Raw genomic sequence first — 222,609 nt, 5'->3', positions numbered from 1 at the left:
GGAATGCATCACGTCACGGCTGAGATAGGACAGGCTCGCCAGTTGGGCCGTGGAAGCCTTGGCCACCGAGGCCCGGCACGCCAGCGCGAACTGCAGGCACCAGCGCCATTGATGGGGATCCAGCCTGGGCCGGAAACGCAACGGGGAATCCTCGCGCAGCAGCCAGCCCGGCACGCTGGGCAGCACGCCCGGACCGGCCAAAGGCGCCACATAGCTATAGCTGAGCTGGCCGCCATTGGCGTAGCTGGAGACCTCGGCCGGACGCGCCTGGCTGTCCACCAGCACCACGTCATGGCCCTGGCGCGCCAGGAAATAGGCCGACGCGACACCCACGACGCCAGCGCCGATTACGCAAACCCGCATACTCATAGATCCAGAAAGACAGGGGAAACGCTCTATTCTGGGATGCGCCGCGCCCGTCCGGCAAATGCCAAACTCCGCAGGGTCCATAACAAAACATCATGCCCCCGCCTCAGGCGGCGCGGTGCAGCTTGATGATGGCCGCGGCCGTGGGGTCGCGCACCAGGTCGGCCAGGGTGTAGCCGTTGAGCGCCTCGTAGAAGGCCTGCAGGGTCTGCGCCAGCACGCCGGACAAGCGGCATGAGCCGTCCAGCGCACAGGGAGGCTCGCGGCAGTCGATCAGCGGCCCCTGCTGCTCCAGCTGCCGGATCAGATCGCCCAGCCGGTAATCGCCGGCGGACCTCGACAGCCGCAACCCGCCGCCCTTGCCGCGCGAGGTGCTGACCCACCCTTGCTGCGCCATGAAGTGCGCCACCTTCACCAGATGATTGCGCGACACGCTGAAGCGGTCGGCGATCTCCGGGATGGTGACGGCGGCGGGCCGGTCGCGGCATTGCGTCAGGTACATCAGGACGCGCAGGCCGAAATCGGTGAATCGGGTCAGTTGCATGGCTGGGAGGAAAGGGATGGGCGCTGGCGGCCCGAGAGCTCAGGCCGCCAGAATACACCGCTCAGGCGGGCGCACCGCCGGTGCCGAAGGCTTCGGCGTGGATGCGGTCTGCCGGCACGCCCAGGCCGGTCAGGGCCTCGCGCTGCGCGCGCATGAAGGCCGCCGGGCCACACAGGTAGTAGTCCGCGCCGGGCACGATGACCTCGTCGCGGATAGCGTTCAGGTCCACCCGGCCGGCGTAGTCGTAATCGCGCCCAGGCTGGTCGCCGTGGCCGACTTCCTCATAGAACACCGCCTTGCGCACATTGGCGCGTTCGGCGGCGATGTCGTTGACGTGGTCGCGCAAGGCGTGGACCGAGTGGTTGCGGCAGCCGTGCACAAAGCGGATCTGGCGTTCGTCGTTCAGGCCCACCAGATGGTTCAGGATGGAAACCATGGGCGTCAAGCCCACGCCGCCGCTCAGCAACACCACCGGCGCATTGCCTTCCTCGCGCAAATAGAAATCGCCCTGGGGCGGCGCCACGTCCAGCACCCCGCCCTCTTCCAGGCGGTCATGCAGGGCGTTGGACACGCGGCCGGCCGGCGTATCGGCACCGCCCGCTTCGCGCTTGACCGAGATGCGCAGGCGGTCCTGCCCCGGCGCGTCGGACAGGCTGTACTGGCGCGGCTGCATCAGGCCCAGCTCGGGCACGAACACGCGCACCGACACGTACTGGCCGGGACGGTAGGCCGGCACCTCGCCGCCATCGGCCGGCGCCAGGTAGAAAGACGTGATCTCGGCGCTTTCGCGCTGCTTGCCCACCACGCGGAAGGCGCGCCAGCCCGTCCACCCGCCCGGCTTGGCGGCCGATTCCGCGTACAGGCGCGCCTCTTCGGCGATCAGCAGGTCGGCCAGTTGGCCGTAGGCCGCGGCCCAGGCAGCGATCAGTTCGTCCGTGGCCGCCTCGCCCAGCACTTCGCTGATCGAGGCCAGCAGATGCTTGCCCACGATCTGGTAATGCTCGGGCCGTATGCCCAGGCTGACGTGCTTGTGCACGATGCGCGTCACCACGGGCATCAGCACCGAGGGATCGTCGATGTGCTCGGCATAGGCCGTGACCGCGCCGGCCAGCGCGTGCTGCTGCTCGCCGCCCGCCTGATGGGCCTGGTTGAAGACCTGCTTGAGCTCGGGGTTGTGCTTGAACATGCGGGCATAGAAATGCTTGGTCAGCGCGACGCCGTGCGTCTTGAGAACGGGGGCCGTGCCTTTGACCAGGGCGCGGATTTGGGGGCTCAACATCTACTGCTCCTTTGTGGCGCGATCGGAATCGCCATTAAATATGTATTTATAATACATCTTTAAATGCCCGCAGAAAAACGCCGCTGAGTTCATTCCTGTCCGGCGCCCCACTCGCCCAGGATGGCAAGCGTTGGTAACACGCAAGCCGCTTCGGCCCGCCATTGGGGACGTAATGCGCTGTCAGCCTGGGCGCGCCATACCGCGGACGCGATCCAGTCATCCCCCAGGCGATAGGAACAAGCGCGCCACCGTCCAGGCGGCGCGCGCAGGCGCCATCCCGTCTTGTCATCGGGCGCCAGGCCCACCGACGCCATGTCCGCAGGGAAATCCAGGCCGGCCGCCTTGATGAAGGCTTCCTTCAGAGTCCACAAGAGATAGAAGCGCTCTAGCTGCGCCGCGCCCTGCAGGCCGGCCAGCGCCTCGCGTTCGACGGGTGTGCAAACCCATTCGGCCAGGCGCAACACCGCGCGCGGCCGGATGCGCTCCAGGTCGGCGCCTAGCGCCCATCCCCGGGGCGCCGCCGCGCAGACCGCATGGCCGCCGCTATGGCTGAGCGAGGTGGCCGCGTCCGGAGCGGCCTGCCTGACGCTTTGCAGCAACGCCCTGCTGACCCGCCAATCGCTCTGCGCCTTCGAACTGCGCAGCGCCGGGGCGCGCACCGCATCCTCGGCCGACAGCTCCTGGCTGCGGTAGCTGGCGGCGGCGCCTTGGTCTGCCCACCAGATGAAAAGTTCCTGAACGTTCACGGGAGTAAGTAACAAATAGCAAGCTGGAGTGTAAGAAATACGGGAAATATTGTGTATTATGTAACGTTTTAAATCAAAATGGCCTGACATCGCCATAGTAGAATCGCGCGCTATGTTGACGTTTTCGATCGCGCAATGGCAGGGTTGGGCGCAAGGAATCGATAGCCCCAGCGACTGGTTGGAATGGGCCGAACATCCGTTCTGCCCGATCGGAAATCAGAACCCGCCTCGCCTGGACTTCCTGCCCCCCTTGCAACGCCGCCGCTTGAGCCCTCTGGCTCGCGGCGTGTTCGACTGCGCGTGGCCGATAGCCGAGGGGCGGCCCGCCATGCCGCTGGTGTTTGCCTCCCGCCATGGCGAAACCACGCGCAACTTCGGCCTGCTGCAGGCGCTGGCGGCGGACGAACCTTTGTCGCCCACGGCCTTCGGCCTGTCCGTGCACAACGCCATCGCCGCGCAGTGGTCGATCATACGCCGCGAAACCACCGAATCCGTGGCCTTGTCGGCGGAAGACGATGGCCTGGAACATGCCTTCATCGAAGCGTCCATGCTGTTCGATGCAGGCCACCAGGACGTGCTTGTGGTGTTGGCCGAGGAACGTCCGCCCGCGCCTTACACCTCCTGGGTGGATGACGCGCCTTACTCTTATGCGCTCGCCTTGCACCTGCGCCCCGGCGCGGACTGGACGCTGACCCTGGCCCCGCAAACCCCGGTTGCCGCCGACGCGGCGCAGGCCTGGCCCAATCCCCTGAACCTGCTGCGCCACCTCTTGCTGCGCACGCCCGACTGGCGACACGCCAACCGCTCCCGACTATGGACCTGGACACGCACTGCATGACGAGCGCCACGCCTGCCCGGCAGGACTTCTGGCTCTGGCGCCTGTTCGCCACAGGCATGGCCTTCACTCTCTTCGGGATCGGCGGCGTGCTGTTGCGCGTGCTGGTGTTCCCGCCGCAGCGTCTGCTGCCCGGCGACAAGGCGGACCGCCAACGCCGAGCGCGCGGCGCGCTGAACCGCACCTTCCGCATGTTCATCCGCTTCATGGTCCGCACTGGCATCCTGACCGTGGAATTCAAGGGCGCCGAACGCCTCGGCCAGCCCGGCCAGATGATCCTGGCCAACCACCCTTCGCTGCTGGACGTGGTGTTCCTGGTCGGCCACGTCAAGAACGCCAACTGCATCGTCAAGCACGGCCTGGCGACCAATCCGTTCACCCGCGGCCCGGTGGCCAATGCCGGGTACATCACCAATGACGAAAGCTTCGACATGTTCGACCGCGCGGCAGACGCGCTGCGCGCAGGCGAAACCCTGATTGTCTTTCCCGAAGGCACGCGCACGCCGCGCGACGCCATGCCGCGCTTCCATCGCGGCGCCTGCGCCATCGCGCTGCGCGGCGCGCGCGTGGTGACGCCCGTGGTCATCAGCATGAATCCCCGCAGCCTGACCAAGGGCGAACCCTGGTATCGGATCCCGCCCTGCCGCATGCGCTACGTGATCCGCGTGGGAGAGGACATCGACCCCGCCACCTGGAGCGGCGCGCATCCGCTGCCGATCGCAGGGCGCAAGATGAATGATTACCTGCACGCCTATTTCGAAGCCGAGCTGGCGCATGCCGCGCCCGCCGGCGCACTCATGAACGAACAACCGCCCCAGGCGGTGGAAGTGGAGTCCTAGCCGGATGAACCAACTGGAATTTGAACTGAAGACCCTCGTCATCGAATCGCTGGGCCTGGAAGACATCGCGCCCGACGATATCGACAGCGACGCCCACCTGTTCGGCGACGGGCTCGGGCTGGATTCGGTGGACGCCCTGGAGCTGGGCCTTGCGCTGCAGAAGCGCTACGGCATCACCATCGATCCCGAAACGCGCAACATGCGCGAGCATTTCGCCAGCATCGCCAAGCTGGCCGAGTTTGTCAGCGCGCAACGCCGCGCCTAATGGATACGGAGTCCAGGATGCATACCCGCGACGAAATCTTCAATACGCTGCGCGGCGCGCTGGTCGAACTGTTCGAGATCGAACCGGAACGCATCACGCCCGAGGCGAACCTGTACACGGATCTGGAGATCGACAGCATCGACGCCATCGACCTCATCGACCACGTACGCCGCCAGACTGGCCGCAAGCTCGACGCCAATGACTTCCGCACGGTGCGCACCGTCGAAGACGTGGTGCAAGCCATGTGCCAGAAGCAGGATCCCGCCGCATGAAACGCGGCGTGGCGGCAGCCCTGGCCGTGGCCGGCATCGCCTATCCCTTCGCCGTCCATGCGGCGCTGGGACGGGTGAGCGCCGCGTGGCTGGCCCTGCCGCTGGCGCTGCTGTGGCTGGCCCGCGGCCTGACCGCGGATGCCGCCCGGCCGGGCGCGCGCCTGCTGCCCGCCGTGGCGGTGGCGTTCTGCCTGATCCTGGCCATCTCGAATTCGCAAGCCTCGCTGCGCTGGTATCCCGTACTGGTCAACGGCATGATGCTGGCGATCTTCGGCGCCAGCCTGCAACGCGGGCGCCCCGTGATCGAACAATTGGCCCGGCTGCGCCACCCCGACCTGCCGCCCGAGGGCGTGCGCTACACCCGCAACGTCACCCGCGTGTGGTGCGCCTTCTTTGTCCTGAACGGCAGCGTGGCCGCGGCGCTGGCGGCCTGGGGGCCCTGGAGCTGGTGGACCGCCTACAACGGCGCCGTGAGCTATGTGCTCATGGGCTTGCTGATGGCGGGCGAATGGCTGCTGCGCCCGGCGGCCGCCAAGGCGGCGTAAAGCATGGCCTGGACCGATCTCGCGCAGTTGCTGCTGCCCGTCCCGCCCGACCTGGCCGGCGCCCTGGTCGCCGATGAGCCGCCCCTGACGCGCGAGGCATTCGCGCGCGCCAGCCTGCAGGCCGCCGGCGCCTTGCAGGCGCGGTCGCTGCGGCGCGTCGCGCTCTGGTTCGAAGACGCGGCCCAGATGGCCATCGCGCTATTCGCCTGCTGGCGCGCCGGCGTGGTCGCCATCCTGCCGGGCGACGCCCAGGCGCAGACCTGCGCCACGCTCGACGCCACGGTGGACGCCTGGCTGAGCGACGCAGAACTGCCGCTGCCGGCGCAACGGCTATGCCGCCTGGCCGACCTGCAAGACGGCGCGCCGCTGGCGCCCGCCGCGCTGGACCCGGCGCTGACGCTGGTGCTGTGCACCTCCGGCTCCAGCGGCACGCCCAAGCATATCGCCAAGCACTGGCGGCAATTGATGGAAGAAGTCCGTGCGCTGCAGCAGCAATGGCCCGATGCGCACGGTCCCGTGCTGGGCAGCGTATCGGCGCAGCACATGTACGGCCTGCCCTTCAGAGTGCTGTGGCCGTTGTGCGCAGGACGCCAGCTGGACCGGCTGCAACGTCTCTATCCCGAAGAGCTGCAGCAGGCCAGCCTGCGCCATCCAGCCTGCACCTGGATCGCCAGCCCCGCGCTGCTGCGCCGCCTGGGGCAACGGCTGGACTGGGCCCGGCTGCGCGGCCGGCTGACCCGCATCCACTCCTCCGGCGGCGAACTGCCCGCCGAGGCCTCCGACCATATCGCGCAGCATCTGGGCCTGCGCCCCAGCGAGATCTACGGCAGCTCCGAAACCGGGGCCGTCGCCTGGCGCGAAGGCAACAGCTCCTGGCGGCCGCTGCCTGGCGTGGCCGTGGATCTCAACGACGAAGGCGCGCTGCGCGTGCAATCGCCCTGGGTCAACCCGGCCGAGGCGCAGACCGCCGATGGCGCGGAACTCGCCGATGGCGGCTTCCGCCTGCTTGGGCGCCTCGACCGCATCGTGAAGATCGAGGAAAAACGCATTTCCCTGCCCATGCTGGAGCAAGCGCTGACGCGCCATCCCTATGTGGCGGAGGCGCGCCTGGGCGCACTGGCCGGGGCCGCGCGCCTGGCGGCCCTGGTGGCCCTGTCGGCCGGCGGCCTGCATGCCTTGCGCAACCAGGGCCGCAAGGCGGTGGTGGACGCCTTGCGCGCGCACCTGAGCGCAGGCTTCGAATCGCTGGCCATCCCGCGCACTTGGCGCTTCTTTGCACAGCTGCCCGCCAACGCCCAGGGCAAGCTGCCGCGCAGCGTATTCGAGGCGGCAGCCGGCCCCAGGCCGCTCGCGCCCGTAGCGGTGGCGCTGCCGCCCCCGGCGGACCACGAACGCCGCTACACGCTGGAAATCCCCTGCGACCTGGCCCATTTCAGCGGCCATTTCCCCACCGCCCCCGTGGTGCCCGGGGTTGTCCAGATCGGCTGGGCCATGTCACTGGCGCAACGCGACCTCCATCCCGAGTTGCGCTTCGCGGGCATGGAAGCCCTGAAATTCCAACGGCTGCTGCGCCCGGGCGACGTGGCGGTGCTGGCGCTGAAATGGGACGCCTCGAAGCAGAAGCTGTATTTCGCCTTCACGCTCAACGACGCGCCCTGCTCTTCCGGCCGCATTCTGCAGGCGGGCAGCCATGACCCCGCATAAGCTGTGCGCGCTCATTCCCGTGTACAACCACGGCGCCACGGTAACCGCGGTGCACGCGCAACTCGCCGCGCAGGGCCTGCCCTGCGTGCTGGTGGACGACGGCTCCGCGCCGGCTTGCGCGGCCACGCTGGATGCGCTGGCGGCCCAACCGCATACGCATCTGCTGCGGCGCGCGGTCAACGGCGGCAAGGGCGCGGCGGTGCAGGACGGACTGCGCGCGGCGGCCGCGCTGGGCTATACCCATGTCTTGCAGGTGGACGCCGACGGCCAGCACGCCCTGGCGGACGCGGCCGCCTTCGCGGCAGCCTCCCGCGCCCAGCCCCGCGCCCTCATCTGCGGCGCGCCGGTCTATGGCGACGACGTGCCGCGCAGCCGCCTCTACGGCCGATGGCTGACGCGCGTGTGGGTCTGGATCAATACGCTTTCGCTCGACATCCCCGACGCCATGTGCGGCTTTCGCGTCTACCCGCTGGCCCGGGTGCTGCCGGTGATCGACGGCGCACAAGTGGGCCGGCGCATGGACTTCGACATCGCCGTCCTGGTGCGACTGCATTGGCGCGGCGTGGCGATGGTGTGGCTGCCGACGCGCGTGGCCTATCCGGAAGGCGGCATCTCGCACTTCAAGGGCCTGCGCGACAACCTGCTGATCAGCCGCATGCATGCGCGCCTCTTCTTTGGCATGCTGGCGCGCTCGCCGGCCCTGCTGTGGCGGCGGCTTGCGGGAGGCCCGCAGCCATGAGCGCCGCCGACCAGCATTGGGCCGGCCAGCCCGAACGCGGCAGCGCCGCGCTGATGCGCCTGACCGCCTGGGCGGCACGCACTTTGGGACGCAGACTGGTCGCGCCCGTGGTCTGGATGGTCGTGCTGTATTTCTATGTCTCCGGCGGCCGCGCCCGGCGCTCGATCGCGGCCTACCAGCGCCGGCTGGCGCAATCCGGGGAGCTGGCCGAGCCGCTGCCGCGCCGCATGCCCGTCTATCGCCAGTACCTCGCGTTCGCCAACGCCATCCTGGACAAGCTGGACGTCTGGCAGGGCAAGATCACCATGGCCAACCTGGACATCTCCGACCCCGACGGCCTGCACGCGCAGATGGGCAGGAACCGCGGCCAGATCCTGGTCGGCTCGCACCTGGGCAACATCGAGGTCTGCCGCGCGCTGGCGGAACAAAGCGGCACCTTGCATCTCAACGTGCTGGTCCATGACAAGCACGCGGCCCATTTCAGCCGCCTGCTGCATGACGCAGGCGGCGGGCTGCGCATGATCCAGGTCAGCGAGCTGGATGCTCCCGCCATGCTGGATCTGGCACAGCGCCTGGACCGCGGCGAATGGCTGGCCATTGCCGGCGACCGCGTGCCGCTGCAAGGCGACCGCTGCACGCCCGTTGATTTCCTGGGCGCCACCGCCCTGCTCCCGCAAGGCCCCTGGCTGCTGGCCGGGCTGCTGCGCTGCCCGGTCAATCTGCTGTTCTGCACGCGCCACGGCGCGCGCTACCGCGTGGCGATGGAACGCCTGTCCGACGGCATCGAATGGACGCGCGCCACGCGCCAGGCCCGGATCGCCGAAGTGGCCCAGCGCTATGCCTGCCGGCTTGCCGCGCACTGCCGCCAGGCGCCGCTGCAATGGTTCAACTTTTATCCCTTCTGGAAAGACGATGCGTAAACGAGGCGCCATCGGCGCTGAAGTCGAAATCCGCGTGCCCTTCTTCGACGTCGATTCGCTCCACGTCGTCTGGCACGGCCACTATGTGAAGTACCTGGAACAGGCCCGCTGCGAACTGCTGGACCAGTTGGGACACAACTACGACGCCATGCGCGCCAGCGGCTACGCCTGGCCGGTGATCGACCTGCATCTGCGCTATGCGCAACCCGCGCAGTTCGGCCAGCGCCTGCGGGTGCGCGCCGAACTGGTGGAATGGGAACACCGCCTGAAGATCAACTATCTGATCCTGGACGCCGCCAGCGGCCAGCGCCTGACGCGCGCCACCTCCGAACAGGTGGCGGTCTGCATCCAGACCCGCGAAATGCAGCTGGCCTCGCCCGCCGCGCTGGTCGACGCCGTGAAGCGCAAGCTGCAATCGATGGAGACGCCCGCATGAAGCGCTGCCTGGTTTTCGCGCGCCGCCTGTGCGCCCTGCTGGCCCTGGCGCTGCTGCCCTTTGCCGCCCGGGCCTTCGACCTGGCCGATCTGCAGCGGCAGTTGAGCGCCACGCCCGTGGTGCGCGGCCACTTCGTGCAGCAGAAGTTCCTGCGCTCGCTGCCGCAACCGCTGACCAGCCGCGGCGACTTCACGCTGGCGGCGGGCAAGGGCCTGCTATGGCTGCTGCGCACGCCGATCGCACAGGACTTGCGCATCAACGCCAACGGCATCTTCCGGCGCGACGAAGCCGGCAAATGGCAGGCCCTGCCGCAGCATTCCGGCGCCGGCCGCGAGAACCGGCTGTTCCTGTCGGTGCTGGCGGGGGACACCGCCGGCCTGCGCGAGAACTTCGACCTGACGCTCACCGGCCAGGCGGACGCATGGCAACTGCTGTTGACGCCGCGCTCGGTCCTGCTGCGCCAGATCTTCGACAACATCCAGATCAACGGCGGCGCGCTGGTAGACCGCATCGAACTGCGCGAGACGCAGGGCGACCGCAGCGTGCTGCAGATGAAGGATGCGCAAGCCGCGCAGGTCCTGAGCGCCGAGGAGCAACGTGCGTTCGCCGATTGAGCGCTGGCTGCCGCGGCTGTTCAAGCTGGGGCTGCTGCTGATCCTCTGCGCCGGCGCGTGGCAAAGCCGCCACGGCTGGCCGGTGTCGGCCAACCTGATGGAACTGGTGCCGCAAGCCGGCGCCGACGCCACGCGCCAGCTGGCCGAGGCCCGCATCCAGGAGCCCTTGTCGCGCCAGCTCATCGCGCTGGTCGCCGCGACTTCCGGCGCGGACTCCGCCACGCCCGCGCGCCTGCTGGCGCAGCGTTGGACGGACAGCGGCCTGTACTCCTCCGTGCAGGTGGAACTGCAGGTCGACGTGGCCGCGCTGCGCGCGCAATTGCTATCGGGCCGCCTGGCCATGCTGCCCGCAGCGGACCGGCGCCAGCTTGAGACCGACCCCGCCGCCTACGCCCAGCGCCGCGCGCGCGAACTGTCGGACCCGTTTTCGTCCTCCGGACTGGTGCCGGTGGACCAGGACTGGCTGGGCCTCACGCGCCGCGCCGAGCAGGCGCTGCGCCCCGGCGGCGCCGTGCAGTACGACATGGGCACAGGCACCCTGCAGGCCGAGCACGGCGGCAGGCGTTGGGTGCTGGTGCGCGCCGAAACCCGCGGCGACGCCTTCGACGCCGCTGCCCCCCAGCAGATCGCCGCTCAACTCGAACTGGACCGCCAGGCCCTGAGCGCGGCCGGCGCCGAACTGCTGGTAGCGGGCGGCCCCTTGTACGCGGCCGCGGGCCGGGCGCAAGCGGTCGCAGAGAGCAGCTGGATCGGCACCGTGGCCACCATCGGCATCGTGCTGGTCCTGCTTTTGGCGCTGCGGCGCGTGCGCGCGCTGCTGGCCTTCGTGCCGGTCGCCGTCGGACTGTTGACGGGCGCGGTGGCCTGCGTGGCCGTGTTCGGCTCCATCCACGTCCTGACCCTGGTGATCGGCGCCAGCCTGATCGGCGTCGCGGTGGATTTCCCCATGCACTGGCTGGGCAAGAGCTACGGCATGGCCGACTGGCAGGCCTGGCCCGCGCTGCGGCGCGTCCTGCCCGGGCTCACCATCAGCTTGGCCGCCAGCCTGGTCGGCTACGTCGCGCTGGCGTTCACCCCGTTTCCGGCGCTGACGCAGACCGCGGTGTTCTCGGCCGCCGGCCTGTTGGGCGCGTACGCCTGCACCGTGTGCCAGTTGCCGGCCTGGATGGACGGCTGGCGGCCCCGCCCCTGGCAGCCGCTGCTGCGCTTTGCCGAGGCCGCGCTGCGCGCGCGCGCACGTGTGGCCGGACGCCGCGCCATGCTCTGGCTGGGCGCCCTGGCCTTGTTCGCCGCCACCGCCGGCGGCATCGGCCGGCTGAGCATCCAGGACGATCTGCGGCAGTGGCTGAGCCTGCCCGCGCCCTTGCTGCAACAGGCCCGCCAGATCGGCGAAATCACCGGTTTCATGCCGACCAGCCAATTCTTCCTGGTGCGCGCGCCCGATGCCGACGAACTGCTGCGCAGGCAGGCGCTGGTGTCGCAGGCGCTGGATGCCCTGGTTGCACGCGGCGATCTCGCTGCCTACAACGCCTTGAGCCAGCTGGTCTCGCCAGCCGCCGGGCAACAGGCGCTGGGTTCGAAGCTGGCCGCGCTGGCCGCGCAACCGGAAGTCTGGAAGCCGGTCACCGACCTCGGCATCCCCTACGAAGCCTTGCGCCAGGAGCTCCAGTCCATGGCCGCACTGCCGCCGCAGACAATCGACGAAGCGCTGCAAGGTCCGCTGGCGGAACGCTGGCGACCGCTGTGGCTGGGCATGCGCGATGGGCAAGCCGCTGGCATGGTGACATTGCTGGGCCTGCGCGACGCGTCCGCGCTGGAGGCCATCGCCCGCGCCGCGCCGGACGTCACGCTGGTGGACCGCAGCGGCGAATTGAACCGCATGTTCGCGGCGACGCGGGTCGAAGCCGCCGAACTCAAGCTGTTGTCCTACGTGGTCGCGGCCGCCCTGCTGCTGCTGACCCTGGGACGCGCCGCCGCCTGGCGCATCCTGGCCGTCCCGCTGGCGGCCACCGCATGCAGCCTGGCCGCGCTGGGCTACCTGGGCCAGCCGCTCACCCTGTTCAGCCTGTTCGGCCTGTTGCTGGTTTCCGCCATCGGCGTGGACTACGCCATCTTCATGTACGAGCGAGTCGCGGGCGCGGCCGCCAGCCTGGTCGGCATCCTGCTGGGCGCCGCCACCACCTTGCTGTCCTTCGGCCTGCTCGCCATCAGCCAGACCCCCGCCATCGCCAATTTCGGACTGGCGGTGGCCCTGGGCGTGGCCTTCTCGCTGCTCTGGGCGCCCTGGATCAACCCGCCGCGCGAGACCGCGCCGCATCCTGCTTTCAATAACTAAATGGACATACCTGGCATGGAACATCGGGAAGTTGTAGTCATCGGCGCAGGCCCCGCGGGCGCGGTCGCCGCCGCCCTGTTGAAACGACAAGGACATGATGTCCTGATGCTGGAACGCCAGCAGTTCCCGCGCTTTTCCATCGGCGAAAGCCTGCTGGCCCATTGCCTGGAATTCGTGGAAGAAGCAGGCATGCTGCCGGCGGTGCAAGCCGCCGGCTTCCAGGTCAAGAACGGCGCGGCCTTCGCCTGCGGCGACCGCTACACGCACTTCGATTTCCGCGACAAGTTCAGCGCCGGCCCCGGCACCACGTTCCAGGTGCAGCGCGCGCACTTCGACAAAGTGCTGGCGGACGATGCCGCCCGCCAAGGCGTGGAGGTGCGCTACTTGCAGGAAGTGACGGCAGCCGATTTCGGCGGCGACGGCCCCTTGCTGGACGTGCGCCGCGCCGACGGCACACCCTATCAGGTGAAGAGCCGGTTCGTCCTCGACGCCAGCGGCTACGGCCGCGTGCTGGCGCGCCTGCTGGACCTGGAGCGCCCCTCGTCGATGCCGCCACGCAAGGCCATCTTTACCCATATCGAAGACCGCATCGACGATCCCGGCTTCGACCGCGAGAAGATCCTGATCAGCGTGCACCCGGAAGAACGCGGCATCTGGTACTGGCTGATCCCCTTCTCCAATGGCCGCTGCTCGTTCGGCGTCGTCGGCGGCGAGAACCTCTTCGGCGGCCCCGGCCAGGACCTGATGGCCACGCTGCGCGAGATGGCCGATGCCGCGCCCAACCTCAAGCGCGTCTTGCAGAACGCGGTCTGGGATACGCCCGCCAATACCATTGGCGGCTATTCGGCCAGCGTGCGGCAACTGCACGGCCCCGGCTACGCGCTGCTGGGCAACGCGGCGGAATTTCTGGACCCGGTCTTTTCCTCCGGCGTCACCATCGCCCTGCGCTCGTCCAAGCTGGCGGCCGACGCCTTGCATCGGCAACTGAGCGGCGACCAGGTCGACTGGCAGGCCGACTTCGCCGATCCGCTGATGGTGGGCGTGGAAACCTTCCGCGCCTATGTCCAGGGCTGGTACAGCGGCGAATTCCAGGACGTGGTCTTCTACGAGAACGCGCAGCCCGAGATCCGCCGCATGATCAGTTCCATCCTGGCGGGCTATGCCTGGGACCAGAACAACCCCTTCGTCGCCAACCCGCAACGCCGCCTGCGCATGCTGAGCGAGCTTTGCCGCGGCGCCGAAACGCAGCCGCTGCCCGCCTGATCCCGACCATGGCCGCCGCCCGCAGCTTCCTCCTCTCCGCCGCGCGCGCCTTGGCCGCGGCCGCGGCGCTCGCCCTGCTGGCGGGCTGCGCGGGCGCGCCGCCCGTGCCGGCGCGCGACGCGGACTTTTCGCTACCGCGGCAGTTGCACGTGGTGCAGTCCGCCGCCGGCCAGCCCGCCCTGGACACGCTGCTGGTGGTGCAGCGCGAAGGCGCCGCCTTGCGCTGGTCGCTGTTCGACCCCATGGGCGTACCGCAGGCGCGGCAGATGCTGGAACACGGGCAATGGCGCAATGACGGCTTCCTGCGGCCCAACGCCCAGGCGCGCGATCTGTTCGCCGCCCTGATCTTCGCGTGGACGCCCGAAGCGGAGCTGGACGCGGCCTACGGCGCCGGCCACTGGCGCGCCAGCCGGCAGGACGGCGGCGCGGCCCAACGCGAGCTGCTGGAAGGCGGCCGCTCGCGCTGGAGCGTGCGCTGGCCGCAAGCCGCGCAAGCCGGCACATTCACCATCACCACCTCCGACAGGGTCACCTGGCGGATCTCGCCCTTGAAGGAGCAGCCATGAACAGCTGGTTGGGTACGCCCGGCGTGGTGTGCGCGCTGGGCGCCGGCATCGACGCCGTGGCCCGCGCCGCATTCGCCGGCGACACTTCGGGCATGCGCCCGCAATCGGACTGGGTTCATGGCCGCACGCTGATGCTGGGCGGCCATGCGGGCGCGCTGCCGCCCATCCCCGAGACGCTGCCCGCCCATCATCGCAGCCGCAACAATCAATTGCTGCTGGCCGCCGCGCTCCAGATCGAACCGCAATTGCGCGGCGCCGTGGCCCGCCATGGCGCCGCCCGCGTCGCCGTGGTGCTGGGCACCAGCACCTCCGGCGTCAATGACAACGCGCCCGCCTTCCGCCAACTGGCGGCGCAGGGCGCGTGGCCGGACAGCTACGACTACCGCCGCCAGGCCCTGTCGTCGCCCGCCGCGTTCTTCGCGGATTGGCTGGGCATCGCCGGACCGGCCTACACGCTATCCACGGCCTGCACCTCCAGCGCCCGCGCCCTGCTGTCAGCGCGCCGGCTATTGGCCTCGGGCCTGTGCGACGCGGTGGTCTGCGGCGGCGCCGATACCTTGTGCCGCCTGACCATCAACGGCTTCGCCACGCTGGAAGCCATCGACGACACGCTGTGCCTGCCGTTCTCGGCCAACCGCCGCGGCATCAATATCGGCGAAGCCGGCGTCCTGTTCCTGATGGAGCGCGAACCCGCCGACGACTGCTCGGTGGCGCTGCTGGGCGGCGGCGCCAGCTCCGACGCCTGGCACATGTCCGCACCCGAGCCCAGCGGCGCCGGCGCGCGGGCAGCCATGCAGGCCGCCCTGCAATCCGCCGGCGTGGACGCGGGCAACATAGGCTGGGTCAATCTACACGGGACCGGCACCACGCACAACGACGCCATGGAAAGCCAGGCCATGCATGCCGTCTTTCCGCAGGGCGTGCCCTGCGCCTCGACCAAGGCGCTCACCGGCCACGCGCTGGGCGCGGCCGGCGCGCTGGAAGCGGCATTGGCCTGGGCCACCCTGTCCGCCGGCAATGCCGGCGGCCTGCTGATGCCCCACGTCTGGGACGGCCAGGCCGATCCGGCGCTGCCGGCGCTGGATTTCAGCACCGCGCAACACCGCTACGCGCAAGGCCGGCCGCGCCTGGCCATGAGCAATTCCTTCGCCTTCGGCGGCAACAACGCCAGCCTGGTCCTGGGAGCGCAGCCATGACGTCCTGGCCCGTCTCCAGCCTGCTGCCGCACGCCGGCGACATGATCCTGATCGACGAGGTCTGCAGCCATGACGCCGACAGCCTCACCGCGCACGCCGTAATCAAACCCGGCCCCTACTCGCTGCCCGACGGCTCGCTGCCGCCATGGCTCGGCATAGAGCTGATGGCGCAAGCCGTGGGCGCCTGGGCCGGCTGCCAGGCGCGCCAGGCCGGAGAGCCCGTCAAACTGGGCTTTCTGCTCGGCACGCGGCGCTACGAATGCCATGCCGACGCGCTGCCCGCCGGCGCCCGCCTGACCATCCACGCGCGCCGCGGGCTGGTCGACGCCAGCGGCATGAGCGTCTTCGAATGCGAACTGCGCGACAACGCGCGCCTGCTGGCCGAGGCCAGGCTGAACGTCTATCAGCCCAAGGACCCCACCGCTTTTATCCAGGAAGAATCACCCGAATGAGCGCTGCCCCCATCCTCGTAACCGGCTCGAGCCGCGGCATCGGCCGCGCCATCGCGCTGGCCCTGGCCGACGCCGGCCACGACCTGGTGCTGCACTGCCGCCAGCAACTCGACCAGGCGCACGCCGTACAGGCCGAAGTCCAGGCGCGCGGACGCCAGGCGCGCGTGCTGCAATTCGACGTGGCCGACCGCCAGCAATGCGCTGCCGCGCTGCAGGCCGACATCGACGCGCACGGCGCCTATTACGGCGTGGTGCTGAACGCCGGCCTGACCCGCGACGGCGCGTTTCCCGCTCTGACCGGCGATGACTGGGACCAGGTGCTGCGCACCAACCTGGACGGCTTCTACAACGTGCTCAGCCCGCTCGCCATGCCCATGATCCGCCGCCGCGCAGCCGGCCGCGTGGTCTGCATGGCGTCCGTGTCCGGCCTGGTGGGCAACCGCGGCCAGGTCAACTACAGCGCGTCCAAGGCCGGCCTGATCGGCGCCGCCAAGGCCCTGGCGGTGGAACTGGCCAAGCGCCAGATCACCGTCAACTGCGTGGCGCCGGGGCTGATCGACACCGACATGATCGACGAGCACGTGCCGGTCGAGGAAATCCTGAAGGCCGTGCCGGCGCAACGCATGGGGCGCCCCGAGGAAGTGGCCGCCGCCGTCGTGTTCCTGATGTCTCCTGGCGCCGCCTACATCACGCGCCAGGTCATCGCCGTCAACGGAGGGCTGTGCTGATGAAGCGCGTCGTCATCACCGGCATGGCCGGCATCAGCGCGCTCGGCAACGACTGGGCCAGCGTGCAGCAGGCGTTCCAGGCGGGCCGCAGCGCGATCCGCGTCATGCCCGACTGGTCGCGCTACGCCGAACTCAATACCCGCCTGGCAGGCCCCATCGACGCCTTCCGGACGCCCGCGCACTGGACCCGCAAGCAGCTGCGCAGCATGGGCCGGGTTTCCCAGCTGGCGGTGCGGGCGGCCGAGCTGGCGCTGGATGACGCGGCGCTGCTGGGCGATCCGCGCATCGCCGACGGCCGCATGGGCGTGGCCTGCGGCTCCTCGGTGGGCAGCACGGCGGAAATCCGCGCCTTCGGCAACATGCTGCTCAATGGGGTGACGGACGACCTGAACGCCAACTCCTATGTCCGCATGATGCCCCACACCACCGCGGCCAACGTCGGCATCTTCTTCGAGCTGAAGGGCCGCATCATTCCGACGTCCAGCGCCTGCACCTCGGGCAGCCAGGGCATAGGCTATGCCTACGAGGCCATCCGCTACGGCCGCCAGGAGCTGATGCTGGCGGGCGGCGCGGAAGAACTCTGCGCCAGCGAAGCCCTGGTGTTCGACGCGCTTTATGCGACCAGCCAGAAGAACGACACGCCCGAGCTCACGCCCCGCCCCTACGACCGCGACCGCGACGGCCTGGTGATCGGCGAAGGCGGCGGCATGCTGGTGCTGGAATCGCTGGACCATGCGCTGGCGCGCGGCGCGCGCATCCACGCGGAGATCGTCGGCTTCGGCAGCAATTCGGACGGCACCCACATCACGCGGCCCGAGGCCAGCACCATGCGCATCGCCATGGAAATGGCGCTGGCCGACGCCAACCTGCCACCGCAAGCCATCGGCTACGTCAACGGCCACGGCACCGCGACCGAACAGGGCGACATCGCCGAAACCCAGGCCACCCACGGCCTGTTCGGCAGCCGCATGCCGATCAGCTCGCAAAAGAGCTATTTGGGCCACACCCTGGGCGCCTGCGGCGTGCTGGAGTCCTGGTTCAGCATCGAAATGCTCAATCGCGACTGGTATGCGCCCACGCTCAACCTGCGCAACGTCGACCCGCGCTGCGGCGAACTCGACTACCTGACCGAAGGCCGCGGCATGAGCAACGAATATGTCATGAACAACAACTTCGCCTTCGGCGGCATCAACACGTCGTTGATTTTCCGCCGCTGGCGCTGATGTCCGCATCAGCCGCGTTTTCCCCTCAAATGAATGGAATGCCTGCCATGAACGTCTCTTACAAGCTGTCCGCCGCCCTGTTCCTGTCGTTGGCCTGCGCCGCGCCGGCCCTCGCCGCGGACCGTACCGTCCATCTGCCGATGCAGGCCGCGGTCGAAGCCGCCCAGGCCGCTGGCAAGATCGACGGCAGCGTCAAGTTCTACCTGGCCGGCACCGGCCCCAAGGGCGCGGTGCTGGAAGCGGGCGTCATCACCAACCGCAAGACCAACGCCTTCGCCAAGAAGGACGAGGACGCCTGCCTGTGGGTGGCCCAATCCGCCATCATCGCGCTGCACGAAGCGGCCAAGAAGGCCGGCGCGAACGCGGTGACCAATATCGTCAGCTACTACCGCAAGAACGAATACAGCAGCAAGACCGACTACGAATGCCATGCCGGCGCCATGGTGGCCGGCGTCGCCCTGCGCGGCGACCTGGCCAAGGTGAAGTAAGGGGCGGCACGGCCACTGCCAGATCGCCGGCCGCCGGTTTACACTGCTTGTTTGACGCAACACCACAAAGGTTTACCCATGAGCACTGCTACGCTCAAGACCCGCCTCTCCGATGCCGTCAAGGACGCGATGCGCGCCAAGGCCGCCGAACGCCTGACCACGCTGCGCTTCCTGCTGGCGGCCGTCAAGCAGAAGGAAGTGGACGAACGCCGCGACCTGAACGACGCCGAGATCACCGCCATCATCGAAAAGCAGGTCAAGCAGCGCCGCGAGTCCATCGCCGCGTTCGAACAGGCCGGCCGCACCGAAACCGCCGAACAGGAAAAGGCCGAACTGCTGGTGCTGCAGGAGTTCCTGCCGCAAGCCGCCACGCCCGAGGAAGTCGCGGCCGCCATCGACGCCGCGCTGGCCGAAGTGGCCGCCCAAGGCGTGACCGGCGCACCCGCCATGGGCAAGGTCATGGCCCTGCTCAAGCAGGCCCTGGCCGGCCGCGCCGACATGACGGCGCTGTCCCAGCAAGTGAAGGCCCGCCTGGCCTGACCCGCCGGAATTCCGGCCGGACCTGGCTCCGGCCGGATCCGCGGCCCGCTCGGCCTGCCGGCCAGGCGCGGACGCCAGCCAGTCGCTCCGCTCAGAACGCGCCCCCGAACAGATCGGGCTGGCGCGTTTGCTCTTGCGGGTCGGCGAAGTTGCTCATTCCCACCCCCGCCAGCCGGTACAGCGTGTCCGGCGGCAGGTCCACGCGCTCGCACAGCAGCCGGGCGACGGCGGCCAGCTCCGCCGCCGATCCGGGCGGACCCGGGCTGGTCTGGCTGCGCGTCAGGATGCGGAAACGGTCCGTCTTCAGCTTGAGCACCACGGTGCGGCCCAAGGCGCCCTTCTTCAGCGCCTGGTCCCACACCCGTTCCGCCATGCGGTCGATGGCCTCGCCCACCGCGTCCAGCCGGATGTCCTGCGAGAACGTGGTCTCCGACGAGACCTGCTGCAAGGGCTGGTCGGTCTGCACCTCGCGCTCGTCGATGCCGCGCGCCAGTTCGTACAGGCGCCGGCCGTAGCGGCCGAAATAGTGCTCCAGTTCCTGGGCGCTGTGCGTGGCCAGGTCCCCCACCGTATGGATGCCCAACTGCTCCAGGCGCGCCTGCGTCACCTTGCCCACGCCCGGCACCTTGCGCACCGGCAAGGGTTCCAGGAAGGCCAGCACCTTGGCGGGCCGGACCACGAACAGGCCGTCCGGCTTGTTCCAGTCGGACGCGATCTTGGCCAGGAATTTATTGGGCGCGACGCCGGCCGAGGCCGTCAGTCCGGTTTCCTCGCGGATCTGGTGCCGGATGACCTGCGCGACCTCGGTGGCCGAAGGCAGCCCCAGCTTGTTGATCGTGACGTCGAGGTAGGCCTCGTCCAGCGACAAGGGTTCGATCAGGTCGGTATGGCGGGCGAAGATCTGCCTGACCTGGCGCGAGACATCCCGATAGCGGTTGAAATCCGGCGGCACGTAGATCGCATGCGGGCACAGGCGCTCGGCCCGGGCCGCGGACATGGCCGAATGGATGCCGAAACGCCGCGCCTCGTAGGACGCGGCGCACACCACCGAGCGCGGCCCGGTCCAGGCCACGACCACGGGCTTGCCGCGCAGGTCCGGGTTGTCGCGCTGCTCCACGGACGCGTAGAACGCGTCCATGTCCACGTGCACGATCTTGCGTAATTCATTCATGGTGGTGCTGCCCCCATGAGCCGTTCATCGCCTGAAGTCCCGTGGCAAAAACATATATTATGACCGGCGACAACCGACTTCCCATTCCCGCCCGCAACGGTCCATGACTGCACCCTCAACCACCCAAACCGACTACTTCGGCCTGACCATTCCCTTCATGCATTTCGTCGGCCTGGTGCCCGAGAGCATCGCGCCGGCCTACGCCCGCACCTCGCTGCCCTGGCGCGCCGACCTGACCAACAGCCGCGGCGACGTGCATGGCGGCACGCTGATGAGCGTGCTGGACTTCACCCTCAGCGCCGCCGCGCGCGGCTCGGCCGACGGCACCGAAGGCATGGCCACCATAGACATGAACACCTCGTTCCTGTCGCCCGGCACGGGCGACCTGGTAATCGAGGCACGCTGCCTGCGCCGCGGCGCCTCGATCGCTTTCTGCGAAGGCGAGGTACGCCGCGCCGACGGTGAATTGGTGGGGCGCGCCACCGCCACGTTCAAGATCATCCGCCGCCGTCCTGGCGGCGACTGAGCGCGCTGGCGGCGGCAAGCCGCCGGCGCCTGCGCGTCAGTTGGGCAGGTCGCGCGAGGGCTTGACCGGCGGACGCGGGTCCAGCGGCATGTAGCTGCTGCACGACACCAGGCTGTAATAGACCGCGTCCTGCATCGCGCGCATGGCGGCCGCGTCCCAGGTGCCCTTGCCCCACACCGCGATGCGCACATCGGTGGTCTTGGGGCCGGCCGCCTTCAATTCGACCCGCGTCATCTCGTTGTCGCTGTAGGGCGCCAGCACCTGCACCACGCCGGACTGCGCGCTTTCGTTCAGGGTGTCCACCACGCGGTAGGCGTTGTCGGTGCTGCGCAGGCAGGCATTGGCCTGCCGGATCGCCGCGTCGTAGGCGTCCTTGAAGCTCACCGGAGCCTTGAATTCGCTGTGCGGCGACGAACCGCCGGACGAAATGCCCATCGAGCAGCCTGCCAGGCCCAGGGCCAGCGCCGAAGCCGCGACCAGTTTCCAGTACATGTGTATCTCCAGATCAGTGCCCGCGATTATCCCGCATATCCGCCGCGCGCGATAAACGCCGCCCTCGTTCACATGATCCCGATGCGGTACTCCAGGTTCTTGACCAGGGTCCGCAGGCGCGGGCCCAGGGTTTCGTAGACATGCTTTTCGTCCAGGTTGTCGGACGGAATCGTCACGTTGAAGGCCAGCGGCAGGTCATTGGATCGATAGCGCATGGGCGTGGCGATGCCGCACAGCTCGGCCCGCCAAGCCTTGCTGACCACGCAGAAGCCGTGCTGATCGATGGCCTCGAACGCCGGCTGCAATGACGGTCCGAAACGCTCCCAGTCCTCCGGATACTCCTCGGCCAGGCGGCCGCAGATGAGCTCGCGCTCTTGCGGCGTCTGCGCGTAGAGCAGCGCGCGCCCAGTGGCGGTGCGCAGCAAGGGGCGCGCCGACCCGATATCCGGGCGCGAGGCGTTCGACGCGCCGTCGTGCACCGTTTCCACGTAGACCACCTGCAGCCGGTCGCGGATGGCCATGGACACCGGCCCCTTGGCATAGCGCGCCAGTTCGATCATGTCGTGCGCCGCCAGCTGCCGCAGCGTCAGGTGCACCAGCAGGGGATAGCCCAGCGTCAGCACGGCCGGACCCAGCGAGTATTTGCCGGTGCGTTCGTCGCGCCGCAGATAGCCCAGGCCCACCAGGGTGAACGTCAGCCTGGACACCGTCGGGCGCGTCAGCCCGAGCATTTCGGCGATTTCCTTGTTGCCCAGCTGCGGCTCGGCCGCGGAAAAGCACTTGAGCACGTCCAGGCCGTTGGAGAGCGTGGAGGCAAATCGCGGGTGCGCTTCCAGCGAGGCGCGGGATTCGAGTTCGTAGTTGAGCGGCGTTTTCGAGTGCATGGCGGCCTAGGGATTCGGAGCATTGACAGTATATCGCCTGCCGAAATACAAACATTCCGTTCATTATAAACACTTGAATTCCATTTATTGAAATTGAAAGGCCAGTTGATGACGAATCCCCGCTTTTCCCGCCAGCCCTTGGGCGCCCGCCTGTTCAGCTTTGCCGTGGTGGCCGACACGCATGTCAACGAATCCGAAGACAGCTGCGCATCGCCCTTTGCCACCAACGCCCGCGCCAATGCCCGCGCGCGGCACGTCTTCGCCGACATTGCCGCCCTCGAGCCCGCCCCCGCCTTCACGATCCACCTGGGCGACATCGTCCATCCGGTGCCGAGCATGCCCTCGTTCGAGGAAGCCGCCGGCCGCTTCAAGGCCATCGCCGGGCAGATCGACATGCCCCTGCACCTGGTACCCGGCAACCATGACGTCGGCGACAAGCGCATCGACTGGATGCCGGCCGACATCGTCTGCGACGACTACCTGGACAAGTACCGCCAGGTGTTCGGGCCGGACTACTACGCGGTGGACCATGGCGATGTGCGCTTCCTGTTCCTGAACTCCCTGCTGTTCAACTCCGGACTGGCGGCGGATGCCGCGCAACGCGCCTGGATCGATGAGCAACTGGCAGGCGCCAGCGGCCGCGTATTCGTGTCGCTGCACTATCCGCCCTATCTGCACGATGCGGACGAGCGCGGCTCCTACGACAACATCGACGAGCCCGGCCGCGGCTGGCTGCTGTCGCGCCTGGCCGATCCGCGCGTGGAGGCCGTTTTCGCCGGCCACGTCCACAACTTCTGGTACGACGTCATTGGCCGCGCGGAGATCTACATGCTGCCGTCCACCGCCTTCCTGCGGCATGACTTCTCGGAGTTCTATCGCGTGCCGCCGGCGGACGAATTCGGCCGCGGCGACGTCGAGAAATTCGGCTATTTCATCGTTGACGTGCACGAGCAGGGCCATGTGGCCAAGCTGATCCGCACGCATGGCGCCATGCGCGGCGTAGCCGATGACGGCAAGGCGGCGGCGCGCACCCTGCCCACGGTCCACACCAAGACCGCCGCCTGCGACGGCATCGCGGTCGAGATGCGGCACCCCTGGGCCGAAATCGTCGAGATCCCCTGCACCGGCGGCGTGCAGGAATTCGGCCGCAAGCTGGCGCGCAACGACTACCCCCTGATGTCCATGTGGGAAATGGGGCTGCGCACCCTCAAGATTCCGGTGCAGGACCTGCGCGACGACAAGACGCTACGGCGCGCCCGCCTCATGTCCGACGTCGGCCACCGCTTCGTGCTGACCTCGCTGGGCCTGCCGGACGCCAAACTGCTGCAACAGGCGCGCCAGCACGGCGTGGCCATCGCAGCCATCGAGATCAACCTCAACGCCCAGGCGCTGGCGGACGCGGGCGCGGCCTTGCAGCGCCTGCGCGAACATACCGACGCCCGCCTGCTCTATTGCAAGATCAGGACCGGCGCGGACGACGAGCACTTCGACGGCAAGCACTACAGCCATTTCGTCAACACGGGACTGCGCGCCTCCGAACTGGAGGCGGCCCAGACCGCGCTGTTGCCGCACTTCGCACAGAAGAACCTGGACGGTTTCACCGTGCGCCTGGACTGGGGCGCCGACCTCATTGCCACGCATCAGCAACTGGCCAGCCAGGCGCGGGACTGGGGCGCGACCGTGAACGTGGGCGTCAAGCTGGCTGACCGCCTGGCGGCGGCGAACGACGACGACACCGCCATCGCCGCGCTGGTGGCCGAAGCCTTTCTGGCGGCCCGGACCACTGACGCGGTCAGCTATTCCTTCGACACCTTCATGGACGTGGACCGGGGCTACTTTCCGCGCAACGGCCTGATCGACCGCCGCTACGACCCGCGGCCGGCCGGACTGGCGTTGGCGGCATTGAACGCAGTCTTCGCAGGCCAAGCCGCGAACGACGGATCGGTTGAACGGATCGACGGCGAGGCCGGCCTGCGCCTGTGCCGCTACCAGTCTGGCGGGCAGACCTATGAACTGGCCTACGGCTGCGGCCCGGCGCTGCAACGCCAGGTCGAGGCCGGCGCATTCAAGCGCGTCGTCGATCTGACGGCCCAGCGCGTGCTGCAAGCAGGGGACGATTGGACCGGGTACGCGCGCCTGCCTCTGCCCGGCCAGGCATTGCTGCTGATCCAGCGCAACTGAACTCACGCAACCGCACAGGAGCCACCCCATGTTTCGATACGCAATCAAACTCGCGGGCTTGCTGGCCGCCGCCTGCCTGCCGCTGTTCGCCCAGGCCCAGCCCTACCCCGACAAGCCGGTGCGCCTGATCGTCGCCTACACGCCGGGAGGCGCCACCGACGTGATCGCCCGCATCCTCGCGGCCAAGCTGAGCACTAGCTGGGGACAGCAGGTCATCGTGGAGAACAAGTCCGGCGCCAGCGGCATGATAGGCGCCGAACAGGTAGCGCGCGCCACGCCCGACGGCTACACCCTGCTGCTGGCCTACACGCCCGAGGTCTCGATCAACAAGCTGGTCTACAAGCAGATGCGCTACGACCCCTTGAAGGACCTGCAGCCGATCGCCCTGGTCGCGGATGCGCCGCTGGTGCTGGTCAGCGGTCCCAAGCTGCCCGCCACCACCTACGCCGACCTGAAGCGCCAGGGCGCAAAAGCGCCGCTGGTCTACGGCTCGCCCGGCATGGGCGGCCAGCAGCATCTGGCAGGCGAACTGCTGCGGGTGCGCTCAGGCATGAACCTGACGCATGTGCCCTACCGCGGCACGGCCCTGGCCGTGGCAGACCTGGTGGGCGGCCAGATCGACATCTTCTTCGCCACCGCGCCGGCCATCATCGGCCAGATCGGCGCCGGCAAGCTGCACCCGCTGTTCATCGCCGGCCCCCGGCGCCAGGACGTCCTGCCCTCGACGCCGACCGCCAAGGAGGTGGGCCTGGACGACTTCGACATTTCCAACTGGTTCGGCCTGTTCGGCCCCGCCGGCATGCCGCCGGCCCTGGTGGACCGTATCTCCAAGGACACGGCCCAGGCATTGCAGTCCGCCGACGTGAAGGAAAAGCTGCAAGGCCAGGGACTGGCCATTGCCTACAAGCCGCCCCAGGAATTCAAGGCCTACATCGGCGCCGAAATGGCCAAGTACGGCGCCATCGTCAAGGCGACCGGCCTGGAGCCGCAGTAGGCGTAGACCTCGCCCGGCGCGGGCCCGCGGGCGGTTCGACACCGCCCGCGCCGCTATGGCATTATCGGCGGACCACCTGGCGGCCGGCCCCAAGCGCCGGCCGCGGCAACCTCGGAGGTCCCCCTTGTTCTCATTCCTCAAGCGCACTGTCCTGGCCGCCGGCATCATCGGCGCATCGCTGGGCGCCAGCGCCGCGCAGCCGCCGCGCGCCTATCCCCTCAAGGATTTCTTCCGCAACCCCGAGCGGGGCTTCTTCCGCCTGGCCGACGATGGCCGGACGCTGGGCTTCATGCAGCCCACCAGCGTGGACGGCAAGCCCGCCCGCATGAACATCTACGTGCAGCCGCTGCAAGGCAGCACGCCTGTCGGCGACCCCCGCCAGCTCACCAGCGAAACCGCGCGCGACATCAGCAACTTCTTCTGGAAAGGCGCCGACGTGGTGCTCTACCAAAAGGACTTCGGCGGCGACGAGAATTTCCACGTGCTGGCGGTCAACGCCAAGACCGGCAAGATCACCGACCTGACGCCTTATGAAGGCGTGCGCGCCGGCATCGAAGACGATCTGGAAGACGACCCCGATCACGTTCTCATCAGCCACAACCAGCGCAACCCCGAAGTCTTCGACGTCTACCGCGTCAACGTGCACACCGGCGCGGCCGTATTGGTTGCGCAGAACCCCGGCAACATCGTCGGCTGGCAGACCGACCACGCAGGCAAGGTGCGCGCCGCCGTCGCCAGCGACGGCCTGAACACCACCCTGCTCTACCGCGACACCGAATCCTCCGAGTTCCGCCCGCTCATCACCACCGACTACCGCACCAGCGTCAGTCCGGCGTTCTTCACTTTTGACGACAAGAAGTTCTACGCCCTGTCCAACCGCGGCCGCGACAAGCTGTCGCTGGTGGTGATCGACCCCGCCAAGCCCGATGCCGAGGAAGAAATCTTCACCCCCGACATGGTCGACCTGGATTCCGCCGGCTACTCGCGCAAGCGCCGTGTGCTGACGGTGGCCGCCTACCAGACCGACAAGCCGCAATACAAGTTCTTCGACGGGCAGACCGAGACGCTCTTCAATAAGTTGTCGGCCAAGCTCAGCGGCTACGACTTCGCCATCCAGGGTTCCAACCGCGACGAAGACAAGTTCATCGTCGCCGCCTACAACGACCGCACGCCGGGCTCGCGCTACATCTACGACGCGGCCGCCGACACGCTGACCAAGCTGGCCGACATCAACCCCGCCATTCCCGAGGCGGACATGTCGCGCGTGCAGCCCATCAGCTACCAGACCCGCGACGGTCTGACCGTCCATGGCTACCTGACGCTGCCCGCCGGCCGCGATCCGAAGAACCTGGCTTGCATCGTGAACCCGCACGGGGGCCCCTGGGCGCGCGACGGCTGGGGCTACAACCCCGAAGTGCAGTTCCTGGCCAACCGCGGCTTCTGCGTGCTGCAGATGAACTTCCGCGGTTCTACCGGCTATGGCCGCGCCTTCTGGGAAGCCAGCTTCGGCCAATGGGGCCTGAAGATGCAGGACGACATTACCGATGGCGTGCAGTGGCTGATCGGGCAAGGCATCGCCGATCCCAAGCGCATCGGCATCTACGGCGCCAGCTACGGCGGCTACGCCACCCTGGCCGGGGTGACGTTCACGCCCGATCTGTACGCCGCTGCGGTGGACTACGTGGGGGTGTCCAACCTGTTCACGTTCATGAAGTCCATTCCGCCCTACTGGAAGCCCATGCTGGACAAGATGCAGGACATGGTGGGCGACCCGGAACGCGACCGCGAACGTTTGGCCGCCACCTCGCCCGCGCTGCATGCGGACAAGATCAAGACGCCGCTATTCGTGGCCCAGGGCGCCAAGGATCCGCGGGTGAACAAGGACGAGAGCGACCAGATGGTCAAGGCGCTGCGCGCGCGCGGCGTCGAGGTCGAATACATGGTCAAGGACAACGAGGGCCACGGCTTTCACAACGACGAGAACAAGTTCGAGTTCTACGAAGCCATGGAGAAGTTCCTGAAGGAACATCTCAAACCCTGACCTCCTCCTCCAGCGCCGCCGGGCCGCGCTCCTGCGCGCGGCCCGCGGGGCGGCCGATCCAGGCCATCTCCACGCGGTCGCGCCCATGTTCCTTGGCGCGGTACAACGCGTCGTCGGCGCGGGCCAGGATGCCGTCCGCGCTGTCTCCCGACTGATACGAAGCCAGGCCGCCGCTGGTGGTCATGCGCACTTCCCGCCCTTGCAGGTGGAATGGCGTGTCGCGCAGGGCATCGCAGACGCGCTGGGCCTGCACCAGCGCGCGGGCCGGATCACAGTCATACATCAACAGCACGAATTCCTCGCCGCCCAGCCTGCCGAAGCGGTCGCTGCCGCGCACCGCCCGCTGCACCACCTGCGAAAAATGGCGCAACGCCGCGTCGCCCGAGGCATGGCCGTAGCGGTCGTTGATGGATTTGAAGTGGTCGATGTCTAGCACCAGCACCGCCAGCTTGCCGCCGGCGCGCTTGCAGCGCTGCAGCTCGCGTTCCAGTTCGTCCATGATGCTGCGGCGTGAATAGGCGCGCGTCAGGCCGTCGAAGGTCAGCGCGGCCTCCATGCGCTCGGACAGGCTGGTCTGAATCAGCAGCAGCAGCGCCAGGAACAGGCCAGGCACGGTCACCGTTCCGCACACGATGAAGAACAACCCCCAAGGAGTCGGGTCAAGCAGCGACGACGGCGCCTGCCCGCCAACGCTGTAGACCACCACGCGCAAGGCGTGCTGCGCGGCCAGGCCGAAGCTTGCCAGCATCAGGTACAGCATTACGCCGCGCGTCTGGATCCTTTTGCGCTGACGGAAGAACACCAGGCCCGTCGCCACCATGGCGACGACGGTATAGGCGGAGAACAGCAGCATGCGCGCGCGCAAGTCATCCACCACGTACAGCAGCAACGCGAACGCAACAATGCAGAGTCCGCCCAGGGCGGCCGTGCGCCGCACCAGCGGCCGCAGGCCGAAGAACTGGCGCACGCCCACGTAGACCAGGCTGATCGCACAGACCCAGGCCGCGTTCGACGCCATCACATAAACGCCGGGCGGCAGGATCTGCGATGCCGCATAGGCGAGCAGCGACAGCACCGCCAAGGCGTTGCCGGTGGTGAACGCGCGGATGCCGCCCACGTCGCGGGCGCGGAACGGCGCCAGCAATGGCAATGCCAGAGCCGTGGCCAAGCCCCACATCAGAAAGAAGAGAGAAGTCGTCATGGTGTTTGCCGGCACACGCCCCGCAGGCGCGCGCCGTCGCTCGTCATTGCTGTTGCACTGGGTTCACACATCTGGCGGCGTTACATCCCACCACTCCAGACGCTTTTTGTTACCCGCGCGGCGACAGACCGGCACTATCTGGCGCCCGTCCGTCGCGGCACGCCGTTTCGCCCTGAACCTTTACTGCCCACGCCAAGACGATTGCGCGGCAAGCGACGAAGAATACGCCAAGGCGAAGTCTGCGCAACCTTCCTTTGCACTAATTGACAGTTACCTGACAGTTAACACACTTATAATTTCGTTCATTGACGGTGCCGCCAAGAGCGCCGCAATCACGCCCTACGGGCGTGGCGCGTACTAGCCATGCACTCCCATAGCGCGAGTGCGAAGGTCCCCGCAGCGGGCGCCGCGCAGTCCTAACCAAAAAGTGTTCCTTCCCCGTGCCGCCGGCGCCTTTGTGCTGCGCGTCGCCTTGGCTCGCGCCGACAAAAGGCACGCGCTCGGCCGGCCGGACCAGGAACGCCCCGAGTAGCAACTGCGGAAGTAAAACAGATGCAAAACAGAGGATCGACACCCCCGGGTGCCGCTGGACCAAGACTGAGCCTGCTGGCGGCTTGCGCCTTGCTGGCTCCCGCCCTGGCCCTGGCCGCCCCCGGTAACGACTATGACGCGCTGATCGCGCAGGCGCGAGCTGGCGACTACGAGCCCGCCCTGGCCATGCTGCGCCAGCAAGGCCAGGCCGGCGGCAGCCGCGCCATCCATGACCACATCATCATCGCGGGCTGGGCCGGCAAGCCCGAAGAAGCCGTCGGCGCCTACGAGCAGCTGCCACGGGGCGTGGCGCTGCCCGCCGACATCCAGCTGGCCGTGGCGCGCGCCTACCGCGACCTGCAGCGCTGGCCCGAGGCCCTGGCCGCCTATCAGGCGGGCGCGCGCCGCCATCCCGGGCAATCCGCCTTCCGCGCCGGCGAAATCATGACCCTGGCCGACGCCGGCCGCTACCCCGAGGCGCGCGCCGCGGCCGCGCAGTGGCTCAAGCGGCAGCCCCGCGATGTCGATGCCCGGCTGGCCTTGAGCTATGTCCATGCGCGCCAGGGCGAGCCCTACGAAGCGCTGCACCAGGCCGACCTGGCCCTGGCCGCAGCGCCCAACACCCCTTACGTGTTGCGCGAGTACATCCATGCCTTGCAGCGCGCCCGCATGGCAGATGTGGCGCTGGAACTGGCGCGGCGCCATCAGGACCTGTTCGACGCCGGCCAGATGCGCGGCTTCGAGGCCGACGCGCTAGCCCAGCAGGTGCGGCTGGCGGCCATGCCCACGCGCTCGGAAGCCGAGCGTTTCGTGCTGGCCGACCGCGCCCTGGCCCGCTACGACGAACTGATTCCGGCCTGGCAGCAGCAGGAAGACGCCCGCGCCGACGCGCAGCGCGCCCGTATCGACCGCCTGCACGCCTTGCACGTCCGAGTGCGCATGGCCGATCTGGTCCGCGAATACGAAGCCTTGCAGGCCGAAGGCGTCACGGTGCCGCGCTACGCCTTGAACGACGTGGCCTCGGCCTACCTGTACCTGCGCCAACCCGAACGCGCCCGCGACATCTACCGCCAGGTCGCGGCCGACGATGCGCTGCGCGGCGACGATGCCGAACAGCGGCTGGCGACCGAAACCGGCCTCTACTACTCGCTGGCCGAAGGCGAGCAGTTCGACGAGACCACAATCGTCACCGACGGCGTCGAATCGGGCTATGCCCCCTGGCTGTACTACAAGGGCCAGGCCACCCGCATGCCCAACGACCTGAACCTGGAAAGCCGGCAGACCCTGGCCTCTGCGCGCCTGCAGGCGAACGACACCGTCGCCGCCCAGCAGCGCCTCGAAGAGATGGTCGGGAACGCCCCGAACAACTCGGGCCTGCGCAGCGACCTGGCCACGGTCTACCGCGCCCGCTCGCTGCCCCGCGCCTCGGAAACCGAGCTGAAGATGGCCGAGACGCTGGCGCCACGCAGCCTGGGCGTGGAGAACGGCCAGGGCTTCACCGCGCTGGACCTGCAGGAATGGCGCCAGGCCGAAGCGCTGTCGCAAGACACCATCACCCGCTCGCCCGAGAACCTGACCAGCCGCCGCCTGGCCCGCGAATGGGAAGTGCACAACAAGGCCGAGCTACGCATCAACGGCTACCGCGGCCTGGCCTCGGACAGCCCGGTCACCGGCAGCGGCGACTTCGGCATCGACGCGGTGCTGTACTCCTCTCCGCTGGACTACAACTGGCGGGTCTTCGGCGGCGGCGGCTACGCCTCCGGCGACTTCGAGGAAGGCCGCGGCAACTACCGCTGGCTGCGCACCGGCGTGGAATGGCGCGGCCGCGACCTCACGGTCGAAGGCGAAGTCTCCACCCATGACTACGGCCACGGCGTGAAGCCGGGCGTGCGCCTGTCGGCCGCCTACGACCTGGACGACCACTGGCAGGTGGGCGGCTCGGGCGAAATCATGTCGCGCGAAACCCCGCTGCGCGCACTCACCAGCGGCATCACGTCCAACAGCCTGTCGGCCTTCGTGCGCTGGCGCGCCGACGAGCGCCGCGAGTGGACGCTGGCGCTGTCGCCCTCGCACTTCAGCGACGGCAACAACCGCTGGGCGCTGGGCCTGGCCGGGCGCGAACGCGTCTATACCGCGCCGCGCCTGTGGGCGGACCTGGAGTTCGAAGCCTCCACGCAGCGCAACAGCCACGACAGCAACGTGCCCTACTTCAATCCGCGTTCTGACCTGATGCTGCTGCCCGGCGTGCGCCTGACCCACACCCTGTACCGCCGCTACGAGACCGCCTGGGAGCAGATCGGCACCCTGGGCGCGGGCACCTACACCCAGCAAGGCTACGGCACCGGCGGCGTCATCGCGCTGGGCTACGGCCAGCGCTACCGCGCCAACGACGTCCTCGACATGGGCGCCATGATCACCGGCACCAGCCGTCCGTACGACGGCGAACGCGAGCGCGAACTGCGCATCGTGTTCGACCTGACGTACCGCTTCTGAACCCGGAACCGAGTAACGCCATGATGCTTAAAACCCATACCCGCCTGATCCTGGCCGGCCTGCTGCTGCTCGCGATCCTGGCGCTGACCGCCTGCGCCAAGGACATCCCGGTCTACACGCCGCCGGACCAGCGCCCGCTCGCCCCCGCCGAACAGCCCTGGGTCCAAGGCCAGTTCCTGGCCCTGGCCTACCACGACGTGGAAGACGAAGACCCCGACCAGGGCTTTCTCAGCGTGCGCACCGACCGCCTGGTGGAACAGCTGGCCTGGCTGCGCGCCAACGGCTACCAGGCCGTGACCGTGGACCAGATCCTGGCCGCGCGCGAGGGCGGCAAGCCGCTGCCCGAGCGCGCCGTGCTGCTGTCCTTCGACGACGGCTACCGCAGCTTCTATACCCGCGTGCTGCCCATCCTGAAAGCCTACCAATGGCCCGCGCTGCTGGCGCCGGTCGGTATCTGGATGGATACGCCGGCCGACCAGCGCGTCGACTTCGGCGGCAGCCCAGAAGACCGCAAGCGCTTCCTGAACTGGGGCGAGATCCGCGAGATCTCGCGCTCGGGACTGGTGGAGATCGCCGCGCACACCAACGCCTCGCACTACGGCGCGCTGGCCAACCCGCAGGGCAATACCGAGCCGGCCGCCGCCATCCGCGCCTATGACGCGCAAACCCGCCGCTACGAGACCGAGGCGCAGTTCGAGGCCCGCATGGGCGGCGACGTCGCCGCCATCACCGAGAAGATCCGCCGCGCCACCGGCAAGAAGCCGCGCGTGTGGGTCTGGCCCTATGGCGCCGAAGGCGGTTCCACCCTGCGCATCACCGCCGAGCACGGCTATCAGCTGGCGCTGACGCTGGAGGATGGTCCGGGCCGCGTCGGCCGCCTGATGTCCACGCCGCGCCTGCTGCTGTCCAGCGACCCCACGCTCAAGCCCTTCGCCAACAGCGTGGTCGGCATGGAGGCCCAGCCCTTCATGCGCGTGGCGCACGTGGACCTGGACTACGTCTACGACCCGGACCCGGCGCAGACCGACCGCAACCTAGGCGAGCTGGTGCAACGCATCCTGGACATGCAGATCAACACGGTGTTCCTGCAGGCCTATTCGGACCCCGTGGGCGACGGCCTGGTGAAGTCGGTCTACTTCCCCAACCGCTGGCTGCCGATGCGCGCCGACTTGTTCAACCGCGCCGCCTGGCAACTGCACAACCGCGCCAACGTGATGGTCTACGCCTGGATGCCGGTGCTGTCTTTCGACCTGGATCCCGCCCTGCCCCGCGTCACGCGCTGGCAGGAAGGCCAGGCGCAGCCAGAACCGGATCCCGAACAGTACCGCCGCCTGTCGCCGTTCGACGCCACCGTGCGTGCGCGCATCGGCGACCTGTACGAGGACCTGTCCCGCTACGCGATCTTCGACGGCATCCTGTTCCATGACGATGCGCTGCTGTCTGACTTCGAGGACGCCAGCCCCGGCGCGCTGGCCGCCTATCGCGCCGCGGGCCTGCCGGGCAGCATCGCCGAATTGCGCGCGGATCCCGACACCCTGCAACGCTGGACCCGCTACAAGAGCCGCGCGCTGGTGGACTTCACTGCGCAACTGACGCAGCGGGTGCGCGCGGTGCGCGGTCCGCAGATCAAGACCGCCCGCAACATCTTCGCCGAACCCATCCTGAACCCCGACAGCGAAACCTGGTTCGCGCAGAACCTGGACGATTTCCTCGGCGCCTACGACTGGACCGCGCCGATGGCGATGCCGCTGATGGAGAACGTGCCGGCAGGTAAGGAAAACGCCTGGCTCGACCGGTTGGTCGACACCGTCGCGCAGCGCCCCGGCGCGCTGGACAAGACCGTGTTCGAACTGCAGGCGCGCGATTGGCGCACCGGCCCCGGCCGCCCAGAGGCCACGCCGGTCGACACGGCCGTGCTGGCCGGCTGGATGAAGCGGCTGCAGCTGCGCGGCTCGCGCAGCTTCGGCTACTACCCCGATGATTTCTCGCAAGACCAGCCCCGGCTGCAAGGCATCCGGCCCGCCATTTCCGAAGCCTGGTATCCCCTCCGATGATAGACCGTCTGATTGCTCTGCTGATTCTCTGCGCGGTGCTTGGCGCGCCCTTCGGCTTCACCCTGATGCTGACCGGCGAGGCGCTGCTGGGCTTCGTGTTCTTCTATCCGCTGTTCATGTCCGGCATGTGGATGGCCGGCGGCATCTATTTCTGGTGGCATTGGGAGCGGCACTGGAAATGGGGCAAGGACAGCCAGCCGCCGGCCCTGGCCGGCAATCCGCTGGTGTCCATCCTGGTGCCCTGCTACAACGAGGCCGACAACGGCGAAGAGACGCTGCTGGCGGCGCTGGGCCAGAACTATCCGCACATCGAGGTCATCGCCATCAATGACGGCTCCAGCGACGGCACCGCCGCAATGCTGGACCGCATGGCCGCCGCCCATCCGCGGCTGCGCGTGGTGCACCTGGCGCAGAACCAGGGCAAGGCCATGGCGCTGCGCATGGGCGCCATGGCCGCGCGCAGCGAATACCTGGTCTGCATCGACGGCGACGCCATGCTGGACCCGGACGCGGCCGCCTATCTGGTGGCGCCGCTGATCGACAATCCGCGCGTGGGCGCCGTCACGGGCAACCCGCGCATCCGCACCCGCTCCACCATGATCGGGCGCATCCAGGTGGGCGAGTTCTCGTCCATCATCGGCCTGATCAAACGCACCCAGCGCGTCTACGGCCAGGTGTTCACGGTGTCCGGCGTAGTCGCCGCCTTCCGGCGCGCGGCGCTGGACCGCGTGGGCTACTGGAGCCTGGACATGATCACCGAGGACATCGACATCAGCTGGAAGCTGCAACGCGACCACTGGTCGATCTTCTACGAGCCGCGCGGCCTGTGCTGGATCCTGATGCCCGAAACCCTGCGCGGACTGTGGAAGCAGCGGCTGCGCTGGGCCCAGGGCGGCGCCGAGGTTTTCCTGAAAAACCTGCGCTCCATCTGGGTCTGGCGCCATCGCCGCCTGTGGCCACTGATGGCCGAGTTCTGCCTGTCCACCGCCTGGGCCTTCGCCTTCGGCGTGTCGGTGCTGCTGTGGGCCCTCAGCCAGGTGGTCACGCTGCCCAACAACATGCAGATCGCCAGCCTGATGCCGCCCGCCTTCACCGGCATGATGCTGGCGGTGGTCTGCCTGCTGCAGTTCGTCGTCAGCATCCTGATCGACCGCCGCTACGAGCCGGGCCTCGCCCGCTCGCTGTACTGGGTCATCTGGTATCCGCTGGCCTTCTGGATGGTGAGCCTGTTCACCACCCTGGTCAGCTTCCCCAAAGTCATGCTCCGCAAGCAGGCCCGCCGCGCGCGCTGGACCAGCCCGGACCGGGGCATCAAATCACCGGACGCAACGTCATGATCATCACCACGCAACGTTCCCGCGCAGGCTATCTGTTCGACCTGGTCCTGACCGCCATCGGCTGGTTCGCCTTCGTGTATCTGTTCGGCGCCGGCATTCTGGCGATCCTGCGCGCCGCCGCGGGCGGTCCCGATGTCTCGCTGTGGCCGGTGTTCCTGCCCACCGTGCACACGCTGTGGGGCTATGCCCTGCTGGCGCTGATCAACGCCGGCGTGCTGGTGGCCTGGGCCGTCTACAACCACCGCAAATTCGCCGGCCGCGACCGCCGCAAGCCGATCAAGCCGGTGGGAGACCGCCGCGTGGCAAGCAGCTTCGCGATCAGCCCGGCCCAGCTGATGCAGGTGCGGTCGGCGCACACCTGCATCATCCACCACGGCGCGGGCGGAGACATCACCGGCATCGAAATGGGCCGCCCTCACCTGAGCGCCTTGCGGGCGGGCTGACTCCCCCCGCTACGGGATAGCGGGCGCCGCGCGCGGCCTTCCCGCTACCTGGTCTGGCGCCCGCGCCGCACCCGCCCTTTATGCTCGGCGACGCGCCTGCTCCACACTTGGCGCCCGCCCTCAGCGGCGCGCCTTCTCCACATTCGGCAACAGGATCGCCACCACGCCCAGCAAGGGCAGATAGGCGCAGACCTGGTACACGTAGCCTATGCTGGTCGCGTCGGCCAGCTTGCCCAGCGCCGCGGCGCCCACGCCGCCCATGCCGAAAGCGAAGCCGAAGAACAGGCCGGCGATCATCCCCACCTTGCCCGGCACCAGTTCCTGCGCGTAGACCACGATGGCCGAGAATGCCGAGGCCAGCACCATGCCGATGATCACCACCAGCACGCCCGTCCAGAACAGGTTCATGTAGGGCAAAAGCAGCGTGAACGGCGCCACGCCCAGGATCGACACCCAGATCACGATCTTGCGGCCGATGCGGTCGCCAACCGGGCCGCCCACCACCGTGCCCACCGCCACCGCGGCCAGGAACAGGAACAGGTAGAGCTGCGCCTCGCGCACCGACAACGCGAACTTGTCGATCAGGTAGAACGTGAAGTAACTGTTCAGGCTGGCCAGGTAGAAATACTTGGAGAACACCAGCACCCCCAGCACCACCAGCGCGCCCAGCACCTGATTGCGCGACAGCCCGTGACCGGCCCCCTCGCGCCGCGCGCGCGGCTTGAGGCGGACGCGGTTGGCGCTGTACCAGCGGCCGATGCCGGTCAGCACCACGATGCCGAACAGCGCCGCCAGCGAGAACCAGGCCACGCTGCGCTGCCCGTGCGGAATGATGAAGAGCGCGGCCAACAGCGGCCCCAGCGCCGAACCCACGTTGCCGCCCACCTGGAACAGCGACTGCGCCAGGCCGTGGCGCCCGCCGGACGCCATGCGCGCCACCCGCGAGGATTCCGGATGGAACACCGACGAACCCGTGCCCACCAGCACCGCGGCCACCAGCAGCCAGCCGAACGACGGCGCCATCGACAGCAGCAGCAGCCCCACCAGGGTGAAGCCCATGCCCACCGGCAGCGAATACGGCTTGGGATTGCGGTCCGTGTAGAAACCGATGAAGGGCTGCAACAGCGAGGCCGCAAGCTGGTAGACCAGCGTGATCAGGCCGATCTGCGCGAACGACAGGCTGAACGAATCCTTCAGCATGGGATAGATGGCCAACAGGATCGACTGGATCATGTCGTTCATCAGGTGCGCCACGCTGATCGCGCCCAGCACCTTGAAAGCGGTGGACGGATCCGACGAGGCGGCTGACGGCGGGGCCGTGTTGGCGTCGGCGATGCCGGCGGCAGGGTTCTGGGGTGGATTCATGAGCGACGGACGCGAATAAGGGGATGGGCATGCCCGGCACCGTGCCGGGACCTGCTGCCAGTGTAGGAATCCGGGCCGGATCCCATATGCCAACTTTCGTCGTTTAAGTGACAAAATACGGAAACCGCACTTGAGCCGCCTCTCTCATCCTTACACCGGAAGTGACACGCATGCCCGCCCGACTGCTTTTGACCGACCCCACCCGCAGCGTCAATCCGCAGGACTACCAGCACCGGCCGCGCGCGGTGACGGCCATGGCCAAGGAATTCCCGCCCGGCACCCGGACGGGCACCCATTCCCACCCGCGCGCCCAGCTGGTCTACGCGGTCGAAGGCGTGATGCGCGTCACCACCCCCAGCGGCTTCTGGGCCCTGCCGCCGCTGCGCGCGCTATGGGTGCCGGCGGGCGTGCCGCATGGCGTGGACATGGTGGGCGCGGTGTCCATGCGCTCGCTCTACCTCGAAGCCGAGACCGCCTGCGGCTACTGGCCGCAATGCCAGGTGGTCGAGGTCAGCGGCCTGCTGCGCGAACTGATCCTGGCGCTGACCGCCGAACCCATCGAGTACCCGCTGGGCGGCCGGGCGGAGCAGATCGCCGCCCTGGTCCTGTCCGAGCTGGCCGCCGCGCGCGTCGCGCCGCTGCAGATCCCCTGGCCGCGCGACCGCCGCCTGCAGACCATCTGCGCGGCGATCCTGGACGATCCCGGGCTGCAACGCGGCATCGAGGACTGGGGCGACGAAGTCGGCGCCAGCGCGCGCACGCTGATCCGCCTGTTCCAGGCGGAGCTGGGGCTGAACTACCGGCAGTGGGTGCAGCAGGTCCGGCTGGCCGAGGCGGTATGCCGGCTGTCGCAGGGCGTGCCGGTCGCGCGCATCGCCTCCGACCTGGGCTACCGCAGCGCCAGCGCCTTCTCGGCCATGTTCCACCGGGCGCTGGGCGCCCCGCCGCAGGGTTACCTGAAGAACAGCTGACTGAAGAACGGCTAACTAAAAAGCGGCTGACGCGTGCAACCGGACTTGCCGTTTGTCACGGCCCGCAATACATTTCAGTGCGTTCCCGCAGCGCAGCACCGCGACAAAGCCGCGCCGGGCGTATGCTGGAACCCGTCCCTGAATTCCCCCGGCATTTGCGCTGCTTCCGCCCCTCGGGCAAGTTTGGTTACCGAAACCTTATTGCTCCCTGGGCGGTCTATAGCGTTCTGCCCTAGAATCGCCTGCAATGAGCACCCCCCAGCAATCCTCCGCCACCCCGGGCGGCAAACCGGGCCTCCCCTGGAAACGAATCCTGATCAAGGCTGGCGTAGCCGCCGGCGGCGCCGCCGTGTGCGGCGGCATCGCGCTCGGCCTGGCGCTGGCCCTGGCCTGGCCCAGCCTGCCCGACCTGCACGCCATGACGGACTACCGCCCGCGGGTGCCGCTGCGCATCTACACGGCGGACAAGGTGCTGATCGGCGAATACGGCGAAGAACACCGCAACGTACTGCGCTTTGACGAGATCCCGCCCGTGATGCGCCAGGCGGTGCTGGCGGCCGAGGACGACCGTTTCTACAGCCACGGCGGGGTCGACTGGATGGGCGTGGCGCGCGCGGTGCTGACCAACCTCGTCAAGGGTTCCAAGAGCCAGGGCGGCAGCACCATCACGATGCAGGTGGCGCGCAACTTCTACCTGTCATCGGAAAAGACCTATTCGCGCAAGTTCTACGAGCTGCTGCTCACTTTCAAGATCGAATCCGAGCTTTCCAAGGACCAGATCCTTGAGCTCTACATGAACCAGATCTACCTGGGCCATCGCGCCTATGGTTTCGCGGCCGCCTCGCGCACCTATCTCGGCAAGCCCTTGTCGGAAGTGACGCCGGCCGAGGCCGCGATGCTCGCCGGCATCCCCAAGGCGCCGTCGCGCTTCAACCCCATCACCAATTTCCCGCGCGCCGAGATCCGCCAGCACTACGTGCTGGGCCGCATGAAGACGCTGGGCTACCTCACCCCCGAACAGGCCGATGAAGCGCTCAAGCAGCGCCTCACGATCCGCGGCGCGGACGGCGCCAGCGCGCGCGGCTTCGCCATCCATGGCGACTACCCGGCCGAACTGGCGCGCCAGCTGATGTACGGCGTGTTCCAGGAGCAGACCTACTCCAAGGGCATCGATGTCTACACCACCATCGATTCCAAGGACCAGGAAGCCGCCTACCGCGCCGTGCGCGACGGCGTCATGGACTACACCCGCCGCGCCGTGTATCCCGGCCCGGAAGACCAGATAGACCTGCCCGACGGCGTCGAGCAGGACGCTGCCGCGCTGGATGAGATCCTCGACGGCGTGCAGGAAAAGACGCCTGACAGCGAAGACCTGCTGACCGCCGTGGTGCTGGCCGCCAGCCCCACCGAAGTGACACTGGCGCGCAGCGCGCGCGACATCATCACCATCAGCGACAAGAAGGCGCTGGCAGTGGTGGCCCGCGCGCTCAATCCCAAGGCCAGCGACAGCCAGCGCCTGCGCCGCGGTTCGGTGGTCTACATCCACAAGAACGGCGACAGCTGGGAAATCATCAACATGCCGACGTTGCAGGCGGCGCTGGTCTCGATGGTGCCCCAGGACGGCGCCATTCGCGCCATGATCGGCGGCTTCGACTACAACCGCGGCGGCTTCAACCGCGTAACGCAGGCCTGGCGCCAGCCCGGCTCCAACATCAAGCCCTTCGTCTACGCCGCGGCGCTGGAGCGCGGCCTGACCCCGGCCACGCAGATCTCCGACCAGCCCTTCATGCTGACCGCGGAGCAGACTGGCTCCAAGGCCTGGCAGCCCAAGAACGACGGCAACAAGTACGAACCCATGCTGACCTTGCGCCAGGGCCTCATGCGTTCCAAGAACATGGTGTCGATCCGCATCCTGCAGGCCATTTCGCCGCAGTATGCCCAGGACTACCTGACCCGCTTCGGCTTCGACAAGTCGCGCTGGCCTGCCGTGCTGCCGCTGGCCCTGGGCGCGGGCGGCGCCACGCCGCTGCAAGTGGTCAACGGCTACAGCGTGTTCGCCAACGGCGGCTACCGCGTCACGCCCTACCTGGTGGACCATGTGACCGACCGCTCGGGCAATGTGCTGATGAAGGCGCAACCGGTCGTCGCCGGCGACGAGCAGGCGCGCGCCATCGATCCGCGCACGGCCTGGGTGATGGACGACATCCTGCGCGGCGTCACGGTCAGCGGCACCGCCGCGCGCGCGCACCAGGTACTCAAGCGCAACGACATCGGCGGCAAGACCGGCACCACCAACGAGGCCGTGGACGTCTGGTTCTCGGGCTTCATGCCCAACCTTGCCACCACGGTCTGGATGGGCTTTGACCAGCCCAAGTCGCTGGGCACCAACGAATTCGGCAGCGGCCTGGCCCTGAGCACCTGGCTGGCCTACATGCAGCCCGCCTTGAAGGGCGTGCCCGAAACCAAACCCGCGCCGCGGCCGGACGGCCTGCTCGTGGACAACGGCGAATACTATTTCTCGGAATTCCCGCCGGGGCAGGCCGTGGCCTCGCTGGATCTGTCCTCGGGCGACGCGCTGACCGATTTCCTGAACAACAACCGCTCGACGGACGGCGTGGACACCTCGGTCAAGCCCTTGCCTCCCAGTGGCGCCGTGCCGCAGAGCAGCGCTGGCCAACCGCCAGTCGCCCTGCCCGTCCCCGTGGCGCCCGCAGGCGGCGCACCGGTCGGCAACGCGCCTGTCATCCCGCCCATCCCCGTGCCGCGCGTGGACGCCGACACCCCTGCCCGCGCCAGCGCCGTCAGCGGCGCCGGACCGGTGGCCGCCCGGCCGCTGTGAGCGTTCCCGGCGCCAGCCGCCGGGAATTCAAGCCTGCTATTCCTGCTCCGCGAGTTCGGTCACGACCTCGCGCGGCCAGGCCCGCAGGGATTCCAGGTCCAGGAAGGTGAAATAGCCGGACTTCCAGCCCTCGGTGTCGATGTGATAGACGTTGCCCAATAGCAGCGGCGCCGGCACCGGCGTATGCCCCGCCACCACCGCCCGCACGCCGCGGATGCCGGTGCGGTCCATCTGCCGCAGGCGGTCGCGCGACCACTGACAGGCGGCGCTGGTGCGCCGATAGCGGTCTTGCAAGGCGGATTCCAGCCGCGGCCAGAACAGCACCGGGCAATCGGCATGCAGCAGCCCCACCGCGCCGTCCAGGGTTTCGACCTCGATGGCGATGGGCAATTGCGCGAAGGCCTCGGCGAATACCTGCTGCCGATCCGATGGCAGGTCCAGGAACCAGCCGCCGCCGTAGCCGCGCCAGTTGTCCACGTCCACCTGCCCGGTGCGCACGTGGCGGATCGCGTAATCCTCGTGATTGCCCTGGACCGCGTGGAACCAGGGCCGGGCCAGCCACTCCAGCGCGGCCTCGCTTTCCGGGCCGCGGTCTACCAGGTCGCCGACGGAAAACAGGCGGTCCCGGGTGGGATCGAAGCCCAGCTGGTCCAGGCTTTGCTGCAGGCGGGAAAAATGCCCATGCAGGTCGCCCACCGCGAAATCGCGGCCTAGCTCGTTGCGCGGGACTTTGAGAAAACGCTGCTCCATGATGATCCGGGGCTACCACTGGGTTGATGCTTGATCCCTCTTTTTAACCCGCTTTCAAGCCCACCCGGCTGCTCCCCCTTGCCAGGCCATGGTCAAAATTTGGTTACGAGAATCGATATTATTCGCGATAATATCCAGCTTTCTCCAACCCGCGCCTGCAAGGGCCCGCCCCCCATGACCGCCGCGTCCACCATCAAAACCTGGTACCTGGTCCATAAGTGGACCAGCCTGGTCTGCACGATCTTCCTGCTCATCATCTGTCTTACCGGTTTGCCTCTGGTGTTCCACCACGAGATCGAACACTGGCTCGACGATGGCAAGCCGCTGTCCGACGTGCCGGCCTCGACCCCTCGCGCCAACCTGGACCAGTTGGTCGACAGCGCCCGCGCCATGTATCCGGGCGAAGTCGTCGACTACCTGTTCTTCGATCCCGACGAGCCGCAAGTCTATGTGGGCATGGCAAAAACGCCCGGAGACGGCCAGGTGTCCGGCCACGCCGTGCGCATGGACGCGCGCACCGGCGACGTGCTGCTGGACGGCCCGCTCTACACGCAGGACAAGTTTTCCTTCATGGGCATCATGCTGGCCCTGCACGTGGACCTGTTCGCGGGGCTGCCCGGCGAGCTGTTCCTGGGCTTCATGGGGCTGCTGTTCTGCGTGGCCATCGTGTCCGGCGTGGTGCTCTACGGCCCCTTCATGAAGAAGCTGGAATTCGGCACCGTGCGCGCCACCCGCTCGACCCGCCTGAAGTGGCTGGACCTGCACAATCTGCTGGGCATCGTGACGCTGGTCTGGGCCTTCGTGGTGGGCATCACGGGCGTGATCAATGAACTATCCACGCCGCTGTTCCGCCTGTGGCAATCGACCGAACTGGTACGCATCCTGGAACCCTACAAGGGCCAGACCGTACCCACCGAACTGGCCTCGGCCCACGCCGCCGCCGATACGGCCCGCAAGGCCCTGCCCGGCAACGAAGTGTCCTTCATCGCCTTTCCCGGCAACGCCTTCGGCAGTCCCCACCACTACATCACCTGGATGCGCGGCGACACGCCGCTCACTTCCAAGCTGAACACGCCCGTGCTGGTGGACGGCAAGACCGGCGAGCTGACCACCGTGGCAAAAATGCCCTGGTATCTGACGGCGCTGGAAGTCTCGCGCCCGCTGCACTTCGGCGACTATGGCGGCCTGCCCTTGAAGATCATCTGGGCGCTGCTGGACGTCATCACGATCGTGGTCCTGGTCAGCGGCCTCTATCTCTGGCTGGCCCGCCGCCGCGCCACCGAGGCGCGCATCGCCGAACTCGTACGCAAGCACCAGGCCGCCGCCATCCCGAAAAGGACTCCCGCATGAGCAAGACTGCCCGTGGTTTCATGTTTGTCTGGGGCGCCCCGATCCTGCTGGGCGTGCTCAGCGTGTTCGGCTTGCTGGCCGCGCTGCTGGGCACGGGGGGCTGGCACTGGGCGTCCTGGACCGCCCTGGCCATCCTGCTGGCGGTGATCGCGCGCTATTGGGTGTTTCCGCTGAAGCCCTAGCGCGCGCGGCGCGCCAGGCGCCGCCCGCGCGCAACACGGCTACTTGCCAAACACTTCCGGGTCCGGCCCCAGGCGCCCGCCTTCCTTGATGCCGTCGATGGCGGCCATATCCGCCGCCGACAGCTCGAAGTCGAAGACGTCGATGTTCTCGCGAATGCGGGCCGGCGTCACCGACTTCGGAATCACGATCAGATCGTTCTGCAGGTGCCAGCGCAGCGTCACCTGGGCGGGCGATTTTCCGTGCTTCTGCGCCAGTTCCAGGATGACCTTGTCCTTGGCCACGCCGCCCTGGGCCAGGGGGCTCCATGACTCCGTCGCGATGCCATGCCTGGCGTGGAAGTCCCGCAGCGCGCGCTGGGTGAAGCCGGGGTGCAGCTCGACCTGGTTCACCGCGGGCGTCACGCCGGAGACGTCGATCAGCCGTTCCAGGTTGGCCTGGGTGAAATTGGACACGCCGATCGAACGCGCACGGCCGTCTTCCTTCATTTCGACCATGGCCTTCCAGGCATCAACGAACTTCGTGCTGCCGGCCACGGGCCAATGGATCAGGTACAGGTCCACGTAGGCCAGGCCCAGCTTTTCCAGGCTCTCGTCCATGGCTTTGTGGGCCTCGTCGTAGCCGTGCCTGTCGTTCCAGAGCTTGGTCGTGACGTACAGATCCTTGCGCGCCACGCCGGCCGCGCGCAGGCCCTCGCCCACGCCGGCCTCGTTGCCATAGATGGCCGCGGTGTCCACCGAGCGGTAGCCGGCCGCCAGCGCCTCTTTCACGCTTGCGGCCGCCTGATCGTTCGGCACCTGCCAGACGCCCAGGCCCAGCTGGGGAATCTTGCTGCCGTCGTTCAATTTCACTGCGGGTACTTTCGCCATAAGACCCTCCGTAGCTTGCGACGCGACGTCCGCGCGGCGAATATGCGCCGGGTCGCGCAACCAAGGGGCAGCCAGGCTTCATCCTTGGTTGAGACAGTAAAGAACGGGCCCGCCAGGCTGCGCCCGAGTCACCATGCCGGATTGAAAACCCCCGGGAGAGGTCTACACATCCCAGGGGCCATGAGGCCGATAATACCCCCACAGCCGCCAATTCCTTGAATGCCCCCCGCCAAAGCAGCTATTTCCGCCCCTGGCGCGGCCCCGCGGCAGAAATACCGCCCGTAGCCGATAATGCGCTTCCGACGGCCCGCCGGCCCATGCATAACCCTCCCGGCCCTGACCATGAACGCTCCTGACACGCGGCCCGAGCGCCGCGGCGGTTTCTCCACCCTGCGCACCCTCTTTCCCTATCTCTGGCCGCCTGGCGAAACCGGCCTGAAAACGCGCGTGGTCGCGGCCCTGCTATGCCTGTTCGCGGCCAAGGCGGCCACGGTCTATGTCCCCCTGCTGTACAAGCAGGCCATCGACGAATTGGGCAAGGGCGCGCCGGGCGCCGTCACGGTGCCGCTGGGCCTGATCCTGGCCTACGGCACCGCCCGGGTGCTGTCGCTGCTGTTCTCGGAGCTGCGCGACGCCATCTTCGCCCGGGTCGGGCAGCACGCCATCCGCGCCGTCGGCCTGCAGGTCTTTCGCCACCTGCACGCGTTGTCGCTGCGCTTTCACCTGACGCGCCAGACCGGCGGCCTGAACCGCGCCATCGAACGCGGCACCAAGGGCATCCAGACCCTGCTGTCGTTCCTGCTCTTCAGCATCCTGCCGACCTTCTTCGAAATCGGGCTGGTCTGTATCGTGCTGTGGAAGATGTTCGACATCTGGCTGGCGCTGGCCACCGGCGCCACCGTCACGCTGTACATGGCGTACACGCTGCTGGTCACGGAATGGCGCGCCAAGTTCCGGCGCCAGATGAACGAAACCGACTCCGAAGCCAACACCAAGGCCATCGAAAGCCTGCTGAACTACGAGACGGTCAAGTACTTCGGCAACGAAGAGCACGAAGCCCGCCGCTACGACGCCTCGCTGACCCGCTACGAGCGCGCCGCCGTGCGCAGCCAGGTCAGCCTGTCCGTCCTCAACGTCGGGCAGGCCGCCATCATCTCGGTGGGCCTGACCCTGGTCATGTGGATGGCCGCCACCGGCATCGCCGACGGCCGCTACACGCTGGGCGATTTCGTCCTGGTCAACACCTACCTGCTGCAGCTGTACCAGCCGCTGAGCTTCTTCGGCTTCGTTTACCGCGAGATCAAGCAGGCCATCATCGACATGGAGCGCATGTTCGAACTGCTGGGACAGGACCGCGAAGTGGCCGACCGGCCCGATGCCCAGCCCTTGCGCGTGGCGGGCGGCGAGGTGGAATTCCGCGACGTGCATTTCGGCTACGACACGCGCCGGCCCATTTTGAAGGGTGTCAGCTTCACCATCCCGGCCGGCAGGACCGTGGCCGTGGTCGGCACCTCAGGCGCCGGAAAATCGACCATCGCGCGCCTGCTGTTCCGCTTCTACGACGCCGACGGCGGCGCCATCCTCATCGACGGCCAGGACGTGCGCGAGGTGACGCAGGCCAGCCTGCGGGCCGCGATCGGCGTCGTGCCGCAGGACACCGTGCTGTTCAACGACACCATCCTCTACAACATCGGCTACGGCCGCCCCGGCTCCACCGAGGGCGAGATCCAGGCGGCGGCGCGCCTGGCCCATATCCACGACTTGATCATGGCCATGCCGGACGGCTACCAGACCATGGTGGGCGAACGCGGGCTGAAGCTGTCCGGCGGCGAAAAGCAGCGCGTGGCGATCGCCCGCACCATCCTCAAGAATCCGGCCATCTTCCTGTTCGACGAGGCCACCAGCGCGCTGGACACCCACACCGAACGTGAAATCCAGGCCAATCTGCGCGAAGTCAGCCAGGGCCGCAGCACCCTCATCATCGCCCACCGCCTGTCCACGGTGGCGGACGCCGATGAGATCATCGTGCTGGGCGAGGGTCGCATCATCGAACGCGGCCGCCATCCGCAACTGCTGGCGCACGGCGGCGTCTACGCTGGCATGTGGGCGCGCCAGCAGGAAAGCGCCCAGGCCGGCGCGCCGGATTGACAAGCCCGGCCCCCTGTCCGAACATCGCACCCTTTTGCATTCCAGGCTACCCATGCAGGATCCGAACCCCGCCCCCGCCGTCCGCGTCTGTGCCTCCTCCGATCTCGCCAACGGCGGCCTGGGCGTGAAAATCCCCGTGTCCGATGCGGCGGGCCGGACCACCGCCTTCTTCGTACGCTACCAGGACCGCGTGCACGGTTATCTGAACCGCTGCGCCCACGTGGGCGTGGAACTGGATTGGGAAGGCAGTTTCTTCACCCGCGCCGGCGACCTGATCATGTGCGCGCGCCACGGCGCCACCTACCAGCCGGACACCGGCCTGTGCGTGGGCGGGCCCTGTAAAAATGGCCGCTTGACCGTGCTGGCGGTCGAGGAACGCGACGGCGCGGTCTATTGGCAGCCGGCCGGCAAGATCCGACCGCAGGAAGACGCGACCGACGACTAGCCCCGGATGCCCAGCCATCCATTCATCCCCACATAGACGCCCACGGCGATGATCAGCAGGCTGGAGAGATACGGAGCCCGCTGAGCGACCGCGCTAAACCACGGAGCCCGCTTGTTGACTTGGCGTACGCTTAGCGCCGCCACGGCGCCGACCGTCACCAGCGTAATGGCCAGTCCGATCGAGAAACACAGCACCAGCGCCGCTCCGAGCGTGAATTCTTTCAATTGCAGACACAGCAGCAGCACCGTAATTGCCGCAGGGCAAGGAATGAGCCCGCCGGTCAGGCCAAACAGGGCAATTTGCCAGTTGGTTACGTTCCGGTTGGTGAAGCGCCGCCGGATGTCATTGGCGTGCGCAAGCTGGTGGGGGTCCTGATGCCCTACGCCCGCGACGTCCAGTCCTCGCTGCTCTTCATGCCGATGATCATGCTGGTGTTGCTCTGGCTCCGTGAACGCGACGTCATGGCGGTGGGCATGCCCGTGGCCATTGCGATGGTCGTGGTGATGATGGTCGTGGTGATGATGCACGTGGTGGTGATGGTCGTGGCCTGCGCCATGCTGATCGCGCCAGATCCGCCAGAACATCCATGCAGCGATCAGCACGATGATCACTCCGGACGCCAGCTGGAAGTATGGTTCCAGTTCCTCCGCAGCGACTCCGCGCCAGAGATACATGCCGCCCAACCCGATACCCCACACAATCAAGGTGTGCGAAATGGTCGCGGTGATTCCAAGCAGCACAGCCTGCCACACACTCCCCCTGATCGCGACGATGAACGCCGCCATCATCGTCTTGGAGTGGCCGGGCTCCAGCCCGTGTAGAGCGCCCAGCAGGATCGCGCTGGGAATAAACAGCCAGGCATGCGAAGCACCCTGGGCAATCAGATCGGAAAACGACAGCATGGATGGCGTTCTTAAAGGTACTTGGTGATTTCTTTGAATTCGTCTATCACGCGTTGTCTGTCCTGGTCCAGCTCGCCCACCGCATCCTGCAGGCAATGGTCGATATGGTCTTGAATGAGGATCTTCTTGGCCTGGGAAATGGCGCGCTCGACCGCATGCAGCTGCTGGGCCAATTCAAGGCAGGGACGATGTTCTTCCATCATTGTCAGGATGCTGCGCAAATGGCCTTCAGCTCGCTTGAGGCGCTTGGCGACGGCATCGTGATGATGATGAGGATCGGGTTTGTTCATGGAGTCATCATATCCCCCCGGGGGGGATATGATTAAGAAAACCATGTCGTCGGTCGGGGAAAGGGATATCAGTCTGTAGCGATATCTACATGATTGCAGAGATAGCGATGCTTTCATATTCTGCTCCCCATGGACACGCCACTTGCCTCTTCTTGGCTGCTGCTTATCGTCAGCCTGCCCACCGACGGCGCCACGGCGCGCATGCGCATCTGGCGCAAGCTCAAGACGTTGGGGTGCGCAGCCTTGCGCGACGGAGCCTATCTGCTGCCGGCGCACGCCGAGCAAGCGCTCCAACTGGCCGATCTGGCCGCCGAAACGAGCGAAGAAGGCGGTCAGGCTTGGCTGCTGCGGGTGCAGGCCCAGGACAACGACGAGTCCGCCTCGTTCCGGGCCCTGTTCGACCGTTCGGCCGACTATGACGCCTGGCTGGCGGAACTGGCCCAGGCGCGCCAGACGCTCGCTGAGTTGAAGGCGACGGAGCTCAACCGCCTGTTGCGCCGCTACGAACGTAGCTACCAGGCGTTGCGCCGCATAGATTTCTTCCCGGCTGAAACGTCGCTCCGCGCGCAAGCGCAGCAACGCGATTTCGCCAATGCCATCGAATCCCTGCTGTCGCCCGGCGAACCCCACGCATCGGTGGGCGGCATAGCCCGCCGCGATCCCATGAACCATCGGGGACGCGTCTGGGCGACCCGACGCCATATCTGGGTTGATCGCGTTGCCTGTGCGTGGCTGATCCAGCGCTTCATTGACCCGTCCGCGCGCTTTCTATGGCTGGATACCCCGGCCGACTGCCCGGCCGACGCCCTGGGATTCGATTTCGACGGCGCCACTTTCACGCACGTCGGCGATCGGGTGTCGTTCGAGGTCCTGCTTGCCAGTTTCGGCCTGGAGGAGAATCGCGGCCTCGCGCTGTTGGGAACGCTGGTACATGCGCTCGACGTGGGCGGTGCCGCGGTGCCGGAAGCCGCAGGCTTTGAAGCCATCCTGGCCGGCGCTCGCAAACGCCTGCCCGACGACGATGCCTTGCTGCTCGAAGCCGGCACCGTACTGGATTCCCTGTACACCCATTTCTCCGGTGGGCGTAAGACCTGACTGGCCTCGGTTCAAGAGCGCAACCATGAATCCGTCCCAAGAATCTGCCCGCGCCAGTGCGGCAACGCTTGCCGCCCAACCCGCCTATACCCTCTGGCAACTGATCCGGTATTTCATCCGACTGGGGACCCTGGGCTTTGGCGGGCCGGTTGCCTTGGCCGGTTACATGCGCCGCGATCTGGTGGAGGGCAGAGGCTGGATCACCGACGGCGACTACAAGGAAGGTTTGGCGCTCGCCCAGCTCGCGCCAGGTCCTCTGGCCGCGCAGCTCGCCATTTACCTCGGCTACGTGCACTACCGCATTCTTGGCGCCACGCTGGTGGGGATCGCCTTCGTCCTGCCGTCGTTCTTCATGGTCGTTGCCCTGGGGTGGGCATATCTGCGTTTTGGCGGCCTGGCCTGGATGCAAGCCGTGTTCTACGGCGTGAGCGCTGCGGTCATCGGCATCATTGCCATCAGCGGCTACAAGCTCACTACCAGGAGCGTGGGCAAGGATAAGCTGTTGTGGTCCATCTACCTGGCGCTGGCCGCCGTCACTGTCATCACCGAATCCGAAACAGCCTGGCTGTTTCTGGCGGCCGGTCTGCTGGTCTGGTTTTGGCGCGCGCCGCCCAGGTGGGTAAAGTCCGGTCATCTGTCGGCGGTGGCCGCGGTATCCGTGCCAGCGGGGGCTACGCTGAGCACGCTGGACTGGCCGTTGCTCTGGCAGATCGGGTTGTTCTTCGCCAAGGCGGGAGCTTTCGTGTTCGGCTCCGGGCTGGCCATCGTGCCGTTTCTCTACGGCAGCGTGGTTACCGACTTCCACTGGCTCAATGACAAGCAGTTCGTCGATGCAGTGGCGGTAGCCATGATCACGCCGGGACCCGTTGTCATCACGGTCGGCTTCATCGGCTACCTGGTCGCGGGCTTGCCCGGAGCCTGTGTGGCGGCCTTGGCTACCTTTCTGCCTTGTTATCTGTTCACCATCATCCCGGCGCCCTACTTCAAGAAGTACGGAAAACTGCCCGGCATTCTCGCCTTCGTCGATGGCGTGACGGCCGCTGCGATCGGCGCCATCGTAGGCGCAGTCATCGTTATCGCCCGGCGCACGATCGTCGATGTGCCGACATTGCTGTTGGCAGTGGCTGCAGTGCTGTTGCTGCTGTGCTTCAAAAAACTGTCCGAGCCGATGATTGTTGCTGGCGCGGCGATGATCGGCTTGGCGGTTTATCCGCTGCTGCACTAAGTGCTTTTCCAGGAGTTCATCATGCAATGGATCACTCGTGAACGGCCCAAGATCGACCGCATCGCCTGCCCATGGCTAATCGCCCGATTCATCGACGAAACGCCAGAATTTCTCTACGTGCCCGCCGGGGATGTTCTACGCCTCGCCAAGGAAACCGCCGCCATTCCCTACGACATTCCTGGCGTGGAACTTTCGCACGTTGGAGAGCTGTGCAGCTTTGACGCTTTCCTCGATAAGTATGGGCTGGCGGACAACCCGGCGCTGCAGCAAATGGCCACCATCGTTCGCGGCGCCGACACCTCGCGCCTGGACCTGACCCCGCAGTCAGGCGGACTGTACGCACTGTCGCTGGGCCTGTCGCACTTGTACGCCAACGACCACGTCATGCTTGGCCATGGCATGGTCATGTACGACGCTCTTTATGCCTGGTGCCAGTCGTGCCAAGGTGAAACGCACCGCTGGCCACCGGTCATGCCGATGGCTTAAGGGGCGACCCCAGCTGAATCACTGCATCTTTGCGGAGACCCTCATGCAAGGCATATCCGTTCCAAGTATCTGCTGGGTGGAATAGCGGCCCGGCGCTCGGTCCGGCAGAGTGTGGAACCCATCACGGAGTAGCTTTTGAAGCAGCACGCCTCGGCCGGACTTTCTCGCGCTCAAGCTTGCGCCGCCACCGCTTCGGCCGGGGCCTGCCGTTCCGCGTAGCGGCGCGCCAGCACCGCGCACACCATCAGCTGCATCTGGTGGAAGATCATCAGCGGCAGCACCACCACGCCCATCTGCGAGGTGCCGAACAGCACCGTGGCCAGTGGAATCCCCGATGCCAGCGACTTCTTCGAGCCGCAGAAGACCAGCGTGATCTCGTTTTCCTTCGACAGCCCCAGCTTGCGGCTGCCCCAGGTCGTGAGCAGCAGCACCGTGCCCAGCAGCAAGGCGTTCACCAGCACCATGGAAGCCAGGTCTATCGCCGGGAACGCGTGCCAGATGCCCTGCGCCACCGCCTCGCTGAACGCGGTGTAGACGGCCAGCAGGATGGAGCTGCGGTCCACTTTGGACAGCGTGCGGTTGTTGCGCTGGGCCCAGGCGCCGATCCAGGGGCGCAGCAGGCTGCCCACCGCGAACGGCAGCAGCAGCTGCAACAGGATGCGGCCGGCGTCGGCCAGCCCGTGGCCGCCGCCCTGGCGGTGCAGCAGCACGGCCACCAGCAGCGGCGTCAGCACGGTGCCCAGCAGGTTCGACGCCGTGGCCGCGCAGATCGCGCCCGGGACATTGCCGCGCGCCATGGAGGTGAAGGCAATCGACGACTGCACGGTGGAAGACAGGGTGCAGACGAACAGCACGCCCAGCCACAGCGACGGCGTCAGCAGGTTGGGAAACAGCGCCCGCAGCCCCAGGCCCAGCGCCGGAAAGAGCAGGAAGGTGCAGGCCAGGATCAGCGCATGCAGGCGCACGTCCTTCACGCCCGCAACGATGGCATCGGTGGACAGGCGAGCGCCGTGCAGGAAGAACAGCAGCGAAATGGCGATGTTGCTGGCCACGGTCATGAACGCCGCGCCCTGGCCCACGGCCGGGAAAAAGCTGGCGAAGACCACCGTGGCGATCAGGATGAGCGTGAATTGGTCGGGCAGGAAGCGGCGCATGGCAAAGGTTTCCGTAGGGATTGCGGAAACTATAGGCACGGCGCTTGCCATCGTGAAGCCCACTGGGTACTTTAACTGTCATCGGACTTTTCTATTACCAGGCCGCCATGCTCAATCCCCTCTGGCTCAAGACCTTCACTGCCGCCGCCGCCGCGCCCAGCTTCACCGAAACCGCCCGGCGGCTGGGCCTGACCCAGCCCACGGTCAGCGAGCACATCCGCCAGCTGGAACAGGCCCTGAACCGCCGCCTGTTCCAGCGCGACACGCATTCGCTCGCGCTTACCAGCGACGGCCGCAGCCTGCTGGTGCATGCGCAGATCATCCTGGACGCGCACGAGCGGGCCGAGCGCCTGTTCGACGCGCCGCGCCTGCGCGGACGGGTCCGGCTGGGCACCTCGGACGACCTGGCGATGGGCCCCCTGCCCGACGTGCTGGCCGCGTTCCGGCTGGCCCACCCCGAGGTGGAACTGGACCTGACCATCGGCGTCACCAGCGAGCTCTACAAGCTGCTGGACGACAACGGCCTGGACGTGATGATAGGCAAGCGCCGCAAGGGCGACCGCCGCGGCCAGACCCTGCACAAGGAAGCCCTGCTGTGGCAGGCCAAGGAGGGCCTGCGGGTGGCGCCCGGCGAACCGCTGCCGCTGATCCTGCTGCGCGAACCCAGCGTGACGCGCGCGCTGGCGCTGGACGCCCTGGCGCGCGCCGGACGCAGCTGGCAGATCGTGTGCACCAGCACCAGCTACGCGGGCTGCCAGGCGGCCGCGCGCGCCGGCCTGGGCATCACGGTGCAGCCGTCGCACCTGTCCACCTTGGGCCTTGCCGCGCCGGCCGGCGCCGCGCAGCTGCCCGCGCTGCCGCAGGTGGAGTTCATCGTGATCTCGGCACCCGCGCCTAATAAACCTACGCGGGCGCTGACCGAAATTTTGATGCGCAGCACGCTGACCTGAGGCTTTCTTTCTTACTGCGCCGCAGAGCGGGTGTGCTCCACTCGGCCTTCCAGCGGCTGCGACTGCTTGAGCAGGTTCAGGATCGGGCACCATTGCTCCACGGCCTCATGCACGGCGCGCACCGCGCTCTCGTCAGCCGGCGACACGATGTGTGCGGTATAGCGAATGTTGTGCGGAAAGAGTGGCACCTGCTCATAGCCCGGCTTGCCGCCGCGCGGGTCCAGGTCGCCTTCGATCTCCACCTGCAACGATTCCAGCGGCAATTCGAGTTCGGCCGCCTTGATCAGGAAGATATGCGTCAGGCAGCTGCCCAGCGATCCCAGCAACAGCTCGGGCGAACTCGGCCCCAAGTCGTAGCCCGCGAAATCAGCAGGACTGTCGCTGACCACCTGGTGATCGCGGAAGCGCCTGCGCGCGGCCCTACTGCGCATGCACCAGGTGTCCTTTGAACTGAAGCGGCCTGCGGGCCTCATGGGTGGAATCTACGACGACCTGCTGGCCGGCCCGGCCGTGGAGCCCTGTGTGCTGGAGAAAGACCAGATGACCATGGAGCTACTGGAATCCCCGCGCAAGCTGCGCAAGGGGATGGCGCCGCGCTAGGCCAGGTAGTCCCGCCACACTATTGCAAGCGCCACAGCCCATGCGCAATACTGACCTTCCCGTGATCTTCTTTTGGAGGGTATAGCAATGCAACGCGACGACATCCGAAAGTTGGGCGCCCAAGCTGCCCGTGAAGGGCTGAGCTTATTCGATTGCCCCTACTATTGTGCCTCGGCCATGCCGGGCCACACGGGCGAGGCCATACGGGATTGGCGTGAAAAAGTCGACGCATGGGAAGCAGGTTGGGTAGCCGAAACGGAGTCGAGAAAACCAAGGGCTAGCGCGAGGCCCCCGCCCCGCTCAATTGAGCGACGCCCCACCTAAAATACTCTTTAGCGCCCCAGCAATGGGGCGTTTTCAATGCTTGCCCGGAGAACGAGTACGTCGAAAAGCACTCATCCCAGCTGAGCTGTTCAGCCGAACGCCGGATGTTCCTCAGAGGCTCAAGGTGTTAAATAAGACGCCAACGGACCAATGCCCCGCCAGGTCACGACCGTTCGACCTCGGGCGCAATCATCTGAAGAGGGAGAACATGGCGGTGGGCACTCGATTGTCCGATGTGATCGTAAAGCTGCCCGATCGTTCCATCTGCCGGGTGGAGCGTAGGCTAGTCACCAAACGCGGTCCAACCGGACTCCCCGTCCGCGAGTACATTTGCTCATTGCCGACAGGCGAACCCGTCGTTTGGCTGTCATGCGGGAAATACCGCATGCCAGACGGCGCCGTAGCCGTCGCTGTAGCGCATAAGCGCCCCGTCTCATGAGAACGCGGAGCCATCCCGCCGCAGCGAGACCATATAGCACCTTCAGAGGGGGCTGCGACGGTAGTCCTCAGCGCGTGCCAACGTGCGGTAGAAGGCCGCGCCAACGTTTAATAAGCGCTCGATCTCTTCCCGTTCCAACTTGTCCCGCACATTCCAGAGGCAGGACGCGTAATCGGCCAGAATGTCTGCCCAGTCCCCAAACTCATTCAACTTTGCAGACCTGGTAAGTATTTGAGCCAAATAATCTTCCTGTTCCATTGCTTTCGCCTCGGCAGTAGCGACCCCGCGCCGCTCAGTGTGTAGGTCATGCAGCACGCGGCGTGCCCAAAATTATCCCCCAACAAATGTTGGTCACTGGCTGAATCGTCGATTCAACGAAGCCGCGCCTGGCATCGTCTGCCCGCATGTCGGCGACCCTGTGTGCTTGGGCTCCCACAGCCGGGCGTGGCGACGATAACCCCGGCCTCTTTCCGATTCCGCTGAAAAGCGGGTTCCGGCCAGCGGCATCCGAGAAGATTGTGATGAAGCCGCAGCTTTAGTTGGTAAAGGCACAGGCGTCAGCTTAGATCTGGTAAAAACTGAGCCGGGTATTGGAATAAGAATGCCTCTGATGCTCCAGCGACAAGATTACAAGACCAGAGATGTGCATTAGCTCGGTTAAGCTGATTTGGCGTGTCACGAGGGAGATGTGTTGTGCTGTACGCAAGACATCATCGACATACAACTTGAGAAGATAGGATCATGACCCAGCTGCATTCAACACGCCCACCCGCTTACGCACTGAAGATGCGGTGTGCACCTGCGATGAAGATTCTCTTTACGTTGGGCCTTGCAACTCTATGGACTGGCGCCCAAGCTGCAAGTTTTGATTGCAACAAGGCCGTGAGCGCTACGGAAAGGTTGATCTGTAGCGATGCCGAGATATCCGCGCTGGATGGAAAATTGCATGGGGCCTATGAAACAGCACTAGCCGCAACCGATGCCCATGGCAAGAAAGAGTTGGCGAAAGAACAGCGCAACTGGATTAAATACGCTCGTGACATTTGTCAAGACAGCGCCTGCCTGCAGCAAGCATACACAACCCGCATCGCCATGCTGGCGCGTAATGAGGAACATATTGCCAATGGCGACGTGTACTCGGACTGCAAGCTGCCGGGCAACCAAACCGTTAGTGGCGAATGCGTTAATGTTGTGTCGATTCGTGATCCCAACTCCCGTGTTGAATCGTTCAACCAATCGTTGTCGTATCAGAAGCAAAACTGCCGAATCATCGGTTGTAGCCGGCTGATTGACCTACCGGTCGGCGTCGCTGGGAGTAATCACAGTTTTGGCGGCTCCTGCGTATTGCAGGAGGGTACGCAGCGCAAGAACGTGAGGATCTGCAACGACGATATGTTCGGGCATTTCCAAGTAGAGCCGTCCACGCCACAGGATGCCTCAGACAAGCGCTTGGTCGACTTTACTTACGCGCAATGCTATGGCGGTTGATGGTAAGCGCCCGGGCCTATCCGTGATTCTGTGTGCGAGGCATATCATGAGGACTAAAGATCATGGATATGCCGATGAAGACGAGGCGCACAGCAGCCGCCCAGGCGGCGGGTCCGTGGGCCGCTGCCTGAAGTGCCGGCCGAGGCTGCTTGAGAAAACACCGGCTTGGGGCCGGATTCAGGTGAATTGATTAGGCAGAACCCAAGGTCGGTAAGCGCTGCACAGCAGGTGTTGGCATGAGACACGCGAATGGCTGCTCAGGGTCGTGAGCGGCCGGCGGAGGCCTGGATACGGCCAGAAGCCGCCATTCGGCGCAGATGAGAGAGAGCGTCAACGCGCGAGGCGCGTACCCATGGCCGTGAGCACGCCCAAACCGATAAATGATGTTCCCGCGAGCCAGGTACCCCAGCGCCCGTCCCGAGCAGCCCGTCTCAGGCACGGAGCGACGAGACTTGCCATTAGCACGTAGATGACGTCGGGGAATGGAGAGAGGCTACATGGAAGCGAACTGCAAGACCCCATGCCGAAGCATCAGTGGGTCAAGTTGCCACCAGACAACTGAATCACTTTTTGCGTCCAGGAACCTCGCTCGCAACAGGCGCTCACGGCGTCACCTGATAACCACGCTGCTGCAGGCAACTGGCGTAGGCTGATGACGCAGTCGCATTCTGCTGCGCTTGGTTCGCCCGATCTTGTCGCCGGTCCTGCCGTTGACGCGATCCGCCCACAACCATACCAGCCGCGGCGGCGTCTTTCGCTTGGTTCTGCCGGTAGGCTTGCTTCGTATCATCGTCCACGCGGTCGTAAACCTCCTCATGTTGGCGTCCTCGCGCGCCTGCAACGACGGCCCCCGCCGCTGCGCCTGCCGCCGCGCCCCTGGCTCGGCCGCCTGCCTGCGGGGCTTCGGCGGGGGGGCTGGTGGTGCTGCCCGACTGAGCTTGGCATGCAGCGATGTCCTGCTGAGTTACTTGGGGAGTTTGGCCTTGAAGCGGCGTGACAGTCTGGGCGGCGGCGGAGACGCAGAAGCCGGTAAGCGCCAAAGCCATGCCAGGAAACAGGGACGTTTTCATAAAAGGCTCCATCGATGACTGCGCTGGGCCTTTCAGATTAGCGCCGTGTCCAAGGTCCGGGCAAGATATTGCTTGGGATCTCGGTGTTCGCGAGCATTCACCGTGCACACATCAAAACAAGCAGTTTTGACGGCGTTAAAAACCAAACCGGCCCAATCTATTGGGTCAGTAGATCGGGCCTCCATCATCCACTTAACCCCAACCCGCGGAGCAACGCCATGCTCGAAGCACTCGTACGCTTCATTGAAGAACTGATAGACGTTTTCAACTTCGGCAGCAGCATTAGCAAGTAGGCTCGACGGAGCCCAAAAGCAAAGGGCCGAATCCAATGTTTCAAAGGATCCGGCCCCACAACCTGCTACCCAGCTGCCCGCATTCCAGCGAGCAACTCGGCTACTAAATCGGCTTGATCATCGTCGCCGTCGGGCCTTTTTGCCCTTGGCCAGCAACGAATGACACTCGCTGGTTCTCTTCCAGAGATTTGTGGCCATCACCCTGAATTTCAGAGAAATGGGCGAAGAGGTCTTTGCCACCCAGCTCCGGCATGATAAAGCCGAAGCCCTTGTCGTTGTTAAACCACTTCACGATACCAGTTTCAATCTTCAATGTAAGTCCTAGATTTGCAGGGAAAAATGTTCCCGCGGCCACTATCGGTGATTAGCCCCAACAAAGATATGTCCGTTACGAATTAACACATACCCTGCCACCGCTTCCCGGTTGCTTCGGAGAGCGGGCCGGCGCCGCAACGTCACCGGCGCTGAAAGTGACTTTCAGGAATTCACCGGGCTACCGGCCCGCTCTCCAAGCAGCTTGGGCACAGCTTAGAGATGTTCCTGAGCACCTACTCAAAGTGGCTAGACGGGGATCAGAACGATCTGGAGATGAGCAGATTGGAATCCGCTATTCTTCCCCAGAAACTCCCCGACGCTACCGCATCGGCAACTAAGTAGTTGATACCTAAGGTATTCGTTTAGGTATCGCGATGGGCGCACGATCCATCGCCTGCAATAGTTGGCCCAGGCCGCGGACCGTCTTGTCCTCCATCCGCCCTCCCGGCCCGCAAACCTCGTCCGCGCTGGTCCATGCCGGGGCCGCGCCCGGCAGGCGACGGGCGCGCAGCCAGCCCTGGCGGTCGACCATGAACTGCGCGCCCGCCAGCTCGTCAGGCGGCACGCCCGCCGCCAGCGCATAGGCGTTCCAGGCGCCTGCGCCGGCCGCCACGCAATCCGCATCGACGTCCTGCGCCGCGCCTCGCGTCAGCGCCACGGTAAGCAGCCGCGGATCCTGCGGTTCCTCGGGCGCACCCGGCGCATGGGCCATCACACGCAGGGGCAAGCCACGCAGGCCGCTGAGCCGCGCCGCGCGGCCATCACGGCAGACGAGTTCGACGACAGGCGCGGCCACCGCAGGCATGCCGCTGCCGCCGCCAGTCCCATAGGCCCGCAAGCGCAGATAGTCCAGCACCTGCCATATCTCGTCGGCGCTCAACGTTGCGCCGAACGCGGGCATCGCGGGCTTGCCGGCCGGCTCTTGGCCGCCATGCGCGATGCGCCAGTGCAGCTCGCCTTCCAGCCGATTCTGGAACAGGGCCGGTCCCAGCACGCTGGGCCACACCGGCAGGCTGGCCGCAAGCTCGCCCCGCCCATCGGCTGCCGCGCCATGGCACGCGGCGCAATGCGCCTGGTACAGCCGTCCGCCCCGCAGCAGATTGGCATCGGAAAACGGCAGCGGTGAAAGCTGATAGGAGGAACTGTGCGCCTCGGTCAGCAGCATCTGCGGACGCGGCCAGTCGGTCAGCAGCGCCAGCGCGGCAGCGGCGCCCAGCCATGCCAGCCGCCGGCGTTTGGCGAACAGCGCGCAGCACAACAGTGCCAGCGCCGCCGCCGACTGCGCCAGCGCCAGCCACAGCTGGCGCCAGGTATGCGGACTGACAGGCAGGTCCGGGTCGTAGCGCCAAGCGAACGGCCAGTACGTCAATACCGGAACCTGGACTAGCGACCGCCAGATCGTCGCGGCCAGGGTCAGCGCCAACGCGGCCAACCCGACCGTCAGCAGCACCGTTACGCGCCACCGGGTCGGCCGCGCCGCGCAAGCGGCATCCGCCGGCCGGCATTGCGCGATGCTCACCACGTCGAGTCCAACCCCAGCAAGGCCAGCGCGCGATGGCGCAAGGCCGCCAGGCGCGGATCGCCGCGATGCCTGGGATACGGCAGGTCGTTGACGATCTCATCCTTGATCCGCGCCGGCCGCTCGCTCAGCACCACGATGCGCGTGGCCATGAACAGCGCCTCCTCCACGTCGTGCGTGACCAGCAAGGCCGTGTAGCCTTCGCGTTGCCACAGGTCCACCAGTTCGGACTGCATGGCGATGCGGGTCAGCGAGTCCAGCTTGCCCAGCGGCTCATCCAGGATCAGGATGCGCGGATCGTTGACCAGCGCGCGCGCCAGCGCGGCGCGCTGCGCCATGCCGCCGGACAGCTGGTGCGGGTAGGCCTGGCCGAAGGGCGTCAACCCCACGCGCTGCAAGGCCTCGTCCACCCGGCCGCGCTGCGTCTTCAACAGCCCGCGCGCCTGCAGCCCCAGGGCCACGTTGTCCCAGACCGTGCGCCAGGGATACAGCGTGGGATCCTGGAACACCACGATGCGCGAAGGCGAAGGCCCCGTGATGGGTTCGCCGTCCGCCAGCAGGCCGCCTGCGGCCGGAGGCTCCAGGCCCGCGACCAGGCGCAGCAGCGTGGACTTGCCGCAGCCGCTGGGTCCCAGCAAGGCCACGAACTCGCCCGCCTTCACATCCAGGTCTATGCCGTCCAGCACCGGCAATTCCGCGCCATCCAGGTCGAAGTGATGGTTCACGCCGCGCACGGCCAGCGCGGCGCCGGATGCTTTCTGTTGTTCAGACACGGCCGCCGCTACCATTTCACCACTCCCTTTTGCCAGGCCAGGAGGCGGTCGCGTCCCAGGAACAGCAAGGTGATGAGGCCCGAGAACACCAGCGCCATCACGATCAGGGCGCCGTACATATTGGCGTAGGAGGCCCAGCCCTGGGCCCACGACAGGTACCAGCCCAGTCCAGACTTCACGCCCATCATCTCGGCCGCCACCAGCACCGAGAACGACGCGCCCAGGCCCATGAACAGGCCCACGAATACCTGCGGCAAGGCCGCCGGGATCGCCACGCGCAGCACCAGGAACCATTCATTGGCGCCCATGGTGCGCGCCACGTCGTAGTAGGCCCGGCTCACGCCGGCCACGCCCGACCAGGTCAGCACCGTGACCGGAAACCAGGTGGCCAGCGCAATCAGGAAGACCGCTGCCGACCAGCTCGACGGAAAGAAGAAGAACGCCATCGGCAGCAAGGCCGTGGACGGCACCGGCCCCAGGAAACGCAGCACCGGATGTACCCAGTAGCCCAGGCCGCGCGACCAGCCGATGGCCACGCCGGTCAGAAAGCCTGCGGCGGCGCCCAGCAGAAAGCCGTTGGCCAGCAGCCACAGCGAATTCGCCAGGCTGTCGGCCAGCCGTTTGTAGTCGGTGGCATAGACCTCGATCAGCGACTGCGGCGGCGCGAAAAACGGGCTGGGCAGGAGCGCCAGCTTGGCCGTCGCGATCTCCCAGGCGCCCACCGCCACGGCCAGGGCCGCGAGCCAGGGGCCCGCGCGGTGCAAGACGCGCACTGCACGCAACTGCCCCGCCCCCGGCGCCGCCGCCAGCAACAGCAGCAACGCCAACGCCAAGGCCGCCGCTCCGAATTCGCGCGTATAGCCCCAGGACGAAAAGCCGACTTCCACATTCGGCCATGACAGCGTCACAGCGCCCACGCCCGCCCACAGGATGGCGGCCACGATGCCAGACTTCCACAAGCGCCGGTCGCGCGCAGGCGGATTCGCGCCCGCGGCCGGGGCATGCAATACGTCAGCCGAGGACATTGGGCACCACCACTTGCGCGTACTTGTTGACGTCCAGGCCCGCGCTCAGCACCTTGATCGTCTTCAGGTCCTTGGCATAGCCCACGATCTCTTCGCGCAACGCGGCGCCCGTCGAGGCATGGCCATGGCTATGGCTGCGCAGGATCGCGGCCACGCGTTCGGCCGGCACCTTGCCGGGCACATAGGGCGCGAAGATGCGTGCCGTCTCGTCCGGGTTGGAGGCCGTCCAGCGCTGCGCGTCGATCACCGCGCGCGCAATGGCTGCCGCGGCCTCGGGATCCTTGCGCACCAGGTCGCCGCGCAGGCCCAGCACGCAGCAGGTGCGGTTCTCGTAGTCGCCCTCGATGTTGGTGGCGATCTCGCGCAGCTTGCTGTCCTCGCGCAGCGTGTAGATCAACGGATCATCGCCCGCGATGGCGTCGACCTCACCCTTGCGCAGGACTTCGCCGAACAGGTCCTGCGGATACTGGCGCCAGTCCACCGATTCCGGATCGATGCCCAGCTGCGCCACGCGGATCGCGAAGAAGTTCTTCACCGGACTGGCCTGGTCAGACACCGCCACGCGGCGTCCCTTCAGGTCGTTGACGCTCTGGATCGGCGAGTCTTGCGCCGTCAGCAAGCGCATGCAGCCGCCATGCGTGCCCACGGCCAGCTTGACGTCGAAGCCCTGTTCCAGCGGCTTCAACCAACGCAGCGCCATGCCGATGCCACCATCGGCGTGGCCGGTGGCGATCGCTTCCAGCAACTGATCGGTGGAGCCGCTGAAGTTGATGCGTTCGACCTTGAGGTTGTATTTGTCGAAGAAGCCGCGCTCCAGCGCCACCGACACGGGCGATTGGCAGACCGCGGTCTGGCTCCATGCGATCTTGAAAGTGCGCGGCGCCGCATTGGCGGCCAGCACGCGCGAGCCCAGCATGCCCAGCGGCGCGGCAAGGCCCGCGGCGCCTGCCGCTCGCAACAGCGCGCGGCGCGAGATTCCCCGCGTGGAGATGGCGCGGGAATGGACGTTCGTATTCATCAACCTTCCTTTTGAGCAGACTGTGAATGGCGATGATTGCCATGCGGCATCATCGGCCTGCGCTCAGGGGTTCGACAAATACAAAGTCGGGATAACAATATGGGCGGCGCATCGCCGCCCAGGAGCCGGACTACTCGGGCAAGTGATCCGGAACACCGTCCTCGTCGACCTGCTTGACGCGGTCCAGCGCGTTGCGCGCGGCCGACATGGCCTCGACCGTGCTGCGGAAGCGCCGGCTGATGAAGATCTCGAAGGCCTGGGTGTCCGGCTCGGTGTCCTGCACGTCTGCCGGCGCGGCCTCAGCCGCTTGCGCTTGCGCGTCCGCCTGGGCCGCGGCCTGCGCGTCCCGTTCGGCCTGGCTCTGCTTCTTCGGCAGCCGCCGCGTTTCGATGAAAGCACGCGGCGGCACGCGCCCCTCGGGTTGGGTCGCGTACGCGAGCACCGAAAATCCGTTGATGATCTTCTCAGCCATTGCGGTTCCGTGTGGCCGCGTCCAAGAAAGGCGCGGTTCCTTGTTACCGACTACGGCCCGCCGCGGGGAAACTTAAGCCAGCGCGGCCTGGCGCGCGCGCACGTACGCCGCCACCTGCTCCAGCACGTCGGACAGGTCGGCCTGCAGCGGCGCGAAGCCCGCATTGCGCTCGCGCGTAGCCTCGTCCATGTACAACGGACGGCGGATTTCCACCTGCAGGCTATGGCGGTTCAAGGCCGGCTGGCCGATCTGCGCGATCAGCTGCACGCCCTTGTATGGGTCGTTGCGCGCCACGGTATAGCCCTTGCCGCGCAAGGCCGCCTCGATCAGGGCGATGAACTCGGGCTCGCAGGTCGTGCCATCGCGGTCGCCCAGCACGAAGTCCGCCAGCGGATGCTCGCTCTGGCGGCCCAGGCGCTCGTAGGCATCGTTGGGCATGGAGTGCAGGTTCAGGTGCCAGACCGCGCCAAAGCGCTGCCGCACCTGCTGGATCGCCTGCGACAGGGCCGCGTGATAGGGCTCGTAATACGCCTGTATGCGGTGGCGCACTTCGGCCAGCGTCAGCTTGCGATCGTAGATCGGCGTGGCCTTGTCCATCCTGCGCCAGATCAAGCCCTTGCCCAGGCGGGTCTTTTCGCCCGGGTCCAGCGGGTCGGGCCAGGGTTGCGCCAACAGCTCGGGGTCCAGATCCTGCAGCGTGCGATTGGGGTCGATGTAGACGCGCGGAAAGTTCGCGGCGATCAGCGTCGCGCCCAGGGCGGGCGCCGCCGACCACAACGCGTCCACATGCGTGTCCTCGCCCTGGCGCAACTGCGCCAGGGTGGCCGCGGCGCCGAAATCGTCCGGATAGCGCTCGCCGCTATGCGGCGAATCGCAGACCAGCGGCAGGGCCGGGCCCGTGGGCTCGTGTACGGAAACAGCGTCGAAGTCGGCGTGGGTCATCGTCAATCAGCCTGAATGTTGGCGGTCTTGGCGACCTTGGCGTAACGGGCCAGGGCCTGCTGGATCTGCGCCTCGAATTCCTGGGGCGTGGTGCGCACCAGCGTACCACCCACTTCCTCGGCCTTCTTGCGGAATTCCGGATCATCCTGCGCGGCGCGCACCGCCTTGTTCAGGCGTTCGATCACGGCCGGCGGCGTGCCGGCGGGCGCCACCAGGCCGAACCAGCCGCCCGTGCCCATGTCGGGGTAGCCCAGTTCGATGTAGGTCGGCACGTCGGGCAGCAGCGGGGAGCGTTCGGCGCCCAGCACGGCCAGCGCGCGCAGCTTGCCGCCCTGCACCTGCGGCAGGGTCGAGGACAGGTTGTCGGTGATCGCATCCACCTGCCCGCCCATCACGTCATTGAGCGCTGGACCCGCGCCGCGGTACGGCACGTGCAGCAGCTTGATGCCGGACAGCATCATGAAGTTCTCGATGTTCACGTGGCCCAGCGAGCCCACGCCCGGCGAGGCGAAGCTGTAGCGTTCCGGCTGCTTCTTGGCCAGAGCCACGAATTCGGCCATGTTCTTGGCCGGCAGGCCCGGGTTGATCGCGAAGATGCTGGGCACCGCGACCACATTGGCCACCGGCACGAAATCCTTCACCGGGTCGTAGTTCATCTTGCGGAACACGGCCGGGTTCGAGCCGTGCGTGCTCATCGTGGCCATGCCGATGGTGTAGCCGTCGGGCGTGGCGCGCGCCACCTGCTCCATGCCCATGGAACCGCCGGCGCCGGCCTTGTTCTCGACCACGATGGTCTGCTTCAGGTCGCGGCCGGCGTACTCGGCCACCAGGCGCGCCACGATGTCGGTCGAACCGCCGGCGGCGAACGGCACCACCAGCTTGATGGGGCGGGCGGGATAGTCGGCGGCTTGGGCGATGCCGGCGAAGGTCAGCGTGGCAAACATGCCGGCGAGCGCGAAGCGCGCGGACCGGCCCAGAAGACGGCGGGACATGGGGATGACTCCGAAAGTTGAAGGTCAAACGACAAGGCCGCCAGTGTCCGAACTTTACGGTCCCCTTTCAAACGACTATATTGCACGGCTTCATTACCAATGGTCATGCTAGATGCGACTGCACTCGCCCTCCATGTCCGAACTGCACGCCTTCGTGACGGCGGCACGCCTGGGCAGCTTCACCCGCGCCGCGGAGGTCCTGTGTGTCACCCAGGGCGCCGTCAGTCGGGCCATCTCGCGCCTGGAAGCGCATTTCGGCCAACCGCTGATGCATCGCAACGCCCATGGCCTGACCCTGACCGAAACCGGGCGCCGCCTGTACGACGGCGCGCAGGGCCCATTGCAGGAAATCGAAGCGCTCAGCGCCGGATTGCGCGCCAACGACCGCCGCCTGCGTCTGACGCTGTCCACGGTGCCGACGCTGGCCAGCGCCTGGCTGGTGCCACGCCTGTCCGACTTTCACGCGCGCCATCCCGATATCCAGCTAGGCTTCGCGGCCTATCGCCGCAACGAGGATTTTTCGGGCGCGACGCCCGACGCCAGCATCCTGTCGGGCATGCCGGAGCAATGGCCGGGTTGGCAGGCGGACTATGTGATCGGACGGGAAATGGTCGTGATATGCCACCCCGGCCGGCTGGCGGCGCGACGCGCGCAAGGGCTCTGGGACACGCCCGCGGGCCTGCTCGGGGAGCCGTTGCTGTATCACTCGAACGGCGTGGACAACTGGGTGCAATGGCTGAGCGCCGCCGGCGTGCCGCGCGCCTCGGTCCAGCTGGCCAATGGCTTTGACCAGGTTTCCATCCTGGTCCGCGCCGTCATGGCCGACATGGGCATCGCCGTCCTGCAGCGTTGCCTGGTCCGCGACGACCTGCAGGCCGGACGCGTGGCGGCTCCGTTTCCCGAGCTGCCCATCCGCATCGCCCGCGGCTACCACTTGTGCGCCCCGGCCCAGCGCCGCGACCATTACGCGCTGGCCTGCTTCCGCCAGTGGTTGCTGGAGACCGCCGGGCGAGACCCGGACGTGTTGGCCGCCGGCCCGGGCTGAAAGTCCGGCTGCGCGAAACATGCGGTTTCGCGCGGCGGCGATCAACTATTACCAAACGAAAACGGGCTCCTGCAGAGGAGCCCGTTCACATGACGCGGCGGAATGCTCAAGGCGCGAGCTTGAACCCCAGGTCCACGCCCCACTTGTCGGTCTCGCGCAGCCATTTCGCGCCGCAACTCAGGCAGCGGAAATGATCTTCACGGCTTTCCTCACGGCCCTTCTGCGTCGGATTGGTAAAGCCTTGATGCCCCAGATGGGCATGCGGCGCAACGCCAGCAAGCCCCGGGTTAATGCGTTGGCAAGCCAGGCACATAACGCTCATTGATGCTTCCCTACAAACATAGTAACCAAATTGTAAGGGATTTCACCAATACTTTTCTATCGATATGTGACGGTAAATCCAAAAATAATTGTTAACGCCACAATTAAACAACGGTCGGCATGGCTGACAGGCAGGTCGCCAGGTGGTACGGCGAGGTCGAAGGCATGTCCGCGCGCACCACCGTTCCTTCCGCATCCAGACATTCGTACCAACCGCCCGCGTGCAGGAAACGCGTTCGGAACAGGGCCAAACCGGCCTCCAGCGCGGGCAGGTCGCCCAGCACGCCGAGTACCCGCAGATACTCGGTCTGCGCCCAAATCCGGCGCGTGTCGTCGATCACGGCGCCAGACTCGTCCAGCGATGCCACCACTCCGCCCGCGTCCACGCCATGGCGGCGCGACCAGCGCACGGCGCGCGGCAGTGATTCCGCCAGGTCCAGGCCGTCGAACACCTCGGCCGAGCCATGCACCAGCGACAGCCATTCGAACTGATGCCCGGGCTCCAGCCGGTTCCCGGCCGTGCCTTGCCGCGCTTCCGAAATGCATTGCGAGGCCGCGTGCACGAAGAATTGACTGATGCCTTGCGCCAGGCCGCGCAGGCGCTGCGCGTACAGCGCCGGCTCCGCGACCTGGGCTGCCGCCAGATACGCCTCGGTCAGATGCATCATGGGATTCTGCGCGGGCGCGCGCAGCGGCTGGCTCATGTCGGCGCTGAGCGCGGCGTGATACAGCCCATCGGCGGTCTTGAAACGCGCCTCGATGGTCGAGGACGTGGCCAGCATGAGCTTGCGCGCATCCGCGTTGCGGCTGCGGCGGAAATAGGCCGCGCAAGCCAGCACGATAAAGGCGTGGGTGTACAGGTCCTGCGTTTCGTCCAGCGGACGCGCCTCGGCATCCACGCTGTAGCGCCAACCGCCATGGACCTCGTCGCGGAACACGCGCCGCAGCGACTCGAACAGCAGGTCCGCATGCGCGCCAGCGGCGGCGCCCGGCGCTTCTGAAAATACGTAGAGCTGACGCGCGCAAGCCATGGCGCGGTAGCGCTCAACCGGCAGCGCAGCGCCAGTGGCCGCGTCCAGCGATTCAAAAGGCAGACCGAGCGCGCCATTGAAACCCTGCCCCATCCAGAGGGGCAGGACAACGGAATCAAAATGGTGGCGTAATGCGCGGATGTGTTCCGCAAGTGAAGAGTTGGTCTGTGCGGCAGTCATCTTGGAACGGCGCATACCCAATAAGGGCCCCAGATTTTGGAGCAGCAACGATAACCGAAATTTTCGCCGCAAACCGTTGAGTATTCTCCGAAGCGTCATGCGCACACAGACCGGTCCTGCCAATCAGCTCCGTCCAGGGCGTAGCGCCCTATCGGAAGATGTTTTCCTCTACCCAGTTCTGCGCGAATACTTCCGCGCGATCGCGTGCTTCGTCCAACGAAGCGCAGTTGCCCAAGTGGGAAAACGCGGCATCCACTTCGGTGCCGCCCTCGGCCGTAACCGTCAGCAGTACGCCATATCCGCCGGTATCCATGGCCGCTGTGGAAACGTCGATCAGAACTTCCTGGTCACGATGCTGCATGTGCTACCTCCCAGTCGGTTACCTAAACGCGTGAACCACGCGTGACGTTGCGGGAGCAGGATTCCCGCGCAAATGAATAGACCTGCAAACGTCACGCAAGTTCATCTTACTGGCGACTCGACGCCCGCGATACGTCGAAAAGCAGCCAAATCGCGCATTCCGTCTCAGGAAATTCCCGTAGCGCCCCCGGAATACTCGCGAAGCTGCGACATACTGCGAAAACATTCGCAAATTGTGTGGGATTTTCGTAAGCCAAACGATCAAGACGCAGCGAAACGCGGCACGCGGGCCTGCGCCGCAGCGCCTGTCGACATTATCGGATTCTGCAGCCGGCGCGCACTGCGCGGCGCTATCGCAAATGGATCGCGCCAGGCTCTTCCATGCGCAGGGAGAGCTTGCCCTTGTCGGTGATGAGCCAGCGGCCGTCGGCGCCGGCTTCAATGCAACGCAACGTCTCCAGCGCCTGCGCCACATGCGCGGGCACTTCAGTCTGGGCAGCGCCGGGCTCGCCATTGTCGGCCACGACGCGCAGCCAATGTCCCAACTCGCCTTTCTCGAAACGATGCAATGCCATGCGGTGATTCTCTCTTGAATACCCAACGATAGCATGTCGCCAGGCCGGTCCTGGCGACCGGTAAAGAACGCTAGGCCAGCAGGCCGGGCAGCGATGACGCCAGCAGCGCCACGCCCGAGACGGTGAGCAGGCCTAACACGATGCGGCGGAACGCCAGGTCGCTGATGCCCACGTACACGCGCGTGCCCCACAAGGTCGGCACCAGCATCGCCGGCAGGATTACCGCGAACAACGGCAGCATGTCGCGCGTGACCACGCCGGTGTAGACGTAGCTCGCCATCGTCACGACCAGCATCGACAGATTGAAGTTCTGGATCACCGCGCGCTGCACGTCGCGGTCGAAGCGGCGCAAGGTACACCACAGAGTGGGAATGACGCCGGTGAATCCGCCTATGCCGCCCATGACGCCTCCTATCGCGCCCACCACGCCGTCGGCGACTCTTCCGCCTGCGGAGATGGGAGGCAAGCGCGTCGCGAACAGCATGACGGGGCACCAGACCGCCAGCAGTCCGCCGACCAGCGCCTTGAACATCAGCGGATCCAGGTACGGCAGCAGTTTGACGCCCAGCGGAATGCCCAGCAGTCCGCCCGCCACGAAGGGCAGCAGCTGCGCCATTGCGAAACCGCGGCGCACGCTGAACGCGGCCAGCAATTGTCCGGTCAGCGAGCCGAACACCACCATGGCGGCGGCGAGCTTCGGATCTATCGTCCAGGCCCAGAACGACATGGCCACCATGCCGAAGCCGAAGCCCGACAGGCCCTGCACGAAACCGGCGGCCATGGCGCCCGCCGCGACCAGCACATATAAGGAATCCATATCCGCCGCACGCCTGCAAGAGAGGCCGGGACCGGTCCCGGCGCACGACATTCTAGAACGCGCAACTATTCCGTCCCGTGGCCGAGTGCGCCTGCATGGACTACGGCTACGAGGGGCGCAGCGCCAGCGGCCGCTTCAGGCGCGTCGCCGCGGCCGAGGCCGCCACGCTGGCGCCGATCAGGGCCAGTCCCAGCGCGAGATCGGCCGAGATGCGCTCCTGGAACACCAGCGACGACACGATCAGCCCGATCACCGGCACGCAGAGCATGGCGATCGACGTCGCCACCGGCGGCATCTTCTGCGTCATGCCCAGCACCACGATGAAGGTCAGCGCGGTGGCCAGCGGGCCGGTGTACAGGATCACGGGCCATGCTTGCGGCTCGGCCAGAAAGACAGGCGCGCCATCGCGCAGCCACGCCAGCGCGGCCAGCGGCAGCGCCGCGATGGCGGTCTGCCAGGGAATCATGTCCGCGCCCAGGCGGATATGCCGGTTGCCGCGCAGCTGGATGATGTTGCAGGCCCAGGCGAAGGAGGCGCCCAGCAGCATCGCCAGCCCGATCACCGTGTGCGCCTGCCAGGGACTGAACGCGGGCGCCACGATGACGACGATGCCGGCATAGCTGAGCGCCGTCGCCAGCCATTGCGCCATCGACAGGCGTTCCTTCAGGATCAGCGAGGACAGCGGAATGACCCAGATGGAAGTGGCATAGGCGATGACCGACGCGCGTCCCGGCGCCACGTATTGCAGGGCCCACAGCGCCAGCGCGGTGAACGCGCCCATCTGCAGCAGCGCCACGCCTGCCACCAGCGGCCATTCCTGCCGCGTGGGCAGGCGCAGACGGCCCAGCATGCCCAGCACCAGCGCGCTGATCAGCGCAGCCGAGCCGAAGCGGCTGGCGGCCAACCAGAGCGGGCTCATGTGCGTCAGCCCCAGCTTCATGACAGGCCAATTGCCGCCCCAGATGGCTACCGCGCCGACCAGCGGCAAAAACCTGCCCAATGTGCTCTGCTGACTCATTACTGCCCAATCTACCGCTTGAATATTCCGTGTTTTGGCCTGATTGCCAAACGAGGGAATAGTCTATAGGGCAAACCCCAGCACATTTAACTGCATTCGATCGCATTACCCGTCATACTCAGCACGGATGGATTGCCGAATGACCATAACTGGGTGACTTATGCCGGAAATCAACCTGGATGCCACTGACATCCGTATCCTCAACGAACTCCAGCGCGATGCGCGGCTGACCAATGTCGAGCTCGCGGCGCGCGTGAACCTGTCCGCCTCGCCCTGTCTGGCGCGGGTGCGCCGGCTCGAAACCGAAGGCCTGATCGACCGCCGCGTCACGCTGCTGAACGCCCGCAAGCTGGGCCTGAAGGTCAACGTGTTCATCCAGATCTCGCTGGACAAGCAGCGCAAGGCGGCGCTGGACGTGTTTGAACGCGAGATCGCCGTCCTGCCGGAAATCATGGAGTGCTACCTGATGTCGGGCGACGCCGACTACCTGATCCGCGCCCTGGTGCCGGACGTGGACGCACTGGAGCGGCTGATCGTCGAACACATCACCCGTATCCCCGGCGTGGCCAGCATCCGCTCCAGCTTTGCGTTGAAGCAGGTGCTCTACACCACCGCAGTCCCGCTGGCGTGAAGCCCCGCAGCAACTTGCAGGATCCCCGGCGCCCCTCCACAATGAAGGCGCCGCGCGGGCTGCGCGCCCGCGCCGGCGCCCCTCCCATCGCCTAGCAAGGAGAACACCATGCCTGAAACCGACTGGTTCCCCGGCGGCACGCTACCCGATCGTCAGGGCTACTTCGAAGTGGAATTCGAAACCGGTGAAACCGAAATCACACGCTACGGCATGCTCGGCTGGGAGCCCGAGCAGGACCGCGGCCCCATCAGGCGCTGGCGCGGCCTGGACCCGGCCATCGAAGCTGCCGAGATGCAGCGCGAGAGCGCGGTGCGCAACAACGGCGACTCCCTGATGGGCTGAAACGCTGACGACGCGTAAAAACAAAAACGCCGCGGAAAACATCCGCGGCGTTTTGCCTTGCCGGCAGGCTCAAAGATCCAGCTTGGAGATCTTGGTGCCGGCCAGGGATACGCCCGCCATCAGGCCGCCGTTGTTCATCACAAAACCGACGATGGGCTGCTGCGCCGTATTCGTGTCGATGCGGCCGTTGGCGCCGATATTGACGACGGCCACCGTGGCGTCGGCGCCCACGGTCCAGCCGCTGCTGTTGCGGAACTTGCTCAGCGCCTCGTCCGTCATGAACAGCAGCACCATCGCCTTGGACTGCGCGCCAGCCTGGAAGCCGACCGAACCCGCGGTGGTGCTGTAGTAGCCGGCGGTGGAGCCGCCCACGTGCAGCACGCCCTTGCCGTGCTCGGCGCCGATGATGAAGCTGCCGCTCAACACGTCGGGAAAGATCAGCACGCCCCGGGCACGCGCGACCAGTTCCCTGGACTGGGGCGAGGCTTGATAAAGCTTGCCCAGCGTGGCCTCGGCCGCGCTGTTCAGGGACTGGCGCTGTTCAGTGGCGGTTGCGGAGGATTTGGGACTGGTAGTGGTGCAACCCGTGAACATCAGGCCGGCCACACCGATCGCCGCGGCAGCCAGGCCGGCGCGACGCAAGACAGGAAAAGTATCAAACATGGAACTCTCCTTTTTTGTTGTCACCCTCTACCACTGTACCGGGCAAATCGGCCAGCGCAAAGCACACGATTGTGTGAAAAGAAACAAAACCTGCCTGCATGCCCAACCCCTGCTACAAGATCCCGTAGCGCGGTTCGCCGGTGGACTCGTCCACCGACACGATGCCGGACAGCACCAGTTCGGCATGGCGTCTCGCAATCCCCGGATCCTCGAAGGTGACGAAGCGCGGCAACGACCAGCGCCGCTCCAGTTCGCCCTCCGCCTTCCGGCACACGGCAACCTCGATCGCCAGCACGCCTGTGTCCAGCCGGATGACCTGGCATTCCACTTCGAACCCATCGATATGACGCTGTGGCCACGCGCCCATTCCTCGCTCCTGAAAGAGGTTTTCCCGGCCGCAATATGCCAAAAATATTGGGCCTTGAAAAGCAATGTTTTCAAGGAGTTATGACGTACTAGTACGGCTAGTGCGAACGCATCTTGAAGTCCGCAGAAATGGCTGCCGGCCACTCCTTTCCGAGGCCTTTGCAGCGGGCCTGCACAATCGCGCGGACTGCTGTTTTCAGCCGCGCGGCGGACGTATCCATTGCGCGTCCCACAAGCCTTCGCCGCGCTCGAGCGCCGCGCCCAGTGCCTGTTTGCTGCGCTGCGCCACCGCCGCGAGCAAGGCATTGCAAACCGAGAAGGCCGCAGTGTAGGAATCGAAAGGCGAGGCGCTGGAACTGCGCGCGACCAGCACATGGTGAGCGGAGGCGGCAGCGGGCGCCGACGCGGAGTCGGTGACCAGGATCACCTTGCCGCCGCGTTGCCGGAAGTACTGCACCGCTTTGGCCGCGGCGACTGAATAGCGTCTGAACGTAAACGCCAGCAGCACATCGGCCTCGTCGATCCAGAGCAGTTGGTCCTCCAGGAACAGAGGGCCGGCGGCGACCATGGGCTTCACCGACGGCAGGCACAGGTTCAGGTAGAGCGCCACATGGCTGGCCAGCGGCGCGGCCTGGCGCAGTCCCAACACATGCACCCGGCCCTTACGCTGCGTCAGCAGCCGCACGGCCGCCTCGAAGGCCGCAACGTTGATCGACGCGTAGGTCTCCTTCAGGTTGTGCTGGTCGTGCAGCAGGGCGTTGTGCAGGCAGGCGCGCGGCGTAGGCTTGTCGGCGCCCACCGCGTCCGCCCGTTCGCCGAGCGAGGCCAGGCGCGCTGTCACTTCCGCGCGCGCCTCCATCTGCGCCTGCGCATAGCTTTCGTAGCCCAGCTTGGCCAGCAAGCGCACCACGGTGGAGGCGCTGGTGCCGACCTGCCTGGCCAGCGCCGTCGCCGATTCCAGCAGGCTTTGCGGATAGCGCGCCTGCATTTCCTCGACCAGCACTTGTTCGCTCTTGCTGAGCTTGCGGCCGTAGCCGGCGATACGTTGATGCAGATTCATGCTTGCCCGGGTCCTAGGTGATAACCCCAAATTTCACAACACACATTGCATCTTATATTGCAGCCTGCAATCTTCATTGCAAATTAGACCAAACCCGCAGTCATCACCGAGAATTCCATGAAGCATCACCCCCAGGGGCCGTCCTTGGCCCGCCGCAGCCTGGTCCTGGCCGGCCTGGGCGCCACCCTGCTGCCGTTGGCCGCACGCGCCAGCGCCTATCCGTCGCGCCCCATCACGCTGGTCGTCCCCTTTCCTGCGGGCGGCTCCGTCGACCTGATCGGCCGGCTGTACGCGGACGCGCTGGGCAAGGCGCTCGGTACCAGCGTCATCATCGAAAACCGCGACGGCGCCGGCGGCGCCATCGGCAGCAAGCGCGTGGCGCGCGCCACGCCTGACGGCTACACGCTGGTCGCGTCCTCGCAAAGCTCGCATCTGGCCAACCCGTTGATGCGCAATGATCTCGGCTATGACCCGATCAAGGACTTCGTTTCCATCTCGCAGCTGTCGCGCACACCCAATGTGCTGGTGACCAATGCCGCCGTGCCAGCGCGCAACCTGGCCGAGTTCGTCGCGCTGCTGAAGGCGCGCCCCGATCAGCTGCACTACGCCACCGCGGGCATCGGCAGCATGGGCCAGCTCAACGCCGAACTGCTGAAGAACACCTTGCAGCTACAGGCCGTGCACGTGCCCTACCGTGGCGGCGCGCCGCTGATCAACGCCCTGCTCTCCGACCAGGCGCAGTTCGCGCTGGATAACCTCGCGCCCTTCCTGCCGCACATCCAGGTCGGCAAGATGCGCGCGCTGGCGGTGGCCGCCCCCAAGCGCCTGGACTCCCTGCCCGACGTGCCGACCTTCGAGGAACTCGGCTATCCCGTGCTCAACTCCATGTCGTGGATCGGCCTGGCCGCGCCCGCCGGCACGCCGCCCGACATCGTGCAGAAGCTGCTGGCCGCCGTGCGCACCGCCGCCACCGAGGACGGCATGCCGCAATCCCTGGAAAAGGCCGGCGCGCTGCCGCCCGAGAACCAGACGCCGCAGCAGTTCACCGCCATGATGTCCGAGCGCCTGGCGTTGTACAAAGACTTGATCGACCGCGCCGGCATCCGTCCTGAATAGGCCAGACCCTCATGAAAAACCCCGCTTTCGAACCCGACACCGCTCCCCTGGAAGTCCTGCCGCGCGACCTCTCGGCCTACCGCGAGGGCAATGTCGGCATCCCCTACGTGCACCGCTTCGAGTCGGGCCGGCCCGGCCCGCACGTGCTGATCAACGCCATCACGCATGGCAACGAGATCTGCGGCATGGTGGCCGCGACCCATCTGCTGGACAGCGGCGTGCGCCCCAAGATCGGCACGCTCACCGTCAGCTTCGCCCACGTCGAAGCCTATGAAGCCTTCGATATCGAGAACCCCTACGAGAATCGCCAGCTCGTCCACAACCTGAACCGCATCTGGTCGGCCGCCATGCTGGACGGTCCGGAAGACAGCCCCGAACTGCGCCGCGCGCGCGAACTGCGCCCGGTGCTCGACGCCGCCGACTTCGTGCTGGACATCCACTCCACGCGCGCCCCCGTGCAGCCCTTCTGGGTCTACACGGAAATGGACCGCAACACAGCGCTGGCCAGCGCCGTCGGCGCGCCACAGGTGCACCTGGTGATGCCGCCCGACCTCTTCCCCGGCACCGGCGTCATGGGCTACGGCCGCCATGGCGATCCGCGCTCCGACAGCAACGGCTCGCTGGTGGTCGAATGCGGCCAGCATTTCGCGCAATCCGCCGCCGACCTTGCCACGGACGTCACGCTGCGCTTCCTGGCGCACACGGGCCTGATCGACATGCCCGCCGGCATGCCGCCCCCGCCCGCGCCGCAGCGCTACCGCCTGCTCGAAGTGCACATGGTGAAATCCGAAGACTTCAGCTTCACGCGTCCAGTGATCGGCTTCGAAACCTTTGCCAAGGGCGAGCTGATCGCCATGAATGGCACCGAGGAGATCCGTTCGCCCTGTGACGACTGCACCATCTTCATGCCCACGCGCATGCCCATCGTGGGCCGCGAAGCGGTGTACCTGACCGTGGCGATCTGATCGCTGCCCGCCGGCGCCCGGTCCGGATCCGTCAAAGATCCGGAATCAGGCGCTTGCCCAGGCTGATGACCTCGTCCTGCTGAAAGCCCAGGGTCGCGTAGAAATCCTTCACCGCAACATTGCCCGACCGGATCAGCAGATTGATCTTGGGGCAGCCCATTTCCAGCAGCTTGCGCTCGACCGCCTGCATCAGCGCGTTCGCATGGCCGCGGCGCTGATGCGCCGGCGATACCGCCAGATAGTTGATCCATGCGCGATGGCCATCGTAGCCGCCCATCAGCGTCGCGACGATCGCACCGTCTGCCTCCCCCACCAGGAACAAGTCCGCCTGCACCGCAAGCTTGCGCGCAATATCCTTGCGCGGATCGTTCCACGGGCGGGTCAGGCCGCAGTCATGCCACAGCTGGATGATCGCGGCTTCGTCGGTCGAATGGTAGGGCCGGATGGCGAGGTCTTGCGCACTCATGCTTCGTTCCTTCAAGGATGGCAACGAAAGCCTTGCGATACGCCTCGACAGCGGGACCAGCCAGAAACAGAAAAGCCACGAGGGGTATCGTGGCTTTCAGGGTTTGGCGCCGATGGTTCAGCGCCCGGACGTGACTAGCCACTCAACATGGACGTCGAGTGATTCGTCGGTAGGTTGCGCCGGACATCGGCGCGAAATGCGGTGCGTTCATGCAGGCAAGCATACATGAGGCGCCGAAGCTCAGCCAACTTCAAGACGCATCAGGCGCCGCCAGGGTGCCTTCCATGACCACCACGGCCTCGCCCGCCACGCCCGCCCACACGCCGTCGGCGCGCGGTTCGGCGTGGGCCAGCAGCACGCTGGCGCGCCCCATGTCCACGCCCTGCTCCACCCGCAGGCGCAATACGCCATCGCCGCGCAAGGCCGCGCGCAGCGCCGTCATGGCCGCTGTCGCGCTGCCGGTCGCGGGGTCTTCCGTCATGCGTCCGGTAAACATGCGGGCCTGGATGTCGGTGCGTGCGGCCGCCGCGTCCACACCCGTGTCGGTGGTATAGGCATAGATGGACTTTGCGCCGCCTAGCGGCAGCAGGGCCGCGTAGCCTGCCGGGTCGGGCATGGCCCGGCGCAAGGCCTCGCGGCTGGCCAACTGCACCACCAGGAAGGTCAGGCCGACCGACGCCACCTGCGGCGCATGCGCCGAGGTCTCGATGTCCGCGGGCTCCAGGCTCAAGGCCCGCGCGACCGCGGCGGCTGGCGCCTCGCTGGCGCGCGACAGCGGTTGCGGGGCAAGCAGCTCGGCGCCGGCCACGCCGCTTGCGCCCGCGCGCAGCGCAATGCGCACCAGTCCAGCCTCCTCTTCGAACACGAAGGCATCCGGCACGGTCAGGCCCGAGGCGGCCATTTCGCGCGCCAGCACCACGGCCGTGCCTACATTCGGATGCCCCGCGAACGGCACTTCGCGATCAGGCGTAAAGATGCGGACCCAGGCCGTATGCGCGCGGTCTCGCGGCGGCAGCACAAAGCTGGTTTCGGAATAGTTGAACTCGCGCGCGATGCGCTGCATCTGCGCCGTGCTCAACCCCTGTGCGTCGAACACGACCGCCAGCGGATTGCCGCCATACGCATGGCTGGTGAACACATCGGCGGTGACATAGCGGTAGCGCATGGAACGTCCTTTCAAGCCGCGCGGACTGCGCGGCGACCTGGGAAGTGTGCGGGGCCGATGGACTGCCCGCCAGACACAGAGGCAGAGAATCCCGACCATAACAGCGGGCGGATTTGGCATAGACTACGCTGGCCCAGCCCGGCGTTTTTTTCGGTTCATCCCCCCGCAGCCGGCGCACGACGATTTGCGCACAACAGGAACCCACCCTATGTCCACGGTACGCACCTACTTCCAGGACCGCCTGCCTGCTGGCGAACTTGACCGGTTGACGCAGGCCCAAGAGCCGTTCTTTCTTGAGAACATCCCCGACATCGAAGAAACCGTGGCGGCAATGCAGACGCTCTGCCACGATCACGGGCTGAGCGTCCAGGTACTCAAGCAACCCTACAACAGCGGCATCACGGGGTGGGATCTGGCGAGTTTGCTTCCCGCCTGGTTCGGCGGCCTGGCTCTTGGCCTCTTTGCCGCCACCACGCTGGGCAGGCGGCGCACGGACGTCACCCTCAAACTTCGCAGCAACAGCTTGCTCGAAGTATGTTTTTCGCGGACCGCGCCCCGCCCCGGCACCGCCTTGCCTTGATCTGCGCCGCGCCGCGCCAGCCTGTCCTGCCTCAAAGTACCGGCCCCTCAGGCCTAGTACAATGTCCCATATATGGGGACGACAAAAATGAAAGACAGTGCAAGCCCCGCAGGGGCGCTTACCGTCGAAGCAGCGGTAGGTCTGGCGGAAAACTGGGCCCGCGCGCATCACGCGGACGCCGAGCGAAGCAGGAAATTCGCCACCCAGTGGCATCGGGACACCAGCCCTGACAACAGGCAAGGCGACGTGCTCCTCAGGGATCTCGCCTTTTTTTTCCAGGCCGCTACCCAGGACGCCGCTTACTGGCGCTCGGTCGGCGACTTCACCGAGGAAGCCACCGGCCCCTGGGGAATCCAGGCGCTGAAAGCATTGGCTGGCTTGAATGTCATCGGCCTGGCGGCAGCCATCATCCTGTTTGCGGCACGCGACAGCTCAGCCTTCACGGCAGGCGCGATGAGCGCCTGCGCCTTGTTCCTGGCGGGGCTGCTGCTGGCCTATCCGGCGCTGCGGCTCACCGGCATTTCCCGTTCCACGGCAAATACCGCGTCGGCCATGCAGAGCCGCGAGGCGGGCGCCGCGTCCACCTGGGAACAGCTGCGCTCGGCCAATGACGGCAACCCCAACGTCGGCCGCAGGGAACGCAAGATCGCCTTGCGCCTGGCGGCCATCATGGCCGCCACGGCCACGGCAGGCTGTGCGCTGCTGATCGCGACGGTGTGGGTCTAGCGGGCCGCCATGCCGACTCCGGCGCGGCGTCAGCTACCGGCGCCGGGGCGGCGCCTCGCTCGCCGCGTCGGCCTCGGCATCGAAGGCCGCCCTGGCCACATCGATGTCGGCAATATGTTTGCTGGCCCAGCATCCCAACGCGGTCACGGGTTCGGTGAGCGAGCGCCCAAGCGGCGTCAGCTCATATTCCACATGCGGCGGCATCACTGAATAGACCGTGCGCTTGACCAGGCCGTCACGCTCCAGACCACGCAGGCAAAGCGTCAACATCCGTTGCGAGATGCCGTTGATGGTGCGTTTGATTTCGGTGAAACGACGCGGACCATCAGACAGAATCATGATGATGAGCACGCTCCATTTTTCACCGATGCGCGCCAGCACCTGACTGATCTTTTGACAGTCGTGCTCGTGCAAAGCGTGGAGCTTTTCAGTCACATTCATGATACCGAGTTCTCCTGATGTGCCGTATTGTGGGCGATCGGGACCATAGTTACATTGCTAGCCTCAGTCACAATTTTATACCGAGGCAACCCACAATGAAGCTACCCCGCAGCAGCGCCGACCAGCCGCAAGCCCAATCCAAAACCCTCAAGTACGTTTCCTGGGGGCTGCGCATCCTGGCGGCCGTCGCATTCCTTGCGGCCGCCGCAGCCAAACTGTCGGGTGCGCCGGAAATGGTCCAGGCCTTCGACCACATCGGCATTGGACAGTGGTTCCGCATCGTTACCGGCATCGTCGAAGTGATAGGCGGGATCGCCGTCCTCGTCCCCGCAGCCGCCTTTCTCGGCGGACTGCTGCTGAGCGCCACCATGGTCGGCGCCGTGCTGGCCCATTCATTTGTGATCGAGGGCAGCCCGGTTCCGGCGTTGATCCTGCTGCTCATCACGGCTGCGATCGCCTGGCTGCATCGTCCTGGCGGCCAAGCCACAAGCACCGGCCCGTCGCCGGTCATGCCACCGGCGTAACCGCCCTCCCCGTCTTGAAGAACGACACCAGGTTCCGTATCGCCAGCTCCGCCATCTGGCGGCGCGTCTCATGCGTGGCGCTGCCGATATGGGGCGCCAGGATCACATTGGGCATGTGCCGCAGCGGACTCTCGCCCAGCGGCTCGCTTTCGAACACGTCGAGCGCGGCGCCCTGAATGATGCCGTTGGCCAGCGCATGGCACAGGTCGGCCTCCTTGATGACCGAGCCGCGGGCGACGTTGACGACCAGGCCATCGGGTCCCAGCGCCCGCAGCACGGTCGCGTCAACGAGATGGCGCGTAGCCTCGCCTCCGGGACACGACAGGATCAGCACGTCCACGTCGCGGGCCATGGCCGGCAGTGAATCGAAGTGCCGCCATGGCACGTCCTGGCGCTTGCGGCCGAAATAGCTGAGGTCCACTTCAAACGGCGCAAGCCGTTGCACGATCTCTTTGCCTATGCGCCCCAGGCCGACGATGCCGACCCGCTTGCCCGCCAGGCTCGCCCCCAGCGGAAAAGGCGAAGCCTGCCACGCGCCGGTGCGCACAAAACCATCGGCCGCGGGCAGGCGGCGCAGCAAGGCGAGCAACTGCCCCACCGCCAACTCCGCCACGGCCTTGTTCAACACGTCCGGCGTGTTGGTCACGACGATGTTCTTCGCACGCGCGTGATCCAGCGCGATGCCGTCGTAGCCGACGCCGTTGGTGGCTACGATGCGCAAGCCCGGCAGACGATCCATGAGCTCGGCGGGAATCCGATAGTTCGAACGCGTGACGATGCCGCCTATCGCTGCAAGCAGCGCCGGATCGTGTTGCAGCGCCTCTTCCTCGATCAAGGTGAACACCGAACGGAACTGCGCTTCCACCGACTCGGGAAAAACCCCTACCTTGAGCAAGAGGGGAAACTGGGCGCCCCGATCCTCAGGGCTTATTGCTGCCGCCTGGCGCGTTGCGGCCAGTTCATGCTCCATCATGGATTTCAACCTCGACGCTATAACATACGGGGAATTGGCGCGATAAGCCTGCAACCATCGCGGCCGGGTTCGTAGCAGTTCGTGCGATCTTCAATCTGAAGTTTCTCCTTTCAGGGCAATAGCCCATCGCATCATGGACATCAAGTGCATGCAGAGCTTCGTCGCGGTCGTCGAAGCCGGTTCATTCGCCGAAGCCGCGCGCAAGCTCGATCTGACCTCGGCTGCCATTGCCGCGCGCATCAAGGCGCTGGAAATGGATCTGGGCGTGGCGCTGGTAAAGCGCTCGGGGCGTTCCGTCAGGCCGACCGAGAGCGGCATGCGCATCCTCGAAGGCACCAAGGCGGCCATCCGCAACCTCCGCGATCTGCGCGCCATGGCCATCGACGGCGACCAGCCGGGCGAGTTCCGCATCGGCTGTTTCGTGTCCGCGCTCACGAACGTGCTGCCGCCCATTCTCAAGTCCCTGTACCGCAGGCATCCCGACGCCTCCGTATTCGTCACCCCCGGCGGTTCCATAGACCTGTGCGGCAAGGTGGTCAACGGCGAACTCGACGCCGCCATCGTGGTGGAGCCCCAGTTCGCCGTGCCCAAGAGCTGTCTGTGGCAGCCGTTCATGGAAGAACCGCTGGTCGTGGTGGCGCCGTCCCATCTTGCGGACCAGGACGCCCACGCATTGCTGTCGACCCAACCCTTCATACGCTATGACCGGAACATATACGGCGGCCAACTGGCCGACCGCTATCTGCGCGACCACCAGATCTGGCCCAAGCAGCGCCTGGAGATCGACGGCCTGCTCGCCATCGTCGCCCTGGTGCACGAGGGCCTGGGCGTGGCGCTGATTCCGGACTGGTCCTCCATGTGGAAGTCGCTCGACGTGGCGCGCATTCCGTTGCCCAACCGCGCGCCCGTGCGCAGGAACGGCCTGATCTGGAACACCCGCGGCCATCATGCCAAGATGGCCGCGTCGATTTCCCAGGATGCCCGGACCATCTTCGGCAACATGGAAGAACGCCGGGCAAAGCCGTAGCCTTACTTGGACTTGCCCGGCACGCCGCGCAGGAAGTCGAAGTCGACGCCCTTGTCAGCCTGGGTCACCGTATCGAGGAACAGCTTCTTGTAGCCGCGCTCGGCCGTGGGCGGCGTGACCGGCTGCTCGCGGCGGCGGCGTTCCAGTTCTTCTTCCGATACCAGCAGCGAAATTTCCCGCTGGCTCACGCTCAGGCGTATGCGGTCGCCGTTCCTGACATAGGCCAGCGGTCCGCCTATGGCCGCTTCCGGCGTGACGTGCAGCACGATGGTGCCGAAAGCGGTGCCGCTCATGCGGCCGTCCGAGATCCGGATGATGTCCTTCACGCCCTGCGACGCCAGCTTCTTGGGGATCGGGATATAGCCCGCCTCCGGCATGCCGGGCGCGCCCTTGGGGCCAATGTTCTTCAGCACCAGGATGTCCTGCGGCGTGACGTCCAGATCGGCGGCATCGATGCGGCTCGCCAGGTCCTCGGCGTTCTCGAACACCACCGCGCGCCCTTCATGCTCCATCAGCCCGGCATTGGCGGACGACTGCTTGATGATGGCGCCTTCGGGAGCCAGGTTGCCGGACAGCACGGCAATGCCGCCCTGCGGATAGATCGGGTTCTGCCGCGTCCTGACCACGCTTTGCGCGAAGCCCGGTCCCGAGCGCTCGATCTCCTCGCCCAGCGTCCTGCCGGTCACGGTCAGCGCGTCCAGCTTCAACAGCGGCTTGAGTTCGCGCAGCAACGTGGCCATGCCGCCCGCCTTGTGGAAGTCTTCCATGTAGTGCTGGCCGGACGGCTTCAGGTCCACCAGCACGGGCGTCTCGCGCCCCATGCGGTCCAGCGCCTGCAAGTCCAGGTCCAGGCCCAGCCGGCCGGCGATGGCGGTGAGATGGATGATGCCGTTGGTGGACCCGCCGATGGCCAACAGCACGCGCATGGCGTTCTCGAAGGAATCCGCGGTCAGGATCTTGGAAACGGACAGGCGTTGTCTGGCGATTTCGACCGCTTGCGCGCCGGTGAGCTCGGCGATGCGCATCCGGTCCGCCGTGACCGCAGGCGGCGTGGCGCCGCCGGGCACGGTCATGCCCAGCGCTTCGGCGATACAGGCCATGGTGCTTGCCGTGCCCATGACCGAACAGGTGCCCACGCTGGCAACCAGCTGGTTGTTGACGTCGGCGATCTCCTGATCGTCGATTTCCTCGGCGCGGTACTTGCCCCAGTACCTGCGGCAATCCGTGCATGCCCCCACCCGCTCGGACCGGTGCGAGCCCGTCAGCATCGATCCGGTCACCAGCTGGATCGCCGGAATGTCCGCCGACGCGGCGCCCATGAGCTGGGCGGGCACGGTCTTGTCGCATCCGCCGATGAGCACCACGGCGTCCATGGGCTGCGCGCGTATCAGTTCCTCGGTGTCCATGGACATGAGGTTGCGCAGGTACATGCTGGTGGGAAAGGAAAAGCTCTCGTGGATGGAGATGGTCGGGAAATCCATCGGCAGCCCGCCCGCGAACATGATGCCGCGCTTGACGGCCTCCAGCAGCTGCGGCGCATTGCCGTGGCAGGGGTTGTAGGCGCTGCCGGTGTTGGCGATGCCGATCACCGGCCGGTCCAGCGCGCCGTCCGTATAGCCCGCGCCCTTGATGAAGGCCTTGCGCAGGAACAGCGAGAAGCCGCTGTCGCCATAGCTGGTGAGACCCTTGCGCAGGCCGCCGGCCTGGTCCTGCGATGATCCGGTATTCTTCTTGCTCATCTTGTTCAAACTGCTTCCAGTTAATTTACGGTGATGCCGCCGTCGCGGATGACCTTGGCCCACTGTTCGATTTCCGCGTTCAGGCGTGCCTTGGAGGCTTCGACATCGAGCGCGTCGGCATAAACGCCTTGCTGCAACAGCTGGGCCTTGGCATCGTCCTTGGCCAGCGCCGTGGTCAGCGCCTTGTTGAGCTTGGCGACGATGGGGGCCGGCGTGCCCGCCGGCGCCATCACGCCGAAGAGCGAACTAACGTTAAAGCCGCTGAAACCCTGTTCCTCGGCGGTGGGAATGTCCGGCAGCATCGAGACGCGTTGGGGCGTAAGCACGGCCAGCGGACGCAACTGGCCGGACTTGATGAAGGAGATCGCGGCGGGAACCGTCTCCGTCATGGTCTCGACCTGGCCGCCGACCAGGTCCGTCATCGCCGGGCCGCTGCCGCGGTAGGCCACGTGCTCGATCTTGACGCCCGCGATCTGCTTGAACAGTTCCATGGCCATGCGCTGGGGCGCGCCGGCGCCTGACGAGGCGAAGTTGAGTTTGCCGGGATTCGCCTTCGCGTAGCTCACCAGCTCGGACAGCGATTTGATCGGCAGCTTGGGATTGACCACGGCCACCAGCGGCACGAAGCCGACCACGCCGACAGGCGCGAAGTCCTTGCGCAGATCGTACGGGATGGTGTCCTTCTCCAAGGTCGCCATGACCGAATGCGAGGTCAGCGCGCCCATCAGCAAGGTATAGCCGTCGGGCTGGGCGCGCGCCACTTCGGCCGCTCCGATATTGCCGCCTGCTCCGCCCCGGTTCTCGATCACGACCTGGCCGCCGATCTCTTCGCTCAGGCGCTGGCCCACGATGCGCCCGATCACGTCGGTCGCGCCTCCCGGCGGATACGGAATGATCAGGCGGATGGGCTTGCTGGGATAGCTGTCGGCAGCCTGCGCGGATGCATGGCCAGGAATGGCGAACGCGGCGGCCGCGACGAAGGCGGCCGCAACGATGTTGATGCGCTTGCGCGCGGCGTGCTTACAGAACATTTTTGTCTCCCGATGCGTTCTTATGGCTTGAAAGCTCTAGACGCATGTTCGCAAACTCTCGCCTGCGAAAAGAGAAAAAAATTTATGTTCTGTCAAAAAAATCCGTGAGAGTTCCAGGACGTCCGGATGAGGAAAATCCGGGCCGCACTTCGATTTTGTGAGGTAGGGTTCTTGAGTCGCCGGCGTCCGGACTGCGGGATTCCGATGCTCGCCCCAGTGGGGCTGCGCTTCGGATCCCTCCGCCCGGCCACCGGCTCAAGGCATCTGCCCATGAACGGATTCCGAAACCAATGCACTGGGCGACTGCCAGCCGAGGCTGCCCGGAGCCATCCGAAGCGCAGCCCCACTGGGGCGAGCATCGGAATGGCGCAGGGCGGCCTCGGCGGCTAAAGAACCCTGACGTCCGCAAGCTCGAAGCCCTGCCCCGCCCGCCCCCAAGATCCTGGCCGCGCCCTACTCAGACTCGCCCAGATAAGCCGCGCGCACCTTGGGATCGTGCAGCATGTCACCTGCGGGACCGGACAGGATGATCTCACCAGATTCCATCACGTAGCCGCGATGGCTGTTTTCCAGCGCCAGGCGTGCATTCTGCTCGATCAGCAGAATGGTGACGCCTTCGCTGGCGATGGTGCGCACCACCTCGAAGACCTTCTCCACCATCAGCGGCGCCAGGCCCATCGAGGGCTCGTCCAGCAGCAGCAGCTTGGGACGCGCGATCATGGCGCGGCCCATCGCCACCATTTGCTGTTCGCCGCCCGACAAGGTGCCGGCCGCCTGCTTGCGACGCTCGGCCAGGCGCGGGAACAAGGTGAAGACGCGGTCGGTGTCTTGGCGGATCTGGGCCGCGTCGCGGCGGATGTAGGCCCCCATCGCCAGGTTTTCCTCGATCGTGAGCTGGCCGAAGATGCCGCGTCCTTCCGGCACCATGACCAAGCCGCGGCGCACCAGTTCATGCGATTTCTGGCCGCCGACGGACTGGCCGCCGTAGACCACTTCGCCGCCCGCCAGCGGCACCAGTCCGCAGATGGCGCGCAGCGTGGTGCTCTTGCCGGCGCCGTTGGCGCCGATCAGGCAAACCAGCTCGCCTTGGTCCACGCGCAGGTCGATGCCGCGCACGGCGCGAATGCCGCCATAGGAAACCTGCAGGCCCCGCAATTCCAGTAGGGGTTGGGATACTGCCGTCATGCCGGGCGCTCCTGATGAATCTGCGGATCCTGCGCAGCGCCGGCGCCCAGATACGCTTCAATGACCTTGGGGTCGCGCTGCACCTGGGCAGGTTTGCCCATGGCCAACACCTTGCCGTATTCCAGCACCAGCACGCGGTCGCACAGGCCCATGACCAGCTTCATGTCGTGCTCGATCAAGAGCACGGTGACGCCGTCGGCGCGGATCTTTTCGACCAGCTTGCGCAGCACCACGGTTTCCGACGCGTTCATGCCGGCCGCCGGTTCGTCCAGCGCCAGCAGCTTGGGATCGGTGGCCAGGGCCCGCGCGATCTCCAGGCGCCGCTGGTCGCCGTAAGGCAGCGAGCGGGCGACGTCGTTGGCGCGGTGGCCGATGCCGACGTAGTCCAGCAATTCCTGCGCCCGCGCTTCCGTCGCGGCCTCTTCGGCGCGCGTGCCGCGCGTACGCAGCACGGCGCCGAACACGCCGGACTTGGTGCGCATGTGGCGGCCGATCATCACGTTTTCGATGGCGCTCAGGTTGGCGAACAGGCGGATGTTCTGGAAGGTGCGCGCCAGTCCGGCAAAGGCGACTTCATGCGGCTTCTTGCCGGACATGGACTCGCCATTGAAGGTGCAGCTGCCCTCTTCCGGGATATACAGGCCGGTCAGCACATTGAACAGCGTGGTCTTGCCCGCGCCGTTCGGGCCGATCAGGCCGTAGATCTCGCCCTGCTCGATATCGAAGCTGACGTCCGACAGCGCCTGCAGGCCGCCGAAGCGCTTGCCCAGTCCCTGGGCTTGCAGCAGTTTGCTCATGCCGCGCCTCCCTGGGTCTTGGTCGCCAGTTCACGCTTGCGCACCGCCGACGGCCACAGGCCGGCCGGACGGAACAGCATCACGCAGACCATGGCCAGGCCGAACAACAGCATGCGTATGCCTTCGGGGTCCAGCACCACGGCGCCGAACAGCATGTGCTGCACGGGCTCGACTACGGCGCGCAAGAATTCCGGCAACGCGGCCAGGATCAACGCCCCCAGGATCACGCCCGGAATGTGGCCCATGCCGCCCAGCACCACCATGCACAGGATCGAGATGGATTCCATCAGCGAAAAGCTTTCCGGGCTGACGAAGCCCTGCATCGACGCGAACAAGGCGCCCGCCACGCCGCCGAAGGATGCGCCCATGGCGAACGCCAGCAGCTTGATGTTGCGGGTATTGATGCCCATGGCCTTGGCCGCGATCTCGTCTTCGCGGATCGCTTCCCAGGCGCGGCCGATGCGCGAATTCTGCAGGCGCACGCAGACCACCACGATGATCAGCGTGATCGCCAGCAGCAGGTAGTAGTACTTTTCCGGCCCGGTCACGCGCAGGCCCAGCAGGCTTTCCGTGCGGCCGAAGGCGAACTCGCCCACCTTGAAGGTATCGATGCGGTTGATGCCCTGCGGCCCGTTGGTGATGTTGACCGGCGCGTTCAGGTTGTTCAGGAAGATGCGGATGATTTCCCCGAAACCCAGGGTGACGATGGCCAGATAGTCCCCTCGCAGCTTGAGCGTGGGCGCCCCCAGCAGCACGCCGAACAGGCAGGCCACCGCCAGCGCGATCGGCAGGATCGCCCAGAACGGCAGGTGCAGGCCGAAGTGCGGCGAGGCCAGCAGCGCCCAGGTATAGGCGCCCACCGCGTAGAACGCGATGTAGCCCAGGTCCAGCAGCCCCGCGAAGCCCACCACGATGTTCAGGCCCAGCGACAGCATCACGTACAGCAGGGCGAAATTCAGGATGCGCACCCAGCTCTGGCCGGCCATGCCGATCACAAAGGGCAGCACCGCCAGCACCACGCCGATCAGCGCGATGCCGATCAGGTTGCGGGTGGAGAACCCGCTGCTTTTCAGGTTTGCGCTCATGCCCGGTCTCCCACGCGTTCGCCCAGCAGGCCGGACGGACGGAAGATCAGCACCAGCACCAGCACGAAGAACGCGAACACGTCCTGGTAGTGGCTGCCGAGGAAGCCGCCGGTCAAGTCGCCGATGTAGCCCGCGCCCAAGGATTCGATGATGCCCAGCAACAGGCCGCCCGCCATGGCGCCGACCAGGTTGCCGATGCCGCCCAGCACCGCGGCCGTGAAGGCCTTCAGGCCGAGCATGAAGCCCATGGTGTATTGCGACACGCCGTAGTAGGTGGCGACCATCATGCCGGCCACGGCGGCCAGCGCCGAACCGATCAGGAACGCCGCCGAAATCACGGTGTTGATGTTCACGCCCATCAGCCCGGCCACTTCGCGGTTCTGCGCGGTGGCGCGCATCGCCGTGCCCAGGCGGGTCTTGTGCACCACGGCCAGCAGCCCGCCCATGATCAGCGCCGCGATCACCACGATGGCGATCTGCAGCGAACTCATGCGCGCGCCTGCAATCTCGAACACCTGCGGCGACAGCACTTGCGGGAAGTTCAGATAGTTGCGGCCCCAGCCCATCATGGCCACGTTCTGCAGGATGATGGACACGCCGATGGCGGTGATCAGGGCAGCCAGGCGCGGCGCGCGGCGCAGCGGCCGGTAGGCGACGCGCTCGGCGGTCCAGCCCACGGCCATGCACAGCGGCACGGACACCAGCAGGCCGACGCCCAGCACCACGAAGGCCGAGGTCGAAGGATCGCCGCCCACCAGCGAGATGGCGATGGTCGTCGCCGCCATCGCGCCTATCATGACGACGTCGCCATGGGCGAAGTTGATCAGCCCGATGATGCCGTACACCATGGTGTAGCCCAGGGCGACCAGGGCGTACACGCTGCCTAGCGTGACGCCGTTAATCAGTTGTTGAATGAAGATATCCATAGGGGCCGCGGAATAAGCCTGGAAAAATCGCGCGGATCGCGCGGTGGCGGCCCTCGGGGCCTGCCACGGCGCCGCGCATGGCGCGCGCCCGGCGGCGCGCACGCTGCGATGCGGACGGGAAGCAGCTGCGCCGCCTCTCCGCCCCGGTCAAGCCGCCTTAGTTGGCTTGGCTGACCATCGTTTCAACCATCTCCCACTTGCCGTTCTTGACTTCGTAGATGGTGACCGAGATTTCCTTCAGGTCGCCCTTGGCGTCGTAGGAAATGTGCTCGCTGGTTGCGCCCTTGCGGTTCAGCTTGGCCAGGGCCGGCAGGTACTTCTCGGGCTTGGCCGAGCCGGCCTGCTCGATGGCGGCGATCATGTTCCAGGCGCCGTCATAGGCGTAGGGCGCATAGACGCCGGGGGCCTTCTTGAAGCGCGCCTGGTAGCGCTGCTCGAAGTCCTTGCCTGCCGCCATCTTGTCCAGCGGCACGCCGGCCAGCGAGGCGTAGGTGCCGTCGGCGGCGTCGCCAGCCAGCTTGATGAAGGTGTCGCTGCGGGTCATTTCGCCCGAGACCAGCGGCGCCTTCAGGCCCAGCGTCGCCAGTTGGCGCTTCATGGGACCGGATTGCGCGTCCAGGCCGCCGTAGAAAATGGCGTCGGGCGCGGAACCCTTGATGTTGGTCAGGATGGCGGTGAAGTCGTTGGCCTTGTCGGTGGTGTATTCGCGGCGCACGACCTGGCCGCCAGCGGCCTTGACGGCCTTTTCGACTTCGTCGGCCAGGCCCTGGCCGTAGGCGGTGCGGTCGTCGATGATCGCAACCTTCTTGGCCTTCAGGCTTTCCACCATGAACTTGCCGACCGCGGCGCCCTGCTGGGTATCGCTGGTCATCATGCGGAAGGTGGTTTCGTAGCCTTGCTTGGTGTATTCGGGCGACGTGGCCATGGCGATCTGGGGCAGACCGGCTTCATGGTAGACGCGCGAAGCGGGGATGGTCGTGCCCGAGTTGAAGTGGCCCAGGATGCCGACCACGTCCTGGTCGACCAGTTGCTGGGCGACCTGCACGCCGACGCGGGGATCGGCCTGGTCGTCGCGCGACACCAGCACGAACTTGGCGGTTTCGCCGTCGACCTTGATGCCCTTCTTGTTGGCTTCTTCCAGGGCCAGGTTCAGGCCGTTCTGCATGTCCTCGCCATAGTGCGACTGCGGACCGGTAAGCGGTGCGGCAAAACCGAACTTGACGTCGGCGGCCTGCGCGGAGGCGGCCATGCCGGCGGCGGCGATGCTGGCGGCGAGAAGCTTCAAAGTGGTGCGGAACTTCATGGGTATCCTCCGAGTGTCGGACTTAAGACCTTGTTATACCTGAGCTTTTAGCCAGGCCTTTGGTTTTTCACTACTGCAAGCCCGATGTAGCGGGAGCTTGCGCATGCATGTTCTGCAAAATCCGGAAGCCGGGTTGCGACTTCCGAATTTGAGGTGCGACCGGATTTTGCTTCCAGTGCAACCCCGCCCGATATTGGAGATAACCCTTGGATACCCAAAGGTTGCCCCCGGTCGCCCTCAACCTATGGTCATCAGGCTGGCGTTACCGCCCGCCGCCGCCGTGTTGACGCTGATGGATCGCTCCGTCAGCAGGCGCTCCGGCACATAGCCCGCGCCGGCCGCGATCGCGTCGGAAGTCAGACCATGTACCGACAGGATGGCGCCCGGGCGCTGGGCGATGCGCTGGTTCAGCGCCTGCAGCGCGTCGCCATCGCCTTCAAACAGCACGGCCTGGTAATCCGCCTGGTCGACCTCGTCGTCGGCCAGGATGCCCGCCTGCTCCTGCTGGCTGGCGTCCAGCGACGCCAGCAACGCCTGCGCCGCAGGCGTGTCCGCGAACCAGGCGTGGTTGCCGGTGAGCTTGGCGACCGACCACTGCGCCCGCGCGCCGGCCTCGGTGGCAGCCACGCAATAGACCGCGCCGCGCGGCTCGACCATATAGGTGTTGGTCTCGCCGGTCGGCCCCGGCAGCGCAATGCGCTGCGGCAGCGGCGCCGCCGCGTCCAGCGCCGGCGGCAGTCCCGCCGGGCGCGTGCCCAGCAGCCGGTACATGTAGAGCGGACCGCCGGCCTTGGGGCCGGTGCCGGACAGGCATTCACCACCGAAGGGCTGCACGCCCACCACCGCGCCCACGATATTGCGGTTGACGTAGACGTTGCCCGCATGGACCTGGCCGGTCACGTGCGCAATGGTTTCGTCGATGCGGGTATGCACGCCGAAGGTCAGGCCGTAGCCGGTGCCGTTGATGGCGTCCAGCAAGGCATCCAGTTCGTCGCGCTTGTAGCGCACCACGTGCAGCACCGGGCCGAACACTTCGCGCGTCAGTTCGCTGACGTTGTCGATTTCGATGATGGTCGGCGGCACGAAGGTGCCGTGGCGGCATTCGCCGTTGAGCTCGACCTGATCCACGCGATGACCCGCGGTGCGCATCGTTTCGATGTGCCGCTGGATGCCGTTGCGCGCTTCGGTGTCGATCACGGGACCCACGTCTACCGACAAGCGGTCGGGATTGCCCACGCTCAGTTCGCGCATCGCGCCGCGCAGCATGGTCAGCACATGCTCGGCATTGTCTTCCTGCACGCACAGCACGCGCAGCGCCGAACACCGCTGGCCGGCCGAATCGAAAGCCGAGGTCAGCACGTCGAACACGACCTGCTCGGACAGCGCCGAGGAATCCACCACCATGGCGTTCTGGCCGCCGGTTTCGGCGATCAGCGGAATGGTGTGGCCGTGGTCGTCCAGGCGGTCCGCCAGCGTGCGTGCGATGATGCGCGCGACGTCGGTGGAGCCGGTGAACATCACGCCGCGCACGCCCGGATTGGCAACCAGCTGGGCGCCCACGGTTTCGCCGCGGCCCGGCAGCAGCTGCACGGCGCCTGCGGGCACGCCTGCCGCCCGCAGGATGGCCACGGCTTGCGCGGCAATCAGCGGCGTCTGTTCGGCCGGCTTGGCCAGCACCGTGTTGCCCGCGGCCAGCGCCGCCGCGATCTGGCCGGTGAAGATGGCCAGCGGGAAATTCCACGGGCTGATGCACAGCACGGTGCCCAGCGGGCGGTGCGTGTCGTTGCTGAATTCGGTTTCGGCCTGGTCCGCGTAGTAGCGCAGGAAGTCGACCGCCTCGCGCACTTCGGCGATGGCGTTAGGCAGCGATTTGCCGGCCTCGCGCACGATCAGGCCCAGCAGGGTCTGCATCTGCTCTTCCAGCAATTGCGCGGCGCGGCGCAGGCACTGGGCGCGTTCGGCCACCGGCGTGGATTGCCAGATCGGAGCGGCGTTGGCGGCGGCGCGCAGCGCGGCCTCGGCCTCGTCCGTCTGCGCCTCGACCACATGGCCCACCACATCGCGCAGATTGGCCGGGTTGCGAACTTCCATGGCGCGGGAAACATCCCAGGCTTCGTCGCCCTCGCCCAGCATGGGCCCGGCGCGCCACGGCATGCCGGCGCTGGCCAGCAGGGCCGCTGACAGCGAACCCAGGCGATGCTCGTTGCTCAAGTCCAGGCCGGCCGAGTTGGCGCGGGCGCCCTCTTGCAGATCGCCATAGAGTTCGCGCGGCAGCGGGATCTTCTCGTGCGGCGCGCCCAGCGGCACGATGCGCGCGGCGGCCTCAACGGGGTCGGCCACCAGGTGCTCGACCGGAATGCTCTCGTCGCCAATCAGGTTCACGAACGAGGTGTTGGCGCCGTTTTCCAGCAGGCGCCGCACCAGGTAGGCCAGCAAGGTTTCATGGGTGCCGACCGGCGCGTAGATGCGGCAGGGACGGTTCAGCTTGCCCTGGGACAGCGGACCCACGACTTCGTCATACAGAGGTTCACCCATGCCGTGCAGACACTGGAACTCGTACTGGCCCGGGTAGTAGTTCTGGCCGGCCAGTTGATAGACCGCGGCCAGGGTGTAGGCATTGTGCGTGGCGAATTGCGGGTACACCGCCTCGGGCGCGCCCAACAGCTTGCGGGCGCAGGCCAGGTAAGCCACGTCCGTGTAGAGCTTGCGGGTATAGACCGGATAGCCCTCCAGGCCGTCGACCTGGGCGCGCTTGATCTCGCTGTCCCAATAGGCGCCCTTGACCAGTCGCACCATCACGCGGTGGCGGCTGCGGCGGGCCAGGTCGATCACGTAGTCGATCACGAAGGGCGCCCGCTTCTGGTAGGCCTGGATGACAAACCCGATGCCGTTCCAGCCGTCCAGCTCGGGCTCGAAACAGAGTGCCTCCAGCAGGTCCAGGGAAATTTCCAGGCGGTCCGCTTCCTCCGCGTCGATGTTCAAGCCGATGTCGTAGCTGCGCGCCAGCACGGTCAGCGCCTTCACGCGCGGCAGCAGCTCGGCCATCACGCGTTCACGCTGGCCGCGCGAATAGCGCGGGTGCAGCGCCGACAGCTTGATCGAGATGCCCGGACCTTCATAGATGCCGCGGCCGGCGGCAGCCTTGCCGATGGCATGGATGGCCTGTTCGTACGAGGCGTAATAACGGTCCGCGTCCTCGGCCGTGGTGGCGGCCTCGCCCAGCATGTCGTAGGAATAGCGGAAGCCGCGGGCTTCCATCTTGCGGTTGTTGGCCAGCGCTTCGGAGATGGTCTGGCCCGACACGAACTGCTCGCCCATCATGCGCATGGCCATGTTCACGCCCTTGCGCACCAGCGGTTCGCCGCCCTTGCCGATCAGGCGGGTCAGCGCCTTGGACAGCGACTGTTCGCTGCTCACGGCCACCAGCTTGCCCGTGATCATCAGCCCCCAGGTGGCGGCGTTGACGAACAGCGATTGCGAGCCGCCCATGTGCGACTTCCAGTCGCCGCGGGCAACCTTGTCGCGGATCAGCGCGTCGCGCGTGGCGCGGTCGGGAATGCGCAGCAGCGCTTCGGCCAGGCACATCAGCGCCACGCCTTCCTGGCTGGACAGCGAAAACTCCTGGATCAGCCCTTCCACCCCGCCGCCGCTGCGCTTGCCGCGCAGCTTCTTGACCAGGTCGGCGGCCATGGCATGGATCTTTTCCAGATTGGGCATGCGGGCCTGGCCCAGCAGTAGCGGCACGCACTCGGGCTCGGGACGCCGGTAGGCGGCGGTGATGGCCGCGCGCAGCACCGACTGCGGTTGCACGTCCTGACCGAACTCGTAGAACGGTGGGGTGGGCGCCGCATGGCCCTCACCCGCTTCGTCCTCGCCGCCCGCGTCCATGCCCAGGTGGGACATCTCGGCGGGCAGGTGGCCGCGCTCGATCTTGTCCAGGTAGGAAAGGATCGCCTGCTTGTGCAGCCAATGCGGCGTGCAGTTGAGTTTTTGCGCGGCGGCCTTCAGCCGGTCGCGGAGCGCGTCGTCGACTTTAACGCCTAGGGTCGTGCTGGCCATAAGAGATTGCTTCCTGTCGCATGGCAAAGGTGATACCAGGCCCTAGCGGGACCCGGTATGGGTAGGACCGTATGCTAGACAGGTTGCAACTTGGTTTGCACTATGGTTAACCCTAGGTTAACCAATTGAGATAAAGCGGAATTTTTGGCTGGCGCGTGCAGCGCTTGCGCCAGCCCGTTCTCCTGCGCGCGGCCCTCAGTCCTTGAGCGCCGCGCAACCCAGCATCTGGACCGAAGCCGATCCCGCCGGGGTCTGCCCGCGGATGGCCGAGGCCATGGCGCCGGCCAGGCTGACCACGGCGCGCTGCTGCGCGGCGATCAGCGCGGGCACGCCCTCTTCCGTCACCGGTTCCGTGACCACGCTGCGGCACAACAGGCCGGAACCCTTCATATTGACCGGCCGCACGCGCCAGGTCGCATCCAGCTGGGCCATGCGGCCCGATTCCAGCTCGAAACGCTGCACATCGGTCTGCACGCGCCAGACCGCGGCGCCCGGCCCCGGCTTGACCAGTTGCACGTCCAGCGCGCCAAGCTCGCGCTTCAGCGCGTCCGACAGCGCGCCCCGCAGTTCGTCGCCCAATGGCGAGCTCCAGCGCTCGGAGTAGAGCGCGGCCAGGCTGCCCTCGCCGGTGCGGACCATCAGTTGCGGCTGATCCGCCTGCGTCGAAATGTTGACCGGCTGCACTTCGATCAAGAAGTTGGCCGGCGCCACCCCAGCCCCCGGGGCCTGCGCTGCCGGCACCTGCAAGGTGTGGTACTGCACGGGCGCCGAGGAACCGCAGCCGGCCAGCGCGGCGGTCAATGCCAGCAAGGACAGGACAGGACGCAAACGCGGCGTCAACCTGCCTGCGGACCGGGGCTGCCCGGAACTGGGGTGCGCCTGACCGGCGCGGGAGAATGGGCGTCTATTCATGGGTTTCAGTTCCTGACAGGACCGGCGCCGGGGATCGGGTCTGGGCCGCGGCCGCGCAACAAGGCCTCGGGGTTGGCTTGCAGGAAGTCGGCCAGGGCGCGCAGCGAACGAGCCGCGCGGCCCAGTTCCTGCATCGCCTTTTCCGTATTGACCGGCAAGGAAGCGTCGGAGGCCAGCAGCGCGTTGACGTGCGCCATCGATTCCTTGGCCTGCTTGAGCATGTTCTGCGCTTCGGGCGCGACCTGCTTGTCCAGGCGGTTCATCAGCTTGGAGGTGCTGGCCAGCGTGGTGCGCAAGTCTTCGCCGATCTTATCGAACGGGATCTTCTCGATCTTGGCGACGATGTTGCTGATCTGCTGCTGGAGCTGATCCAGGTTGCCAGGCACCGTCGGGATCATGGCCGGGTCCGACAGCTTGAATTCGACCGGCTTGGCGTTCGGGAAGTCGTCCAGCGCCACGTACAGCTGGCCGGTCAGCAGATTGGCGGTGCGCAACTGCGCGCGCAGGCCATGCTTGATCATGCCTCCCAGCAAGCGGTTGCCCGCGGCGTCGCCGTCCTTCACGGCGCGCTCGCGCACTTCGTCGAACACGCGGCCCAGGCGCTCCGGATACAGGGTGGCATCCACCAGCGAGTAGAAGCGCTTGGCGATCGGATCGAAATCCATGTTGATCTGCGTCACGTTGCCCAGCGTGATGCCGCTGAAGTCGATCGGCGCGCCCACCGTCAGGCCGCGGATCGACTGATCGAAACGCATCCGGATCGGGAAAGCCTCGCCGTCCGGATTGGCCTTGGCGGCCGTCTCGGTCGGGTACAGGTCGAACTGGGCATCGGCTTGCGCCGGCTTGCCGGCGTCGCGCGCGCTGATGACCGGTTCAAACGCGACGCCGCCCACCGCCATCGATACCAGCGATTGCGTGCGTACCTTGAGGCCATCGGCATTGACGCTGAAATCCACGCCGCTGGCGTTCCAGAAGCGCGTGCCCTGGGTCACGAACTTGTCGTTGGGCGCGTCCACGAACACCTCGACGTTCACGGCCTTGCCGGTCTCGTCGAGCGCGTAGCCGATCACGCGGCCGACGTTGATGCGGCGGAAATACACGGGCGAGCCGATGTCCAGGGACCCCAGGTCGGACGCCTTGAGCTTGAAGCGCTTGCCGGCGCGGTCGTGCGTGACCGCTGGCGGGACTTCCAGGCCCTCGAACTGCAGCTTGGTGGCCTTCTTGGAACTGTCCTTGCCTTCGACCGCGTCCACGCCGATATAGGCGCCAGACAGCAGCGTCCCCAGGCCGGACACGCCGCTCACGTCCAGGCGCGGGCGCACCACCCAGAAGTTGGTGCCTTCGCGCGCCAGGTCCGAGACATCCTTGGACAGTTCGGCCTGCACCACGACCTTGGTACGGTCTTCGTTGAAGCCGATGGACCGCACCGTGCCGATGTTCACGTCCTTGTAGCGCAGCTGGGTCTTGCCGACTTCCAGCCCTTCGGCCGTGTTGAATGAAATGGAGATGTCAGGCCCCGCCTGCATCCAGGTCCGCACGACCAGCGACAGGCCCATCAGGGCCGCCACGATGGGCACCAGCCAGATCCATGAAATCCGGCTCTTCTCCTTGCGCGAGATCGCGGGTGAGGCAAACTTCTCTTCACCGGATCCGGGTGCTTGCTCGGACATCTACTATTCCTTGTTCGTGGGCGGAAGCCGCGGCGCTTCCTAGCCCAATTCCTTGCCGGCCACGGACGCCGCCTGGCGCCCGCCCTCCACCGGTGGCGATTCTATTTCACTTTGATCTTCAAGGTCCCAGCTGCGGCGCAGGTCGAAGCTCATGGCGGACAGCATGGTCAGGATCACGACCACGCCAAAGGCCGCCGCGCCCGCACCAGCGCTGATCTCCATCAAGCCCTGGAAATCGGCCAGGGCCGCCAGCAATATAACGACAAAAACGTCCAGCATCGACCATTGGCCGATGAACTCGACCATTTGATACAAGCGTGTGCGCGGACGCAGATTGGTGGTGCTGCGCCATTGCTCGGTCAGCAGCAGCAGGATGAGCGCCAGCAGCTTGGTCAGCGGCACCGCCACGCTGGCGATGAAGACGATCAGCGCGATATCCCATGAACCCATTTCCCAGAGTTCGACCACGCCGCCCAGGATGGTGTGGGCACTGTCGCCCAGCACGGAACGGACCTGCATCACCGGCAGCACGTTGGCGGGAATGTAAAACACCACGGCCGCCAGCAGCAGCGCCCAGGTGCGCGCCAGGTGGTCCGGCTTGCGGTAGTGCACCTGCGCCTCGCAACGCACGCAGTGGTGTTCTTCTTCCGGATTGGCTGCCCGCGGCACGGCCTGCACCTGGCCGCATACATGGCATCCGGTCAGGACGCTGTCCGGCCCGGCTTGCGGCACATGCACGGGCACCACGCCCACGCTCTCGGCATAACGCCACAGCACGTGGGGCGACAGGCGCCCCAGCATCGTCAATAGAATGGTCAGAAGGCCGAACGCGCCCAGGCCTATGCCCGGCGCCACCGCCGCCATGCCAGCCAGCTTGACCACCGCCACCAGCACACCCAGCAGAAACACCGGAATCATGCACCAGGGCCGCAGCGCGCCCAACAGCCGCATCGCAGTGCGAAAACCCGCGGGCTCGCGGCCGCGCGAGAGCGGCCCCAACACCCACAGCAGGACGCTCAGCTGCAGCAAGGGCAGCACGAAACCCGCCAAGCCCGTCATGATGGCAACCACCCAGTGGTCCTGCCGCCAGGTGATAGAAATGGCGTCCAGCAAGGAGGCTTGCTGCACCATGCCCTGCACGGCCATGGACGCGACGGGATAGGCATTGGCCACCCCGAACACGATGAGGGCGGAAATGGCGAGCGCTAGCCAATTGGACAAAGTAAGCCCGCTGTAGCGCCACAAGGTGGCACCGCAGCGGGCGCAATTGGCGGTCTCTCCAGGTTCAAGCTGATGCCGGCGATAGATGCTTGCGCAGTGTTCGCACTCGATCAGCGGCTGGCGGTCCGCGGTCATTGAGTCGCCTAATCGACCAGTTCGACTTCCTGTTTGTCAGGCGCATCCGACGAGGGCGGCTTGCCGCTATCGTCGAAGTCCAACTTGACCTTGCCTTCCTCGTCCAGGTCCACCGTAACCGTGCCGCCGTCGACCAGCTTGCCGAACAGCAGCTCGTCGGCCAGCGCGCGCCGGATGGTGTCCTGAATGAGGCGCTGCATGGGGCGTGCGCCCATCAGCGGATCGAACCCTTCCTTGGCGAGATGTTCACGCAGCGTGGTGGTGAAGATCGCTTCCACGCGGCGCTCGTGCAACTGGTCTTCCAGCTGCATGAGGAACTTGTCCACCACGCGCAGGATGATTTCGCGGTCCAGCGGCGCGAACGGAATGATCGCGTCCAGGCGGTTGCGGAACTCGGGCGTGAACATGCGGCGGATTTCCGCCATTTCGTCGCCCACCACGCGCGAATTCGCGAAACCGATGGACGGACGGTTCAAGGTTTCGGCGCCCGCATTGGTCGTCATGATGACGATGACGTTGCGGAAGTCCGCCTTGCGGCCGTTGTTGTCGGTCAGCGTGCCGTGGTCCATGACCTGCAGCAGGATGTTGAACACATCCGGGTGCGCCTTTTCGATTTCATCGAGCAGCAGCACGCAATGCGGCTGCTTGGTGATGGCCTCGGTCAGCAGACCGCCCTGGTCGAAACCGACATAGCCCGGAGGCGCGCCGATCAGGCGCGACACCGCGTGCCGTTCCATGTATTCCGACATGTCGAAACGCAGCAGCTCCACGCCCAGCGTGAACGCCAGTTGGCGGGCGACCTCGGTCTTGCCCACGCCGGTGGGGCCGGAGAACAGGAAGGCGCCGATCGGCTTTTCCGGCTTGCCCAGGCCCGAACGCGCCATCTTGATGGCGGCGGACAGGGCCTCGATGGCGTTGTCCTGGCCGAACACCACGGTCTTCAGGTCGCGGTCCAGCGTCGCCAGCTTGCTGCGGTCATCGTTGGAGACGGACTGCGGCGGAATACGCGCGATCTTGGACACGATGTTCTCGATGTCCACCTTGCCGATCACCTTCTTCTGGCGCGAGCGCGGCAGCAGGCGCTGCGCAGCGCCGGCCTCGTCGATCACGTCGATGGCCTTGTCCGGCAGATGGCGGTCATTGATGAAGCGCGCCGACAATTCGGCGGCGGCCGACAGGGCGGCAGCCGAGTAGCGCACGCTGTGGTGCTCCTCGAAGCGGCTCTTCAGGCCGCGCAGGATCTGCACGGTCTGCTCGACGCTGGGTTCGGCCACGTCGATCTTCTGGAAACGGCGCGACAGCGCATGGTCTTTTTCAAAGACGCCGCGGTACTCGGTGTAGGTGGTGGCGCCGATGCACTTGAGCTGCCCGGACGACAAGGCCGGCTTCAAGAGGTTGGACGCGTCCAGCGTGCCGCCGGAAGCCGAACCGGCGCCGATCAGCGTATGGATTTCGTCGATGAACAGAATGGCGTCGGGGTTGCCGCGGATCTGCTTGAGCACGCCCTTCAGGCGCTGTTCGAAATCGCCGCGGTACTTGGTGCCAGCCAGCAAGGCGCCCATGTCCAGCGAAAAGACCTGGGCGGCCTGCAGGATTTCGGGCACTTCGCCGCGCGTGATGCGCCAGGCCAGGCCTTCGGCGATCGCGGTCTTGCCCACGCCGGCCTCCCCAACCAGCAGCGGGTTGTTCTTGCGGCGGCGGCACAGCACCTGGATCACGCGCTCGACTTCGTGCTCGCGTCCGATGAGGGGATCGATGCGGCCCGCCAGCGCGGCGGCGTTCAGGTCGGTGGCGTACTGGTCCAGTGGGGACTGACGCGATTCGCCCTGTTCTTCACCATTGGTCTGCTGCTCTTTCTGCACGGCGGCGGACTCCACCTGGGGCTGTTTGGTAATGCCATGCGACAGAAAATTGACGACGTCCAGCCGCGTCACGCCCTGCTGTTGCAGGTAGTACACGGCATGCGAATCCTTTTCGCCAAAAATGGCCACGAGCACGTTGGCGCCGGTGACCGGCTTCTTGCCGGTGCCGCCCGCCGATACGTGCATGATGGCGCGCTGGATCACCCGCTGGAAACCCAGCGTGGGCTGCGTGTCGACCTCCGCGCCGCTCGGGATCACCGGGGTGTTCTCCGAGACGAATTGGCGCAGGTTGCGGCGCAGGTCGTCCAGATTGGCGGCGCAGGCGCGCAGCACTTCAACGGCCGACGCGTTGTCGAGCAACGCCAGCAGCAGATGCTCGACGGTAATAAATTCATGCCGGGCCGAACGGGCCTCGACGAAAGCCATATGCAGGCTGACTTCAAGCTCTTGAGAAATCACGCTTCCTCCGTAACGCATCGAAGCGGGCAAATACACGATTCATATTCTATGCCGATCATGGCGTAACACCAGCGATTTCAAAAACCACTCTATCGTGGCGGCCTTGCGTATCCATGACGGTAAGCGTATATCGGCCGTCCATGGCCAGCACTAATTTAAACGGATGACCCGACGCGCCGTGGCCAACCACGCGCCCGTCCAGCATCCACCATACTTCGCCTTCTGTTCCCTGCACGTCCACATCCAGCGCCACTTCGCGCCCGCCCGGCACGGGCCGCAGCACCGAACCGCTGGCCACCCCGCCCAGACGCAAGGGTCCGCGCGAAGCGTCGGCGTAGCCGGCAAAAGACGGCGGCGCCGTTTGATTCAGCACCCAGGCCGCGCGCTGCTCCGGACATAGGCCGGATGGCACGCTGCCGAGCTTGTAACCCAAGGGCCAGCAAGTCACCGCAGCCTGCACCGTTTCGGGCCTGACGCGGACCTGCTGGGCGCCTTCGGGCAAGGCCGCCACGATATCCTGCAGTAGCGGCGCCGCCACGTTGGCCCCGAAAAATCCAGGGTTGGGCGTACCGTCCGGACGGCCGACCCAGACGCCCATCGTCCACCTGTCGGTCACTCCCACGGCCCAAGCATCCCGGAATCCGAAACTTGTCCCGGTTTTCCAGGCCAGTTGCCGCGCCGGACTGCCCGACTGATAGAACGGCCGGTCGGGATGGCCGCCGCTCTCCAGGATGTCGCGGACGATCCAGGCCGCTCCAGGGCTCATCATACGGGACTCGACCTTCGCCTGCTCCGGCCGCAGGCGGGGCCGCCCGGAGACGCCGCCGCGGGCCAAGGCCCGGTAAGCGCCCACCAGTTCTTCCAATGTGGTGCCGCCCCCGCCCAAAATCAAGCTCAAATTCGGTTCGGCGCCCGCAGGCAAACGTAACCGCACCCCGCCGGCCAGCATGACCGAGGCGAAACTGCTGGGCCCGACCCGGTCCAGCAGGTCCACCGCCGGGACGTTGAGCGAGCGCTGCAGGGCCTGCGCCACGCTGATCGGGCCGGCAAACGCAGCCTGGAAATTGCCGGGCGCGTAGCCGCCAAACGACATCGGCGCATCCATCAGCAAACTTTCGGAGTGGATCAGGCCCTCGTCGAGCGCCTGGGCATACAGGAAGGGCTTGAGGGTGGAGCCCGGCGAACGCACGCCGCGCACCATGTCCACGTGGGCAGCGCGGCTATCGTCCGAAAAATCCGCGGATCCCGCGTAGGCCTTGACCTCCAGCGTATCGTTGTCCATCACCAACACGGCCATGGACACCTTGGGCGGCAAGCCGTCCACCCGGTCCTGCAGCATGCGCTCCACCGCGGCCTGCATATCCGCGTCCAGGGTGGACGTGACCACCGCGGGCCGCTCGCCGGGGCGCCGGCCGGCGCTGCGCTGACTGCCCGCCTCCTGCAGCAGGCGCTGCGCGGCCAGGGGCGCCAGCCAGCGCGCCCGCAGCGGCGGCGCGACCACGTTCTCGATCTTGGCGTCGGCCACCTCGGCGGGAGTCCAGCGGCCTAGCTCGACCATGCGGTCCAGCACCTTGTCGCGCGCGGCCTGCGCGGCCTCCGGATGGCGGTCGGGACGCAGGCGCGATGGCGCTTGCGGCAAGGCGGTCAACATCGCCGCCTCGGCCGGGCTCAGGTCGCGCGCCGGCTTGCCCAGCCACAGGCGCGAGCCCATTTCCACGCCCTCCACGATGCCGCCCATGGGCGCGTGGGTCAGGTACAGCGACAGGATCTCGTCCTTGCTGTAGTGCATTTCCAGCTGGATCGCGCGCCAGGCTTGCCGCAGCTTGGCCGACATGGAACGCGAAGGCTTGCCGGCCAATTCCGGATCGATCAGCCGGGCGACTTGCATGGTCAGGGTGGAGCCGCCCGAGACGATGCGGCGGTTGGTGGCCCACTGCCAGCCGGCGCGCGCCATTGCCACCGGATTGACGCCCGGGTGCCAGTAGAACCAGCGGTCCTCGTAGGTCAGCAGCGTTTCCAGGTAGCGCTCGGACACCTGGTCGGGCTTGACCGGATAGCGCCACATGCCGTCGCGGCTGGGATAGTTGCGCAGCGGCGTGCCGTCGGCGGCCACGACGACCGCCGCGCCGCCCGAATCCACGGCCGGCAAGGGATAAAGGCGGTCGAGCGTGAATAACGACGCGGCCAGCGCAAACAACGCGCTGGCCGCGAAGATTCCGCGCCGCCGCCAGCGGCGGGCGCGCGAGGCGCCCGCCACGGGGGTGGCGGCGGGGTTCAAGGACGCTTGGCGCCGCGGTCGCGGATCTCTACCGTGCTCCATTGCTCGCCTACGCCCCGGATTTCAGGCCGGTACATGTCCTCGGCCACCGTCGACGGCACCGCGTAGCGGCCCGGCGTCACGACGCGCACCAGATAGAACACGTCCACCTTGCCGCGTCCCAGCGACACCGCGGCCACATAACGGTCGTCGCGGAATTCGCGGTGCTTGATGTTGGGATCGGACATGGCTTCGGCCACGCGGCGCCCGCCTATGGTCCATTCCTGCATCTCGGGGCTTTGCGACAGGTTCAGGTTTTCGACTTCAAAACCCGCCGGCACGCGATCCACCAACAAGCCATCCGGAATGTTCTGGTTGGCGCTGGCCTGCACCCACACCACCAGCATGTCGCCGGTCTGCAGACTGCCGCCATCCCACGGACGGCCGTCCGGACGGTACCAGCCGCGCTTGAGCTGGATGATGTCGTTGCGCGGCGCGGGCGTGGCGGTCGGGCTGCCCTGGATGTCGTATTCGACGAACAGGGCCTGGCTGCCGGTGTTCAGCAGTTGCGTGCCCGCCAGATCGGCCGCCGACAGCGACACGCTCTGGTCGCTCTTGCCGCCAACCAGCGGCTTGCTGACGCCGTTGACGGTCAGCGTGGCCGACCAGGGCGTGGACTTGTCGCCGCCCAGTGCGCGGGCCGTCAACAACAGGGCCATCTGCTCTTGCGTCGACAGGTATGAGCGGTTGCCCAGGCGGCTGGCCAACTGCGTCAGCAGGTTTTCCAGGCGCTCATGGCGCAGCTCATACTTGTTGGCGATCGCATAGGCCAGCGCGTAATCGCGCACGCTGCTGCCGTAGTCGCCCAGCCAGTCGTCGTAATAGCCGGAGTTGCGGCGCGCGTTGAGTCCGTACTCGCGCGCCATGGCCTGGTCGAGCGCGCTCTTCATGCGCCCTTCGTCGCCCATCAGCTTGAACGCGGCTGCCAGCTGAATCAGCGGCAGCGGCGAGCGTGCGCGCTCCTGGTAGTTGTCGTACAGCTGGCGCACCGTAGACAGCGGCGCCTTCTTGTCGCGCGCCAGCGCCAAGGCGGCAGTGGCCAGGCCGGCGAAGCGGCGGTGGTCTTCCCGCAGGATGCTGGCGTCGTTGGCGTCGTAGCGTCCGGACTCGAGGTTGCGCTTCAGGTTGGCCGACCAGGTGCCGAACGCGCCGGAGCTCTGCTGCACCTGCTCCAGCAGCCACTGGCGCGAACGGTCCAACGATGCCTCGGGCACCTCGAAACCGTTGTCGCGGGCGTCCTGCAGGAAGCCGACGGCATAGGCCGTCAGCCACACGTCGCGCGAGGACGAGCTGCTCCACAGGTTGTAGGAACCGACGGCGTTGCGCATGCCGGCCAGGCGGCCGATCGCGCCGGCCACCTTGGCGTCGCGCTCGGCCTTGGTGCGCGGCTTGAGGCCGAACTGCTTGGCCGCTTCCTCATCCAGCATGACCCACGGCAGGGTCGCGCTGATGGTCTGCTCGGTGCAGCCATAAGGGTAGTTGAGCAGCCCTTCGACCAGGCGGTTGACGTTGATCGGCGGACGGTTCGAGACCGTCATGCTGACCGTGGTCGAATCCGGGTAGTAGGAAGCCACCCACGACGCCTGCGGCGCGTTGGCTTCGCCCGGACCCACACGCAAGCGGCGTACCTGGCGCTCGGCCGCGTAGGCCGGTTGCACCTGCAGCACGGATTCGCGCACGATGTGCACGGGCTTGCCACCGCCCTGCCCGTCGACGGTCAGGCGCATCAGGCCCAGGCCGTACGAACCGGTAGTCGTGGCGGTGAAGCGCAGCGTGGTGCGCTGCTTGTCCTTCAAGGTCACGGTCTTGACGCCGTCGACGATGCCCAACGGATCCAGCGCTTCCAGCTTGACCGTCACCTTCTGCTCAGCGCCGCTCATGTTGGTCAGGTCCAGCGCGATCGCGGCCTGGTCGCCCGGCGTGATGAAGCGCGGCGTGTTCAGCTCCGCCACGATGGGCGCCGCCACCACCATTTCGGTGTCGGTGCTGCCGTAGTTGTCCGGCGTGAAGGCCACGGCCATCAGGCGCAGCGTGCCGTTGAAGTCGGGCAGATCCAGCGGAATATCCGCCTCGCCTTGCTCATTCAGCGTGACCGGACCGGAGAACAGGTCCACCAGCTTGACCTTCTTCGGCAGGCTCTTGCTGTCGCCGCGCATGGCGGCGTCGCCGCCCCACTTCAGCTTGCCCTTGGTGCCGTCCATCTTCTCGATCAGCTTGCCGTACATGTCCAGCAGTTCGGGCGCGTAGCGGTGCTTGCCGAAGAAGTAGTCCAGCGGATCGGGCGTCTTGTACTGGTTGATGTTGAGGATGCCCACGTCCACCGCCGACAGGGTCACGGTGGCCTGCTTGCCCTGGGCGCCGTCGACCTTGACGCGCACGGTCGCCTTGGTTTCGGGCACCGCCTTGGGCGGCGCGGTCAGCTTGACGTCCAGCTTGCGGTCGCCGCTGGCGATCGGCAGGAAGGTCAGGCCCAGCGCACGCGCCGGGGTCACGCGGTCGCCCTCGCTGCCGGGACGGAACACGGCGGCGGCGATGTACAGGTCGTGGCGCTTCCAGCTCTTGTCGACCGGAATCTCGACCTGCGTGCCCGTCGCTTTCACGGCCACCCAGGTGGACCACAGCATGCGGTCGCCTTCGACAGTGATGAGCGCCTGGCCGTCATGCGGCGGCGTCAGGGTCAGCTTGACCGTGTCGCCCGGCTTGGCCGGAACACCCTCGAGCTTCATCTGCACGCGGTCGGGACGGTTGCCCATGGAGTCGGCGTCCTGCGCGTTCCAGCCGGCGTAGAAGCGGTAACGCAGGGTCTGGCCGGTTTCAGGATCGGCGATCTCCAGGCGGTAGCGGCCCCACTTCACAGGGACGGTCAACTGGGCGCGGTCATTCAGCGCGATCTCGCGCGAATCCAGCAATTCGTCGGTTTCGGTGTAGCCGCTGTTCCAGCCGCGCTGGTCGTCGAAACGCCAGTAGTACTGGCGCTCTTCGCGGTACAGGCGCATCTGCGCCTGCGCCAGCGGCGCGATCTTGCCCTGCGCGTCCACGCGCAGCACTTCAAAACTGGCAGGCGCGCCTTCGCGGGCGACGTCGCCGTCGAACTGCGGACGCACGGCGATCAGGCGGTCGGCGGGCCAGACGCTGCGCTCGATCGAGCGCACCACCGGACGGCCGCCCGATTCGAGCAGGCTGGCCGATACGCGAACCTTCATCGGCGAACGCGTGCCGCCGGTGCGCGGGTCGACCTCAAGCTGGCCATGGCCCTTGTCGTCCAGGGCCGCTTCGGGCAATTCCTCGAAATGGCGGCGGCTATCGTCGGCCACGTCGCCGAAGATAAAGCCGGGCCATTGCTGGGGCAGCGCAAAACGGTCGCGCTTGACCTGGAAGCTGGACAGCAGGCGGTTGCCGGCGGCGGGCGCGCCGTAGAGATAGTCGCCCTGCACGTCGATGGTCAGCGTTTCCTCCGGCGACAGCACCTCCTGGTCGGAGGTCAGCGCCATCTTCATACGTTCGGGCAGGAACTCCTCGACCTGGAACTTCCAGGACGCGTCCGGCGCGCGCGACGCGGGGTCCACGCGCAGTTCGAGCATCCAGGTACCGGTTTGCGCGTCCAGCGGCAGATCGATGCTGCGTTCGATGTAGCCGGGCAGATCTTTCTTGGGCTGCCACAGGGTGGTCAGCACCGTGCGGCCGTCGGGACGCTTGATGGTGGCGGTCAGGGGCGACGGCGCCAGCATGCGGCCGTCCAGATCGCGCGGCAGGACCGACACGTTGAAGGTTTCGCCGGGGCGGTACAGATTGCGGCCGGCGTAGACGAACAAGTTGTTGGGGCGCGAAACGTGGCCGCCGGTGTCGAATTCCGACAGGTCCAGGGCGGGCTCGCCCAGGGCCAGCACCGTCATTTCCTTGTCGCGCGAGGCGCGGATGACGCGCGCATTGGCGAAGCTGCCATCAAAGCGCACATGGCCCTGGCCATCGGCGGCGGCCTTGGCCAGCGACTTGCCGGCGCCGTCCACCAGTTCGAACACGGCGCCCGAGATGGCGGTGCCGCTCTTCAGGGACACGGAATAGGCTTCGATGCGGTCGCTGTAGCGGCGCGCGTGCAGGCCGATGTCGCTGACGTAGAAATACGTCACCTGGTATTCGTAACGGAAACGGCCGGGCTGGCTCATCACCGCGACATAGATACCGGGCTCTTGCAGTTCCTTGATGCCTTCGACCGGCAGGAAGGTGACATGGCGGCGGTTGGGCTTGTCGTCGGTAACGAAACGGCCTTGATAGACGCTGGTCGTCAGCGAGTTCAGGCGGTCCAGGTCCCAGTTGCTGACCGAGCCTTTCAGGCTGCGGTTGTCGGAATAGCGCCAGCTGTCCTCTTCGTTGCCGCCATCGTCTTCCTCATCGGCGGAGGCGCCGGTATTGCGGCCAATGCCCAGCACGGTGTCGAACAGTTCGGGCACGCGCTCCGGCGACACGCGCAGGAATTGCACGTCCACTTCGGACACGTTCACCGTGGCCACGGGCAGACCGCCGTTCTGGCCGGCCGGCAGCACCACGCCGCGGCTAGCGAAATAGAACGAAGGCGGCATGGCCTGCGTGCTCACCTCGCAATTCGAGGCTTCCGCCAGCTTGACCCCTGCGCCCGCGCCGGGCAGCCCGGCGCGCACCGAGATCGCGTAGGAACGCTGCGGCTGCACGTAGGGGAAATAGACCATGCGGGGGTTGTCGCCGACCACCCAACTGCCCTTCAGGATCTTGCCTTTGGGCGCCGAGTCGCCCGGCCGTACCGAGGCAGGCTGATCGCCGCTGGTGGCGGACGATTCATGGTCCTGGTCGCTAGCCGTGCCCGTGTCGGTCACCTGCAGAAAGCTGTCCAGGTTGGACTTGGCGTCCACCGGCTGAGTGAAAGTCACCGCGAGCGCCAAGGTATCGTTGTACTGGCGCGGCTGGCAGGAAAGCGCCGCGAAGGGATCGGCCGCGCCGACCACCGCGCTGGCGGGCAACGCCGGTTTGGCGTCGCCACCCGTCGGAGCCGCAGGCTGCGACACGACGGCTGGCGCCGGGTTGGCGGGCTGACGCTCCTTGCCCATCCACCAGCCCACGCCGATGGCGCCGGCCAATACCACGACCCCGGCTGTCGCCAGCCAGGCCTTGCTGATCTTTCCACTCACGGTAAATCTCCCGCTCACTCAAATATTCAGACGCACCGCCCCTTAGCGGCGGAGCTGCCGACCTGATCATTCCGCGCGCTTCTCGGGTACGCGGATACTGCATTTCAAAATAACCGGACAACACAACGCCGCCATGACAGGCGGCGCATCAAATGCTGGGTTCAGACGGGTTCCATCACGCATTGCAGAGGGTGCTGGCGCGCCCGCGCGTACTGGGCCACTTGCGCGATGCGCGTCGCGGCGAGGTCGCGGGGATATACCCCGCAAACACCACGCCCTTCGTGATGCACCTGCAACATGATCCTCGTCGCCTCTTCGTGATTCTTATTGAAGAACTTTTGCAGTACTTTCACGACGAATTCCATCGGGGTGTAGTCGTCGTTCAGCAGCAGGACCTGATACATCGGAGGCGGCGCGGCGCGCGCCGGAGCCTTCTCGACGGCCAAATCATGCTGGGTATCCAAGGTAGAACTCATAGGGCCGCTATTCTATTTAAACTGGGGACGGCTAGCGTGCAACTTACGGAAAATTACACGTAGAAATGCGTAGTTTCCATACTTGACGCCGCAAAGAAAAGCGGCGCATTATCCACGCATTCTGGGGTTTTCAACTCATCGAAAATCTGCCAGGAAGCCGGAGGGGGGACAGGGGTCTAGGCCGCGATGCCCTTCGTCAACATACGATTCAATGAGGCAGTCCGCATGTCTGATACGACCGCAACCGCCGTCCAAGGGGACAATCCCAAATCGACGGGCACCGTCAAATGGTTCAACGATGCAAAGGGGTTTGGCTTCATTACGCCCGACGACGGCGGTGAAGATCTGTTCGCCCATTTTTCGTCCATCCAGATGAATGGTTTTAAAACCCTGAAGGAAGGCCAGAAAGTCGCCTTCGAGATTATTCAGGGGCCCAAAGGCAAACAGGCGCTTAATATCACGGCTGCCTGAGTTACCCTTAAAGCGCAACGGTAAGGTTGCGCCATTATTCAGGCGGGGCTTTCGAGCCCCGCCTTGTTATTTTTCATTCATTGCGCCAGGTCATGCCCAAGAACGCCGTTTTAATTCCTGTCAGCCTCACGTTGTTCAAGACAGCGTTCTTCAGAAACCTCCTGCCGAAAGCCCTGGCCCCCGCCCTCGCCGCCATCGCGATGGCCCTGCCCGCAGCGGCCGGCGCGCAGCAGACCGGCCCGCAAGCCACTCTGCCCACCACCCAGCTATCGGCTGGCATCCATATTATCCGCGCAGAAGTCGCCAACACGGAAGCGACCCGCCGCGACGGCCTGATGTTCCGCAAGGAGCTGCCCGGCAACGACGGCATGCTGTTCGTGTTCGAACAGCCCGACGTGCAGTGCTTCTGGATGCGCAACACCCTCCTGCCGCTCTCGATTGCCTTTATCGCCGACGACGGCACGATCGTCAACATCGAGGACATGGCGCCGCAGACCGAAGATCCGCATTGCGCCAAGAAGCCGGTGCGCTACGCACTGGAAATGGCCCAGGGCTGGTTCGAGCAGCACGGCATCAAGGCCGGCAAGAAGCTGGACGGCCTGCCCTGAAGCAGCCCGCCGGCAGATATGAAAAGGGAGCCCTCGAGGCTCCCTTTTCGTTCCAGCACGCATGGGCCGCAGGCGGCCCAAACGTGCCCGGCGATTACACGCGCTCGATAATCAGCGCGATGCCCTGGCCCACGCCGATGCACATGGTGCACAGCGCATAGCGACCACCGGTGCGGTGCAGCTGGTTGATCGCGGTGGTGGCCAGGCGTGCGCCGCTGGCGCCCAGCGGATGGCCCAGGGCGATGGCGCCGCCGTTGGGGTTCACGCGCGGGTCGTTGTCGGCAATACCCAGCTGGCGCAGCACGGCCAGGCCCTGGGCGGCAAACGCCTCATTCAGCTCGATGACGTCCATCTGCTCGAGCGTCAGGCCGGTCTGGGCCAGCACCTTCAGCGTGGCGGGCGCCGGGCCGATGCCCATGATGCGCGGCGCGACGCCGGCCGTGGCCATGCCGACCACGCGGGCGCGCGGGGTCAGGCCGTGACGAGCGGCAGCCTTTTCATCGGCCAGCAACAGCGCGGCAGCGCCGTCGTTGACGCCCGAGGCATTGCCGGCGGTGACGGTGCCGCCTTCACGAACCACGCCCTTCAGCTTGGCCAGCGATTCCAGCGTGGTTTCACGCGGGTGCTCGTCCTTGCTGACGACGATGGGATCGCCCTTTTTCTGGGCGATCGACACGGGCACGATCTCGGCGTCGAAGAAGCCTTCTTTTTGCGCGCGCGCGGTCTTCTGCTGGCTGGCCAGCGCGAACAGGTCCTGGTCTTCGCGGCTGATCTTGAAATCGTCGGCAACGTTCTCGGCCGTTTCGGGCATCGAGTCCACGCCGTATTGCGCCTTCATCAGCTTGTTGATGAAGCGCCAGCCGATGGTGGTGTCGTAGATCGCGGCGCTGCGCGAAAAGGCGCTGTCGGCCTTGCCCATGACGAACGGCGCGCGGCTCATGCTTTCCACGCCGCCGGCCAGCATCAGGCCGGCTTCGCCGGCGCGGATGGCGCGGGCGGCGCCGCCGATGGCGTCCAGGCCCGAACCGCACAGGCGGTTGACGGTGGCGCCGGGCACTTCGATCGGCAGGCCGGCCAGCAGCGTAGCCATGCGGGCCACGTTGCGGTTGTCTTCACCCGCCTGGTTGGCGCAGCCCATGATGGCGTCGTCCAGCTCTTCCCAGCGCACGCCGGGATTGCGCGCCACCAGCGCCTTGATGGCTACGGCGGCAAGATCATCGGGGCGCACGGAAGCCAGCGCGCCGCCGTAGCGGCCGAAGGGGGTGCGGATCGCGTCACAAATAAAAGCATGCACGGTCATGGGAAGCTCGAAGTAAGTGAGAAAAAATCCGGATCGCCCGATCTTAACGCAGCGCTTTCGCGCCAAGTTGGTGCACCTGTGGGATGTCCGCTGCACGGACAGTGTCCAATGGCTGTTCACCCAAACGGTGCGCGCGGCGAGCCCTGCGCCGGGACGCGGGCCCGGGTTTTGAACTCAGGCCGCCGGCGGCCTGGCGGCGCGCGCCGTGTCCACGATGGCCTGCCGGCGGAAGCGTCCGGCGGCCAGATGATAGAAGGGTTGCGGGCAGAACTGGCGCGACACGCCCGAGGCCAGCAAGGATCCCACCAACAGCCAGAACAGCATGGGCTGGCTGCCCGTCATTTCCATCACCACCACACTGGCGGTCAGGGGCGCCTGGGTCGCGGCGGCCAGGAAGGCCGCCATCGAAATCAGCACCAGCACGCGGTGATCCACGCCATCTCCCGCCAGTTGCCAGATGTGGTGGCCGATGCCCGCGCCCGTGGTCAGGGCCGGCGTGAAAATGCCGCCAGGTATGCCGGCCCAATAAGACGCGACAGTGGCGGCGAGCTTGGCCAGGCCGAAACTGGCCGGCGCCGCGTCCTTCCCGGACAGCAGGTCCGCCGCCACGCCATACCCCGTGCCGTAAACGCTGCCGGCCGTGGACAGGCCGATCAGTGCCAGGATCAGGCCCATGATGAAGGCCGTCCAGATCGGATGCGCGCGGATCCAGGCACGCCAGGACTGCGGCGCGCTGCCGGCCGCCCCCTTGCCGAGCAGACGGGCGAATATGCCGCCCAGCGCGCCGTTGAGCGCCGCGCAAATGACGACCCACATCACCATGCCATGGGCCAGCGGCGCGCCGCCGAAGACGCCGAAGTAAGGGTTGTTGCCGACCACGGCCACGACCAGGAAGCCCGAGGCCAGCACCCCGATCAGCACCAGCCGCTGCCAGCGCAGCACGGTGCCCCGTCCCAGTTCCTCGATGGCGAAGATGACGCCGGCCAGCGGCGCGTTGAAGGCGGCGGCCAGGCCGCCCGCAGCGCCGGCGGCGATCAATTCATTGGCATGGAAGCCGCGCAGCTGCACGCCGCGCCGCTTCCAGAAGTCGCCCCAGGCCAGCATGAGGGCGGCGCCCACCTGCACCGACGGCCCTTCGCGGCCGATCGACGCGCCGGCCAGCATGCCGAAGAATGCGAGGGGAATTTTCCAGAGGGTCTGCCCCAACGCCACCAGGCTGTTCTGGCTGGGACCAGGCGGCAGCGACAAGGCGCCGATGACCTGGGGAATGCCGCTACCGGAGGCGTTGGGCGCAAAACGCAAGGTCAGCCAGCGCAAGGCAGCCAGGCTCAGGGGCAAGACCAGCAAGGCCAGCCAACCGTTGTAGGCCACCCACTCGCGATTCCATTCCAGCGCCTTGTCGGCCAAATAGGCAAAGCCCAGCGACATCAGCGCCACCAGACCGGCGCCTCCCAGCAGCAGCCCCATCTGCACGCTCTTGCGCGACAGGCGGTTGATCTGGCGCACCTTGCGATGCGCCCACCGGCGCGGGCCGGCCAGCAGCCGGCGTAGGGGGTCGGGCAGGTTCATGGGCAAAAGCCGGCGCGGTTGAAAGTGGCTAACCTTACCACTCCCACCTGACCGGCAGCCCACAACGCGGGATCAGAACGTCGACCAGTCGTCGTCCGAACCTTGCGCCAGCGCGGGACGCGCTGCGGACGCCGCCGCCTTGCGCGGCGCAGCGGGCACGGCCTGCACCAGGCGGACCTGGGCTTCGCGCGCCGAGCCGCCGCCGGCTTCCACCTTGAAGCGGCGCACTTCCTGGGCCAGCCGGGTGGCCTGCTCCTGCATGCTGGCGGCCGCGGCGGCCGCCTCTTCCACCAGCGCGGCGTTCTGCTGGGTCACGGTGTCCATCTGCGCCACGGCCTGATTGACCTGGCCAATGCCGGCGGACTGCTCTTCCGAGGCGCTAGCAATCTCGCGCACCAGCGTGGCGACCTGACGCACGCTGTCCACCACCTCGCGCATGGTGCGGCCGGCCTCGTCGACCTGACGCGTGCCGCCCTCGACGCGCGTGACCGACTCGTCGATCAAGGCCTTGATCTCCTTCGCGGCCACCGCCGAGCGCTGCGCCAACGTACGCACCTCGCCAGCCACCACCGCAAAGCCGCGGCCCTGCTCACCCGCGCGCGCCGCTTCCACCGCGGCGTTGAGCGCCAGGATGTTGGTCTGGAAGGCAATGCCGTCGATCACGCCAGTGATGTCGGCGATGCGGCGCGAACTGTCGGAGATCGCGCTCATGGTCTGGACCACGCCGTCCACCACTTCGCCGCCACGCACCGCCACGCTGGACGCCTGGTTGACCAGGCGGTCCGCTTCGCTGGCGTTGTTGGCGTTCTGCTGCACGGTGCTGGTCAACTGCTCCATCGACGCCGCGGTTTCCTCCAGCGACGAAGCCTGTTCCTCGGTGCGCTGCGACAGATCGGCGTTGCCCTGGGCGATCTGCGAGGATGCCGAAGCGATGCTCTCGCAGCCGTCGCGCACGTCCTTCACGATGCGCGCCAGGCTTTCGTTCATGGTCTTGAGCGCGCCCATCAGATCGCCGGTTTCGTCGCGCGTGGCGACCTGGATGTCGGTCGTCAGGTCGCCCGCCGCCACCTGGCGCGCGGCCGTCACGGCGTGTTCCAGCGGACGCACGATGCCGCGCGTCACCAGCCAGCCCAGCAGCATGCCGACCGCCACGCCGATCACGGCCAGGGCGAGCATGAGCGCGCGCAGATTTTCGTAGAGATCCGTGCCGTTCTGCACGCTTTGCGCGGCGACGGTTTCCTTGATCTTCGCCAGGCTGGTCATCAGATCGTCCAGCTTCTGCGACGAGGCGATCACGCGAGCTTCGACCTCGGCCACGCGCGGATCGGCCTGGGTCAATGGCCGGGCCTGAGCGGCGGCGAAAAACGCGGCGGACTCGCGCTTCCAGACCTGTTCGGTCTCGGCGAACTGCGCCAGCAGACGCTTGCCATCTTCCGAATAGAAATTGGCCGCGGCCTTTTCACGCAGCTTGTCCATCTGCGCGACGGCGTCGTCGAACTGCTTGCGCAGCGCCTGGCGCTCCTTTTCCGTGGACGCGGCCAGGTAGCCATTGCGGGCGCGGCCCGCATAGATCAGATTGATATTGGCTTCCTTGACGTCCGAGATGCCGCGCAGCTCGGTGTCGTAAAGCCGGTCGTTCATTTCATTGATGCGCGCCAGGCCCCAAACTCCGAAGCCCCCGATCGCACCGCCTATCACCGCCACCAGCAAAAACGCGCCCGACAGGCGCGCGCCGATGCGCAAACCCGAAAAAAACCGCAACATGCTTCCCTTCCCTGTAGTTACCACGGTTTATGGCGGGCATGCCGCAGCCGTGGACCCCGTGGTTCAGTCGCCGACCGGGGCCAACGATAGTGGTTGCCAAACCTAGGGATAACCCGGAAGAAAAGCCGGTTTGTTCTTTATTTCCCCGCAATGGATTCGACAATCGACAGGGATTTCGCAAGCTGAATTTTTACTGAACAAAAAGAAAACCCCAGGCTTGCGCGAGGGGTCTGTTCAGGGCCGCGGCGCAATGCCGCGGCAGGCCTGGCTTTGCCGGTCAGGCGAAGTTCTTGGCCGCGAATTCCCAGTTCACCAGCGCCCAGAAGTTTTCCAGGTACTTGGGACGGGCATTGCGGTAGTCGATGTAATAGGCGTGTTCCCAGACATCACAGGTGAGCAGCGGCTTGTCGGCCGTGGTCAGCGGGGTGGCGGCGTTGCTGGTATTGACGATGTCGACCGAGCCGTCGGCCTTCTTGACCAGCCAGGTCCAGCCCGAACCGAAGTTGCCGGCGGCCGACTTGTTGAAGGCTTCCTTGAAGGCGTCAAAGCTGCCCCACTTGGCATTGATGGCGTCAGCCAGCTTGCCGGTGGGAGCGCCGCCGGCCTTGGGGGCCAGGCTGTTCCAGTAGAACGTGTGGTTCCAGATCTGGGCGGCGTTGTTGAAAATGCCACCCGAGGACTTCTTCACGATGTCTTCCAGCGACAGCGTTTCGAATTCCGTGCCCGGGATCAGGTTGTTCAGGTTCGTGACGTAGGTCTGGTGATGCTTGCCGTAGTGGAACTCCAGCGTTTCCTTGGAGATGTGCGGAGCCAGTGCGTCCAGTTCGTAAGGCAGGGGGGGAAGAGTATGTGCCATTGAGGTTCCTTCTGTTGAGTGCACGATCAAGCCGTTCAATTGTATCGGCAACTACTGAGGATACCGCGTTAACCCCCCGCCCGCGCGGGGTTAAGGGACGCATCTGCTTATCACTGGAAGCATGTACTCATGAGGGCAGGCGCTTGACCCGCCAGGCAGGCGCGCGGCCTGCGCTCAGGACGCTTCGCGACTATCGCGGGTACGCGTGACCGCGACCTCGGCGCCGCCATGCGCGAAGCTCAGGTCCAGCGCCTGCCCCGCCGCCAGCGCGGCCGCGTCGCGGACGATGCGGCCCTGCTCGTCGCGCGCGATGGCGTAGCCGCGGGCCAGCGTGTTGCCCGGGTCCAGCGCGCGCAATTGCGCCGTGGCGGCGGCCAGCCGGTTGCGCCGCTGCACCAGCAGCCGCGCATGCGCCTGGCCAAGCTGGCGCGCCGCGCCCGCCAGGCGGTCGGCGGCACGGCCGGTGTCCGGCACCCGATGCGCCAGGCGCTGGGTCAGCAGATTGACGCGCGCGGCGCGGCGCTCTTGCGGACCGGACCAGGCGGTGGCCAGGCGGAAACGCAGGCTGTTGAGGCGCTCGCGCTGATGCTCCAGACGCTGGGCCGGCGACACCAGTTGGGCGGCGGCGCGGTCGAGCCGCTGGGCGGCGCGCTCCAGGCGGCGCTGCTGGCCCCGTGTCATGGCCTCCGCCGCCTGCATGACCCGGCCGAGCAATTCGGAACGCGGCACGCAAGCCAGTTCGGCGGCCGCGGTCGGCGTCGGCGCGCGCACGTCGGCCACGAAATCGGCAATGGTGAAATCCGTCTCGTGCCCCACGCCGCTGATGACGGGAATTTCGCTGGCCGCGACCTCGCGCGCCAGCGCTTCGTCGTTGAAGCTCCAGAGATCCTCGATGCTGCCGCCGCCGCGCACCAGCAGCAGCGTGTCGACTTCCGCGCGCTGGTTGGCCGTGCGCACCTGGGCGGCCAGCCGCCCTGCCGCGTCCGCCCCCTGGACCGGCGCCGGATAGATGATCACGGGCACCTGGGGTGCACGCCGCGCCAGCGCCGACAGCACGTCCCGCAACGCCGCGGCGTGCAGTGAAGTGATCACGCCGATCGCGCGCGGCAGCCCCACGGGTTCGCGCTTGCGCGCCGGATCGAACAGGCCTTCGGAAGCCAGCTGCTCCTTCAGGCGCAGGAAGGCCTCGTACAGATTGCCTAATCCTGCCCGCCGCATGGCGTCGGCCTGCAGCTGATAGTCGCCACGGGGCTCGTAGAGGGACACCCGGGCCCGGATTTCGACCTGATCGCCTGCCCGCGGCGTGAAACCCACCGCGCTGGCGCGGCTTCTGAACATGACGGCGCGCACGGAGGCCCGGCTGTCCTTGAGCGTGAAGTACCAATGCCCGGAAGCCGCCGCTGTGAAGTTGGAAATCTCTCCACGCACCCACAGCGCCGGGATGCTGCGCTCCAACAACTGCCCCACCGCTTGATTCAGCTGGGCAACCGTCAGGATATCCCGCGCAAATACGTTGTTTGTGACTGTAGATTCAATTGTCATGGGGCTTTCCGATGCGTACCTGTCCACAGGGGCCGCGTAGCGGGCCGCAATCATACCGCGTCCCAGCATATTTGCAGCAACCGGCCCGAAAGCCAGCAAATTCGAATTAAATCATTGATTTTTATAGATATTTATCAAAAACAGCGCTGCTCGCAATTGAAGCAAACAAGTGCAAGCCCTGTGCCCATAAGCATTCCTGGGAAGTTTTGCACAGAATTATCCACAGGATCTGTGGATAGATTGGGGGTCGTACCGACTTGCCACACCCCCCGCCGCGCCGTTACAGTTTCGGCTTGATCAGTTGCCGGTTTGCGCGCCCTTGCGCGCCGGCTCCCCCGGGAGTTGAACGCTTTGCTTTCCATACTGCGCGAGGCCGGCTGGCCGATCTGGCCCCTGCTGGCGACATCCGTCCTGGGCCTAGCGCTGATCTTCGAGCGCTTCCTCTCCTTGCGCCGCGGCTTGGTCATGCCGCGCGGCCTGAGCGATCAAGTGGCTGAAATGCTGCGCAACCGCCAGGACACTCCCGAATCGATCAACCGCCTCGAACGCAACTCGCCGCTGGGCCGGATCCTCGCCGACGTGATGCGCCACCGCCACCTGCCCCGCGAAGAACTGCGCAATGTGGTCGAAGACACGGGGCGCGCCGTCGCCCACGATCTCAGCCGTTACATTCCCGCCATCGGCACCATCGCCGTGGTCGCGCCCCTGATGGGCCTGTTCGGCACCGTGGTCGGCATGATCGAAATCTTCGGTTCCTATACCCCCGGCGGCGGCGATCCCGCCCAGCTGGCGCGCGGCATCTCGATGGCGCTGTACAACACCGGCTTCGGCATCCTCATCGCCATTCCCGCCATGATCGCGCACCGCTACCTGCGCAGCCGCGTCGACGGCTACCTCAGCGCCATGGAACAGGCCGCGTCGCGCCTGGTCCGCGCCGTCTCGCCCGGATCCGCCCCGCGCGAGGGCCGTTCATGAATTTCCGCGGCCCCCGCGGCGACCGCGATGAGCTGGATATCAATCTGATCCCGCTCATCGACGTGCTGCTGGTCATCCTGATCTTCCTGGCGGCGACCACCTCCTTCGCCCGCTTCACGCAACTGAAGGTAACCCTGCCCCAGGCCTCGATGGAACAGGACACGCCCCCAGCGCTGGAAGTCGCCGTCAGCCAGGACGGGCGCTACGCGCTCAACGGCACCCTCATCGATGTCTCCACGCCGCCCGAAATCGCCGACGCCCTGCGCCAGGCCGCGGCCGGCAAGACCGAGCCGCTGGTCGTCATCAATGCCGACGCCCAGGCCACCCACCAGTCCGTGATCAACGTCATGGAAGCCGCCCGGCTGGCTGGCATCGGCCGCGTCAACTTCGCCGCGCAGACCACCCGGTGACCGCCAAGCATGCTTCGACGCTGCTGGCGCGCCAATGGCAGCACGGCGGCTGGCTCTCCAATCTGCTGCTGCCGCTGTCCAGGCTGACCGCCTGGGAAGTGGCGCGCAAGCGCCAGCGCTATCTGGACGGCAGCCGCAGCGCCTATCGCGCCCCCGTTCCCGTCGTGGTGATCGGCAATGTCTACGTCGGCGGCACCGGCAAAACGCCCATGGTCATCGCCACCGTCGAAGCGTTGCGGTCGCGCGGCTACACCCCTGGCGTGGTCAGCCGCGGCTACGGCGTCAAGGTCGGCCCCCACGCCCGCGTCGGGCTGGGCGAGCTGGAAGCGGCCCGTTTTGGCGACGAGCCCGCGCTGATCGCCCGCGCCACTGGCGCCCCGGTCTCCGTGCACCCGAAACGCGCCCTGGCCGCCCAGGCCCTGCTGCGGGCCCACCCCAAGGTGGATGTGATCGTCTCGGACGACGGCCTGCAGCATCTGGCGCTGGCCCGCGACATCGAAATCGTGGTGCAGGATGAACGCGGCGTGGGCAATGGCCGCCTGCTGCCCGCCGGTCCCTTGCGCGAACCGGCCGAACGTCTGCGGGAAGTCGACGTGGTGGTGACCAACATCGGCACGCCCGACGGCCAGCCGCAAGCCCTGGGCGCCACAGGCCAGCCGCGGCAGGTCAGGATGTGGCTGGAACCGGGCGACACGCGCCAGATCTCGGGGCGCGGCAAGCGCCCGCTGGCGGCCTTCGCCGGACTGCCCCGCGTCGCGGCGGCGGCCGGCATCGGCAACCCGGAACGTTTCTTCACCACGCTGCGCGGCGCCGGCATCACGCTGGCAACCGCACTGCCCCTGCCGGATCATCACGCTTACACCGAATCGCCTTTCCGGGCGCTCACGGCCGACGCCATCCTGGTCACGTCCAAGGACGCGATCAAATGCGCCGCCCTGGACGACCCGCGCCTGTGGGAAGTCCCGGTACGCGCCGGCTTTTCCGATCCGCAGCTGTTCGACTGGCTGGCGCAGGCCTTGCGCCAGCCGGCGCGGCGGTAGAAAAACGCCAGCCTGGCGGTGCCGCGGCGGCAAAGCCGGTCCGGCCCCAGGCAAACTGTTTTAGAATTCCGATCATGGAATCCCGCCTACTCGACATCCTCGTCTGCCCGCTGTGCAAGGGCCGCCTCGAACACGACCGGCAGCAAGCCGAACTGGTCTGCCGCGCCGACCGCCTGGCCTTCCCCGTGCGCGACGGCATCCCCGTCATGCTGGAATCGGAAGCCCGCGCGCTGGACGACGCCCCCGCTGCCCCCTGAACCGCCGCCGCATGAGCTTCATCGCCCTGATCCCGGCGCGCACCGCCTCGACCCGGCTGCCCGACAAGCCGCTGGCCGACATCGCTGGCAAGCCCATGGTCGTGCGCACCGCCGAGCGCGCGGCGCTGTCCGGCGCTGCCCGCGTCTATGTTGCCACGGACGACCTCCGCGTCCAGCAGGCGGTCCAGGCGCATGGGCTGCAAGCGCTGATGACCCGCACCGACCACCCGACCGGCACCGATCGCCTGGCCGAAGCCGTGGAGCAACTGGGCCTGCCCGACGACGCCATCGTGGTCAACGTGCAGGGCGATGAGCCGCTGATCGAACCCGAACTCATCGACGCCGTCGCAGCCAAGCTGCAAGCCAGCCCCGCGGCCGACATCGCCACCTGCGCCTGCCCCCTGGCCGACGCTGACGCGCTGTTCAATCCCAATGTGGTGAAGCTGGTCTGCGCCGCGGACGACCGCGCACTGTACTTTTCCCGCGCCCCGATCCCCTGGGCGCGCGACGCGCTGGCCTCGGGCGAACGTATCCTGGCTGAAGGCCTGCCCGCCTGGCACCACATCGGCCTGTATGCCTATCGGGTGTCATTCCTGCGCCGCTACCCGCGCTTGCCGCAGGGCGCGCTGGAACGCTTCGAATCGCTGGAACAGCTGCGAGCCATGGAACACGGCCACGTCATCGTCGTCCATCGGGCGTCCCACCCTCCTGCCGCAGGCGTAGATACCCCGGCAGACCTGGAACGCGTCCGAGCGGTCTACAGCAAGCAGATATAAGGGTTATTTCCTATGGCGCGGCTCCGCATCGGCTGCTGCATTGCGGCATAATTCCCCGGATCACAAAAAATACACCCCTTCAGGAGCACTCATGCGTCTCATCTTGCTCGGACCTCCCGGCGCCGGCAAAGGCACCCAGGCCGCGTTTCTCACCCAACACTTCGGCATTCCCCAGATCTCCACCGGCGACATGCTGCGCGCCGCGGTCAAAGCGGGCACGCCGTTGGGCATTGAAGCCAAAAAGGTCATGGATGCCGGCGGTCTGGTTTCCGACGAGATCATCATCGGCCTGGTGCAGGACCGCCTGCAGCAGCCCGACTGCGCCAACGGCTACCTGTTCGACGGCTTCCCCCGCACCATCCCACAGGCCGACGCGCTCAAGAGCGCCGGCGTCAAGCTGGATTACGTGGTGGAAATCGAAGTCCCCGAAGAGGACATCATCGAACGCATGAGCGGGCGCCGCGTGCACCAGCCCAGCGGCCGCAGCTACCACGTGCGCTTCAACCCGCCCAAGGTCGAAGGCCGTGACGACATCACCGGCGAAGAACTGATCCAGCGCGACGACGACCGCGAGGACACCGTGCGCAACCGCCTGTCGGTGTACCGCGAACAGACCCGCCCCCTGGTCGATTACTACTCGTCCTGGGCGCAGCAGAATCCCGCCGATGCGCCGAAGTACCGCAAGATCTCCGGCGTCGGCGCGGTCGAAGAAATCAAGGCGCGCCTGTACGCAGCCGTCCAAGGCTGATCGGCGCCTCGATGGCTCACAGGCCTTCGGCGCCGGCTCCGGAACGCATCGCGTCCGGCCGGCCCCGAAGGCCTAGTCATATCCGGCGCCTGCCGCGCCGCTTTCATCCCTAGAACTCACTGGTGGTAGACACATGGAAATCGCGAACAAGGTATTCATCGTCACGGGCGGCGCGTCCGGACTGGGCGCCGGCACGGTGCGCATGCTGGTCGAAAACGGCGCCAAGGTCGTTATCGCCGACGTGCAGGACGAGCCGGGCTCGGCCCTGGCCAAGGAACTGGGCCAGCGCTACGTGCACTGCGACGTGACCCAGGAAGCCGACGGCAAGAACGCCGTGGCGGCCGCGCTCGAACTGGGCACGCTGTTCGGCCTGGTGAACTGCGCCGGCGTCGCGCCCGCCGCCAAGATCGTGGGCAAGAACGGCGCGCATCCGCTGGAACTGTTCCAGAAGGTCGTGTCGATCAACCTGATCGGCAGCTTCAACATGATGCGCCTGGCCGCCGAGGCCATGAGCGCCAACGCGCCCGAACCCACCGGCGAACGCGGCGTGATGATCAACACCGCCTCCGTCGCCGCCTTCGACGGCCAGATCGGCCAGGCCGCCTACGCCGCTTCCAAGGCGGGCGTGGCCGGCATGACCCTGCCCATCGCGCGCGACCTGTCCAAGACCGGCATCCGCTGCATGACCATCGCCCCCGGCATCTTCGGCACGCCCATGATCTTCGGCATGCCGCAGGAAGTGCAGGACTCCCTGGCCGCCAGCATCCCCTTCCCCGCCCGCCTGGGCCGCCCGGAAGACTACGCCAAGCTGGTCCACAGCATCATCACCAACGACATGCTGAACGGCGAAACCATCCGCCTCGACGGCGCCATCCGCATGCCGCCGAAGTGATGTAGTACAAAGACAGGCCCACCAGGTGGGCCTGTTTTCATTGGGCGTCTCGCGCTTGCGCGCAGCCTCGCCGGGCCGGACCGGCCCTTTTTTTTTCAGTAGTCCTATCCATGAGCCTGTTTCGTTCGGCGGCCACGGTCAGCAGCTTCACCCTGCTGTCCCGCATTTCCGGCCTGATCCGCGACATCCTGGTGGCCCGCGCCTTTGGCGCCGGCCCCATCACCGACGCTTTCTGGGTCGCCTTCCGCATCCCCAATCTGCTGCGGCGCCTGTTCGCCGAAGGCGCTTTCGCCCAGGCCTTCGTGCCCATCCTGGGCGCGGCGCGCAACAACCGTTCCGAAGCCGAGGTCCGCACCCTGCTGGACCGGGTCGCCCTGCTGCTGACGGCGGCGCTGATGTTCATCACGCTGATCGGCATCGTCGCCGCGCCCTGGGTCGTGTCCGCCATGGCCAGCGGCCTGCGCGGGGCGGACCGCGATACCGAATTCGGCGCGGCGGTCTGGATGACGCGGATGATGTTCCCCTACATCTTCTGCATGTCGCTGATCGCCTTCGCCTCGGGCGTGCTCAATACCTGGCGCCGCTTCGCCGTGCCGGCCTTCACGCCCGTGCTGCTCAACCTGGCCATGATCGCCGCCTGCATCTGGCTGGCGCCGCGCATGGACGTACCGGTCTACGCGCTGGCCATCGGCGTCATGATTGGCGGCGTAGCGCAACTGGCCGTGCAATGGATTGCGCTGGCGCGGCTCGGCCTGACGCCCCGCTTTACGCTGCGGTTCCGCGAAGCCTGGGGCGACCCCACGGTACAACGCATCCTCAAACAGATGGCGCCCGCCACCCTGGGCGTCTCGGTCGCGCAGATCTCGCTGCTGATCAACACCAACATCGCCACCTGGCTGACGCCGGGCAGCGTGACCTGGCTATCCTTCGCCGACCGCCTGATGGAATTTCCAACTGCGCTTCTGGGCGTGGCGCTGGGGACGGTGCTGCTGCCCAGCCTGTCCGCGGCCCATGCCCGCGACGACCACGGCGGCTACAGCGGGCTGCTGGACTGGGGCCTGCGCCTGGTACTGCTGCTGGGCCTGCCGGCCGCGGTGGGCATGGCGTTGCTGTCCGATGGGCTGGTTGCAACGCTGTTCCACTATGGCGCCTTCGCCGCCCAGGACGTGACCCAAACCCGCCTGGCGGTCATTTCCTATTCCGCCGGTCTGATCGGCCTGCTGGCCGTGAAGATCCTGGCGCCCGGCTTCTACGCCAAACAAGACATCCGCACGCCGGTAAAGATAGCCATCGGCGTGCTGATCACCACGCAGCTGATGAACCTGGTGCTGGTGCCCCTGATGGCACATGCCGGACTGGCCCTGGCCATCGGCCTGGGCGCCTGCCTGAACGCGCTGGCGTTGCTGATCGGACTGCGCCGCCGCGGCGTCTATCAGCCCGGTCCCGGCTGGACCGCGTTCGCGCTACGCCTGCTGCCCGCGCTGGCGGCGCTGGCGGCCCTGCTCTGGTATGCGGACGGGCGCATCGACTGGATAGCCCTGCAGGCCCACTCCGGACAGCGGGTGGCCTGGTTGGCCGGGGTGCTGGCGGCCAGTGGAGCGGTCTACTTCGGAATGTTGTTACTGTTTGGCTTCCGCCCTAGGGACTTCGGCCGACGTCCGTCGCGTTAAGTTCGGACAATCTGCCTATATACCCCTCAAAAGCCGGTCTTGTACCGGCTTTTTTGCATTAGATTCGTCAAGAATTGACAATCAGCCGGTAATCTTTGGTAAAAAACCTTTATTATTTACAAATTGCCATCGAAAGGATCCCCCTTGAAGCACTGTGGGGACATGAAGTGAAGTACGCCCAAGGACAACCCATGGCGGACCAGGTAATCAATTGGCTGCTGTTATTGCGCTCCGGCAAGGCGACCGCACAGGACTATAACGACTTCCTGGCGTGGCGCGCTGCCGACCCAGCCCATGAAAACGCCTGGCAGCAGCTGACCGGCTCGCTTGAAGGCTCGACGTTCGGCCGGCTTGGCGATGCCTATCCCGCAGGTTACGCCACCGCCGGCCCTGCCATCGCGCCACACGCGGCCCCTCCCGGCCCCGGCCCGGGCCCCGTCATCGCCCCTCCACGCCGCCGCTTCCTGGCCGGCGCGCTGGCGCTCGCCGGTACGGGCGCCTGTGCGGCTTACGTGGGCAACGCCTTCTATCCCCTGGGCAACGTCGCCGCAGATGCCGCCACGGCCACTGGCGAACGCCGCCGCTATGTGCTGTCCGACGGCAGCCAGTTGCTGCTGGACGCCCGCAGCCGGGTCAACCTGGACTTCACCCCCGCCTACCGCCAGGTCCGGCTGCTGGATGGCGCCGTGACGGTGTCGGTGGCTCCCGACTCGCGCCGCCCCTTCCTGGTCCAGACGGCCGAAGGCACGGTCCGCGCCCTGGGCACCCGCTACATGGTGCGCCAACAGGCCCAGCGCACCCTGGTGGTGGTGCATGAACACGAGGTCGAAGTCGAAACCATGTCCGGCGGTCACGGCACCGTCCGGGCCGGCACCGGCGCCCGGTTCGACGCGGCACGCATGGACACCCCGCGCGCCGAACTGATGGCCGAGGCCGCCTGGGAGGCCGGTTGGGTCGAAGCCCGGGGCCGTCCCCTGGCCGAAGTGATCGCGGCGCTGCGCCCCTACCGCAGCGGCACCCTGCGCGTTTCCATGGCCGCTGGCGGCCTGCCGGTGTCTGGCCACTTCCCGCTGGACGACACCGACGCCGCGCTGGACACGCTGCGTGACATCATGCCCATCCACGTCCGCCGCTTCACCCCTTGGTTCGTCTCCATCAACGTCGCTACCTGACAACGCCGCGCCCGGCGTTCCGCTCTCGAGGGCGGCTTCGTTGTATACTAGTTACGGTGTTTTTATCCAGTAGGCGCCACGGATTTTCCTCAAGGCTTTACATGAGGACCATCCGCAAGGGCTCTCCAGCCCGGGGAATTTTTCCCGCAGCGCCCCCGCCCGGTTGACGGGCGCTCCCTCGGTCGATCAGACATTAAAAGCTTGCAATCCCGCAGGGACTTGCTACAATGTTCGACTTTGCCGAATTCAACTTATATAGCAACATGGCCAATACCGCCCAAGCCCGCAAGCGCGCTCGCCAATCCGTTGAGCGCAACAAGCACAATTCCAGCCTGCGCTCGATGCTGCGCACCGCCATCAAGCGCGTTCGCCAATCCATCGCCGCTGGCGACAAGGCTGCGGCTGGCGAAGTGTTCCAGAAGGCCTCCAGCGTGATCGATCGCGTGGCCGACAAGAACATCATCCACAAGAACAAGGCCGCTCGCCACAAGAGCCGCCTGGCTGCCGCCATCAAGGCGCTGGCCTAAGCCATTCTGCCGCCCTGTTTTCAGGGCGTCACGAATACGGCAAATGAAAAAGGATGCCTCTGGGCATCCTTTTTTGCGTCCCCGGCCGCCGCAAACGCGCCTATCCCATTCCGGCAACCGTCGACTGAGGCAGCTACAGTTGCGACGCGATCCTCTCGGCAAAGAAATCGATGAACGCGCGCACCCGGGCGACCTCTGCCGAGCGGGGCGCCCATAGCAGCGAAACGCTGCCGCGGCTATCCGTGTAGTCCTCGAGCACCGGCGTGAGCCGCCCCGCCTCCACATCGTCCTTTACCAGGTAATTCGGCACCTGCACGATCCCCAGTCCGCTGATCGCCGCGGAAGCCAGGGCCTCGCCATCGTTCAAGATGCCGGAAGGCTTAAGCGGCTTGTCCGGCTGCTCGCCCTTGAACGCCCAGGTTTCTGGCCTGCCGGTGGTCGGAAACCGGTAATAGATACAGCAATGTTCGCTGAGATCCGCCGGCGTCCGCGGCGTGCCGCGCTGCGCCAGGTATGCCGGCGAGGCGCAAGTCGTGAAGCCATGCGGTCCGATCCGGCGGGCCTGCAGCCCGGAATCCGCCAATTCGCCCAGCCGCAGCGCCAGGTCGTAGCCGTCCTCGATCACGTCGACGATCAGGTCGTCGAGGTTGATATCGACCAGGACCTCGGGGAAGCTCAGGTGAAATTCGCTGAGCGCCGGCAACACGATCCGGCGGCCCATGACAGTGGGAACGCTGATCTTGAGACGGCCACGCGGCGCATTCTGCACCAGGTGCAGTTCCCGCTCCGCCTCCTGCAGGTCCTTCAGGATCTTGGCGACATGACGGTAGAGGACCTCGCCCTCGCCGGTTGGGCCCAGCGAGCGGGTGGTGCGATGCAATAGCCGCACGCCCAATCTGAGTTCGAGCCGTTCGACCGCCTTGCCCGCCGCGGATGCGGACAGGCCCAGCTTGCGCCCGGCTGCGGCAAAACTGCCGGATTCCACCGTGGCCGCGAAAGCGACCAACCCACTGAACGATTCTATCGAGAAGATTCCGGACATAGGTTCGCGAGTCTAGAGACGGCCACCCATCTTCTGCCTGAGACGGTACGGATGAATGATGCACCCAAATGAACGACTGATGAAGCGGCGGCACCTGCCTGATCCGATCGGTCTTCCGTGCGTTCATTCAAACCGCCAATCCTGACACAAGCTGGAATTTTTTGATCGAGGCCGCTATGAAAATAGGACTGCGTCACCCTCCGGGATCAGAAAAATCAGAAGATAAGAACGCCGCCTTCGACGTCATTGTGGTTGGAGGCGGGTCAGCGGGCGCCGTGCTGGCCAGCCGCCTGAGCGAAGACGCGTCGCGCCGCGTGCTGCTGCTCGAGGCCGGCCGGGCCTACCCGCCCCATGCCTATCCCGATGCCGTCCGCGCCCAGAACATCATCGGCGGCGATACCGGACACGACTGGGGATATTCATCCCTGCCGGGCTGGGGCGGAAAATCGTTCCCGGTTCCGCGGGGCAAGGTGCTGGGCGGCTCTTCGGCCGTGAATGCCGGCGTCTGGATGCGGGCGCCCGCCGCAGACTTCGCGCGATGGACCCGTGCCGGCCTGCCGCATTGGTCCATCGCCGACGTGCTGCCGTTTTTTCGTGGCAGCGAATGGACCGCCTCGGGCGCCGACCAATGCCATGGCCGCTCCGGCCCGGAACCGGTGCACCAGCTGCAGGACGACGAAATCTCCGACATGCAGCGCGCGTTCCTGACCTCGGCCCAGATGGCCGGCCATCCCAGGGTCGAGGATTTCAATGGCGACGCGCCATTCGGTGTCGGCCCCTATCCCATGAACAACCGCATGGGACAGCGGCTGAATACGGGCATGACCTATCTCTCGGATGCGGTGCGCGCGCGCCCCAATCTGACGATCCGCAGCGAAACGCTGGCGGACCGCATCGAGATCGAAGGCGGCCGGGCCCAGGCCGTGATCCTGGCCGATGGCGAGCGGATAGCGGCCGGCGAGATCGTGCTGTCTGCCGGCACATACGGATCGGCCGCCATCCTGCTGCGCTCCGGCATCGGGCCGGCGGCCGACCTCGAGGCATTGGGTATCCCCGTCGTGGCCGATCTTCCCGTCGGCCAACGCCTGCAGGAGCATCCCTTCTTCTTCACGATCTGGGCCGCGCATCCCGAACGCCTGGGGCTGCCCATCCCGCCGGTCGGCGCCATCCTGTGGACGCAATCATCCCAAGCCGGACCGGGCGACGGCGATCTGCAGGTCAGCGCCGTGCACTATGGCGATCCCGCGGAATCCCCCACCGGCGCCATCTTCATGCTGGCCCTGGCGCTGACCCGCCCCACGTCCACCGGCACGCTCAAGCTGCTGGACCGCGATGCCCGCACAGCGCCGCTCATCGACCTCAACATCCTCGGGACAGTGCGCGACCGGGAACTGATGGTCGAGGGCATCCAACTGATCCGCCAGATGGCGAGCCAAGGTCCGCTGTCCGAGATCATCGCGCAGGAACTCGTGCCCGGCCCGGACGCGGCCGACGCCGCGGCGCTGGAAGCGGCCCTGCCCAAAGCGCTCGACATCTACCATCACCCCACCTCGACCGCGCCCATGGGCGGCGACGGCGCTCCGGCCGCAGTGACGGACTACCAAGGCCGCGTCCGCGGCATCGCCGACCTGCGGGTCGCCGACGCATCCAGCTTTCCTGATGTGCCCTCGGTCGCCACCAACCCCACGGTGGTCATGCTGGCCGAGCGCGTCAGCCACTGGATCAGGAATACGGAGGCCAAATCGTGAACGACACCGCAAGCATCGCCTGGACCCGCAAGGCCTACAACTGGATCGGCGGCGTCCAGCGCTCCGAAGGTCCTTTGAAGGAATCGATCGACCCCGCCACCTACAACGTCATCGGCCACTATCCCGACAACGGCCTGATGGCAGCGAGATCGGCCGTCGCCGCGGCCGCGCGGGCCTTCCGCGCAAGCTCTTGGGCGCACGACCATGAACTGCGCGCCCGCGTGCTGGAGCAAGTGGCGCGCGCCTTCGAACGCAACCGCCAGCGGCTGCTGGACATCCTTTCGCTCGAAAACGGCAAGATCAAGGGCGAAGCCGGTTTCGAGCTCGACATGATTCCCAGCAAGCTGCGTTACGCGGCCGCCGCGGCCCTGCTCGAAAGCGGCCGGGCGCTCACGCCCAGGCCCGGCAGCATCTCCATGATCCTGCGCCAGCCCATGGGCGTAGCGGGCGTGATCGCGCCCTGGAATTCGCCGGCGGTGCTGACCATACGGTCGCTCGCGCCAGCGCTGGCGGCGGGATGCACCGCGGTCATCAAGCTGCCCGGCCAGGTGGCGCAAACCGCCAGCTTCATGGCCGAGGTCATGGCCGAAGCCGAGGACCTGCCGGACGGCGTGATCAACCTGTTCTTCGAAAGCGGGTCCGAGGGCTCCGCCTATCTCGTGGACTCGCCCGAGGTTCCCGTCATCAGCTTCACCGGATCCACCCGCACCGGCCGCGCGATCAGCGGCGCCGGCGCCAGGCACTTGAAGCGCTTCGGCATGGAACTGGGCGGCAAGACGCCCATGATTCTGTTCGATGACGCGGACGTGCACGGCGCACTGCCCGTGCTGGAAAAAGCGCTCACTGTCTTCAGCGGCCAGTTCTGCATGACCGGCTCCCGCCTGCTGGTGCAGGACGGCATCTATGCAGCAGTACGGGACGGACTCGCCAACCGGCTGCGCAAGGTCAAGGTCGGCCCGGCAGCCGATCCTGCCAGCGACATGGGGCCCTTGATCGACCGCGCCAATGTCGAACGCGTCGACCACGCGGTCGACCTTGCGATCGCGGCCGGCGCCAGCGTCGTCGAGCGCGGCGGCCCCGTGAACACGGGCCCTTTGGCCAGCGGCGCCTTCTACCGCCCCACCTTGCTGGAAGTGTCCGACAACAGCCTCGCCATCGTCCAGCAAGAAACCTTCGGCCCGGTGCTGACGATCCAGCGCTTTGCCGACGAGACCGAAGCCATACGCCTGGCCAACGACAGCGAATACGGCTTGGCCGCCAGCGTCTGGACCCGCGACGTCGATCGGTCGCTGCGCGTCGCCCAGGCCATCGACGCGGGTTCGGTGTGGATCAACGACTGGGCCAAGGTCTACGACAACACCGAGGAAGGCGGCTTCAAACAGTCCGGACTCGGACGCCTGAACGGTCTGGCCGCGCTGGAGGACTTCATCGAATACAAGCACATCGCGCTCAAACCTGGCCTCGGGTAGCGCCGGCGAGCCAGAACATCCATTAGAAAAAAGGAGACTCCCATGCCGGATTCCATCGCCGCAAAGCTGATCGACGCGCTCCATGCGGGCGCGGAGGTCCCGCCAGGCTGTCGTGTCAATCACGCGCGCGGACTGCTTGTGGAAGGCAGGTTCCTCAGCGTGCCCCTGGCAGCGCAATTTTGCGCTTCGCCCATGTTCGACGACGCGGAGCTGCCGCTCATCGCCCGGTTCTCGGACTCCGGCCCCGACCCGCGGATTCGCCAGGACAGTCCGCAAGCCGAACCGCGCGGCCTGGCCGTGCGCATCGGGCAGGATTCCCAGTTGGTGCTCGTCGGCCACTCGCTCGAAGGCTTCCCCGCGCAAGACCCGCAAACGTTTCTTGCCTTCATACAGGCATTGAACACGCAGCACACGGCCCCCGGATCGCTGCAAGCCCACCTGGCGGCCAATCCCCCAGCGCAGCGCTTCGACCAACTGCGGCACGACGCCCTGCCCACGGGCTATGCCTCGCGCAGCTATCACATGCTTCATGCCTATCGCCTGACGGCCGCGGATGGCCAGACGCGAACCGGCAGGTTGACGATCCGGGGCAGGAACGCCGACGGGGCGCACAAGGCCCTGGCCGGCCGGAACTGTATGAACGAGGCTCTGCGCCATGCCATGGAGGCGGGCCCGGTGGCGCTGGAACTGGCATTCACCCCGGCGCCGGCACAAGGCGCGACGGACGACCTGTCCACGGCCTGGCCAGGACACGGCAGCTCGATGCTCCTGGGATACCTGATGCTGGAGCGTATCGCGCCAGATCAGGACGCGCAACGCGCCCTGGTGTTCGACCCTTCCCTCCTGCCTGCCGGCATCGAGTTCGCGGGCGACCCGCTGCTGAAGGCGCGCTTGCAGGCCTACCGGCTGGCGGCAGAGCGCCGACTGCGCGGCGTTCCCTGATCCAGGCCTGACGCCAGGCGGCTCCGGGCTGCCTCTGCCGCCTCGCGCAGTGACGCCATCAGCGCGCCCACCAGCGGATTGCCCGGCCGATGCTCCGGAAACACCACGCTGACCCGGAACGGAAACGAACGCGTCAAGGGACGGATATGCAACCCCCGGCCGACGAAATCCAGCGCCGTCAGCGGATTCACGATGGCCAGGCCGAGGCCCTGGCGCACGAAGGCGCAGACGGACACGGCGGTGGTCGTCTCGACGATGGAGCGCCGCAGCACGCCGGCTTCGGCAAAGGCTTCATCGAGCTGAATCCGGTAGGGATCGCTGGAAGACAGGCTGACGAACGCATGGCCTTCGAAATCAGCCAATTCCATGCGCTGCTTGCCCAGCAGCGCATGGCCGTCGGGCAGCACGCAGACCTCGTCCACCTGCAACAGCAACTCCACCCGCGTGCCGGCCGGCGCTGCGTCGTGCTCGGTCAGGCCCAGGTCATAGCGCTGGGCGCTCAGCCATTCCTCCAGGAAGGGCGATTCCTGCGTCTCCAGCGCCAGACTGACCCCGGGGTGACGCTCGTTGAAGCGCCGGAACGCGTCCGGCAGGATGGAATGAGAGAAGACCGGCAAGGCGATCACCGCCAGCTGCCCGCCCTGGTAGGCCCGCAGGCGCGCGGCGGCCGAGGCCACCCGCTCCAGGCCGGCATAGGACTGGCGGACCTCGTCGAACAGCGCCAGGCCCGGCATGGTGGGCCGCAGCCGCCCCGCCACCCGGTCGAACAGCGTGAAGCCTATGCCCTGCTCCATGCGCGCCAGTTCCCGGCTTACGGTCGGCTGGGACGAGCCCAGCAGTTCGGCCGCCTTGGTCACGCTGCCGGCAATCATGACCGCGCGGAAGACTTCGATTTGCCGGTGCGTCAGCATGGCCCCACCCATATCAGGAATGAATCGATGAAGGAAGTATAAGCATTTTACTGGATGACCGAAGGCAGGCATCATGCCGCCTTGTATTCACCTCCACAAACAAGGTTTCGCCCGCCATGGCCTTCGATCCGCGCCAACTCACCCAACTCGCCGCCGAACACGGCACGCCGCTCTGGGTGTACGACGCCGCCGTCATCCGTGAACGCATTGCGCAATTGCGCCGCTTCGACACCATCCGCTATGCGCAAAAGGCCTGCTCCAACCTGCACATCCTGCGCCTGATGCGGGCCGAAGGCGCGGTGGTGGACGCGGTCTCGCTGGGCGAGATCGAGCGCAGCCTGGCCGCCGGCTTCCAGCCCCAGGGCGAACCGGAAGGTATCGTCTTCACCGCCGACCTGATCGACCACGCCACGCTGGCCGCCGTGCTCAAGCACGGCATCACCGTCAACGCTGGCTCCCTGGACATGCTGGCCCGCGTCGGCCAGGCCTCGCCCGGCCATCGCGTCTGGCTGCGCATCAACCCGGGCTTCGGCCATGGCCATAGCAACAAGACCAACACCGGCGGACCGCAAAGCAAGCACGGCATCTGGATCGGCGACGTGGCCGAAGCCATGGCCATCGTGCGCCGCCACGGCCTGAAGCTGGTCGGCATCCACATGCATATCGGCTCGGGCGTGGATTACGCCCACCTGTCCAGCGTCTGCGACGCCATGGTCGACGTGGTGGCCTCGCTGGACCACGACATCGAGGCCATTTCCGCGGGCGGCGGCCTGTCCATCCCCTACCGCGAAGGCGATGCCCGCATCGACTGCGACCACTACTTCGAGCAATGGGACGCGGCGCGCCAGCGCATCGCCGAGCGCCTGGGCCACGCGATCCGCCTGGAGATCGAACCGGGCCGCTTCCTGGTCGCCGAGGCCGGCGCGCTGGTGTCGGAAGTGCATTCGATCAACCGCCGCCCGGAACGCGACTTCGCGCTGGTCGACGCCGGCTTCAACGATCTGATGCGCCCGGCCATGTACGGCAGCTACCACCGCATTTCAGTGCACGCGCCCGACGGCAGCCAGCCGCAGGGAGCGGCCGAGACCCGCATCGCCGTGGCTGGTCCGCTGTGTGAATCGGGCGACGTGTTCACGCAGGACGCGGGCGGCGTCGTGTCCGACCAACTGCTGCCGCAGCCGCGCATCGGCGATTTCCTGGTGTTCCACGACGCGGGCGCCTATGGTTCGTCGATGTCCTCGAACTACAACAGTCGGCCGCTGGCGCCGGAAGTGCTGCTGGACAACGGCGCCGCCCGGCTGATCCGCCGCCGCCAGACGATAGGTGAATTGCTGGCGCTGGAAGACGCCTGAGCATCCTCAGGTCGGAAACGCCTCGCGCAAGGCGAAGGTCGCCTGCTTGAACACGCCCAGGTCGGTGCCCACCGCCACGAAGTGCATGCCCATGTCCAGGTAGCGCCGCGCATCCGCATGCACCGGCGCCAGGATGCCCACCGCCTTGCCCTGCGCCGACACCCGCTGGTACAGGTGGCGGATGGCCTCCTGGACTTCGGGATGGCCCGGATTGCCGATATGGCCCAGCGCCGCGGCCAAGTCGGACGGCCCGATGAACACGCCGTCCACGCCTTCCACCGAGGCGATCTCATCGACCGCGTCTATCCCCGGGCGGCTTTCGATCTGCAGCAGCACGCAGATGTTGTCGTTGATGGTGTGCAGATAGTCCGGCACCGTGCCGTAGCGGTTGCTGCGCTGCGCGCCCGCCACGCCGCGCATGCCCTGCGGCGGATAGCGCGTGGCGGCCACCGCGCGGCGCGCGTCCTCTTCCGATTCGATGAATGGAATCAGCAGGTTGTAGAAGCCGATATCCAGCAGCCGCTTGATCTCCACCGGATCGTTCCACGACGGCCGGCCCACGGCGGCGCTGGCGCTGCCCTGCAAGGCCTGTAGCTGCTGCAGGAACATCGGCACTTCGTTGGGCGAGTGCTCGCCGTCCAGCAGCAGCCAGTCGAAGTTGGCCAGCCCCACGAGCTCGGCCGTGATGTGGCTGGACATGCACATCCAGAATCCGATGAGCCGCTCGCGCGCCAGGATGCGTTGCCGGAAACGGTTGGGTAAGGGTGAGTTCATTGCCATCTACGCTTCATAAAAAAACAGGTGGATCCAGGCCCGCGGGCCTGGCCGTGCATTCGATCCGTGGACTCAAGCCACGCAAGTAGTCCAGGCATTCAATCCATCTTCGCGCCGGACGCCTTGGCCGCCTTGCCCCACTTGGCGATCTCGTTATCCACGAAGGCCGAAAACGACTTGGGGTCGTCCGCCACCACCACGAAACCCACGCTCTCCAGCTTCTGCCGGATGTCGGGCGAGGACAGGGCCTTCACCGTTGCCTGGTTCAGGCGCTGGATCACGGCGGGCGGCGTCTTCGCGGGGGCCGACAAACCGAACCAGGACTCGGCCGAAAAGCCCGGATAACCGGATTCCGCCACGGTGGGCGTGTCGGGGTAGGCAGGGTTGCGCTTGGCGCTGGCCACGGCCAGCGCGCGCAGCTTGCCCGAGGTGACTTGCGGCAGCAGCGCGTCCTGGTTCAGGAACAGTACCGAGACCCGGCCTCCGATGGTGTCGGTAATGGCGGCAGCACCGCCCTTGTAGGGCACGTGCACCAAGTCGATCTTGGCGTCCTGCTTCAGCATTTCCATGGCCAGGTGGCCGGAGGAACCGCTGCCCGAACTCGCATGCGTGTACTTGCCCGGGTTCTCGCGAGCCAGCTTGATGAAGTCCGCGAAGGTCTTGCCCGGAAAGTCGTTGTTGGCCACCAGCACGTTTGGGCCGGTCGCCAGCAACGAGATATGCGCGAAGTCGCTATTGCGGTACGGCATGTTCTGGTAGATCGCGTAGCTGATGGCGTTGGAGCCGACGCCCGACAGCAGCAGCGTGTAGCCGTCAGGCTCCGCCTTGGCCACCATGTCGGAGCCGATATTGCCGTTGGCGCCGCCCTTGTTTTCCACCACCACGGTCTGGCCCAGTTCCTTGGACAGCTCGGCCGCCAGCAGGCGGCCCACCGAATCGGTGCTGCCGCCCGCGGGAAACGGCACCACCAGCTTGAGTTGCTTGGTAGGCCAGGCCGCGCCCTGCGCCATCAGCATGCCGGGCAGCATGGCCAGCGCCCCCGCGGCCGCCAGGATGGCCAGGCGTGCGCGCGCCGCCGGTTTGTTCTGTTGCATGGTTGTCTCCTCTTTGGGTTTTTTAGTATGTGCGCCCGGTGTCCGGGTCAGTGGATTTCAGGCTCGCCCGCGGCCGGAGCGCGCGTCTCGGTCTGAAGAAAATCGAAATCGCAGCCCGTGTCGGCCTGGCCGATGTGCTTGAGGTACAGCACGCCGTAGCCGCGCTCGAAACGCGGCGGCGGCGCCTGCCAGGCGGCGCGGCGCGCGGCCAGTTCCTCGTCGGACACCAGCAGCTCCAAGCGCCGCGCCGGCACATCCAGCGTGATGCGGTCGCCGTCCTGCACCAGCGCCAGCGGGCCGCCCACATAGGCCTCGGGCGCCACGTGCAACACACAGGCGCCGTAGCTGGTGCCGCTCATGCGCGCGTCCGAAATGCGCACCATGTCGCGCACGCCCTGCTTCAAGAGCTTCTGCGGAATCGGCAGCTGGCCCCACTCCGGCATGCCGGGCGCGCCCTGCGGCCCGGCGTTCTGTAGCACGATGACGCTGTCGGCATCCACGTCCAGGTCCGGATCGTCGATGCGCGCGGCCATATCGTTGTAGTCCTTGAAGACCACCGCGCGGCCCGTGTGCACCTGCAACTGCGCCTCCATGGCGGGCGGCTTGATCACGGCGCCGTCGGGCGCCAGGTTGCCGCGCAGCACCGCCAGCCCGTCGCGCTCGATCAACGCCTGCGCGCGCGGCCGGATCACGTCTTCGTTGAAGATGCGCGCGCCGGCAATGTTTTCGCCCAGCGTGCGGCCGTCCACGGTGCGCTGCGTGGTGTCCAGCAGGTCGCCCAGCTGCACCAGCATCGCGCGCAGGCCGCCCGCGTAATAGAAGTCTTCCATCAGGTACTTGCCTGCCGGCCGCAAGTTGGCCAGCACCGGCGTGGTGCGCGCCAGATGGTCGAAGCGGTCCAGGTCCAGCCCAAAGCCGCTGCGGCGCGCCATGGCGATCAGGTGCACCACCGAATTGGTCGAGCCCGACAGCGCCAGCACCGTGCGCACCGCGTTGTCGAAGGACGCGGCGGTCAGCAGGTCGGACGGCTTCAAGTCTTCCCACACCATCTCCACGATGCGCTTGCCGGTCAGGCTGGCCATCTGCGCGTGGCGCGAGTCCGGCGCGGGAATCGACGAGGCCCCCGACAGGCACAAGCCCAGCGCCTCGACCGCGCCCGTCATGGTGGAAGCGGTGCCCATGGTCATGCAGTGGCCGGGCGAGCGGGCGATGCCGTCCTCCACGCCCTGCCAGTCTTCCTCGGTGATGTTGCCGGCGCGCAGTTCGGCCCAGTACTTCCAGGTGTCCGATCCCGAACCCAGGGTGTTGCCGTTCCAGTTGCCGCGCAGCATGGGGCCGGCCGGCATGAAAATGGTGGGCAGGTCCATGGATACCGCGCCCATCAGCAGCGCCGGCGTGGTCTTGTCGCAGCCGCCCATCAGCACACAGCCGTCCGCGGGATAGGAGCGCAGCAGTTCTTCCGTCTCCATCGCCAGCAGATTGCGGTAGAGCATGGTGGTGGGCTTCTGGAAAGGTTCCGACAAGCTCATGGCCGGCATTTCCACCGGGAAGCCGCCCGCCTGCCAGATGCCACGCTTGACCTCTTCGACGCGCTGCTTGAAGTGGCTGTGACAGGGGTTGATGTCGCTCCAGGTATTGATGATGGCGATCACCGGTTTGCCGGCGTAGTCCGAGCGGTGATAGCCCATCTGCGCGGTGCGCGACCGGTGGCCGAACGAGCGCAGGTCGCGCACGCCATACCAGCGGTGGCTGCGCAGTTCTTCGGGTTTCTTGCGCTTGTCTGAATTGCTCATGTCTCTGTTCCTGTGCTCTTGGGCAAGGGTTTATAGGGAAGATGGAATCACGCCGCGTCCAGCAGATAAGGCGTGCCTGCGCGCTCGCAGATGGCGCGCAGGCGCTCGGCCAGCGCGGCGGGTATGGGGATGCCCTCGCGCAGCCGGCGCGCGCGCTCGGCGGCTTCGGGCTCGCCCGCCACCAGCACCGGTTCGTCCGGATTGGCGGGCGGCGTATCGTGCATGGCGTCGATCATGTCGTCCATGTCGGACTCGAACGAACCGGCCGCGCGGAACGCGTCGGGGTTCAGGGCCAGGAAGAAATGGCCCACGTCGTCGGGCTCGCCCGGACGGCGCGTCGGGGCGCGGCGCGCGGCGAAGGCGCTGCCGCTGAGCGTGCCGCCCAGGATCTGCGCCATCATCGCCAGGCCGTAACCCTTGTGGCTGCTCATGGCGGCGGTGCCGCCCAAGGGGGTCAGGCCGCCCTCGGGATGCTTGAAGATGAACTGCATGGCGGCGGCCGCATCGGTGACCGCCCCGCCCTGCCCGTCGACCGCCCAGCCCGGCGGCAGCGGCTGATCCAGGAAGTCATAGACCTTGACCTTGTTGGCGGCCACGGTGGTGGTCGCCATGTCCAGCAGAAACGGCTCGTTGTAGGCGGCCGGCGCGCCGAAGGCGATGGGGTTGGTGCCCAGCATGGGCATGGCGCCGCGCGTGGGCACCATGATGACGCCGTTGGCGCTGCTGGTCACCAGTCCGACCACGCCGCGCTCGACCGCCATGCGCGCATAGACGCCAGCCGCGCCGAAGTGATGCGAATTACGAACCGACACGGCGCCCACGCCATGCTCCAGCGCCTTGTCCACGGCCAGGTTCATCGCCTGCGCCGCCACCGGATAGCCCAGGCCGCCCATGCCGTCGATCAGCGCGCTGGCGCCGCCGTCGCGCAGGATCCGCGGCCTGGCGTCCAGCCGCAGGCTGCCGGCGCGCAGCTTGTCCTCGTAGGCCGGCAGCATGGAGATGCCGTGCGAATCGATGCCCAGCAGGTCGGTGCGCGCCATCAGGCCCGCGGTGATGTGCGCCAGATCCTGCGCCATGCCCCATGCCATCAATACCTGCAGGATCTGCTCGCGGACCTGCTCCACCGGCACGTCCGCCGCTATGACTCCGTTCCCTGGCACTCTGGTCTCCTGTGGTTCTGGTTCGGTCGCGGCGGGCGGGCGGCGAAGATCAATCGCGCTCGCGGTCCACCAGCCGGTGGCGGGCCTGGCCCAGGTGGAACTGCATGGCGACGCGGGCGCGCTCGCTGTCCTGTTCGCGGATCGCGTCCAGGATCGCCGCGTGCTCGTCCACCACGCGCTGCGCGCGCTGGCGCGAACCGGTACGGGTCAGGTTCAGGGTCAGGCGCATGAAGCCGCTGATGGATTCGTGAATGCTTTCCAGCACACCCAGATAGAAGTCGTTGCCGCTGGCTTCGGCGATGCTGGCATGGAACGCCAGGTCGGCCTCGGCCGACACTTGGCCGCGCGCCAGGCTGTCGGCGAAGGCCGCATGCGCGTCCGCGATCTTCCTGAGCTGCTCGTCGGTGCGGCGCAGCGCCGCCAGGCGCGCGGCGTCGCCCTCCAGCGCCACCCGCACCTCCTGGGCCCGCAGATAGGCGCTGACGTTCTGCACGTCGTTGAAGGTCTTAAGGCGCGGCGCGGGCGCGTGGCTGACGAAGGTGCCCAGCCCCTGGTGCGCGGTGATCAGGCCGTCGGCGCGCAGCCGCAGCAGCGCCTCGCGCACCACCGGCCGCGACACGCCGAAGCGTTCGGAGATCTCGTTCTCGGAAGGCAGCTTGTCGCCCACGTTCAGTCCGCCGGACACGATCTGCTCGAAGATCTGGCCGTAGAGCTGGTCAGCCAGGCGGACCCGATGGCCGCGTTCGAGCACCAGCGCGCCCGCGGCGTCGGATTCGGCGGGCGCCTGCGGCGCAGGCGCCGGTGTTGCTTTGGGTCGGGCCACGAAACCTCCTCGATGCTATGGCGCAGTCCGCAATGGCGGGACAGCGCTCATCGTACCGTCAATGCGCGCGCCCCGGCCCGCTTGCGCGCTCACGCGGCGGCCGCCTCCCGGTCCCAGGCCGCCAGGGCCCGCGCCACCGGCGCCACGCGCTCGCGCTCGGCGGCGGATATACCGGTCAGCAGGGGCAGCATCGGCCCCATGTCCGCCACACCCGACAGTGTCACGGCATCGTGCAGCACGCGGATGGGGCTGATGCTGTCGCGGCAATCCTCCAGGCCCAGGTAGTGCTGGCGCACGGCTTCGGCTTCGTCGTAGCGGCCGTCGCGCAGCAGATGCAACAGGCGCATCGAGCCTCGCGGCGCCACGCAAACCGAGCCCGAGGTAAAGCTCTTCAGGCCGAAATCGCGGTAGTGCACAATGGCCGGGCGCTCGCCGATGCCGCTGACGACCCAGCGCGCATCCACCGCCTGCAGCAACGACGACAGGTACGTGTCCTGCGACGGGTCGTCGCGAACCACGGCGTACTTGAAGGCCACGATGCGGCCCTCTTCGATCAGGCGCGCGGCGCTTTCCGGCGCCAGGTAGCCGGACGACTTGATGTAGATCACCGCGGGCTTGCCCAGCGCGTCCGTGAAGCGGCGCACGCCTTCGGCCAGTCCCGCGTCCGTATAGGGAAAGGACATGGGCAGCAGCATGGCCGTGGGAAAGGCGCGCGTACGCAGGATCGCCGCCTGATCCATCATCTTGCCGTAGTCGGGCCCCACCGAAGGCAGGATCCAGGTGTCCGCACCCGCCAGTCCGGCCAGCATGTCGACGATGCGCGCGTACTCGCCCACGCCCACGTTATAGAAGTTGGCATTGCCGCCATACATCACGTTGCGCACGCCGCCCGCTTCCAGATGGCCGAGCAAGGCCTTGTTGGCCGCCTCGTTCAGCGAAAGATCGTCGTGGCGCGCCAATGGCGGCACGGCAATGACCGAACGCTGCAAATCCTGCGCGGTGACCGGGGAGGTTTTCATGGGCGGGGGCTCCTGGCTGATCCAGCTATCGGGTGTAGGGGTTCGAAAAAGTATACTTGGTTGACAAGCACAAGCTCAATACATATATTTGTTTTACAAGTAGTCAGGCAGCAAAACGCAGGGCGCCGCGGGGTGCCATGCGGCTTCAAAGCCTCGGGCCATGCCAGGGGCGGAATACCCCCAGAAACGATGCGCGGCCACGCGCACACCGAGGAGACGAGTTCCATGCATGCAGCCCCTGCGCGAGGCCGGTCCGTCCTGTCCGCCCTGTCTACCGCCGTCCTGACGGCAGCCGCCTTGCTATTGCCAGCCGCGCCGGCGCTGGCCGGCTACCCCGAGCGCGACGTCAAGATCATCGTGCCCTTCCCGGCCGGCGGCACCACCGACATCGCGGCGCGCATCGTCGCGGCCGAACTGGGCAAGACCTGGAACAAGGCCGTGGTGGTGGACAACAAGGCGGGCGCCGGCGGCAACGTCGGCACGGCCGAAGCCGCGCGCGCCGCGCCGGACGGCTACACCCTGCTGATGGGCACCGTCAGCACCCATGCCATCAACCAGTCCGTCTATGCCAAGCTGCCCTACGACCCCGTCAAGGACTTCGTGCCGGTGACGCTGGTGATCCCGGTGCCCAACATCCTGGAGCTCAACCCCGCTTTCGCCGACAAGCACGGCATCCGCACGGTGGCCGACCTGATCAAGTACCTGAAGGCCAATCCGGGCAGCGTCAACATGGCGTCCACCGGCAACGGCACTTCCACCCATCTGTCGGGCGAGCTGTTCCAGAACATGACGGGCACGCGCATGACCCACGTCCCCTACAAGGGCAGCAGCCCGGCCCTGACCGACGTGATGGCCGGTTCCGCCGATCTGATCTTCGACAACCTGCCGTCCTCCATGGGCTTTCTCAAGAGCGGCAAGCTGCGCCCGCTGGCCGTCACCAGCGCCCAGCGCTCGCCCGCCCTGCCCGACGTGCCCACCATGGCCGAGGCCGGCGTGCAGGGCTATGACGCGTCCAGCTGGTTCGGCCTGCTGGCGCCCGCCGGCACGCCGCAGGCGGTGGTCGACAAGATCCAGCGCGACGTGGCCGCCGCCCTCAAGCTGGAATCGGTGCGCGCCCAGTTGCAGGCACAGGGCGCCACGCCTTCCGGCAACACGCCGGCCCAATTCAAACAGTTCATGGCGCAGGAGTCCGCCAAATGGGCGGAGGTCGTGAAGAAATCCGGCGCCAAGGTCGACTGACCCCAAGCCGATCCGGGCCCGTCCGCAACGCGTGGGCGGCGGGCTCTTCATCAGCACGCGAACCAGGAGACACCATGAACAAACTGATGAGCGCCGCGGCCATGGCAGCCGCCGTCGCCGCGGGCGCCGTGCTGCTCGGGACGCCCGCAGCGCAGGCCGCCGGCTATCCCGACAAACCCGTCACGATGATCGTGCCCTTCGTGCCAGGCGGATCTTCCGACATCACCGCGCGCTCGGTCACGCCAGGGTTGACGAAGATCCTGGGACAGACCTTCGTGGTCGAGAACAAGCCCGGCGCCAACAGCGCCATCGGCGCGCAGGCGCTGGCCCGCTCCACGCCCGACGGCTACACCATGATGGTCGGCTCCATCGGCACCTTCGCCATCAACGAGGCGCTGTACAAGAACCTGTCGTACAACCCCAGCAAGGATTTCGAATACCTGACCCAGGCGGTGCGCAATCCCAACGTGCTGGTGGCCGCTCCCGCGTTTCCGGCCAGCACCGTCGCCGAACTGATCGAGTACGCGAAGAAAAATCCGGGCAAGGTGTCCTATGCCTCCTCGGGCACGGGTTCGTCGGACCACCTGTCGGCCGTGCTGTTCCGCCAGCGCACCCAGAGCACGGGCGTGGACGTGCCCTACCGCGGCGGCGGCGCGGCCATCGCCGACCTGATCGGCGGGCAGGTCAACGTGTCGTTCCAGAACCTGGGCGCGGTCCAGACCCACATCAAGGCCGGCAAGCTCAAGGCGCTGGCCATCACGGGCGACGCCCGCGCCGCCGACCTGCCGGACGTGCCCACGCTGGCCGAGGCCGGCATCAAGGACATGGTGGTGTATTCCTGGCAGGGCTTCGCGGTGCCCAAGGGCACGCCCGCGCCCGTCGTCCAGCAACTGTCCAAGGCGTTGCAGACCGCGCTGCGCGATCCCCAGACCGAAAAGACCCTGCAAGGCCTGGGCTTCGAGGTCGTGGCCAACACGCCGCAGCAGTTCACGGCGTTCCAGCAGGCCGAGGTCAAGCGCTGGAAGGACGTCATCCAGAAAGCCAATATCCAGCTCGAGTGAGGCCGCGATCAGACTGCAGGGTGCCCCTGGCGGGCATCCTGTCAGCCTGGTTCAAGGCCGGATCAAGTAGCATCAACGTTTTGCCACCCACCTGTACGACAACATGACCACCAAGCATCGCATCATCCAGGTCGGCTCGCTGGCCGGTTCCCCCTACGCCAACAAGACGCTCGCGGACCGCTACGACGTCGTCGAACTATGGAAGTACCCGGACCGCAAGGCGGCGCTGGCCGAGCATGGCAAGGGCATCACCGCCGTCGTCACGTCCGCCACCTTTGGCGCCAACGCCGAACTCATCAACGCCCTGCCCGACCTCAAGGCCATCTGCAGCTGGGGCGTGGGCTACGAGACCATCGACGTCCAGGCCGCCAAGCAACGCGGCGTGCAGGTCAGCAACACCCCCGACGTGCTGACCGACTGCGTCGCCGATCTGGCCTGGGGCCTCTTGATCGCGGGCGCGCGCCACATGGGCCAGGGCGAACGCTTCGTGCGCGCGGGCCAGTGGGGCCAGGTGCATGGCGGCATTCCGCTGGGCCTGCGGGTCAGCGGCAAAAAGCTGGGCATTGTCGGCCTGGGCCGCATCGGCGAGGCCATCGCCCGCCGCGGCATGGGCTTCGACATGGACGTGCGCTACCACAACCGCCGCAAGCGCGATGACGTCGAGTACGGCTACGAGGCCTCGCTCACCGATCTGGCCAAGTGGGCCGACTTCCTCATCGTGGCCACCGTCGGCGGTCCCAGCACGCGCCATCTGGTGAACCGCGAAGTGCTGGAAGCGCTGGGCCCCACGGGCATCATCGTCAACATCGCGCGCGGCCCCGTCATCGACGAAACCGCGCTGGTCGCGGCCCTGGAAGCGGGCAAGCTGGGCTGCGCCGCGCTCGACGTGTTCGAGCACGAGCCCAAGGTGCCCGAGGCGCTGCTCAAGACCGACAAGGCGGTGCTGCTGCCGCATATCGGCAGCGCCACGCTGGAAACCCGCATGGCCATGGAGAACCTGATGCTGGAAAATCTGCAAGCGTTCTTCGAAACCGGCCGCGTGATCACGCCGGCGGAGTAAGCCCGCCATCCGCCGCGGCCCCGGCCGCGGCGCGCCCATGAAAAAGCCTCTCGGCGCCCATACCGAGAGGCTTTCGACTTTCCGGCCCCCGCGGGAATCGGAAGTCGTTTACGCAAAGGAACTATCAGGCCGCAAGGCCCGTCGCGATTACTTCGCCGGCGTCGCGACGCCGGAATGCTCCGTCTTCGCGGCCCCTCCCGACTTGCCCGCCGCCGGTTTGGCGGAGGTCTTGTCGGACTTGTGATGCTTGTGCTGCGCCTGGGTCTTGGTTTCACCCGTCTTGGACGTGGCATCGGCGCCCGCCGCAAACGCTGTAGGCGCGGCGGCAAGACCGAGGCACAAGGCCGAGGTGGATAGGAACGCAGCAATACGGGAGTGAGTCGTCATTTCATGAACTCCTGAATGTAAAAGGACCGGGATCCTTTTCGACACGGGGCGGCAACATCGCCGCTTTACCCGTTCCCGTTTGAACCGGGTCCATCCAGAAGGTTCAGCGCGGAACCAGAAAATTGCGGTCGCTAACGCTTCGAAATATGGCGCCGACGCGGTTCAGCTCTCGAAGGCCAGCAGCGCCACGGTGGCGAACAGCATCAGCGCGAAGCAGGCTCTCAGCTTGCGTTCAGGCAGCCGGTACGCAAGCTTCACGCCGACGGGCACGAACAACAAGCTGCCCAGGGCCAAGGGTACGCCCACCAGCCAATCGGCCTGCCCTGCCCAGGAATAGGTGATCAAGGCGATGAAGGAACCCGGTATCACCATGCTCAGCGCAAGCGCCTGCGCGGTGGTCTGCGGCAGCCGGAACACGGTGGTGATGATGGGCACGGCCAACACCGCGCCGCCCACGCCGAAGAAGCCGCCCAGCGTACCGCACAGCATGCCCAGCACGCTGGCGCGGCGCGGCGTGAAGACGCGCGCCGTGCCCGTGGCCGCCGGCTTGCGCGCCGCGGCGGGACGCGAGGCGCGCCAGGTCTGCCAGACATAGAACAGCGCGATGAAGAACAGGAACACGGCGAAGCTGCGGCGCAGGATGCCGGAGTCTATGCCCAGCGCCAACTGCGCGCCGACCCAGGTGAACACCACGGCGCCGGCGGCGCCCGCCAGCGCCACGCGCTTGTCGATGCGGGTCTGCTGGTTGTACTTGCGCACCGCCATCATGATGGTGGGCAGGACCATGATCAGCGCCGTGCCCTGCGCCAGCTGCTGCGACATGCCCATCAACAGCACCAGCGCGGGAATCGCGATCAGGCCGCCGCCGATTCCCAGCACGCCGCCCATGAAACCGATCAGGCCGCCCGCAGCCAGGCACGCGGCGATAACTAACAGACTCACGTCTTGCTCCAGCAGGCCCGGCCTGTGGCAGGCCGGGCAATCAATTTACGGATTACCGATACCAATCTGCGCAGGCGGCCGGCAGCCACCGGCGCCGGCGTCAGCGCAACTTGTCCAGCGCGGCGTCCAGCCGGTCCACCGCCCAGATCTCCAGCCCTTCGATGGGCTGGCGCGGCGCATTGGCCTTGGGGATCAGGGCGATCGAAAAGCCCAGCTTGGCGGCTTCGCGCAGCCGCTCCTGTCCGCGCGGCGCGGGCCGGATCTCGCCCGCCAGCCCGACTTCGCCGAAGGCGATCAGGCCGCGCGGCAGCGGCTTGTCGCGCAGCGAAGACATGATGGCCAGCAGCACCGGCAGGTCGGCCGCAGGCTCGGTGATGCGCACGCCGCCCACGGCGTTGACGAAGACGTCCTGGTCGAAAGTGGACACGCCGGCGTGCCGGTGCAGCACCGCCAACAGCATCGCCAGGCGGTTGCCCTCCAGCCCCACCGTCAAGCGGCGCGGATTGGGCGCGTGCGAGCTGTCCACCAGCGCCTGGATCTCCACCAGCAGCGGGCGCGTGCCTTCCTGCGTGGCCATGACGCAGGATCCCGCGACCTGCTGCTCATGTTGCGACAGGAACAGCGCGGACGGATTGGCCACGCCGCGCAACCCGCGGTCCGTCATGGCGAAGACGCCCAGTTCATTGACCGCGCCGAAGCGGTTCTTGAAGGCCCGCACCAGACGGAACGAGGAATGCGTGTCGCCCTCGAAATACAGCACGGTGTCGACGATGTGCTCCAGCACCCGCGGCCCGGCCAGCGCGCCGTCCTTGGTGACGTGGCCGATCATGACGATGGCGATGCCCGTCTGCTTGGCCAGGCGCGTGAGCTGCGCAGCGCATTCGCGCACCTGCGAGACCGAACCCGGCGCCGCGCTCAGCTCACTGCTGTACAGCGTCTGGATCGAGTCGATCACGGCGACAGTGGGCTTCTGCTCGGAGACCGCCGCCTGGATCGACTCCAGCCGGATCTCGGCCAGCAGGTTGACGTTGCCGGTCTGCAGGCCCAGGCGGCGCGCGCGCAGCGCCACCTGCTCGGCGGATTCCTCGCCCGTGACGTACAGCACATTGGTGACTTCCGACAGCGCGGCCAGCGCCTGTAACAGCAGGGTCGACTTGCCTATGCCCGGATCGCCGCCGATCAGCACCACGGCGCCGGCCACCAGGCCGCCGCCCAGCACGCGATCGAACTCTTCCAGTCCGGTGGGCTGGCGCGGCGTTTCGCGGGCTTCGATTTCAGACAGGCTGCGCACCGGGCTGGCGGCCGCCAGCGGCGCATAACGGTGCGAGGCGGCGGCGGGGGCCGACGACTCCACGGTTTCTTCCAGCGTGTTCCAGGCGTTGCAATGCGGGCATTTGCCCTGCCACTTCGGGGTGGTGCCGCCGCAATCGGAGCACACGTATACGGTTCGGGATTTGGCCATGCGCGAAAGTGTACCGGCAAGCCGGGGCCGCAGCGCGCGTCAGGCGCGCGCATTCGTCCCGGCCCGCACCATGACGGTGCGCCTATCTGTCATTCTGCTTTCAAAAACAGGGACAAGCTGAAGTTACATGATGCAAACTCAAGAAATTCTCTGGCGGATTTCTCCAGATCGCGCATAATCATCAAGTGCAGCGCATTGACGAACCGTCCGGCCCAGGGCGGCATACCTGCAACCGTACGCCCCAGGGCGCGGATGCGGGAATCGCGGCGCAATCACCCTGCGGCTTTCCAGGAAGCCGCCTAAACCGGAACAGGACCCGAGCCACGACGAGACCGCCGGACCACCGGCGCGGCGTGCGTAGAGGTCAGACGCGGATGCGCCTTGCCACCAGGCGTATGCGCGAGGAGTACGCGCATGAGCATTACCTACCGCCCCCCTTTCGACGAAGACGATGAACGGGAGCTGCGCGCCTTGTACCGTAGGCATGGCCCCGCGGCCAGTCCCGAACTGGACGCCGCGGTGCGCCGCAGCTGGCATCCCGGCCATAGCTGGCACCCGGCCTGGGGCGCAGCCGCCTGCGCCGCCATGGTCTTCGGCCTGTTCGCCTGGACCGAAATGCGCGAAGCCCAGGACTTTACCGAGCAAAACACGCCGGTCATCGCCCCGCACGAAATAGGGACAAGCTCGGAACGCTCGCCCGCCCTGCTGTCCGCGCCCGTGGAAGCGCCCGCCGAACAGACCGCGCCCGTCACCGAGCGCGTGGCCGCGCCACCGCAGGAAGCTGCGCCGCAAGCCGCCCCCGCCCAGGAAGCCGCCGCTGCGGAACAGCCGGCCGCCGAGCCTGCCGCGCCGGAAACGCCTGCCCTCAGCGACCAGGACATCGAAGCCCGCGTGACCCATATCCGGGCGCTGGTGCGCGAGGAACAGCCGCAAGAGGCCATACAGGCGCTGCGCGAATTGCAGCAGGCAGCCCCCGATCTGGAGCTGCCCGACGACCTGCAGGAACTGGCTCAGCAGATCCCGTCCTGACCGCCGCTGCCCATCGGCGCCGCGCTTTGCGCGGCCGATGGGTGCGCATGTCCGATATCAACCGGCGCAGCTCGGCTTCTTGCTAACATAGCCGCCATGAGTCCGAGCTTCCACCACCGCAATCTGCCCCATCTGCTGCTCTACGCGCGCGAAACCTTGATGGCGCATTTCCGCCCCATCCTGCACGCCGCAGGCGTCACCGAACAGCAATGGCGGGTCCTGCGCACGCTGAGCGAGGTGGGCTCCATGGAACCCAACCAGATCGCCCGCACCTGCCAGATCCTCAGCCCCAGCCTCACCCGCATGCTGGCGGGCATGCAGGAACAGGGCCTGATCAAGCGCGCGCGTTCCAGCGCCGACCAGCGCCGCCAGGAAATTTCGCTGACGCCCAAGAGCAACAAGCTCATCGACCGCATGCGGCCGCAAGTGGATGCGAAATACCAAGAGATCGAGGCCAGGATAGGCAAGGAATTGCTGGACCGCCTGTACCGCGACGTCGACACCATGGTTGAACTGATCAAGCGCGAGCCCGCCGACCCGCGCGCCTCCGAGGAAGAATGATCAGGCCGGCACGGGGAAGATCGCGTTGATCTGCCCGGTGCCGGAACTAGCGAAGTAGTCCGTCACGATCTCCACCGGCTGGTCGTAGCCGTCCCAGCCCAAGAGGCCCAGCAGCATCGCGGTATCGTGCATGCCGCCCTCGCCCACGCACAGGTCGGCGTATTCGGGCAGCATGGCGCAGAAGGTTTTCCAGTCCCCCTGGCGCCACAATTCCACCACGCGCAAGTCCACCTGCCGGAAGAACTCGCGGCTGATCTGGTGCATGGCGGCCTCGGGGCTGCCGTTGTCGTTGAAGCGATGCGATAGTGAACCGCTGGCCAGCACCGCCACGCGGCTGTCGCTGGCCTCGATGGCCTGGCGCAGCGCGGCGCCGAAGCGCCGGCTATCGTCCAGCGAGTGCCAGGCGCACCAGGCGGCGACCGATACCACGTTGAAGTGTCCGTCGCCGTTCATGTAGCGCATGGGCACCAGGGTGCCGTACTCCAGTTCCAGGCTGTCGATTTCGTGCGAGCGCGTGCCTACGCCCGCGGCGTTGGCGCATTCGGCGATGCGGCGGCCCAGCTGAGGATTGCCGCGGTAGGCGTAGTCCATGTCTTTGATGAAATGCGGCAGCTCGTTGCTGGTGTAGCGGCCCTTGAAGCCGCTGTTGCAGTTCACGTGATAGCCGCCGTTGACCAGCCAGTGCACGTCCAGCACCACGATGCTGTCCACTTCCAGGTCGCGGCAACGCTGGCCGATGATGCGGTGTCCCTGGATCGCGGCCTCCCTGCAGCCCTGGTGCTTGCCAGGCAATTCCGAAAGATACATGGACGGCACATGCGTTACCTTGGCCGCCAGCGCGAGCTTGCCCATGATGCTAGTCTCCTCGTTCTTGTCAGTCCGGACCGGGCTCAGACGCCCCATCTGGGGATGTGGTGGCTGCCCATGGACACGCACACGTTCTTGATTTCGGCAAAGACCTCGTAACTGTATTCGCCGCCTTCGCGTCCCGTGCCGGATTCCTTGGTGCCGCCGAAGGGCTGGCGCAGGTCGCGCACGTTCTGGCTGTTGATGAATACCATGCCGGCTTCGATGCCACGGGCCAGGCGGTGCGCGCGGCCGATGTCGCTGGTCCAGATGTAGGACGCAAGGCCATACTTCACGTCGTTGGCCAGCGCCAGGCCCTCGGCCTCGTCCTTGAACGGCAGCAGGCAGGCGACCGGGCCGAAGATCTCTTCCTGCGCGCAGCGCATGCGGTTGTCGACGTCGGCCAGCACCGTGGGGCTGACGAAATTGCCGCCCGACAGATGAGCCGGCAAGCCGGCGGGCCGGTCCACGCCACCCGCGAGTATGCGTGCCCCCTCCTGCTCGGCCAGACGGATGTAGCCCGTGACCTTTTCCCAGTGCTGGCGCGTGATCATCGCGCCCACATGGGTATCGTCATCGGTCGGGTCGCCTACCGCCAGGCGCCGCGCGCGTTCGGCGAACCTGAGCACGAACTCGTCGTAAATGGTCTGCTGGATGAAGATGCGCGAGCCCGCGGTGCAGCGTTCGCCATTGAGCGAGAAGATGGTGAAGAGCGCCGCGTCCAGCGCCCGTTCCACGTCGGCATCGTCGAAGATCAGCACCGGCGATTTGCCGCCCAGCTCCATCGAGTACTTCTTGACGCCGCCGGCGCTGGCCAGGATCTTCTTGCCGGTCACGGTGCCGCCCGTGAACGAGATCGCGCGCACGCCGGGATGGCGCACCAGCGCGTCGCCGGCGGTGGCGCCGTAGCCCTGCACCACGTTCAGCACGCCGGCCGGAATACCGGCCTCCAACGCCAGCATGCCCAGCTGGTCCGCCGTCAGCGGCGAGAGTTCGGACATCTTCAGCACGGCGGTATTGCCCAGCGCCAGGCACGGCGCGGTCTTCCACGTGGCCGTCATGAACGGCACGTTCCAGGGCGATACCAACGCGCACACGCCCACCGGCTGATACAGCGTGTAGTTCAGTATCTGATCGTCCACCGGGTAGGTGTGGCCGTTCATGCGCGTGCAGACCTCGGCGAAGAAATTGAAGTTTTCCGAGGCGCGCGGGATCAGTTGCTTGCGGGTCTGCGAAATCGGCAGACCGGTGTCGCGGGTTTCCAGTTCCGCCAACTGCGGCACGTTCTGGTCTATCAGTTCGCCCAACTTGCGCATCAGGCGGGCGCGTTCCTTGGCGGGCGTGCTGGCCCATTTGGGAAAGGCCTCGGCCGCGGCTGCGACAGCCGCGTCGATTTCGGCCTGCCCGCCGGCGGCCACCTCGGCGATCGCCTCACCCGTAGCCGGGTTGCTGGTGATGAAACGGTCGCTGCTGTCGACCTGCTTGCCATTGATCCAGTGCTTGATGCTCACGCGCGGCTCCTCGTCCCGATTGCGCCGGATCGGCCGGCGCAAATTTTATTAACACGTTAACGTTATGCTTGCCGGACGATGCTGTCAACGCCGGGAAAGCCCCAGGCGATGCCAAGCGCCGAAACCTTCTGGCGGATTGTTGTTACCGCGGTTTTTCATTAATATAGTTAACATGATAATTACATTCCGTGGAGCAAGGCCATGCCCCATATCTGGATCGAATACTCGGGCAATCTGGCCCTGGATACGCAGGCCCTGATGCGGACCGTGCAGGACGCCGCCGTGGGCGACGGCAGCCTGTTCCCGCTGGCCGGCGCGCGCACCCGTGCGCTGCGGGTGGACGACTGCCTGATCGTCGACGGCCATCCCGACAATGCCTTCGTCCACGTGGTGCTGCGCATCGGCCACGGCCGCAATGCCGAACAGAAGGCCGCGCTCGGCGAACGGGTGTTCCAGGCGCTGAGCGCCGCGCTGGCGCCGCAGATGGCGGCGCGCCCGCTGGGTATCTCGATGCAGATCGAGGAAGCCGACCCGGTGCTGAACTACAAGCTCAACAACTACCGCGAACACCTGGCCGCGCGCGCCATGGCCGCCGCAGCGCCTTGGCCGAGGACCGTGGTGGGCGCGGCGCTGAACACGCGCCAGGCGCTGGCCGCGCTGGGCGATGCCGTGGATTCCGCTCCCTATAAGGCCGCTCCCAAGGCGCCGGTGCTCTATATCAAGCCCGCCAACACCTACGCCCGCAATGGCGACGTCATCACCCTGCCCGCCGACGTGGACGCAGTCGAAGTGGGCGCCTGCCTGGGCGTGGTGTTCGCCCGCCGCGCCACCCGCGTCAGCGAAGCCGAGGCGCTGGATTACGTGGCGGGCTACCGCGTGGTGGCCGACCTGTCGGTGCCGCATGCCAGTTACTTCCGCCCGGCGCTCAAGCAGAAATGCCGCGACGGCTTCTGCCCCATCGGCCAGGATCTCGCCCCCGCGGCCGCCGTCGGCGACCCTGGCTCGCTGGACATCGAAGTGCGCATCGACGGCCAGGTGGCGCAACGCGCCAGCACCGCCGACCTGATCCGTCCCCTGGCGCGGCTGATCGCCGACGTCACCCAGTTCATGACCTTGGAAGCCGGCGACATCCTGCTGGCAGGCGCCCCTCACGGCGCGCCGCAAGCCCGCGCCGGACAGCGCTACGACATCCGCATCGCGCGGGTCGGCGAACTGGGCAATTCGCTGGCCGCCGCCCGATAAGCACAGGAGCCCGTCATGAAACATGCCCGCATCTCCCTGGATGGCGTGATCCACGCCGCCACCGAAGCCGGCCCCGGCCAGGTCCGCCTGGCCGACGGACGCGTGTATGCCGAAGACGCAGTCGACTGGCTGCCGCCCTTCGAACCGCGCACCACTTTCACGCTGGCCATCAACTATGCCGACCACGCCAAGGAACTGGCCTTCAAGGCGCCCGATGAACCGCTGGGGTTCCTCAAGGCCGCCAACACCTTCGTCGGCCACCGCGCCCGGACCTTGCGCCCCGCCGACGTCGCCTTCATGCACTATGAGTGCGAGCTGGCGGTGGTGATAGGCAAGACCGCCAGCAAGGTCAGCCGTGCCCAGGCTTATGACTGCGTGGCCGGCTACATCGTGGCCAACGACTACGCGCTGCGCGACTACCTCGAAAATTGGTACCGCCCCAACCTGCGCGTCAAAAGCCGCGACACCTGCACGCCGCTCGGCCCCTGGCTGGTGGACCGCGACGACGTGCCCGACCCCATGAACCTGAACCTGCGCACCACCGTCAACGGCGTCGAGACGCAGCGCGGCAACACCCGCGACATGGTGTTCGACGTGCCCGCGCTGATCGAGTATTTCAGCAGCTTCATGACGCTCTCGCCCGGCGACCTGATCCTGACGGGCACGCCCGACGGCATCGTCAACGTGCAGCCCGGCGACGAAGTCGTGACCGAAATCGAAGGCGTGGGGCGGCTGATCAACACGCTCGTCCCCTACCCCGACTGATTCCACTACAACTCCACTACACCTGGAACCCCGATGCTAGACAAAGATACCGTGCGCGCCATCGCCGCGCGCCTGCACGAAGCCGAACGCACCCGCCAGCAGATCCGCCAGATTTCGCTCGAGTACCCCGACATCACGATCGCCGACGCCTACGCCATCCAGCGCGCCTGGATGGACATCAAGCTGGCGGAAGGCCGGATCAAGCGCGGCCACAAGATCGGGCTGACCTCGCGCGCCATGCAGCAGGCCTCGCAGATCGACGAACCCGACTTCGGCATGCTGCTGGACGACATGTTCTTCAATGACGGCGCGGACATCCCCGCCGGCCGCTTCATCCTGCCGCGGCTGGAGGTCGAACTGGCCTTCGTGCTGGGCAAGCGCCTGCAAGGCCCCAACGTCACGCTGTTCCAGGTCTACGACGCGGTCGACTACGTGGTCCCGGCTCTGGAAATCATCGACGCGCGCTCGCACAGCATCGACCCCGACAGCAAGCGTCCGCGCAAAGTGTTCGACACCATCGCCGACAACGCCGCCAACGCCGGCGTGGTGATGGGCGGACGGCCGGTGAAAATCGGCGAACTGGACCTGCGCTGGATCGGCGCCATCCTGTCGCGCAACGCCGTCATCGAGGAAACCGGCGTGGCCGCGGGCGTCTTGAACCATCCCGCCAATGGCGTAGTATGGCTGGCGAACAAGCTGGCCGCCCACGACGTGGCGCTGGAAGCCGGAGAGATCATCCTGTCGGGTTCCTTCACCCGTCCAGTGCTGGCTCGCCCTGGCGATACCTTCAACGTCGATTACGGCGTGCTGGGTTCCGTCAACTGCCACTTCATCTGACCGCGGCTCCATCCATGGACATACTGACCAATACCTTCAAGCAGACGCTGCGCAGCGGCAAGCCCCAGATCGGCCTGTGGGCGGGCCTGGCCAACGCCTACTCCACCGAGATCATCGCCGGCGCCGGTTTCGACTGGCTGCTGATCGATGGCGAGCACGCCCCCAACACCTTGCAGACCACGCTGCAGCAGCTGCAATCCATGGCCGCCTACCCGGTCGCGCCAGTGGTGCGCCCGGCCTGGAACGACGCGGTCCAGATCAAGCAGATCCTGGACACGGGTGCGCAGACGCTGCTGGTGCCGATGGTGCAATCCGCCGAAGAAGCCGCCGCCGCCGTGGCCGCGGTGCGCTATCCGCCGCAGGGCGTGCGCGGCGTGGGCAGCGCGCTGGCCCGTTCGTCGCGCTGGAACCGCATTCCCGACTACCTGCGCCGCGCCAACGACGAGATGTGCGTGCTGGTGCAGATCGAAACCCTGCGCAGCCTGGACGCGCTGGAGGACATCCTGGCGGTGGACGGGGTGGACGGCGCCTTCATCGGCCCCGCGGACCTGGCGGCCAGCATGGGCTACCTGGGCCAGCCCGAGCATCCGGAGGTGGTCAAGACTATCGACGACACCATCGTGCGCATCGTGCGCAGCGGCAAGGCAGCCGGCATCCTGCACAGCGGCGTGGACCGCGCCAAGCACTATCTTTCGCTGGGCGCCACTTTCGTCGCGGTAGGCGTGGACGCCACCCTGCTGGCGCGCGCGGCTGAACAGCTGGCGGGCCAGTTCAAGAACACCGCCGCGCCCGCTGCGGACCAAGGTCCCTACTGATCCGGACGCCGGGGGCCGCAGCCCCCGGCCCGCATCACTGCCCCGCCAGGAAGCCGCGCACGGCGGCGTTGAACAGCAACGGCCGCTCCAGGTGCGCGGCATGCCCGCAATCCGGCAACACGCACAGGCTGCCATGGGTCAGCGCCGCGCGCAGCGCCAGCGCCGAAGCCAGCGGATGGCTGCGTTCATGTTCGCCCGATATGACCAGCACCGGCGCGCGCACCGCGGCCAGCGCCTGCGTGTGGTCCACGCCGTCGACGGCGGCGATCATCGAGGCCGCGCCCGCCGCGCTCATCGACACGCCATCTTCCAGGCAGGCCGCATAAGCGGGCGCCTGCTCTCCCGCCGCGAACCAGGTCTTCAGCACGCGCCGCGCCGTGGCGCGTGGACCGTCCGCGCGCAGGCGCGCCAAGGTCTGGTCCATGGGTTCGAAACGCGCACCGCGATCGACCCGCAGGCCCGCGCCATACAGCACCGCCCGGCCCACGCGCCCGGGAGCCGCGCACAGCAATCGCTGCGCAACGAAACCGCTGAACGAATGCCCCAACACGTCGAAGCTGGCTATGCCCAACCGGTCCGCCAGGGCGACGAGCGCGTCCGCGTAAGCCGGCAGGCCCTGCAAGGGCGGCGCGTTCGCGCCACGCCCGAAGCCCGGCCAATCGATGGCGATCACGTCATGCCTGTCGGCCAGCGCGCCAGCCAGCCCGTCCCAGATCGCGGACGAAGAACAGAAGCCGTGCAGCAGAAACAGCGGGCGGCCCGAGCCGCGGCGGTTGTATTCCATGGCGCGCGCCTCAGTTGTCCAGCACCACCCCGGATTCGCGCACCACCGCCTGCCACTGCGGCGCTTCGCTGCGCCAGGCCGCGGCAAAGGATGCCGGCGTGTCCTGCCCGGGCACGAAGCCGCCGGCCAGGAAGGCCTGGCGCACCTCCGGCAAGGCCAGCACCTCGTGCAGGACGTCCGCAAAGCGCGCCACGCGCTCGGGCGGCGTGCCCTTGGGCGCGGCGAAGCCCCACCAGTTGCCCTGCACCACGTCCGGCATGCCGGCCTGGGCCGCGGTAGGCACGTCGGGCAATCCGGCAAAGCGCTCGGGCGCCGCCACCGCCAGGGCCCGCACCTTGCCCTGCGGCATATAGGCGGCCGCGATGCTGTAGCCGCCGATGTACATCTGGATCTCGTTCGCCAGCAGGGCCTGCACCCCCGGCGAAGAGCCGCGGTAGGCGATGTGCGTCATGCCCGCGCCCATGGCATGGGACAGGCGGTAGCCGGACAGATGCGGCGTGGTGCCCGTGCCCGGCGAGCCATAGTTCAGCTTGCCGGCGTGGGCCCGCGCATACTGCGCGAACTGGGCGTAGTCCTGCGCCGGCACCTGCGCGCTGACATAGACGAAAGCCGGCACGTCGGCCAGCTTGCCCACCGGCTCCAGATCCGCCAAGGGATCAAAGCCCAGCTTGCGGTACAGGAACTGGTTGATGACGAAATTGTTGGTCGCGCCCAGCACCAGCGTGTAGCCGTCGGGCTTGGCGCGCGCCACTTCCAGCGCGCCGATATTGCCGCCGGCGCCGGTCTTGTAGTCAACGATCAGGGGCTGGCCCAGGCGTTTTTCCAGCAAGGGCTGGATCTGCCGCATGGCGACGTCGCCCGCCGCGCCCGGCGCATACGGCAGGACGATGCGGATGGGGTGATCGGGATACTGCGCCCGGGCGGCCAGCGGCAAGGCCGCCGCGCCCAAGGCAAGCAAAACGGATACGGCGCAAGTCCGGTACGTCATGGTGTTCTCCCTGGCCGGCGGGCGGCGCCCGCGCGCGCCGGCCTCGCGGCCGGCCGGTTTCCTCGCGAGCGCTAGAGATCGATGCGCATCAGGTCGTGGGCCAGCCGCAGCGGACCCGAATAGTTCTTGCGGATGTCGGCCACGATTTCGTCCATCAGGTGCGGCCCCATCAGTTCCACCGGCAGATGCTTGGCGGCAGCGCGCTTGATCACCGGACTGGTCGAATCGAAGTGGCCGAAATGCGTCGCCACCAGGCTCTTGACGCCGGCGCGGCTGGCGATGATGCCGAGGTCCGTGGGACTGGTGTGCGCATAGGTGCCCACGCCGGTCTTGGCGCGGTGCGCGATGAACGATTCGGGGAAAGTGCATTCATGGATCAGCAGGTCGGCGTCCTGCGCCAGCCGCACCATGGCTTCACAGGGCGCGGTGTCGCCGCTGAAGGCGATGACCTTGCCCTCGGCCTCCACCCGCACGCCGAAGCACTCGCACACGTCGCGCGGAATGTGCTCGACCCAGTCGACCGAAATGCGCACGCGGCCATCGTCGAACACCGGCCCGGGACTGACTTCGCGCACTTCCGGACGCATGGCCTCCAGGTTGGCCTGGCGCACGGGATAGGCGCTGCGCGCCTGGTAGTCGGTATGGTAGGCGCCGTTCTCGAACAGGTGGTCGACGAAATGGCGCGTACCCTTGGGCCCCAGCACCAGCGGCGCGCCGGTCTTGTTCAGCATCCAGCTGGAGATGACGAAGTAGGGATAGTCGCAGATATGGTCGTGGTGCAGGTGCGTCAGGAACACGAAACCCACCTTGGCGGGATCGACATTGGCGCGCACCATCTGGCGCGTGGCGCCCTCGCCGCAGTCGAACAGATAGTGGGTATCGTCATCCAGGGTCAGCAGGATGGCCGATTGGCCGCGGTCGGGATCGGGCAGCGCGGCACCGGTTCCCAGCATCGTGATTTTCATGTTTTCCCCTTTTACGCAGGACAGTTGAACTGCGATCCAGTATAGGGATGGGGTGCATACAATCTAATCAATTATTAGAATGCTGTGATAACCAACAGGAATTGCAAAATGCCAGCCACTCCCCGCATTCCAGAACTGCACCACATCGGCGGCCGCCTGCGCATGCGCCACCTGGACCTGCTGCGCGCGTTGTACGCGCTGGGCAGCGTGCACAAGGCCGCGGCCGAGCTCGGCATGACGCAGCCCGCTGCGAGCAAGCAATTGCTGGAACTGGAAGACATGTTCGGCGTGCCGCTGTTTCAGCGCACGCGCCGCGGCATCGTGCCCACGGGCTTTGGCCACGCGCTGGCGCGCAAGGCCGACGTGCTCTGGTCCGACCTGTCCGGCGCCCGCAACGAGATCGCTGCGCTGGCCGCCGGCGCCAGCGGCCGCATCCGCGTCGGCGTGCAGCAGGTGGCGCTGCCCGTGTTGGTGCCGCGCGCCCTGCAACGCCTGCGCGCCGACCATGCCGGCGTCACCGTCATGCTGCAGGAAGGCGCGCACGATGCGCTGCTGGCCGGCCTGGCGCGCGGCGAACTCGACTGTGTGCTGGGCCGCCTGATGCTGGACGCCACCCAGCCCGTGTTCCGCACCGAAGTGCTGTACGAAGAGCCGATCTGCGTGGTGGCGCGCGTCGGCCATCCGCTGGCCAAGTCCACCCGCATCACTGCGGCCGCGCTGGCGCGGCAGGACTGGATCCTGCCGCCGCCGCAGGCGCCGCTGCGCCAGCGCATCGACTCCTACTTCGCCGAACAGGGGCTGACGCTGCACGCCCCCATGGCCGAGTCGGTATCGCTGCTGGCCAACGAGGTGCTATTGCGCAGCAGCGACCTGCTCTCCGCCATGCCGCGCGCGGTGGCGCAGCACTATGCCGCGCTGGGCGTGCTGGCCATCCTGAGGTTCCGTCCCGACTGGAACCTGCCGCCGGTCGGCGTGGTGCAGCGGGCGCAGGTGGAAGCGGCGCCCGCCTTGCAGCGCTTTCTCGATGCGCTGCGGGTCGAAGCCGGCGCGTTGGGCGCGTAGCGCCGCAAGCGCCCCTCTGCTCTCAAGCGTATTGCGCGAGCCCGTGGCCGAAAGACCAGTTCTCTTTCGCCACTTCCACCAGGTTCACGAACACGTCCTCGGGCCGCAGGCCGGGATCATCGCCTAAGCGTTGCGCAATCCGCTGGAACAGCGCCTTCTTCTGTTCCAGGCTGCGCGTGTTGTTCGCCGTGATCTGGATGTACACGAGGTCGTCGCTGCGCGCCACATCCATGTAGGTCGGGCTGTAGCGGAAGTTCGACGCGTCATGCTCGGTCATGGTCATGAATTGGTCGTCTTCAGGAACATTGAAGGTTTCGCGCATGGCCAGATAGATGTTGTCGAAAATGGCCTGGCGGTAGGCTTGCGGCTTTCCGGCGCGCAATGAGACATGGACTAGCGGCATGGTGGATTCTCCCTGTTGGACCGCTTCATATTAGCCATTCTGATAAGCTATTTGTCTATATTTCAATGATAAGCATCTGAAATGACTGAGCGCTCGCTGGATGTCGCCGCCGTCAGGGCCTTTGTCCGCATTGCCGAGCTGGGCAGTTTCACGCGCGCCGCCGAAGTCCTGCAAACGACACAGGCGGCCATCAGCCTGAAACTCAAGCGGCTCGAAGACCGGCTGGGCTTCCGCCTGATCGAACGCACGCCGCGGTACGTGGAGCTTTCGGCGCGAGGCGCCGCCTTTCTTGGACAGGCGCGCGAACTGCTGGCGGCGCACGACCGCGCGCTGTCCGCGGCTGCCGAGGGCAGGCAACGCCTTGCCATCGGCATCAGCGAACACGTGGCGGGCCCTGAACTGCCGGCGCTGATCGCACGCATGAACGCGGCGGATCCCCGGCTGCTGATCGAAATCCGGATTGCCTCCTCCGGCGACCTGCTCCAGAGCTTCGACCGGCGTGAACTCGATACGGTGATCGTGCGCCTGCATGCGGGACGCGACGACGGACAGGTTCTGACCAAGGAAAAATTCGGCTGGTACGCGGCGCCCGGTTGGCAGCAGCGGACAGGAGAACCGCTGCCCCTGGCCACCATGGCGCAACCTTGCGGCGTGCGCGCCATCGCCGAACAACTGCTCGACGAATCGGGCATACCGTGGACGGAGGTCTTTGTGGGCGGCGGCGTGATGGCGGTTGCGGCCGCGGTGATGGCGGGACTTGGCGTGGCGGCGCTGTCTCCGCGCATGCTGCCCTTCGGCGCGATCGACGCGGGCCCGAGGCTCGGACTGCCCGCCCTGCCGCAATTGCCGGTCTTATTGCACACCAGGGTCAGGGATGGCCGCGCGCGCGATGCGCTAACGGCCCTGGGCGCCGCGTTCCGCAGCGCCGTGAAAGGCTGAAAGCCTCAGGAACGGCCGCCCAGGCTGCCGCCGCCGTCCACGCCCAGCACCTGGCCGGTAATGAAGCCGGCGTCGTCCGACAGCAGGAAGGCGATCGCGGCAGCCACTTCGGCGGGCGTGCCCAGGCGCTTCATGGGCACGGAGGCCAGCGCGCGCTTTTCGGCATCGCTGCCGGCCGGGCGCGTGGCCCGGAACATCTCGGTTTCGATCGGACCGGGTGCGACCGCATTGGCGGTGACGCCGTATTCGGCCAGTTCCAGCGCCCAGGTGCGGGTGCAACCCACCAGCGCGCTCTTGGCGGCCGAATAGGCGGTGCGTTCCATGCCGCCATGGATGGCGCGGCTGACCACGTTGACGATGCGTCCGGCGCGGCGCACCTTCATGGATTCGATAAATGCCTGGGTGACCTGCACCGCCACGCGCACGTTCAGATCCAGCACGTTGTACAACGTGGCCAGGTCGATCTCGCCCAGCGGCTGGGGCGAAACGATGCCCACGTTGTTGACCACGGCGTCGACCGGGAATTTCTCGCGGATCTCGCGCAGCACTTCCTCGGTGCGGCCGGCGTCCGCCAGGTCACAGGCGTAGAGGTAGCCCGGAAAATCCACGTCGGTGGTGTTGCGCGCGATGCCAACCACATGACAACCCATGTCGGACAGCCGCTGAGTAAGCGCCCAGCCTATGCCTTTGGTGGCGCCCGTGACGAGCACGCATTTGTCCTTCATGGATAGAAACCTCGCTGGTGTTTTCTTGGTGAAAAACGGGCGCTTGGGCGCCCGGTCTTCCAAGTAGACACCATCCGGCGCCACCTGTCTTGTAAATTGCGTAGCAATTCTTGCCTGCCGGACAGCCCGCCTGACGAGGTGGAACCGGCCGGCTCAGACGTCCCGGGTGACCGGAACGCGCGGCGCCAGGGCGCACAGCAACTCGTAGCCGATGGTGCCGGCGGCTTGGGCCACTTCGTCCACGGAGGGGCCTTCCTCGCCCCAGAGCGACACGGGCGAACCGACGCCGGCGGCGGGGACAGGCCCCAGATCGACGATCAGCATGTCCATGGAAACGCGGCCCACCAATTGGGTGCGGATGCCGGCCACCACCACCGGCGTGCCGGTGGTCGCGTGGCGCGGATAACCGTCGGCATAGCCGCAGGCCACGATGCCGATGCGCATGGAGCGGTCGGCGCGGAAGATGGCGCCGTAGCCGACCGAATCGCCGGCCTTCAGATCCTGCACGGCGATGATTTCCGAGCGCAACGACATGGCCGGTTTCAGGCCGAAGGAAGAAGCTTCGGCGTCCGCAAACGGCGACGCGCCGTACAGGCAGATGCCCGGACGCACCCAGTGCGCCTGCGTTTCGGAGGCGACGGCGATCTCGGCGAAGCGCAGCGTGGCGGCCGAATTGCAGACGCTGATGGCGCCCGGCATCTTATGCGTCACCGAATTGAACAGCGCCAGCTGTTCGTTCACGCCTTGGGGACCGTCGGCGCAGGCGAAGTGGGTCATCTTGCCCACCGAACCCAATACACCCTGCTGTTGCAGCAGCATGGCGCGTTCATGCGCCGCGGCGTAGGCGGCGGGGCTGAAGCCCAGGCGGTTCATGCCGCTGTTCAGCTTGAGCATGATGTCGACGCGGCGCGAGAAGCGCGCGCGGGCCAGCATGTCCAGTTGCTCCCGGTTGTGCACCGTGGTGCTCAGGTGGTAGCGGTCGACAAGGTCCAGGTCGGAGGGTTCGAAAAAACCTTCCAACAGCAGGATGGGACCGCCCCAGCCCGCTTCGCGGCAGCGCACGGCTTCGTCCAGGTCCAGCATGGCCAGGCCTTGCGCCTTCGAGAAGCCGGCGACGGCCTGCTCGATGCCGTGCCCATAGGCATTGGCCTTGATCACGGCCCAGATCGAGGGCGGCAGGCCCGACGCGGCCTCCGCGGTCTGGTCCAGGTGGCGGCGCACGGCCGCGAGGTTATGCGCTAGCGCGGAGACGGAGACGGTGGCGGAGATTGGACGCGGCATGGTGTGGGATCCTGTGGCGCTTAAGTCTAACTGATCCGCACCTCACGCGGCATTGCGCCGTGTCACCGGGATGCGACTACTCTAAAATGGATTGATCCAGGCCCCGCGGGGCCAGATCCGCCAGTCCAAATATGCCCATCGATCACTACGAGAACTTCCCCGTCGCCTCGCTGCTGCTGCCGCGCAGGCTGCGCGGCGCCGTGACCGATATCTACCGTTACGCCCGCGCGGCGGACGATATCGCCGACGAAGGCAGCGCCACCGACGAAGAACGGCTGAAGCAGCTGGCCGCGTTCCGCGCCGAGCTGCACCGCATCGGCGCCGAACCGGGCGCCAGGCCCGAACCCGGCTCGCCCGAACTGGCCAGCATCTTCGTCCCGCTCGCCGCCACCATCGCGCGCCACCAGTTGCCGATCACCCCCTTCTACGACCTGCTGTCCGCCTTCGAACAGGACATCAGCGTCAAGCGCTACGAAGACTACGCCACGCTGGCCGACTACTGCACCCGCTCCGCCAATCCAGTGGGCAGGCTGATGCTACACCTGTTCGAAGCCACCAATCCCCAGAACGTGAGCGAGGCCGACGCCATCTGCACCGGCCTGCAACTGGTGAACTTCTGGCAGGACGTGCGGGTGGACTGGCACAAGCAGCGCGTCTACCTGCCGCAAGAGGACCTGCGCCGCCACGGCGTGACGGACGAGGACCTGGCTGCCTGCCGGCTGACGCCCGCCTGGCGCGACCTGATGGCCTTCGAAGTCGAACGCGCCCGCGCACTGCTACACTTCGGCGCTCCGCTGGCGCGCCGTCTGCCGGGCCGTATGGGCCTGGAGCTGCGCCTGGTGGTGCAAGGCGGGCTGCGCGTGCTGGAGCGTATCGAGGCGGGCGGCTACGATGTATTCATGAATCGCCCCGAATTGGGCGCCAAAGATTGGGCCATCATGATGTGGCGCGCAATTACCTGATATGACCCCTGACGAATACTGCCAGGAGAAAGCCGCCAAAAGCGGTTCCAGCTTCTACTACTCTTTCCTCTTTCTGCCGCCCGAGCGGCGGCGCGCCATCACGGCGCTGTACGCGTTTTGCCGCGAAGTGGACGACGTGGTCGACGAATGCACCGACCCGTCGCTGGCCCGCGTCAAGCTGGCCTGGTGGCGCACGCAGGTCGACCAGATGTACAACGGCAATCCGGACCATCCGGTGACCCGCGCCCTGCAACCGCACCTGCAAAGCTGTTCAATCACGCGCGAACGCCTGCTGGCCGTGGTCGACGGCATGGAAATGGACCTGGACCAGACCCGGTACCTGGACTGGCCGGGTCTGCGCAAGTACTGCTGGCACGCCGCCGGCGTGGTGGGCGAACTGTCCGCCGGCGTCTTCGGCTATTCAGATCCCAAGACCCTGGTCTATGCGGAAAAGCTGGGCCTGGCGTTCCAGATGACCAACATCATCCGCGACGTGGGCGACGATGCCCGCCGCGGCCGCATCTACCTGCCCGTCAACGACATGCAGCAGTTCGAGGTCAAGGCCTCGGACATCCTGAACGGCGAATACTCCGAACGCTTCAGCGCGCTGATGAAGTTCCAGGCCGATCGCGCCCGCGAGCTGTACCGCGAGGCCATGAGCAACCTGCCCGAGGTCGACCGCCGCGCGCAGCGCCCGGGCCTGATGATGGCCGCCATCTATCACGCGCTGCTCGACGAGATCGAACGCGACAACTGGCAGGTGCTGCATCAGCGCATCTCGCTCACTCCCCTGCGCAAGCTGTGGCTGGCCTGGAAGACCTGGGTGGGCGGCGGACGCGGACTGGTCCGCCGGTTGGCCCGGTGAAGGCCGCGGTCATCGGCGCCGGCTGGGCCGGCCTGGCGGCCAGCGTCGCGCTGCGCGAAGCGGGCGCCAAGGTCACCGTCTTTGAAGCCGGCCATACGCCGGGCGGCCGCGCCCGGCGCGTGTTCCACACCGATTTCGAGGCGCCGCTGGACAATGGCCAGCACCTGCTGTCGGGCGCCTACAAGCACACGCTGGCGCTGATGCGCCGCGTCGGCCGCAACCCGGACGCCTTGTTGATGCGCCGGCCCTTGCAGCTGGCCAGCCTGGACGGCCGCTTCCGCCTGGCCGCGCCGCGCCTGCCCGCGCCGCTGCACATGGCGGCGGCGATCCTGCGCGCGCGCGGCCTGTCCTGGAAGGACCGTCTCGCGACCCTGCGCCTGATGCGCGGCTTGAAAGCCATGTCCTGGACGCCGCCGCGCGACTGGACCGTGCTGCACCTGCTGCATTACCACGCGCAATCGGACGCCCTGATCCGCCAGATCTGGGAACCGCTGTGCCTGGCCGCGCTGAACACGCCCGCCGTCACCGCCAGCGCCGCGCTGTTCGCGCGCGTGCTGCGCGACAGCCTGACCGGCAGCCGCGAAAACAGCGACATGCTGCTGCCCTGCACCGACCTGTCCGCGCTCTGGCCCGACGCCGCCGCGCGCCAGGTAACCATGCGCTACGGCAGCACCGTGCGCCAGCTCCGCCCCTCCGGCGAAGGCGTCGACATCAACCAGGAACGGTTCGATGCGGCCGTGCTGGCGGTGCCGCCTGCCTTCGCCGCGCGGCTGCTAGACGCCCCGCTGCGCGAGGCCGGCGCCAACGGCCTGCTGGACGCGCTCAAGGCATTCGACTACATGCCCATCGCCACGTTGAACCTGCGCCTGCAGGATCCCTGGCGCCTGCCCGAACCCATGATGATGCTGCGCGAAGAAGCCGCCCGCGACCACTACGGTCAATGGCTGTTCGACCGCGCGCAACTGGCCGGCGACACCAAGGCCGGCGAACTGGCCGTGGTGACCAGCGCGGCCACCGGCATCGCCGAACGCAACCGCCAGCAGGTCATCGAAGCGCTGATCGACCAGGTGGCGGAACAGGCGGCGCGCCACCCTGCGCGCCTGCCGGCCATGCCGGAAGTGACTGCCGCGGAACTGTTCATCGAAAAACGCGCGACCTTCGCGGCGGTACCGGGTCTGACCCGCCCGCTGAATTCCACACCCTGGCCCACGCTGGCGCTGGCCGGCGACTGGACCGACACCGGCTATCCGGGGGTGCTGGAAGGCGCGGTGCGCAGCGGCCTACAGGCCGCCCGCGTGCTGAATCCCGCCGTGGCCTGAGCGCCGCCGCGGCGCCTGCCAGCCCTAGCGCAGCAGGCTGGCGGTGGCCAAGCCCGCCGCCGTCAGCAGCAGCGAACCCGCCAGACTGAAGCCCGCATAGCCCAGCGCGCTGGCGTAGGCGCCGCGCTCCAGCATCGCCACCGTCTCGGCCGAAAAGGTCGAGAAGGTGGTCAGCCCCCCCATGAAACCCGTGATCGCGCCCAGCCGCACCCAGGCCGGCCATTCTGGATGCCCGGCCACCAGCGCCAGCGCCAGGCCCACCAGATAGCCGCCGGCCAGGTTCACCGCGAAGGTGCCCCAGGGCCAGGACTCCACGTTCAGCCACAGGCTGACCAGCCAGCGGACCCAGGCGCCGAACATGGCGCCCACGCCCACGGCCAGGAAATTCAGGGGAATCAGGGTTTGATACGCGGACATCGGGCTTCAGGACGCCTTGTGCTGTTTGAGGCGGAAGGAAAAAACCAGCAGCAGTATGCCGAAGAACACGGCGTAGGCGCCAATCACCCAGACCAGCGCCAGCGCGCCGGCGCCGGGCTGCATGATCAGCATGCCGCCGAACAGGATGGACACCAGGCCCGACAGGCCCAGCAGCCATTCGTTGCGGATGTCCTTGCGGAAGCGGATGGCGGCCACGACCTGGAACACGCCGGACACCAGCGCCCAGATCGCGATGATGTAGAGCAGGACCAGCGCGGTCAGGCCCGGATAGACGAAGGTCACGATGCCGGCCGCGATGCCCAGCAGGCCCACGATGATGAGCGCCCACAAGGGCTTGCCGTTGTCGCGGATGCGCACCCCCGCAACCAGGGCCAGCACGCCGTCCACCAGCGCGAAAGCGCCCCATACCAGCACCAGCGCCGACAAGGTGATGGCGGGCATGAGCAAGGCCATGAGCCCGAAAAGGATGGCGACGACGCCGCGCAACGCCACCCAACCCCAATGACGACCGATCTGATCCACGACTTGCTGTTCAAGCATGACGACCTCCGGTGTTTGTAACGGGTGGCCTATGTTATCTCCGCCAGGCGGCAGGCGCCACGTCGCGCCCGGCCCGCCAGCGGCGCCGCCCCGAAATCGATTGAAATTTCCTTGGGCGGACAAGGGCGGCATTTATAAGAGTCATTCTCATTAAATGTTAGAATCCGCGGGCTTTCACCCTATACCCCATGGACAGTCAACCCACTCCCCGCCGCCGGGCCTATTGGCTCAAGACGCTGCACCAATGGCATTGGATCAGCTCGGCGTTGTGCCTGTTGGGCATGCTGCTGTTCGCGGTCACGGGCCTGACCCTGAACAATGCCTCGCACATCGAGGCCAAGGCAGTGGTGACCAGCCGCGAAGCGCACATGCCCGCCGCCGTCCTGCAGCAACTGACCCCCGCGCCCAAGCAGAAAAAGGCTCCGTTGCCCGCGCCCGTGGCGCAGTGGCTGGACGACACGCTGGACACGTCCGCCGCCGGCAAGCCGGCCGAGTGGTCCGCCGATGAGGTCTACCTGTCGCTGCCGCGCGCCGGCGGCGACGCCTGGCTGTCCATCGACCTGGCCAGCGGCGACGTCGAATACGAACGCACCGACCGCGGCTGGATCTCGTACCTGAACGATTTGCACAAGGGCCGCAACACCGGCCTGGCGTGGAGCTGGTTCCTCGACATCTTCGCCGTCGCCTGTCTGGTCTTTTCGCTGACCGGACTGGTGCTGCTCAAGATGCACGCCGGCAACCGCAGCGCGACCTGGCCCATGGTCGGCCTGGGCGTGGTGATCCCGGTGGTGCTGGCCCTGCTTTTCATACATTGATTCCAACGATCCGCCCTGGAGATTTCCATGCGCAAGCTGTTGTTGTCGGCCCTGCTGGCCGGCCTGATCGCCCGAACGGCCCAAGCGGCCGACATCGGCCTGTCCATCGAGATCCCGCGCCTGGATGTGGCCGAGTACCACCGTCCCTACGTGGCGATCTGGATCGAGAACCCCGACCAGAGCGTGGCCACCGACCTGGCCGTCTGGTACGACGTGGCCAAGAAGAACGACGAAGGCACGGAATGGCTCAAGGACATGCGCCAGTGGTGGCGCCGCAGCGGCCGCAACCAGAAGTTCCCGGTGGACGGCGTCAGCGGCGCCACCAAGCCCGTGGGCAAGCACGCCCTGAGCTTTGACGCGGCCAGCAAGCCCCTGTCGGGCCTCAAGCCCGGCCAATACGCCGTGGTGGTCGAAGCCGCGCGCGAAGTCGGCGGCCGCGAGCTGCTGCGCATCCCCTTCCAATGGCCGCCGCAAAAAGCCGAGCAGTTGACGGCGCGCGGCGAACACGAACTGGGCGCCATCGCGCTCGACCTGAAACCCTGAGACCTCCTAGGAGCACAACGATGAAATCCGCCGCCAAACTGGCCGCCGCCCTGGCGCTGTGTCTGCCCTTCGCCTCCCAGGCGCATGACGTCTGGATGGTGCCATCCTCGACCGTGCTGTCCGGCGTCGACAGCTGGGTCACCGTCGACGCCGCCGTCGGCAACGACAAGTTCTACTTCAACCACGCGCCGCTGCGCCTGGACGGCCTGGCCGTGACGGCGCCGGACGGCAGCGCCGCCGAAGCCGATAACGTCAACAAGGGCAAGCTGCGCAGCACCTTCGACCTGCAACTGAAGCAGGCCGGCACCTACCGCGTAGCCGTGGTCAACGACGGCGTGTTCGCGCGCTGGAAGGAAGACGGCAAGAACAAGCGCTACTTCGGCAAGCCCGAAGGTCTGGCGCAAGCCGTGCCGGCCAAGGCCGATGAGCTGGAAGTCTCGCAAAGCCTGGGCCGCGTCGAAACCTTCGTGACCGCCGGCAAGCCCTCGGCCGTGAAGCCCGTGGGCCGCGGCCTGGAACTGGCGCCCGTGACCCACCCGAACGACCTGTTCACCGACGAACCCGCCACCTTCCAGATGCTGCTGGACGGCAAGCCCGCCGCGGACCTCGAAGTCAACGTGGTGCCCGGCGGCAGCCGCTATCGCGACAAGGTCGGCGAGATCCAGCTGAAGACGGACAAGGACGGCAAGTTCTCGGTGAAGTGGCCGCAGCCCGGCCTGTACTGGATCGAGGCCGGCATGGAAGACGCCAAGGTCAGCGTGCCGCAAGCCAAGAAGCGCCGCCTGTCCTACGCCGGCACCGTCGAAGTGCTGCAGCCCTAAACCGCTGCAGGCGCATGGCCAGTACTCCTTCCTACGCCCAGCACGGCGCGCCGGCCACGGCCGTGCGCGTCGCCTACGGCGCCATGCCGGCAATGCCGGCGGCGCCCGCGGCGCTGGCCGGCGCCACCATGGGCACCACCTGGTCGGCGCGCATGGCGCTGCCGGCCGGACGCACGGAGGCCGCTGCGCGCCAGGCCATCCAGGCCGCGCTGGACGAGGTGGTCGCCCAGATGAGCACCTGGGAAGCCGATTCCGACATCACGCGCTACAACCAGGCTGCATCCGGCTGGCAGGATCTGCCGGCGGAGTTCTTCCACGTATTGAGCCATGCCTTGGCGCTGGCCGAGGACAGCGGCGGCGCGTATGACCCCACGGTCGGGCCGCTGGTGAACGCCTGGGGTTTCGGGCCGCATCAGCGCGCGTTTGAACCGCCCTCGCCCGCCGCCATCGATGCCGCGCGCGCCCGCTGCGGCTGGCGCCGCGTACAGCTCGATGCCGAACGCCGCGCCGCACTGCAGCCGGGCGGCGCCTATCTGGACCTTTCCTCCATCGCCAAGGGCTACGGCGTGGATCGCGCCGCGATGGCGCTTGATGCCCTGGGCATTGCCCATTACCTGGTCGAAGTGGGCGGCGAGTTGCGTGCGCGCGGCCGGCGGCCCGACGGCCAGTCCTGGCGCGTGGCCATCGAAGTGCCGGACGCCAGCGACGACCACGCACTGGCGTTGCCGCTGTGCGACCGCAGCATCGCCACCTCGGGCGACTACCGGCGCCACGCCGGCAGCGGCGACGAACGCTACGCCCACACCATCGATCCGCGCAGCGGCCTGCCGGTACGCAACCAACTGGCCTCGGTCACCGTGCTGCATCCCGGATGCATGCAAGCCGACGCGCTCGCCACCGCCCTGACCGTGCTGGGCGAAGACGAGGGCCTGGCCTACGCGCGCCGCCACGATCTGGCGGCCTTGTTCATCCTGCGCGAGCGCGACGCCTGGCGCGTCGTCGCCACGCCTGCATTCCAGGCGCTGGCCGCCATAGCCTGACGCCATGCCAGCAACACGATTGATCGCGGCGGCATGCGTGGTGGGAGCCTGGCTGCTGCTGTGCGTCTGGGCCCGGCGCCGCGCCCTGCGTCACGAGGCTCAGCAGGCGCTGGCGCTGCAAGCCCTGCAAGCGCCGGTCCCCGAAGACACTTTGCTGATCGCCTACGCCACGCAGACGGGCTATGCCGAATCGCTGGCGGCGCAGACCGCCGACTCCCTGCGCTCGGGCGGCCTGGCCCTGCGCGTGGCCGCCATGGAACAACTGGACGCCAAACGCCTGGCGGAGTACCGCCGCATGCTGTTCGTGGTCAGCACCTATGGCGAAGGCGATCCGCCCGATGCCGCCGCGGCCTTCGCCGAACAGATGCAGCAGGCGGCCCCCGCGCTGGCCGGCGCGCATTACGCAGTGCTGGCGCTGGGAGACAGCGAATACGCCCAATTCTGCGGCTTCGGCCATCGCCTGGACGACTGGCTGCACGCGCAAGGCGCGACCCCCCTGTTCGATCTGGTCGAAGTCGACAATGGCGACCCGGCAGCCCTGCGGCATTGGCAACACCACCTGGGCCTGTTGGCCGGACGCAGCGACCTGCCCGACTGGCAGGCGCCGGTCTACGAATCCTGGCGCCTGGCCGCGCGCGAGCAGCTCAATCCACAAAGCCAGGGTGGCCCTTGCTACCTGTTGACGCTGACGCCGCCTGCCGATGGCGCGCGCAGCTGGCAGGCGGGCGACATCGCCGAGATCGGCCCGCGGCGCGAAGCCGGCGGCCCCTTGCTGGCGCATCGCGAATACTCGATCGCCTCGCTGCCCGAAGACGGTTCGATTCAGTTGCTGGTGCGCCAGATGCGCGGCGCCGACGGTGCGCTGGGACTGGGTAGCGGCTGGCTGACCCACGTCGCCCGACCCGGCGACGCGATCGACCTGCGCGTACGCGTCAACCGCAATTTCCACGCGCCGGCCGACGAGCGCCCGCTGCTCCTGGTGGGCAACGGCACCGGCCTGGCCGGCCTGCGCGCCCTGATCAAGGCGCGCCGCGCCGCGGGCCACCGGCGCAACTGGCTGGTCTTCGGCGAACGCAATGCCGCGCACGACTGGTTCTGCCGGGATGAGATCGAGGCCTGGCGCGAGGACGGCACGCTGGAACGCGTGGACGCCGTGTTCTCGCGCGATCAGGCTGATCGCCGCTACGTGCAGCACCACCTGCGCGACGAGGCCGAGGCCGTGCGCGCCTGGGCCGACATGGGCGCCGCCATCTACGTCTGCGGCAGCCTGCAAGGCATGGCCGGCGGCGTGGACGCCGCCTTGCAGGACATCCTGGGCGCCGCGCGCCTGCAGGCCATGCAGCGCGACGGCCGCTACCGCCGCGACGTGTACTGAACGCGGCCGCTGCGCTTACTGCAGCTTGATATCGGCCTTGTCGATCACGGTCTTCCAGCGGTCGCGCTCGGCGCGGATCTGCTGGCCGAATTCGGCCGGAGTATTGCCCAGCGGAAAAGCGCCCGTCTCTTCCATCTTGGCCGCGGTGGCCGGATCGCGCACGGCGCGCGCGAAGGCGTCGGCCAGCTTGTCGCGCACGTCGTCAGGCATGCCGGCCGGGCCCACCACGCCGTACCAGGCGGTCACGTCGTAGTCCTTGTAGCCCTGCTCCGCGAACGTCGGCACGTCCGGCAGGCGCGGATTGCGCTGGGCGCCGGTGATGGCCAGGGCGCGCAGGTGATTGCTCTTCAGGTAGGGCAGCGACGAGGGGAAATTATCGAAGATCACCGGCACCACGCCGCCCACCGTGTCGGTCAGCGCGGGCGCCGATCCGCGGTAGGAGATGCTGTTCATCTTGCCGCCGATGATCTGCAGGAACCAGATCATGCCCAGGTCGTTCACGCCGCCTGCGCCGGCGTTGGCATAACCGTCCTTGTTGGGATTGGCGCGCACGTGCTCGACGAACTCAGCCAGCGTCTTGGCCGGAAACTGCGGATTGACGCTGAGGATGTTGGGGCTGGTAACCAGGTTGCTGACGGGCGTGAAGTCCTTGACCGGGTCGTAGGCCAGCTTGGGGAACAGGTGCGGCGCGGTGCCATGCGTGCTGACGGTGGCCAGGCCGACGGTGTAGCCGTCCGGCTTGGCGCGCGCGGTGGCGGTCATGCCTATGGTGCCGGACGCGCCCGTGCGGTTCTCCACCACGATCTGCTGGCCCAGGATCTCGCCGGCTTTCGCGGCGGCGAGACGGCCCACGATGTCGGTCGGTCCGCCGGCGGGAAACGGCACGATCAGCGTAATGGGATGGTCGGGAAATGCCGCGTGGGCGGCGGGCAGCACGGCGGCCAGCGCCAGGGCAACGCAAGTCTTGCGCATCATGGGTATGTCTCCTGTAGGGATGGTTGGAATTCTTATGTGGCTGCACTGGCGGCGGCTTGCGCCATCGCCTCGCGGCGCAGGATCTTGCCGGGGCGGGCCGTCCCGGCTTCTGCCGGGAAGACCTGTTGGCCATTGACCAGCACGTGCTCCACCCCGGCGGACGCCAGCGTCGGCGACTCCCAGGTGGCGCGGTCCTCGACCGTGTCGGCGTCGAACACGACGATGTCGGCCCAGGCGCCCTCGCTCAACTGGCCGCGTCCGCCCAGGCCGAACACACGCGCCGGCAGGGACGTCATCTTGGCGACGGCGCTCTCCAGCGTCATCAGTTCGGCCTCGCGCACATAGCAGCCCAGCACGCGCGTGAAGCTGCCCCACAACCGGGGATGCGGATGGGCGTCGTTGGGCAGCCCGTCCGAGCCCACCATGCAGCACTCGTGCTGGAAGATGCGCTGGACCTCGGCCTCGTCCATCGCGAAATAGATGGCGCCCGCCGGGCACAGGCGCTGCGCCGCCGAGGTCTTGTCGCAGCCCCAGCGCGCCGCGATGTCGCCAAGGAACTGGCCGCTGCATTCCGGATGCGGTGTGGACCAGGTGATGCGTATGTCTTCGATGATTTCGGCGCGCTCCGGAATCAGGATGGTGGAACTGCCGGGGTACGGGTAGATGTCCAGCGCCACCTCGACGCCCTCGCCGCGCGCGCGGTCGATGTTCGCCAGCGTGGCGCGGCTCTTGCCCCAGTTCTGCGGCATCATGCACTTATGGTGCGACAGCACGGTGGCGCAGCCGGTATTGCGCCCCACCGAGAGCACCTCGTCGACGGCCTCTTCGACCGCGTCGCCTTCGTTGCGGATATGGCTGGTGTGCATCGCGCCGCGCGCCGCCGCCACCCGCGCCAGGCCTTCCAGCTCAGCGGGGCGGGCCGCGCCGCCGGGCTGGTACGCCAGGCCGGTGCTGAAGCCCACCGCGCCCGCGGCCAGGGCTTCGTCCAGCATGCGCTGCATGCTCTCCTGTTCTTCGGCCGTAGGCTGCGCCGCAGGGTCGCGCATGGCGGCCAGGCGCAGGTTGGCGTGCCCCACCAGCGCCGCCACGTTGATCATGGGCCGCTGCACGCGCAGCTCGCTGAAATAGGCCTGCATATCGGCGAACAGGGGCGTTTCCCCCAGCAGCGCCAGCGCCGCGGCGGTATTGCCCGGCAAGGGCGCGGGCGCGCCGCTCACGCCGCAATTGCCCACCACCACCGAAGTAATGCCCTGGCTGGTCTTCCATTCCAGGCCGGGCCGTTCCACGAACATCAGGTCATCGTGGCCGTGCACGTCGATGAAGCCCGGCGCCACGATCTTGCCGCGCGCGTCCACCCTGTGCGCAGCCGCTGCCCCCGACAGGTCGCCGATGGCGGCGATGCGTTCGCCCGCCACGCCCACGTCGGCGCGGCGCCGGGGGCCGCCCAGGCCGTCGACGACCCAGCCGCCTTCGATGATCAGATCCAGAGGTTCCTGCCGCATGGTGCTCCCGCCTTGAGGGTCTTGCCGGCGGACGCGCTTGAATCCGCGGACGCCGAAAGGGTCTAGTATCGTCGGCCCGATCAATCTGGGAAAATTGTTTTAATTGATCCATCTATCATGATTTGAAATGAATCGTCTGCCCAAGCACGTCACCCTGAAACACCTGACCGCCTTCGTCGCGGTGGCCCAGGAATCCAGCTTCACGCATGCGGCCAAGCGCCTGTTCCAGACTCAGTCGTCCGTGACCAGCCTGGTGCGGCAACTGGAGGACGCGCTGGCCACGCAGCTGTTCGCGCGCACCAGCCGGCGCGTGCTGCTGACAGCGGCGGGCGAGGAATTCCTGCCGCGCGTCATGCGGCTGCTGGCGGATTTCGATGGAGTGATAGACGATGTGCAGCGCTACGGCGCGCTGGAGCGCGGACGCGTCGGCGTGGCGGCGGCGCCGTCGGCCATCACGCAGATCATCGCGCCCGCCGCCGCGGCCTACTCGGCCCGCTATCCGGCCGTGCGGCTGTACCTCAGCGACGACAACTCCGGCCGCATCCAGCGCAAGGTCGCCGCGCGCGAAGTTGATTTCGGCTTGACCAGCCGCTGGGCCGACGCGCCCGGACTGCAGTTCGACGCCCTGCTGGAGGACCGCTTCGGCGTACTGTATCGGGAGGACGACGCCAGTCTGCGCCCGGCGCGCGACGGCACGATGCGCTGGTCGGATCTGGCCGGCCGCAAGCTGGTCGGGGTGGTGGACGAGACCGGCATCATGGCGCTCTTGCGGGCCCGCGCCGACCTGCCGATAGAGGCCGGCGCGCCCTTCTACGAGGCTTCCAGCACCACCTCGCAGGCGGCGCTGGTCCAGGCCGGACTCGGCGTGGCGCTATTGCCGGCGCTGGCGGCGCAACGGGTGATGGAGCCCGGCCTGGCCTATGCCCTGCTGGCCCGGCCCACGGTGGTGCGCACGGTCTGCATCATCCGCCACAAGGAATACCCCTTGAGCCCCGCCGCGCAAGCCCTGATCCACGCCATTCACGACTATCTGCGCACGGCGCAGTTGCCGGCCGGCTGCAAACGCATGCCGGCCAAAGGCTTGAAAGCGTAAAAGCAGCGCGGCGCGCTCAGGCCCCGCGCAGCTTCTCGTCTAGCGCCGCCAGTCCCGCCGCGAACACGTTGCGACCCACGGCGTTCACTACGTCGCTCAATTCCGCGCCCTCGACGCGGAAATCCGCCCACCATTCCACCAGCGTCTGGCCGCCTTCGGTGACGGCATGCAGCGACACGCCGGCGGTGTAGTCGCGCATGGGCAGGTCGGTCTCGACGATGGAATAGCGCAGCGCCGTGCCCGGATCGTCCAGCATCAGCAACTGCTCGCGCACGAAGCCGGAAGGCTTGAGCGACAGGTGCCGCACGCTGCCCACGGCGTCATGGCGGCCGCCCTCTTCCAGGCGGCTTTCGGCGATGCCGGGGTGCCAGTCGGCCAGGCCGTTGAAATCGCGGAAACTGGCCCAGACTTTCTGTAGCGGCGCGTGGATGATGGCGCTGACGTATACGGTGTGCGGCATGCGGACTCCTGCGGGCGCGCGGCCCAGGGATTGAGGAAACTACGGAATCAGAACGTCAGGCTCTTGAATTCGCGGGTCGCCGCGGTCAATGCCTGTTCAGTCGGCAGCCGCTCCATCGAGCTGGCGCCGTAGAAGCCATGGCAATGCTTGCACGCGCGCAGCACGTGGGCCGCGTCTTCGGGCGTGGCTATCGGACCGCCATGGCACAGCACGATGATATCCGGCCGCACCGCCAGCGCGGCCGCGGCGATGCGGTCGATGGCCGCCACGCAGTCGTCCAGCGTCTGCGCGGTTTCCGCGCCGATCGAGCCGCCAGTCGTCAGGCCCATGTGGGCCACGATGATGTCGGCCCCGGCCTTCGTCATGGCAACGGCGTCGTCCTCGTTGAACACGTAGGGCGTGGTCAGCATGCCCTTCTGATGCGCCAGACGGATCATGTCCACTTCCAGCGCATAGCCCATGCCGGTCTCTTCCAGATTGGCGCGGAAGGTGCCGTCGATCAGGCCCACGGTGGGAAAGTTCTGCACGCCGGCAAAGCCCTGGCGCTTGAGGTCGTCGAGAAACACGTCGAAGTCGCAGAACGGATCGGTGCCGTTGACACCGGCCAACACCGGTGTCTTCTTCACCACCGGCAGGACTTCGCGCCCCATGTCCACCACGATCTCGTTGGCGTTGCCATAGGCCAGCAGGCCGGCCAGCGAACCGCGGCCCGCCATGCGGTAGCGGCCCGAGTTGTAGATCACGATCAGGTCGATGCCGCCCGCTTCCTCGCACTTGGCCGACAGGCCGGTGCCCGCGCCACCGCCGACGATGGGCGTGCGCGCGCGCACCATGGCGCGATACTTGTCCAGGAGTTCGTTGCGGTCAAAGCGCGGCATGGCGGCGGTCCTCAGTGTGTGGCGATTTCAAGAAATTGGTCGACCGCGGTCTGGGCGAACAGCGGGTCATTGATGTGGCAAGGCACGCGCACCAGGCGGCGGTCGGCGGTCTGCACCAGATTCGCCTCCAGCGCCGCGTACAGGGCAGCGTCGGCCTCCGGGTCCCAGAACGCCTGGCCCGGCGCGTCCAGCGCGGATACGCCGCCTTCCGGGATCAGGAAGCGCACCGGCCCCTGGCACTGGTTCAGGCGGGCGGCGATCCACTCGCCCTGGCGGGTGTTTTCTTCCACGGTGGTGCGCATCAGCGTCACCTGCGGATTGTGCGGATAGAACTTGCGGCCGCGGTAGCGCTCCGGCACGGTGTCCATGGCGCCGAAGTTCACCATGTCCAGCGCGCCGCAGGAGCCCACGTAGGGCAAGCCGGTGCGGGCCACGGCGCCGAAACGGTCCTCGGTGCAGGCCAGCACGCCGCCGAACAGGAAGTCGCAGACTTCGGTTGTGGTCAGGTCCAGCACGCCGCCCAGCAAACGGCTGTCCAGCAGCTTTTCCATCGACTGCCCGCCCGTGCCCGTGGCGTGGAATACCAGGCAGTCGTAGCGGGACTCCAGCAGCGGCGTGACTTGCTGCACGCAGGCGGTGGTGACGCCGAACATGGTGATGCCCACGGCGGGCCGGCCGTCGTCGGCGACCGCGCGGGCGGCCTGCCGGAAGGCGCCGCCGATCGCGCCGGCGGCGTTGGCCAGCACCCGGCGCGAAATGCGGTTCAGGCCCGCGACGTCGGTCACGGAATACATCATGGCGATGTCCGACGGCCCGACATAGGGCGCGACATTGCCCGAGGCCATGGTCGACACCATCAGCTTGGGCGTGCCGATGGGCAGCGCGCGCATGGCCGGCGTGATCAAGGCGGTGCCGCCCGAACCGCCCAGGCCCAGCAGCGCGCCGATTTCCGCATTGGCGGCAGCGTAGCGTTCGAAGGCCAGCGCCATGGCCGCGATGGCCGTACCCCGGTCGCCGGTGAAGACCGCGCCGGCGCCCCCGGGATGGCTGGCGGCCACCTCGCTGGCCTGCACCTGGGCCGCGCTGGCGGCGCCGGAGGTGGACACGTCCACCGATACCGGGTCCAGCCCATCCCGCCGCAGCAGGTCCATCACGTATTCGGCCTCTTGGCCTTTCGTGTCGTAGGTGGCGGCCACGTAGACCCGCCGGTTCGAATGCGTCATGACTCCTCCGCGGGCGGCTACACTCGGTGCGCGCCTCGATATGTGAGGCCGCTAGGCCTGTAGAATCTAGAAATGAGACGAAAGAATCATACTGAGACACCTGTCTCACGTCAAACTCCCGCCCCCTCCGCAACCGGCATGGCGCGGCTGATCGCGCCGGCCAGTCCGCAGGCCGCCGCCAGCGGCGAGCCGCCGCACGGGCCGCGCGCGCGCATGCGCAAGACCCTGCTGGATGCGGCGCAGCGGCTGATGGCCGAAGGCATCACGCCATCGGTGGCCGAACTGGCCGAACACGCGCAGGTCTCGCGCGCCACCGCCTACCGCTACTTTCCCAGCCAGAGCGCGCTGATCGCCGCCGTGGTGGACGAGAGCCTCGGCCCCATCCTGGCCTGGGACTCGGCCGCGCCAGACGCCGCCGGGCGGGTCGACGAACTGCTGCGCTTCGCCTATCCCCGGCTCGAATCGCATGAAGCGCCGCTGCGCGCCGCCATCATGGTGTCGCTGCAGCAGCACGCCGAGGCCAGCGCCGGCCGTGGCGGCGCCGAACCGCGGCTGGTGCGCGGGCATCGCGTCGACATCCTCAAGCGCGCCATCGCGCCGCTGTCCGCCGAACTGACGCCGGCCCAACTGGACCGCGTGACGCAGGCCCTGTCGCTGGTCTACGGCACCGAGGTGTTCCTGGTGTTGAAGGACATCTGGAAACTGGAGCTGCCCGAACTCACGGACGTGGCGCGCTGGACCGCCCAGGCCATCATCGCGCAGGCGCTGGCCGAGGCCGGGTCCGGCAAGGAAGCGCCAGCAAAGCGCGTCCGGAAGTAACGCCGGCCCGCTACTGGCCCGACTTGCGGTGGCTGCGGAAAAGCAGATGCGTGGCAGCCAGATGGAAGCGCATGGCGATCTGGGCGCATTCCGCATCGCGCGCGCGCAGCGCCGCGATGATCTGGCGATGATGCTCCACGCTGCGCAGCATGTCGTCCTTGGTGTAGAAGTAGAACGAGCCGATGATGATGGGCATGTCCAGCAAGCTTTCCACCATGGACCGCACGCGGGCGGATTGCGCCGCTTCGAGCAGCGCGTGGTGGAACTGGTTGTTGAAGTGCTGCACCTGCGCGACGCTGTCGGGAGCATCGGCGTTGATGGCATCGAGCATGCACTGGTTGATGCGCTCGAGTTCGCCTATCTGCTCCGGGCTGGCCCGTTCGGCCGCCGCCTTGGCGGAATACGGTTCAAGCAGCATGCGCAGCTCGAACGCTTCGTCGATGTCGCGGTCCTGCCAGCCCAGCACCACGGCTCCGCGCCGGCCTTCGTGCTTGACCAGACCGTCCGTCACCAGGCGTTCGATCGCGCTGCGCACCGGCGTCCGGCTGACGGAGAGTTCGGCGGCGATGTGTTCTTCGCGCAGCCGTTCGCCGGGCATGAAAGCGCCCGCCATCAAGCGGCGGCGCAACTCTGCATAGACGTAATCGCGGGCGCTCGACATGATGGCGCATGACTCCAGATCAGGGTTCTCGAACTATACCGGAAGCCCATCCCGGCAATCGCGCCTGGCTGCGTCAATACTGGCGTTGCGCAAGCCGCTCCAGGAACCTGGGCCAGACCTCCGGATTCAGCAGCCGTTCGGGGCGGCGTCCGGCCAACATTTCCATGATCTGGCTGGCGGACCCTTGCGCGACCTTGCGCCGGCCTTCGTGCGTGACGCCTCCCGTGTGGTAGGTCGCCACGACATCGGAACGCAGCAGCAGGCCATGCCCGGGCGGGGGAGGCTCCTCGTCCCAGACATCCAGCCCCGCGCCGGCCAACCGCCCGTCCTGCAAGGCGGCAAGCAGCGCCTGCTCGTCATGGATGCCGCCGCGCGCGGTCGAAATGAACAGCGCGCCGGGACGCATCCTGGCGTACGCCGCGGTCCCGATCATGCCCCGCGTGTCGTCATTCAGCGGGCAATGCAGGCTCACCACGTCGGCCTGTTCGAGCAGTTGCGGGAGGCTCACGGGCTCGGCGCCGCGGGAGCGGATTTCCTCGGGCGCAAGCAGCGGATCGCATGCCATCACCCGCATGCCGAAGCCGGCGGCAATACGTGCCACTCGGCGGCCAATTTCACCGATGCCCACGATCCCCAGCACGCGCCCTTCGATCTCGCGCCCCATCAGGGCCTCGCGCGAGGCGGCGGATCCCGCCAGCAGCGCAGACTGGGATTCACGCAGGCGCTTGACCAGCGACAGCAGCAAGGCAAACGTCATTTCCGCCACTGACGCGGCGTTGGCGCCGGCCTGGTTCACCACGGCCACCCCGGCCTGCGTGCAGGCCGCTACGTCCACGGTGTCGTAGCCCGCGCCGCCCGAGGACGCGCAAAGCAGTGCCGGGCACTGTGCCAGCAGGCTTTCCGACACTTGCCAGCGCGCGGGGACCTCGTCCTTGGCCGCGCTGACATGGTAGGCATGCGCGCCGGCCAATCCCGCCGCCGTGATCGTCTCGTCGCGCGCAGGCAGCACTTCGACGCTCAAGCCGGGCTCGCCCTGGATGCAAGCGTCGAACGCAGGGTCGATCCAGAGATCCAACCGGACGATGCGCATGCCGCCCGGCAGCCGCGCCGTCACGCTCACGACCGCGCCTCCGTGCAACCCAGCTGCTTGAGCCGGGCATCGACCCAGGAGGTATCCAGCGATCCCGCCGCGATGTCAGCCAGCATCTTCGTTTCCAGTTCGTGCTTGGACGCGGCAGCCAGATAGACCGCTTCAGTCTGCTCGAACGGAATCGACAGCAGGCCGTCCTCGTCGCCCAGGATCAGATCGCCCGGCGCAATCGTCATGCCGTTCAGGGAAATGACGCAGTTGATCTCGCCGGGCCCGTCCTTGTAGGGCCCCCGGTGGGTCACGCCGGCCGCATAGACCGGAAACGCGCCGCGGCGGATCGTGCCGCTGTCGCGAATCGCGCCATTGATCACAATGCCCGCAATGCCGCGCGTCTGCGCGTAGCTGGTCATGATTTCGCCGATGATGGCGTTGGTCAGGTCGCCACCCGCATCCACCACGATCACGTCGCCGGGCTGCGCCAGATCAAGCGCCTTGTGCACCAGCAGATTGTCGCCAGGGCGGGTGCGCACGGTCAGGGCCGGACCGGCCAGCGGGCTGCCATCGTGCATGGGCTGCAAGCGCGCACCGCCGGCCGTCATCCGCGACATGCAGTCGCTGATGTTGGCGACCGGCACGCCTTTGAACTTGTCCACGGTTTGCTTGCTTGCCGCACGCTTGCGGGCGTGGATCTCAAAACCGATCATGTTTGCTCCTGTCGGGAATTGCAATGCGTTGCCATTACTGTTTGGGAATGCCGGCGTCCTGCACGACCTTGCCGAAGATCTCGTGATCCGCCCGATGCTGGCGAGCCAGATCCTCGGGCGCGCCCTTGAGCACGCTATAGCCGGCGTCTTCCAGTTTTTTCACCAGTTCTGGCTGGGACTGGACCTGCTGCAAGGCCCGGTTCAATGCGGCGACCACGTCATCCGGCGTCTTGGCGGGTGCCATCAACCCCCACCATATCGACTGGTCGATCGTCTTGAATCCGCTTTCCACGAACGTGGGCACGTCGGGCAAGGCCGGCGCGCGTTCCTTGGCAACCACCGCCAGCGCGCGGACCTTGCCGCCGCGGATCTGCGGCAGCAGCGAAGCCACGGAGCCCACATACATATCGATGCGGCCGCTGGCCAGGTCCGGGAACGCCTGGCCCCAGCCCCGGTAAGGCACATGCATCAACTCCATGTTCGCGGCCTTGCGCCAGAGATAGCCGGTCAGGTCGCCAGTGCCGCCGATGCCGGGAATGCCGAGCGAAACCTGACCAGGGCGAGCTTGCGCTGCCTTGACCACATCGCCGACCGTCTTGAACGGGGATTCGGGCAGGACCACGAAAACGCTCGGCGATGTGGCCACGGGACCGACAGGCCGGAAATCCTTGAACGTGTCGTAGCTGAGCTTGTTGTAGAGCCAGGGATTCAGCACGATGTTGTCGGTCTGGGCCATCACCAGCGTATGTCCGTCCGGACGCGCGCGGGCGGTGGCGTCCAGCGCCAGGTTGCCGCCGGCGCCCGGCTTGTTCTCCACCACCATGTTCCAGCCCTGGTCCTGACCGATCGCGCTGCCGATCATGCGGGTCAGCGTATCGGTGCCGCCGCCAGGCGGAAACGGGGAAATGAGCGTGATGGGCGCCGTGCCCATATCCGCCGCGTTCGCGGCGGCGCAACCCAGCACCAGCGTTGCCGCCAGGAGTTTCTTCAGAGCCTTCATTGTCTTCCTCGCACAGTTGATTCTTGTTGGATATGCCGTCGCTGCGTCGCGATGCAGCGCGGCGCTCAGCGCTCGCGCGCCAAAGCCGTCAGCCAGGCCAGGCGCGCCTCGACCGAATCCGGCAGATTGAAATCGCCACTCGCCCGCGCGTCCTGGATGCCCATGCTGGTGCGGCTGAAAAGCCGTTCGACGCCGTCCAGAACCAGGGGCTCCAGTCCCGCCTCGATCAGTTGCTCGCGGGCTTCGCGGACTTCCGCCTGCCGGCGCTGGGCATGCAGCACGTGGGATCGGACGAACGAATCCATGAAGGCCGTAAGCGGCGTCTGGTCTATGTCCGCCAGCACCTCGTAAAGCGAGGCTCTCAATCCCATGGATTCGGCCGCCACCAGGCATTCCACCGCCAGGCTTTCCATGCCCTTGGTCATGATGCTGCGCAGCAGCTTCAGGCGCACGGCATCGCCCGCCGCTCCCTGTATGGCGCGCGCCGGCGCCCCGCCGCTCTCTGCCAGCCGCAGCACCGCGTCCGTGCCGGTCCCCGCGCAGAGCAAGGGCGTGCGTTCCGCCAACAGGGCAATGGCGCCCATGATCGCGACGTCGGTGAAGTCGATGTTCCGTTCCGCTGCGGCCGCCGAAGCGGCCTGCATGTCGGGCGCGCTGGCTGTCGTGAAGTCGGCATAGACCGCGTCCTGGCGCATATGCGGAAAGCTCTGCCGCGCCATCTCCAGCGCCGCATGGCCGTACACCGCCGACACGACGATATCCGCCTCTCCCAGCCATGCGCCGGGCTCGGCGTGCAATCCCGCGCCATGACGCCGGGCGCGTCCCGCCATTTCCTCGTCCTGCCGCAACTCGCAGATCCCGACCAGCGTATGCCCGGCGGCGCCCCATGCCTGCGCACAGCAGGAACCGACCTCGCCGCAGCCCAACAGAGCAATTTTCATCTCTAAAAATACATAAAAAAAACAATGATGCTTTATAGAATGAAAATTTCGTTGATATTATTCGTGTAAACCCTATGATTTCTATATTTTTAGTACATTAAAAAAACATTCATTGACCCAAGCCTGTACCCGGCCGGTCGCAACCAGACGCCCGCAAGCGCCGCGCCACGCGGGGCAGACGCCGGATTGGCGCATGCCCTCGCGATGGTTGGCGGTCGTTCAGAGAGAAGGGATGGCGCGATGCGCGGAGCTGCTCGGCAGCCAGCTGCCGCAGTGCATTCCTGGCGCCTCAGGCGCGCCGGACCATGCCGGCGGAGATGGCTCGCGCCGTGCGGCACAGCGGCTCCAGGCACTGCTCGACCATCTGCCCGGTCGAGCGCACGCCCTGGATCCACACAATGTTGACGCAGCCGTACAGCTTTCCCGGAGCGGCCATGATGGGCACGGCAATGGCCTCCAGCCTGTCGTTCTGGTCCTTGCGGGTCTTGTCGTAGTCGCCGCCGAAGCGTTGCTCGCGCAGGGCATAGCCCTGGCGGCGCGTCTGCTCCAGCAGCTTGGCCACGGCGGCGCAATCGTGCGCCAGCGCGTCGCCCTCGCGGCGGCTGCGGCGCAACGCCTCCAGGATCGAATCGCGCTCTTTGTCGGCGCAGAACGCCAGATAGGCCCGCCCCACCGCGGAGCGCAGCATGTTGATCTGGAAGCCGATGTTGTCGCGGCGGATGGTGAAGTACGACTGGCTGCGATTGGTTTCGCGCACGATCATGGCGCTGCCGCGCCGCACCGTCAGGTCCGACGGCCATAGCACCTCCGCCTGCAGGCGGTCCAGCTCGGGCGCCGCGCACTGGCCCAGCAGGTCCAGCACGCGCGCGCGCCGGCTGGGTTCATTGAGCGAACTGGCCGGGCAGAAATAGTCGTCGGCGATCCGCCGCCAGATCAGCCCGCGCAATTGCAGCGTCGCCAGGATGCGCAGCAGCGTGGCCTTGGCATAGCCGGTGCGCACATGCAATTCCTGCAGGCTTGCGCCCTGCGTGGCGCGCACTTCGTCCAGCACGATCAGGCCGCGCTCCAGCGCATCTATGGTCTTCACCTTCGGCGTCCAACGGCTCATTGCGCCCTCTTCCACAAATCTGGAAATTTCACCCAGTGAAACTCTAGCAAAACCTGCTTGAGCCGCCCAGCCCCCGCGAAATATCGTGGCGTCTATCGCAAGCCGTGGTGGCTGGCGGAACCGGACGAGAGGCGGGAATGAGCGGACAGGCTGTACGCAATGTGCTCTGGATCATGTGCGACCAACTGCGCTGGGACTATCTGTCCTGCTATGGGCATCCGCGCCTGCGCACTCCCAATATCGACCGCCTGGCCGCCGAAGGCGTGCGCTTCGACAATGCCTTCGTGCAGGGGCCGGTCTGCGGCCCCTCGCGCATGTCCTATTACACCGGCCGCTATGTCACCAGCCACGGCGCCGTGTGGAACTTCGTACCCATGCCGGTCAGCGAAATGACGCTGGGCGACTATCTGCGCCCGCTGGGCGTGCGCGTGGCGGTGGCGGGCAAGACCCACGTGGAAGCCGACAGGGCCGGCATGCGGCGCCTGGGCCTGGACCCGGCGAGCGCCGTGGGCATCCAGGCGGCGCAAGGCGGGTTCGAGCCCTATGACCGCGACGATGGCATCTGGCCGCCGGGCTTCAGCGATGAATCGCACCGCTACACGCAGTACCTGCGCCAGCAAGGCTACGACGGTGCCAACCCCTGGCACGACCACGCCAATTCGGCGCTGGGCGCCAACGGCGAGATCCTGTCCGGCTGGAACATGCGCTATGCCGGCCTGCCGGCGCGCGTCGCCGAAACGGACTCCGAAACGCCCTACATGACGCGGCGCGCGATCGAGTTCATGGAGCAGAGCGGCGAGCAGCCCTGGGTGCTGCACCTGTCCTACATCAAGCCGCACTGGCCCTATGTTGCGCCCGCGCCTTACCACGCCATGTATTCGACCTACGACATCCAGGCGGCCAAGCGCGTTGCGCGCGAACTGGAGAATGCGCATCCCGTGCTGCAGGGCTTTCGCCAGGCGGAGGTCAGCAGGAACTTCTCCTGCGACCAAGTGCGCGAGACCGTGATACCCACCTACATGGGCCTGATCAAGCAGCTCGACGACCAGTTGGGCGTGCTGTTCGACTATCTGCGGCGCAGCGGCCGCGACCAGGACACCATGGTCATTTTCTGCAGCGACCATGGCGACTACCTGGGCGATCACTACCTGGGCGAGAAGGAGCTGTTCCACGACTGCGTGGCCAAGGTGCCGCTGATCGTGCGCCTGCCAGGCGACGACGCCCGGCGCGGCGGCGTGGAATCGCGGCTGGTGGAAGCCATAGACCTGGTCCCCACCATCCTGGACGCCCTGGGCGCGGAGATTCCCGACCACATCCTCGAAGGACGCTCCCTGTTGCCGCTGCTGCGCGGCGAGGAACCGGCAGACTGGCGCCGCGCCGTGTACTCGGAAAACAACTACGCGTTCCGCGACTTCGTGCGCGAGCCGCTGGGCCGTCCCGCCGACGGCTGCCACACCATCATGGTGCGCGACCACGAATGGAAGTACGTCCATTTCGAAGGCCTGCGCCCCCAGCTATTCGACTTGCGCGCCGACCCCGACGAATACGACGACCTGGGCGCGGACCCCGCGCACGCAGCCATCCGGGAACGCTACCAGGCCATGCTGTTCGACTGGCTGCGCAACCGCAAGATCCACCCCACCGTCAGCCACGCCGCCATGACGGGATGGACACGCAAGGAGGAATCGGCCGGCATCCATATCGGCAGGTGGTAGCGCAGCGCGCCTGGACCCGCGCGCCTGAAAAATAAACGTCAGGAGACAGCATGAAACCGCATTTACTTGCGCTGGCAGCCTGTGTGGCCGCCAGCACGGCGTCGCACGCCCAGCCGAAAGAGGACTGGCCCACGCGCGCCATCCGCATCGTGGTCGCCTTTCCCGCGGGATCGCCGGGCGACACGGCGGCGCGCATCGTGGCCGACGCCGTGGGACAGTCGCTCAAGCAGCCGGTCATCATCGAGAACCGGCCCGGCGCGGGCGGCAACATCGGCGCCGAAGCGGTGGCCCGGTCGCCCGCCGACGGCTACACCTTTCTCGAGGCGCCGGACACAGTGGTCACCATCAACCCGGCCATCTACCGCAAGCTGAACTTCAAGGCCGACGACCTGACGCCCGTGGTCGCGCTGGCGAACTTCAACCAGATGCTGGTGTGCTCGCCCGCGACGGGCCTGCGCACCCTGGCGCAGCTGGACGCGCAGGCCAGGAAGACGCCCGGCGCGCTCAGCTATGCCTCCGGCGGCCAGGGCGTGCCGGGACATCTGGCCATGGAGCTTTATCTGTCGGGCGCAGGACTGGACATCCTGCATGTGCCCTACAAGGGCCCGTCGCCCGCCACCCAGGACGTGCTGGCCGGGCAAGTGCCCTGCGGCTATCTGGCGTCGCCCGTGGTCGCGCCCTACGTCGCGGCCGGCAAGCTCTACGGGCTGGCGGTGTCGGGCAGCGCGCGCTCGGTCCAGGCATCGGACGTGCCGACCATGCAGCAGGCGGGCGTGGCCGGCTACGACGCCACCTTCCGCGAAATGCTGTTCGCGCCCAAGGACACGCCGGCCGCCATCGTGCAACGCATGAATGAAGAGGTGGCGCGCGCCCTGGCGCTTCCCGAGGTGAAGCAGAAGCTGCAAGGCAACGACCTGGATCCGCAGCCCGAATCGCCCGACGCCACCGCGCTGCGCCTGCGCGAGGACGCCGCCAAATGGACTGCAGTCATCCGCAAGATCAACCTCAAGGTGGACTGACACACCCGCCCCGCTCCCGCCGTCCGCGCCACTTCCGCCGCGCGCACGGCATTCCCCGCCAAAGGAGGCCACATGAACGCCGCAACACCCGCCACCGTCTTCGGCTCGCTGAAGGACTACCGCAAGGGCTCGATCGAGATCACGCAGGGCTCACCGCGCCACTACGTCTTTTCCAACATCTTCGAGGTGGCGGCCAACTCCGCGCCCTACGAAAAAGTCGTGGTCGGCAAGAACCTGGAGTACGTCATCGAAACCCTGCGCGCCGAAGGCGTGTCGCCCTGGTACGCCTGCAGCCATGACGAGTTCGCCATCCTGATGGACGGCCAGGCCCAGGTCGAGTTCCTGGCCCTGGACCAGCCGCCCGCCAGCGCGGACGGCAGCGTGCTGGCGGGCCAGGCTCCGGCCGGCAAGCCCATGGGCCGGGTGCTGCTGGGCCGCGGGCACCAATGCCTGCTGCCCGCCGGCTGCGCCTACCGATTCACCGCGCCGTATCCGGGCGTGCTGCTGATACAGACCCGCGCGGGCAAGCTGTCCGTCGAGAAGTGGGCGGACATCTGCCTGCAGTAAGCCCCCCTTTTCCTTCAGGAGTACCGATATGGCCATGCTGGACACACACGCCCCCTCTTTCGCCGCCGGCAAAGTCGCCGCCGGCGCCGCCGACGCCGCGACCGGCTACAAGCGCTTCGACCTGGGCGCGTTCACCTTCATCCGCGACGAATACTTCGTCAAAGTGCATTGGCCTTCCAAAGGCCAGATCCGCACCCACGCCATCCCGGCCGATGCCTTCCTGCGCGCGCTGATGCGCGACGTGGCCTGGGGCTTTTTCTATGGCTGGGTCAACTTCGACCACGTGTTCGGCACACGCAACCATTACGGCAAGGTGGACGTCTACGCCGGTTCGTTCAACGGCGTCATGAAGGCGGCGGGCGTGGACTACACCGAGACTTTCGACACCCCGCTCATCATGGCCACCTTCAAAGCCATGCTGCACGACTGGACCAACGAGGGTTTCGATCCCTTTGCCGCGCCCGAGGAGACCGGCTCGGCCTTCGGCCGCAAGCATGGCGACAACATCGCCGCCATCGAGCGCTCGCGCATTGCCACGCGGCGCATGCCGGGCCTGCCGGAAGACTCGCCGCTGCGCGACGACCTGCCGGTCAACCGGGCCTTCGCCGACGTGACCCAGGACGAGCCGCAGATCCATGCCGAGCCGGGCTACGAAGGCGCGTTGCATGCGTTCAGCCTGTTCAAGTACCTGTCGCGCTCGGACGTCACCTGGAATCCTTCCGTCACGTCCGTTTGCGGCGCCAGCCTGTTCTGCCCCACCACCGAGGAATTCATCCTGCCGGTGTTCCACGGCAACGACCGCGTCGAATGGTTCCTGCAGCTGTCGGACGAGATCGTCTGGGACATCGGCGACAAGGACACCGGCGCACCGCGCGCCCGCGTCACCATGCGCGCCGGCGACATCTGCGCCATGCCCGCCGACATCCGTCATCAGGGCTATTCGACCAAGCGCTCGATGCTGCTGGTCTGGGAGAACGCCACGCCCGACCTGCCCCAGCGGTATGAAAGCGGCGAACTCGCGCCCTACCCGGTCGAGTTCTGAATCCGCCCCCTTCCACTCATTACGTACCCAGAGCCATGCAGAACAAACTCTTTATCGACGGCCGCTTCGTAGACGCCGCCGCCGGCGGCACGATAGACGTGCTCAACCCGCACGACGCCACCCTCATCACCGCCATCGCGGCGGCCGAAGCCGAAGACGTGGACCGCGCCGTAGCGGCCGCGCAGCGCGCCTTTCCCGCCTGGTCGCGCATGGCCGCTGCCGAACGCGGCCGCCTGCTGCTCAAGCTGGCCGACCTGATCGAAGCCAACTCGGAAGAACTGGCGCAGCTGGAGACGCTGGACACCGGCCATCCGATACGCGACACGCGCGGCCTGGACGTGCCGCGCACCGCCGGCTGCTTCCGCTACTTCGGCGGCATGGCCGACAAGCTGCAAGGCAGCGTCATCCCGGTGGAAGCCGGCTTCCTCAACTACGTGCAACGCGCGCCCATTGGCGTGGTCGGCCAGATCGTGCCCTGGAATTTCCCCTTGATGTTCACCAGCTGGAAACTGGGACCCGCGCTCGCGGCCGGCAACACAGTGGTGCTCAAGCCGTCCGAACTGACGCCGCTGTCGACCTTGCGCATCGCCGAACTGATGGCCCAGGCGGGCTTTCCGGCAGGCGTCGTCAATATGGTCCCCGGCTACGGCCACACGGCGGGACAGCGGCTGGCAGAACATCCCGACGTGGGCAAGATCGCCTTCACCGGTTCCACCGCCACCGGCCGCCGCATCGTGCAAGCGTCCCAGGGCAATCTCAAGCGCGTGCAGCTGGAACTCGGCGGCAAGGGCGCCAACATCGTGTTCGACGACGCCAACCTCGACGCCGCCATCAACGGCGCGGCCTGGGCCATCTTCCACAACCAGGGGCAGGCATGCATCGCGGGTTCGCGCCTGATGCTGCACGAGAAGATCGCCGATGCCTTCCTGGAGCGTTTCACGGCGCTGGCCGACTCCATCCGCCTGGGCGATCCGCGCTCGCCCGACACCGAAATGGGTCCGCTGACTTCGGCCCAGCACCGCGACAAGGTGCTGTCCTACGTGAACATTGCCGCCGAACAGGGCGCGCGCGTGCTGGCCGGCGGCACGGCGCCCGGCGGCGAGCTGGCCCGCGGCTACTACGTCGCGCCCACCATCGTCGAAGCCAGGCCCCGGGACCGCGTCGCGCAGGAAGAAGTGTTCGGCCCCTTCGTCACCGTGCTGCGCTTCGGCAGCGACGAGGAGGCGCTGGCCATCGCCAACGCCACCGACTACGGCCTGGGCAGCGGTTTGTGGACGCGCGACCTGGCGCGCGCCCACAAGCTGGCGGGCGCCATCCACGCCGGCATGTGCTGGATCAACTGCTACAAGCGGGTCAATCCCGGCAGTCCGTTCGGCGGTGTGGGCCAGTCGGGCTATGGCCGCGAGATGGGCTTCGAGGCCATGCATGACTACACTGAGGCCAGGTCCGTGTGGGTCAATGTGGACGCCGCCGTGCCGCCGCATTTCAAGCGCTGAGGAGCCGCCATGAACCCTGCCCTGCCGAACGCTGAAACCGCCTTGACCGACACGGTCGCCGCAGCCTACGCCCAGACGCCGGATCCCAGGCTGCGCCAGTTGATGCAGTCGCTGGTGCGGCACCTGCACGCCTTCGTCGCCGACGTCGAACCCACCGAGGCCGAATGGATGGCGGCGATCCGGTTCCTGACCGAAACCGGCCAGATCTGTGACGGCGTGGTGCGGCAGGAGTTCATCCTGCTGTCCGACACGCTGGGCGTGTCGATGCTGGTGGACGCCATCAACCACCGCAAACCCGGCCAGGCCACCGAAAGCACGGTGTTCGGCCCCTTCTACATCGCCGGCATGCCCGAGCGCGCGGCCGGCGAGGACATGGCGCAGACGCCCGGCGCGCCCGCGCTGGTGCACGGGTACGTCCGCGACACCGAAGGCCGGCCGCTGGCTGGCGCCGTGCTCGACGTATGGCAGACGGCCGCCAACGGCATGTACTCGGGCCAGGACGTAGAGCAGCCGCAAGGCAATCTGCGAGGACGCTACCGCAGCGGCGAGGACGGCTACTTCGCGATCCGCACCATCCTGCCGGTGTCCTATCCGATCCCGGGCGACGGTCCTGTCGGCCGCATGATGGCGGCGACAGGCCGCCACGTCTTCCGGCCCGCGCACCTGCACTTCATGATCGACGCGCCGGGACACCAGCGCCTGGTCACCCATCTGTTCAATGCCGGAGATCCGTATCTCGAGTCGGACGCGGTGTTCGGCGTGAAGCCTACGCTGGTGCTGCAATACGGCCGTCAGCTGGCGGATTCCGCACTGGGCCGGCGCCATGGATTCGATTCGGACTTCCACGAGGGGCGCTATGACTTCGTGCTGCCCCGCGCTTGAATTCGCAGCGGAGGCTGCGCTGTGCCGGGTCGACGATATTCCAGACGGCGGTTCGCTGACCGTGGACATCGGCGCGCAGCCGGTAATCCTGCTGCGGCGCGGGCAGTCGGTCTGGGGCTACCTGAACCGCTGTCCGCACTTCTCCGTCATGCTGAACGCCGCGCACGGCGCGGTCCTGACCTATGAGGCCCAGGTGCTGATGTGCGCACATCATTCGGCCTTGTTCCGCTTCGAGGACGGGCTGTGCATCGAAGGCCCCTGCCAGGGCGCGGCACTGGATCCGCAAGCGCTGCGCGTGGACGCCGGGCGCGTCTACGCGGCTTTGGAGGAACCACCGGCTGGTTGACGTAGCCCGCCACAATTGCTACACCCACAGACGCATTGCACTTGCCCTCAGAATCTCTCCATAAGAGGTGGTTTATGAACAAGCGTATTGTTGTCGTAGGCGGCGGCGTAGGCGGCACCATGCTCGCCAATCAGCTGGCCGGAAAGCTCTACCCCGAGATCACGCGCGGCGAAGTCTCCATCACGCTGCTCTCGGACACGCCGGATCATTACTACAAACCGGCGTTCATGTACGTGGCCTTCAACCTCTTCTTCCAGGAAGAACTGAAACGGCCGGAACGCTCCCTGCTGCGGCCCGAAATCGAGTTCCGCGTCGACAAGGTCACGCGGTTCCACTTCGACCGCCAGGAAGTCTCCACCCAGAGCGGCAAACGCTACGGCTATGACTACCTGGTCATCGCCACGGGCTGCGTGCCATCCCCGGAGCGCATCGAAGGACTGAAGGAAGCCGGGGATCATTTCTACCAGTACGCGCCCGCCAGGCAGCTGGCGGACCGCTTGTCGCGCATCGAACGCGGGCGGGTATTCATCAGCGTCACTTTCCCCAAGACGCCCAACGTCCCGCACCAATGCGGCATCGCGCCCATCGAAACCACGCTGATGCTGGACGACTATCTGCGGCGGCGCGGCGTGCGCGACAAGATCGAAATCGTCTACACCTACCCGACCACCTCGCAGCTGCTGCGCAACTGCCTGTTCCTGCAGCGCCCGACCTGCGAAGTGCTGCCCGCCATCTTCGAGCAGAAAGGCATACAGTTCCAGCGCGGCTTCACGCTGTCGCGGGTGGACCCGGAGCGGCGCATCGCCTACTCGGAGGAAGGCGGCGAGCAGCCCTTCGACATCCTCATGGCCACGCCGCCGATACGCGCTGTGGACGTGGTGCTGGAATCCGGCGTGTCGCAGGCCGAGAACAATGAAGGCTGGCTGCCGACCGATCACGAGACCCTGCAGGTCTACGGGCTGCAAAACGTCTACGTCATCGGCGACACCGTCGACCTGCCTGTCAGCAAGGCGGGCGGCTCCTGCCACAACCAGGCGCCCGTCGTCGCCAACAACATCGCGGGCGAGATCCGGCTGGGCCACCCTTGCAGCGTCTATGACGGCCGGGTGCAGGCGGTCGCCCAGATGGGGCTGAACGCCGGCATGCCGCTCTGGTACGACTATACCCACGACGTGCTGCCCACGCCGCCCACCAAGCTCGGCGGCCTGCTGCGCCACGGGTTCAACCGCGGCCTGTACTGGGCCGTCGCAAGGGGAATGCTATGAACGCGCCGCATGAAGCAAGCGCCACCCAGGCCGCCGATACGCCATCCGCATTCCTGGGCGGAGGACCTGGCGCGCGCGCGGTGGCCGACAGGCTGGGCCTGCTGGCCGAAGCCGGACGGCTGGACAATATCGCCGACCTGCTGTCGCTGGCCTCGGACCTGGTGGACCTGTTGGACCAGTCCATGGTGGAAAAGCTGGCGCTGCTGTCGGAGCAGGCCAGCAGCGCCGCCTGGACCGCCGCCAACACGCTGCGCGACGCCCATGCCCGCACGCTGCAGGAAGCCCGCCCGCCGAGCCTGACGGGCCTCATCGGCCTGCTGCGCGACGAAGACACGCGCCGCGGCATGGCCGTGGTGCTGCGGGCGCTGCAAACGCTGGGCCGGCAGATGGCGGCGCAGCGCAAGGACTACGCGGACGTTACCTGAGGCTGCGCCGCGCGGCTGCACACCTCCTGGCGTCCGGCCAGCCGCGGATACCAGGACCGCGCATGTAAAAACCCCCGGCAGCTGGATTTCAGTCCAGCTGCCGGGGGTTTGTTCTATGCGCTGCGGTATGCCCGCCGCGTGCCGGACCTGTTTACTGCAAGGTCCGCGTGAAGACGAACTGCCCGTCCTGCCAATCCACCGGCACCACGTCGCGCGGACCGAAGCGGCCTTCCAGGATCAGCCGCGCCACCGGGTTCTCGATCTGCTGCTGGATCGCGCGCTTCAAGGGGCGCGCGCCGAACACTGGATCGAAGCCGGAGCGGGCCAGTTCCGCCAGGGCGGGCTCGCTCACTTCGAGGCGCATCTCCTGCTTTTCCAGGCGCTCGCCCAGGCGGCGCAGCTGGATGCGGGCAATCGACTCGATATGCTGCGCTTCCAGGCCATGGAACACCACCACTTCATCGATGCGGTTCAGGAATTCAGGACGCAGGGTCTGCTTGAGTTCATCCCACACCACTTCCTTGACCACGTCGTAGGGCTTGCCCGCCAGGCTCTGGATATGGTGCGAGCCCAGGTTGGACGTCATCACGATGACCGTATTGCGGAAGTCCACCGTGCGGCCCTGGCCGTCGGTCAGGCGGCCGTCGTCCAGCACCTGCAGCAGCACGTTGAAGACGTCCGGATGGGCCTTTTCCACTTCATCCAGCAGGATCACGGAGTACGGCTTGCGGCGCACGGCCTCGGTCAGATAGCCGCCCTCTTCGTAGCCCACGTATCCGGGCGGCGCGCCGATCAGGCGGGCCACCGAATGCTTCTCCATGAATTCGCTCATGTCGATGCGGATCATGTGCTCTTCCGAGTCGAACAGGAACTCGGCCAGGGCGCGCGTCAGTTCGGTCTTGCCCACGCCGGTGGGGCCCAGGAACAGGAACGAACCATAGGGCCGCGACGGATCCGCCAGGCCGGCGCGCGAACGCCGGATGGCGTCGGACACCAGCCGCACGGCCTCGTCCTGGCCCACCACGCGCTTGTGCAGGTATTCCTCCATGTGCAGCAGCTTCTCGCGTTCGCCCTGCATCATCTTGGACACCGGGATGCCGGTGGCGCGCGACACGACCTCGGCGATTTCCTCGGCGCCGACGCGGGTGCGCAACAGGCGCGGACGCCCTTCGCCGCCCTCGGCGTCCTCGGCCGCTTCCGCGGCGCCCACTTCGGCCGCCTTCAGGCGCGCTTCCAGGTCAGGCAGCTTGCCGTACTGCAACTCGGCCAGCTTGTCGAACTGGCCCTTGCGCTGCAGTTCCGCCATTTCGGCGCGCACGCTGTCGATTTCTTCCTTGATGGCCTGCGTGCCTTGCACGGCCGCCTTCTCGGCCTTCCAGATTTCCTCGTAGTCGTTGTATTCGCGTTGCAGCTTTTCGAGTTCGTCCTCGATCACGCCCAGGCGGCGCTTGGAAGCGTCGTCGGTTTCCTTCTTGACGGCCTCGCGCTCGATCTTGAGCTGGATGATGCGGCGGTCGAGCTTGTCCATCACTTCCGGCTTGGAATCGATTTCCATGCGGATGCGCGCGCCGGCCTCGTCGATCAGGTCGATGGCCTTGTCGGGCAGGAAGCGGTCGGTGATGTAGCGGTGCGACAGTTCTGCCGCGGCCACGATGGCCGGGTCGGTGATTTCCACGCCGTGGTGGATTTCATAGCGTTCCTGCAAGCCGCGCAGGATGGCGATGGTGGACTCCACGTCGGGCTCGTCGACCAGCACCTTCTGGAAGCGCCGCTCCAGCGCCGCGTCCTTCTCGATGTACTTGCGGTACTCGTCCAGCGTGGTCGCGCCGATGCAATGCAGCTCGCCGCGCGCCAACGCCGGCTTGAGCATATTGCCGGCGTCCATCGCGCCTTCGGCCTTGCCCGCGCCCACCATGGTGTGGAGTTCGTCGATGAAGACGATGTTGCTGCCGTCGTCCAGCGACAGCTCCTTCAGTACGGCCTTCAGGCGTTCCTCGAATTCGCCGCGGAACTTGGCGCCGGCCAGCAGCGCCGCCAGGTCCAGCGACAGCACGCGCTTGCCGCGCAGGGTTTCGGGAACTTCGTCGTTGACGATGCGCTGCGCCAGGCCTTCGACGATGGCGGTCTTGCCCACGCCGGGTTCGCCGATCAGCACCGGGTTGTTCTTGGTGCGGCGCTGCAGGATCTGGATGGTGCGGCGGATTTCATCGTCGCGGCCGATCACCGGATCGAGCTTGCCTTGGCGGGCGCGCTCGGTCAGGTCCATGGTGTACTTGGACAGGGCTTCGCGGTTGGATTCGCCTTCCGCGCCGGAGACGTTCTCGCCGCCGCGCACGGCGTCGATCGCGGCTTCCAGGGCCTTTTTCTGCAGGCCCGCATCGCGCAGGATGCGGCCGGCGTCGCCCTTGTCGTCGGCCAGCGCCAACAGGAACAATTCGCTGGCGATGTAGGTATCGCCACGGCGCGCGGCTTCCTTGTCGGTGCGCGTCAGCACCGCCTGCAGGTCGCGGCCGACCTGGACGTTATCGTCGCCCTGCACCTGCGGCAGGGACTTCAAGGCGCTGTCGATGGCCGACTGCACCCGGTTGACGGCCACGCCGGCGCGCGCCAGCAGGCTGCCCGCGCCGCTGTCGGAATCCGACAGCAAGGCGGAGAGCACGTGGATGGGCTCGATATAGGGGTGGTCGTTGCGGGCGGCCAGACTTTGGGCGTCGGCCAGGGCTTGCTGGAACTTGGTGGTCAGTTTGTCGAATCGCATAATGGTCGTTTGGCTTGTTGGGGAGCCTGACCGATACGTGCCGGCTGGCTCGATATCCTGAATATGCGGCCAGATGCGAGAATTTCAACACCTTGCCCGCGCCATGGTTTTTCGACGTGCAGCAACAATCTGACTTATGAGCATATACGTTTTTGTCTACGGCACGCTACGCGCGGGCGAAATCAATGATCTGGCGCAAGCCGCCGCGCGGCGCGGGCTGCCGGCGGCGCGCTACGTCGGCCGGGCCAGCGTGCCGGGCAGACTGGTGGACTTCGGCGACTGGCCGGGCCTGATCCCCGTGGACGACGGTCGGCGCGTGCGCGGCGACGTGTTCCAGGTCGCGCCGGCCCTGGTGGCCCTGATGGACGAAATCGAGGAGTACCAGCCCGGCAAGCCCTGTTGCTTCGTGCGGCGCGAGGTCCTGGCGCGTCTGGAACCGCCCGCGGCAGCCTCCGAACTGCGCTGCCAGTACTACCCGATAGACCCGGCCCTGCGCGGCACGGCAGCCGATATCGACGCCGACGATTGGGTCGCATACCGCCTTGCCCGCCCCCTCCCGAGGGGCCGGTAAGACGCCCGTAGTAACAACGGACTACAATACAGCTTGTCTTAAGCTTTATACCCATGCCGGCATGCGTCCGCGCAATGGGCACTATAGAGGTCATCGTATGCAAAAACGGGTCCCCGTTGCCCCTGATGCCGCCCACTGCTCCACCTGCATGCTGGGGCATGTGTGCGTGCCCGTGGGCATGGCAGCCGCCGAAGTGGAAAAGCTGGACGAACTGGTCAGGGAACGTGTGCGCCTTGAAAAAGGCAAGCCGCTCTATTCGCTGAACCACCCGCTCGACGCCGTCTACAGCGTGCGCTTCGGCAGCCTCAAGACGCAGTTGGAAGACGCGACCGGCCAGATCCAGGTCACCGGCTTCCACCTGCCCGGCGAAATCGTCGGCATGGACGGCATGCTGGATGGCAAGCACGTTTCGACCGCCGTCGCGCTGGAAGATTCCGAGGTCTGTGTCATCCGCCTGGCCGATATCGACCGGGTCGCGGCCCACCTGCCCTCGCTGCAGCAGCAGTTCCGCCGCCTGATGAGCCGCGAGATCAACCGTTCGCACCAGATGCTGGCCTCGCTGGGCTCCATGCGCTCCGAACAGCGCCTGGCCGCGTTCCTGCTGAACCTGTCGCAGCGCTATGCGTCGCTGGGCTATTCCTCCACCGAGTTCGTGCTGCGCATGAGCCGCGAGGAAATCGGCAACTACCTCGGCCTGACCCTGGAAACGGTCAGCCGGCTGTTCTCGCGCTTCGCGCGCGACGGCCTCATCAAGATCAACCAGCGCGAGGTCCGCATCCTGGACCTGCCCGCGCTCAAGCAGCTGCTGGGCCAAGAGAGCTGCTGAACGCCCGCCGCGCCATGCGCCGCGCGCCCATCCTCCCCCTGCTTCAAGCGCGCCCGGGACGCATGCGCGCCCTGGCAGCCTGGTGCGCCCTGGCGGCGCTCGCGCCGCTGGCTGCGTACGCGCAGACGCCGCTGCCTGATCCCTACGACTATAGCGAAACCGCGCCCGCGCCCAAGCGCGCGGCGCCCTTGCGCTGGCAGTCCGTGGAACTGGGCAAGCCCGGCCACCGCTACAAGATGCCGGTCTACGCCAACCGCGACCTGGCAAAGGACGACCTGCGCAACATCAAGCAGGTCGTGGTCGTGATCCACGGCGTCAAGCGCGATGCCGACCGCTATTACGAATCCGTCGCCGCCCTGCTGGCGCACAACCCCGAGCGGGCCCGTGACACCCTGATCCTGGCGCCGCGCTTCTCGGGCTCGATCGATTCGGGCTTCGGCGGCATGGCGGCATGGCGCAAGGCCAGTTGGGAGGACGGCGAAGACAGCGTGCAGGCCACGGGACGCCCCGCGCCGGTCAGCTCATTCCAGGTGCTGGACGACCTGCTGCGCAGCCTGGACGACCGCAAGCGCCTGGCCTCGCTGGCCGGCATCGTGCTGGCCGGCCACTCGGCCGGAGCGCAACTGGTGCAGCGCTATGCGGTGCTGAACAACATCGACGGCCCGCTGCGACGCGACGGACTGGCGCTGCGCTACGTCATCGCCAATCCCTCGTCCTACCTGTACCTGAGCAACGAACGCCCGCGCGCCGACGGCAAGGGCTATGCGCCCTACGAACGCGGCATCTGCCCCACCTACAACCAGTACAAGTACGGCCCGGACAAGCTGCCCGCCTATTCGCGCGAGACCGACGAGTCCAAGCTCTTCGTGCGCTACGCGGCGCGCGACGTCACCTATCTGCTGGGCGGGGCCGACAACAATCCCGAAGACCGCCTGCTGGACAAGACCTGTGGCGCCGAAGCCCAGGGCGCGACCCGGCTGGCGCGCGGCACGGGCTATGTGCAATACGAGCACGTGCTGGCGGCACGCGGCGCCAGGCCCGTGACGCTGCATCGGCGCGCGTTCGAAGTAGCCGGCATCGGCCACAACAGCAAGAGCATGTTCGGCTCGGTCTGCGGCACGCGGGCGCTGCTGGGCGACGAGGCCCAGACGGCCGACGGCGCCGCGCCCTGCGTAGTCATCAAGCCGCGCGGCAAGTAAGGCGGCGCGCCCCATTCGGCGCGCAGGCCTGACAAAAAACTGAACGAAAAACAGCGCCGCAGAGCGTGCATTTCGGCACGGGCAGGCGCAACATAACGCAATGCGTGTTCCATTTCGCGGCTGGCCCGCCGTCATGGGTCGAGGCGGCGAGCGCGTGTCCGGCGTCCCCCGACAAACGCACCCGAAGGACGGATATGACGCAAGCATATCTCGACATCCCCGACGCAAAGCGCCGCATCAAGGCGATCTTCATCGGCTCCATGGGCAATCTGGTGGAATGGTATGACTTCTATGCCTACACCGCCTTCGCGCTGTACTTCGCCCCCGCCTTCTTTCCCTCCCACGATCCCGTCGTCCAGCAACTGAACGCGGCCACGCTGTTCGCGGCCGGCTTCATCGTGCGCCCGCTGGGCGGCTGGCTGTTCGGCCATCTGGCGGACCGGCACGGGCGGCGTCTGTCGCTGATGGTGTCGGTGGGGATGATGTGCGTGGGCTCGCTGATCATCGCCATCACGCCCACCTACGCCACCATAGGCCTGGCCGCGCCGGCCCTGCTGGCGCTGGCGCGCGTGGTCGAAGGCCTGAGCCTGGGCGGCGAGTACGGCGCCAGCGCCACCTACCTGACCGAGATCGCGGACCCCGAGCATCGCGGCTTCTATTCCAGCTTCCAGTACGTCACCCTGATAGGCGGCCAACTCTGCGCCATCCTGGTGCTGTTGCTGCTGCAGAACGTGTTCCTGACCCACCAGCAGCTGGTGGAATGGGGCTGGCGCATTCCCTTCGTGATCGGCGCCATGCTGGCCATCATCACCGCCCTGATGCGGCGCGACATGCCCGAGACGGACTCGTACAAGGAAGCGCAGAAGGCGCCCAAGCCGCAGACCAGTTCGCTGCGCGGCCTGCTGCAGTATCCGCGCGAGGTAGCGATCGTGGTGGGCCTGACTGCCGGCGGCACCGCGGCGTTCTATACCTTCACGACGTACATGCAGACCTTCGTGCGGCAGACCTCGGGCTTCTCCGATATCGTCACGACCTACATCATCGCCGGCTCGCTGATCTTCGCGCTGATCCTGCAGCCGGTCTATGGCGCGCTGTCCGACAAGATCGGGCGCAAGCCGCTGCTGGTGTTCTTCGGCGTGGCGGGCGCCGCGCTCACCGTACCCATCCTGATGACGCTGTCGCACACGCGCTCGCCCTTCATGGCCTTTCTGCTGATCTGCGGCGCCTGGGTGTTCACGGCCGGCTACACCTCCATCAACGCGGTGGTGAAGGCGGAACTCTTCCCCACCAACATCCGCGCCACCGGCGTCGCCGTGCCCTACGCCGTGACGGTGTCGATCTTCGGCGGCACGGCGCCGGCCATCGCCCTGTTCTTCAAGCAGCAAGGGCATGAGGAGTGGTTCTACTACTACCTCGCTGGGATCATCTTCCTGTCGTTGCTGGTGTACGCCACCATGCGCGACACCAAGCACCGCTCGGCCATGCACCAGCACGCCTGATTCCTGATCGCGCCAACTTTGTTGCTTGACAGCCATGCCGTTGCGGCTTAATACTTAACCCTATGGTTAAGTTTAAAGACGACATGCTCGACAGCATCTTCTCGGCCCTGGCCGACGGCACGCGGCGCCGGGTGCTGGCCGACCTGGAACAAGGCGCGGCCTCGGTCAGCGAGCTGGCCCGGCCGCACGCCATGTCCCTGCCCGCCTTCATGAAGCATCTGCGCGTGCTGGAAGACGCCGGCCTGATCGCCCGCGCCAAGGACGGCCGCGTCGTCAATTGCACGCTGTCGCCCGAACCCATGCGGGCGGCATCCGACTGGCTGGCCCGCTACGAGAAGTTCTGGAGCGGACAGCTGGATTCGCTGGCGCGGTACCTGTACCACGAGGAAGAGGTCCACCCATGGAAAACCGAAGCACCCAAGACGAATCAGCCCCCATCGAACTCCGGCTCAAGCGGCGCTTCGACGCCCCCGTCGAACGCGTCTGGCGCGCCTGGACGGACCCGCAAGCGCTGATGCGCTGGTTCGGCCCGGCCGAGACCCGCAAGGTACTGCGGGCGGAAACCGATGTGCGCGTGGGCGGCGCCTATGAGGTGGGCTTCGCCACCGAGGACGGTCTGGAGCACCATGCCAGCGGCCACTACCGCGAAGTCGAGCCGCAACGCCGGCTGGTCTTCACCTGGGCCTGGCGCGACACGCCCGCCGAAGTCTCGTTGATCACGCTTGAATTCACCCCCGCGGGCGGCGGCACCGAGCTGGCCTTCCTGCAGACCCCGTTCGTCGACCAGGCCACCCGCGACAGCCATCAGCATGGCTGGGCTGGCGCGCTGGAGCGGCTGGCGGCCCATCTGGCGAATCCGGCCTGAATCCCGGCCACTCGCCCTACCCGGGCCTACCGGCCCGTTCCGAGGAGACACACGATGCAGACCGATCACCCCGTCGTATCCCGAGCGCAATGGGACATCGCCCGCGAGGCGCTGCTGCGCCGCGAGAAAGAACTGACCCGGGCCCACGACGCCCTGGCCCGCGAGCGCATGGCGCTGCCCTGGGTCAAGGTGGACAAGCCTTACCGCTTCGAGGGCGAGGCCGGCGCCGTGGGCCTGGCCGAGCTGTTCCAGGGCAGGAGCCAGCTCATCGTCTACCACTTCATGTTCGGCCCGGACTGGGAAGAAGGCTGCGTGGGCTGCTCGTTCCTGGCGGACCACATGGACAGCGCGATCTTGCACCTGCGCCAGCATGACGTGACGGTGGTCGCCGTGTCGCGGGCTCCGTACGCCAAGCTGGACGCGTTCAAGCGGCGCATGGGCTGGCGCTTCCCCTGGTATTCGTCCGAAGGCTGCGATTTCAACTTCGACCTGCAGGCCAGCGTGCCCAAGGCCGACGGCGGCATGGAGGAAAATTCCGGCGCCAGCGCGTTTTTCCGCGACCCGGACGGCGAAATCTTCCATACCTATTCAAGCTTCTCGCGCGGGGTGGAGCGGCTGGCCGGCGCCTACAACTACCTGGACTTCGCGCCGCTGGGCCGCAACGAGCACGGCCCGCACTTCAATCTGGGCGACTGGGTACGCCACCATGACCGCTACGACGACGCCCCGGCGCACGCCTGCCACGCCTGCGGCTAGGCCCAAGCCTGGCCGTGCCGTCCGCCTGGCCTCCGACGCGGCGTTCCTGTGGCTGGCCTGCACCGCCGCCATGGCCGCGGGCCTGTGGGCGGACACGCTGCGCACGCCTGCGGCGCTGCTGGCCAGCCAGTGCGCAGCGCCCGGCGGGCTGCTCGAACAGGCGTGGCGCCATGCCGCCCTGATGCCCGCCAGCAGCACGGCCATGCTGATCGCCGCATTGTTGCCGCTGCCGGGCGCTCCCCGCATGGCTGCGCGGCTGGCCTGTGCGCTGACCATGGGGCTGGGCATGCTGGCGGGGGCTCAATGGGGCATGGCGGCGGCCCTGGCCGCAGGCGCCGCGCCATTCGGCGGCATGGCCGCGGGCATGGCGCTGGGCATGGCGGCCGCCATGGCCGCTGGAGCGCTGATCGCAGGCGCTAGCGCCGCGCTCCGGTAAGCGGGCGCGGCGTCGCCCCTGGCGCGGCCTCGATGGGCGCAGCCAGCGGCGCCTGAATTTCAAGCGCGGATCCGGCGCGCGCCACGCAAGGCAGGATCCAGCCCTCTTCCTTCTCGTCGCGCGACAGCCCCGGCCATTCGATGATATAGGAGATCTCTCCTTCCAGCAGCAGGCACATGCAGGCGCGGCAGGTGCCGTTGCGGCACGAGCTGGGCAGCTTGATGCCGGCGGCCTGCGCCGCCAGCAGCACGGAGGTATCGGCCGGCGCATCGAAGCGCAGGCCGGCAGGCTGTACCAGAACGGGAAATGCGGACATTGGACGGATCCCGCGGGCGGCCCTCAGCCCGCGTTGTCCTGCCAGTCCAGCTGCCAGGCGCCCGACAGCACGTTCTGCATCCACAGCACGCAGGTCAGCGTCTTGGCGTCGGTGACTTCGCCCTGGGCGCAAGCCGCGATCAGTTCGGCGGGGTCCGCGCTGATCACGTCCAGGAATTCATCCTGGTCCAGCTGGCGCGGCCCGGCGCGCAGGCCTCGGGCGAAGTAGATGTGGATGATCTCGGTGGAATAGGCGATGGCCAGGTGCAAGGCGCCCGCATGGGCCCACTGCGCAGCGGTGTAGCCGGTTTCCTCCAGCAGCTCACGCTTGCCGCAAACCAGCGGATCCTCGCCCGGGTCCAGCTTGCCCGCGGGAAATTCCGTCATCACGCGCCCGATGGGATAGCGGAACTGCCGTTCCAGCAAGACCCGGCCATCATCCAGCAGCGGAATCACCACCACCGCGCCCGGATGCACCACGTATTCGCGCGTGGCCGTGTTGCCGTTGGGCAGGCTGACCGTGTCGCGGCGGATCTTCAGGAAGGCGCCGTTGTACGGCGCCTCGCTGGCGACGAGTTTTTCTTCGAGATGGGAATCGGGCTTGCGGGTCATGGGGGTCGGCTACCTCAAGGAACACGCAGGCGGCTGGCCCGCGCGGGCAGCACGAGCTTACCATCGCTGCCCGCCTCCCCCGATGACGCCTACTCCGCGACCCGGATGACGATCTTGCCGAAGTGCCGGCCCGACGCCAGGTGCTCGAAGGCCTCGCGCGCTTCCTCAAAAGCGTAGACACGGTCGATGACGGGCGCGATGCGCGCCACGTCGACAAAGCGCGCCACATCCTCAAGCATCTTGCGACTGCCGACGAAGATGCCTTCCAGGCGCTTGACGCCCGCAATCAGGGCCAAGGGCGCCACCGGCACGGCCGCAAAGCCGCTGACGCCGCCGATGACCGCGATGGTGCCGCCCATGCGCGCGGCCGCCACGGAACGTTCCAACGTGCCTTCGCCGCCGACTTCCACCACCACATGCGCGCCTTCGCCGCCGGTCAGGCGCAGCACTTCGTCCTGCCATTGCGGCGTCTCGCGGTAGTTGATCGTCAGGTCCGCGCCCAGTTCGCGCGCCCGGGCCAGCTTGTCGGCGCTGGACGAGGTGATGATGGCGCGCATGCCGGCCGCCTTGGCCAGTTGCAGGCCCCAGATGGAAACGCCCCCGGTACCCAGGAACAGCGCCGTCTGGCCCGCCTTGGCGCGTCCGGCAACGAACAGCGCGTTCCATGCGGTGACGGCGGCGCAAGGCAGGGTCGAGGCCTGCTCATCGCTCAGGGAGTCCGGCGTGGCGACCAGGGCATGCTCGGAAAAGATGCTCTCGGTGGACAGCAGGCCGTCGGTGGCGGCGCCCGGGGCCAGCGCCACGGTGGCGGGCGTGGGTTCGCCATCGATCCAGTCCGGCATGAACGCGCCCATGACGCGGTCGCCGATCTTGAAGCGGGTCACGCCCGCGCCCACCTCGATCACCTCGCCCGCGGCATCGGAGGCGGGTATGACCGGGTCGCCCGAACCCTTCAGATACTCGCCGCGCGCCACCATGAGATCGCGATAGTTCAGCGACACCGCCTTGATGCGCACGCGCAGCTCCAGGGGAGCCAGGCGGCGCGGTTGACGCGTGACGCGTTCCAGCGAAGCGATGTCCTTGCCGCTGGTGATGGTGTAGGCCTGCATGTTGTTTCTCCTGTATCGGTTCAAGAAAGCCGCCTTTCGGCGTCTGCCGCTAGATGTGGCGGCCAAGTACCGATAAGATATATGGGAATCAATTTCCCCAGTGGCGAATCTTTTTCTTTTCACCGATTCCCAATTGGAACCAATCAGGACGAAGGAGCCCGTGATGGCAACCGCGATCACCTATGACAGACTGAGCGGCATCGAAGTCTTTGTGCAGGCCGTTGAGGCAGGCAGCTTCGCGCTGGCGGCAGAACGCCTGAACCTGACGCGCTCGGCGGTGGGCAAGTCCATCGCGCGGCTGGAGGCGCGCCTGGGCGCGCGGCTGTTCCACCGCACCACCCGCCAGCAGAGCCTGACCGACGACGGCCAGGCCTACTACGACCGTTGCGTGCGCGCGCTGGCCGAGCTGCAGACCGCCGAAGCCGAGCTGGACAGCGGCCGCCGCGAGCCCCAGGGACGCCTGCGGGTCAGCGCGCCCCTGGTGTTTGGCCGGCACTGCGTCGCACCGGTGCTGCGCGAACTGGCGCTGCAACATCCGCAGCTGCAGATCGAGATCTCCTTCAATGACCGGGTGGTGGACCTGATCGAGGAAGGCTATGACCTGGGTATCCGCGTGGGCGAGCTGCCCGACAGCGCCAGCCTGGCCGCGCGCCGACTGGGCATGCAGACAATGGGAATCGGAGCGTCTCCCGCCTACATCCAGGCGCACGGCCGTCCAACCACGGTGGACGAGCTGATGCAGCATTCCTGCATCGCCTACACGCACAACGGAATCGAGAGAGGCTGGACCGTGAAGGGAGCGGACGATCAGGTCATGCAGCTACGCTTGCGGCCGTGCCTGCGGCTGGATGACCTGCAAGCCATCGCGGATGCCGCCATCGCCGGTGCGGGGCTCGCCTGGCTGCCCTGCTGGATGCTGACGCACTATGTGCGCACCGGAGAACTGGACGTGCTGATGCACGGCGACCGCCTGGCCGCGCAGGAAGTGCATGCGGTCTGGCCGCAAGCGCGCTACCTGCCGTCCAAGACGCGCGCCGCCATCGATGCGCTGGCGGCACGCGTGCCGGCCATGCTGGCCGCCTGAGCGGCTCAGCCGAACTTGCGGCGGGCGTCCAGCGCCAGGCCGGCGCCGATGCTGCCGAACAGGTCGCCTTCGACGCTGCGGGCGTCCGGCACCAGGGCCGAGACGGATTCGCGCAAGCGCGGCACGCGGCTGGAGCCGCCGGTGAAGAACACCGTGTCCACGTCGGACGTCGACACGCCGGCATCGCGCAGCAGCGCGCCCACCGTGGCCTCGACCTTCTCGATCAACCGGCCGACGCAGGCGTCGAACGACGGCCGTGTTACGTCCACGCCCAGCTCCGGCGCGATGCGCGACAGGTCGATGCGCGCGGCCGGCGTTTCCGACAGCGCAATCTTGGCCTCTTCGACCTGCACCGCCACCCAGTGGCCGGCGCGCTGTTTGACCAGGTTGAGCAGCAGATCGATCTTCTCGCGGTCGCCGGCTTCGGCGCGGATGTAGGCGAAGTGCTCGGCCGCCTTGCGGGTATAGGCCTGGTTGATGGTGTGCCAGCACGCCAGGTTGCCGTATTGCGTGGACGGCACGTCCTTGCCGCTGCGCAGCTGGCTGCCCAGCCCCAGCATCGGCATCACGTGGGCCAGGCTGAGCTGCTTGTCGAAGTCCACCCCGCCGATGTGCACGCCGCCATACGCCAGGATGTCCTCGCGGCGGTCGGCCTTGGCGGCGCGGCCGGGTCCCAGGCGGATCAACGAAAAGTCGGAGGTGCCGCCGCCGATGTCGATGACCAGCACCAGCTCTTCGCGGTCGATCTGCGATTCATAGTCGAATGCGGCGGCCAGCGGTTCGAACTGGAATTCGATATCGGTAAAGCCCACGCTGCGCGCGATCTCGCCCAGCGTGTCCTGGGCGGTCTGGTCGGCGGCGGGGTTGTCGTCCACGAAGAACACCGGCCGGCCCAGCACGGCGCGCGTGAAGCCGCGACCCGCCGCGGTTTCGGCGCGGAGCTTGAGTTCGGCGATGAAGCGCGTCAGCAGGACGCGGAACGGAATCGAACGGCCCTGCACTTCGGTCGAGCCATCGATCAGCGAGCTGCCCAGCAGGCTCTTCATCGAGCGCATTAGGCGCCCGTCGTAGCCGGCCAGGTAGTCGGAGATGGCGGCGCGGCCATAGCTGACCTCGGCGTCTTCATCATGGAAGAAAATGGCCGAAGGCAAGGTGGTCTTGCCGTCTTCCAGGGCCAGGAGCGCGCGCTGATCGGGGCGGCTCCAGCCCACGGTGGAATTGGACGTGCCGAAGTCGACGCCGCATGCGGTGGAAATCATGAGGAATTCTGGGGCTGAAAGCAAAACGGCGCACAAGTGTAGCCGCAACCGCCAGAATCGCCATATCAGCCCGCGCGCGCCAGCGCCCTGGCCGTGAACGCCAGCGTCGCGGCGGCCACCAGCAGGCCGCTGGCAAAGCCGCCGGCGTAGCCGACCTGGGCCGCCAGCCCGGTCATGAGCGACGAGGTCAGGATCTCGCCCAGGTCGCGGGCGCTCTGCACCGCGGTCATGTCGGTGCCGGCCTGCTCGCCCCGGCTGGCGAAGCGCATGGCCAGCGTCATCAGGGCCACGGACGCGGCGCCCGCGCCGAACGCGCCCAGCGCCTGCGCCCCCAAGGCCGTGCCGGCCTGCGCCGGCGTCCAGCCCTGGGCCTGCGCCAGCCAGGCCAGCGCCGCCGCGCCCGAGGCGGCCAGGCCCAGCGCCAGCACGGCACGCGCACCCAGCCGGCCGATCAGCCATGCGCCGCCGCCGCAGCCCAGCAGCACCGTCACCACGCCGCCCGCCATGCCGATGCGCCCCACCGCCTCGACCGCCCAGCCCGCATCCACCAGGAACAGCTTGGACAGGCCGTAGCCCGCCACCGCGGTCATGGCCGACAGGAACGCGGCCGCGGCCAGGGCCCAGGCGCCGGGACGCCGCACGAAGGCCGCCAGCGTGGCGCGCTGCCGCGCCGCGGGCGCCGTCAGCGCGCTTTCGCGCCAGGCGGCCGCCAGCAACAGGCTGAACGCCACCACCGCCGCCAACATCAGCAGCGCGCCGGTCTGGCCCACATGGCCGGCCAGCACCAGGCAGCCCGGCCCACCGAAGAAAAAGCCCACCATCGTGCCGCCGACCTGCACGGCGTTGGCGCGCGCCAACGCCTGCCCGTGGAAGCGTTCCGCCGTCAGGCCGTCGGTGGCGATGTCCTGCGTCGCGCTGGCCAGCGACGCCAATGCCATCAGCGCCACCACCCAGCCGGCCGCAGCGGCATCGATGCCAAGGAAGGCCAGCGCCAGCAGGCAGGCCAGCACGATGGCCTGCATCGGCAGGATCCAGCTGCGCCGCCGGCCCATGGCGCCGGTCCAGCGGTTGTCCACCACGGGCGCCCACAGGAACTTCAGCACCCACGGCAAGCCAACCAGCGGCAGCCAGGCCAGCGCGTGCAGGTCCGCGCCATCGCGGCGCAGCAGCGTGGGTAAAGCCTCCATGGCCACGCCCAGCGGTATGCCTTGGGAGAAATACAGGGCGCCTATCATCACGAACATGCGTCCGTCTGCATTGCGGTTCACGTCAGATTTCCTTCAACGAGGGGCTGCGGGATTGGGGCTCGTCCGCGCGGCGGTGTTCACTACCCTGCCCCGGCGTCACGAACAGGATCTTGCCGGGACAGGCCACGTGCAGCCGGTGCCACACGCCGCGCGGCACGATGGCGCTGCGGCGCGTATCCAGCAGCAGGTCGGTCTGGGCGCCGTCCTCGGCCATCAGGGTGACCACCACGCGCCCTTCCAGCACGCAGAGCATTTCGTCGCCGGCAGGGTGGCGTTCCCACACATCGCCATGCACATCGGCGTCGCTGGCCACGGCCTTGATGCCGACCAGCCATTCGTCCTGCGGCGCAAGCCGGCGCAGCCGGCCCACGTCGCGCATGGCGCCGTCGCGGCCCAGCGCCACGAAATGGTCCAGCCAGTCGAACACGGGCCCGGTGTCGGGTGCATTCATCGATCTCTCCTTCTCGTTGGCGGCGGACGTCCGCGAACGGCGCCCGCCGCGATTCATCAGTACTCGGCGCGCAAGGTCAGCATGACGTTGCGGGGCTCGCCGTAACGGTTGTTCCAGGCGGTGCCCGACAGGCTCTGGTAGTAGCCGCGGTCGAACAGGTTGTTGACGTTGAGCGACGCGGTCACATGCTTGTCCACGCGGTAGGCCATGCGCAGATCCACCAGTGCGTAGCCACCCTGGCGCAGCGTGACGGGGCCGGACACCGTGGAGTAACCCGACTGCACCTGCAGGCCGCCACCCACGCTCAGGCGCCGCTCCAGCCCGGGCAAGGCATAGTTCGTCCACAGCCGGAAGATGTGCTTGGGCGTGAAGCGCGCGAAAGGCTGTCCGCCGGACTCCGAGTCCGTCAGGTACTTGCTGGTGTTGAAGGTGTAGCCCGCCGCCACCGTCCAGTAGGGCGTGATGCTGCCGGAGGCTTCGGCCTCGATGCCGCGGCTGCGGACTTCCCCGCCCGAGATGTAGTAGCAGTTGCGGCCCACGCAAGGCCAGGCCGGGTCTTCCTGCGCGCGGTTCTTCTGCTGGATCTGGAACACGGCCAGCGACACGTTCAAGGCGCCGTCGGCCAGTTCGCCCTTGACGCCGGCCTCGTAGTTGGTGCCGGTGATGGGATCCAGCGGCTGGCCATCGCGGGTCAGCTCGCCCTGCGGCTGGAACACCTGCGCATAGCTGCCATAAAGCGACCACTGGCGGCCCAGGTCCACGATCAGTCCGCCATACGGCGTGAACTCCGGATCGATGCGCTGCCGCGCGCGCGGCGCGCTCTGGTTCCACCAGCTCATGCGTCCGCCCAGCACCAGGGTCACCGGATCGGCCAGCGAAAAGCGGCCCATGCCGTAGACGCCTTGCTGCTTCAGCCGGGTTTCGCCGGGCGAGGTGTACGGTCCCACGCCCGGCTCGGGCACGCTGTGCGGATCCCAGTCGAACACATTGACCGGCACGTTCGGATAAGGCGTCAGGTCCGCGCTGTACTGCTCGGACGTGGTGCGTTGGGCATTGCCGCCCAGCAACAGTTCATGGCGCCGGCCGAACAGTTGCACCGGGCCGCCGACATAGGCGTCCACGCTGGCCTGGGTGTTGTCGAACTTGTAGGCGGCGCCCATCAGGGATGAACCCAGCCCGGTCTGGCGGTCTATCGCGCCATAGGCGCCGGCGTACTTCAGGTTGCTGTCGGCGGTCAGGTAATTGGCGCTGACCTTGGCGCTCCAGCCCTGGCCGAAGCGATGCTCCAGGTCCGCGAACACGCGCGTCGTATTCCAGTTGAAACGGTCCCAGGCCGCGTCCAGGTAGGTCGAGCGCTTCAGGCCGATATCGCCGCCGTCCTTGTACAGCGGCACGCCGGCCATGTTGGTGGTGGAGCGGATGCGCTGATATTGCAGGCCGGCCGACAGCACGGTGTCCCGCCCCAGGTCCACTTCGCCGATGCCGTAGAACAGCGCCGACTTCTGGTCCGCCACGTCGTAGAAGTAGCCGCGGTCCTCCACGGCGCTGACGATGCGGCCGCGCACGCTGCCGCTGTCGTTCAGCGGACCGCCCAGGTCGGCTTCGGCGCGGTAGCGGTCCCAACTGCCGGCGCTGAGCGAGCCGTTGAAGGACAGCTCGCGCTGCGGCCGCTTGCGCACCAGGTTGACCGTGGCGGCGGGGTTGCCGGCGCCGTGCATCAGGCCGTTGGCGCCGCGCAGGATCTCCACGCGCTCGTATACCGCCATGTCCTGCGGCGACGCGGCCATGTTGCCCATCAGCACCGGCACCCCGTCCTGCTCGAACGAATCCACCTTGAAGCCGCGCGCGTAATACGCGGTGGTCAGCAGTTGATAGGGCTGCACCGTGATGCCGGTGGCGTGCTGCATCACCTCGTCCAGGCTTTGCAGGTTCTGCTCGCGCATCCGCTCCTGCCCGATCACCGTCACCGACTGTGGAATCTCGCGCAGCGTCAGCGGCAGTTTGCCCAGGGTCGCCGTGTCCTGCGCCACGCCCTCGCCGCTGACCGTCACTGCCGGCAGCGACGCGGCCTCCTGCGCCAGCGCCGGCCCCGCAGCCACCGCCAGCCACAGCGGCCAATGCCGCGCACTCGACGCGTTCCTGCGCGGCGCCCCCGCGCCCGTTTTCACCTGTTTTCGCACTGCCTGTCCTCTTAGAACTTTATTGAGAATAATTCTCAAGTAATTCTAAAAACGAGGGCGGCCGCGTGCTGGCGATTGCGGAAGTCTTGCTGGCGATTGCGGAAGTTTCGGCGCTTCAGCGGCCGGGCGCGACGCTGCTGGGCAGCACGCCGTAGCGGCGCAGGAATGCCTTGGTGAAGTGCGAATCGGTGTAGCCGCAGGCATAGGCCGCCTCGGATACCGTATAGGCGCCTTCGGCCAGCAGGACGTGGGCCTGCTCCATGCGCCTCTCGCGCACATAGGCGTAGACGCTCTGGCCGAACAGCTTGCGAAAGCCGGTGGTGAGCTTGTTGACGTTGACGCCTGCGCGCCGCGCCAGTTCAGGCAAGGACGGCGGATCCTGCAGGTTCGCGGCGACCAGGTCGCGCGCATGATGCAGGCGTTCCACGTCCGCCCGCGTAAGGCCGCGCGCATGCGCATCCAGCTCCGCAGGTTGCAGCGCGCCCAAGGCGAGCGCGGTCAGTTCCAACGCCTTGGCCGACAGGTACATGCGCTTGAGCGCGCCCTGCACCGGGCAGGCCAGCATCTGATGGCCCAGGGCCTCCAGCTTGCGGTCCGCCCGCATATTGGTTTCGGCGTAAGCGCCGTCGGCCCCCGGCGCGCGCAACAGGGCAGCCAATTGGGCCGGGTCCATGCAGAAGGCGTCGCGCAGATGATCCAGGCCCGTGCGCAAGGACACGAAGCGCAAGGACTGGTGGGCGCCGAATTCATGCTCCATGCCCATCGCGTCCTGGCACACGCTCAGGTGCAAGGCAGGACCGCTCACGCGGGTAGGCGCCGTGCCGCGCACGCTATAGCGCAGATCCCCATCCAGCACGAGCACCAGCTTCAGGCCGGGATCCAGGCGCTCCTGCACCCGCTCGTCGCGGCCAAAGCGCAGCGTGCCGCCGGCCAGCGACATGGCGGGCGTGGCGGCCGATAGGGTCCAATCAGGTTCGGGTGAGGCGACGGTCAAAGTAGCGGCTCCGCGGCGAGCAGCGCTGTTGATGAGATTGAATATTATTACCGTTTGACCCGAACGGAAAGCCGCCCGCCTGGCGGGCAGCGCGATTTATTGTTGCCGGCGCTGCTCCAGCTCCTTCAGACACTGCGCCACGCCGGCCTGCATCTGCGCATTCGACACGGCGGCGCGATCCGATACCTCGCGGCAACGCACGTACTCGGCCTGGCTTTCCGGCGTATCGCGGATGACCGCGGGCGCGGCGCCTGGCTCGGGCGTGACCGTCATGCGCAGCGTGGAAGGCGGCGAGAGGCTGCCGTCCTTGGAGCGTACGCTGGGGTACTGGTATTCCTGCGTGGCGGGAGGCGCGTTCTGCGCTTGCGCGGCGCCCGCTGCGCACAGGGCGGCCAGCAGGAAAGCGGATATGTGGAGTTTCTTCATGGCGACCTCTCTTCAATGAGCTGGCGTCCAGGGAGCGGACCGCGACCGCTGGACAGGCCGCACTATCGTATCCCCGGGCGCCCATGCACAGCGTGCCAAGACGCTACACAATCCGCCACAGTTGTTTCCCGGGGTTTCTCCCGCAGGCCGGCCTACTTCTTCGGGGCGGACTGACGCAAGGGGGCCAGCAATGAAGACAGCCCGTTGTGGTCCAGCTCGTGCATCAGGGCCAGCAGGCGCCCCAGCTCGCCCGGCGGAAAGCCCTTGCGCGCGAACCAGGCCAGGTACGGGCCGGGCAAGTCGGCGATGAGGCGCCCCTGGTACTTGCCGAAGGGCATGGTGCGCGTGACCAGCAGCGATAGCAGTTCGGGATCCATGGAGATCACCGCCCCGCCCTGGCGGCGAAAACGATATCCACCGCGGGCACGGCGGCGATCTTCACGCCGAAACTGGCAATGGACGACAAGGTCGCATTGTGATGCGCGCGGATCTGCGCGCCCGGCGCGTGTGGCTTGTCCTGGGTGGTATGGGCGTCCGCCGCCAGCGTGACGGGAAAGCCCAGCGCGGCCGCGCGGCGCACGGTCGTGTCCACGCAGAACTCGCTGGCATAGCCGCACACCACCAGCTCCGTCGCGCCGGCTTGCGCCAGCACATCGGCCAATTCGGTGCGCAGGAAGGAATCGGGCGTGGTCTTGCGCACGCGGACATCGCCATCCGCCGGTTGCAGCCGCAAGTCCAGCTGCCAGCCCGGCAGGCCGTGGTCCATGGCGCTGCCGGGACTTTCGTGCTGCACATAGATGACGGGCGCGCCAGCCTCGCGGGCGCGCGCGGCCAGCGCATTGATGCGGGCCAGCACGGCCTCGGCATCGGCCGGCGCGGGAGAGGCCTCGAACAGCGCGCGCTGCACGTCTATCACGATCAAAGCGGACGTCATGTATTTCTCAAAGAGGTCGGGAATCAGCGTTGCGGCAGACTGGGCGGCAGCGCCGCGACATGGCGCAGCTTATCAGGGTTGCGCACGATGTAGATGGCGGTGATCCTGCCGTCGCGCACCTCCAGCGTGGTGGACCGGGGCAGACCGTCCAGTTCGGTCGCCAGCACGCCCGGCATGCCGTTCAACTGCGTCACCACCGCCTCCAGGAACTGGCCGCTGGGCTTGGACGACAGGCCGGCGAAGAAGCGCGCGATCTTGTCACTGCCCAGGATGGGTCTGAACACGGCCAGCTTCTTGCCGCCGCCGTCCGCATGCAGCACCGCGTCCTGCGCCAGCAGGCTGCGCAACGCGTCCACGTCGCCCGCCCGTGACGCCTGCCAGAAGGCATCGGCGATGCGCGCGCCCTCCTGCTCCGTCACCGCGAATCGCGGACGCGCATCGCGCACGCGGCTGCGCGCCCGCGCGGCTAACTGGCGGCAGGCGGCCTCGTTGCGGCCCAGCGTCGCCGCGATCTCGGCGAACGGCATGTCGAACACGTCATGCAGCAGAAAAGCGGCCCGTTCGAGCGCCGACAGCCGCTCCAGCGCCAGCATCAACGCCACCGACAGGTCGTGCGCGATTTCCCCCGCCCCCGGCGCCTGATAGCTGGCGGCGTCGGGCAAGGGTTCCGGCAGCCATGGTCCGACGTATTCCTCGCGCCGCGCGCGCGCCGACTTCAGCTGGTCCAGGCACAGACGCGTGACCGTGCGCGACAGGAAGGCGCGCGGCGTTTCGACCTGACCGCGGTCCGCGTCGCGCCAGCGCAGCCAGGCGTCCTGCACGACGTCCTCGGCCTCTGCCCATGAACCCAGCATGCGATAGGCCAGGCCCTGCAGATGCCTGCGATGGGGCTCGAAGTCGGCAACGGCATCGGAAATGGCGGATGCGCTCATGGAGCCAGGGCCTCAGTGCTTGGGATGCTGCGAGCGGAACCCCACGGCGATGCGGTTCCAGCTGTTGATCATGTTGATGGCGACCGTCAGGTTGACCTGCTCTTCCTCATTGAAATGCCTGGCCATTTCGGCGTAGTCGGCGTCCGGCGCGCCGGTCTCGGGCAACCGGGTCAGCGCTTCCGTCCACGCCAGTGCGGCGCGCTCGCGTTCGCTGTACAGCGAAGACTCGCGCCAGGCGTCCAGCAGGTACAGGCGCATTTCGGTTTCGCCCTGCTTGCGGGCATCGGTCGAGTGCATGTACAGGCAGTAGGCGCAGCCGTTGATCTGCGAAGCGCGCATCTTCACCAGTTCAAGCAGGCTGTGTTCCAGGCCGCAGTTCTCGACGAAGTCGTTCAGGGCGATCATCGCCTTCATGGCCTTGGGCGAGGCGGTGTAGGCGTTCAGGCGGGCAGTGCTCATGGGTCTTTCTCCAGCAAGGTCGGCATGCGCCGCGGAATGCAGCGCCATTACCCCTAGGACGAGATAGCCTGGCAGGATGTGACATCGTCCATCGGGAAATTTGTAAATCCGGCCTAGAAATCCAGCCGCCCGCGCAACTCCCCGAACGGCACCATCACATGCTCGCGATAAGCGGGACGGGCCTGCAGGCGCTCGTACCAGGCTTGCAGATGGGGCATGGGCGGATGCGGGATATCCAGTTCGAAATAGCGGTAGAGCGTGGTGCCGGCCGGGATGTCCGCCAGTCCCAGGGACTCGCCGCACAGATAGGGCCGGTCCGCCAGCGCGCGGTCCAGCTGCCGCAGGCAGGCGTGCGTGGCCGCGACGGCGCGCTCGATGGCCGCCGTGTCGCGCTGGGCCTCCGGCGTGCGGTAATAGCCCCAGAACACGCCCGTCAGGAAAGCCGGCTGCAAGGCGGTCTGGGCCCAGTCCATCCAGCCGTCGGCGCCCGCCCGCTGCGCCGGGTCGTCCGCCCAGAACCGGCCAGCGCCGTCGCGCGCGGCCAGATAGCGCAGGATGGCATGGGACTCCCACACCACCGTGGCGCCGTCGCGCAACAGCGGCACCTTACCGTGCGGGTTCATGGCGCGGAATTCGGCCGTGTCCAGTAACCCGAACTGGCCGCCGGCCAGCACGTGCTCGTATTCCAGGCCCAGCTCGCCCGCCAGCCACAGCACCTTTTGCACATTGAACGAACTGCGGCGTCCCCAGATGGTCAGCATGGCGGTGGCCCTCAGTCGGCGTGCACGATGCGCGGCTCGCAGCGCACCGGGAAGTTGACCGAGTTGGCGATGAAGCAGAAGTGATGCGCGCGCTCGTGCAGCTCGGCCGCCAGCGCCGCGTCGTCGCCGGCGCGGATGGTCACTTCGGGCCGCAGGGTGACGGCGCTGAAGGCGCCGCCGCGCTCGCGGTCCTCGACCATGACGCCTTCCGCTTCATCGTGGTAGGCCTGCACCGTCACCCCTTCGACCGCGCAGAAGTGCAGGTACCAGAGCTTGTGGCAGGCCGACAGCGACGCCACCAGCATGTCCTCGGGATTCCAGCGCGCGGGATCGCCGCGGAAGGCCGGGTCGGACGAGCCCGGCACATCGGGCTTGCCCGCCGCGCGGATCAGGTGGTCGCGGGAATAGGCGGCGTAGCTGGAGGTGCCCGTACCGGTGTTGCCGGTCCAGTCGACGGTGACGTTGTAACGGTGTTCGCCTTTCATCGGAATCGTCCTATTCAAGGGAGAAGGCCCAGGCCGGCGCGCCCGGAAAACAGCCTAGCGTAGCGCATGCGCGGCCGCGCCAGGCCCGCGCGCTTTACATCCCGTTTCAGCACCGCCCCGTTACTATCCGTATCGTGACCGGTCTGCCAAACAGGAGCTCGCCATGATGAAAACCACCCTGACCTGCGCCCTGACGCTAGCCCTGCTCGCCGGCTGCGCGCCTTCCCGGCCCGGCTCCGGCGGGTCCGTGCCCGTCGACAGCCACACCGCCCGCGATTCGCTGGACTGGGCCGGCAGCTACGAAGGCACCCTGCCTTGCGCAGACTGCCCGGGCATCCGCACCCGGCTGACCCTGGAGCAGGACGGCCGCTACGAAAGACAGACCCAGTACCTGGACCGCCAACCGCAGCCCGAGGTCGTAACCGGGACATTCAGCTGGGAATCCGACGGCAGCACCATCCGGCTCGACGCGTCCGGCGATAGCCAGCGCTATTTCGTCGGCGAAAACCAGGTAACCATGCTGTACCGCGACGGCACCCGCCCGACCGGCCCGCTGGCCCCGCATTACGTCCTGCGCCGCGCCCAGTAACGCATCGCGCAACGTAAGGCATCGCGCAACGCGGGCGCTTGCGGCTATGCTTGCCGCATCGTCCGCGCCCGTGCGCGCGATCCCCATGCCCAAGGAAATCATGAAGACCGATCACGAGCTGCTCTCCGCCTTCGCCCCCACCGGCACGCTGCGCGCGTCCATCAATCTGGGCAATCCTATCCTGGCCAACGCGGACCCCGTCACCGGCCAGGCCGGCGGCGTGTCGGTGGACCTGGCCACGGAACTGGCGCGACGCCTGGACGTGGGGCTTGAACTGGTGGTGTTCAAGTCGGCCGGCGAATCCGTCAACGCCGTGGCCGCCGAACAGACCGACGTGGGCTTCTTCGCCATCGACCCGCTGCGCGGCGCCCAGATCGCTTTCACCGCGCCCTACGTGGTCATCGAAGGCGCCTACCTGGTGCGCCAGGACTCGCCCATCGCCAGCATGGAGGAAGTGGACCGCAAGGGCCAGCGCGTGGTGGTCGGCAAGGGCAGCGCCTACGACCTGTACCTGACGCGCGAGCTCAAGCAGGCGGAGATCTTCCGCGCGCCGACCTCGCCGGCCGTCGTCGACACCTTCTTGCAGGAAAACATGGAAGTCGCCGCAGGCGTGAAACAGCAGCTTGAAGCCGACGCGCAGCGCCTGGGCGGCCTGCACCTGCTGGACGGCCATTTCATGCTGATCCGCCAGGCCATGGGCGTGCCCAAGAGCCGCGGCGACAAGGCCAGCGCCTACCTGGCCGCCTTCGTCGAAGCCATGAAGAAATCGGGCTTCGTCGCCGAAGCCCTGGCCCGCCACAAAATCCAGGGCGCCGCGGTGGCGCCGCTGGAAGCCTGAACCGGCGGGCATACGTGCGGTAAGAACAAGGCCCCGCACAAGCGGGGCCTTTGCACGCTGGCGGCACGTTCTCAGTGGCTGATCATCCAGGGCCTGGCGCCCGCGAACGATTTCGCCCCATCCGACGTGGTACGCGTCTTGCCGCCCGTCTTGCCGCCGGAACAACATCCGCAATTCATGCCGTGGCCGGACCGCGAGCTGCGCGGCTCGTGCGCGCTGCGCTCGTTGACGGCGCGCGCCCGGTTCACCGCGGACGACAACGCCGAAATCGCCGGCGCTCCGCCCACGATGCGGCCGCACATCGCGCCGCATTGCGGGCAGGCGGCGGGATCGCGCCACCGGGCCAGCGGCACCAGCGCCGCGAACTCGCCGCAATCGCCGCAGGCATAGTCATACATGGGCATGGCGGCGTCTCCTAGCGGTCGCGCGACAGCGGCATGTCCACGCCACCCTGGATGTGCTTGACGGGGCCGGACGCCGAGGGCTGGATGTCGAAATCGAAGATCTCCGTCGGCAGCCACAGCGTGGCGCAGGAATTGGGTATGTCCACCACCCCGCTGATATGCCCCTGCACCGGCGCGCAGCCCAGCAGCGAATACGCCTGGGCGCCCGAATAGCCGAACTTCTTCAGGTATTCGATGGCGTTCAGGCAAGCCTGCCGGTACGCGACGTTCACATCCAGATAGTGCTGCTTGCCGGATTCGTCCACCGAAATCCCTTCGAAGATCAGGAAGTCTTTGTAGGCCGGCGTGATCGGGCTGGGCTTGAAGATCGGGTTCTTGATGGCGTACTTCTCCATGCCGCCCTTGATCAGCGACACGCGCATGTGCACCCAGCCCGCCATTTCAATGGCGCCGCAGAAGGTAATCTCGCCGTCGCCCTGCGAGAAATGCAGGTCGCCTACTGACAGGCCGCCGCCCTGCACGTAGACCGGAAAAAACACCCGCGCGCCGCGCGACAGATCCTTGATGTCGCAGTTGCCGCCGTGTTCGCGCGGCGGCACGGTGCGCGCGCCCTCGCCCGCCGCCTTGTCGCGGTCGGCGCCCTGCATGGCGCCCATGTGCGCCGTCTTCGGCGCGGGCGGATTGGCCAGCGGCGGAACGCGGTTGGGATTGGTGTCGATCAGCGCCTGCTCGCGCCGGTTCCAGGTGTCCAGCAGCTTCTTGTCGGGCAGGCAGCCGATCAGCCCGGGATGGATCAGCCCGGCGAAGTTCACGCCGGGAATATGGCGCGACGAAGTGAACATGCCATGGAAATCCCAGATGGATTTCTGCGCATGCGGAAAATGCTCGGTCAGGAAACCGCCGCCATTATTGCGGCTGAAAAAGCCATTGAAACCCCACAGGCTGTCCGGCTTCGCGCCGATGTCCAGCAGGTCCACCACCAGCAAGTCGCCGGGCTCGGCCCCTTCCACGCCCACCGGCCCCGAAAGAAAGTGCACCGTGGACAGGTCCACGTCGCGGACGTCGTCGGCGCTGTCATCGTTCTTGATCGCGCCGCCGGTCCAGTCATAGGTTTCCAGCACGAAGTCGTCCCCCGGCTTGACCCACACGGCCATCGGAATATCCGGATGCCAGCGATTGTGGATCTGCGCGTTCTCGTAGGGGGATTGGGCCAGGTCGACCTTGATGAGGGTGTCGGTCATTCTCTTTCATCTCCAACGTAACGTGTTGATAAAACAGAAATTTCTATCTTCGACCGTTTAACACGAAGGCGCATGGCAGCGCTTGCGGGTCGTTGATATGTGAAGCACAGTAGGCGAGTTTTGGAACGCCGTAAACTGGGTTTCCGACCAGTAGCCCAGGGATGGTTCAAGGCGAAGGATGGCTGCGGGCGCCGCACCATTGCACGGTCGGTTTCGTCGATGAATAATTGGTGCTCCCAGCACCGCGAATTGGAGTACCAATGAGCCTCGTCGAGCCCCCGAAAGAAGGGACTGCTGCCCCTTTCAGCAGCTTGGCCCAATTGGATGAACCCTACCGCTACCAGCTTCTGGTGGAGGGCGTCCTTGACTATGCGATTTTCCTGCTCGACGCCAATGGCTTCATTGCAAGCTGGAATGCCGGCGCGCAGCGCTTCAAAGGCTACGAAGCCGCCGAAATCATCGGGCAGCATTTCTCGCGCTTCTACACCGATGAAGATCGCGCCGCAGGCGTCCCGCAGCGGGCCTTGGCCATCGCGTCGAGCGAAGGCAGATTCGAGGCCGAGGGCTGGCGAGTCCGCAAGGGCGGCTCGCGATTCTGGGCCAGCGTGGTCATAGACCCCATACGGGACGGTTCGGGCAAGCTCATCGGTTTCGCCAAGGTCACGCGCGACATCACTGAAAAGCGGCACAGCCAGCTCGAGTTGCAGGCGACCCAGCTGGCTCTGCATCGGGCCCAGCGCATGGAAGCGCTGGGGCGCGTGACTGGCGGCCTAGCCCACGATTTCAACAATTTCATCTCGGTCATCGACGGGGCCGCGGAGTTGCTGCGCAACCCCGAACTCGCGCCTGAAAAGCGCGTCAAGTACCTCAATGCCATTGCAGATACGGCGCAGCGGGCGACCCACCTGACCCAGCAAATGCTGGCGTATGCGCGCCGCCAGCCTCTCGAACCCTCCCAGGTAGACGTCGGTCTATGCATCGAAGGGATGAAGCCGATTTTCCAGGCAACACTTGGAGCAGCAGTCCGGGTGCAGTACCAGCTCCCTGATGATCCCTGCCTCATTTGCGCCGACGTCAGCCAGCTGGAAAACGCCTTGTTGAATCTGGTGGTCAATGCCGCCGACGCCATGCCTTTCGGCGGCAATGTAAGAATTGCAGTCAGCTGCGTGGACTCGCGCCCGGATGAACAGGGAGGCCTCGCCGCCGGGCCGTTTGTCGCCGTCAGCGTTTCGGACGATGGCGAAGGCATCGCGCCGGAAATTCTGGACCACATCTTTGAACCCTTCTTCACCACCAAGCCGGAAGGCAAAGGAACGGGCTTGGGCTTGAGCCAGGTTTTCGGCTACGTCTCGCAAACAGGCGGTCACGTCGATGTGGCCAGTTCCGCCCAAGAGGGTACGACATTCACCCTCTACTTCCCCAAGGCCTCCCCCGGGCAGGGGGCCGCACAATGATGGTATTTCGGCCCGCCTGCTTCCTTAGTAGCTGAGGCACAGCACTGTTTCCAATTCACGGATCAACTCATCCGCAGCCCATGGTTTCAGGATGAACTTCGTCGCTGGCGGAAGATCACCCGCTGCGGGGTAATGACGGCCGGACGTGAGAAGCACGGCAATTTCGGGTGATTGACTGCGTATTCGCGCCGCCATCTCGAGGCCATCCATGGAGCCCGGCATCTCGATGTCCGTAATGACCGCGCGTATGTCGGGACGCTCCCCGAGCCGCTGCAGCGCCTCGTCGGCATTGCCCGCCTCGCAGACGGCATAACCCTCGCCGGCCAATATCTCGGCCAGTATCCATCTGGCGGTCTCGTTGTCATCGACAACGAGAACAGCCTTCCGCCCAGCGCAGATTTTGGCGTCCGTCATATGTCCCAACCTGAATGGTGGAGCCGGTGGATTTTCGAGGCCTTAACGGCATGCGGGAGTCAGCAAGCGTCATGCCTGTCTACAAAGTGCCTGGCGCATCGGCTCCTGTCCCGATTTTCCCAGCAGTTATGATGCTGCCCATTCTGTCGCACTATCAAGGTATCTCCGCATGGCCGCCCTTAACCGCCGCACTCTTGCCGTCCTGCTCATCTGCACCGCCAGCGCCAGCGCGCCCGCGGTCGCGGAAGACTGCATCGCGCAGATCGAGGCGGAGCAGGCGCGCATCGACCGCGCGCAGGACGTGCAGCGCACGCGCGAGGCGTCCAACGACCTGCAATTGAATCGGGAACTGTGCCAGGGCCGGCTGGACCTGCTGGATGCCCGCTACGCCCTGGTCGACGACTTCGAGGCCTGTCGCCGCCAAGGGGTGGAGTTTCCGGCAAGGATGGCGCGCGCGCTGAGCGAGGCGTCCGACGAGCTGGCGGACAAGAAGGCCGCGTGGATCAGAACCTGCGGCCTCCAGATGAAGGACTGAATGAGGGATGGCGCGGCCTGCTTTTCGGCGCTGCGTGGGAAGAAGATGGTCCGGCCACGATCGAAGCAGTAACGGTGCTCAAACTCGGTCGCATCGGCTCCCGGTACGTTCTCAGGCCGCCGATGTAGTCTTGCGCCTCACGTGACGCAATACCAATCGGTGCTGACGCCAAGATGGACGGCTTTAGATCTAGCGCTAGATCGCGACGCTCAAACCGCTAATCAGCTCGCTCGGCCAAAAAAAACGACGTCGAGAATTGCGTCGCGCAGGCGTTGATTCCACGCGCACCCATGCACCCATGACGTGCCGACCCCTTGAAAAAATAGATACGCAGAGAACCAGCTCAGTGAGGCCTTGATGGAAGGCACGGCGGTCGTAGTGTTCGCCAAACGGTGCAATAAACACGGCGTCCACTACGCAACGTATCACCCATAGGAGGGCAAGTACCCGGTGATCAGGCGTCCGAGTTACGACGGTCGATCAATCTTCAGACTGATAATGCCAATCTCTCGCGCCGTCTTTACCTATCTAGCGCCGGAGAACGGGGCGATCAAGGACCTCCGCATTGAGCCGGTCCAACCGACTAACGAGCGAAGACTAGTCAACTACAACCAATGCACAAGTCGCCAGGTCGCCTCCGCTGAATGCAATGCATGTCCCGCCAATCCCCATTCCGAACCACTATCAGCCCACATCTACTGAATTACTTGCGACGACACCGTCGGGAGTGATAGCGAATAGCAAATGCGGCGAACCAGATTCTGTATATATCCAGCGGTCGAGAGTCGGTCGTCATTACTCTAAGAATTCGCGCTATCCTACGAATTTCACGATTCGCACCAAAAATCCGAGAAACCTTGCATGGTTCTGCCCCCAAAAAACAAGTTGTTAGCATCGGACTTTGATGCTCCATTGAGAAAATATCTGGACTCCTTTAAAGAATCTGACTTGCTGCACAACATCAGGCGATTCCGTTCGCTCAACTTTCACAGCATGAACGACTCGACATATCGTGCAGAGTTCGGACGCGTATTGATGGTTAAAACAAAAAGTTACGTACTACCAGTGCACCATTATTACATTCCTCGAGGAACCAAACTGTTCCGCGCTCGCAAGATTGCTAAAACCGACCGCCGTTTACCGTTTCAAGCAATGCGCATAGAGTCAGACGCCTGGGCTCCTCCTGCGGCCTTCGTACAATATCCTGGCAGACTCCACAAAAAAAATGAGCCACTGCTTTATACGGCAGACCATGGAGTCACCGCCTTCTTGGAAACACGCATCGCTCCTAAGGAGCTTGCATCACTGACTGTATTTGAAGCCCAAGAAGATATAACGCTCACTAAAATCGGAATAACCCCAGAAACATCTAGCATGACTAAAAACGAGGCAAAGAAACTAATTTTGGTTTGTAACTTTGTGAGGGATGAGTTTTCCAGAAAAGTAGGGAAAGGCACAGAGCATTTTTATCGTGGAGCCGAAATTATTACCAAAGATCTTCACGACCTTCCTCTTTCTCAGGGCTGGGCATACTCTTCGGTGCAAGACGAAAGGGGAACAAACTATTGCTTTCGACCGGATATTGGAAAACAATACCTGAAGATAGTTGGGATTCTATTTTCTAGTTACGATCAGCCCAACAGGGACCATCCCTACTCGATCCACATGACCGCATCGATTGAAACCGATGAGAACTTATTGGTTTATCACCCTCTTGGAAGTGAATTTCAAGTTCGGAATTTTCCAGAAATATCTGCCTCGACTCTCCCTTCCGCATTGCCTTTGATGTGGCAAAATCATTAGCTAATAAAATCAGAATTCGCACTTTTATGTCTTTAAGTTACAACCCAAAAAGCCTCAAGGCCAAAATATCGGCTTAGTTCACGCTTCCACCAGCCTTCAGATTTGAATATGATTCCCTCTCTCTTTCGCCTGCGCTAGCGCCCCCACGTTCGGGGACGACCACTCTCCTGAGGTCGAGCACTCGCGCGAGGCGTCCAACGACCTGCAACTGAATCGCGAACTGTGCCAGGGCCGGCTGGACCTGCTGGATGCCCGCTACGCCCTGGTCGACGACTTCGAGGCTTGTCGCCGCCAAGGGGTGGAGTTTCCGGCAAGGATGGCGCGCGCGCTGAGCGACGCGTCCGACGAATTGGCGGACAAGAAGGCCGCGTGGATCAGAACCTGCGGCCTCCAGATGAAGGACTGAATGAGGGATGGAGCGGCCCGCCTGGCGGCGGGCGCACGTCTCACGCGGCCTGCTTGTCGGCGCTTTTCGGGAAGAAAATCGCGCGGCTCGGGTCGAAGCCGTAGCGGTGCTCGAACTCGGTTGCGTCCGCGGCCAGCGCCAGCACCGAATCCAGGATGAAATCGGCCTTCTCGTCCGCCAGCAGCACGCTGAAGTTCAGCCGGATGAAGCCCGGCTTTTCCATTTCCCGGCCGTCCAGGATGGCCTGGCGCATCTGCAGCGATTCATCCGCGCCGATATCCAGCAAACGATGCACGTAAGGACCCGCGCAAGCGCAGCCGCCGCGCGCCTGGATGCCGAAGCGGTCGCTCAGCATGCGCGTCACCAGTTGCTGATGCACGAAGCCGCCGCGGCCATTGCGCACCCGGAACGAAAAGATCGGCAAGCGTGCCGCCGTCAGCGAACCCAGCAGTTCCAGTTGCGCCGCGCCCTGCCATCTGGCCAGCGCGCGTTGCACGAAGTGTTGATTGCGCTGGCGCATGAAGTCCGCGCCCAGCGCTTCCTTCACCAGCAGCACCAGGGCGGCACGGATATCGCCCACCACATTGGGCGTGCCCGCTTCCTCGCGCGCTTCCAGGCTGCCACTGTAGTCATGGCCCACGGGCGAAACGAAGCGGACCGTGCCGCCACCGGGCCAGGTGGGCGTGGTGTCCAGCACCGCGTCGCGGCGCACGATCAGCACGCCAGACGCGCCCGGGCCGCCGATGAACTTGTGTGGCGAGAACACAATTGCGTCGATCGCCGCATCGGCGGCGGGCGTCATCCGGATCGGCAGATAGGGGGCGCCGCCGGCATAGTCCCACAGCATCTTGGCGCCCGCGGCCTTGACGCGCCGGGTCACTTCCGCCACATCCGCCACGATGCCCGTCACGTTCGAAGCCGCCGACAGCGCGCAAACCACCAGCGCGCCCTCCCCGGCTTGCAGCGCCACATCCAGCTGCGCCAGGTCGGGGCCGCCTTCAGGGCTTTCCGCCAGCTCGACGATTTCCGCGCCGCATTCGCGCCACGGCAGGATGTTGGAATGATGTTCGTAGGGGCCGATGATGACGCGCACCTTGCGGCCCGCGGCGATGGCCTCGCGCACGCCGAACAGATGCACCAGCCGGTTGATCCCCGCCGTCGCGCCCGAGCCCGCAAAAATCACCGCGTGCTCATCGCCCGCACCGCAGCAGCGCGCAATCGCCGCGCGCGCCTCGCGGCGCAGGCGGGTAATGAAGCCACCGCAATAAGACGCCTCGGTATGCGAGTTGGCGTAGTACGGCAGCACCTGCTCCAGAACGAAGCGCTCGACCTGCATCAGCGCCCGGCCGGACGCAACGTAATCCGCATAGACCAGCGGCTTGACGCCATAGGGGCCGTCGACCACCGCATCCTTGCCGATCAGCCCATCGGCCAGCGCCGCGGCGACGTCGTCCGCCTTCAGGCTTTCTTGAAATTGCTGCAACGGCGTAGCCGGGACGGAGGCTGTTTTGGTGGTCGTATTCATGTCGGGGATATTCCTGGGAACGTCGGAATATCATACGATGGGGTGAAATTTAAAACCTCACCTAATTTTTGCCTAAACTAACCAATATTGGGTCATTTGATCTTTTATATGGAAAAAATAGACAAGTTTGATCTTAATATCATCTCCTGCCTGCAAAAGGACGGCGCGCTGTCGCAACGCGAGCTGGCCGATCGCGTCGGCCTGTCGCAAAACGCCTGCTGGCGCCGGCTGCAGCGTCTGAACGCCTGCGGCATCATTCGCGGCACCCGGGCCGAGGTCAACCTGGTCGAACTGGGGCTGGACCTGACGGTATTCGTGATGATCCGCACCAGCCACCACGCCAAGGCCTGGGCCGATGGTTTCCGGCAACACGTGGGGCGCCTGCCCGAAGTGACCGAGTTCTATCGCATCGGCGGAGATTGGGACTACCTCATCAAGGTGGTCTGCCGCGGCATGGCCGGGTACGACCGCTTCTACCAGAAGCTGATCACGGATTTCGAGCTGTCGACGGTGACGGGGTTCTTCAGCATGGAGGCCATCATCGAGAACCGGCCGCCGGATCTGGGAGGGCTGGAGGGCTAAGACCAGCGGCCAGGCACCGCGTCATGTGCGATCCACGCGGACATGACAAAACCGTGATGCCGGGACGATCAGATTTGTAATTTCAGCGACCGCGGATTGTCGGGCAACGGCCTTCACACTGGCCCTGCCTATCCGCCAGAAGACATGTTTTCCGTGGCTTCCGGTCGGTATGACGCATATCGATCTTCCCTGCTCACGGAGTCCACAATGAAAAAGCTATACGTCGCGGCGGCCGCCACGGCACTGTCCGGCGCCGCCTATGCGCAGTCCTCTTCCGTCACGCTCTATGGCCTTATCGATACCGGCATCGGCTACGCCAACGTCGACGGCACCTACACCGATCCCGCCACCGGCAGTCGCACCCGCGTCGACAGCAGCCGCATCGGATCCACCACCGGCACCACCGCGGGTTCGCGCTGGGGCCTGCGCGGCAAGGAAGACCTGGGCGACGGCCTGTATGCGCTGTTCCAGCTGGAGTCCGGCTACGACAGCCGCAACGGCAACTCGCTGCAAAGCGGCCGCCTCTTCGGCCGCGAAGCCACGGTGGGCCTGGGCAGCGCCGACTGGGGCGAGGTCCGCCTGGGCCGGCAGTACAACGTCGCCGCGCGCTACTTCACCGGCATGTTCGGCTCATCGTTCGGCGGCGGCTTCAATCAATTGAACACCGGCGCCGGCCTGGGCTTCAGCTCGGCCTACTTCGTGCGCTACGACAACCTGATCGTCTATGAAACCCCGTCGATGGCCGGCTTCAAAGGCGCCCTGGGCTATGCCTTCAACGCCGACGACCGCCGCGTCGCCCAGACCGGTTTCGCCACCGCCGACAACACCCGCGCCATCACCGCCGGCCTGCGCTACGACAACGGGCCCGTCATGGGCTTTGCCACCTACGACCAGCTCAACGCCTCGAACAAGCTGAGCCAGAGCCAGAACGATGCCACGCCGCGTTCCTACATCATCGGCGGCTCCTACGACTTTGAAGTCGTCAAGGTGGCCCTGGCCTACAACCGCATGACCGACGGCTGGTTCGCCGGCAAGGGCTTCCCCAACGGCGGCAGCATCGGCGGATTTACCGGCACCCCGTCCTACGCCTTCGTCAAGGGCTTCCGCTCCAATGCCTACATGCTGGCGCTGGCCGCCCCGGTCGGCAAATCCGGCGGCGCCTTCGCATCGTGGCAACGCGCCGACGCCAACAACAAGCAGCTCACGGGCGGTGACGCCACCAGCAATACCTACAGCCTGGGCTATAACTACAACCTGTCCAAGCGCACCGATCTGTATGCGGTGGCGTCCTACACCACCAACTGGGCCTTCCTGGACAACGCCAAGGCGACCGAGGTGAATATGGGCATCCGCCATCGGTTCTAGCGCCAGCTTTCATAAAACGCTGCAAGCAGGAAATCCCTTGATCGAGCCCTCCTCCGCGAAGGGAAGGCCTGATGATCGCCGCGCGCCTTTCGGGCGCGCGATTTTTTTACCTGGTATCGCGCGGCGTATGGCGGCCCGACGCATGGCGGCCGCCGTTCAAGAACTTGTGCGCGTCACAACGGGCCTTCCGTCAGCAGGTAGCTGCCGCCCCGTATCGTATGCAGCAGCTTGGGACCCGAACCCGCATCGACCTTCTTGCGCAGCCGGCGCATCGCGACCGCAACGGCATGGGATTTGAAATTGCGCTTGTCGTGGACATGCAGCTTCATTTTCCAGACCTGCTCGGCAAGCTCCCAACCCACACACACCACCCCGGGCCGCTGCATCAGGAAAGCCAGCAAGCCGAACTCCTTGGGCGTCAGCGGCAGGAACTGCCGGTTGCGATAGGCGCGGCAACGCAACAAGTCCAGCTCCAGGTCGGCAAGCTGCAACCTGGGGCTGGACTCGGGGGGATTGATGACGGAGGAGTCAGCCACGCCGGGCTCTCCCGCCGCGTCGGCCGGGTATCAGCGCAGCGCGTTCTGGCGCTGCACTTCGGCTTGATACTCCGGCCCCGAACGCAGGCGGAAGTACTCAGTGAATGCGGCCTTGTACTCCGGGCTGTAAATGTCCGGCGTCTCCTCGCCACGCCAGAACCGGTCCACGCCCGCGCGCTTCCAGAGCGCCAGGTCGGCCAGCACTTCGGCACGCGTCAATGACGGACCGTAGGGATTGGCCAGGCCGGCGGGAGGCGACGCAGGCTGCGCCAGCGCCGCGCCGGTAGCGGCGGCCGACAGCGCCAGGATCAATGCGGCTTTGCGGATCATCTGCATGCTTAATTCCTATATATCGTGGAGGGGACTGCACGATCAAATTCTAGGAAGGCGATGCAGACAGAAAGCGGATAGCGGGATTACGTTTTTGAAATGCTGAGCCATACGGACGCGGCTGCGCGCTCTGCCATGGCTACCAAGCCAGGCCCTGCTCCGCAAGCCCGAGGCGCCGGGGCCTCAAGAACACATAGCAATGCTGGAACCCGTCCGCCACGACGTGCCGCGCACCCGTCATCCCGGCGATGCCGGGCTCAAATGTCTTGTAGACCTGAAACCCCTTGGCCTGCTCGACCTTGAAGCTCAGACGATCGGGCTTGTCGTTATAGCCGAGCACCAGCATCCCATCGCCCGTCAGGACGCGATGGCATTCAAACATCAATTGATTGAATGCCTCCTCGGTATCCAGGCCAAAACCGATCAACCCATTGGCAAACACCACATCAAAACTGTGGGGTGGATAGTGAGAGGACAGCTCTGTCGCCGAGCCCACCACGTGCCTGTTGGGCTGGCCGTAGGCCGCATTGCGCGGATTCAGGTCGATTGAATAGATGTATTGACCCAGCAGAACCTGCTCAGGTTAAGCGGCTAATGCAAATGTCTCAGCCGGGGTCTTCATACCAAGCGCC

224 protein-coding genes (1 of these 224 only partly in view) are annotated in these 222,609 nt (G+C 66.7%); 111 read left to right on the top strand and 113 right to left on the bottom strand.

What is annotated here, in order from left to right; all coding sequences use genetic code 11:
- The 4 genes from AC3WOB_RS14885 to AC3WOB_RS14870 form a co-directional block, all read right to left on the bottom strand.
- On the bottom strand, window positions 1-363 hold the 5' portion of the coding sequence (locus AC3WOB_RS14885; protein ID WP_041653304.1) for a D-amino acid dehydrogenase. It extends 888 nt beyond the left edge of the window; the window shows 363 of its 1,251 coding nt (coding positions 1-363); its start codon is at window positions 361-363; the stop codon falls past the left edge of the window.
- Window positions 364-472: 109 nt separating this feature from the next.
- Window positions 473-910 (bottom strand): Rrf2 family transcriptional regulator, encoded by a 438-nt coding sequence (locus tag AC3WOB_RS14880; RefSeq protein ID WP_013393005.1) that lies wholly within the window; start codon window positions 908-910, stop codon window positions 473-475.
- Window positions 911-971: 61 nt separating this feature from the next.
- A complete protein-coding gene (hmpA, locus tag AC3WOB_RS14875) occupies window positions 972-2,189 on the bottom strand; it encodes an NO-inducible flavohemoprotein (protein WP_013393004.1) in 1,218 nt (405 codons plus the stop codon).
- Between the two features lie 89 nt (window positions 2,190-2,278).
- Window positions 2,279-2,935: a 4'-phosphopantetheinyl transferase family protein gene (locus tag AC3WOB_RS14870; protein WP_013393003.1), complete on the bottom strand. Its 657-nt coding sequence runs from the start codon at window positions 2,933-2,935 to the stop codon at window positions 2,279-2,281.
- A 112-nt stretch (window positions 2,936-3,047) separates the two neighbouring features.
- Between AC3WOB_RS14870 and AC3WOB_RS14865 the strand changes: the two genes are divergently transcribed.
- The 19 genes from AC3WOB_RS14865 to AC3WOB_RS14775 all read left to right on the top strand — a co-directional run bounded on the left by AC3WOB_RS14865 (window position 3,048) and on the right by AC3WOB_RS14775 (window position 18,895).
- Window positions 3,048-3,773 (top strand): beta-ketoacyl synthase chain length factor, encoded by a 726-nt coding sequence (locus AC3WOB_RS14865; protein WP_013393002.1) that lies wholly within the window; start codon window positions 3,048-3,050, stop codon window positions 3,771-3,773.
- Complete coding sequence (locus AC3WOB_RS14860) at window positions 3,770-4,609, top strand: lysophospholipid acyltransferase family protein (RefSeq protein ID WP_148260601.1); 840 nt, start codon at window positions 3,770-3,772, stop codon at window positions 4,607-4,609. The genes AC3WOB_RS14865 and AC3WOB_RS14860 overlap by 4 nt, the downstream gene beginning before the upstream one ends.
- Before the next feature lie 4 nt (window positions 4,610-4,613).
- Complete coding sequence (locus AC3WOB_RS14855) at window positions 4,614-4,874, top strand: phosphopantetheine-binding protein (protein ID WP_013393000.1); 261 nt, start codon at window positions 4,614-4,616, stop codon at window positions 4,872-4,874.
- Window positions 4,875-4,891: 17 nt separating this feature from the next.
- Window positions 4,892-5,146 carry an acyl carrier protein gene (locus AC3WOB_RS14850; RefSeq protein ID WP_013392999.1) on the top strand — a complete coding sequence of 85 codons (255 nt, stop codon included), beginning with the start codon at window positions 4,892-4,894 and terminating at the stop codon, window positions 5,144-5,146.
- Window positions 5,143-5,691, top strand: a complete 549-nt coding sequence (locus AC3WOB_RS14845; RefSeq protein WP_013392998.1) for a COG4648 family protein — start codon at window positions 5,143-5,145, stop codon at window positions 5,689-5,691. The genes AC3WOB_RS14850 and AC3WOB_RS14845 overlap by 4 nt, the downstream gene beginning before the upstream one ends.
- Window positions 5,692-5,694: 3 nt before the next feature.
- Complete coding sequence (locus AC3WOB_RS14840; protein ID WP_013392997.1) at window positions 5,695-7,395, top strand: ApeI family dehydratase; 1,701 nt, start codon at window positions 5,695-5,697, stop codon at window positions 7,393-7,395.
- Window positions 7,382-8,134, top strand: coding sequence for a glycosyltransferase family 2 protein (locus AC3WOB_RS14835; protein WP_013392996.1), 753 nt, complete (start codon window positions 7,382-7,384; stop codon window positions 8,132-8,134). The genes AC3WOB_RS14840 and AC3WOB_RS14835 overlap by 14 nt, the downstream gene beginning before the upstream one ends.
- Window positions 8,131-9,054 carry a lysophospholipid acyltransferase family protein gene (locus AC3WOB_RS14830; protein ID WP_013392995.1) on the top strand — a complete coding sequence of 308 codons (924 nt, stop codon included), beginning with the start codon at window positions 8,131-8,133 and terminating at the stop codon, window positions 9,052-9,054. Before AC3WOB_RS14835 ends, AC3WOB_RS14830 begins: the two co-directional genes overlap by 4 nt.
- Complete coding sequence (locus tag AC3WOB_RS14825; protein WP_013392994.1) at window positions 9,047-9,490, top strand: acyl-CoA thioesterase; 444 nt, start codon at window positions 9,047-9,049, stop codon at window positions 9,488-9,490. Before AC3WOB_RS14830 ends, AC3WOB_RS14825 begins: the two co-directional genes overlap by 8 nt.
- Window positions 9,487-10,104, top strand: a complete 618-nt coding sequence (locus AC3WOB_RS14820) for an outer membrane lipoprotein carrier protein LolA (RefSeq protein ID WP_013392993.1) — start codon at window positions 9,487-9,489, stop codon at window positions 10,102-10,104. The genes AC3WOB_RS14825 and AC3WOB_RS14820 overlap by 4 nt, the downstream gene beginning before the upstream one ends.
- Window positions 10,088-12,439, top strand: coding sequence for an MMPL family transporter (locus AC3WOB_RS14815; protein WP_013392992.1), 2,352 nt, complete (start codon window positions 10,088-10,090; stop codon window positions 12,437-12,439). The genes AC3WOB_RS14820 and AC3WOB_RS14815 overlap by 17 nt, the downstream gene beginning before the upstream one ends.
- Window positions 12,440-12,454: 15 nt before the next feature.
- Entirely contained in the window at window positions 12,455-13,702 is a 1,248-nt protein-coding gene (locus AC3WOB_RS14810; RefSeq protein ID WP_085947859.1) for an NAD(P)/FAD-dependent oxidoreductase, read from the top strand.
- An 8-nt stretch (window positions 13,703-13,710) separates the two neighbouring features.
- Complete coding sequence (locus tag AC3WOB_RS14805) at window positions 13,711-14,268, top strand: DUF3261 domain-containing protein (RefSeq protein ID WP_013392990.1); 558 nt, start codon at window positions 13,711-13,713, stop codon at window positions 14,266-14,268.
- Window positions 14,265-15,464, top strand: a complete 1,200-nt coding sequence (locus AC3WOB_RS14800) for a beta-ketoacyl-ACP synthase (RefSeq protein WP_013392989.1) — start codon at window positions 14,265-14,267, stop codon at window positions 15,462-15,464. Before AC3WOB_RS14805 ends, AC3WOB_RS14800 begins: the two co-directional genes overlap by 4 nt.
- Complete coding sequence (locus AC3WOB_RS14795; protein WP_013392988.1) at window positions 15,461-15,916, top strand: hotdog family protein; 456 nt, start codon at window positions 15,461-15,463, stop codon at window positions 15,914-15,916. Before AC3WOB_RS14800 ends, AC3WOB_RS14795 begins: the two co-directional genes overlap by 4 nt.
- The gene (gene fabG / locus AC3WOB_RS14790) at window positions 15,913-16,644 is read left to right on the top strand and encodes a 3-oxoacyl-ACP reductase FabG (RefSeq protein WP_013392987.1); all 732 of its coding nucleotides are present in this window, start codon (window positions 15,913-15,915) and stop codon (window positions 16,642-16,644) included. The genes AC3WOB_RS14795 and fabG overlap by 4 nt, the downstream gene beginning before the upstream one ends.
- On the top strand, window positions 16,644-17,867 hold the full coding sequence (locus tag AC3WOB_RS14785) for a beta-ketoacyl-ACP synthase (RefSeq protein ID WP_492275438.1): 1,224 nt from the start codon (window positions 16,644-16,646) through the stop codon (window positions 17,865-17,867). Before fabG ends, AC3WOB_RS14785 begins: the two co-directional genes overlap by 1 nt.
- Window positions 17,868-17,914: 47 nt before the next feature.
- Entirely contained in the window at window positions 17,915-18,355 is a 441-nt protein-coding gene (locus tag AC3WOB_RS14780; protein WP_492275437.1) for an excinuclease, read from the top strand.
- Between the two features lie 78 nt (window positions 18,356-18,433).
- The gene (locus tag AC3WOB_RS14775; RefSeq protein WP_013392984.1) at window positions 18,434-18,895 is read left to right on the top strand and encodes a GatB/YqeY domain-containing protein; all 462 of its coding nucleotides are present in this window, start codon (window positions 18,434-18,436) and stop codon (window positions 18,893-18,895) included.
- A 91-nt stretch (window positions 18,896-18,986) separates the two neighbouring features.
- Here AC3WOB_RS14775 and dinB read toward each other — a convergent pair whose 3' ends face one another.
- Window positions 18,987-20,066 (bottom strand): DNA polymerase IV, encoded by a 1,080-nt coding sequence (dinB, locus tag AC3WOB_RS14770; protein WP_492275436.1) that lies wholly within the window; start codon window positions 20,064-20,066, stop codon window positions 18,987-18,989.
- A 103-nt stretch (window positions 20,067-20,169) separates the two neighbouring features.
- Here dinB and AC3WOB_RS14765 point away from each other — a divergent pair, with 103 nt between their 5' ends.
- On the top strand, window positions 20,170-20,592 hold the full coding sequence (locus AC3WOB_RS14765; RefSeq protein ID WP_492275435.1) for a PaaI family thioesterase: 423 nt from the start codon (window positions 20,170-20,172) through the stop codon (window positions 20,590-20,592).
- A 36-nt stretch (window positions 20,593-20,628) separates the two neighbouring features.
- On the opposite strand, the gene AC3WOB_RS14760 is transcribed toward AC3WOB_RS14765, so the two are convergent.
- Together AC3WOB_RS14760 and AC3WOB_RS14755 are read right to left on the bottom strand one after the other, a co-directional pair.
- On the bottom strand, window positions 20,629-21,084 hold the full coding sequence (locus AC3WOB_RS14760; protein ID WP_013392981.1) for a BPTD_2524 family lipoprotein: 456 nt from the start codon (window positions 21,082-21,084) through the stop codon (window positions 20,629-20,631).
- A 68-nt stretch (window positions 21,085-21,152) separates the two neighbouring features.
- Window positions 21,153-21,968 (bottom strand): IclR family transcriptional regulator, encoded by an 816-nt coding sequence (locus tag AC3WOB_RS14755; RefSeq protein ID WP_492275434.1) that lies wholly within the window; start codon window positions 21,966-21,968, stop codon window positions 21,153-21,155.
- A gap of 108 nt (window positions 21,969-22,076) precedes the next feature.
- Between AC3WOB_RS14755 and AC3WOB_RS14750 the strand changes: the two genes are divergently transcribed.
- The 3 genes from AC3WOB_RS14750 to AC3WOB_RS14740 all read left to right on the top strand — a co-directional run bounded on the left by AC3WOB_RS14750 (window position 22,077) and on the right by AC3WOB_RS14740 (window position 27,184).
- On the top strand, window positions 22,077-24,149 hold the full coding sequence (locus tag AC3WOB_RS14750; protein ID WP_492275433.1) for a metallophosphoesterase: 2,073 nt from the start codon (window positions 22,077-22,079) through the stop codon (window positions 24,147-24,149).
- A 28-nt stretch (window positions 24,150-24,177) separates the two neighbouring features.
- The gene (locus AC3WOB_RS14745) at window positions 24,178-25,143 is read left to right on the top strand and encodes a Bug family tripartite tricarboxylate transporter substrate binding protein (protein WP_013392978.1); all 966 of its coding nucleotides are present in this window, start codon (window positions 24,178-24,180) and stop codon (window positions 25,141-25,143) included.
- Between the two features lie 124 nt (window positions 25,144-25,267).
- The gene (locus tag AC3WOB_RS14740) at window positions 25,268-27,184 is read left to right on the top strand and encodes a S9 family peptidase (protein WP_492275432.1); all 1,917 of its coding nucleotides are present in this window, start codon (window positions 25,268-25,270) and stop codon (window positions 27,182-27,184) included.
- Here AC3WOB_RS14740 and AC3WOB_RS14735 read toward each other — a convergent pair.
- The gene (locus tag AC3WOB_RS14735; protein ID WP_492275431.1) at window positions 27,174-28,385 is read right to left on the bottom strand and encodes a GGDEF domain-containing protein; all 1,212 of its coding nucleotides are present in this window, start codon (window positions 28,383-28,385) and stop codon (window positions 27,174-27,176) included. The two genes, AC3WOB_RS14740 and AC3WOB_RS14735, sit on opposite strands and share 11 nt — an antisense overlap.
- A 552-nt stretch (window positions 28,386-28,937) precedes the next feature.
- Between AC3WOB_RS14735 and pgaA the strand changes: the two genes are divergently transcribed.
- From pgaA to pgaD, 4 genes are read left to right on the top strand one after another with little or no spacing between them, the layout of a single operon-like run.
- Complete coding sequence (pgaA, locus tag AC3WOB_RS14730; protein WP_492275430.1) at window positions 28,938-31,409, top strand: poly-beta-1,6 N-acetyl-D-glucosamine export porin PgaA; 2,472 nt, start codon at window positions 28,938-28,940, stop codon at window positions 31,407-31,409.
- A gap of 20 nt (window positions 31,410-31,429) precedes the next feature.
- A complete protein-coding gene (gene pgaB, locus AC3WOB_RS14725) occupies window positions 31,430-33,463 on the top strand; it encodes a poly-beta-1,6-N-acetyl-D-glucosamine N-deacetylase PgaB (protein WP_492275429.1) in 2,034 nt (677 codons plus the stop codon).
- A complete protein-coding gene (pgaC, locus tag AC3WOB_RS14720) occupies window positions 33,460-34,800 on the top strand; it encodes a poly-beta-1,6-N-acetyl-D-glucosamine synthase (protein WP_454694132.1) in 1,341 nt (446 codons plus the stop codon). Before pgaB ends, pgaC begins: the two co-directional genes overlap by 4 nt.
- The gene (pgaD, locus tag AC3WOB_RS14715) at window positions 34,797-35,243 is read left to right on the top strand and encodes a poly-beta-1,6-N-acetyl-D-glucosamine biosynthesis protein PgaD (RefSeq protein ID WP_492275428.1); all 447 of its coding nucleotides are present in this window, start codon (window positions 34,797-34,799) and stop codon (window positions 35,241-35,243) included. The genes pgaC and pgaD overlap by 4 nt, the downstream gene beginning before the upstream one ends.
- Window positions 35,244-35,363: 120 nt before the next feature.
- Here pgaD and AC3WOB_RS14710 read toward each other — a convergent pair whose 3' ends face one another.
- The gene (locus AC3WOB_RS14710; protein ID WP_013392971.1) at window positions 35,364-36,608 is read right to left on the bottom strand and encodes an MFS transporter; all 1,245 of its coding nucleotides are present in this window, start codon (window positions 36,606-36,608) and stop codon (window positions 35,364-35,366) included.
- 170 nt (window positions 36,609-36,778) lie between these two features.
- Here AC3WOB_RS14710 and AC3WOB_RS14705 point away from each other — a divergent pair, with 170 nt between their 5' ends.
- The gene (locus AC3WOB_RS14705) at window positions 36,779-37,579 is read left to right on the top strand and encodes an AraC family transcriptional regulator (protein ID WP_013392970.1); all 801 of its coding nucleotides are present in this window, start codon (window positions 36,779-36,781) and stop codon (window positions 37,577-37,579) included.
- A 247-nt stretch (window positions 37,580-37,826) separates the two neighbouring features.
- The gene (locus AC3WOB_RS14700) at window positions 37,827-40,418 is read left to right on the top strand and encodes a penicillin-binding protein 1A (protein WP_492275427.1); all 2,592 of its coding nucleotides are present in this window, start codon (window positions 37,827-37,829) and stop codon (window positions 40,416-40,418) included.
- A 36-nt stretch (window positions 40,419-40,454) separates the two neighbouring features.
- Here AC3WOB_RS14700 and AC3WOB_RS14695 read toward each other — a convergent pair whose 3' ends face one another.
- On the bottom strand, window positions 40,455-41,168 hold the full coding sequence (locus AC3WOB_RS14695; RefSeq protein WP_332014163.1) for a metallophosphoesterase: 714 nt from the start codon (window positions 41,166-41,168) through the stop codon (window positions 40,455-40,457).
- A gap of 174 nt (window positions 41,169-41,342) precedes the next feature.
- On the opposite strand from AC3WOB_RS14695, the gene AC3WOB_RS14690 reads away from it, so the two are divergent.
- A complete protein-coding gene (locus AC3WOB_RS14690) occupies window positions 41,343-42,518 on the top strand; it encodes a PepSY-associated TM helix domain-containing protein (RefSeq protein WP_454694119.1) in 1,176 nt (391 codons plus the stop codon).
- Window positions 42,515-42,700: a hypothetical protein gene (locus AC3WOB_RS14685; protein WP_454694118.1), complete on the top strand. Its 186-nt coding sequence runs from the start codon at window positions 42,515-42,517 to the stop codon at window positions 42,698-42,700. Before AC3WOB_RS14690 ends, AC3WOB_RS14685 begins: the two co-directional genes overlap by 4 nt.
- A gap of 39 nt (window positions 42,701-42,739) precedes the next feature.
- Here AC3WOB_RS14685 and AC3WOB_RS14680 read toward each other — a convergent pair whose 3' ends face one another.
- A complete protein-coding gene (locus AC3WOB_RS14680; RefSeq protein ID WP_492275426.1) occupies window positions 42,740-43,567 on the bottom strand; it encodes an aldo/keto reductase in 828 nt (275 codons plus the stop codon).
- 342 nt (window positions 43,568-43,909) lie between these two features.
- Between AC3WOB_RS14680 and AC3WOB_RS14675 the strand changes: the two genes are divergently transcribed.
- On the top strand, window positions 43,910-45,715 hold the full coding sequence (locus AC3WOB_RS14675) for an ABCB family ABC transporter ATP-binding protein/permease (protein ID WP_332014159.1): 1,806 nt from the start codon (window positions 43,910-43,912) through the stop codon (window positions 45,713-45,715).
- 52 nt (window positions 45,716-45,767) lie between these two features.
- Window positions 45,768-46,160 carry a Rieske (2Fe-2S) protein gene (locus AC3WOB_RS14670; RefSeq protein ID WP_492275425.1) on the top strand — a complete coding sequence of 131 codons (393 nt, stop codon included), beginning with the start codon at window positions 45,768-45,770 and terminating at the stop codon, window positions 46,158-46,160.
- Here AC3WOB_RS14670 and AC3WOB_RS14665 read toward each other — a convergent pair.
- Window positions 46,157-47,062, bottom strand: coding sequence for a nickel/cobalt efflux transporter (locus AC3WOB_RS14665; RefSeq protein ID WP_492275424.1), 906 nt, complete (start codon window positions 47,060-47,062; stop codon window positions 46,157-46,159). The genes AC3WOB_RS14670 and AC3WOB_RS14665 overlap by 4 nt on opposite strands.
- An 11-nt stretch (window positions 47,063-47,073) precedes the next feature.
- Window positions 47,074-47,352: a metal-sensing transcriptional repressor gene (locus tag AC3WOB_RS14660; protein WP_332014156.1), complete on the bottom strand. Its 279-nt coding sequence runs from the start codon at window positions 47,350-47,352 to the stop codon at window positions 47,074-47,076.
- 129 nt (window positions 47,353-47,481) lie between these two features.
- Between AC3WOB_RS14660 and AC3WOB_RS14655 the strand changes: the two genes are divergently transcribed.
- The 3 genes from AC3WOB_RS14655 to AC3WOB_RS14645 are packed head-to-tail and all read left to right on the top strand — an operon-like array spanning window position 47,482 to window position 50,158.
- Window positions 47,482-48,447 (top strand): chromate resistance protein ChrB domain-containing protein, encoded by a 966-nt coding sequence (locus AC3WOB_RS14655; RefSeq protein WP_492275423.1) that lies wholly within the window; start codon window positions 47,482-47,484, stop codon window positions 48,445-48,447.
- Between the two features lie 25 nt (window positions 48,448-48,472).
- Window positions 48,473-49,672: a chromate transporter gene (locus AC3WOB_RS14650; protein ID WP_492275422.1), complete on the top strand. Its 1,200-nt coding sequence runs from the start codon at window positions 48,473-48,475 to the stop codon at window positions 49,670-49,672.
- 21 nt (window positions 49,673-49,693) lie between these two features.
- Window positions 49,694-50,158 (top strand): chromate resistance protein ChrB domain-containing protein, encoded by a 465-nt coding sequence (locus AC3WOB_RS14645; protein WP_332014153.1) that lies wholly within the window; start codon window positions 49,694-49,696, stop codon window positions 50,156-50,158.
- Between the two features lie 170 nt (window positions 50,159-50,328).
- On the opposite strand, the gene AC3WOB_RS14640 is transcribed toward AC3WOB_RS14645, so the two are convergent.
- Window positions 50,329-51,312 (bottom strand): bile acid:sodium symporter family protein, encoded by a 984-nt coding sequence (locus AC3WOB_RS14640; protein ID WP_492275421.1) that lies wholly within the window; start codon window positions 51,310-51,312, stop codon window positions 50,329-50,331.
- 107 nt (window positions 51,313-51,419) lie between these two features.
- Between AC3WOB_RS14640 and AC3WOB_RS14635 the strand changes: the two genes are divergently transcribed.
- Window positions 51,420-52,262 carry a LysR family transcriptional regulator gene (locus tag AC3WOB_RS14635; protein WP_492275420.1) on the top strand — a complete coding sequence of 281 codons (843 nt, stop codon included), beginning with the start codon at window positions 51,420-51,422 and terminating at the stop codon, window positions 52,260-52,262.
- An 11-nt stretch (window positions 52,263-52,273) separates the two neighbouring features.
- On the opposite strand, the gene AC3WOB_RS14630 is transcribed toward AC3WOB_RS14635, so the two are convergent.
- Window positions 52,274-52,693 carry an OsmC family protein gene (locus AC3WOB_RS14630; RefSeq protein ID WP_492275419.1) on the bottom strand — a complete coding sequence of 140 codons (420 nt, stop codon included), beginning with the start codon at window positions 52,691-52,693 and terminating at the stop codon, window positions 52,274-52,276.
- Window positions 52,694-52,733: 40 nt separating this feature from the next.
- Between AC3WOB_RS14630 and AC3WOB_RS14625 the strand changes: the two genes are divergently transcribed.
- A complete protein-coding gene (locus AC3WOB_RS14625) occupies window positions 52,734-52,862 on the top strand; it encodes a hypothetical protein (RefSeq protein ID WP_492275418.1) in 129 nt (42 codons plus the stop codon).
- 87 nt (window positions 52,863-52,949) lie between these two features.
- Window positions 52,950-53,186, top strand: a complete 237-nt coding sequence (locus AC3WOB_RS14620) for a CrpP-related protein (RefSeq protein WP_332011147.1) — start codon at window positions 52,950-52,952, stop codon at window positions 53,184-53,186.
- A gap of 481 nt (window positions 53,187-53,667) precedes the next feature.
- Here AC3WOB_RS14620 and AC3WOB_RS14615 read toward each other — a convergent pair whose 3' ends face one another.
- Window positions 53,668-53,883, bottom strand: coding sequence for a DNA-3-methyladenine glycosylase (locus AC3WOB_RS14615; protein WP_332011149.1), 216 nt, complete (start codon window positions 53,881-53,883; stop codon window positions 53,668-53,670).
- Between the two features lie 483 nt (window positions 53,884-54,366).
- Between AC3WOB_RS14615 and AC3WOB_RS14610 the strand changes: the two genes are divergently transcribed.
- Window positions 54,367-55,113, top strand: a complete 747-nt coding sequence (locus tag AC3WOB_RS14610; protein WP_492275417.1) for a lysozyme inhibitor LprI family protein — start codon at window positions 54,367-54,369, stop codon at window positions 55,111-55,113.
- A 1,466-nt stretch (window positions 55,114-56,579) separates the two neighbouring features.
- On the opposite strand, the gene AC3WOB_RS14605 is transcribed toward AC3WOB_RS14610, so the two are convergent.
- The 8 genes from AC3WOB_RS14605 to AC3WOB_RS14570 form a co-directional block, all read right to left on the bottom strand.
- Window positions 56,580-56,783 (bottom strand): cold-shock protein, encoded by a 204-nt coding sequence (locus AC3WOB_RS14605; protein WP_193353254.1) that lies wholly within the window; start codon window positions 56,781-56,783, stop codon window positions 56,580-56,582.
- A 357-nt stretch (window positions 56,784-57,140) separates the two neighbouring features.
- On the bottom strand, window positions 57,141-58,310 hold the full coding sequence (locus AC3WOB_RS14600; RefSeq protein ID WP_492275416.1) for a c-type cytochrome: 1,170 nt from the start codon (window positions 58,308-58,310) through the stop codon (window positions 57,141-57,143).
- Window positions 58,307-59,098 (bottom strand): ABC transporter ATP-binding protein, encoded by a 792-nt coding sequence (locus AC3WOB_RS14595; protein ID WP_492275415.1) that lies wholly within the window; start codon window positions 59,096-59,098, stop codon window positions 58,307-58,309. The genes AC3WOB_RS14600 and AC3WOB_RS14595 overlap by 4 nt, the downstream gene beginning before the upstream one ends.
- Window positions 59,092-60,108 (bottom strand): ABC transporter permease, encoded by a 1,017-nt coding sequence (locus AC3WOB_RS14590; RefSeq protein ID WP_492275414.1) that lies wholly within the window; start codon window positions 60,106-60,108, stop codon window positions 59,092-59,094. The genes AC3WOB_RS14595 and AC3WOB_RS14590 overlap by 7 nt, the downstream gene beginning before the upstream one ends.
- The gene (locus AC3WOB_RS14585) at window positions 60,095-61,126 is read right to left on the bottom strand and encodes an ABC transporter substrate-binding protein (protein WP_492275413.1); all 1,032 of its coding nucleotides are present in this window, start codon (window positions 61,124-61,126) and stop codon (window positions 60,095-60,097) included. The genes AC3WOB_RS14590 and AC3WOB_RS14585 overlap by 14 nt, the downstream gene beginning before the upstream one ends.
- Before the next feature lie 130 nt (window positions 61,127-61,256).
- Window positions 61,257-61,598, bottom strand: a complete 342-nt coding sequence (locus tag AC3WOB_RS14580; RefSeq protein WP_492275412.1) for a hypothetical protein — start codon at window positions 61,596-61,598, stop codon at window positions 61,257-61,259.
- A gap of 72 nt (window positions 61,599-61,670) precedes the next feature.
- Window positions 61,671-62,540: an N-formylglutamate amidohydrolase gene (locus tag AC3WOB_RS14575; RefSeq protein ID WP_492275411.1), complete on the bottom strand. Its 870-nt coding sequence runs from the start codon at window positions 62,538-62,540 to the stop codon at window positions 61,671-61,673.
- Window positions 62,541-62,542: 2 nt separating this feature from the next.
- Window positions 62,543-63,532: a Bug family tripartite tricarboxylate transporter substrate binding protein gene (locus AC3WOB_RS14570; RefSeq protein ID WP_013392954.1), complete on the bottom strand. Its 990-nt coding sequence runs from the start codon at window positions 63,530-63,532 to the stop codon at window positions 62,543-62,545.
- Between the two features lie 112 nt (window positions 63,533-63,644).
- Here AC3WOB_RS14570 and AC3WOB_RS14565 point away from each other — a divergent pair, with 112 nt between their 5' ends.
- Window positions 63,645-64,577, top strand: coding sequence for a LysR substrate-binding domain-containing protein (locus AC3WOB_RS14565; RefSeq protein WP_013392953.1), 933 nt, complete (start codon window positions 63,645-63,647; stop codon window positions 64,575-64,577).
- A 106-nt stretch (window positions 64,578-64,683) separates the two neighbouring features.
- Here AC3WOB_RS14565 and AC3WOB_RS14560 read toward each other — a convergent pair whose 3' ends face one another.
- The 6 genes from AC3WOB_RS14560 to AC3WOB_RS14535 all read right to left on the bottom strand — a co-directional run bounded on the left by AC3WOB_RS14560 (window position 64,684) and on the right by AC3WOB_RS14535 (window position 68,879).
- The gene (locus AC3WOB_RS14560; RefSeq protein ID WP_013392952.1) at window positions 64,684-64,899 is read right to left on the bottom strand and encodes a hypothetical protein; all 216 of its coding nucleotides are present in this window, start codon (window positions 64,897-64,899) and stop codon (window positions 64,684-64,686) included.
- A 103-nt stretch (window positions 64,900-65,002) separates the two neighbouring features.
- Complete coding sequence (locus AC3WOB_RS14555) at window positions 65,003-66,109, bottom strand: AGE family epimerase/isomerase (protein WP_492275410.1); 1,107 nt, start codon at window positions 66,107-66,109, stop codon at window positions 65,003-65,005.
- 148 nt (window positions 66,110-66,257) lie between these two features.
- Window positions 66,258-66,470, bottom strand: a complete 213-nt coding sequence (locus AC3WOB_RS14550; RefSeq protein ID WP_008159938.1) for a hypothetical protein — start codon at window positions 66,468-66,470, stop codon at window positions 66,258-66,260.
- A 349-nt stretch (window positions 66,471-66,819) separates the two neighbouring features.
- A complete protein-coding gene (locus AC3WOB_RS14545; protein WP_013392950.1) occupies window positions 66,820-67,044 on the bottom strand; it encodes a hypothetical protein in 225 nt (74 codons plus the stop codon).
- A gap of 70 nt (window positions 67,045-67,114) precedes the next feature.
- Window positions 67,115-67,861: a sulfite exporter TauE/SafE family protein gene (locus AC3WOB_RS14540; protein WP_492275409.1), complete on the bottom strand. Its 747-nt coding sequence runs from the start codon at window positions 67,859-67,861 to the stop codon at window positions 67,115-67,117.
- 106 nt (window positions 67,862-67,967) lie between these two features.
- Complete coding sequence (locus AC3WOB_RS14535; protein ID WP_207471635.1) at window positions 67,968-68,879, bottom strand: DMT family transporter; 912 nt, start codon at window positions 68,877-68,879, stop codon at window positions 67,968-67,970.
- A gap of 160 nt (window positions 68,880-69,039) precedes the next feature.
- Between AC3WOB_RS14535 and AC3WOB_RS14530 the strand changes: the two genes are divergently transcribed.
- Together AC3WOB_RS14530 and AC3WOB_RS14525 are read left to right on the top strand one after the other, a co-directional pair.
- Window positions 69,040-69,510 (top strand): Lrp/AsnC family transcriptional regulator, encoded by a 471-nt coding sequence (locus AC3WOB_RS14530; protein WP_006226939.1) that lies wholly within the window; start codon window positions 69,040-69,042, stop codon window positions 69,508-69,510.
- Window positions 69,511-69,618: 108 nt separating this feature from the next.
- On the top strand, window positions 69,619-69,852 hold the full coding sequence (locus AC3WOB_RS14525; RefSeq protein WP_013392947.1) for a hypothetical protein: 234 nt from the start codon (window positions 69,619-69,621) through the stop codon (window positions 69,850-69,852).
- 69 nt (window positions 69,853-69,921) lie between these two features.
- On the opposite strand, the gene AC3WOB_RS14520 is transcribed toward AC3WOB_RS14525, so the two are convergent.
- The 3 genes from AC3WOB_RS14520 to AC3WOB_RS14510 form a co-directional block, all read right to left on the bottom strand.
- Window positions 69,922-70,515 carry a BPSL1445 family SYLF domain-containing lipoprotein gene (locus AC3WOB_RS14520; RefSeq protein WP_013392946.1) on the bottom strand — a complete coding sequence of 198 codons (594 nt, stop codon included), beginning with the start codon at window positions 70,513-70,515 and terminating at the stop codon, window positions 69,922-69,924.
- Window positions 70,516-70,627: 112 nt separating this feature from the next.
- Window positions 70,628-70,882 carry a hypothetical protein gene (locus AC3WOB_RS14515; RefSeq protein ID WP_013392945.1) on the bottom strand — a complete coding sequence of 85 codons (255 nt, stop codon included), beginning with the start codon at window positions 70,880-70,882 and terminating at the stop codon, window positions 70,628-70,630.
- Between the two features lie 195 nt (window positions 70,883-71,077).
- Window positions 71,078-71,941, bottom strand: coding sequence for a MurR/RpiR family transcriptional regulator (locus tag AC3WOB_RS14510; RefSeq protein WP_492275408.1), 864 nt, complete (start codon window positions 71,939-71,941; stop codon window positions 71,078-71,080).
- Window positions 71,942-72,058: 117 nt separating this feature from the next.
- On the opposite strand from AC3WOB_RS14510, the gene AC3WOB_RS14505 reads away from it, so the two are divergent.
- Both AC3WOB_RS14505 and AC3WOB_RS14500 read left to right on the top strand, forming a co-directional pair.
- A complete protein-coding gene (locus AC3WOB_RS14505; protein ID WP_013392943.1) occupies window positions 72,059-73,057 on the top strand; it encodes a Bug family tripartite tricarboxylate transporter substrate binding protein in 999 nt (332 codons plus the stop codon).
- A gap of 11 nt (window positions 73,058-73,068) precedes the next feature.
- Window positions 73,069-74,022, top strand: coding sequence for a M14 family metallopeptidase (locus tag AC3WOB_RS14500; protein ID WP_013392942.1), 954 nt, complete (start codon window positions 73,069-73,071; stop codon window positions 74,020-74,022).
- A 31-nt stretch (window positions 74,023-74,053) separates the two neighbouring features.
- Here the strand turns inward: AC3WOB_RS14500 and AC3WOB_RS14495 are convergent, their stop codons facing one another.
- Window positions 74,054-74,488 carry a GNAT family acetyltransferase gene (locus AC3WOB_RS14495; RefSeq protein WP_492275407.1) on the bottom strand — a complete coding sequence of 145 codons (435 nt, stop codon included), beginning with the start codon at window positions 74,486-74,488 and terminating at the stop codon, window positions 74,054-74,056.
- 250 nt (window positions 74,489-74,738) lie between these two features.
- Window positions 74,739-75,653 carry a PhzF family phenazine biosynthesis protein gene (locus AC3WOB_RS14490; RefSeq protein ID WP_013392940.1) on the bottom strand — a complete coding sequence of 305 codons (915 nt, stop codon included), beginning with the start codon at window positions 75,651-75,653 and terminating at the stop codon, window positions 74,739-74,741.
- 208 nt (window positions 75,654-75,861) lie between these two features.
- Here AC3WOB_RS14490 and AC3WOB_RS14485 point away from each other — a divergent pair, with 208 nt between their 5' ends.
- Both AC3WOB_RS14485 and AC3WOB_RS14480 read left to right on the top strand, forming a co-directional pair.
- Window positions 75,862-76,233 (top strand): hypothetical protein, encoded by a 372-nt coding sequence (locus AC3WOB_RS14485; protein ID WP_013392939.1) that lies wholly within the window; start codon window positions 75,862-75,864, stop codon window positions 76,231-76,233.
- A gap of 246 nt (window positions 76,234-76,479) precedes the next feature.
- Complete coding sequence (locus tag AC3WOB_RS14480) at window positions 76,480-76,959, top strand: hypothetical protein (RefSeq protein ID WP_492275406.1); 480 nt, start codon at window positions 76,480-76,482, stop codon at window positions 76,957-76,959.
- Window positions 76,960-76,992: 33 nt separating this feature from the next.
- Here AC3WOB_RS14480 and AC3WOB_RS14475 read toward each other — a convergent pair whose 3' ends face one another.
- Window positions 76,993-77,400 carry a winged helix-turn-helix transcriptional regulator gene (locus AC3WOB_RS14475; RefSeq protein ID WP_492275405.1) on the bottom strand — a complete coding sequence of 136 codons (408 nt, stop codon included), beginning with the start codon at window positions 77,398-77,400 and terminating at the stop codon, window positions 76,993-76,995.
- Between the two features lie 95 nt (window positions 77,401-77,495).
- Here AC3WOB_RS14475 and AC3WOB_RS14470 point away from each other — a divergent pair, with 95 nt between their 5' ends.
- Window positions 77,496-77,924 carry a DoxX family protein gene (locus AC3WOB_RS14470; RefSeq protein WP_492275404.1) on the top strand — a complete coding sequence of 143 codons (429 nt, stop codon included), beginning with the start codon at window positions 77,496-77,498 and terminating at the stop codon, window positions 77,922-77,924.
- On the opposite strand, the gene AC3WOB_RS14465 is transcribed toward AC3WOB_RS14470, so the two are convergent.
- Entirely contained in the window at window positions 77,908-78,897 is a 990-nt protein-coding gene (locus AC3WOB_RS14465) for a 2-hydroxyacid dehydrogenase (RefSeq protein WP_492275403.1), read from the bottom strand. The genes AC3WOB_RS14470 and AC3WOB_RS14465 overlap by 17 nt on opposite strands.
- A 133-nt stretch (window positions 78,898-79,030) precedes the next feature.
- Between AC3WOB_RS14465 and AC3WOB_RS14460 the strand changes: the two genes are divergently transcribed.
- Window positions 79,031-79,924: a LysR family transcriptional regulator gene (locus AC3WOB_RS14460; RefSeq protein ID WP_013392934.1), complete on the top strand. Its 894-nt coding sequence runs from the start codon at window positions 79,031-79,033 to the stop codon at window positions 79,922-79,924.
- A 2-nt stretch (window positions 79,925-79,926) separates the two neighbouring features.
- Here AC3WOB_RS14460 and AC3WOB_RS14455 read toward each other — a convergent pair whose 3' ends face one another.
- From AC3WOB_RS14455 to clpS, 15 genes are all read right to left on the bottom strand, one after another.
- Complete coding sequence (locus AC3WOB_RS14455) at window positions 79,927-81,663, bottom strand: IlvD/Edd family dehydratase (RefSeq protein ID WP_013392933.1); 1,737 nt, start codon at window positions 81,661-81,663, stop codon at window positions 79,927-79,929.
- A gap of 20 nt (window positions 81,664-81,683) precedes the next feature.
- Window positions 81,684-82,694 (bottom strand): Bug family tripartite tricarboxylate transporter substrate binding protein, encoded by a 1,011-nt coding sequence (locus AC3WOB_RS14450; RefSeq protein ID WP_013392932.1) that lies wholly within the window; start codon window positions 82,692-82,694, stop codon window positions 81,684-81,686.
- Window positions 82,695-83,147: 453 nt separating this feature from the next.
- Window positions 83,148-83,879: an ABC transporter ATP-binding protein gene (locus tag AC3WOB_RS14445; protein WP_013394751.1), complete on the bottom strand. Its 732-nt coding sequence runs from the start codon at window positions 83,877-83,879 to the stop codon at window positions 83,148-83,150.
- On the bottom strand, window positions 83,876-84,676 hold the full coding sequence (locus AC3WOB_RS14440) for an ABC transporter ATP-binding protein (protein WP_492275402.1): 801 nt from the start codon (window positions 84,674-84,676) through the stop codon (window positions 83,876-83,878). Before AC3WOB_RS14440 ends, AC3WOB_RS14445 begins: the two co-directional genes overlap by 4 nt.
- A complete protein-coding gene (locus tag AC3WOB_RS14435; RefSeq protein WP_013394753.1) occupies window positions 84,673-85,761 on the bottom strand; it encodes an ABC transporter permease subunit in 1,089 nt (362 codons plus the stop codon). The genes AC3WOB_RS14440 and AC3WOB_RS14435 overlap by 4 nt, the downstream gene beginning before the upstream one ends.
- Window positions 85,758-86,609 carry a branched-chain amino acid ABC transporter permease gene (locus tag AC3WOB_RS14430; RefSeq protein WP_370126311.1) on the bottom strand — a complete coding sequence of 284 codons (852 nt, stop codon included), beginning with the start codon at window positions 86,607-86,609 and terminating at the stop codon, window positions 85,758-85,760. The genes AC3WOB_RS14435 and AC3WOB_RS14430 overlap by 4 nt, the downstream gene beginning before the upstream one ends.
- Before the next feature lie 235 nt (window positions 86,610-86,844).
- Entirely contained in the window at window positions 86,845-87,990 is a 1,146-nt protein-coding gene (locus tag AC3WOB_RS14425; RefSeq protein WP_013394755.1) for a branched-chain amino acid ABC transporter substrate-binding protein, read from the bottom strand.
- Between the two features lie 237 nt (window positions 87,991-88,227).
- Window positions 88,228-92,049, bottom strand: coding sequence for a trifunctional transcriptional regulator/proline dehydrogenase/L-glutamate gamma-semialdehyde dehydrogenase (gene putA, locus AC3WOB_RS14420; RefSeq protein ID WP_492275401.1), 3,822 nt, complete (start codon window positions 92,047-92,049; stop codon window positions 88,228-88,230).
- 195 nt (window positions 92,050-92,244) lie between these two features.
- A complete protein-coding gene (locus AC3WOB_RS14415) occupies window positions 92,245-92,961 on the bottom strand; it encodes a PqiC family protein (RefSeq protein ID WP_492275400.1) in 717 nt (238 codons plus the stop codon).
- A gap of 5 nt (window positions 92,962-92,966) precedes the next feature.
- Window positions 92,967-94,631: a PqiB family protein gene (locus tag AC3WOB_RS14410; protein WP_492275399.1), complete on the bottom strand. Its 1,665-nt coding sequence runs from the start codon at window positions 94,629-94,631 to the stop codon at window positions 92,967-92,969.
- A gap of 39 nt (window positions 94,632-94,670) precedes the next feature.
- Window positions 94,671-95,987, bottom strand: coding sequence for a paraquat-inducible protein A (locus tag AC3WOB_RS14405; protein ID WP_492275398.1), 1,317 nt, complete (start codon window positions 95,985-95,987; stop codon window positions 94,671-94,673).
- Window positions 95,988-95,995: 8 nt separating this feature from the next.
- Window positions 95,996-98,308, bottom strand: coding sequence for an ATP-dependent Clp protease ATP-binding subunit ClpA (gene clpA / locus AC3WOB_RS14400; RefSeq protein ID WP_013394760.1), 2,313 nt, complete (start codon window positions 98,306-98,308; stop codon window positions 95,996-95,998).
- Window positions 98,309-98,363: 55 nt separating this feature from the next.
- A complete protein-coding gene (gene pbpC / locus AC3WOB_RS14395; RefSeq protein ID WP_492275397.1) occupies window positions 98,364-100,586 on the bottom strand; it encodes a penicillin-binding protein 1C in 2,223 nt (740 codons plus the stop codon).
- On the bottom strand, window positions 100,583-105,784 hold the full coding sequence (locus AC3WOB_RS14390; RefSeq protein ID WP_492275396.1) for an alpha-2-macroglobulin family protein: 5,202 nt from the start codon (window positions 105,782-105,784) through the stop codon (window positions 100,583-100,585). Before AC3WOB_RS14390 ends, pbpC begins: the two co-directional genes overlap by 4 nt.
- A 161-nt stretch (window positions 105,785-105,945) precedes the next feature.
- Complete coding sequence (gene clpS / locus AC3WOB_RS14385) at window positions 105,946-106,260, bottom strand: ATP-dependent Clp protease adapter ClpS (RefSeq protein WP_006383989.1); 315 nt, start codon at window positions 106,258-106,260, stop codon at window positions 105,946-105,948.
- A 225-nt stretch (window positions 106,261-106,485) separates the two neighbouring features.
- On the opposite strand from clpS, the gene AC3WOB_RS14380 reads away from it, so the two are divergent.
- Both AC3WOB_RS14380 and AC3WOB_RS14375 read left to right on the top strand, forming a co-directional pair.
- Complete coding sequence (locus AC3WOB_RS14380) at window positions 106,486-106,731, top strand: cold-shock protein (RefSeq protein ID WP_006220277.1); 246 nt, start codon at window positions 106,486-106,488, stop codon at window positions 106,729-106,731.
- 200 nt (window positions 106,732-106,931) lie between these two features.
- Window positions 106,932-107,339: a DUF192 domain-containing protein gene (locus tag AC3WOB_RS14375; protein ID WP_242702282.1), complete on the top strand. Its 408-nt coding sequence runs from the start codon at window positions 106,932-106,934 to the stop codon at window positions 107,337-107,339.
- Between the two features lie 94 nt (window positions 107,340-107,433).
- Here AC3WOB_RS14375 and pcaF read toward each other — a convergent pair whose 3' ends face one another.
- From pcaF to xseA, 5 genes are all read right to left on the bottom strand, one after another.
- Entirely contained in the window at window positions 107,434-108,639 is a 1,206-nt protein-coding gene (gene pcaF / locus AC3WOB_RS14370) for a 3-oxoadipyl-CoA thiolase (RefSeq protein WP_492275395.1), read from the bottom strand.
- Window positions 108,640-108,813: 174 nt separating this feature from the next.
- Window positions 108,814-110,208, bottom strand: a complete 1,395-nt coding sequence (locus tag AC3WOB_RS14365; RefSeq protein ID WP_492275394.1) for a chloride channel protein — start codon at window positions 110,206-110,208, stop codon at window positions 108,814-108,816.
- A 72-nt stretch (window positions 110,209-110,280) separates the two neighbouring features.
- Entirely contained in the window at window positions 110,281-111,972 is a 1,692-nt protein-coding gene (locus AC3WOB_RS14360) for a methyl-accepting chemotaxis protein (RefSeq protein ID WP_492275393.1), read from the bottom strand.
- 277 nt (window positions 111,973-112,249) lie between these two features.
- A complete protein-coding gene (gene sodB, locus AC3WOB_RS14355; RefSeq protein WP_013394768.1) occupies window positions 112,250-112,828 on the bottom strand; it encodes a superoxide dismutase [Fe] in 579 nt (192 codons plus the stop codon).
- Between the two features lie 174 nt (window positions 112,829-113,002).
- Complete coding sequence (gene xseA / locus AC3WOB_RS14350; protein WP_041654018.1) at window positions 113,003-114,370, bottom strand: exodeoxyribonuclease VII large subunit; 1,368 nt, start codon at window positions 114,368-114,370, stop codon at window positions 113,003-113,005.
- Between the two features lie 351 nt (window positions 114,371-114,721).
- Here xseA and AC3WOB_RS14345 point away from each other — a divergent pair, with 351 nt between their 5' ends.
- The 10 genes from AC3WOB_RS14345 to rpsT all read left to right on the top strand — a co-directional run bounded on the left by AC3WOB_RS14345 (window position 114,722) and on the right by rpsT (window position 122,837).
- On the top strand, window positions 114,722-115,345 hold the full coding sequence (locus tag AC3WOB_RS14345; protein WP_013394770.1) for a MotA/TolQ/ExbB proton channel family protein: 624 nt from the start codon (window positions 114,722-114,724) through the stop codon (window positions 115,343-115,345).
- Window positions 115,342-115,755 carry an ExbD/TolR family protein gene (locus AC3WOB_RS14340; protein WP_013394771.1) on the top strand — a complete coding sequence of 138 codons (414 nt, stop codon included), beginning with the start codon at window positions 115,342-115,344 and terminating at the stop codon, window positions 115,753-115,755. The genes AC3WOB_RS14345 and AC3WOB_RS14340 overlap by 4 nt, the downstream gene beginning before the upstream one ends.
- A complete protein-coding gene (gene lpxK / locus AC3WOB_RS14335; protein ID WP_013394772.1) occupies window positions 115,752-116,795 on the top strand; it encodes a tetraacyldisaccharide 4'-kinase in 1,044 nt (347 codons plus the stop codon). The genes AC3WOB_RS14340 and lpxK overlap by 4 nt, the downstream gene beginning before the upstream one ends.
- A gap of 74 nt (window positions 116,796-116,869) precedes the next feature.
- Entirely contained in the window at window positions 116,870-117,052 is a 183-nt protein-coding gene (locus AC3WOB_RS14330; RefSeq protein ID WP_013394773.1) for a Trm112 family protein, read from the top strand.
- Window positions 117,053-117,063: 11 nt separating this feature from the next.
- A complete protein-coding gene (gene kdsB / locus AC3WOB_RS14325) occupies window positions 117,064-117,828 on the top strand; it encodes a 3-deoxy-manno-octulosonate cytidylyltransferase (protein WP_492275392.1) in 765 nt (254 codons plus the stop codon).
- A gap of 91 nt (window positions 117,829-117,919) precedes the next feature.
- A complete protein-coding gene (adk, locus tag AC3WOB_RS14320; protein WP_013394775.1) occupies window positions 117,920-118,576 on the top strand; it encodes an adenylate kinase in 657 nt (218 codons plus the stop codon).
- Window positions 118,577-118,709: 133 nt separating this feature from the next.
- A complete protein-coding gene (locus AC3WOB_RS14315; protein WP_088141370.1) occupies window positions 118,710-119,468 on the top strand; it encodes a 3-hydroxyacyl-CoA dehydrogenase in 759 nt (252 codons plus the stop codon).
- Window positions 119,469-119,578: 110 nt separating this feature from the next.
- Window positions 119,579-121,138: a murein biosynthesis integral membrane protein MurJ gene (gene murJ / locus AC3WOB_RS14310; protein ID WP_492275391.1), complete on the top strand. Its 1,560-nt coding sequence runs from the start codon at window positions 119,579-119,581 to the stop codon at window positions 121,136-121,138.
- Window positions 121,139-121,329: 191 nt separating this feature from the next.
- Window positions 121,330-122,310: a FecR domain-containing protein gene (locus AC3WOB_RS14305; protein ID WP_013394778.1), complete on the top strand. Its 981-nt coding sequence runs from the start codon at window positions 121,330-121,332 to the stop codon at window positions 122,308-122,310.
- A gap of 263 nt (window positions 122,311-122,573) precedes the next feature.
- Window positions 122,574-122,837, top strand: a complete 264-nt coding sequence (gene rpsT, locus AC3WOB_RS14300) for a 30S ribosomal protein S20 (protein WP_006396042.1) — start codon at window positions 122,574-122,576, stop codon at window positions 122,835-122,837.
- Between the two features lie 133 nt (window positions 122,838-122,970).
- Here rpsT and AC3WOB_RS14295 read toward each other — a convergent pair whose 3' ends face one another.
- Entirely contained in the window at window positions 122,971-123,879 is a 909-nt protein-coding gene (locus tag AC3WOB_RS14295) for a LysR family transcriptional regulator (protein WP_492275390.1), read from the bottom strand.
- Window positions 123,880-124,055: 176 nt separating this feature from the next.
- On the opposite strand from AC3WOB_RS14295, the gene AC3WOB_RS14290 reads away from it, so the two are divergent.
- From AC3WOB_RS14290 to AC3WOB_RS14280, 3 genes are read left to right on the top strand one after another with little or no spacing between them, the layout of a single operon-like run.
- Window positions 124,056-125,627 (top strand): GMC family oxidoreductase, encoded by a 1,572-nt coding sequence (locus AC3WOB_RS14290; RefSeq protein WP_492275389.1) that lies wholly within the window; start codon window positions 124,056-124,058, stop codon window positions 125,625-125,627.
- On the top strand, window positions 125,624-127,096 hold the full coding sequence (locus tag AC3WOB_RS14285; RefSeq protein WP_492275388.1) for an aldehyde dehydrogenase family protein: 1,473 nt from the start codon (window positions 125,624-125,626) through the stop codon (window positions 127,094-127,096). Before AC3WOB_RS14290 ends, AC3WOB_RS14285 begins: the two co-directional genes overlap by 4 nt.
- Window positions 127,097-127,138: 42 nt before the next feature.
- On the top strand, window positions 127,139-128,038 hold the full coding sequence (locus AC3WOB_RS14280) for a catalase family protein (RefSeq protein ID WP_492275387.1): 900 nt from the start codon (window positions 127,139-127,141) through the stop codon (window positions 128,036-128,038).
- Here AC3WOB_RS14280 and AC3WOB_RS14275 read toward each other — a convergent pair.
- The gene (locus tag AC3WOB_RS14275; protein WP_492275386.1) at window positions 127,996-128,949 is read right to left on the bottom strand and encodes a LysR family transcriptional regulator; all 954 of its coding nucleotides are present in this window, start codon (window positions 128,947-128,949) and stop codon (window positions 127,996-127,998) included. The two genes, AC3WOB_RS14280 and AC3WOB_RS14275, sit on opposite strands and share 43 nt — an antisense overlap.
- Before the next feature lie 116 nt (window positions 128,950-129,065).
- Here AC3WOB_RS14275 and lysA point away from each other — a divergent pair, with 116 nt between their 5' ends.
- Window positions 129,066-130,301 carry a diaminopimelate decarboxylase gene (gene lysA / locus AC3WOB_RS14270; RefSeq protein WP_492275385.1) on the top strand — a complete coding sequence of 412 codons (1,236 nt, stop codon included), beginning with the start codon at window positions 129,066-129,068 and terminating at the stop codon, window positions 130,299-130,301.
- A gap of 6 nt (window positions 130,302-130,307) precedes the next feature.
- Here the strand turns inward: lysA and garL are convergent, their stop codons facing one another.
- The 6 genes from garL to AC3WOB_RS14240 all read right to left on the bottom strand — a co-directional run bounded on the left by garL (window position 130,308) and on the right by AC3WOB_RS14240 (window position 136,964).
- Window positions 130,308-131,075: a 2-dehydro-3-deoxyglucarate aldolase gene (garL, locus tag AC3WOB_RS14265; protein WP_041655817.1), complete on the bottom strand. Its 768-nt coding sequence runs from the start codon at window positions 131,073-131,075 to the stop codon at window positions 130,308-130,310.
- A gap of 98 nt (window positions 131,076-131,173) precedes the next feature.
- Window positions 131,174-132,169 (bottom strand): Bug family tripartite tricarboxylate transporter substrate binding protein, encoded by a 996-nt coding sequence (locus tag AC3WOB_RS14260; protein ID WP_492275384.1) that lies wholly within the window; start codon window positions 132,167-132,169, stop codon window positions 131,174-131,176.
- Window positions 132,170-132,216: 47 nt separating this feature from the next.
- Entirely contained in the window at window positions 132,217-133,962 is a 1,746-nt protein-coding gene (gene araD, locus AC3WOB_RS14255) for an L-arabinonate dehydratase (RefSeq protein WP_013394788.1), read from the bottom strand.
- A gap of 47 nt (window positions 133,963-134,009) precedes the next feature.
- Complete coding sequence (locus tag AC3WOB_RS14250) at window positions 134,010-135,122, bottom strand: Ldh family oxidoreductase (RefSeq protein ID WP_013394789.1); 1,113 nt, start codon at window positions 135,120-135,122, stop codon at window positions 134,010-134,012.
- Between the two features lie 49 nt (window positions 135,123-135,171).
- A complete protein-coding gene (locus AC3WOB_RS14245) occupies window positions 135,172-135,945 on the bottom strand; it encodes a FadR/GntR family transcriptional regulator (protein WP_013394790.1) in 774 nt (257 codons plus the stop codon).
- 89 nt (window positions 135,946-136,034) lie between these two features.
- A complete protein-coding gene (locus AC3WOB_RS14240) occupies window positions 136,035-136,964 on the bottom strand; it encodes a dihydrodipicolinate synthase family protein (protein WP_492275383.1) in 930 nt (309 codons plus the stop codon).
- 225 nt (window positions 136,965-137,189) lie between these two features.
- Between AC3WOB_RS14240 and AC3WOB_RS14235 the strand changes: the two genes are divergently transcribed.
- The 3 genes from AC3WOB_RS14235 to AC3WOB_RS14225 all read left to right on the top strand — a co-directional run bounded on the left by AC3WOB_RS14235 (window position 137,190) and on the right by AC3WOB_RS14225 (window position 140,324).
- Window positions 137,190-138,203, top strand: a complete 1,014-nt coding sequence (locus tag AC3WOB_RS14235) for a tripartite tricarboxylate transporter substrate binding protein (RefSeq protein WP_013394792.1) — start codon at window positions 137,190-137,192, stop codon at window positions 138,201-138,203.
- Between the two features lie 74 nt (window positions 138,204-138,277).
- Window positions 138,278-139,264: a Bug family tripartite tricarboxylate transporter substrate binding protein gene (locus tag AC3WOB_RS14230; RefSeq protein WP_013394793.1), complete on the top strand. Its 987-nt coding sequence runs from the start codon at window positions 138,278-138,280 to the stop codon at window positions 139,262-139,264.
- Window positions 139,265-139,367: 103 nt separating this feature from the next.
- Window positions 139,368-140,324, top strand: a complete 957-nt coding sequence (locus AC3WOB_RS14225; RefSeq protein WP_013394794.1) for a 2-hydroxyacid dehydrogenase — start codon at window positions 139,368-139,370, stop codon at window positions 140,322-140,324.
- A 147-nt stretch (window positions 140,325-140,471) separates the two neighbouring features.
- Here the strand turns inward: AC3WOB_RS14225 and AC3WOB_RS14220 are convergent, their stop codons facing one another.
- The 4 genes from AC3WOB_RS14220 to AC3WOB_RS14205 all read right to left on the bottom strand — a co-directional run bounded on the left by AC3WOB_RS14220 (window position 140,472) and on the right by AC3WOB_RS14205 (window position 143,387).
- Complete coding sequence (locus AC3WOB_RS14220; RefSeq protein WP_013394795.1) at window positions 140,472-140,711, bottom strand: hypothetical protein; 240 nt, start codon at window positions 140,709-140,711, stop codon at window positions 140,472-140,474.
- Window positions 140,712-140,873: 162 nt separating this feature from the next.
- Complete coding sequence (locus AC3WOB_RS14215) at window positions 140,874-141,653, bottom strand: sulfite exporter TauE/SafE family protein (protein WP_492275382.1); 780 nt, start codon at window positions 141,651-141,653, stop codon at window positions 140,874-140,876.
- Window positions 141,654-141,753: 100 nt separating this feature from the next.
- Entirely contained in the window at window positions 141,754-143,115 is a 1,362-nt protein-coding gene (radA, locus tag AC3WOB_RS14210) for a DNA repair protein RadA (RefSeq protein WP_013394797.1), read from the bottom strand.
- An 89-nt stretch (window positions 143,116-143,204) separates the two neighbouring features.
- Window positions 143,205-143,387: a hypothetical protein gene (locus AC3WOB_RS14205; RefSeq protein ID WP_148260621.1), complete on the bottom strand. Its 183-nt coding sequence runs from the start codon at window positions 143,385-143,387 to the stop codon at window positions 143,205-143,207.
- A gap of 142 nt (window positions 143,388-143,529) precedes the next feature.
- On the opposite strand from AC3WOB_RS14205, the gene AC3WOB_RS14200 reads away from it, so the two are divergent.
- Window positions 143,530-144,144 (top strand): hypothetical protein, encoded by a 615-nt coding sequence (locus AC3WOB_RS14200; RefSeq protein WP_492275381.1) that lies wholly within the window; start codon window positions 143,530-143,532, stop codon window positions 144,142-144,144.
- Between the two features lie 96 nt (window positions 144,145-144,240).
- Window positions 144,241-144,705, top strand: coding sequence for a homoprotocatechuate degradation operon regulator HpaR (hpaR, locus tag AC3WOB_RS14195; RefSeq protein WP_013394799.1), 465 nt, complete (start codon window positions 144,241-144,243; stop codon window positions 144,703-144,705).
- Here the strand turns inward: hpaR and hpaD are convergent, their stop codons facing one another.
- Both hpaD and hpaE read right to left on the bottom strand, forming a co-directional pair.
- Window positions 144,706-145,557, bottom strand: a complete 852-nt coding sequence (gene hpaD / locus AC3WOB_RS14190) for a 3,4-dihydroxyphenylacetate 2,3-dioxygenase (RefSeq protein ID WP_013394800.1) — start codon at window positions 145,555-145,557, stop codon at window positions 144,706-144,708.
- Between the two features lie 38 nt (window positions 145,558-145,595).
- Window positions 145,596-147,062, bottom strand: coding sequence for a 5-carboxymethyl-2-hydroxymuconate semialdehyde dehydrogenase (gene hpaE / locus AC3WOB_RS14185; RefSeq protein WP_492275380.1), 1,467 nt, complete (start codon window positions 147,060-147,062; stop codon window positions 145,596-145,598).
- Between the two features lie 201 nt (window positions 147,063-147,263).
- On the opposite strand from hpaE, the gene AC3WOB_RS14180 reads away from it, so the two are divergent.
- From AC3WOB_RS14180 to hpaI, 4 genes are read left to right on the top strand one after another with little or no spacing between them, the layout of a single operon-like run.
- Complete coding sequence (locus AC3WOB_RS14180; RefSeq protein ID WP_013394802.1) at window positions 147,264-148,304, top strand: fumarylacetoacetate hydrolase family protein; 1,041 nt, start codon at window positions 147,264-147,266, stop codon at window positions 148,302-148,304.
- Between the two features lie 15 nt (window positions 148,305-148,319).
- Window positions 148,320-149,069 carry a fumarylacetoacetate hydrolase family protein gene (locus tag AC3WOB_RS14175; RefSeq protein WP_492275379.1) on the top strand — a complete coding sequence of 250 codons (750 nt, stop codon included), beginning with the start codon at window positions 148,320-148,322 and terminating at the stop codon, window positions 149,067-149,069.
- 33 nt (window positions 149,070-149,102) lie between these two features.
- Window positions 149,103-149,906 carry a 2-oxo-hept-4-ene-1,7-dioate hydratase gene (gene hpaH, locus AC3WOB_RS14170; protein WP_492275378.1) on the top strand — a complete coding sequence of 268 codons (804 nt, stop codon included), beginning with the start codon at window positions 149,103-149,105 and terminating at the stop codon, window positions 149,904-149,906.
- 14 nt (window positions 149,907-149,920) lie between these two features.
- Complete coding sequence (gene hpaI / locus AC3WOB_RS14165; RefSeq protein ID WP_013394805.1) at window positions 149,921-150,721, top strand: 4-hydroxy-2-oxoheptanedioate aldolase; 801 nt, start codon at window positions 149,921-149,923, stop codon at window positions 150,719-150,721.
- Between the two features lie 34 nt (window positions 150,722-150,755).
- Here the strand turns inward: hpaI and AC3WOB_RS14160 are convergent, their stop codons facing one another.
- From AC3WOB_RS14160 to AC3WOB_RS14150, 3 genes are all read right to left on the bottom strand, one after another.
- Complete coding sequence (locus tag AC3WOB_RS14160; protein WP_013394806.1) at window positions 150,756-151,505, bottom strand: alpha/beta fold hydrolase; 750 nt, start codon at window positions 151,503-151,505, stop codon at window positions 150,756-150,758.
- 10 nt (window positions 151,506-151,515) lie between these two features.
- Complete coding sequence (locus tag AC3WOB_RS14155) at window positions 151,516-152,493, bottom strand: Bug family tripartite tricarboxylate transporter substrate binding protein (RefSeq protein WP_492275377.1); 978 nt, start codon at window positions 152,491-152,493, stop codon at window positions 151,516-151,518.
- A 71-nt stretch (window positions 152,494-152,564) separates the two neighbouring features.
- Window positions 152,565-153,458 carry an MBL fold metallo-hydrolase gene (locus AC3WOB_RS14150; RefSeq protein WP_013394808.1) on the bottom strand — a complete coding sequence of 298 codons (894 nt, stop codon included), beginning with the start codon at window positions 153,456-153,458 and terminating at the stop codon, window positions 152,565-152,567.
- 108 nt (window positions 153,459-153,566) lie between these two features.
- Between AC3WOB_RS14150 and AC3WOB_RS14145 the strand changes: the two genes are divergently transcribed.
- Entirely contained in the window at window positions 153,567-154,520 is a 954-nt protein-coding gene (locus tag AC3WOB_RS14145) for a LysR substrate-binding domain-containing protein (RefSeq protein WP_013394809.1), read from the top strand.
- A 22-nt stretch (window positions 154,521-154,542) separates the two neighbouring features.
- Here the strand turns inward: AC3WOB_RS14145 and AC3WOB_RS14140 are convergent, their stop codons facing one another.
- Window positions 154,543-154,923, bottom strand: a complete 381-nt coding sequence (locus tag AC3WOB_RS14140) for a tautomerase family protein (protein WP_013394810.1) — start codon at window positions 154,921-154,923, stop codon at window positions 154,543-154,545.
- 81 nt (window positions 154,924-155,004) lie between these two features.
- On the opposite strand from AC3WOB_RS14140, the gene AC3WOB_RS14135 reads away from it, so the two are divergent.
- On the top strand, window positions 155,005-155,862 hold the full coding sequence (locus AC3WOB_RS14135) for a LysR family transcriptional regulator (protein WP_013394811.1): 858 nt from the start codon (window positions 155,005-155,007) through the stop codon (window positions 155,860-155,862).
- Window positions 155,863-155,867: 5 nt separating this feature from the next.
- Here AC3WOB_RS14135 and AC3WOB_RS14130 read toward each other — a convergent pair whose 3' ends face one another.
- Both AC3WOB_RS14130 and alr read right to left on the bottom strand, forming a co-directional pair.
- Complete coding sequence (locus AC3WOB_RS14130; protein WP_013394812.1) at window positions 155,868-156,587, bottom strand: SDR family oxidoreductase; 720 nt, start codon at window positions 156,585-156,587, stop codon at window positions 155,868-155,870.
- A 153-nt stretch (window positions 156,588-156,740) separates the two neighbouring features.
- Window positions 156,741-157,868: an alanine racemase gene (alr, locus tag AC3WOB_RS14125; protein WP_013394813.1), complete on the bottom strand. Its 1,128-nt coding sequence runs from the start codon at window positions 157,866-157,868 to the stop codon at window positions 156,741-156,743.
- A 131-nt stretch (window positions 157,869-157,999) separates the two neighbouring features.
- Between alr and hpnC the strand changes: the two genes are divergently transcribed.
- The 3 genes from hpnC to hpnE are packed head-to-tail and all read left to right on the top strand — an operon-like array spanning window position 158,000 to window position 161,014.
- Window positions 158,000-158,830: a squalene synthase HpnC gene (hpnC, locus tag AC3WOB_RS14120; protein ID WP_013394814.1), complete on the top strand. Its 831-nt coding sequence runs from the start codon at window positions 158,000-158,002 to the stop codon at window positions 158,828-158,830.
- Window position 158,831: 1 nt separating this feature from the next.
- Window positions 158,832-159,695, top strand: a complete 864-nt coding sequence (hpnD, locus tag AC3WOB_RS14115; protein ID WP_492275376.1) for a presqualene diphosphate synthase HpnD — start codon at window positions 158,832-158,834, stop codon at window positions 159,693-159,695.
- The gene (hpnE, locus tag AC3WOB_RS14110; protein WP_492275375.1) at window positions 159,692-161,014 is read left to right on the top strand and encodes a hydroxysqualene dehydroxylase HpnE; all 1,323 of its coding nucleotides are present in this window, start codon (window positions 159,692-159,694) and stop codon (window positions 161,012-161,014) included. The genes hpnD and hpnE overlap by 4 nt, the downstream gene beginning before the upstream one ends.
- A 24-nt stretch (window positions 161,015-161,038) precedes the next feature.
- On the opposite strand, the gene AC3WOB_RS14105 is transcribed toward hpnE, so the two are convergent.
- Both AC3WOB_RS14105 and AC3WOB_RS14100 read right to left on the bottom strand, forming a co-directional pair.
- Window positions 161,039-161,431, bottom strand: coding sequence for a fluoride efflux transporter CrcB (locus tag AC3WOB_RS14105; protein WP_013394817.1), 393 nt, complete (start codon window positions 161,429-161,431; stop codon window positions 161,039-161,041).
- Between the two features lie 6 nt (window positions 161,432-161,437).
- Window positions 161,438-161,992, bottom strand: coding sequence for an HdeD family acid-resistance protein (locus AC3WOB_RS14100; protein WP_013394818.1), 555 nt, complete (start codon window positions 161,990-161,992; stop codon window positions 161,438-161,440).
- Window positions 161,993-162,180: 188 nt separating this feature from the next.
- Between AC3WOB_RS14100 and AC3WOB_RS14095 the strand changes: the two genes are divergently transcribed.
- The 5 genes from AC3WOB_RS14095 to AC3WOB_RS14075 are packed head-to-tail and all read left to right on the top strand — an operon-like array spanning window position 162,181 to window position 166,586.
- Window positions 162,181-162,807, top strand: a complete 627-nt coding sequence (locus AC3WOB_RS14095) for a PepSY-associated TM helix domain-containing protein (RefSeq protein WP_013394819.1) — start codon at window positions 162,181-162,183, stop codon at window positions 162,805-162,807.
- Between the two features lie 27 nt (window positions 162,808-162,834).
- On the top strand, window positions 162,835-163,350 hold the full coding sequence (locus AC3WOB_RS14090; RefSeq protein ID WP_013394820.1) for a DUF2271 domain-containing protein: 516 nt from the start codon (window positions 162,835-162,837) through the stop codon (window positions 163,348-163,350).
- 20 nt (window positions 163,351-163,370) lie between these two features.
- Entirely contained in the window at window positions 163,371-164,171 is an 801-nt protein-coding gene (locus AC3WOB_RS14085) for a DUF4198 domain-containing protein (protein ID WP_013394821.1), read from the top strand.
- 14 nt (window positions 164,172-164,185) lie between these two features.
- Window positions 164,186-165,211 (top strand): FAD:protein FMN transferase, encoded by a 1,026-nt coding sequence (locus AC3WOB_RS14080; protein WP_492275374.1) that lies wholly within the window; start codon window positions 164,186-164,188, stop codon window positions 165,209-165,211.
- 4 nt (window positions 165,212-165,215) lie between these two features.
- Window positions 165,216-166,586, top strand: a complete 1,371-nt coding sequence (locus AC3WOB_RS14075) for a sulfite reductase subunit alpha (RefSeq protein ID WP_492275373.1) — start codon at window positions 165,216-165,218, stop codon at window positions 166,584-166,586.
- 15 nt (window positions 166,587-166,601) lie between these two features.
- On the opposite strand, the gene AC3WOB_RS14070 is transcribed toward AC3WOB_RS14075, so the two are convergent.
- Together AC3WOB_RS14070 and AC3WOB_RS14065 are read right to left on the bottom strand one after the other, a co-directional pair.
- The gene (locus tag AC3WOB_RS14070; protein ID WP_013394824.1) at window positions 166,602-167,561 is read right to left on the bottom strand and encodes a tripartite tricarboxylate transporter substrate binding protein BugE; all 960 of its coding nucleotides are present in this window, start codon (window positions 167,559-167,561) and stop codon (window positions 166,602-166,604) included.
- Window positions 167,562-167,593: 32 nt separating this feature from the next.
- Window positions 167,594-169,063, bottom strand: coding sequence for an N-acyl-D-amino-acid deacylase family protein (locus tag AC3WOB_RS14065; protein ID WP_492275372.1), 1,470 nt, complete (start codon window positions 169,061-169,063; stop codon window positions 167,594-167,596).
- Between the two features lie 127 nt (window positions 169,064-169,190).
- Here AC3WOB_RS14065 and AC3WOB_RS14060 point away from each other — a divergent pair, with 127 nt between their 5' ends.
- Entirely contained in the window at window positions 169,191-170,156 is a 966-nt protein-coding gene (locus AC3WOB_RS14060) for a LysR family transcriptional regulator (protein ID WP_013394826.1), read from the top strand.
- Window positions 170,157-170,172: 16 nt separating this feature from the next.
- Here AC3WOB_RS14060 and AC3WOB_RS14055 read toward each other — a convergent pair whose 3' ends face one another.
- The 3 genes from AC3WOB_RS14055 to AC3WOB_RS14045 are packed head-to-tail and all read right to left on the bottom strand — an operon-like array spanning window position 170,173 to window position 172,717.
- Window positions 170,173-170,616, bottom strand: a complete 444-nt coding sequence (locus tag AC3WOB_RS14055; RefSeq protein ID WP_013394827.1) for an SRPBCC family protein — start codon at window positions 170,614-170,616, stop codon at window positions 170,173-170,175.
- Between the two features lie 47 nt (window positions 170,617-170,663).
- Entirely contained in the window at window positions 170,664-171,494 is an 831-nt protein-coding gene (locus tag AC3WOB_RS14050; protein WP_013394828.1) for a phosphoenolpyruvate hydrolase family protein, read from the bottom strand.
- 11 nt (window positions 171,495-171,505) lie between these two features.
- Window positions 171,506-172,717: a Tm-1-like ATP-binding domain-containing protein gene (locus tag AC3WOB_RS14045; RefSeq protein WP_013394829.1), complete on the bottom strand. Its 1,212-nt coding sequence runs from the start codon at window positions 172,715-172,717 to the stop codon at window positions 171,506-171,508.
- Window positions 172,718-172,855: 138 nt separating this feature from the next.
- Between AC3WOB_RS14045 and AC3WOB_RS14040 the strand changes: the two genes are divergently transcribed.
- On the top strand, window positions 172,856-173,536 hold the full coding sequence (locus AC3WOB_RS14040) for a TetR/AcrR family transcriptional regulator (RefSeq protein ID WP_013394830.1): 681 nt from the start codon (window positions 172,856-172,858) through the stop codon (window positions 173,534-173,536).
- A 10-nt stretch (window positions 173,537-173,546) separates the two neighbouring features.
- Here AC3WOB_RS14040 and AC3WOB_RS14035 read toward each other — a convergent pair whose 3' ends face one another.
- The 6 genes from AC3WOB_RS14035 to AC3WOB_RS14010 form a co-directional block, all read right to left on the bottom strand.
- Window positions 173,547-174,197: a GntR family transcriptional regulator gene (locus AC3WOB_RS14035; protein ID WP_013394831.1), complete on the bottom strand. Its 651-nt coding sequence runs from the start codon at window positions 174,195-174,197 to the stop codon at window positions 173,547-173,549.
- A 73-nt stretch (window positions 174,198-174,270) separates the two neighbouring features.
- The gene (locus AC3WOB_RS14030; RefSeq protein WP_492275371.1) at window positions 174,271-175,317 is read right to left on the bottom strand and encodes a hydroxyacid dehydrogenase; all 1,047 of its coding nucleotides are present in this window, start codon (window positions 175,315-175,317) and stop codon (window positions 174,271-174,273) included.
- Window positions 175,314-175,991, bottom strand: coding sequence for an RraA family protein (locus AC3WOB_RS14025; RefSeq protein WP_013394833.1), 678 nt, complete (start codon window positions 175,989-175,991; stop codon window positions 175,314-175,316). The genes AC3WOB_RS14030 and AC3WOB_RS14025 overlap by 4 nt, the downstream gene beginning before the upstream one ends.
- Window positions 175,992-176,025: 34 nt before the next feature.
- Complete coding sequence (locus AC3WOB_RS14020) at window positions 176,026-176,991, bottom strand: Bug family tripartite tricarboxylate transporter substrate binding protein (RefSeq protein WP_492275370.1); 966 nt, start codon at window positions 176,989-176,991, stop codon at window positions 176,026-176,028.
- Between the two features lie 65 nt (window positions 176,992-177,056).
- Window positions 177,057-177,932, bottom strand: a complete 876-nt coding sequence (locus tag AC3WOB_RS14015; RefSeq protein ID WP_492275369.1) for an NAD(P)-dependent oxidoreductase — start codon at window positions 177,930-177,932, stop codon at window positions 177,057-177,059.
- Between the two features lie 289 nt (window positions 177,933-178,221).
- Window positions 178,222-179,040 carry an IclR family transcriptional regulator domain-containing protein gene (locus tag AC3WOB_RS14010; RefSeq protein WP_013394836.1) on the bottom strand — a complete coding sequence of 273 codons (819 nt, stop codon included), beginning with the start codon at window positions 179,038-179,040 and terminating at the stop codon, window positions 178,222-178,224.
- 137 nt (window positions 179,041-179,177) lie between these two features.
- On the opposite strand from AC3WOB_RS14010, the gene AC3WOB_RS14005 reads away from it, so the two are divergent.
- The 9 genes from AC3WOB_RS14005 to AC3WOB_RS13965 all read left to right on the top strand — a co-directional run bounded on the left by AC3WOB_RS14005 (window position 179,178) and on the right by AC3WOB_RS13965 (window position 187,797).
- A complete protein-coding gene (locus AC3WOB_RS14005) occupies window positions 179,178-180,755 on the top strand; it encodes an alkaline phosphatase family protein (protein ID WP_013394837.1) in 1,578 nt (525 codons plus the stop codon).
- Window positions 180,756-180,805: 50 nt separating this feature from the next.
- Window positions 180,806-181,774: a Bug family tripartite tricarboxylate transporter substrate binding protein gene (locus AC3WOB_RS14000; protein ID WP_013394838.1), complete on the top strand. Its 969-nt coding sequence runs from the start codon at window positions 180,806-180,808 to the stop codon at window positions 181,772-181,774.
- Window positions 181,775-181,846: 72 nt separating this feature from the next.
- The gene (locus AC3WOB_RS13995; protein ID WP_492275368.1) at window positions 181,847-182,341 is read left to right on the top strand and encodes a cupin domain-containing protein; all 495 of its coding nucleotides are present in this window, start codon (window positions 181,847-181,849) and stop codon (window positions 182,339-182,341) included.
- Window positions 182,342-182,369: 28 nt separating this feature from the next.
- Window positions 182,370-183,383, top strand: a complete 1,014-nt coding sequence (locus tag AC3WOB_RS13990; RefSeq protein ID WP_492275367.1) for a hydroxyquinol 1,2-dioxygenase — start codon at window positions 182,370-182,372, stop codon at window positions 183,381-183,383.
- 35 nt (window positions 183,384-183,418) lie between these two features.
- Entirely contained in the window at window positions 183,419-184,879 is a 1,461-nt protein-coding gene (locus AC3WOB_RS13985; protein ID WP_013394841.1) for an aldehyde dehydrogenase family protein, read from the top strand.
- Between the two features lie 9 nt (window positions 184,880-184,888).
- Window positions 184,889-185,761 (top strand): intradiol ring-cleavage dioxygenase, encoded by an 873-nt coding sequence (locus tag AC3WOB_RS13980; RefSeq protein ID WP_492275366.1) that lies wholly within the window; start codon window positions 184,889-184,891, stop codon window positions 185,759-185,761.
- Window positions 185,736-186,107, top strand: coding sequence for a Rieske (2Fe-2S) protein (locus tag AC3WOB_RS13975; protein ID WP_492275365.1), 372 nt, complete (start codon window positions 185,736-185,738; stop codon window positions 186,105-186,107). Before AC3WOB_RS13980 ends, AC3WOB_RS13975 begins: the two co-directional genes overlap by 26 nt.
- A 74-nt stretch (window positions 186,108-186,181) precedes the next feature.
- A complete protein-coding gene (locus tag AC3WOB_RS13970; RefSeq protein WP_492275364.1) occupies window positions 186,182-187,372 on the top strand; it encodes an NAD(P)/FAD-dependent oxidoreductase in 1,191 nt (396 codons plus the stop codon).
- Window positions 187,369-187,797, top strand: coding sequence for a DUF1641 domain-containing protein (locus AC3WOB_RS13965; RefSeq protein WP_492275363.1), 429 nt, complete (start codon window positions 187,369-187,371; stop codon window positions 187,795-187,797). The genes AC3WOB_RS13970 and AC3WOB_RS13965 overlap by 4 nt, the downstream gene beginning before the upstream one ends.
- 151 nt (window positions 187,798-187,948) lie before the next feature.
- Here the strand turns inward: AC3WOB_RS13965 and clpB are convergent, their stop codons facing one another.
- Window positions 187,949-190,555, bottom strand: coding sequence for an ATP-dependent chaperone ClpB (gene clpB, locus AC3WOB_RS13960; RefSeq protein WP_013394846.1), 2,607 nt, complete (start codon window positions 190,553-190,555; stop codon window positions 187,949-187,951).
- A gap of 136 nt (window positions 190,556-190,691) precedes the next feature.
- Here clpB and AC3WOB_RS13955 point away from each other — a divergent pair, with 136 nt between their 5' ends.
- The 8 genes from AC3WOB_RS13955 (at window position 190,692) to AC3WOB_RS13920 (ending at window position 196,707) form a co-directional block, all read left to right on the top strand.
- On the top strand, window positions 190,692-191,126 hold the full coding sequence (locus AC3WOB_RS13955; protein ID WP_013394847.1) for a gamma-glutamylcyclotransferase family protein: 435 nt from the start codon (window positions 190,692-190,694) through the stop codon (window positions 191,124-191,126).
- Between the two features lie 97 nt (window positions 191,127-191,223).
- Window positions 191,224-191,952: a helix-turn-helix domain-containing protein gene (locus AC3WOB_RS13950; RefSeq protein ID WP_013394848.1), complete on the top strand. Its 729-nt coding sequence runs from the start codon at window positions 191,224-191,226 to the stop codon at window positions 191,950-191,952.
- 62 nt (window positions 191,953-192,014) lie between these two features.
- Window positions 192,015-193,151: a hypothetical protein gene (locus tag AC3WOB_RS13945; RefSeq protein ID WP_041655825.1), complete on the top strand. Its 1,137-nt coding sequence runs from the start codon at window positions 192,015-192,017 to the stop codon at window positions 193,149-193,151.
- 194 nt (window positions 193,152-193,345) lie between these two features.
- Complete coding sequence (locus tag AC3WOB_RS13940) at window positions 193,346-194,650, top strand: MFS transporter (RefSeq protein ID WP_013394850.1); 1,305 nt, start codon at window positions 193,346-193,348, stop codon at window positions 194,648-194,650.
- Between the two features lie 62 nt (window positions 194,651-194,712).
- Window positions 194,713-195,165, top strand: a complete 453-nt coding sequence (locus AC3WOB_RS13935; RefSeq protein ID WP_013394851.1) for an ArsR/SmtB family transcription factor — start codon at window positions 194,713-194,715, stop codon at window positions 195,163-195,165.
- Window positions 195,051-195,515 carry an SRPBCC family protein gene (locus AC3WOB_RS13930; RefSeq protein ID WP_013394852.1) on the top strand — a complete coding sequence of 155 codons (465 nt, stop codon included), beginning with the start codon at window positions 195,051-195,053 and terminating at the stop codon, window positions 195,513-195,515. Before AC3WOB_RS13935 ends, AC3WOB_RS13930 begins: the two co-directional genes overlap by 115 nt.
- A 54-nt stretch (window positions 195,516-195,569) precedes the next feature.
- Window positions 195,570-196,271, top strand: coding sequence for a DUF899 domain-containing protein (locus AC3WOB_RS13925; protein WP_013394853.1), 702 nt, complete (start codon window positions 195,570-195,572; stop codon window positions 196,269-196,271).
- The gene (locus tag AC3WOB_RS13920) at window positions 196,222-196,707 is read left to right on the top strand and encodes a hypothetical protein (protein ID WP_492275362.1); all 486 of its coding nucleotides are present in this window, start codon (window positions 196,222-196,224) and stop codon (window positions 196,705-196,707) included. Before AC3WOB_RS13925 ends, AC3WOB_RS13920 begins: the two co-directional genes overlap by 50 nt.
- Here AC3WOB_RS13920 and AC3WOB_RS13915 read toward each other — a convergent pair.
- The 3 genes from AC3WOB_RS13915 to AC3WOB_RS13905 form a co-directional block, all read right to left on the bottom strand.
- Window positions 196,688-197,023, bottom strand: coding sequence for a 2Fe-2S iron-sulfur cluster-binding protein (locus AC3WOB_RS13915; protein WP_492275361.1), 336 nt, complete (start codon window positions 197,021-197,023; stop codon window positions 196,688-196,690). The two genes, AC3WOB_RS13920 and AC3WOB_RS13915, sit on opposite strands and share 20 nt — an antisense overlap.
- Before the next feature lie 23 nt (window positions 197,024-197,046).
- Window positions 197,047-197,634, bottom strand: coding sequence for an NUDIX domain-containing protein (locus AC3WOB_RS13910; RefSeq protein ID WP_013394856.1), 588 nt, complete (start codon window positions 197,632-197,634; stop codon window positions 197,047-197,049).
- Between the two features lie 89 nt (window positions 197,635-197,723).
- The gene (locus tag AC3WOB_RS13905) at window positions 197,724-198,743 is read right to left on the bottom strand and encodes a zinc-dependent alcohol dehydrogenase family protein (RefSeq protein WP_492275360.1); all 1,020 of its coding nucleotides are present in this window, start codon (window positions 198,741-198,743) and stop codon (window positions 197,724-197,726) included.
- Between the two features lie 163 nt (window positions 198,744-198,906).
- Between AC3WOB_RS13905 and AC3WOB_RS13900 the strand changes: the two genes are divergently transcribed.
- The gene (locus tag AC3WOB_RS13900; protein ID WP_207469413.1) at window positions 198,907-199,827 is read left to right on the top strand and encodes a LysR family transcriptional regulator; all 921 of its coding nucleotides are present in this window, start codon (window positions 198,907-198,909) and stop codon (window positions 199,825-199,827) included.
- 5 nt (window positions 199,828-199,832) lie between these two features.
- Here the strand turns inward: AC3WOB_RS13900 and AC3WOB_RS13895 are convergent, their stop codons facing one another.
- The 12 genes from AC3WOB_RS13895 to AC3WOB_RS13840 form a co-directional block, all read right to left on the bottom strand.
- The gene (locus AC3WOB_RS13895; RefSeq protein WP_013394859.1) at window positions 199,833-201,086 is read right to left on the bottom strand and encodes an Hsp70 family protein; all 1,254 of its coding nucleotides are present in this window, start codon (window positions 201,084-201,086) and stop codon (window positions 199,833-199,835) included.
- 65 nt (window positions 201,087-201,151) lie between these two features.
- Entirely contained in the window at window positions 201,152-202,330 is a 1,179-nt protein-coding gene (locus AC3WOB_RS13890; protein WP_492275668.1) for a RhtX/FptX family siderophore transporter, read from the bottom strand.
- Between the two features lie 25 nt (window positions 202,331-202,355).
- Window positions 202,356-202,784, bottom strand: coding sequence for a cupin domain-containing protein (locus AC3WOB_RS13885; protein ID WP_207469407.1), 429 nt, complete (start codon window positions 202,782-202,784; stop codon window positions 202,356-202,358).
- 56 nt (window positions 202,785-202,840) lie between these two features.
- Entirely contained in the window at window positions 202,841-204,964 is a 2,124-nt protein-coding gene (locus AC3WOB_RS13880; protein ID WP_492275359.1) for a TonB-dependent siderophore receptor, read from the bottom strand.
- 115 nt (window positions 204,965-205,079) lie between these two features.
- Entirely contained in the window at window positions 205,080-205,958 is an 879-nt protein-coding gene (locus tag AC3WOB_RS13875; protein ID WP_013394863.1) for a helix-turn-helix transcriptional regulator, read from the bottom strand.
- Window positions 205,959-206,054: 96 nt separating this feature from the next.
- The gene (locus AC3WOB_RS13870; protein ID WP_013394864.1) at window positions 206,055-206,384 is read right to left on the bottom strand and encodes a hypothetical protein; all 330 of its coding nucleotides are present in this window, start codon (window positions 206,382-206,384) and stop codon (window positions 206,055-206,057) included.
- 152 nt (window positions 206,385-206,536) lie between these two features.
- The gene (locus AC3WOB_RS13865) at window positions 206,537-206,761 is read right to left on the bottom strand and encodes a DUF3820 family protein (RefSeq protein ID WP_041655832.1); all 225 of its coding nucleotides are present in this window, start codon (window positions 206,759-206,761) and stop codon (window positions 206,537-206,539) included.
- Window positions 206,762-206,766: 5 nt separating this feature from the next.
- Window positions 206,767-207,318: a cysteine hydrolase family protein gene (locus AC3WOB_RS13860; protein ID WP_013394866.1), complete on the bottom strand. Its 552-nt coding sequence runs from the start codon at window positions 207,316-207,318 to the stop codon at window positions 206,767-206,769.
- Between the two features lie 23 nt (window positions 207,319-207,341).
- Window positions 207,342-208,250, bottom strand: coding sequence for a sigma-70 family RNA polymerase sigma factor (locus AC3WOB_RS13855; RefSeq protein ID WP_492275358.1), 909 nt, complete (start codon window positions 208,248-208,250; stop codon window positions 207,342-207,344).
- A 12-nt stretch (window positions 208,251-208,262) separates the two neighbouring features.
- On the bottom strand, window positions 208,263-208,709 hold the full coding sequence (locus tag AC3WOB_RS13850; RefSeq protein WP_013394868.1) for a carboxymuconolactone decarboxylase family protein: 447 nt from the start codon (window positions 208,707-208,709) through the stop codon (window positions 208,263-208,265).
- 113 nt (window positions 208,710-208,822) lie between these two features.
- A complete protein-coding gene (locus tag AC3WOB_RS13845; protein ID WP_492275357.1) occupies window positions 208,823-209,470 on the bottom strand; it encodes a glutathione S-transferase family protein in 648 nt (215 codons plus the stop codon).
- 11 nt (window positions 209,471-209,481) lie between these two features.
- Window positions 209,482-209,955 carry an OsmC family protein gene (locus tag AC3WOB_RS13840; RefSeq protein ID WP_207469396.1) on the bottom strand — a complete coding sequence of 158 codons (474 nt, stop codon included), beginning with the start codon at window positions 209,953-209,955 and terminating at the stop codon, window positions 209,482-209,484.
- A gap of 163 nt (window positions 209,956-210,118) precedes the next feature.
- Here AC3WOB_RS13840 and AC3WOB_RS13835 point away from each other — a divergent pair, with 163 nt between their 5' ends.
- Window positions 210,119-210,544, top strand: coding sequence for a copper resistance protein NlpE (locus tag AC3WOB_RS13835; protein ID WP_013394871.1), 426 nt, complete (start codon window positions 210,119-210,121; stop codon window positions 210,542-210,544).
- A gap of 100 nt (window positions 210,545-210,644) precedes the next feature.
- On the top strand, window positions 210,645-211,382 hold the full coding sequence (locus tag AC3WOB_RS13830) for an ABC transporter substrate-binding protein (RefSeq protein WP_492275667.1): 738 nt from the start codon (window positions 210,645-210,647) through the stop codon (window positions 211,380-211,382).
- A gap of 71 nt (window positions 211,383-211,453) precedes the next feature.
- Here the strand turns inward: AC3WOB_RS13830 and AC3WOB_RS13825 are convergent, their stop codons facing one another.
- The gene (locus AC3WOB_RS13825) at window positions 211,454-211,786 is read right to left on the bottom strand and encodes a zinc ribbon domain-containing protein (RefSeq protein WP_013394873.1); all 333 of its coding nucleotides are present in this window, start codon (window positions 211,784-211,786) and stop codon (window positions 211,454-211,456) included.
- A gap of 11 nt (window positions 211,787-211,797) precedes the next feature.
- Complete coding sequence (gene fmdA, locus AC3WOB_RS13820; protein WP_013394874.1) at window positions 211,798-213,027, bottom strand: formamidase; 1,230 nt, start codon at window positions 213,025-213,027, stop codon at window positions 211,798-211,800.
- Window positions 213,028-213,287: 260 nt separating this feature from the next.
- On the opposite strand from fmdA, the gene AC3WOB_RS13815 reads away from it, so the two are divergent.
- Window positions 213,288-214,481, top strand: a complete 1,194-nt coding sequence (locus tag AC3WOB_RS13815; RefSeq protein ID WP_013394875.1) for a two-component system sensor histidine kinase NtrB — start codon at window positions 213,288-213,290, stop codon at window positions 214,479-214,481.
- 24 nt (window positions 214,482-214,505) lie between these two features.
- Here the strand turns inward: AC3WOB_RS13815 and AC3WOB_RS13810 are convergent, their stop codons facing one another.
- Window positions 214,506-214,895 carry a response regulator gene (locus AC3WOB_RS13810; protein WP_492275356.1) on the bottom strand — a complete coding sequence of 130 codons (390 nt, stop codon included), beginning with the start codon at window positions 214,893-214,895 and terminating at the stop codon, window positions 214,506-214,508.
- Window positions 214,896-215,064: 169 nt separating this feature from the next.
- Between AC3WOB_RS13810 and AC3WOB_RS13805 the strand changes: the two genes are divergently transcribed.
- Window positions 215,065-215,430, top strand: a complete 366-nt coding sequence (locus tag AC3WOB_RS13805; RefSeq protein ID WP_492275355.1) for a hypothetical protein — start codon at window positions 215,065-215,067, stop codon at window positions 215,428-215,430.
- 861 nt (window positions 215,431-216,291) lie between these two features.
- On the top strand, window positions 216,292-217,233 hold the full coding sequence (locus tag AC3WOB_RS13800) for a hypothetical protein (RefSeq protein WP_492275354.1): 942 nt from the start codon (window positions 216,292-216,294) through the stop codon (window positions 217,231-217,233).
- 446 nt (window positions 217,234-217,679) lie between these two features.
- On the opposite strand, the gene AC3WOB_RS13795 is transcribed toward AC3WOB_RS13800, so the two are convergent.
- A complete protein-coding gene (locus AC3WOB_RS13795) occupies window positions 217,680-219,164 on the bottom strand; it encodes an aminotransferase class V-fold PLP-dependent enzyme (RefSeq protein ID WP_492275353.1) in 1,485 nt (494 codons plus the stop codon).
- Window positions 219,165-219,272: 108 nt separating this feature from the next.
- Between AC3WOB_RS13795 and AC3WOB_RS13790 the strand changes: the two genes are divergently transcribed.
- Complete coding sequence (locus AC3WOB_RS13790) at window positions 219,273-219,746, top strand: Lrp/AsnC family transcriptional regulator (protein ID WP_013394879.1); 474 nt, start codon at window positions 219,273-219,275, stop codon at window positions 219,744-219,746.
- 207 nt (window positions 219,747-219,953) lie between these two features.
- Window positions 219,954-221,111, top strand: coding sequence for a porin (locus AC3WOB_RS13785; RefSeq protein WP_492275352.1), 1,158 nt, complete (start codon window positions 219,954-219,956; stop codon window positions 221,109-221,111).
- Window positions 221,112-221,284: 173 nt separating this feature from the next.
- Here the strand turns inward: AC3WOB_RS13785 and AC3WOB_RS13780 are convergent, their stop codons facing one another.
- The 3 genes from AC3WOB_RS13780 to AC3WOB_RS13770 form a co-directional block, all read right to left on the bottom strand.
- Window positions 221,285-221,647, bottom strand: a complete 363-nt coding sequence (locus AC3WOB_RS13780) for a winged helix-turn-helix domain-containing protein (RefSeq protein WP_013394881.1) — start codon at window positions 221,645-221,647, stop codon at window positions 221,285-221,287.
- Window positions 221,648-221,677: 30 nt separating this feature from the next.
- Entirely contained in the window at window positions 221,678-221,983 is a 306-nt protein-coding gene (locus tag AC3WOB_RS13775; protein ID WP_013394882.1) for a DUF4148 domain-containing protein, read from the bottom strand.
- Between the two features lie 133 nt (window positions 221,984-222,116).
- A complete protein-coding gene (locus AC3WOB_RS13770) occupies window positions 222,117-222,533 on the bottom strand; it encodes a class I SAM-dependent methyltransferase (RefSeq protein WP_492275666.1) in 417 nt (138 codons plus the stop codon).
- Window positions 222,534-222,609 lie beyond the last annotated feature (76 nt).

Source organism: Achromobacter sp. FW305-C-30-7 (genome assembly GCF_058783105.1).
This window is presented reverse-complemented; position numbering and strand designations above follow the sequence as displayed.

Coding starts and splice junctions, on each gene's coding strand:
- AC3WOB_RS14880 (WP_013393005.1), bottom strand. CDS start 910: ATGCAACTGACCCGATTCACCGATTTCGGCCTGCGCGTCCTGATGTAC.
- hmpA (WP_013393004.1), bottom strand. CDS start 2,189: ATGTTGAGCCCCCAAATCCGCGCCCTGGTCAAAGGCACGGCCCCCGTT.
- AC3WOB_RS14865 (WP_013393002.1), top strand. CDS start 3,048: ATGTTGACGTTTTCGATCGCGCAATGGCAGGGTTGGGCGCAAGGAATC.
- AC3WOB_RS14860 (WP_148260601.1), top strand. CDS start 3,770: ATGACGAGCGCCACGCCTGCCCGGCAGGACTTCTGGCTCTGGCGCCTG.
- AC3WOB_RS14855 (WP_013393000.1), top strand. CDS start 4,614: ATGAACCAACTGGAATTTGAACTGAAGACCCTCGTCATCGAATCGCTG.
- AC3WOB_RS14850 (WP_013392999.1), top strand. CDS start 4,892: ATGCATACCCGCGACGAAATCTTCAATACGCTGCGCGGCGCGCTGGTC.
- AC3WOB_RS14845 (WP_013392998.1), top strand. CDS start 5,143: ATGAAACGCGGCGTGGCGGCAGCCCTGGCCGTGGCCGGCATCGCCTAT.
- AC3WOB_RS14840 (WP_013392997.1), top strand. CDS start 5,695: ATGGCCTGGACCGATCTCGCGCAGTTGCTGCTGCCCGTCCCGCCCGAC.
- AC3WOB_RS14835 (WP_013392996.1), top strand. CDS start 7,382: ATGACCCCGCATAAGCTGTGCGCGCTCATTCCCGTGTACAACCACGGC.
- AC3WOB_RS14830 (WP_013392995.1), top strand. CDS start 8,131: ATGAGCGCCGCCGACCAGCATTGGGCCGGCCAGCCCGAACGCGGCAGC.
- AC3WOB_RS14825 (WP_013392994.1), top strand. CDS start 9,047: ATGCGTAAACGAGGCGCCATCGGCGCTGAAGTCGAAATCCGCGTGCCC.
- AC3WOB_RS14820 (WP_013392993.1), top strand. CDS start 9,487: ATGAAGCGCTGCCTGGTTTTCGCGCGCCGCCTGTGCGCCCTGCTGGCC.
- AC3WOB_RS14810 (WP_085947859.1), top strand. CDS start 12,455: ATGGAACATCGGGAAGTTGTAGTCATCGGCGCAGGCCCCGCGGGCGCG.
- AC3WOB_RS14805 (WP_013392990.1), top strand. CDS start 13,711: ATGGCCGCCGCCCGCAGCTTCCTCCTCTCCGCCGCGCGCGCCTTGGCC.
- AC3WOB_RS14800 (WP_013392989.1), top strand. CDS start 14,265: ATGAACAGCTGGTTGGGTACGCCCGGCGTGGTGTGCGCGCTGGGCGCC.
- AC3WOB_RS14795 (WP_013392988.1), top strand. CDS start 15,461: ATGACGTCCTGGCCCGTCTCCAGCCTGCTGCCGCACGCCGGCGACATG.
- fabG (WP_013392987.1), top strand. CDS start 15,913: ATGAGCGCTGCCCCCATCCTCGTAACCGGCTCGAGCCGCGGCATCGGC.
- AC3WOB_RS14785 (WP_492275438.1), top strand. CDS start 16,644: ATGAAGCGCGTCGTCATCACCGGCATGGCCGGCATCAGCGCGCTCGGC.
- AC3WOB_RS14780 (WP_492275437.1), top strand. CDS start 17,915: ATGAACGTCTCTTACAAGCTGTCCGCCGCCCTGTTCCTGTCGTTGGCC.
- AC3WOB_RS14775 (WP_013392984.1), top strand. CDS start 18,434: ATGAGCACTGCTACGCTCAAGACCCGCCTCTCCGATGCCGTCAAGGAC.
- dinB (WP_492275436.1), bottom strand. CDS start 20,066: ATGAATGAATTACGCAAGATCGTGCACGTGGACATGGACGCGTTCTAC.
- AC3WOB_RS14765 (WP_492275435.1), top strand. CDS start 20,170: ATGACTGCACCCTCAACCACCCAAACCGACTACTTCGGCCTGACCATT.
- AC3WOB_RS14760 (WP_013392981.1), bottom strand. CDS start 21,084: ATGTACTGGAAACTGGTCGCGGCTTCGGCGCTGGCCCTGGGCCTGGCA.
- AC3WOB_RS14755 (WP_492275434.1), bottom strand. CDS start 21,968: ATGCACTCGAAAACGCCGCTCAACTACGAACTCGAATCCCGCGCCTCG.
- AC3WOB_RS14750 (WP_492275433.1), top strand. CDS start 22,077: ATGACGAATCCCCGCTTTTCCCGCCAGCCCTTGGGCGCCCGCCTGTTC.
- AC3WOB_RS14745 (WP_013392978.1), top strand. CDS start 24,178: ATGTTTCGATACGCAATCAAACTCGCGGGCTTGCTGGCCGCCGCCTGC.
- AC3WOB_RS14735 (WP_492275431.1), bottom strand. CDS start 28,385: ATGACGACTTCTCTCTTCTTTCTGATGTGGGGCTTGGCCACGGCTCTG.
- pgaA (WP_492275430.1), top strand. CDS start 28,938: ATGCAAAACAGAGGATCGACACCCCCGGGTGCCGCTGGACCAAGACTG.
- pgaB (WP_492275429.1), top strand. CDS start 31,430: ATGATGCTTAAAACCCATACCCGCCTGATCCTGGCCGGCCTGCTGCTG.
- pgaC (WP_454694132.1), top strand. CDS start 33,460: ATGATAGACCGTCTGATTGCTCTGCTGATTCTCTGCGCGGTGCTTGGC.
- pgaD (WP_492275428.1), top strand. CDS start 34,797: ATGATCATCACCACGCAACGTTCCCGCGCAGGCTATCTGTTCGACCTG.
- AC3WOB_RS14710 (WP_013392971.1), bottom strand. CDS start 36,608: ATGAATCCACCCCAGAACCCTGCCGCCGGCATCGCCGACGCCAACACG.
- AC3WOB_RS14705 (WP_013392970.1), top strand. CDS start 36,779: ATGCCCGCCCGACTGCTTTTGACCGACCCCACCCGCAGCGTCAATCCG.
- AC3WOB_RS14700 (WP_492275427.1), top strand. CDS start 37,827: ATGAGCACCCCCCAGCAATCCTCCGCCACCCCGGGCGGCAAACCGGGC.
- AC3WOB_RS14695 (WP_332014163.1), bottom strand. CDS start 41,168: ATGGAGCAGCGTTTTCTCAAAGTCCCGCGCAACGAGCTAGGCCGCGAT.
- AC3WOB_RS14690 (WP_454694119.1), top strand. CDS start 41,343: ATGACCGCCGCGTCCACCATCAAAACCTGGTACCTGGTCCATAAGTGG.
- AC3WOB_RS14685 (WP_454694118.1), top strand. CDS start 42,515: ATGAGCAAGACTGCCCGTGGTTTCATGTTTGTCTGGGGCGCCCCGATC.
- AC3WOB_RS14680 (WP_492275426.1), bottom strand. CDS start 43,567: ATGGCGAAAGTACCCGCAGTGAAATTGAACGACGGCAGCAAGATTCCC.
- AC3WOB_RS14675 (WP_332014159.1), top strand. CDS start 43,910: ATGAACGCTCCTGACACGCGGCCCGAGCGCCGCGGCGGTTTCTCCACC.
- AC3WOB_RS14670 (WP_492275425.1), top strand. CDS start 45,768: ATGCAGGATCCGAACCCCGCCCCCGCCGTCCGCGTCTGTGCCTCCTCC.
- AC3WOB_RS14665 (WP_492275424.1), bottom strand. CDS start 47,062: ATGCTGTCGTTTTCCGATCTGATTGCCCAGGGTGCTTCGCATGCCTGG.
- AC3WOB_RS14660 (WP_332014156.1), bottom strand. CDS start 47,352: ATGAACAAACCCGATCCTCATCATCATCACGATGCCGTCGCCAAGCGC.
- AC3WOB_RS14655 (WP_492275423.1), top strand. CDS start 47,482: ATGGACACGCCACTTGCCTCTTCTTGGCTGCTGCTTATCGTCAGCCTG.
- AC3WOB_RS14650 (WP_492275422.1), top strand. CDS start 48,473: ATGAATCCGTCCCAAGAATCTGCCCGCGCCAGTGCGGCAACGCTTGCC.
- AC3WOB_RS14645 (WP_332014153.1), top strand. CDS start 49,694: ATGCAATGGATCACTCGTGAACGGCCCAAGATCGACCGCATCGCCTGC.
- AC3WOB_RS14640 (WP_492275421.1), bottom strand. CDS start 51,312: ATGCGCCGCTTCCTGCCCGACCAATTCACGCTCATCCTGATCGCCACG.
- AC3WOB_RS14635 (WP_492275420.1), top strand. CDS start 51,420: ATGCTCAATCCCCTCTGGCTCAAGACCTTCACTGCCGCCGCCGCCGCG.
- AC3WOB_RS14630 (WP_492275419.1), bottom strand. CDS start 52,693: ATGCGCAGTAGGGCCGCGCGCAGGCGCTTCCGCGATCACCAGGTGGTC.
- AC3WOB_RS14625 (WP_492275418.1), top strand. CDS start 52,734: ATGGGTGGAATCTACGACGACCTGCTGGCCGGCCCGGCCGTGGAGCCC.
- AC3WOB_RS14620 (WP_332011147.1), top strand. CDS start 52,950: ATGCAACGCGACGACATCCGAAAGTTGGGCGCCCAAGCTGCCCGTGAA.
- AC3WOB_RS14615 (WP_332011149.1), bottom strand. CDS start 53,883: ATGGAACAGGAAGATTATTTGGCTCAAATACTTACCAGGTCTGCAAAG.
- AC3WOB_RS14610 (WP_492275417.1), top strand. CDS start 54,367: ATGACCCAGCTGCATTCAACACGCCCACCCGCTTACGCACTGAAGATG.
- AC3WOB_RS14595 (WP_492275415.1), bottom strand. CDS start 59,098: ATGGTAGCGGCGGCCGTGTCTGAACAACAGAAAGCATCCGGCGCCGCG.
- AC3WOB_RS14590 (WP_492275414.1), bottom strand. CDS start 60,108: ATGTCCTCGGCTGACGTATTGCATGCCCCGGCCGCGGGCGCGAATCCG.
- AC3WOB_RS14585 (WP_492275413.1), bottom strand. CDS start 61,126: ATGAATACGAACGTCCATTCCCGCGCCATCTCCACGCGGGGAATCTCG.
- AC3WOB_RS14580 (WP_492275412.1), bottom strand. CDS start 61,598: ATGGCTGAGAAGATCATCAACGGATTTTCGGTGCTCGCGTACGCGACC.
- AC3WOB_RS14575 (WP_492275411.1), bottom strand. CDS start 62,540: ATGACCCACGCCGACTTCGACGCTGTTTCCGTACACGAGCCCACGGGC.
- AC3WOB_RS14570 (WP_013392954.1), bottom strand. CDS start 63,532: ATGTCCCGCCGTCTTCTGGGCCGGTCCGCGCGCTTCGCGCTCGCCGGC.
- AC3WOB_RS14565 (WP_013392953.1), top strand. CDS start 63,645: ATGCGACTGCACTCGCCCTCCATGTCCGAACTGCACGCCTTCGTGACG.
- AC3WOB_RS14560 (WP_013392952.1), bottom strand. CDS start 64,899: ATGAGCGTTATGTGCCTGGCTTGCCAACGCATTAACCCGGGGCTTGCT.
- AC3WOB_RS14555 (WP_492275410.1), bottom strand. CDS start 66,109: ATGACTGCCGCACAGACCAACTCTTCACTTGCGGAACACATCCGCGCA.
- AC3WOB_RS14550 (WP_008159938.1), bottom strand. CDS start 66,470: ATGCAGCATCGTGACCAGGAAGTTCTGATCGACGTTTCCACAGCGGCC.
- AC3WOB_RS14545 (WP_013392950.1), bottom strand. CDS start 67,044: ATGGCATTGCATCGTTTCGAGAAAGGCGAGTTGGGACATTGGCTGCGC.
- AC3WOB_RS14540 (WP_492275409.1), bottom strand. CDS start 67,861: ATGGATTCCTTATATGTGCTGGTCGCGGCGGGCGCCATGGCCGCCGGT.
- AC3WOB_RS14535 (WP_207471635.1), bottom strand. CDS start 68,879: ATGAGTCAGCAGAGCACATTGGGCAGGTTTTTGCCGCTGGTCGGCGCG.
- AC3WOB_RS14530 (WP_006226939.1), top strand. CDS start 69,040: ATGCCGGAAATCAACCTGGATGCCACTGACATCCGTATCCTCAACGAA.
- AC3WOB_RS14525 (WP_013392947.1), top strand. CDS start 69,619: ATGCCTGAAACCGACTGGTTCCCCGGCGGCACGCTACCCGATCGTCAG.
- AC3WOB_RS14520 (WP_013392946.1), bottom strand. CDS start 70,515: ATGTTTGATACTTTTCCTGTCTTGCGTCGCGCCGGCCTGGCTGCCGCG.
- AC3WOB_RS14515 (WP_013392945.1), bottom strand. CDS start 70,882: ATGGGCGCGTGGCCACAGCGTCATATCGATGGGTTCGAAGTGGAATGC.
- AC3WOB_RS14510 (WP_492275408.1), bottom strand. CDS start 71,941: ATGAATCTGCATCAACGTATCGCCGGCTACGGCCGCAAGCTCAGCAAG.
- AC3WOB_RS14505 (WP_013392943.1), top strand. CDS start 72,059: ATGAAGCATCACCCCCAGGGGCCGTCCTTGGCCCGCCGCAGCCTGGTC.
- AC3WOB_RS14500 (WP_013392942.1), top strand. CDS start 73,069: ATGAAAAACCCCGCTTTCGAACCCGACACCGCTCCCCTGGAAGTCCTG.
- AC3WOB_RS14495 (WP_492275407.1), bottom strand. CDS start 74,488: ATGAGTGCGCAAGACCTCGCCATCCGGCCCTACCATTCGACCGACGAA.
- AC3WOB_RS14490 (WP_013392940.1), bottom strand. CDS start 75,653: ATGCGCTACCGCTATGTCACCGCCGATGTGTTCACCAGCCATGCGTAT.
- AC3WOB_RS14485 (WP_013392939.1), top strand. CDS start 75,862: ATGTCCACGGTACGCACCTACTTCCAGGACCGCCTGCCTGCTGGCGAA.
- AC3WOB_RS14475 (WP_492275405.1), bottom strand. CDS start 77,400: ATGAATGTGACTGAAAAGCTCCACGCTTTGCACGAGCACGACTGTCAA.
- AC3WOB_RS14470 (WP_492275404.1), top strand. CDS start 77,496: ATGAAGCTACCCCGCAGCAGCGCCGACCAGCCGCAAGCCCAATCCAAA.
- AC3WOB_RS14465 (WP_492275403.1), bottom strand. CDS start 78,897: ATGATGGAGCATGAACTGGCCGCAACGCGCCAGGCGGCAGCAATAAGC.
- AC3WOB_RS14460 (WP_013392934.1), top strand. CDS start 79,031: ATGGACATCAAGTGCATGCAGAGCTTCGTCGCGGTCGTCGAAGCCGGT.
- AC3WOB_RS14455 (WP_013392933.1), bottom strand. CDS start 81,663: ATGAGCAAGAAGAATACCGGATCATCGCAGGACCAGGCCGGCGGCCTG.
- AC3WOB_RS14450 (WP_013392932.1), bottom strand. CDS start 82,694: ATGTTCTGTAAGCACGCCGCGCGCAAGCGCATCAACATCGTTGCGGCC.
- AC3WOB_RS14445 (WP_013394751.1), bottom strand. CDS start 83,879: ATGACGGCAGTATCCCAACCCCTACTGGAATTGCGGGGCCTGCAGGTT.
- AC3WOB_RS14440 (WP_492275402.1), bottom strand. CDS start 84,676: ATGAGCAAACTGCTGCAAGCCCAGGGACTGGGCAAGCGCTTCGGCGGC.
- AC3WOB_RS14435 (WP_013394753.1), bottom strand. CDS start 85,761: ATGAGCGCAAACCTGAAAAGCAGCGGGTTCTCCACCCGCAACCTGATC.
- AC3WOB_RS14430 (WP_370126311.1), bottom strand. CDS start 86,609: ATGGTGTACGGCATCATCGGGCTGATCAACTTCGCCCATGGCGACGTC.
- AC3WOB_RS14425 (WP_013394755.1), bottom strand. CDS start 87,990: ATGAAGTTCCGCACCACTTTGAAGCTTCTCGCCGCCAGCATCGCCGCC.
- putA (WP_492275401.1), bottom strand. CDS start 92,049: ATGGCCAGCACGACCCTAGGCGTTAAAGTCGACGACGCGCTCCGCGAC.
- AC3WOB_RS14415 (WP_492275400.1), bottom strand. CDS start 92,961: ATGAATAGACGCCCATTCTCCCGCGCCGGTCAGGCGCACCCCAGTTCC.
- AC3WOB_RS14410 (WP_492275399.1), bottom strand. CDS start 94,631: ATGTCCGAGCAAGCACCCGGATCCGGTGAAGAGAAGTTTGCCTCACCC.
- AC3WOB_RS14405 (WP_492275398.1), bottom strand. CDS start 95,987: ATGACCGCGGACCGCCAGCCGCTGATCGAGTGCGAACACTGCGCAAGC.
- clpS (WP_006383989.1), bottom strand. CDS start 106,260: ATGAGTTCTACCTTGGATACCCAGCATGATTTGGCCGTCGAGAAGGCT.
- AC3WOB_RS14380 (WP_006220277.1), top strand. CDS start 106,486: ATGTCTGATACGACCGCAACCGCCGTCCAAGGGGACAATCCCAAATCG.
- AC3WOB_RS14375 (WP_242702282.1), top strand. CDS start 106,932: ATGGCCCTGCCCGCAGCGGCCGGCGCGCAGCAGACCGGCCCGCAAGCC.
- pcaF (WP_492275395.1), bottom strand. CDS start 108,639: ATGACCGTGCATGCTTTTATTTGTGACGCGATCCGCACCCCCTTCGGC.
- AC3WOB_RS14365 (WP_492275394.1), bottom strand. CDS start 110,208: ATGAACCTGCCCGACCCCCTACGCCGGCTGCTGGCCGGCCCGCGCCGG.
- AC3WOB_RS14360 (WP_492275393.1), bottom strand. CDS start 111,972: ATGTTGCGGTTTTTTTCGGGTTTGCGCATCGGCGCGCGCCTGTCGGGC.
- sodB (WP_013394768.1), bottom strand. CDS start 112,828: ATGGCACATACTCTTCCCCCCCTGCCTTACGAACTGGACGCACTGGCT.
- xseA (WP_041654018.1), bottom strand. CDS start 114,370: ATGACAATTGAATCTACAGTCACAAACAACGTATTTGCGCGGGATATC.
- AC3WOB_RS14340 (WP_013394771.1), top strand. CDS start 115,342: ATGAATTTCCGCGGCCCCCGCGGCGACCGCGATGAGCTGGATATCAAT.
- AC3WOB_RS14330 (WP_013394773.1), top strand. CDS start 116,870: ATGGAATCCCGCCTACTCGACATCCTCGTCTGCCCGCTGTGCAAGGGC.
- kdsB (WP_492275392.1), top strand. CDS start 117,064: ATGAGCTTCATCGCCCTGATCCCGGCGCGCACCGCCTCGACCCGGCTG.
- adk (WP_013394775.1), top strand. CDS start 117,920: ATGCGTCTCATCTTGCTCGGACCTCCCGGCGCCGGCAAAGGCACCCAG.
- AC3WOB_RS14315 (WP_088141370.1), top strand. CDS start 118,710: ATGGAAATCGCGAACAAGGTATTCATCGTCACGGGCGGCGCGTCCGGA.
- murJ (WP_492275391.1), top strand. CDS start 119,579: ATGAGCCTGTTTCGTTCGGCGGCCACGGTCAGCAGCTTCACCCTGCTG.
- AC3WOB_RS14305 (WP_013394778.1), top strand. CDS start 121,330: ATGGCGGACCAGGTAATCAATTGGCTGCTGTTATTGCGCTCCGGCAAG.
- rpsT (WP_006396042.1), top strand. CDS start 122,574: ATGGCCAATACCGCCCAAGCCCGCAAGCGCGCTCGCCAATCCGTTGAG.
- AC3WOB_RS14295 (WP_492275390.1), bottom strand. CDS start 123,879: ATGTCCGGAATCTTCTCGATAGAATCGTTCAGTGGGTTGGTCGCTTTC.
- AC3WOB_RS14290 (WP_492275389.1), top strand. CDS start 124,056: ATGAAAATAGGACTGCGTCACCCTCCGGGATCAGAAAAATCAGAAGAT.
- AC3WOB_RS14280 (WP_492275387.1), top strand. CDS start 127,139: ATGCCGGATTCCATCGCCGCAAAGCTGATCGACGCGCTCCATGCGGGC.
- AC3WOB_RS14275 (WP_492275386.1), bottom strand. CDS start 128,949: ATGCTGACGCACCGGCAAATCGAAGTCTTCCGCGCGGTCATGATTGCC.
- lysA (WP_492275385.1), top strand. CDS start 129,066: ATGGCCTTCGATCCGCGCCAACTCACCCAACTCGCCGCCGAACACGGC.
- garL (WP_041655817.1), bottom strand. CDS start 131,075: ATGAACTCACCCTTACCCAACCGTTTCCGGCAACGCATCCTGGCGCGC.
- AC3WOB_RS14260 (WP_492275384.1), bottom strand. CDS start 132,169: ATGCAACAGAACAAACCGGCGGCGCGCGCACGCCTGGCCATCCTGGCG.
- araD (WP_013394788.1), bottom strand. CDS start 133,962: ATGAGCAATTCAGACAAGCGCAAGAAACCCGAAGAACTGCGCAGCCAC.
- AC3WOB_RS14240 (WP_492275383.1), bottom strand. CDS start 136,964: ATGAAAACCTCCCCGGTCACCGCGCAGGATTTGCAGCGTTCGGTCATT.
- AC3WOB_RS14235 (WP_013394792.1), top strand. CDS start 137,190: ATGCATGCAGCCCCTGCGCGAGGCCGGTCCGTCCTGTCCGCCCTGTCT.
- AC3WOB_RS14230 (WP_013394793.1), top strand. CDS start 138,278: ATGAACAAACTGATGAGCGCCGCGGCCATGGCAGCCGCCGTCGCCGCG.
- AC3WOB_RS14225 (WP_013394794.1), top strand. CDS start 139,368: ATGACCACCAAGCATCGCATCATCCAGGTCGGCTCGCTGGCCGGTTCC.
- AC3WOB_RS14220 (WP_013394795.1), bottom strand. CDS start 140,711: ATGACGACTCACTCCCGTATTGCTGCGTTCCTATCCACCTCGGCCTTG.
- radA (WP_013394797.1), bottom strand. CDS start 143,115: ATGGCCAAATCCCGAACCGTATACGTGTGCTCCGATTGCGGCGGCACC.
- AC3WOB_RS14200 (WP_492275381.1), top strand. CDS start 143,530: ATGAGCATTACCTACCGCCCCCCTTTCGACGAAGACGATGAACGGGAG.
- hpaR (WP_013394799.1), top strand. CDS start 144,241: ATGAGTCCGAGCTTCCACCACCGCAATCTGCCCCATCTGCTGCTCTAC.
- hpaD (WP_013394800.1), bottom strand. CDS start 145,557: ATGGGCAAGCTCGCGCTGGCGGCCAAGGTAACGCATGTGCCGTCCATG.
- AC3WOB_RS14180 (WP_013394802.1), top strand. CDS start 147,264: ATGCCCCATATCTGGATCGAATACTCGGGCAATCTGGCCCTGGATACG.
- AC3WOB_RS14175 (WP_492275379.1), top strand. CDS start 148,320: ATGAAACATGCCCGCATCTCCCTGGATGGCGTGATCCACGCCGCCACC.
- hpaH (WP_492275378.1), top strand. CDS start 149,103: ATGCTAGACAAAGATACCGTGCGCGCCATCGCCGCGCGCCTGCACGAA.
- hpaI (WP_013394805.1), top strand. CDS start 149,921: ATGGACATACTGACCAATACCTTCAAGCAGACGCTGCGCAGCGGCAAG.
- AC3WOB_RS14160 (WP_013394806.1), bottom strand. CDS start 151,505: ATGGAATACAACCGCCGCGGCTCGGGCCGCCCGCTGTTTCTGCTGCAC.
- AC3WOB_RS14155 (WP_492275377.1), bottom strand. CDS start 152,493: ATGACGTACCGGACTTGCGCCGTATCCGTTTTGCTTGCCTTGGGCGCG.
- AC3WOB_RS14150 (WP_013394808.1), bottom strand. CDS start 153,458: ATGAAAATCACGATGCTGGGAACCGGTGCCGCGCTGCCCGATCCCGAC.
- AC3WOB_RS14145 (WP_013394809.1), top strand. CDS start 153,567: ATGCCAGCCACTCCCCGCATTCCAGAACTGCACCACATCGGCGGCCGC.
- AC3WOB_RS14140 (WP_013394810.1), bottom strand. CDS start 154,923: ATGCCGCTAGTCCATGTCTCATTGCGCGCCGGAAAGCCGCAAGCCTAC.
- AC3WOB_RS14135 (WP_013394811.1), top strand. CDS start 155,005: ATGACTGAGCGCTCGCTGGATGTCGCCGCCGTCAGGGCCTTTGTCCGC.
- AC3WOB_RS14130 (WP_013394812.1), bottom strand. CDS start 156,587: ATGAAGGACAAATGCGTGCTCGTCACGGGCGCCACCAAAGGCATAGGC.
- alr (WP_013394813.1), bottom strand. CDS start 157,868: ATGCCGCGTCCAATCTCCGCCACCGTCTCCGTCTCCGCGCTAGCGCAT.
- hpnC (WP_013394814.1), top strand. CDS start 158,000: ATGCCCATCGATCACTACGAGAACTTCCCCGTCGCCTCGCTGCTGCTG.
- hpnD (WP_492275376.1), top strand. CDS start 158,832: ATGACCCCTGACGAATACTGCCAGGAGAAAGCCGCCAAAAGCGGTTCC.
- AC3WOB_RS14105 (WP_013394817.1), bottom strand. CDS start 161,431: ATGTCCGCGTATCAAACCCTGATTCCCCTGAATTTCCTGGCCGTGGGC.
- AC3WOB_RS14100 (WP_013394818.1), bottom strand. CDS start 161,992: ATGCTTGAACAGCAAGTCGTGGATCAGATCGGTCGTCATTGGGGTTGG.
- AC3WOB_RS14095 (WP_013394819.1), top strand. CDS start 162,181: ATGGACAGTCAACCCACTCCCCGCCGCCGGGCCTATTGGCTCAAGACG.
- AC3WOB_RS14090 (WP_013394820.1), top strand. CDS start 162,835: ATGCGCAAGCTGTTGTTGTCGGCCCTGCTGGCCGGCCTGATCGCCCGA.
- AC3WOB_RS14085 (WP_013394821.1), top strand. CDS start 163,371: ATGAAATCCGCCGCCAAACTGGCCGCCGCCCTGGCGCTGTGTCTGCCC.
- AC3WOB_RS14080 (WP_492275374.1), top strand. CDS start 164,186: ATGGCCAGTACTCCTTCCTACGCCCAGCACGGCGCGCCGGCCACGGCC.
- AC3WOB_RS14075 (WP_492275373.1), top strand. CDS start 165,216: ATGCCAGCAACACGATTGATCGCGGCGGCATGCGTGGTGGGAGCCTGG.
- AC3WOB_RS14070 (WP_013394824.1), bottom strand. CDS start 167,561: ATGATGCGCAAGACTTGCGTTGCCCTGGCGCTGGCCGCCGTGCTGCCC.
- AC3WOB_RS14065 (WP_492275372.1), bottom strand. CDS start 169,063: ATGCGGCAGGAACCTCTGGATCTGATCATCGAAGGCGGCTGGGTCGTC.
- AC3WOB_RS14060 (WP_013394826.1), top strand. CDS start 169,191: ATGAATCGTCTGCCCAAGCACGTCACCCTGAAACACCTGACCGCCTTC.
- AC3WOB_RS14055 (WP_013394827.1), bottom strand. CDS start 170,616: ATGCCGCACACCGTATACGTCAGCGCCATCATCCACGCGCCGCTACAG.
- AC3WOB_RS14050 (WP_013394828.1), bottom strand. CDS start 171,494: ATGCCGCGCTTTGACCGCAACGAACTCCTGGACAAGTATCGCGCCATG.
- AC3WOB_RS14045 (WP_013394829.1), bottom strand. CDS start 172,717: ATGACGCATTCGAACCGGCGGGTCTACGTGGCCGCCACCTACGACACG.
- AC3WOB_RS14040 (WP_013394830.1), top strand. CDS start 172,856: ATGGCGCGGCTGATCGCGCCGGCCAGTCCGCAGGCCGCCGCCAGCGGC.
- AC3WOB_RS14035 (WP_013394831.1), bottom strand. CDS start 174,197: ATGTCGAGCGCCCGCGATTACGTCTATGCAGAGTTGCGCCGCCGCTTG.
- AC3WOB_RS14025 (WP_013394833.1), bottom strand. CDS start 175,991: ATGATCGGTTTTGAGATCCACGCCCGCAAGCGTGCGGCAAGCAAGCAA.
- AC3WOB_RS14020 (WP_492275370.1), bottom strand. CDS start 176,991: ATGAAGGCTCTGAAGAAACTCCTGGCGGCAACGCTGGTGCTGGGTTGC.
- AC3WOB_RS14015 (WP_492275369.1), bottom strand. CDS start 177,932: ATGAAAATTGCTCTGTTGGGCTGCGGCGAGGTCGGTTCCTGCTGTGCG.
- AC3WOB_RS14010 (WP_013394836.1), bottom strand. CDS start 179,040: ATGAGCCGTTGGACGCCGAAGGTGAAGACCATAGATGCGCTGGAGCGC.
- AC3WOB_RS14005 (WP_013394837.1), top strand. CDS start 179,178: ATGAGCGGACAGGCTGTACGCAATGTGCTCTGGATCATGTGCGACCAA.
- AC3WOB_RS14000 (WP_013394838.1), top strand. CDS start 180,806: ATGAAACCGCATTTACTTGCGCTGGCAGCCTGTGTGGCCGCCAGCACG.
- AC3WOB_RS13995 (WP_492275368.1), top strand. CDS start 181,847: ATGAACGCCGCAACACCCGCCACCGTCTTCGGCTCGCTGAAGGACTAC.
- AC3WOB_RS13990 (WP_492275367.1), top strand. CDS start 182,370: ATGGCCATGCTGGACACACACGCCCCCTCTTTCGCCGCCGGCAAAGTC.
- AC3WOB_RS13985 (WP_013394841.1), top strand. CDS start 183,419: ATGCAGAACAAACTCTTTATCGACGGCCGCTTCGTAGACGCCGCCGCC.
- AC3WOB_RS13980 (WP_492275366.1), top strand. CDS start 184,889: ATGAACCCTGCCCTGCCGAACGCTGAAACCGCCTTGACCGACACGGTC.
- AC3WOB_RS13975 (WP_492275365.1), top strand. CDS start 185,736: ATGACTTCGTGCTGCCCCGCGCTTGAATTCGCAGCGGAGGCTGCGCTG.
- AC3WOB_RS13970 (WP_492275364.1), top strand. CDS start 186,182: ATGAACAAGCGTATTGTTGTCGTAGGCGGCGGCGTAGGCGGCACCATG.
- AC3WOB_RS13965 (WP_492275363.1), top strand. CDS start 187,369: ATGAACGCGCCGCATGAAGCAAGCGCCACCCAGGCCGCCGATACGCCA.
- clpB (WP_013394846.1), bottom strand. CDS start 190,555: ATGCGATTCGACAAACTGACCACCAAGTTCCAGCAAGCCCTGGCCGAC.
- AC3WOB_RS13955 (WP_013394847.1), top strand. CDS start 190,692: ATGAGCATATACGTTTTTGTCTACGGCACGCTACGCGCGGGCGAAATC.
- AC3WOB_RS13950 (WP_013394848.1), top strand. CDS start 191,224: ATGCAAAAACGGGTCCCCGTTGCCCCTGATGCCGCCCACTGCTCCACC.
- AC3WOB_RS13945 (WP_041655825.1), top strand. CDS start 192,015: ATGCGCGCCCTGGCAGCCTGGTGCGCCCTGGCGGCGCTCGCGCCGCTG.
- AC3WOB_RS13940 (WP_013394850.1), top strand. CDS start 193,346: ATGACGCAAGCATATCTCGACATCCCCGACGCAAAGCGCCGCATCAAG.
- AC3WOB_RS13935 (WP_013394851.1), top strand. CDS start 194,713: ATGGTTAAGTTTAAAGACGACATGCTCGACAGCATCTTCTCGGCCCTG.
- AC3WOB_RS13930 (WP_013394852.1), top strand. CDS start 195,051: ATGGAAAACCGAAGCACCCAAGACGAATCAGCCCCCATCGAACTCCGG.
- AC3WOB_RS13925 (WP_013394853.1), top strand. CDS start 195,570: ATGCAGACCGATCACCCCGTCGTATCCCGAGCGCAATGGGACATCGCC.
- AC3WOB_RS13920 (WP_492275362.1), top strand. CDS start 196,222: ATGACCGCTACGACGACGCCCCGGCGCACGCCTGCCACGCCTGCGGCT.
- AC3WOB_RS13915 (WP_492275361.1), bottom strand. CDS start 197,023: ATGTCCGCATTTCCCGTTCTGGTACAGCCTGCCGGCCTGCGCTTCGAT.
- AC3WOB_RS13910 (WP_013394856.1), bottom strand. CDS start 197,634: ATGACCCGCAAGCCCGATTCCCATCTCGAAGAAAAACTCGTCGCCAGC.
- AC3WOB_RS13905 (WP_492275360.1), bottom strand. CDS start 198,743: ATGCAGGCCTACACCATCACCAGCGGCAAGGACATCGCTTCGCTGGAA.
- AC3WOB_RS13900 (WP_207469413.1), top strand. CDS start 198,907: ATGGCAACCGCGATCACCTATGACAGACTGAGCGGCATCGAAGTCTTT.
- AC3WOB_RS13895 (WP_013394859.1), bottom strand. CDS start 201,086: ATGATTTCCACCGCATGCGGCGTCGACTTCGGCACGTCCAATTCCACC.
- AC3WOB_RS13890 (WP_492275668.1), bottom strand. CDS start 202,330: ATGTTCGTGATGATAGGCGCCCTGTATTTCTCCCAAGGCATACCGCTG.
- AC3WOB_RS13885 (WP_207469407.1), bottom strand. CDS start 202,784: ATGAATGCACCCGACACCGGGCCCGTGTTCGACTGGCTGGACCATTTC.
- AC3WOB_RS13870 (WP_013394864.1), bottom strand. CDS start 206,384: ATGAAGAAACTCCACATATCCGCTTTCCTGCTGGCCGCCCTGTGCGCA.
- AC3WOB_RS13865 (WP_041655832.1), bottom strand. CDS start 206,761: ATGGATCCCGAACTGCTATCGCTGCTGGTCACGCGCACCATGCCCTTC.
- AC3WOB_RS13860 (WP_013394866.1), bottom strand. CDS start 207,318: ATGACGTCCGCTTTGATCGTGATAGACGTGCAGCGCGCGCTGTTCGAG.
- AC3WOB_RS13855 (WP_492275358.1), bottom strand. CDS start 208,250: ATGAGCGCATCCGCCATTTCCGATGCCGTTGCCGACTTCGAGCCCCAT.
- AC3WOB_RS13850 (WP_013394868.1), bottom strand. CDS start 208,709: ATGAGCACTGCCCGCCTGAACGCCTACACCGCCTCGCCCAAGGCCATG.
- AC3WOB_RS13845 (WP_492275357.1), bottom strand. CDS start 209,470: ATGCTGACCATCTGGGGACGCCGCAGTTCGTTCAATGTGCAAAAGGTG.
- AC3WOB_RS13840 (WP_207469396.1), bottom strand. CDS start 209,955: ATGAAAGGCGAACACCGTTACAACGTCACCGTCGACTGGACCGGCAAC.
- AC3WOB_RS13835 (WP_013394871.1), top strand. CDS start 210,119: ATGATGAAAACCACCCTGACCTGCGCCCTGACGCTAGCCCTGCTCGCC.
- AC3WOB_RS13830 (WP_492275667.1), top strand. CDS start 210,645: ATGAAGACCGATCACGAGCTGCTCTCCGCCTTCGCCCCCACCGGCACG.
- AC3WOB_RS13825 (WP_013394873.1), bottom strand. CDS start 211,786: ATGCCCATGTATGACTATGCCTGCGGCGATTGCGGCGAGTTCGCGGCG.
- fmdA (WP_013394874.1), bottom strand. CDS start 213,027: ATGACCGACACCCTCATCAAGGTCGACCTGGCCCAATCCCCCTACGAG.
- AC3WOB_RS13815 (WP_013394875.1), top strand. CDS start 213,288: ATGAGCCTCGTCGAGCCCCCGAAAGAAGGGACTGCTGCCCCTTTCAGC.
- AC3WOB_RS13810 (WP_492275356.1), bottom strand. CDS start 214,895: ATGACGGACGCCAAAATCTGCGCTGGGCGGAAGGCTGTTCTCGTTGTC.
- AC3WOB_RS13805 (WP_492275355.1), top strand. CDS start 215,065: ATGGCCGCCCTTAACCGCCGCACTCTTGCCGTCCTGCTCATCTGCACC.
- AC3WOB_RS13800 (WP_492275354.1), top strand. CDS start 216,292: ATGGTTCTGCCCCCAAAAAACAAGTTGTTAGCATCGGACTTTGATGCT.
- AC3WOB_RS13795 (WP_492275353.1), bottom strand. CDS start 219,164: ATGAATACGACCACCAAAACAGCCTCCGTCCCGGCTACGCCGTTGCAG.
- AC3WOB_RS13790 (WP_013394879.1), top strand. CDS start 219,273: ATGGAAAAAATAGACAAGTTTGATCTTAATATCATCTCCTGCCTGCAA.
- AC3WOB_RS13785 (WP_492275352.1), top strand. CDS start 219,954: ATGAAAAAGCTATACGTCGCGGCGGCCGCCACGGCACTGTCCGGCGCC.
- AC3WOB_RS13775 (WP_013394882.1), bottom strand. CDS start 221,983: ATGCAGATGATCCGCAAAGCCGCATTGATCCTGGCGCTGTCGGCCGCC.